The sequence below is a fragment of the Massilia sp. GCM10023247 genome (genome assembly GCF_042653325.1).
Lineage (GTDB): Bacteria > Pseudomonadota > Gammaproteobacteria > Burkholderiales > Burkholderiaceae_D > Telluria.
Genome location: NZ_JBHSIB010000007.1, coordinates 1 through 229,207, shown reverse-complemented (window position 1 = coordinate 229,207; position 229,207 = coordinate 1). Strand labels below are relative to the sequence as shown.

The 229,207-nt window shown below is 67.0% G+C and carries 191 protein-coding genes and 1 tRNA gene; 112 read left to right on the top strand and 80 right to left on the bottom strand.

The annotated features are described in order from the left end of the window. Window positions 1-35: 35 nt before the first annotated feature. Window positions 36-437, top strand: a complete 402-nt coding sequence (locus ACFPAH_RS04690; protein ID WP_379741383.1) for a hypothetical protein — start codon at window positions 36-38, stop codon at window positions 435-437. A 201-nt stretch (window positions 438-638) separates the two neighbouring features. On the opposite strand, the gene ACFPAH_RS04685 is transcribed toward ACFPAH_RS04690, so the two are convergent. Further along, on the bottom strand, window positions 639-1,454 hold the full coding sequence (locus ACFPAH_RS04685) for a DUF817 domain-containing protein (protein WP_379742958.1): 816 nt from the start codon (window positions 1,452-1,454) through the stop codon (window positions 639-641). Window positions 1,455-1,597: 143 nt separating this feature from the next. Between ACFPAH_RS04685 and ACFPAH_RS04680 the strand changes: the two genes are divergently transcribed. Continuing rightward, window positions 1,598-2,164, top strand: a complete 567-nt coding sequence (locus ACFPAH_RS04680; protein WP_379741380.1) for a DUF488 family protein — start codon at window positions 1,598-1,600, stop codon at window positions 2,162-2,164. A 226-nt stretch (window positions 2,165-2,390) separates the two neighbouring features. On the opposite strand, the gene ACFPAH_RS04675 is transcribed toward ACFPAH_RS04680, so the two are convergent. Together ACFPAH_RS04675 and argA are read right to left on the bottom strand one after the other, a co-directional pair. Further along, window positions 2,391-2,663 carry an oxidative damage protection protein gene (locus ACFPAH_RS04675; RefSeq protein ID WP_379741377.1) on the bottom strand — a complete coding sequence of 91 codons (273 nt, stop codon included), beginning with the start codon at window positions 2,661-2,663 and terminating at the stop codon, window positions 2,391-2,393. Window positions 2,664-2,698: 35 nt separating this feature from the next. Then, on the bottom strand, window positions 2,699-4,012 hold the full coding sequence (argA, locus tag ACFPAH_RS04670) for an amino-acid N-acetyltransferase (RefSeq protein ID WP_379741375.1): 1,314 nt from the start codon (window positions 4,010-4,012) through the stop codon (window positions 2,699-2,701). Between the two features lie 54 nt (window positions 4,013-4,066). Here argA and hrpA point away from each other — a divergent pair, with 54 nt between their 5' ends. Beyond that, window positions 4,067-8,242, top strand: a complete 4,176-nt coding sequence (gene hrpA / locus ACFPAH_RS04665) for an ATP-dependent RNA helicase HrpA (protein WP_379741372.1) — start codon at window positions 4,067-4,069, stop codon at window positions 8,240-8,242. Window positions 8,243-8,287: 45 nt separating this feature from the next. Here hrpA and ACFPAH_RS04660 read toward each other — a convergent pair whose 3' ends face one another. Together ACFPAH_RS04660 and ACFPAH_RS04655 are read right to left on the bottom strand one after the other, a co-directional pair. After that, window positions 8,288-8,968: a PRC-barrel domain-containing protein gene (locus ACFPAH_RS04660; RefSeq protein WP_379741369.1), complete on the bottom strand. Its 681-nt coding sequence runs from the start codon at window positions 8,966-8,968 to the stop codon at window positions 8,288-8,290. A gap of 335 nt (window positions 8,969-9,303) precedes the next feature. Next, entirely contained in the window at window positions 9,304-9,777 is a 474-nt protein-coding gene (locus ACFPAH_RS04655; RefSeq protein ID WP_379741366.1) for a hypothetical protein, read from the bottom strand. Window positions 9,778-9,913: 136 nt separating this feature from the next. Between ACFPAH_RS04655 and ACFPAH_RS04650 the strand changes: the two genes are divergently transcribed. Then, a complete protein-coding gene (locus ACFPAH_RS04650) occupies window positions 9,914-12,052 on the top strand; it encodes a gluconolaconase (RefSeq protein ID WP_379741363.1) in 2,139 nt (712 codons plus the stop codon). 157 nt (window positions 12,053-12,209) lie between these two features. On the opposite strand, the gene ACFPAH_RS04645 is transcribed toward ACFPAH_RS04650, so the two are convergent. From ACFPAH_RS04645 to ACFPAH_RS04630, 4 genes are all read right to left on the bottom strand, one after another. Beyond that, on the bottom strand, window positions 12,210-15,086 hold the full coding sequence (locus ACFPAH_RS04645) for an Hsp70 family protein (protein WP_379741360.1): 2,877 nt from the start codon (window positions 15,084-15,086) through the stop codon (window positions 12,210-12,212). Further along, the gene (locus tag ACFPAH_RS04640) at window positions 15,083-16,942 is read right to left on the bottom strand and encodes an Hsp70 family protein (protein WP_379741357.1); all 1,860 of its coding nucleotides are present in this window, start codon (window positions 16,940-16,942) and stop codon (window positions 15,083-15,085) included. The genes ACFPAH_RS04645 and ACFPAH_RS04640 overlap by 4 nt, the downstream gene beginning before the upstream one ends. Next, complete coding sequence (locus ACFPAH_RS04635) at window positions 16,939-17,514, bottom strand: DUF2760 domain-containing protein (RefSeq protein ID WP_379741355.1); 576 nt, start codon at window positions 17,512-17,514, stop codon at window positions 16,939-16,941. Before ACFPAH_RS04635 ends, ACFPAH_RS04640 begins: the two co-directional genes overlap by 4 nt. Before the next feature lie 187 nt (window positions 17,515-17,701). After that, on the bottom strand, window positions 17,702-17,962 hold the full coding sequence (locus ACFPAH_RS04630) for a hypothetical protein (RefSeq protein WP_379741352.1): 261 nt from the start codon (window positions 17,960-17,962) through the stop codon (window positions 17,702-17,704). A 183-nt stretch (window positions 17,963-18,145) separates the two neighbouring features. Between ACFPAH_RS04630 and ACFPAH_RS04625 the strand changes: the two genes are divergently transcribed. Both ACFPAH_RS04625 and ACFPAH_RS04620 read left to right on the top strand, forming a co-directional pair. Beyond that, window positions 18,146-21,127 (top strand): response regulator, encoded by a 2,982-nt coding sequence (locus ACFPAH_RS04625; RefSeq protein ID WP_379741349.1) that lies wholly within the window; start codon window positions 18,146-18,148, stop codon window positions 21,125-21,127. Between the two features lie 8 nt (window positions 21,128-21,135). Continuing rightward, window positions 21,136-22,746, top strand: coding sequence for a response regulator (locus tag ACFPAH_RS04620; RefSeq protein ID WP_379741346.1), 1,611 nt, complete (start codon window positions 21,136-21,138; stop codon window positions 22,744-22,746). Window positions 22,747-22,801: 55 nt separating this feature from the next. On the opposite strand, the gene ACFPAH_RS04615 is transcribed toward ACFPAH_RS04620, so the two are convergent. Then, entirely contained in the window at window positions 22,802-23,767 is a 966-nt protein-coding gene (locus ACFPAH_RS04615) for a TerC family protein (RefSeq protein WP_379741343.1), read from the bottom strand. Window positions 23,768-23,785: 18 nt separating this feature from the next. Continuing rightward, window positions 23,786-24,172, bottom strand: a complete 387-nt coding sequence (locus tag ACFPAH_RS04610; RefSeq protein ID WP_379741340.1) for an HPF/RaiA family ribosome-associated protein — start codon at window positions 24,170-24,172, stop codon at window positions 23,786-23,788. A gap of 109 nt (window positions 24,173-24,281) precedes the next feature. Here ACFPAH_RS04610 and nhaR point away from each other — a divergent pair, with 109 nt between their 5' ends. Next, the gene (nhaR, locus tag ACFPAH_RS04605) at window positions 24,282-25,181 is read left to right on the top strand and encodes a transcriptional activator NhaR (RefSeq protein ID WP_379741337.1); all 900 of its coding nucleotides are present in this window, start codon (window positions 24,282-24,284) and stop codon (window positions 25,179-25,181) included. Here the strand turns inward: nhaR and hepT are convergent. The 3 genes from hepT to ACFPAH_RS04590 form a co-directional block, all read right to left on the bottom strand. Then, a complete protein-coding gene (gene hepT, locus ACFPAH_RS04600) occupies window positions 25,170-25,604 on the bottom strand; it encodes a type VII toxin-antitoxin system HepT family RNase toxin (RefSeq protein WP_379741334.1) in 435 nt (144 codons plus the stop codon). The two genes, nhaR and hepT, sit on opposite strands and share 12 nt — an antisense overlap. 10 nt (window positions 25,605-25,614) lie before the next feature. After that, the gene (locus ACFPAH_RS04595; protein WP_379741331.1) at window positions 25,615-26,856 is read right to left on the bottom strand and encodes a putative Na+/H+ antiporter; all 1,242 of its coding nucleotides are present in this window, start codon (window positions 26,854-26,856) and stop codon (window positions 25,615-25,617) included. Window positions 26,857-26,996: 140 nt separating this feature from the next. Then, window positions 26,997-28,163 carry a serine hydrolase domain-containing protein gene (locus tag ACFPAH_RS04590; protein WP_379741328.1) on the bottom strand — a complete coding sequence of 389 codons (1,167 nt, stop codon included), beginning with the start codon at window positions 28,161-28,163 and terminating at the stop codon, window positions 26,997-26,999. 275 nt (window positions 28,164-28,438) lie between these two features. Between ACFPAH_RS04590 and ACFPAH_RS04585 the strand changes: the two genes are divergently transcribed. Continuing rightward, window positions 28,439-29,386, top strand: a complete 948-nt coding sequence (locus tag ACFPAH_RS04585; RefSeq protein WP_379741325.1) for a fasciclin domain-containing protein — start codon at window positions 28,439-28,441, stop codon at window positions 29,384-29,386. 17 nt (window positions 29,387-29,403) lie between these two features. Here the strand turns inward: ACFPAH_RS04585 and ACFPAH_RS04580 are convergent, their stop codons facing one another. Both ACFPAH_RS04580 and ACFPAH_RS04575 read right to left on the bottom strand, forming a co-directional pair. Then, window positions 29,404-30,039, bottom strand: a complete 636-nt coding sequence (locus ACFPAH_RS04580) for an SAM-dependent methyltransferase (RefSeq protein ID WP_379741322.1) — start codon at window positions 30,037-30,039, stop codon at window positions 29,404-29,406. Window positions 30,040-30,107: 68 nt separating this feature from the next. Continuing rightward, window positions 30,108-30,596: an META domain-containing protein gene (locus tag ACFPAH_RS04575; protein ID WP_379741319.1), complete on the bottom strand. Its 489-nt coding sequence runs from the start codon at window positions 30,594-30,596 to the stop codon at window positions 30,108-30,110. A 346-nt stretch (window positions 30,597-30,942) separates the two neighbouring features. On the opposite strand from ACFPAH_RS04575, the gene imuA reads away from it, so the two are divergent. The 7 genes from imuA (at window position 30,943) to ACFPAH_RS04540 (ending at window position 39,681) form a co-directional block, all read left to right on the top strand. Then, window positions 30,943-31,650 (top strand): translesion DNA synthesis-associated protein ImuA, encoded by a 708-nt coding sequence (gene imuA, locus ACFPAH_RS04570; RefSeq protein ID WP_379741316.1) that lies wholly within the window; start codon window positions 30,943-30,945, stop codon window positions 31,648-31,650. Further along, a complete protein-coding gene (locus ACFPAH_RS04565) occupies window positions 31,580-33,061 on the top strand; it encodes a Y-family DNA polymerase (protein WP_379741313.1) in 1,482 nt (493 codons plus the stop codon). Before imuA ends, ACFPAH_RS04565 begins: the two co-directional genes overlap by 71 nt. A 287-nt stretch (window positions 33,062-33,348) precedes the next feature. Beyond that, window positions 33,349-35,238 (top strand): 1-deoxy-D-xylulose-5-phosphate synthase, encoded by a 1,890-nt coding sequence (gene dxs, locus ACFPAH_RS04560; protein ID WP_379741310.1) that lies wholly within the window; start codon window positions 33,349-33,351, stop codon window positions 35,236-35,238. After that, on the top strand, window positions 35,228-36,163 hold the full coding sequence (gene hpnD, locus ACFPAH_RS04555) for a presqualene diphosphate synthase HpnD (RefSeq protein WP_379741307.1): 936 nt from the start codon (window positions 35,228-35,230) through the stop codon (window positions 36,161-36,163). Before dxs ends, hpnD begins: the two co-directional genes overlap by 11 nt. Before the next feature lie 51 nt (window positions 36,164-36,214). Beyond that, window positions 36,215-38,209 carry a squalene--hopene cyclase gene (gene shc / locus ACFPAH_RS04550; RefSeq protein ID WP_379741304.1) on the top strand — a complete coding sequence of 665 codons (1,995 nt, stop codon included), beginning with the start codon at window positions 36,215-36,217 and terminating at the stop codon, window positions 38,207-38,209. After that, complete coding sequence (locus tag ACFPAH_RS04545; RefSeq protein ID WP_379741301.1) at window positions 38,209-38,934, top strand: squalene--hopene cyclase; 726 nt, start codon at window positions 38,209-38,211, stop codon at window positions 38,932-38,934. Before shc ends, ACFPAH_RS04545 begins: the two co-directional genes overlap by 1 nt. Before the next feature lie 507 nt (window positions 38,935-39,441). Beyond that, window positions 39,442-39,681 carry a hypothetical protein gene (locus ACFPAH_RS04540; protein WP_379741298.1) on the top strand — a complete coding sequence of 80 codons (240 nt, stop codon included), beginning with the start codon at window positions 39,442-39,444 and terminating at the stop codon, window positions 39,679-39,681. Between the two features lie 131 nt (window positions 39,682-39,812). On the opposite strand, the gene ACFPAH_RS04535 is transcribed toward ACFPAH_RS04540, so the two are convergent. Both ACFPAH_RS04535 and ACFPAH_RS04530 read right to left on the bottom strand, forming a co-directional pair. After that, window positions 39,813-40,613 carry a VacJ family lipoprotein gene (locus tag ACFPAH_RS04535; protein ID WP_379741295.1) on the bottom strand — a complete coding sequence of 267 codons (801 nt, stop codon included), beginning with the start codon at window positions 40,611-40,613 and terminating at the stop codon, window positions 39,813-39,815. Between the two features lie 24 nt (window positions 40,614-40,637). Further along, the gene (locus tag ACFPAH_RS04530; protein WP_379741292.1) at window positions 40,638-43,310 is read right to left on the bottom strand and encodes an MMPL family transporter; all 2,673 of its coding nucleotides are present in this window, start codon (window positions 43,308-43,310) and stop codon (window positions 40,638-40,640) included. 124 nt (window positions 43,311-43,434) lie between these two features. Here ACFPAH_RS04530 and ACFPAH_RS04525 point away from each other — a divergent pair, with 124 nt between their 5' ends. Next, window positions 43,435-44,085, top strand: coding sequence for an MlaC/ttg2D family ABC transporter substrate-binding protein (locus tag ACFPAH_RS04525; protein ID WP_379741289.1), 651 nt, complete (start codon window positions 43,435-43,437; stop codon window positions 44,083-44,085). Between the two features lie 9 nt (window positions 44,086-44,094). Here the strand turns inward: ACFPAH_RS04525 and ACFPAH_RS04520 are convergent, their stop codons facing one another. Genes ACFPAH_RS04520 through ispH form a run of 6 tightly spaced genes read right to left on the bottom strand, consistent with a single transcriptional unit; the run spans window position 44,095 to window position 50,742 of the window. Beyond that, a complete protein-coding gene (locus tag ACFPAH_RS04520; RefSeq protein WP_379741286.1) occupies window positions 44,095-45,165 on the bottom strand; it encodes a lysylphosphatidylglycerol synthase domain-containing protein in 1,071 nt (356 codons plus the stop codon). Next, window positions 45,162-46,019, bottom strand: coding sequence for a hopanoid biosynthesis-associated protein HpnK (hpnK, locus tag ACFPAH_RS04515; RefSeq protein WP_379741284.1), 858 nt, complete (start codon window positions 46,017-46,019; stop codon window positions 45,162-45,164). Before hpnK ends, ACFPAH_RS04520 begins: the two co-directional genes overlap by 4 nt. Next, on the bottom strand, window positions 46,016-47,449 hold the full coding sequence (gene hpnJ / locus ACFPAH_RS04510; RefSeq protein ID WP_379741281.1) for a hopanoid biosynthesis associated radical SAM protein HpnJ: 1,434 nt from the start codon (window positions 47,447-47,449) through the stop codon (window positions 46,016-46,018). The genes hpnK and hpnJ overlap by 4 nt, the downstream gene beginning before the upstream one ends. Beyond that, on the bottom strand, window positions 47,446-48,621 hold the full coding sequence (gene hpnI / locus ACFPAH_RS04505) for a bacteriohopanetetrol glucosamine biosynthesis glycosyltransferase HpnI (RefSeq protein WP_379741278.1): 1,176 nt from the start codon (window positions 48,619-48,621) through the stop codon (window positions 47,446-47,448). The genes hpnJ and hpnI overlap by 4 nt, the downstream gene beginning before the upstream one ends. A 15-nt stretch (window positions 48,622-48,636) precedes the next feature. Continuing rightward, the gene (gene hpnH / locus ACFPAH_RS04500) at window positions 48,637-49,794 is read right to left on the bottom strand and encodes an adenosyl-hopene transferase HpnH (protein WP_379741275.1); all 1,158 of its coding nucleotides are present in this window, start codon (window positions 49,792-49,794) and stop codon (window positions 48,637-48,639) included. A 15-nt stretch (window positions 49,795-49,809) separates the two neighbouring features. Beyond that, a complete protein-coding gene (gene ispH, locus ACFPAH_RS04495) occupies window positions 49,810-50,742 on the bottom strand; it encodes a 4-hydroxy-3-methylbut-2-enyl diphosphate reductase (protein WP_379741272.1) in 933 nt (310 codons plus the stop codon). A gap of 136 nt (window positions 50,743-50,878) precedes the next feature. On the opposite strand from ispH, the gene hpnA reads away from it, so the two are divergent. Further along, entirely contained in the window at window positions 50,879-51,880 is a 1,002-nt protein-coding gene (hpnA, locus tag ACFPAH_RS04490) for a hopanoid-associated sugar epimerase (RefSeq protein WP_379741269.1), read from the top strand. Window positions 51,881-51,942: 62 nt separating this feature from the next. On the opposite strand, the gene ACFPAH_RS04485 is transcribed toward hpnA, so the two are convergent. Next, window positions 51,943-52,905 carry a ferritin-like domain-containing protein gene (locus ACFPAH_RS04485; RefSeq protein WP_379742956.1) on the bottom strand — a complete coding sequence of 321 codons (963 nt, stop codon included), beginning with the start codon at window positions 52,903-52,905 and terminating at the stop codon, window positions 51,943-51,945. A 224-nt stretch (window positions 52,906-53,129) separates the two neighbouring features. Between ACFPAH_RS04485 and ACFPAH_RS04480 the strand changes: the two genes are divergently transcribed. Further along, window positions 53,130-53,894, top strand: a complete 765-nt coding sequence (locus tag ACFPAH_RS04480; protein ID WP_379741266.1) for an alpha/beta hydrolase family protein — start codon at window positions 53,130-53,132, stop codon at window positions 53,892-53,894. A gap of 188 nt (window positions 53,895-54,082) precedes the next feature. On the opposite strand, the gene ACFPAH_RS04475 is transcribed toward ACFPAH_RS04480, so the two are convergent. Both ACFPAH_RS04475 and ACFPAH_RS04470 read right to left on the bottom strand, forming a co-directional pair. Further along, window positions 54,083-54,430: a hypothetical protein gene (locus tag ACFPAH_RS04475; RefSeq protein WP_379741264.1), complete on the bottom strand. Its 348-nt coding sequence runs from the start codon at window positions 54,428-54,430 to the stop codon at window positions 54,083-54,085. Window positions 54,431-54,464: 34 nt separating this feature from the next. Then, window positions 54,465-56,378 carry a M61 family metallopeptidase gene (locus ACFPAH_RS04470; protein ID WP_379741261.1) on the bottom strand — a complete coding sequence of 638 codons (1,914 nt, stop codon included), beginning with the start codon at window positions 56,376-56,378 and terminating at the stop codon, window positions 54,465-54,467. Window positions 56,379-56,605: 227 nt separating this feature from the next. Between ACFPAH_RS04470 and ACFPAH_RS04465 the strand changes: the two genes are divergently transcribed. From ACFPAH_RS04465 to ACFPAH_RS04445, 5 genes are all read left to right on the top strand, one after another. Then, on the top strand, window positions 56,606-57,076 hold the full coding sequence (locus ACFPAH_RS04465; protein WP_379741258.1) for an Hsp20 family protein: 471 nt from the start codon (window positions 56,606-56,608) through the stop codon (window positions 57,074-57,076). A 347-nt stretch (window positions 57,077-57,423) separates the two neighbouring features. Beyond that, window positions 57,424-58,941, top strand: coding sequence for a Do family serine endopeptidase (locus ACFPAH_RS04460; protein ID WP_379741255.1), 1,518 nt, complete (start codon window positions 57,424-57,426; stop codon window positions 58,939-58,941). A 48-nt stretch (window positions 58,942-58,989) separates the two neighbouring features. Then, window positions 58,990-59,652, top strand: coding sequence for a response regulator (locus tag ACFPAH_RS04455; protein ID WP_379741252.1), 663 nt, complete (start codon window positions 58,990-58,992; stop codon window positions 59,650-59,652). Then, window positions 59,649-60,983, top strand: coding sequence for an ATP-binding protein (locus ACFPAH_RS04450; protein WP_379741249.1), 1,335 nt, complete (start codon window positions 59,649-59,651; stop codon window positions 60,981-60,983). The genes ACFPAH_RS04455 and ACFPAH_RS04450 overlap by 4 nt, the downstream gene beginning before the upstream one ends. A 284-nt stretch (window positions 60,984-61,267) precedes the next feature. Then, a complete protein-coding gene (locus ACFPAH_RS04445) occupies window positions 61,268-62,749 on the top strand; it encodes an alanine/glycine:cation symporter family protein (RefSeq protein ID WP_379741246.1) in 1,482 nt (493 codons plus the stop codon). Between the two features lie 294 nt (window positions 62,750-63,043). Here the strand turns inward: ACFPAH_RS04445 and ACFPAH_RS04440 are convergent, their stop codons facing one another. The 3 genes from ACFPAH_RS04440 to ACFPAH_RS04430 all read right to left on the bottom strand — a co-directional run bounded on the left by ACFPAH_RS04440 (window position 63,044) and on the right by ACFPAH_RS04430 (window position 69,430). Next, entirely contained in the window at window positions 63,044-64,018 is a 975-nt protein-coding gene (locus tag ACFPAH_RS04440; RefSeq protein ID WP_379741243.1) for a Bug family tripartite tricarboxylate transporter substrate binding protein, read from the bottom strand. Window positions 64,019-64,117: 99 nt separating this feature from the next. Continuing rightward, the gene (locus tag ACFPAH_RS04435) at window positions 64,118-66,868 is read right to left on the bottom strand and encodes a PAS domain-containing protein (protein WP_379741240.1); all 2,751 of its coding nucleotides are present in this window, start codon (window positions 66,866-66,868) and stop codon (window positions 64,118-64,120) included. A gap of 168 nt (window positions 66,869-67,036) precedes the next feature. Then, on the bottom strand, window positions 67,037-69,430 hold the full coding sequence (locus tag ACFPAH_RS04430) for a TonB-dependent receptor plug domain-containing protein (RefSeq protein WP_379741237.1): 2,394 nt from the start codon (window positions 69,428-69,430) through the stop codon (window positions 67,037-67,039). A 238-nt stretch (window positions 69,431-69,668) separates the two neighbouring features. Here ACFPAH_RS04430 and ACFPAH_RS04425 point away from each other — a divergent pair, with 238 nt between their 5' ends. Further along, the gene (locus ACFPAH_RS04425) at window positions 69,669-70,883 is read left to right on the top strand and encodes a YeeE/YedE family protein (protein WP_379741234.1); all 1,215 of its coding nucleotides are present in this window, start codon (window positions 69,669-69,671) and stop codon (window positions 70,881-70,883) included. A gap of 53 nt (window positions 70,884-70,936) precedes the next feature. Here the strand turns inward: ACFPAH_RS04425 and ACFPAH_RS04420 are convergent, their stop codons facing one another. Together ACFPAH_RS04420 and ACFPAH_RS04415 are read right to left on the bottom strand one after the other, a co-directional pair. Continuing rightward, window positions 70,937-72,157, bottom strand: a complete 1,221-nt coding sequence (locus ACFPAH_RS04420; RefSeq protein ID WP_379741231.1) for a M24 family metallopeptidase — start codon at window positions 72,155-72,157, stop codon at window positions 70,937-70,939. 89 nt (window positions 72,158-72,246) lie between these two features. Then, on the bottom strand, window positions 72,247-73,671 hold the full coding sequence (locus ACFPAH_RS04415; RefSeq protein ID WP_379741228.1) for an MATE family efflux transporter: 1,425 nt from the start codon (window positions 73,669-73,671) through the stop codon (window positions 72,247-72,249). A gap of 364 nt (window positions 73,672-74,035) precedes the next feature. On the opposite strand from ACFPAH_RS04415, the gene ACFPAH_RS04410 reads away from it, so the two are divergent. Continuing rightward, window positions 74,036-75,715 (top strand): mechanosensitive ion channel family protein, encoded by a 1,680-nt coding sequence (locus tag ACFPAH_RS04410; RefSeq protein WP_379741225.1) that lies wholly within the window; start codon window positions 74,036-74,038, stop codon window positions 75,713-75,715. A gap of 19 nt (window positions 75,716-75,734) precedes the next feature. On the opposite strand, the gene ACFPAH_RS04405 is transcribed toward ACFPAH_RS04410, so the two are convergent. The 3 genes from ACFPAH_RS04405 to ACFPAH_RS04395 form a co-directional block, all read right to left on the bottom strand. Beyond that, entirely contained in the window at window positions 75,735-77,033 is a 1,299-nt protein-coding gene (locus ACFPAH_RS04405; RefSeq protein WP_379741223.1) for a metal-dependent hydrolase family protein, read from the bottom strand. 108 nt (window positions 77,034-77,141) lie between these two features. Further along, a complete protein-coding gene (locus ACFPAH_RS04400) occupies window positions 77,142-79,115 on the bottom strand; it encodes an alkaline phosphatase family protein (RefSeq protein ID WP_379742953.1) in 1,974 nt (657 codons plus the stop codon). Window positions 79,116-79,247: 132 nt separating this feature from the next. Further along, a complete protein-coding gene (locus ACFPAH_RS04395; RefSeq protein WP_379741221.1) occupies window positions 79,248-80,102 on the bottom strand; it encodes a PhzF family phenazine biosynthesis protein in 855 nt (284 codons plus the stop codon). A 19-nt stretch (window positions 80,103-80,121) separates the two neighbouring features. Between ACFPAH_RS04395 and ACFPAH_RS04390 the strand changes: the two genes are divergently transcribed. Next, window positions 80,122-83,298, top strand: coding sequence for an error-prone DNA polymerase (locus tag ACFPAH_RS04390; RefSeq protein ID WP_379741219.1), 3,177 nt, complete (start codon window positions 80,122-80,124; stop codon window positions 83,296-83,298). A gap of 14 nt (window positions 83,299-83,312) precedes the next feature. On the opposite strand, the gene ACFPAH_RS04385 is transcribed toward ACFPAH_RS04390, so the two are convergent. The 3 genes from ACFPAH_RS04385 to ACFPAH_RS04375 form a co-directional block, all read right to left on the bottom strand. Further along, a complete protein-coding gene (locus ACFPAH_RS04385; RefSeq protein ID WP_379741216.1) occupies window positions 83,313-84,359 on the bottom strand; it encodes a M48 family metallopeptidase in 1,047 nt (348 codons plus the stop codon). Window positions 84,360-84,364: 5 nt separating this feature from the next. Further along, window positions 84,365-85,516 (bottom strand): YjgN family protein, encoded by a 1,152-nt coding sequence (locus ACFPAH_RS04380; protein WP_379741213.1) that lies wholly within the window; start codon window positions 85,514-85,516, stop codon window positions 84,365-84,367. A 104-nt stretch (window positions 85,517-85,620) separates the two neighbouring features. Continuing rightward, a complete protein-coding gene (locus ACFPAH_RS04375; RefSeq protein ID WP_379741210.1) occupies window positions 85,621-85,995 on the bottom strand; it encodes a response regulator transcription factor in 375 nt (124 codons plus the stop codon). Between the two features lie 199 nt (window positions 85,996-86,194). Between ACFPAH_RS04375 and ACFPAH_RS04370 the strand changes: the two genes are divergently transcribed. Next, on the top strand, window positions 86,195-86,584 hold the full coding sequence (locus ACFPAH_RS04370; RefSeq protein ID WP_379741207.1) for a hypothetical protein: 390 nt from the start codon (window positions 86,195-86,197) through the stop codon (window positions 86,582-86,584). A gap of 40 nt (window positions 86,585-86,624) precedes the next feature. Here ACFPAH_RS04370 and ACFPAH_RS04365 read toward each other — a convergent pair whose 3' ends face one another. From ACFPAH_RS04365 to ACFPAH_RS04335, 7 genes are all read right to left on the bottom strand, one after another. Further along, window positions 86,625-88,952 (bottom strand): response regulator, encoded by a 2,328-nt coding sequence (locus tag ACFPAH_RS04365; RefSeq protein ID WP_379741204.1) that lies wholly within the window; start codon window positions 88,950-88,952, stop codon window positions 86,625-86,627. Beyond that, on the bottom strand, window positions 88,945-90,429 hold the full coding sequence (locus ACFPAH_RS04360) for a sensor histidine kinase (RefSeq protein WP_379741201.1): 1,485 nt from the start codon (window positions 90,427-90,429) through the stop codon (window positions 88,945-88,947). Before ACFPAH_RS04360 ends, ACFPAH_RS04365 begins: the two co-directional genes overlap by 8 nt. Window positions 90,430-90,458: 29 nt before the next feature. Beyond that, window positions 90,459-90,923 (bottom strand): response regulator, encoded by a 465-nt coding sequence (locus tag ACFPAH_RS04355; RefSeq protein WP_379741198.1) that lies wholly within the window; start codon window positions 90,921-90,923, stop codon window positions 90,459-90,461. 10 nt (window positions 90,924-90,933) lie between these two features. Continuing rightward, window positions 90,934-92,682 carry a sensor histidine kinase gene (locus tag ACFPAH_RS04350; RefSeq protein WP_379741195.1) on the bottom strand — a complete coding sequence of 583 codons (1,749 nt, stop codon included), beginning with the start codon at window positions 92,680-92,682 and terminating at the stop codon, window positions 90,934-90,936. Between the two features lie 154 nt (window positions 92,683-92,836). Continuing rightward, complete coding sequence (locus tag ACFPAH_RS04345) at window positions 92,837-94,072, bottom strand: YaiO family outer membrane beta-barrel protein (RefSeq protein WP_379741192.1); 1,236 nt, start codon at window positions 94,070-94,072, stop codon at window positions 92,837-92,839. A gap of 283 nt (window positions 94,073-94,355) precedes the next feature. Next, window positions 94,356-95,309, bottom strand: coding sequence for an IS1595 family transposase (locus tag ACFPAH_RS04340; RefSeq protein WP_379741189.1), 954 nt, complete (start codon window positions 95,307-95,309; stop codon window positions 94,356-94,358). A 131-nt stretch (window positions 95,310-95,440) separates the two neighbouring features. After that, complete coding sequence (locus tag ACFPAH_RS04335; protein WP_379741186.1) at window positions 95,441-97,123, bottom strand: methyl-accepting chemotaxis protein; 1,683 nt, start codon at window positions 97,121-97,123, stop codon at window positions 95,441-95,443. Window positions 97,124-97,425: 302 nt separating this feature from the next. Here ACFPAH_RS04335 and ACFPAH_RS04330 point away from each other — a divergent pair, with 302 nt between their 5' ends. Both ACFPAH_RS04330 and ACFPAH_RS04325 read left to right on the top strand, forming a co-directional pair. Continuing rightward, window positions 97,426-98,754 (top strand): amidohydrolase, encoded by a 1,329-nt coding sequence (locus tag ACFPAH_RS04330; protein WP_379741183.1) that lies wholly within the window; start codon window positions 97,426-97,428, stop codon window positions 98,752-98,754. 188 nt (window positions 98,755-98,942) lie between these two features. Then, window positions 98,943-100,535 (top strand): FAD-dependent oxidoreductase, encoded by a 1,593-nt coding sequence (locus ACFPAH_RS04325; protein WP_379741180.1) that lies wholly within the window; start codon window positions 98,943-98,945, stop codon window positions 100,533-100,535. A 53-nt stretch (window positions 100,536-100,588) separates the two neighbouring features. On the opposite strand, the gene ACFPAH_RS04320 is transcribed toward ACFPAH_RS04325, so the two are convergent. After that, complete coding sequence (locus tag ACFPAH_RS04320) at window positions 100,589-102,208, bottom strand: methyl-accepting chemotaxis protein (RefSeq protein WP_379741177.1); 1,620 nt, start codon at window positions 102,206-102,208, stop codon at window positions 100,589-100,591. A 267-nt stretch (window positions 102,209-102,475) separates the two neighbouring features. On the opposite strand from ACFPAH_RS04320, the gene ACFPAH_RS04315 reads away from it, so the two are divergent. The 8 genes from ACFPAH_RS04315 (at window position 102,476) to ACFPAH_RS04280 (ending at window position 108,633) form a co-directional block, all read left to right on the top strand. After that, window positions 102,476-104,164, top strand: coding sequence for a CTP synthase (locus tag ACFPAH_RS04315; RefSeq protein ID WP_379741174.1), 1,689 nt, complete (start codon window positions 102,476-102,478; stop codon window positions 104,162-104,164). Beyond that, window positions 104,161-105,018, top strand: coding sequence for a 3-deoxy-8-phosphooctulonate synthase (kdsA, locus tag ACFPAH_RS04310; RefSeq protein ID WP_379741171.1), 858 nt, complete (start codon window positions 104,161-104,163; stop codon window positions 105,016-105,018). The genes ACFPAH_RS04315 and kdsA overlap by 4 nt, the downstream gene beginning before the upstream one ends. A gap of 232 nt (window positions 105,019-105,250) precedes the next feature. Then, the gene (gene eno / locus ACFPAH_RS04305; protein WP_379741168.1) at window positions 105,251-106,534 is read left to right on the top strand and encodes a phosphopyruvate hydratase; all 1,284 of its coding nucleotides are present in this window, start codon (window positions 105,251-105,253) and stop codon (window positions 106,532-106,534) included. A 92-nt stretch (window positions 106,535-106,626) separates the two neighbouring features. Further along, on the top strand, window positions 106,627-106,992 hold the full coding sequence (gene ftsB, locus ACFPAH_RS04300; protein WP_379741165.1) for a cell division protein FtsB: 366 nt from the start codon (window positions 106,627-106,629) through the stop codon (window positions 106,990-106,992). Between the two features lie 5 nt (window positions 106,993-106,997). Further along, entirely contained in the window at window positions 106,998-107,294 is a 297-nt protein-coding gene (locus ACFPAH_RS04295) for a hypothetical protein (protein WP_379741162.1), read from the top strand. 123 nt (window positions 107,295-107,417) lie between these two features. Beyond that, window positions 107,418-107,822: a DUF3224 domain-containing protein gene (locus ACFPAH_RS04290; protein WP_379741159.1), complete on the top strand. Its 405-nt coding sequence runs from the start codon at window positions 107,418-107,420 to the stop codon at window positions 107,820-107,822. A gap of 15 nt (window positions 107,823-107,837) precedes the next feature. Continuing rightward, on the top strand, window positions 107,838-108,143 hold the full coding sequence (locus tag ACFPAH_RS04285; protein ID WP_379741155.1) for a hypothetical protein: 306 nt from the start codon (window positions 107,838-107,840) through the stop codon (window positions 108,141-108,143). A gap of 10 nt (window positions 108,144-108,153) precedes the next feature. Beyond that, window positions 108,154-108,633 (top strand): VOC family protein, encoded by a 480-nt coding sequence (locus ACFPAH_RS04280; protein WP_379741152.1) that lies wholly within the window; start codon window positions 108,154-108,156, stop codon window positions 108,631-108,633. A 78-nt stretch (window positions 108,634-108,711) separates the two neighbouring features. Here ACFPAH_RS04280 and ACFPAH_RS04275 read toward each other — a convergent pair whose 3' ends face one another. The 4 genes from ACFPAH_RS04275 to ACFPAH_RS04260 all read right to left on the bottom strand — a co-directional run bounded on the left by ACFPAH_RS04275 (window position 108,712) and on the right by ACFPAH_RS04260 (window position 111,962). Further along, the gene (locus ACFPAH_RS04275; protein ID WP_379742951.1) at window positions 108,712-109,422 is read right to left on the bottom strand and encodes a PEP-CTERM sorting domain-containing protein; all 711 of its coding nucleotides are present in this window, start codon (window positions 109,420-109,422) and stop codon (window positions 108,712-108,714) included. Between the two features lie 357 nt (window positions 109,423-109,779). Next, a complete protein-coding gene (locus tag ACFPAH_RS04270) occupies window positions 109,780-110,286 on the bottom strand; it encodes a Dps family protein (RefSeq protein WP_379741149.1) in 507 nt (168 codons plus the stop codon). Between the two features lie 191 nt (window positions 110,287-110,477). Continuing rightward, the gene (gene hslO / locus ACFPAH_RS04265) at window positions 110,478-111,434 is read right to left on the bottom strand and encodes an Hsp33 family molecular chaperone HslO (protein ID WP_379741146.1); all 957 of its coding nucleotides are present in this window, start codon (window positions 111,432-111,434) and stop codon (window positions 110,478-110,480) included. Between the two features lie 3 nt (window positions 111,435-111,437). After that, entirely contained in the window at window positions 111,438-111,962 is a 525-nt protein-coding gene (locus tag ACFPAH_RS04260) for a gamma carbonic anhydrase family protein (protein WP_379741143.1), read from the bottom strand. Window positions 111,963-112,136: 174 nt separating this feature from the next. Between ACFPAH_RS04260 and ACFPAH_RS04255 the strand changes: the two genes are divergently transcribed. After that, a complete protein-coding gene (locus ACFPAH_RS04255; protein ID WP_379741140.1) occupies window positions 112,137-113,015 on the top strand; it encodes an alpha/beta fold hydrolase in 879 nt (292 codons plus the stop codon). A gap of 153 nt (window positions 113,016-113,168) precedes the next feature. Here the strand turns inward: ACFPAH_RS04255 and ACFPAH_RS04250 are convergent, their stop codons facing one another. Next, window positions 113,169-113,567 carry a GFA family protein gene (locus ACFPAH_RS04250; protein ID WP_379741137.1) on the bottom strand — a complete coding sequence of 133 codons (399 nt, stop codon included), beginning with the start codon at window positions 113,565-113,567 and terminating at the stop codon, window positions 113,169-113,171. Between the two features lie 135 nt (window positions 113,568-113,702). On the opposite strand from ACFPAH_RS04250, the gene ACFPAH_RS04245 reads away from it, so the two are divergent. From ACFPAH_RS04245 to bamC, 7 genes are all read left to right on the top strand, one after another. Beyond that, window positions 113,703-114,536, top strand: coding sequence for a 3',5'-nucleoside bisphosphate phosphatase (locus ACFPAH_RS04245; RefSeq protein ID WP_379741134.1), 834 nt, complete (start codon window positions 113,703-113,705; stop codon window positions 114,534-114,536). Between the two features lie 207 nt (window positions 114,537-114,743). Next, window positions 114,744-115,637 carry a protease HtpX gene (htpX, locus tag ACFPAH_RS04240; RefSeq protein ID WP_379741131.1) on the top strand — a complete coding sequence of 298 codons (894 nt, stop codon included), beginning with the start codon at window positions 114,744-114,746 and terminating at the stop codon, window positions 115,635-115,637. Continuing rightward, window positions 115,634-116,257 (top strand): L-threonylcarbamoyladenylate synthase, encoded by a 624-nt coding sequence (locus ACFPAH_RS04235; protein WP_379741128.1) that lies wholly within the window; start codon window positions 115,634-115,636, stop codon window positions 116,255-116,257. Before htpX ends, ACFPAH_RS04235 begins: the two co-directional genes overlap by 4 nt. 68 nt (window positions 116,258-116,325) lie before the next feature. Then, a complete protein-coding gene (locus tag ACFPAH_RS04230; RefSeq protein WP_379741125.1) occupies window positions 116,326-116,979 on the top strand; it encodes a site-2 protease family protein in 654 nt (217 codons plus the stop codon). After that, the gene (locus ACFPAH_RS04225; RefSeq protein ID WP_379741122.1) at window positions 116,979-117,548 is read left to right on the top strand and encodes a class I SAM-dependent methyltransferase; all 570 of its coding nucleotides are present in this window, start codon (window positions 116,979-116,981) and stop codon (window positions 117,546-117,548) included. The genes ACFPAH_RS04230 and ACFPAH_RS04225 overlap by 1 nt, the downstream gene beginning before the upstream one ends. A gap of 61 nt (window positions 117,549-117,609) precedes the next feature. After that, complete coding sequence (dapA, locus tag ACFPAH_RS04220; protein WP_379741119.1) at window positions 117,610-118,494, top strand: 4-hydroxy-tetrahydrodipicolinate synthase; 885 nt, start codon at window positions 117,610-117,612, stop codon at window positions 118,492-118,494. A gap of 86 nt (window positions 118,495-118,580) precedes the next feature. Continuing rightward, window positions 118,581-119,714, top strand: a complete 1,134-nt coding sequence (gene bamC / locus ACFPAH_RS04215) for an outer membrane protein assembly factor BamC (protein ID WP_379741116.1) — start codon at window positions 118,581-118,583, stop codon at window positions 119,712-119,714. A gap of 264 nt (window positions 119,715-119,978) precedes the next feature. Here the strand turns inward: bamC and ACFPAH_RS04210 are convergent, their stop codons facing one another. From ACFPAH_RS04210 to ACFPAH_RS04200, 3 genes are all read right to left on the bottom strand, one after another. Beyond that, the gene (locus tag ACFPAH_RS04210; RefSeq protein ID WP_379741113.1) at window positions 119,979-120,260 is read right to left on the bottom strand and encodes a hypothetical protein; all 282 of its coding nucleotides are present in this window, start codon (window positions 120,258-120,260) and stop codon (window positions 119,979-119,981) included. 269 nt (window positions 120,261-120,529) lie between these two features. Next, the gene (locus tag ACFPAH_RS04205; RefSeq protein WP_379741110.1) at window positions 120,530-121,012 is read right to left on the bottom strand and encodes a hypothetical protein; all 483 of its coding nucleotides are present in this window, start codon (window positions 121,010-121,012) and stop codon (window positions 120,530-120,532) included. A gap of 6 nt (window positions 121,013-121,018) precedes the next feature. Beyond that, entirely contained in the window at window positions 121,019-122,140 is a 1,122-nt protein-coding gene (locus ACFPAH_RS04200) for a JmjC domain-containing protein (protein ID WP_379741107.1), read from the bottom strand. 79 nt (window positions 122,141-122,219) lie between these two features. Between ACFPAH_RS04200 and ACFPAH_RS04195 the strand changes: the two genes are divergently transcribed. Next, window positions 122,220-122,765 carry an FKBP-type peptidyl-prolyl cis-trans isomerase gene (locus ACFPAH_RS04195; protein ID WP_379741104.1) on the top strand — a complete coding sequence of 182 codons (546 nt, stop codon included), beginning with the start codon at window positions 122,220-122,222 and terminating at the stop codon, window positions 122,763-122,765. A 102-nt stretch (window positions 122,766-122,867) separates the two neighbouring features. On the opposite strand, the gene ACFPAH_RS04190 is transcribed toward ACFPAH_RS04195, so the two are convergent. The 4 genes from ACFPAH_RS04190 to ACFPAH_RS04175 all read right to left on the bottom strand — a co-directional run bounded on the left by ACFPAH_RS04190 (window position 122,868) and on the right by ACFPAH_RS04175 (window position 127,543). Next, complete coding sequence (locus ACFPAH_RS04190; RefSeq protein WP_379741101.1) at window positions 122,868-123,860, bottom strand: hypothetical protein; 993 nt, start codon at window positions 123,858-123,860, stop codon at window positions 122,868-122,870. Continuing rightward, on the bottom strand, window positions 123,860-126,538 hold the full coding sequence (gene mutS / locus ACFPAH_RS04185; protein ID WP_379741098.1) for a DNA mismatch repair protein MutS: 2,679 nt from the start codon (window positions 126,536-126,538) through the stop codon (window positions 123,860-123,862). Before mutS ends, ACFPAH_RS04190 begins: the two co-directional genes overlap by 1 nt. 162 nt (window positions 126,539-126,700) lie before the next feature. Beyond that, window positions 126,701-126,931 carry a hypothetical protein gene (locus ACFPAH_RS04180; protein ID WP_379741095.1) on the bottom strand — a complete coding sequence of 77 codons (231 nt, stop codon included), beginning with the start codon at window positions 126,929-126,931 and terminating at the stop codon, window positions 126,701-126,703. Between the two features lie 168 nt (window positions 126,932-127,099). After that, a complete protein-coding gene (locus tag ACFPAH_RS04175; RefSeq protein ID WP_379741092.1) occupies window positions 127,100-127,543 on the bottom strand; it encodes a response regulator in 444 nt (147 codons plus the stop codon). A 249-nt stretch (window positions 127,544-127,792) separates the two neighbouring features. Between ACFPAH_RS04175 and ACFPAH_RS04170 the strand changes: the two genes are divergently transcribed. Both ACFPAH_RS04170 and ACFPAH_RS04165 read left to right on the top strand, forming a co-directional pair. Further along, window positions 127,793-128,173: a hypothetical protein gene (locus tag ACFPAH_RS04170; protein ID WP_379741089.1), complete on the top strand. Its 381-nt coding sequence runs from the start codon at window positions 127,793-127,795 to the stop codon at window positions 128,171-128,173. Window positions 128,174-128,343: 170 nt separating this feature from the next. Then, entirely contained in the window at window positions 128,344-128,997 is a 654-nt protein-coding gene (locus tag ACFPAH_RS04165; RefSeq protein WP_379741086.1) for a PEP-CTERM sorting domain-containing protein, read from the top strand. A gap of 51 nt (window positions 128,998-129,048) precedes the next feature. On the opposite strand, the gene ACFPAH_RS04160 is transcribed toward ACFPAH_RS04165, so the two are convergent. The 3 genes from ACFPAH_RS04160 to cphA (ACFPAH_RS04150) form a co-directional block, all read right to left on the bottom strand. Continuing rightward, entirely contained in the window at window positions 129,049-129,675 is a 627-nt protein-coding gene (locus tag ACFPAH_RS04160; RefSeq protein WP_379741082.1) for a LysE family translocator, read from the bottom strand. 135 nt (window positions 129,676-129,810) lie between these two features. After that, on the bottom strand, window positions 129,811-132,393 hold the full coding sequence (gene cphA, locus ACFPAH_RS04155; RefSeq protein WP_379741079.1) for a cyanophycin synthetase: 2,583 nt from the start codon (window positions 132,391-132,393) through the stop codon (window positions 129,811-129,813). Window positions 132,394-132,488: 95 nt separating this feature from the next. Next, window positions 132,489-134,663, bottom strand: a complete 2,175-nt coding sequence (cphA, locus tag ACFPAH_RS04150) for a cyanophycin synthetase (RefSeq protein WP_379741076.1) — start codon at window positions 134,661-134,663, stop codon at window positions 132,489-132,491. Between the two features lie 281 nt (window positions 134,664-134,944). On the opposite strand from cphA (ACFPAH_RS04150), the gene ACFPAH_RS04145 reads away from it, so the two are divergent. The 8 genes from ACFPAH_RS04145 (at window position 134,945) to ACFPAH_RS04110 (ending at window position 142,119) form a co-directional block, all read left to right on the top strand. Then, entirely contained in the window at window positions 134,945-137,230 is a 2,286-nt protein-coding gene (locus ACFPAH_RS04145; RefSeq protein WP_379741073.1) for an ABC transporter ATP-binding protein, read from the top strand. Further along, the gene (locus ACFPAH_RS04140; RefSeq protein WP_379741070.1) at window positions 137,230-137,697 is read left to right on the top strand and encodes a DUF1854 domain-containing protein; all 468 of its coding nucleotides are present in this window, start codon (window positions 137,230-137,232) and stop codon (window positions 137,695-137,697) included. Before ACFPAH_RS04145 ends, ACFPAH_RS04140 begins: the two co-directional genes overlap by 1 nt. Window positions 137,698-137,765: 68 nt before the next feature. Then, window positions 137,766-138,209, top strand: a complete 444-nt coding sequence (locus ACFPAH_RS04135) for a GFA family protein (protein ID WP_379741067.1) — start codon at window positions 137,766-137,768, stop codon at window positions 138,207-138,209. A 103-nt stretch (window positions 138,210-138,312) separates the two neighbouring features. Continuing rightward, on the top strand, window positions 138,313-138,849 hold the full coding sequence (locus ACFPAH_RS04130; protein ID WP_379741064.1) for a pyridoxamine 5'-phosphate oxidase family protein: 537 nt from the start codon (window positions 138,313-138,315) through the stop codon (window positions 138,847-138,849). A 22-nt stretch (window positions 138,850-138,871) separates the two neighbouring features. After that, window positions 138,872-139,261, top strand: a complete 390-nt coding sequence (locus ACFPAH_RS04125; protein ID WP_379741061.1) for a VOC family protein — start codon at window positions 138,872-138,874, stop codon at window positions 139,259-139,261. A gap of 112 nt (window positions 139,262-139,373) precedes the next feature. Continuing rightward, window positions 139,374-139,709 carry a DUF805 domain-containing protein gene (locus ACFPAH_RS04120; protein ID WP_379741058.1) on the top strand — a complete coding sequence of 112 codons (336 nt, stop codon included), beginning with the start codon at window positions 139,374-139,376 and terminating at the stop codon, window positions 139,707-139,709. An 86-nt stretch (window positions 139,710-139,795) separates the two neighbouring features. Beyond that, complete coding sequence (locus ACFPAH_RS04115) at window positions 139,796-140,863, top strand: SDR family oxidoreductase (protein ID WP_379741055.1); 1,068 nt, start codon at window positions 139,796-139,798, stop codon at window positions 140,861-140,863. 14 nt (window positions 140,864-140,877) lie between these two features. After that, window positions 140,878-142,119, top strand: coding sequence for a glycosyltransferase (locus ACFPAH_RS04110; RefSeq protein ID WP_379741052.1), 1,242 nt, complete (start codon window positions 140,878-140,880; stop codon window positions 142,117-142,119). Here ACFPAH_RS04110 and ACFPAH_RS04105 read toward each other — a convergent pair. Genes ACFPAH_RS04105 through ACFPAH_RS04095 form a run of 3 tightly spaced genes read right to left on the bottom strand, consistent with a single transcriptional unit; the run spans window position 142,116 to window position 146,548 of the window. Next, complete coding sequence (locus tag ACFPAH_RS04105; protein ID WP_379741049.1) at window positions 142,116-144,545, bottom strand: ABC transporter permease; 2,430 nt, start codon at window positions 144,543-144,545, stop codon at window positions 142,116-142,118. The genes ACFPAH_RS04110 and ACFPAH_RS04105 overlap by 4 nt on opposite strands. Beyond that, window positions 144,542-145,222 carry an ABC transporter ATP-binding protein gene (locus ACFPAH_RS04100; protein ID WP_379741046.1) on the bottom strand — a complete coding sequence of 227 codons (681 nt, stop codon included), beginning with the start codon at window positions 145,220-145,222 and terminating at the stop codon, window positions 144,542-144,544. Before ACFPAH_RS04100 ends, ACFPAH_RS04105 begins: the two co-directional genes overlap by 4 nt. 27 nt (window positions 145,223-145,249) lie before the next feature. Then, a complete protein-coding gene (locus ACFPAH_RS04095; RefSeq protein ID WP_379741043.1) occupies window positions 145,250-146,548 on the bottom strand; it encodes an efflux RND transporter periplasmic adaptor subunit in 1,299 nt (432 codons plus the stop codon). A gap of 216 nt (window positions 146,549-146,764) precedes the next feature. Between ACFPAH_RS04095 and ACFPAH_RS04090 the strand changes: the two genes are divergently transcribed. The 15 genes from ACFPAH_RS04090 (at window position 146,765) to ACFPAH_RS04020 (ending at window position 169,496) form a co-directional block, all read left to right on the top strand. After that, window positions 146,765-148,105 (top strand): sigma-54-dependent transcriptional regulator, encoded by a 1,341-nt coding sequence (locus ACFPAH_RS04090; RefSeq protein ID WP_379741040.1) that lies wholly within the window; start codon window positions 146,765-146,767, stop codon window positions 148,103-148,105. Then, a complete protein-coding gene (locus tag ACFPAH_RS04085) occupies window positions 148,095-149,351 on the top strand; it encodes a sensor histidine kinase (protein WP_379741037.1) in 1,257 nt (418 codons plus the stop codon). Before ACFPAH_RS04090 ends, ACFPAH_RS04085 begins: the two co-directional genes overlap by 11 nt. Before the next feature lie 90 nt (window positions 149,352-149,441). Then, window positions 149,442-152,015, top strand: a complete 2,574-nt coding sequence (gene uvrA, locus ACFPAH_RS04080; RefSeq protein ID WP_379741034.1) for an excinuclease ABC subunit UvrA — start codon at window positions 149,442-149,444, stop codon at window positions 152,013-152,015. Between the two features lie 99 nt (window positions 152,016-152,114). Continuing rightward, on the top strand, window positions 152,115-155,597 hold the full coding sequence (locus tag ACFPAH_RS04075) for a response regulator (RefSeq protein WP_379741031.1): 3,483 nt from the start codon (window positions 152,115-152,117) through the stop codon (window positions 155,595-155,597). A 20-nt stretch (window positions 155,598-155,617) separates the two neighbouring features. After that, window positions 155,618-156,448 (top strand): CheR family methyltransferase, encoded by an 831-nt coding sequence (locus ACFPAH_RS04070; protein WP_379741029.1) that lies wholly within the window; start codon window positions 155,618-155,620, stop codon window positions 156,446-156,448. Next, complete coding sequence (locus ACFPAH_RS04065; RefSeq protein WP_379741026.1) at window positions 156,445-157,053, top strand: chemotaxis protein CheB; 609 nt, start codon at window positions 156,445-156,447, stop codon at window positions 157,051-157,053. The genes ACFPAH_RS04070 and ACFPAH_RS04065 overlap by 4 nt, the downstream gene beginning before the upstream one ends. Then, entirely contained in the window at window positions 157,050-158,267 is a 1,218-nt protein-coding gene (locus ACFPAH_RS04060; protein WP_379741023.1) for a hybrid sensor histidine kinase/response regulator, read from the top strand. Before ACFPAH_RS04065 ends, ACFPAH_RS04060 begins: the two co-directional genes overlap by 4 nt. Before the next feature lie 253 nt (window positions 158,268-158,520). Beyond that, entirely contained in the window at window positions 158,521-159,084 is a 564-nt protein-coding gene (gene ahpC / locus ACFPAH_RS04055; RefSeq protein WP_379741020.1) for an alkyl hydroperoxide reductase subunit C, read from the top strand. A 113-nt stretch (window positions 159,085-159,197) separates the two neighbouring features. Next, a complete protein-coding gene (gene ahpF, locus ACFPAH_RS04050) occupies window positions 159,198-160,787 on the top strand; it encodes an alkyl hydroperoxide reductase subunit F (RefSeq protein WP_379741017.1) in 1,590 nt (529 codons plus the stop codon). Between the two features lie 607 nt (window positions 160,788-161,394). After that, window positions 161,395-163,101 (top strand): RecQ family ATP-dependent DNA helicase, encoded by a 1,707-nt coding sequence (locus ACFPAH_RS04045; RefSeq protein ID WP_379741014.1) that lies wholly within the window; start codon window positions 161,395-161,397, stop codon window positions 163,099-163,101. A 111-nt stretch (window positions 163,102-163,212) separates the two neighbouring features. Next, window positions 163,213-164,259: a ligase-associated DNA damage response exonuclease gene (locus tag ACFPAH_RS04040; protein ID WP_379741011.1), complete on the top strand. Its 1,047-nt coding sequence runs from the start codon at window positions 163,213-163,215 to the stop codon at window positions 164,257-164,259. Then, complete coding sequence (locus tag ACFPAH_RS04035; protein ID WP_379741008.1) at window positions 164,252-165,886, top strand: ATP-dependent DNA ligase; 1,635 nt, start codon at window positions 164,252-164,254, stop codon at window positions 165,884-165,886. The genes ACFPAH_RS04040 and ACFPAH_RS04035 overlap by 8 nt, the downstream gene beginning before the upstream one ends. Next, window positions 165,883-168,351 (top strand): ligase-associated DNA damage response DEXH box helicase, encoded by a 2,469-nt coding sequence (locus tag ACFPAH_RS04030; RefSeq protein ID WP_379741005.1) that lies wholly within the window; start codon window positions 165,883-165,885, stop codon window positions 168,349-168,351. Before ACFPAH_RS04035 ends, ACFPAH_RS04030 begins: the two co-directional genes overlap by 4 nt. Next, complete coding sequence (gene pdeM / locus ACFPAH_RS04025) at window positions 168,348-169,019, top strand: ligase-associated DNA damage response endonuclease PdeM (protein ID WP_379741002.1); 672 nt, start codon at window positions 168,348-168,350, stop codon at window positions 169,017-169,019. Before ACFPAH_RS04030 ends, pdeM begins: the two co-directional genes overlap by 4 nt. Before the next feature lie 81 nt (window positions 169,020-169,100). Further along, on the top strand, window positions 169,101-169,496 hold the full coding sequence (locus tag ACFPAH_RS04020) for a hypothetical protein (RefSeq protein ID WP_379740999.1): 396 nt from the start codon (window positions 169,101-169,103) through the stop codon (window positions 169,494-169,496). A gap of 112 nt (window positions 169,497-169,608) precedes the next feature. On the opposite strand, the gene ACFPAH_RS04015 is transcribed toward ACFPAH_RS04020, so the two are convergent. The 3 genes from ACFPAH_RS04015 to ACFPAH_RS04005 form a co-directional block, all read right to left on the bottom strand. After that, on the bottom strand, window positions 169,609-170,409 hold the full coding sequence (locus ACFPAH_RS04015) for a Crp/Fnr family transcriptional regulator (protein WP_379742948.1): 801 nt from the start codon (window positions 170,407-170,409) through the stop codon (window positions 169,609-169,611). Between the two features lie 471 nt (window positions 170,410-170,880). After that, complete coding sequence (locus ACFPAH_RS04010) at window positions 170,881-171,525, bottom strand: response regulator (protein ID WP_379740996.1); 645 nt, start codon at window positions 171,523-171,525, stop codon at window positions 170,881-170,883. A 206-nt stretch (window positions 171,526-171,731) separates the two neighbouring features. Next, window positions 171,732-172,199 (bottom strand): universal stress protein, encoded by a 468-nt coding sequence (locus ACFPAH_RS04005; protein ID WP_379740993.1) that lies wholly within the window; start codon window positions 172,197-172,199, stop codon window positions 171,732-171,734. Between the two features lie 385 nt (window positions 172,200-172,584). Between ACFPAH_RS04005 and ACFPAH_RS04000 the strand changes: the two genes are divergently transcribed. The 22 genes from ACFPAH_RS04000 (at window position 172,585) to ACFPAH_RS03895 (ending at window position 196,532) form a co-directional block, all read left to right on the top strand. Continuing rightward, window positions 172,585-173,436, top strand: coding sequence for a protein phosphatase CheZ (locus ACFPAH_RS04000; protein WP_379740990.1), 852 nt, complete (start codon window positions 172,585-172,587; stop codon window positions 173,434-173,436). After that, complete coding sequence (locus tag ACFPAH_RS03995; protein ID WP_379740987.1) at window positions 173,436-175,325, top strand: chemotaxis protein CheA; 1,890 nt, start codon at window positions 173,436-173,438, stop codon at window positions 175,323-175,325. The genes ACFPAH_RS04000 and ACFPAH_RS03995 overlap by 1 nt, the downstream gene beginning before the upstream one ends. A 253-nt stretch (window positions 175,326-175,578) precedes the next feature. After that, a complete protein-coding gene (leuC, locus tag ACFPAH_RS03990; protein ID WP_379740985.1) occupies window positions 175,579-176,982 on the top strand; it encodes a 3-isopropylmalate dehydratase large subunit in 1,404 nt (467 codons plus the stop codon). 31 nt (window positions 176,983-177,013) lie between these two features. Further along, entirely contained in the window at window positions 177,014-177,136 is a 123-nt protein-coding gene (locus tag ACFPAH_RS03985; RefSeq protein ID WP_379740982.1) for a hypothetical protein, read from the top strand. 24 nt (window positions 177,137-177,160) lie between these two features. Then, window positions 177,161-177,808, top strand: coding sequence for a 3-isopropylmalate dehydratase small subunit (leuD, locus tag ACFPAH_RS03980; RefSeq protein WP_379740980.1), 648 nt, complete (start codon window positions 177,161-177,163; stop codon window positions 177,806-177,808). Window positions 177,809-177,821: 13 nt separating this feature from the next. Next, window positions 177,822-178,892, top strand: coding sequence for a 3-isopropylmalate dehydrogenase (gene leuB, locus ACFPAH_RS03975; protein WP_379740977.1), 1,071 nt, complete (start codon window positions 177,822-177,824; stop codon window positions 178,890-178,892). A gap of 26 nt (window positions 178,893-178,918) precedes the next feature. After that, entirely contained in the window at window positions 178,919-180,046 is a 1,128-nt protein-coding gene (asd, locus tag ACFPAH_RS03970; protein WP_379740974.1) for an aspartate-semialdehyde dehydrogenase, read from the top strand. A gap of 329 nt (window positions 180,047-180,375) precedes the next feature. After that, window positions 180,376-183,477, top strand: a complete 3,102-nt coding sequence (locus ACFPAH_RS03965) for a FimV/HubP family polar landmark protein (protein WP_379740971.1) — start codon at window positions 180,376-180,378, stop codon at window positions 183,475-183,477. Between the two features lie 8 nt (window positions 183,478-183,485). Then, window positions 183,486-184,286, top strand: a complete 801-nt coding sequence (gene truA / locus ACFPAH_RS03960; protein ID WP_379740968.1) for a tRNA pseudouridine(38-40) synthase TruA — start codon at window positions 183,486-183,488, stop codon at window positions 184,284-184,286. A gap of 19 nt (window positions 184,287-184,305) precedes the next feature. After that, window positions 184,306-185,046 (top strand): phosphoribosylanthranilate isomerase, encoded by a 741-nt coding sequence (locus ACFPAH_RS03955; protein ID WP_379740965.1) that lies wholly within the window; start codon window positions 184,306-184,308, stop codon window positions 185,044-185,046. Beyond that, window positions 184,994-186,274, top strand: coding sequence for a tryptophan synthase subunit beta (gene trpB / locus ACFPAH_RS03950; RefSeq protein WP_379740962.1), 1,281 nt, complete (start codon window positions 184,994-184,996; stop codon window positions 186,272-186,274). Before ACFPAH_RS03955 ends, trpB begins: the two co-directional genes overlap by 53 nt. Window positions 186,275-186,445: 171 nt before the next feature. Beyond that, a complete protein-coding gene (gene trpA, locus ACFPAH_RS03945; protein WP_379740959.1) occupies window positions 186,446-187,243 on the top strand; it encodes a tryptophan synthase subunit alpha in 798 nt (265 codons plus the stop codon). A gap of 123 nt (window positions 187,244-187,366) precedes the next feature. Further along, complete coding sequence (locus ACFPAH_RS03940; protein ID WP_379740956.1) at window positions 187,367-187,639, top strand: hypothetical protein; 273 nt, start codon at window positions 187,367-187,369, stop codon at window positions 187,637-187,639. 119 nt (window positions 187,640-187,758) lie between these two features. After that, a complete protein-coding gene (locus ACFPAH_RS03935; RefSeq protein ID WP_379740953.1) occupies window positions 187,759-188,034 on the top strand; it encodes a hypothetical protein in 276 nt (91 codons plus the stop codon). A gap of 96 nt (window positions 188,035-188,130) precedes the next feature. Then, a complete protein-coding gene (gene accD, locus ACFPAH_RS03930; RefSeq protein WP_379740950.1) occupies window positions 188,131-189,003 on the top strand; it encodes an acetyl-CoA carboxylase, carboxyltransferase subunit beta in 873 nt (290 codons plus the stop codon). Between the two features lie 85 nt (window positions 189,004-189,088). Then, window positions 189,089-190,387, top strand: coding sequence for a bifunctional tetrahydrofolate synthase/dihydrofolate synthase (gene folC / locus ACFPAH_RS03925; RefSeq protein WP_379740947.1), 1,299 nt, complete (start codon window positions 189,089-189,091; stop codon window positions 190,385-190,387). 10 nt (window positions 190,388-190,397) lie between these two features. Beyond that, window positions 190,398-191,408: an SPOR domain-containing protein gene (locus ACFPAH_RS03920; RefSeq protein WP_379740944.1), complete on the top strand. Its 1,011-nt coding sequence runs from the start codon at window positions 190,398-190,400 to the stop codon at window positions 191,406-191,408. 45 nt (window positions 191,409-191,453) lie between these two features. After that, window positions 191,454-191,942, top strand: coding sequence for a CvpA family protein (locus tag ACFPAH_RS03915; protein WP_379740941.1), 489 nt, complete (start codon window positions 191,454-191,456; stop codon window positions 191,940-191,942). A gap of 77 nt (window positions 191,943-192,019) precedes the next feature. Beyond that, the gene (gene purF / locus ACFPAH_RS03910) at window positions 192,020-193,546 is read left to right on the top strand and encodes an amidophosphoribosyltransferase (protein WP_379740938.1); all 1,527 of its coding nucleotides are present in this window, start codon (window positions 192,020-192,022) and stop codon (window positions 193,544-193,546) included. Between the two features lie 32 nt (window positions 193,547-193,578). Continuing rightward, on the top strand, window positions 193,579-194,829 hold the full coding sequence (locus ACFPAH_RS03905) for a cystathionine gamma-synthase family protein (RefSeq protein WP_379740935.1): 1,251 nt from the start codon (window positions 193,579-193,581) through the stop codon (window positions 194,827-194,829). Between the two features lie 66 nt (window positions 194,830-194,895). Continuing rightward, on the top strand, window positions 194,896-195,699 hold the full coding sequence (locus tag ACFPAH_RS03900; RefSeq protein WP_379740932.1) for a tetratricopeptide repeat protein: 804 nt from the start codon (window positions 194,896-194,898) through the stop codon (window positions 195,697-195,699). 44 nt (window positions 195,700-195,743) lie between these two features. Then, on the top strand, window positions 195,744-196,532 hold the full coding sequence (locus tag ACFPAH_RS03895; RefSeq protein ID WP_379740929.1) for a tetratricopeptide repeat protein: 789 nt from the start codon (window positions 195,744-195,746) through the stop codon (window positions 196,530-196,532). 103 nt (window positions 196,533-196,635) lie between these two features. Here the strand turns inward: ACFPAH_RS03895 and lexA are convergent, their stop codons facing one another. Further along, a complete protein-coding gene (gene lexA / locus ACFPAH_RS03890; RefSeq protein ID WP_379740926.1) occupies window positions 196,636-197,271 on the bottom strand; it encodes a transcriptional repressor LexA in 636 nt (211 codons plus the stop codon). A gap of 231 nt (window positions 197,272-197,502) precedes the next feature. Between lexA and rpsF the strand changes: the two genes are divergently transcribed. The 8 genes from rpsF to ACFPAH_RS03850 all read left to right on the top strand — a co-directional run bounded on the left by rpsF (window position 197,503) and on the right by ACFPAH_RS03850 (window position 205,229). Beyond that, window positions 197,503-197,898, top strand: coding sequence for a 30S ribosomal protein S6 (gene rpsF / locus ACFPAH_RS03885; protein WP_193684867.1), 396 nt, complete (start codon window positions 197,503-197,505; stop codon window positions 197,896-197,898). Between the two features lie 29 nt (window positions 197,899-197,927). Next, the gene (priB, locus tag ACFPAH_RS03880) at window positions 197,928-198,221 is read left to right on the top strand and encodes a primosomal replication protein N (protein ID WP_379740923.1); all 294 of its coding nucleotides are present in this window, start codon (window positions 197,928-197,930) and stop codon (window positions 198,219-198,221) included. Window positions 198,222-198,262: 41 nt separating this feature from the next. After that, on the top strand, window positions 198,263-198,553 hold the full coding sequence (gene rpsR / locus ACFPAH_RS03875) for a 30S ribosomal protein S18 (RefSeq protein ID WP_056332995.1): 291 nt from the start codon (window positions 198,263-198,265) through the stop codon (window positions 198,551-198,553). A gap of 36 nt (window positions 198,554-198,589) precedes the next feature. Then, window positions 198,590-199,042 (top strand): 50S ribosomal protein L9, encoded by a 453-nt coding sequence (rplI, locus tag ACFPAH_RS03870; RefSeq protein WP_379740920.1) that lies wholly within the window; start codon window positions 198,590-198,592, stop codon window positions 199,040-199,042. A 140-nt stretch (window positions 199,043-199,182) separates the two neighbouring features. After that, a complete protein-coding gene (locus ACFPAH_RS03865) occupies window positions 199,183-200,568 on the top strand; it encodes a replicative DNA helicase (RefSeq protein WP_379740917.1) in 1,386 nt (461 codons plus the stop codon). Between the two features lie 93 nt (window positions 200,569-200,661). After that, window positions 200,662-201,288: a DUF47 domain-containing protein gene (locus ACFPAH_RS03860; RefSeq protein WP_379740914.1), complete on the top strand. Its 627-nt coding sequence runs from the start codon at window positions 200,662-200,664 to the stop codon at window positions 201,286-201,288. Window positions 201,289-201,311: 23 nt separating this feature from the next. Further along, a complete protein-coding gene (locus ACFPAH_RS03855) occupies window positions 201,312-202,322 on the top strand; it encodes an inorganic phosphate transporter (RefSeq protein ID WP_379740911.1) in 1,011 nt (336 codons plus the stop codon). 168 nt (window positions 202,323-202,490) lie between these two features. Then, complete coding sequence (locus tag ACFPAH_RS03850; protein ID WP_379740908.1) at window positions 202,491-205,229, top strand: EAL domain-containing protein; 2,739 nt, start codon at window positions 202,491-202,493, stop codon at window positions 205,227-205,229. Window positions 205,230-205,292: 63 nt separating this feature from the next. Here the strand turns inward: ACFPAH_RS03850 and ACFPAH_RS03845 are convergent, their stop codons facing one another. From ACFPAH_RS03845 to ACFPAH_RS03835, 3 genes are all read right to left on the bottom strand, one after another. Continuing rightward, on the bottom strand, window positions 205,293-207,071 hold the full coding sequence (locus ACFPAH_RS03845) for a PhoH family protein (RefSeq protein ID WP_379740905.1): 1,779 nt from the start codon (window positions 207,069-207,071) through the stop codon (window positions 205,293-205,295). 221 nt (window positions 207,072-207,292) lie between these two features. Next, window positions 207,293-207,763: a peroxiredoxin gene (locus ACFPAH_RS03840; protein ID WP_379740902.1), complete on the bottom strand. Its 471-nt coding sequence runs from the start codon at window positions 207,761-207,763 to the stop codon at window positions 207,293-207,295. Window positions 207,764-207,971: 208 nt separating this feature from the next. Next, window positions 207,972-208,352, bottom strand: a complete 381-nt coding sequence (locus ACFPAH_RS03835; RefSeq protein ID WP_379740899.1) for an Mth938-like domain-containing protein — start codon at window positions 208,350-208,352, stop codon at window positions 207,972-207,974. A 165-nt stretch (window positions 208,353-208,517) separates the two neighbouring features. Between ACFPAH_RS03835 and ACFPAH_RS03830 the strand changes: the two genes are divergently transcribed. Next, window positions 208,518-209,744 (top strand): pyridoxal phosphate-dependent aminotransferase, encoded by a 1,227-nt coding sequence (locus ACFPAH_RS03830; protein WP_379740896.1) that lies wholly within the window; start codon window positions 208,518-208,520, stop codon window positions 209,742-209,744. Between the two features lie 18 nt (window positions 209,745-209,762). Beyond that, the gene (locus ACFPAH_RS03825) at window positions 209,763-211,091 is read left to right on the top strand and encodes a homoserine dehydrogenase (protein WP_379740893.1); all 1,329 of its coding nucleotides are present in this window, start codon (window positions 209,763-209,765) and stop codon (window positions 211,089-211,091) included. A 55-nt stretch (window positions 211,092-211,146) separates the two neighbouring features. Here ACFPAH_RS03825 and ACFPAH_RS03820 read toward each other — a convergent pair whose 3' ends face one another. Continuing rightward, the gene (locus ACFPAH_RS03820; RefSeq protein WP_379740890.1) at window positions 211,147-211,341 is read right to left on the bottom strand and encodes a hypothetical protein; all 195 of its coding nucleotides are present in this window, start codon (window positions 211,339-211,341) and stop codon (window positions 211,147-211,149) included. 271 nt (window positions 211,342-211,612) lie between these two features. Between ACFPAH_RS03820 and ACFPAH_RS03815 the strand changes: the two genes are divergently transcribed. The 3 genes from ACFPAH_RS03815 to ACFPAH_RS03805 all read left to right on the top strand — a co-directional run bounded on the left by ACFPAH_RS03815 (window position 211,613) and on the right by ACFPAH_RS03805 (window position 215,459). Further along, complete coding sequence (locus ACFPAH_RS03815; protein WP_379740887.1) at window positions 211,613-213,511, top strand: MFS transporter; 1,899 nt, start codon at window positions 211,613-211,615, stop codon at window positions 213,509-213,511. A gap of 83 nt (window positions 213,512-213,594) precedes the next feature. Beyond that, a tRNA-Pro gene (locus tag ACFPAH_RS03810) sits at window positions 213,595-213,671 on the top strand. Window positions 213,672-214,055: 384 nt separating this feature from the next. Further along, window positions 214,056-215,459 (top strand): SGNH/GDSL hydrolase family protein, encoded by a 1,404-nt coding sequence (locus ACFPAH_RS03805; protein ID WP_379740883.1) that lies wholly within the window; start codon window positions 214,056-214,058, stop codon window positions 215,457-215,459. Between the two features lie 116 nt (window positions 215,460-215,575). On the opposite strand, the gene waaF is transcribed toward ACFPAH_RS03805, so the two are convergent. The 8 genes from waaF to ACFPAH_RS03765 all read right to left on the bottom strand — a co-directional run bounded on the left by waaF (window position 215,576) and on the right by ACFPAH_RS03765 (window position 224,569). After that, complete coding sequence (waaF, locus tag ACFPAH_RS03800) at window positions 215,576-216,679, bottom strand: lipopolysaccharide heptosyltransferase II (RefSeq protein ID WP_379740880.1); 1,104 nt, start codon at window positions 216,677-216,679, stop codon at window positions 215,576-215,578. After that, window positions 216,676-217,236, bottom strand: coding sequence for a D-glycero-alpha-D-manno-heptose-1,7-bisphosphate 7-phosphatase (locus ACFPAH_RS03795; RefSeq protein ID WP_379740878.1), 561 nt, complete (start codon window positions 217,234-217,236; stop codon window positions 216,676-216,678). Before ACFPAH_RS03795 ends, waaF begins: the two co-directional genes overlap by 4 nt. Window position 217,237: 1 nt before the next feature. Then, window positions 217,238-218,086, bottom strand: coding sequence for an SDR family oxidoreductase (locus ACFPAH_RS03790; RefSeq protein WP_379740875.1), 849 nt, complete (start codon window positions 218,084-218,086; stop codon window positions 217,238-217,240). An 8-nt stretch (window positions 218,087-218,094) separates the two neighbouring features. Then, entirely contained in the window at window positions 218,095-219,432 is a 1,338-nt protein-coding gene (locus ACFPAH_RS03785; RefSeq protein WP_379740872.1) for a glycosyltransferase, read from the bottom strand. A 13-nt stretch (window positions 219,433-219,445) separates the two neighbouring features. Beyond that, a complete protein-coding gene (locus ACFPAH_RS03780; protein WP_379740869.1) occupies window positions 219,446-220,399 on the bottom strand; it encodes a glycosyltransferase family 4 protein in 954 nt (317 codons plus the stop codon). 7 nt (window positions 220,400-220,406) lie between these two features. Further along, window positions 220,407-221,429: a glycosyltransferase family 2 protein gene (locus tag ACFPAH_RS03775; RefSeq protein WP_379740866.1), complete on the bottom strand. Its 1,023-nt coding sequence runs from the start codon at window positions 221,427-221,429 to the stop codon at window positions 220,407-220,409. Between the two features lie 120 nt (window positions 221,430-221,549). Next, complete coding sequence (locus tag ACFPAH_RS03770; RefSeq protein ID WP_379740863.1) at window positions 221,550-223,325, bottom strand: ABCB family ABC transporter ATP-binding protein/permease; 1,776 nt, start codon at window positions 223,323-223,325, stop codon at window positions 221,550-221,552. A 335-nt stretch (window positions 223,326-223,660) separates the two neighbouring features. Beyond that, on the bottom strand, window positions 223,661-224,569 hold the full coding sequence (locus tag ACFPAH_RS03765) for a hypothetical protein (protein ID WP_379740861.1): 909 nt from the start codon (window positions 224,567-224,569) through the stop codon (window positions 223,661-223,663). Between the two features lie 354 nt (window positions 224,570-224,923). Here ACFPAH_RS03765 and ACFPAH_RS03760 point away from each other — a divergent pair, with 354 nt between their 5' ends. The 6 genes from ACFPAH_RS03760 to ACFPAH_RS03735 all read left to right on the top strand — a co-directional run. Then, the gene (locus ACFPAH_RS03760; RefSeq protein ID WP_379740858.1) at window positions 224,924-225,220 is read left to right on the top strand and encodes a KGG domain-containing protein; all 297 of its coding nucleotides are present in this window, start codon (window positions 224,924-224,926) and stop codon (window positions 225,218-225,220) included. A 205-nt stretch (window positions 225,221-225,425) separates the two neighbouring features. Next, window positions 225,426-225,788, top strand: a complete 363-nt coding sequence (locus tag ACFPAH_RS03755; protein WP_379740855.1) for a hypothetical protein — start codon at window positions 225,426-225,428, stop codon at window positions 225,786-225,788. A gap of 106 nt (window positions 225,789-225,894) precedes the next feature. After that, a complete protein-coding gene (locus tag ACFPAH_RS03750) occupies window positions 225,895-227,016 on the top strand; it encodes a M14 family metallopeptidase (protein WP_379740852.1) in 1,122 nt (373 codons plus the stop codon). Window positions 227,017-227,020: 4 nt separating this feature from the next. Continuing rightward, the gene (locus ACFPAH_RS03745) at window positions 227,021-227,497 is read left to right on the top strand and encodes a CYTH domain-containing protein (RefSeq protein WP_379740849.1); all 477 of its coding nucleotides are present in this window, start codon (window positions 227,021-227,023) and stop codon (window positions 227,495-227,497) included. Continuing rightward, window positions 227,494-228,660 (top strand): serine hydrolase domain-containing protein, encoded by a 1,167-nt coding sequence (locus ACFPAH_RS03740; protein WP_379740846.1) that lies wholly within the window; start codon window positions 227,494-227,496, stop codon window positions 228,658-228,660. The genes ACFPAH_RS03745 and ACFPAH_RS03740 overlap by 4 nt, the downstream gene beginning before the upstream one ends. A 128-nt stretch (window positions 228,661-228,788) precedes the next feature. Further along, the coding region (locus ACFPAH_RS03735) for a transposase-like zinc-binding domain-containing protein (protein WP_379740843.1) at window positions 228,789-229,207 on the top strand (419 nt) is incomplete at its 3' end.

Here is a 229,207-nt window from a genome sequence, read left to right as displayed (position 1 = left end):
TAATCTAATGACAACAAATTGTTAAGGAGCAAATTATGAACAAAGCCGCCATTTCCGCCCTGATGCTCGCCGTTGCCGTTCTCGCCACCGGCTGCAAGAAAGATGCAGATCCTTCGACCGGTCCTGCACAGGAAGCAGGCAAGGCCATCGACAACACCGCCGCCAATGCCGCACAGGAATCCCGTGAAGCCGCTGCCGCGGTCGGTAACGCCACCGAGCGCGCTGCCGAGAACGTCGACCAGGCTGCCGACCGCGCCGCCGCCAACATCGACCATGCAACCGACAAGGCTGCCGAGAACCTGAAGGAAGCCGGCGCCGAAGTGCGCCAGGAATCGCGTGAAGCGGCTGCCGAAGTCCGCGAAGGCGCCGACAAGGCGGCCGACAAGACCGGCGCTGCGCTGGAACGTGCCGGCGAAAAGATGCAGGACAAACGCTAAGCGGCAGGTATCTGTCCGGCGCCCGCTGTCGGGTAACGTGAAAACCCGCGCACCTGCCAGGCAGGTGCGCGGGTTTTCGCTTGTTGACCTGTGCTTATTGCAGGACGAAGCGCACGACGCGCGAGGCGAGCCCGAGGACGAGGACGACGATGAGTACCCGGATCGCGATCCGCATGGCCTTGCTGCGTGCAGGTTTCATCTTCATGCCTCGGCAATATGAATCTTTGACTTGATGTGCTTGAGGCTGGCCACGATCGTGAAGGTCATGATCACCAGCAGCGACCATGAGCTCCATTTGCTCAGGTGGACGATCGACCACGCGCCGAGCTGGTTCGGATAGCGCCAGACGCCCCAGAAGGTGCCGATGTTCTCGGCCAGCCAGATGAAGAAGCCGATCAGCACGAAGCCGAGCATGAGCGGCATCTGGCGGTCGCGGTCGAGCGGCCGGTAGATCACGACGGTGCGCGAATACAGCCCGAGCGCGCAGGCGGCCAGGTACCAGCGGTAGTCGCCGATGTAATGGTGGGTAAAGAAGTTCGCGTAGATCAGGATCGCGATCAGGGCCGCCATCCAGTAGGGCGGGTGGTGACGGATGCGCAAGTCGAACATGCGCCAGGCCTGAACGATATAGCTGCCCACCGACGCGTACATGAAGCCGGCGAACAGCGGCACTCCGAAGATCTTGGTGTAGGCAAAGTCCGGATAACTCCACGACTGGATGCTGCCCGAGACCTTGAACGCCTCGAGCGCGAAGCCGACCAGGTGGAACAGGCAGACCGCCTTCAGCTCGTCCCAGGTTTCCAGTTTCGCGTAGACCATCCAGAACTGGATCGCGAGCGCGACGAGCAGCAGCAGGTCGTAGCGGGGGACGCCGAGGATGCCGCCGCGCGGCATCAGGAGCATCGCGGCGAGAAAGCTGCCGACGAACAGGCAGGAGCGCGCGTTCTTGAAGCCGAAATACAGGAACTCGACCAGGCCGCGCCGCAGGCGGTTCATGTGCCGCGGACGGGCGTCCATCAGGAGGTTGTCGAATGCAGCAAGCATGGTGGTGGTCCGCTGGAATAGCTTGTCATCAATTCCACGATTCTACGACGGCCTCCGCTGCGCCGGAAACATTCTGTCGGCGCGACAATACAGTTTCGGTCAACGGGAGCTGAATAGTGAACAACACACTCGTCTGCACGATCGGTCACTCGAACCGCCCGATCGAGGAATTCATCGCGCTCTTGCAGCAAAACGGGGTCGAATGCCTGCTCGACGTGCGCACGGTGCCGAAATCGCGCCATAACCCCCAGTTCGGCCAGGACCAGCTGCCGGTCTCGCTGGCCGCAGCCGGCATCGCCTACCGCCAGATGCCGGGCCTGGGCGGGCTGCGCCGTCCGCAAAAGGACTCGCCCAACAGCGGCTGGCGCAATACTTCGTTCCGCGGCTACGCCGACTACATGCAGACGCCGGAATTCGCGCACAACGTCGAGGAGGTGATCGAACTGGCCGCCACCACGCGCTGCGCGCTGATGTGCGCCGAATCGGTGCCCTGGCGCTGCCACCGCTCGCTGGTGGCGGACGCGCTGCTGGTGCGTGGGATCGAAGTCGAGCACATCATCAATCCGGGCAAGCGGCGGCCGGCGAAGCTCACGCCGTTTGCGCGGGTGGACGGTACGCGGATCCTGTATCCGCCGGAAGAGGAAGGGGAGCCGGACGCGCCCGGGGGGGAAGGGTGTTGCTGAAGTTCGTAGGGTGGGCGGCTCCACCTTATCGTTAGCGTGCCGGCAACTTGCGCGCCGCCCACGCGTTCAACCAGCCGGTGATTCGTCGCGAAGTTTCAAGAGGTGGTTGAACGCGTGGGCGGCATCTGAGCCGGAGGCAGGCATGTGCCTGGGTATAGCCGCCCACCCTACAAAAGCCAAGGCGGGCATAAAGCCCGCCTCGAGGTCGCGATGACGACGTGAAAACTTACGCGGTCGGCGGCACGTAACCGACAGCCTGGTCGGCGCCCTCGCCGAAGAAATGCTTTTCCATCTGTTGCGCCAGGTATTTGCGCGCGCGGTCGTCCGCCAGGTTCAGGCGGTTTTCGTTGATCAGCATGGTCTGGTGCTTCAGCCATGCCTGCCAGGCTTCCTTCGAGACCGACAGGTACAGCTTCTTGCCCATCTCGCCGGGGACCGGCGGGAAGTCCAGGCCTTCGGCTTCCTTCTTCAATTTCATGCATTGGACCATACGGGCCATGGTGTGCTCCTGATTCGGTAAAAGATAAATGACGATTATAAGGTCTTGATGAAGACCTGTGATTTGCGCTGCCAGTTATACATATGCTGGCGGTCCTTCGGCAGTTCGTCGACGGTGGCCGGCCGGAAGCCGCGCTTCTTGAACCAGTGCGCGGTGCGCGTGGTCAGCACGAACAGTTTGGTCAGGCCGGCCGCGCGCGCGCGGTTTTCCATGTGCTTCAGGATGCGTTCGCCGTCGCCCTGGGCCTGCACGTCCGGATTCACGGTCAGGCAGGCCATTTCGCCCATTTTCTCTTCCGGGAAGGGGTACAGGGCGGCGCAGCCGAAGATCACGCCGTCGTGCTCGATGACGGAGAACTGCTCGATCTCGCGCTCGATCAGCTCGCGGCCGCGGTAGACCAGCGTGCCGTCCGCTTCCAGCGGTTCGATCAGCTTGATAATTCCGCCGACGTCCTCAATTGTGGCCTGGCGCAGGCTTTCCAGGTTTTCGTGGCTGATCATGGTGCCCACGCCATCGTGGGTGAACAGCTCGAGCAGGGCCGAACCGTCCATTTCGAAGGGCACGATGTGGGCGCGGTCGACGCCGCTGTTGCAGGCCTTGATCGCGTGGCGCAGGTAGAAGGCGGCGTCGGGCGGCAGGAAGTTCGCCTGCAGCACGGCCTCGGCCTGGTGCGAGGACAGTTCGCGGATCTCGGTGCCGGCGGCGTCCGACATCAGCGGCGTTTCCGTGATGTAGATGAGCTTGTCGGCGTGGAGGGCGATCGCGGCCGAGGCGGCCACGTCTTCCATCGTCAGGTTGAACACCTCCCCGGTGGGCGAGAAGCCGAGCGGGGACAGCAGCACCAGGTTGTCTTCGGTCTGCAGGATCGGGGCGATCTTGTCGGCGGCGATCTTGCGGGTCATGCCGGTCAATTCGAAATCGACGCCATCGATCACGCCCAGCGGGCGGGCGACGACGAAGTTGCCCGACACGATGCTGATCTGCGCGTTCGACATCGGCGTGTTCGGCAAACCCTGGCTGAACGCGGCTTCGATATCGAGGCGCAGTTCGCCCGCGGCTTCCTTGGCGCACTCCATCGCGGCCGTGTCGGTGATGCGCACGCCGTTATGGAAGCGGCCCTCGACGCTGCGCAGGCCAAGCTGTTCGGCCACCTGCGGGCGCGAGCCGTGCACGAGCACGATGCGAATGCCGAGTGCGACGAGCAGGGACAGGTCTTGCGCGAGCACCGGCAGGGCGCCGGCGGCGACCAGTTCGCCGGGAAAGGCAACGACAAACGTCTTGCCGCCAAAGGCATGAATATACGGCGCGACAGAGCGCAACCACTGGACGAATTGGGTAGGGTTTTCCATTTGCCGCATTATAATTCGCTGCGCGACTTGCGCACCAAATACCTCGTAAAAACAATGTCTGAACAGAGTAACAAGCCTTCGCCGGACACGGCGCGCGCAGGAACCCCGAACCGTCGTAGCGATACACCGCGCGAGCCTGCCCAGGGAGAGCTGCGTGCACCCATGACGCAGGCGCCCGAGGGCAAGTTGCAGACAAGGCGCGAGCGTCCGCATGCGAACGAGCGCGGACAGGAACGTCCGCCGCGCGAACAGGGCCAGCGCGGCCAGCGCGACGGAACCAGGGCGCCGCAAGCCCCGCGCGCGCCGCGCGTGCAGACGCCGCTGCCGCCGCTCACCTATCCGGAAGACCTGCCGGTATCGAGCCGGCGCGAGGAGATCGCCAAGGCGCTGATGGAGCACCAGGTCATCATCGTCTCGGGCGAAACCGGTTCCGGCAAGACCACCCAGTTGCCGAAGATCTGCCTGCAGCTCGGGCGCGGCGAAAAGGGCCTGATCGGCCACACCCAGCCGCGCCGCATCGCCGCGTCCTCGACGGCGAAACGGATCGCCTTCGAGATCGGCACGCCGCTGGGCGAGCACGTCGGCTTCAAGGTGCGCTTCAACGACACGCTGCAGCCGGGCGCCTCGATCAAGCTGATGACCGACGGTATCCTGCTGGCCGAGACCCAGACCGATCCGCTCCTGAAAGCCTACGACACGATCATCATCGACGAGGCCCACGAGCGCAGCCTGAACATCGACTTCCTGCTCGGCTACCTGAAGCAACTGCTGCCGCGCCGTCCCGACCTGAAGGTGATCATCACCTCGGCGACGATCGACGCCGAGCGCTTCGCGCGCCACTTCACGCAGGAAGGCAAGAAGCCGGTGCCAGTGATCGAGGTCTCGGGCCGCCTGTACAAGGTCGAAATCCGCTATCGTCCGGTCGATCGCGACCCGGTGGTCGCTGGTGGCGGCGTCGACAACAAACCCATGCCGAAGGCGCAGCAAGCGCGCGAAAAACGCGACCTGATGGACGCCGTGGTCGATGGCGTCGATGAACTGTGCCGCCTCGGCCAGGGCGACGTGCTGGTGTTCCTGCCCGGCGAGCGCGAGATTCGCGACTGCGCCGAGGCGCTGCGCAAGCACCATCCGCCCCATGTCGAGATCCTGCCGCTGTTCGCGCGCCTGTCGGTCGAAGAACAGGACAAGGTATTTCGCACGACGAATGCGCGCCGCATCGTCCTTGCGACCAACGTGGCCGAGACCTCGCTGACGGTGCCGGGCATCCGCTACGTGGTCGATGCGGGCCTGGCGCGCGTAAAACGCTACAGCTTCCGCAACAAGGTCGAGCAGCTGCAGGTCGAGCCGATCGCGCAGTCGGCCGCGAACCAGCGCGCAGGCCGTTGCGGCCGCGTGGCCGACGGCGTCTGCATCCGCCTGTACGAGGAAGAAGACTTCCTGCAGCGGCCCAAATTCACCGATCCGGAAATCCTGCGCTCCTCGCTGGCCGCCGTCATCCTGCGCATGAAGTCGCTGCACCTGACCGACGTCGAGACTTTCCCCTTCATCGAGCCGCCGCAGGGCCGGGCGATCGCCGACGGCTACCAGCTGCTGCAGGAAGTGGGGGCCGTGGACGAAACCAACGAGCTCACGCCGCTCGGCCGCAAGCTGGCCCGGTTGCCGCTCGACCCGCGCGTGGGCCGCATGATCCTGGCTTCGCTCGACAACGATTGCCTGTCCGAGATGCTGGTGATCGCCTCGGCGCTGTCGGTGCAGGACCCGCGCGACCGGCCGATGGAATACCAGCAGCAGGCCGACGAGAAGCACAAGAAGTTCGCCGACGAGAAGTCCGAATTCCTCAGCTTCATCAAGATCTGGAAGTGGTTCGAGGACGCGATCGAACACAAGAAATCGAACCGCCTGCTGCAGGAAAACTGCCGCGCCAACTTCCTGTCGCAGGTGCGCCTGCGCGAATGGCGCGACGTGCATTCGCAACTGCTGACCATCGTGCGCGAGCAGGGCTGGCGCTTGAACGAGGCGCCCGCCACCTACGACCAGCTGCACCTGGCGCTGCTGACCGGCCTGCTTGGAAACATCGGCTTCAAGGGCGAGGACGAGCCGGGCGCCGCCTATCTGGGCGCGCGCGGCATCAAGTTCCACATCTGGCCGGGCTCCTCGCTGACGAAAAAGCCGGGCAAGTGGATCATGGCGGCCGAACTGGTCGAGACCACGCGCCTGTATGCGCGCTGCATAGCGCAGATCCAGCCGGAATGGGTGGAAAAGGTCGGCGCCCACCTGCTGAAGAAATCCTGGGGCGAGCCGCGCTGGGAAAAGAAGCCGGCGCAAGTATCGTCGCTGGAGCGCGCGACCCTGTACGGCATCGTCGTCTACAGCGGCCGGCGCATCAACCACGCGCTGCACAACCCGTACGAAGCGCGCGAGATCTTCATCCGCGACGCCCTGGTGGCCGGCGACTACGAGACGCGCGCCCCTTTCTACGCCCACAACCACAAGCTGGTGAGGGAGATCGAAAACCTGGAACACAAGTCGCGCCGCCAGGACGTGCTGGTCGACGACCAGCTGATCGCGGCCTTCTATGACGCCGAAATCCCGAAGGACGTGGTGAATGGCGCAGGTTTTGAAAAATGGTACAAGGACGCTGCGCGCGACAACCCGAAGCTGCTGTTCCTGAACCGCGAAGAGCTGATGCGCCACGAGGCGGCGGGCGTCACGACCGAACTGTTCCCGAAGACGATGAACGTCACCGGCATCGAGATGGGGCTGTCTTACCACTTCGAGCCGGGCAGCCTGCGCGACGGCGTGACCTTGTCGGTGCCGCTGTTCGCGCTGAACCAGATCCCGCAGGAGCGCGCGGCCTGGCTGGTGCCGGGCATGCTGAAGGAAAAAGTGCACCTGCTGCTCAAATCGCTGCCGCAAAAGCTGCGCCGCCACTGCGTGCCGCTGCCGGACTACGCGGCCCGTTTCGTCGAGCGCATCCACGCGGCGAACGCCTTCGGGCGCGGCGATCTGCTCGACGTCCTGATCCTCGACGTGCGCGCCGAGACGGGTGTGAACGTGCTGCTAGGTGACTTCAAGCTGGAGACGCTGCCGGCCCACCTGTTCATGAACTTCAAGGTCATCGACGAGCATGGACGCCAGCTCGAGATGGGGCGCAACCTCGCCACCCTGCAGGCCGAGCTGGGCAGCCAGGCGCGCGAGAGCTTCCAGAAGATGGCGGAAGCGACGCCGGCGGCGCTGGGCGCGGCCCGGCAGGGCGTGGCCACGCCCGCTGCCTGGGGTGCCGGCAAGGCGGGTGCGCCTGCCACGCCGCCCGCGCCGCAAGGCAAGGGCAAGGGCGCGGCGCCGGCAGCCCAGGCAGCCCAGGCAGCCGCGCCGGCCGTCAGCCAGCATACGAATCTCACCAGCTGGACCTTCGGCGAGCTGCCCGAGCTGCTCGAAATCACCCAGGGCAAGCTGACCCTGATCGGCTTCCCGGCCCTGGTCGACAAGGGCACGCACTGCGACCTGGAAGTCTTCGACGACCCCAACGTGGCGGCGCGCACCCACCGCATCGGCCTGCGCCGCCTGTTCGCGCTGCAGCTGAAGGACCAGTTGAAGTTCGCCGAGAAGAACATCCCCGGCCTGCAGCAGATGGGCATGCAGTTCATGGCGGTCGGCTCGCAGGAAGAACTGCGCGACCAGATCATCCAGAAGGCGATCGACATCGCCTGCCTGCAGGACCCGCTGCCGCACGACGCGGCCTCCTTCAACAAGCGCAAGGACGAGGGCAAGGGGCGCATCGGCCTGTTGATCAACGAGATCGCGCGCCTGGCCGCTTCGATCCTGGCCGAGTTCCACGGCATGCCCAAGCGCCTGAACGGCCTGGCGCAGGCGGTGGCCGCCGACATGCAGGCGCAACTCGCTAGCCTGGTGCACAAGCGTTTTATTGCCGACAACGAGTACAGCCAGCTGGCGCACTTCCCGCGCTACCTGAAGGCGATGAACATCCGCCTCGAGAAGCTGCGCGGCAATCCGTCGCGCGACGCCCAGCTGATGGCCGAGTGGCAGAATGCCGCCAGCCAGTTCCAGCGCATCTCGAAGCAGCCGGGCAAGAGCAACGACCCGCGCATGACGGAGTTCCGCTGGATGCTGGAAGAGCTGCGGGTGTCGCTGTTCGCACAGGAGCTGCGCACACCGATGCCGGTGTCGGCCAAGCGCCTGCAGAAGGTGTGGGAGTCGATGATCAGGTAAGAAGCAGGGTGGACTCGGGAGTCCACCCTACGATCCTGCGATCTCTTACCCGATATTGCTGCCCCGGATCCTGCTGATGTCCCTATCGTCGCCCAGGTTGCCGGAACGCGGGTCGCTGCTGGCGCCCGATCCGTGGACCGCGGATTCCGTGTTGCCCATGCCGCCGCCTCCAGCGCCGGTCCCCGTCATGCCGCTGCCGGCGCCCGAGCCCGGCGAGGCGCTGCCCGCATGGCCGGCGCCCATGCCCGAGCCGATGCCGGTGCCGCTGCCCTCGGTCATGCCGGTACGCATCCCCACGCCCGGCGCCATGGTCGGCGCGCCGCCGCGGTGCGGATCGGTGCCGTAGAAGGTGTGGACCTCGCTGGCCCAGTTGACGTCGCTCATGTCGGGCCAGGCGTCCTTGTTGAAGCCGGGCGCGTTTTGCAGGCGCTCCTTCTCGACGTTGAGCACGAAGCGGTGGTTGGCCGTGTCGAGGTGCAGCGCCTGCCATGGCACGGCGAACAGTTTTTCGCCCATGCCGAGGAAGCCGCCGAAGGCCAGCACGGCGTACGCGACCTGGCCGGTGTTCATGTCGAGCATGATTTCCTTGATGTCGCCCAAGGTCTCCTCTGCGCCATTGACGACGCTGTCGCCGATCAGCGTGTCCGCGCCCATCAGTGCGGGGCCCGGACCGGCATGTCCGGCGCGCTTGTACATCCCATACTTGTCACGATCTGCGTAGCTCATGTCGTTTCTCCTGGTCTGTGTTTGAAAGCGCCTAACAGAATGGCGCCGCGCTTTGCGTGCCCCCGCACTCAAAGCCCCAAAAGAGTAGGGCGCAACGTCGCACTGACCATGATATGACTCAAATGTGTGTAGGCGCGCGCGCTTGTCATGGGCCCGTCACGCTGCTATGCGACGCTATGCGACATAGCGCACAGAGCGAACTCAGCCGTGTGGCTATCCTGACAAGCAATGTTTCGGAGACCAGAACAATGACCATTACCGCACGCTGCAACCATCCCGGCCCGCTGGCCAAGCGCATCCCGACCCGTTCGCTGTCGTCCTTGTTCGCGCGCCTGCTAGGCAAGCGCTGAAGACGACTGGCGTTGCTTCAGGTAAAGGCTGAGCGCGGCTTGGTCCACGCCCGTGTGCTGGAGCGGCAGGCTGATCAGGAATGATTCCGGCGTGGCGCGGCAGTGCAATGCGCGCCTCAACGGGTTCATGCGCGACATCCAGGGCTCCAGGTCCTTCACTTTGATCGCGAGATAACTCATCTTGCCGGGCTGGACCCAAGCCTTGGCGATGTGCTCCCACCCGATCATGTCGAAGCGCCTGGTCCAGATCCCGTGTTCGTCGACGCGGACCTGGAGCGAACGGTCGAATGCGCGCCTCCATGAGACGGCGGCCGCCAGCGCGAACAGGGTGAAACCGGGTGGTGCCCACCACAGCGGCTCGATCATCATGGCCAGCAGGAAAAACAGCGACGGGATCATCCAGACCAGCGCATCCGCCGCATTTCTCCATGCTGAGTTGTAGAGCGTAAAGGTCGTCATCGGCGGGCGGCAGCTTGTCAGCCCGACAGTATAAGGCTGGCCATATCGGCCGTGGGCAATATCACGATGGATCGGCCTGCCGTGCGCGCCGGACTCATCGGTTAAACTTGCCGTTTGTGCGATCCGCAGGCAATCAGTGAAACGACAATCGATCATCGCGGCGCTGGCAGGCGCAGGCGTGCTGGCCGCCAGCGTGGGCGGCTATCTTCTCTTCAAACAGCGCGATCCCTCCGCTCCGCGCCTCGCGGTCCTGGTGCCGGCCGCCGCGCCGACCCAGGCCTTCTGGAGTGCGCGCATCACGCCGATCGCCGGCAGCGGCCATGGCGGCGTTGTCGACGGCCCGCAAGCGGCCAGCCGCTTCAGCGATCCGTTCGGGGTGGCGGTCGATGCGCAGGGCAGGGTCTATGTTGCCGACGGCGGCGACAGCAACCGCATCCGCCGCATCGACAGCGCCGGCCAGGTCTCCACCTTCGCCGGCGGCAGCGAAGGCTTTCTCGACGGCGCAGGCAGTACCGCCGCTTTCCACACCCCGTCCGCGCTCGCCTTCGACCGCCTCGGCAACCTCTACGTGGCCGATACCGGCAACCACGCCATCCGCAAGATCGCGCCGGACGGCAGCGTCGTCACGCTCGCCGGCGACGGCCAGCCCGGCCACCTCGACGGCCAGGGGCGGGCCGCGCGCTTCCACGCGCCGGTCGGCATCGCGGTCGACCGGCACGGCAACGTCTATGTCGCCGACACCTACAACGACCGCATCCGCCGCATCGCGCCCGACGGCATGGTGACGACCCTGGCCGGCAGCAGCCAGCCCGGCCATGCCGACGGGCCGGCTGCGCTGGCCGCCTTTGACACGCCCAGCGCCATCGCGGTGGACAAGAAGGGCGTGCTGTACGTCGCCGATACCGGCAACAACGCGATCCGGCGCATCGACGCGGACGGCACGGTATCGACGATTGCGGCGCCCATCGAGGGCGATCCGAACCCGGTGCTGCGGCGCCCGGCCGGGCTGGCCGTGACGAACGACGGCTACCTGTACATCGCCAGCGGCGCCGGCGGACGCATCCTGCAACTGGCCCCAAGCGGCGAGCTGCGCGCGCTGCCCGACGCCGACCGGCCGCCCGAGTCGAGCTACGCCAGCGACGGCACGGTGCGCCTGCATGCGCCGCGCGGCATCGCGGTCGAACCCAGCGGCGCCGTGGTCGTGGCCGATGCGCTGGCCCTGCGCGTGCTGCGCCTGGCGCTGCCGCGCAAGGGCGAAGCGATGCCGGCATTCGGGCCACCGGCCCAGCCGGTGCGGAACGCGCCGATGCCGTGGCCGGTCGGCCCGCAGGACCAGGTGCACGAGGTCGTGGGCCTGATGGGCGAGGTGCGCGGCAGCTACAACGGCGAGAGCCGCGACCATTTCCACGCCGGGCTCGACGTGCGCGCCGACATCGGCGCCCGGGTGCTGGCGGTGACGCCCTCGAAGGTGAGCGACCCGTATGCAAACTGGGGCTATGGCACGCTCAGCGAAGGGATCGCCGTGGGCTCGCTGTCCTACATCCACATGCGGGTCGGGCGCGACAGCCGCAACCGCGCCCTCGACCCGCGCTTCCAGTTGCTGAACGACGCCCGCGGCAAGCCGATGCGGGTGCGGGTGCCGCGCGGCACCCGCTTTGCCGTCGGCGACGCGCTCGGCACCATCAACGGCATGGCGCACGTGCACATGGATTACTACCCCGGCGGCACGCTGGTCAACCCGCTGACCTTGCCCTTCGCCGGCCTGCAGGACACGATCGCGCCGCGCATCCAGGACATCGCCCTCTACGACAGCATCGGCCGCCGCGTCCCGGGCAAGCGCGGCCAGCGCCTGAAAGTCGCGCGCACGCTGGGCGAGGTGGCGATCGTGGCCGACGCCTACGACCAGATGGACGGCAACCTGGCGCGCCGCCGCCTCGGCCTCTACAAGCTGGGCTACCAGTTGCTCGACGCCGGCGGACGCCCCGTCCCCGGCTACGAGCAGCCCCTGGTCACGCAAACCTACGACCGCCTGCCGCGCGAGCGCGAAGCCGTCAAGCTGGTGTATGCGGCCAACAGCGGCATCACCGTTTACGGCAGCAAGACGACGCGCTTCGCCTACGCGGTGACGAACAGCCTGCGCGACGGCGAGGTGGCGCCCGGCAGCTGGAAGGTGGGAGAGTTGGCGCCCGGCGACTACCTGCTGCGCATCTACGCGGCCGATTACGCGGGGCAGGTGGCGGTGGAAGGAAGGGATTTGCCCATCACCGTGGAGTAGGGTGGACGGCTCCACCCGGCACGATGCACATACACGGCGATTGCGCCGCCCACGCGTTCAAGCGGCCCGTGAAACCTCGCGACAGTGCACAGGGAGTTGAACGCGTGGGCGGCATTCAGGCAGCGTGAGCGCCACCGGTGAGGCATAGCCGCCCACCCTACCGCAGCAGCTTCAAGCCCGGCGGCAGCGCCTCGCCCAGCATGCGTGTTTCGCTGGCCTGGTCGAGTTCGATGACCTCGCGCACCATGGCCGGCCAGGCGGCGGGCGCGCCGGTAGCGAGCAGGCGGCGCAGCACCTGCTCGCGCATGGCCTCGCCGATATCGCGCGAGCGGTCGCCCGTCATGCGCGCGATCTGGCTGGCGGCGAAACCGGCCGGCTCGACCTTTTTCCAGTCCAGCAGCAGCAGCTTGCCCAGCCATTCCTCGGCCGTTTCCACGGGCGCCACTTCGTGCGCGCTGCTGTGGAAGGACTGGCGCGCGCCGACGCGGCCCAGCGCCCACAGGTAGCGCGTGTAGGCGGCCGCGGTCTTCGCGTCCAGTTTGGCGGCAGGGGCGGGAATGGCCTCGATCCTCTCCATCATCCAGTTGCCGATTTCCGCTTTATAGGCCGAGGGAATGCGCTCGAGCGAGGCGCCCAGGCGCAGCATGTCGTCCTCGCTGCCGTCGACCAGGGTGAGCGGACGCCTGCCGCGCTCGGAAGCGTCGGCCTGCAGGTTGAAGGCGAAATCGTCGAGCAGGCGCAGTTGCGATTCGGTGTCGAGGCCACCGGCCACGCGGCGCCACAGTGTCCACCATTCGGCGCGCACTTGCGAATCCTTGTGGTACTGGACCCCGGTCTCGAACATCGCCCACAGTTGCTCGATGCGCCAGCCGTCGAGCGGGTCGCCGAAGCCCGGGCGCAGGCAATAGCCGGCCAGGTTCAGCCAGGCGCGTTCGTGTTCGCTCGACCTGCGCCGGCCTTTTGCTCTCTCCATCAATGCGTCGAACAGGCTCCGCAGCAGGGGCGTGGCCCAGCGCTCGCGCGCGCCCAGCAGGTGCTCCAGGCCGGCTCGCAACTGGCGCACTTCCTTCGGGTCGACGCCCTTCGAGCGGGTGCCGAAGATGCGGTCGATCTTCTCGATGGCGGCGTCGAGCTGCGGCGGCAGCGCCTCTTCCTGGGGCGTGCCGGCCTCGCGGTTTTCGGCTTCGCGCAGTTCGAAGGCGAGCTGCCAGCGTCCGCTGCCGTCCTCGGCGACGCAATGCACTTCGAGCGAGCCGACTTCGCTCAGGGTCGTCGCCAGCTGCACGGGAATGTCGCTGCGCGCCGTGGCGGCAGGACCGGCGCCCGCCGGTCCTGCCACGGCCGCGCGCAGCACGGTGGCGATCGGCGGCAGGCGGACGATGTCGCCGGGCGCCAGGTCGACCAGTGCTCCCGGCTGCGGCGGCTGGCCGGCGTCGGCGATCGTCGAGGCCAGGTGGAAGCGCACCGGCCGCCCGAGACGCAGGGCGAAGCTGCGCTCGAGCAGCCGCACTTCGATGCCGGCCGGCGTGCCGCGCGGCAGCAGGCACACCGCGCGCAGGGTGCCGGCGGCGCCTTTTTCTCCCTCGAGCAGCAGGTAATAGCTGCGCGCCGCGCCGCTTTCGATGGCCGGGGCCTGGCCCTGGCGCGCCAGCGAATAGGCGACCCCGCCGCGCGCCACGGCCACGTCCGGGTCGTCGTTGTGGAGGATGCGCAGCGGCTGCCCGCGCCAGCGCGCCAGCGTGTCGGCAATCCGGTTTGAGAGGGCCGCGCCGCGGAACACGCCGCCGTTGAGCAGCAGCGTGTCCGGTACCGGCAGGGTTTCGTCGTCTTCAGGCAAGCCGAGCGCCGCGCGCGCGGCTGGCGCGTGCTGGCGCAGGAAGTCGGCCAGATGGCGCGTGATGGCGGCATCGCTCGCATACGGCAGGCCGAATTCGACGATGCCGGCGCGTGCCCGCTTCGCCCCTTGCTGCGTTTCGTTGAGCGGGAAGAAGCCGTCCAGCACGATGGCGTCGATGTCCTCGCGCCGCAGCTCGGCCTTGCGGCTGGCGCCGATCAGGCGCGAACCGGCGCCGAGCAGGGTGACGGTCACCGCCGGCGGGGCGCCGTCTGCGAGCAGCTGTTCCTTCGCCGCGCGGCAGCGTTCGGTGAGCTGGGCCAGGCGCGCTGCGCTCAAGCGCTGGCGCGGCGCATCCTCGCCATCCTGCTGCGCCATGCGGGTCTCGGCCAGGTGCGCCAGCGCCAAGTCCATGTTGTCGCCGCCGAGGATCAGGTGGTTACCGACGCCGATGCGGGTCAGCTGTGGTTCGCCACTCAGTTCGCCCCCCTCCAGCGCGACCTTCACCAGGCTGAAATCGGTGGTGCCGCCGCCGACGTCCAGCACCAGCACCAGCCGGGTGCCGGCCAGGCGCTCGGCCAGGCCGGCGCGGTGGCGGTACAGCCAGTCGTAGAGGGCGGCCTGGGGTTCTTCGAGCAGGCGCAATCGGGGCAGGCCGGCCAGCTTCGCCGCTTCCAGCGTCAGCGCGCGCGCGCCCTCGTCGAACGAGGCCGGCACGGTCAGCACCAGTTCCTGGCGTTCGAGGGGCTGCTGGGGAAAGCGCAGGTTCCAGTTGGCGCGCAGGTGCGCCAGATAGCTGGCGCTGGCGGCCACCGGCGAGACTTTCGGCACCTCGGCTTCGGCACCCCAGGGCAGGATGGCCGCCATGCGGTCGACGCCCGGGTGCGACAGCCAGCTCTTGGCGCTGGCCACCAGCCGCCCCGGCGTCGCCGCGCCCAGCTGGCGCGCGAGACGCCCGACGGCAACCCGCTCGACGCCGCCGACGTCGTTCTGCTGCCAGGGCAGCTGCAGGTCGCCGGCCGCGAGTTCGCCATCAAACGGATGGTAGCGGTTCGAAGGCAGCAGCGGCTGCGCGGCCACTTCGCCGGGCGCGACCAGTTGGTCGATGGCGAACAGTTCGATGTTCGCCGAACCCGGCGCGGCATATGCCAGCACCGTATTCGTGGTGCCGAGATCGATGCTGACCAGCCAGGGTGTCACGATGCGTCGGCGGCGTTACGGACGTCGAATTCGACCTTCCAGCGCTGGCCGTCCTGCGCCACCGCCGCCAGCTCCAGGGTGCCCGCTTCGGTTGCCAGCGCATGCAGCCTGACCTGGACGACATCGCCCGGCATCCGGCCTTCGGGAGACAGGGTGGCCTGGATCTCGTTCATTTCCTGCAGCTCGTCCGGTCCCCAGAAATCGAGCACCTCGCCGATCTGGTCCTGGCGGCGCGTGGTCGAGCCGAAGAAGCGGAAGTGCACCGGCTCGCCGACCACCAGGCCGAATTCCTGGCCCGGCAGTTCGAGTTCGCTGCCTTCTTCCATGCCGAAGGGCGCCACGCACAGCGCCTGGATCGGCGGCTCCATGCCGGGAATCGCCGGCATCGACGACTCCACGCCGACGTAGTAGGAACGGGCCGTGCCGCCGCGGATGCGCACGCCGCCGCCGCGCCGCGCATAGCTGTAGTAGGCCGCGCCCCTGGCCACGGCCAGGTCGAGGTCGGCGCCCTCGAGCATGCGCGCAGGTTCCGCGCCTTCCATGTAGAGCCAGTCGTTGATGGTGTCCATCACGCGCTGGGCGAGGATGCCGGACTTGAAGACGCCGCCGTTGAACAGCACCGCGCTCGGATGGAGGAAGCTGTGGTCGGCCGATACGCGGCCTTCGAAACCTTCGAGCTCGGCCGTCGCACCGGCCTGGCGCGCCAGGAAGGCGGCCAGGTGGCGCGTGACGGCGGCATCGTGCGCGTAGGGCAGGCCGAGTTGGGTCAGGCCGGCGCGGGTGCGCGTCGCCGGACGCGCGGAGGCTTCCACGCGCGGGAAGAAGCCGTCGGTAATGAAGGTGGTGACTTCATCGCGCGTGAGCTCGGTGCGGATCGAACCGCCGATCAGTTTCGAGCCGCGGCTCGGCACCACGATCGGCCAGGTGGTGGCGTTGGCGTCGGCCAGCAGGTGTTCCTTGGCGCCGCGGCAGGCATAGGTCAGCGCCCGCATCTGCCAGGCGTCGAGCTGAGTGCCGTTGGCGGCGAGTTTTCTCGCTACCAGGTGCGCCAGCGCCAGGTCCATGTTGTCGCCGCCGAGCAGGATGTGGTCGCCCACGGCCACGCGGTGCGGTTCCAGCTTGCCCTCAACCTCCAGGATGGCGATCAGCGAAAAGTCGCTGGTGCCGCCGCCCACGTCCACCACCAGCACGATGTCGCCGGCTTTCACCTGCTTGCGCCAGGCGCCGCCGCTGCCCTGGATCCAGCTGTAGAGCGCCGCCTGCGGCTCTTCGAGCAGGGTGGCGGAGGCATAGCCCGCGTTCCGGGCCGCTTCGGCCGTCAGCTCGCGCGCGCCCGGGTCGAACGAGGCGGGGATGGTGACGGTCACCTGCTGCTGGTCGAAGGGTGCTTCTGGATGGGCGTGGTCCCAGGCGCGGCGCAGGTGCGCCAGGTAGCGGGTCGAGGCCTCCAGCGGCGAGATGCGCGCGACTTCGTCCGGCGCATCGAGCGGCAGGATGGGGCCGCTGCGGTCCACGCCCGGGTGCGACAGCCAGCTCTTGGCCGAAGACACCAGGCGGATCGGCGTGGTGGCGCCGCGGCTGCGCGCAATCTCGCCTGCAAGGCCAACCTCGCCGTCCGTGGCCCAAGGCAGGGCCAGTTCGCCCGGCGCCAGCTCGTCCGGGTGCGGCAGGTAGAGGAAGGACGGCAGCAGCGGCAGCGCGTCGACGGTGCCCGGCGCGGTCAGTTGCGGAACCGGGAGCACGCCGTGCGCGGTCTTTTCGCCGTCGCTCGCTTCCAGGTCGACATACGACAGCGCGCTGTGCGTGGTGCCGAGGTCGATGCCGATGGCATAACGGGAGTTCACCGGCGCGCTCATAGTTCCACCTCGGCCGGTGCGATCACGCTCGCGTCGTGTTCCTTGGCCAGCTGCGGCAGGCGCACCTCGAGGGCGCGCCAGCCGCGGTGCGACAGCGTGCCCTTGAACGGCGCCTTGCCGACCACGTTGCCGGTCAGGCGCACGCTGGCGGCATCGAAGCCTTCCTCGAGCGTGACGCGCGCACCTTCGGCTTCGCTGCGCACGGGCTGGATCGTGAAGTGTTCCTTCAATACGCGGACACAGCCTTCGTGGACGACGCGGGCGGCGGCGCCGATGTCGGCGTCGGCATAGGCTGTCAGGTTCTCGTGGGCGAAGTCGATCAGGCGCGCTTCGCGCTGCAGCAGGGTCAGCAGTTGCAGGGCGGCTTCCGGCGTCGCGACGCGCAGTTGCACGGGCGCCGCGGCCGGGGCGGGTGCCGGGGCAGGTGCTGCCGAAGGTGGAGCGGCGACGGGGCCGACCTGGTCATCGCGCACGCGCGCGGCGAATTCGGCATCGCCGACGGTCTTGAAAAAGGTGCCGAAGGCCAGCGAGAGCCGGCTCCAGAAAGAGGGCAGTTGGGTCGGTGTGCTCATTCTTGATGTTCTGTAAGGTAATGGACCGGCGCGCTGTCGGACAGCGTCGGGACGGGGTCCGGAAAAACGCGAATGATACCAGTTCAGCCCCAGGGAGGAACCGGCACAGGTGCCACATGGGGCCGCGGGATGAGGTCACAAGAGCCGGCGGGCCGCGCCCGCGTTCCGGCGCTCACTGCTCGTGCCATCAGCTGAGCAAAGCCCTGAGCACCTCGGCACTGTGTTCCATGCCGAACTGCAAGCGCTCCTGCGCATGGGCCGTGCATTCTTCCGGCGTGCCGTTGCCCTGGGTCGCAGCCTTGGCGGCCATCGCCTTGCTGGCGATGCCGAAGGCGACGATGGCCTGGTCCCAGCTCAGGCTTGATGCCAGCGCCTCCTCGACGACGCGCGCGGCCAGGGTGCCGAGCCTGTCCACCAGGCCGTTATCCGTGTTTCCCACTCTTAACATTGGCATCATCCTTTCGAAGAGGCCGGCCGATCGCCGGATCAGGTAAATGCTACCAGTTTGATAATAAGCGGAGCACGCGCATGTCCTTACTGGCTACTTTCCAGTGGTACACTGTCGCCCAGAATTTCGCTGCGTCCACGGCTTCGGCCTGACGATCTCATCCACCACCACGTAAAGGCACCTATGAGTACGACTGATTGGCCGGCATGTGGTGGCGCGACCGCCGCCATGGTACGCAAGCACGACTGGAGCGCCACTTCGCTCGGCCCGGCGGCGGCCTGGCCGCAGGCGTTGCGCAGCGTGGTCGACATGGTGTTGCGCTCGCCGGCGGCGATGGTGGTGGCCTGGGGCGAGGACCGCATACTGATTTATAACGATGCCTACGCAAGCATTGCCGGCGCCCGCCACCCGGCCATGTTCGGCCTGTCCGTGCTGGACGTCTGGCCCGAGGCACGCGATTTTAACGCCGAGGTCTACGGCGCCTGTTATGCCGGGCAGGAGCGGGTGTTCCGCGACCAGCATTTCGTGCTCGAGCGCGATGACCGGCCGAAGGACGCCTGGTTCGACCTGTATTATTCGCCGCTGGTCGACGAGGACGGGCAGGTACGCGGAGCGATCTCGACCGTGATCGAGACCACCACGCGCGTCCACGTCGAAGGTCAGCGCGCCAGCCAGCAGGAGCACCTGCACCGGGCCAACGCCGACCTCGACGCCTTGCGCGTCCGGCTCGAGCAGACCAACAGCCAGCTGGCCGGGGACATGGAGTTCCTCAACGGCCTGTTCCGCCAGGCGCCCAGCTTCATGGCGGTGGTCAGCGGACCCGATCACGTCTTCGAGCTGGCCAACGATGCCTACCTGAAGGTAGTGCAGCATCGCCAGGTGGTCGGCAAGCCGGTGCGCCTGGCGCTGCCCGAAATGGTGGAGCAGGGCTTCATCGGCATACTCGATCGGGTGCGCGCGACCGGCGAGCCTTTCCATGCCAATAATCTCGACGTCCAGATCGACGGCGGCGAGGGCGCGCCCTCGGTGCGCCGCATCCTGAATTTCGTCTACCAGCCGCTCAAGGATACGGCCGGCAACACCTATGGCATCTTCGTCGAGGGGGTCGACGTCACCGACCATGCCTTGACCGAGGAACGCCTGCGCGTGGCCCAGGACGCGGGCGAGATCGGCACCTTCGAGTGGTATCCGGCCACCGGCGAAATCGTCGTGTCCGAATCCTACCGCCGCCTCTGGGGCTTCGCGCCCGATACCCGGATCGACGCCGACCTGCTGGTGCGCCATGTCGATCCGGCTTACCGGCACCTGGTGGGACCGGCCCGGCTCGGCAGCGCATCGAATCCGATCGCGTATGCCGAATTCGTCATCACCCGCGCCGATACGGGCGAGCGGCGCTGGATCGCGCGCCGCGGCCAGCCGGTGGCCTCGACCGAGGCGGGGGTGCAGCGCTACCTCGGCGTGGCCTTCGACATCACCGAGCGCAGGCGGATCGAGGAAAGCCTGCGCCAGGCCGAGGTGGCGCTGCGCACCCTGAACGGCGCGCTCGAGCGCCAGGTGGTGCAGGAGGAAACCGAACGCTTCAAGGTCGAGGAAGCGCTGCGCCAGGCGCAGAAGATGGAAGCGGTCGGCCAGCTGGCGAGCGGCGTCGCCCACGATTTCAACAACGTCCTGCAAATCATTTCGAGCAACCTGCAACTGATGGAGCTCGACGGCGTGAACAGCCTGCTGGCGGCGCGCCTGGCCAGCGCCGTGGCCGCCGTCGAGCGCGGCTCGAAGCTGTCGTCCCAACTGCTCGCGTTCGCCCGGCGCCAACCCCTGCTGCCGGTGCCGACCCACCTCGGCGAGTTGCTGGCCGACATGGAGTCGCTGCTGGCGCGCGCGCTGGGCGACCGCATCGAGGTCGGGCTCGAGGTCGCGGCCGACCTGTGGAATGCCGAGGCCGACCGCAACCAGCTCGAGAACGCCATCCTGAACATGGCCATCAATGCGCGCGATGCGATGGCGGGCGAAGGACGCCTGCGGATCGGCCTGGCCAACGCAAGGCTCGACGGCGCGGCCGGCGGCGAACACGTCTGCCTGTCGATGACCGACACCGGTTGCGGCATGCCGCCCGAGGTCTTGTCCAAGATCTTCGATCCCTTCTATACGACCAAGGCGCCGGGCAAGGGCACGGGCCTGGGCATGAGCATGGTGTACGGCTTCGTCAAGCAGAGCGGCGGCGAAATCCGCATCGAGAGCCGCGCGGGCCAGGGCACCACGATCCGCATCTACCTGCCGCGCTCGCATGGTCCGGCGCTGCGCAGCGAAGGCGGTGCCGGCGTCAGCGTGCACGGCGCCGGAGAGACCATCCTGGTGGTCGACGACGATGCCGCCGTGCTCGCATCGACCACCGAGATCCTGGCCGGGCTGGGCTACCGCGTGCTGTGCGCCGGCGACGGCCAGCAGGGGCTCGCAGTCCTGCAAGGCGGCGCGCCGGTCGACCTGCTGTTTACCGACCTGTCGATGCCGGGCGCGGTCGATTGCGCCACCCTGGTGGGGCGGTGCCGCGCGCTGGCGCCGGCCACCCGCATCCTGCTGACTTCGGGCCACGTGCGCGACGGGGCCTTCGAGGCCGGCATCGAGCTGCTGCCCAAGCCCTATAGCCGGGCCCAGGTCGCGCAGGCCGTCCGCCAGTGCCTGGGCGGCGCCGGCGCGGCCGCGCCGCTCCCGGCCGCGGCGCCGTTCGCTGCTGTACCTGTACCTGCGCCTGCGCCGCAGGCGCCCGCGATGCCGCACGCCGAGGGAGGGCGCACCATCCTGGTGGTCGAGGACGATGCCGATACGCGCGAACTGGCCTGCGAGCTGCTCGGCGCGCTGGGCCATGCGGCCAGCGGCAGCGCCTCCGCCGAGCACGCGCTGGGGCTGTTGCAGGAACGCGAGATCGACGTCCTGTTCACCGACCTGAACCTGCCGGGCCTGTCCGGGATCGAACTGGCGTCGCGCGCGCTGGCCCTGCGGCCCGGGCTCAAGGTGATCCTGGCCTCGGGCGAGGGCCGCAGCATCGTGCTGCCCGCAGGCAGCGGGATCACGCTGCTGCCCAAGCCCTACGACCTGCTGGAGCTGCAACTGAGCATTGCCGACCTGGACACGGCGCCGCGCCCCGCCCACGCGGACTATCCCTCCTGATGCGCGCCATGCCCAGCCCGACACCCGCCATCCCGGATACGCCCGCTGCGCCCGGTGCGCCCGATGTGCGCCTGCTGCTGATCGACGACCAGCCGTTCAACGCCGACCTGGTGCAGGCCATGCTGGCCGGCGAACCCGGCATCCGGATCGACTACCTGGACGATCCGGCGCGCGCCATCGAGGTTGCCGAAACCTGCGCGCCGACGGTGATCCTGGTCGACCTGCACATGCCGCTGATCGACGGGCTGGAAGTGATCCGCGCGCTCAAGGAGCACCCGCGGCTGGGCGAGGTCCCGGTGATCATGGTCTCGTCGAACGACAACCCGCGCACCAAGGCGGAAGGCTTCGCGGCCGGGGCCATGGATTACCTGGTCAAGTGGCCGGACCGGATCGAACTGGCGGCGCGGGCGCGGGCGCACTCGCGCGCCTACCGCACCATCGTCGAGCGCGACCAGGCCCGGCGCGCGCTGGACGACAGCCAGGCGGCGCTGCTGCAGCGCACGCGCGAACTGGCCGCCACCCGGGACTCGCTGCACGAGGCGCAGAAGATGGAGGCGCTCGGCCGCCTCACGGGCGGCGTCGCGCAGGACGTCAACGACGTCCTGCAGCTGATCGGCGGACACCTGCAGTTGCTCAGGGTCGCGCACCGCGCCCACGAACCGACGGTGCGCCGGCTCGACGCCGCGGCCGAAGGCATCCGCCGCGGCGCCGGGCTGGCGACGCAGTTGCTGGCCTTTGCGCGGCGCCGGCCGCTGCAGCCGGTCACGGTGCGCGCCGACGTGCTGCTCTGCGGCGTGGAAGAATCGCTGCGCGAGGCGCTCGGCGGCCGCGCGTTGGCGCTGTCGATCGACGGCGCCGATGGCCTGGTGACGCTCGACCAGGTCGAATTCGGGAACGCCATGCTGCACCTCGCGCGCAATGCCGCCGAGGCGATGGCGGCCGACGGCAGGCTCGAGATCGAGGCCGGGCCGGGCCAGCTGCCCGGGACCGCCGGCAAGGGCGCGCCCTGCCTGCGCATCCGGCTGCGCGACAACGGCGCCGGCATGACGGAAGAAGTGCAGCGGCGCGCCTTCGAACCCTTCTTCTCGACCAAGGCGGGCAGCCGCCGCGCGGGCGCCGGACTGAGCCTGGCCTTCGGTTTCGTCAAGCAGAGCGAGGGCCATATCGAGCTGTCCAGCACGCCGGGCGCGGGGACCTGCGTGACGCTGTCCTTCCCGCTGGCGCAGGCCGCCGGCGGCACGCGCACGCCGACCGTGCTGGTCGTCGAGGACGAGGCGCCGGTGCGCGCGGCGAGCGTCGAAGTGCTGCGCAAGCTGGGGCTGTGCGTGCTCGAGGCGGCCGACGGCGAGCGCGCGCTGGCCCTGATCCGGCGCCGGCTGCCGATCGACCTGCTGTTCACCGACATCGTGATGCCGGGCGCCACGCGCGGCCCGGACCTGGCACTGGCCGCCGGCGCGCACCTGCCCCAGGCGAAGGTGCTGTTCGCGTCCGGTTTCGCGGGCGAGGTCGGACTCGAAGAGGACGTCTTCCGGCGCGTGCCGCTGCTGCGCAAGCCGTACCGGCTCGACGAGATGGCGCGGCGGGTGCAGGAACTGCTGGACGTGCGCGGGGCGGGGTAAAAAAAAAGGCAGGCCCGGATGCCGGGCCTGCCATTGCTGCTGCCTTACTGCCTTGTTACTTGCCGCTGTCCTTCTGCGTGATGAACAGGCTGGCGATACAGCTGCCCGCGATCAGCACGGCCACCACCGTCAGCGACGCCTGCACCGGCACGTGGTACCACGGCATGATCAGCATCTTGGTACCGATGAAGGTCAACACCATCGCCAGGCCATACTTGAGCAGGTGGAAGCGGTCAGCCACGTCCACGAGCAGGAAGTAGAGGGCGCGCAAGCCCAGGATCGCGAACATGTTCGACGTGAACACGATGAACGGGTCGGTCGTGATGGCGAAGATCGCCGGGATCGAATCCACCGCGAACACCAGGTCGGTCACCTCGATCAGGATCAGGACCAGGAACAGCGGCGTCACGTAACGCACCCCGTTCTGCGTGATGAAGAACTTTTCGCCATGGTCGCCTTCCGCCACCTTCAAGTGCTTGCGTGCGAAACGCAGCACCGGATTGTTGGCCACGTCGGGTTCCTTGTCGACCGCCACCAGCATGCGCATGCCGGTATAGAGCAGGAAGGCGCCGAACACGTACAGCACCCAGCTGAATTCGCTCACCACCCACGCACCCGCGCTGATCATGATGGCGCGCATCACGATGGCGCCCAGCACGCCGTAGATCAGTACCCGGCGCTGGTATTGCTGGGGTACCTGGAAGGCGGTAAAGATCAGCAGGAACACGAAGACGTTATCGACCGACAGGGCTTTCTCGATCAGGTAACCCGAGAAGAACTCGAGCGCCTTCTGGTCGGCGATTTCGGACCCGACCGTCCCGGTCAGGTACCACCACAGGCCGCCATTGAACAGCAGCGCCAGGCTGACCCAGACCAGCGACCAGATGCCGGCTTCCTTGACGCTGACCTTGTGCGCCTTGTTGCCTCCGAAGACGAACAAGTCGAGGGCCAGCATGACCAGCACGAAGCCGACGAACACGGCCCACATGGGGCCGCTAGCAATACTTTCCAAACCATTCATTCAGGGCTCCAGTCGTCGTCAAGGGGTCAGCGGGTATTGTGGCTCGCCGGCATCGTCGGTGGCGCGTGCTTCGGTCGCGGCCGCCAGGCGGGTGTGGGCGAAGCGGCGCGTGCGTCCGACCTGCCTGACCAGCGCGCGGTCGGCACGGTCGGCGGCGCGGTCGATCGCCGCATACAGGTCGGCTTCGACGTCGTCGATGATGATGTCGCGGCCGCCCGCGAGCTGGACCTGGATCTTGCAGCGCTTGTCGACGCCGCCGCGCGGGCCGTTGATGTCCGACAGCGACACGGCCAGCTTGCGCATGTGATCCCTGGCCCAGCCCAGCGCCGTGGCCAGGCGATGCTCGGTGTAGGCGTGCAGGGCGCGGGTCATGTCGAAGCCGCTTGCTTGGATTGTCATACGCATGGTAGTCCTCCCGTTGAGTTGAAGCTTCACTATAAGGCCCATATAAACATCGTGCAAATCGAATATAATTTAATCTTGAATCGACTTTTTCGATGTATAGGCGGCGACCGTGTCCTCACTCAACTATAAACACCTGCGTTATTTCTGGATGGTGGCGAAGACCGGCAGCATCGCCAAGGCGGCGGCGCAGCTGCACCTGACGCCGCAATCGATCTCCGGCCAGCTGACCGAATTCGCCGACACCCTGGGGGTGGAACTGTTCCGCCGCGCCGGGCGCAACCTCGAGCTGACCGACAGCGGGCGCCGCATCCTGAGCTACGCCGAAGACATCTTCACGACCGGCGACGAACTGCTCGAACTGGTACGCGACGAGCGTTTCGCGACGACGATCTCGTTTCGCGTCGGCTGCGCCGATTCGGTCTCCAAGCTCATCGCCTGCAAGCTGGTGGAACCGGCCCTGAAGCTGGCCGAACCGGTGCGGCTGATTTGCCGCGAAGGCCGGCTCGACAGCCTGGTGGCGGACCTGGCCGTGCACCGGCTCGACCTGGTCATGGCCGACCGGCCGATCCCCGCGCATTTCAGCGTGCGCGCCTACAGCCACCTGCTGGGGGAAAGCCCGATGACGGCATTTGCCACGGCGGCGCTGGCCGCGCAGTTGGGCGGGAAGTTCCCGGCTTGCCTGGACAACGCGCCGCTGCTGCTGCCGGGAGAAGATTTTGCGATCCACCAGCGCCTGCTGCGCTGGATGGAGCACGTCAAGGTGCATCCGCACGTGGTGGGAGAATTCGACGACAGCGCCATGATGAAGGCGTTCGGCCAGTCGGGTGCCGGCGTGTTTTTCGCGCCGACGGTGATCGCTGCGCAGGTGAGCGAGCAATACCGGGTAGTCGCGCTGGGCCAGGTCCAGTCCGTGGTCGAGCAGGTTTATGCGATCACGACCGAGCGCCGCATGAGCCATCCGGCCACGGTGGCGATCAGCACTGCCGCGCGCGATACGCTATTCGCCTGATGTCTTTTGCATTGCTGCGGCCCCGGCCAGCAGCGCCCGGCCGTAGGCCCCGAAATCGTCCAGCCCGCGCTTGAGGATGGTCACCAGGGCCGGCAGCGGCGCGGCCTGGTAATCCCATTCGGCGCGGCAGAATTCGCCGGTGCGCTTCAGGTCCTCGGCCAGCGTGGGCTCGATCCAGCCGTTCTCGGCCAGCAGGGTGATGACTTCGCGTTCGTCCTGCGGCACCCCGAGCCCGGCCGTGGCGATCACGTAGTCGCCCATCTCGACCGCCGCTTCCCAGGCGCGGATCACGTTCAGGGTGGCGGCGTCCTGGCGCGTGAGGTCGCCGACGAAGGTCGTGGGATCCTTCTCGTATTCCTCGCGGGCGCGGCGGCAGCAGCGCTCGATGATGCCCAGCTTGCCGATCAATACGGTCTCGTCCATATTCGCTCCTTCACATCAAAAACAGCAGGGCGGCGACGGTCGTCGGGCCCAGGGCGCCGCCGAGCAGGCCGAGGGCGCCGATCGATTCGTCCTCGAAGCCGCGCCGCAGCAGCGCCGCCCCGGCCGGGTTGGGCGCGTTGGCGATCACGGTCAATCCGCCGCCTGCCACCGCGCCGGCGACCAGCATGTACTTGGCCTGCTCGGACAGCCCGGCAATGAGCGAACCGAGATAGGTCAGGGCGGCATTGTCGGTGATTGCGGTCAGGCCCAGCGCGCCGAAGAACAGGGAGGTCGGGCCCAGGCTGGAGACGATCGGCTGCAGCCACCATTGCTGCATCCCGCCCAGCACGACCAGGCCGGCGAGGAAGAAGCCGACCAGCAGCCCTTCCTTCAGGATCAGCGGATCCTGGTGGCGCTGGTAGGCCTGGGTAAAGCCGAGGAAGAGCAGGAACAGGCCGAGGAACAGGACCGGGTGGTGCGCCAGCAGCACCACGGCGGCCAGGAAAGCCAGGTGGATGAGCGACACCTTCAGCGGCACCGGGCCGTTCGCGTCGTCGGCCGGGGCAGGCCGAAGGTGGGGGCGCAGCAGCAGCGTGATGGCGGTCGCGTTGATGAAGACGGCGAGCGCGGCGCGCCAGCCGAAATGGGTGAACATCCAGGCGCTGTCCCAGCCCCAGGTGCCGGCCACCATCAGCACCGGCGGCGCCGCGTACGAGGTGAGGGTGCCGCCGATCGAGACGTTCACGAACAGCACGCCGAGCGCGCCGTATTTCAGCGCTTCCGGCACGCTCTGGCGGAACACCTGGGGCGCGAGCATCAGCGCCGCCAGCGTCATCGCGGCCGGCTCGGTGATGAGCGAGCCGCACAGGGGCACGAAGGCCAGTCCGAGCCAGGCCAGCACCACTTCGGTGCGCAACGGCGCCAGCCGGGCCATGGTGCGCAGCAGCGAGCGCACGGCGTCGAGGATCGGTTTCGAGGCGGCGATCACCATGACCGTGAACACGAACAGGGGCTCGGTGTACTGGCGCGACTCGGCATAGTCGACGGCCGCGTCGCTGCCCGCGATGAAGGCCATGGACAGGATCAGGACGAAGGCCCAGAACCCGAAGACGACCTCGACTTCGCCCAGCAGGTGGAACAGGCCGGAATGGCGGGGATAACGGTGCGCGAGTATCTCGAAACCCTTGGCCGAGAAGGTGTGGACGAGCGCGCAGGCGAACAGGATGGCGCCGACCAGTTGGATCGTGGTCATGCGCAGGTTCCGAAACGAAGGGGTGGAAGCGGTGTCATTGCCAGGTGGATAATGAATGAAACGCCATTATTTCACCTTTTTCCCGGGAAGACGCGCGCAGCGCGGCGGTTTTCCGGGGCCGCGTTGCCGATCGCGGCCGCTTACCTGGCGCCGGCCTGCGCCATGGCGCCGTATTCCCAGCTCCACGGCAGGCCGGTCTCGCCCAGTACTTGCCGCACGATGCCGGGAAAAAGCGCCTCGGCCCGGACATCGTTGGCGAGCAAGACCACGCAGCGGCGCCCTTGCTCGAGGCAGACCAGCATGTTGCCGGTCGTGTCGTTGTGTCCACCCTTGAAGAATCCGGGGCCCTGGGGTCCGGAAAACGTGACCACGCCGAGTCCTGCCGCCAGGTTCGGATGCCGTTGTGCCGGCGGCAGTTCGGCTTGCAGGGTCGGAAATTGGGTCGCCGTGCTCACCGCCAGCTGGGGCCGCAGCATCTCGGCACGCGCCGCCGGGGCGATCCCCTCGCCGCGCATGAAGCCGGCCGCGAAGCGGGCCATGTCCGCGATCGTCGTGTCCATCGACCCGGCGGCGCGCACCCGGCTGCGCTGGTCGTGGGGTTCCGGTTTGCCCTCGGCATTCCAGCCATCGGCGAGATTGGCGGAAAAATCCGGACGCCAGCGCATGCTGGTGCTTTTCATGCCGAACCGGTCGAATACCCGGCGCTGCATCTCGGCGCCGAGCTGCAGCCCCAGGCCGCGTTCGAGAACGAACTGGAGCAGGATCATGCCTTCCCCGGAATAGGCATAGCGCGACCCCGGCTCGAAATGAAAGCGCAGCCTGCCGTCGGGTTCGACGAAAGCGAAGTTGGCAAAGCCCGAGGAATGCGTGAGCAGCATCCGCGGCGTGAGCTTCTTCCAGCGCTCGTCGCCGGCGAGGTGCTGCCAGGGGCCATAGCCGGCCTGGTCGGCGTAGTCGGGCAGGGGCCTGGGGAGGTAGCCGGAGATCGGCCGGTCGAGGTCCAGCTTGTTCTCCTGCACCAGCTGCATGACCGTATAGGCGAACACCATCTTGGTCAGCGACGCGCCATACATCACCGTATCGCGCGTCAGGGGCTGCCCGCCAGCGTTACGCAGGCCCCAGCTGCCGGTGTAGGCGACCTGGCCTTCCTCGATCACCGCCAGGGCCAGTCCCTGGACCCCGGTGCTTGCCATCGCTGCCCGCACCTGGCGCTCGACCGGCGCCGGCACCGTCGTGGCGGCAGCGGCCCACGCCGCGACCGGGACCAGAAGGGTGGCGGCGGCGATGAGGAGGGCGGGGCGGGTCATGGTGTCTCCCTGCGGTAATCCGTTGGCGGAGCCTTGTTCGGTATGAACAAGAGAAATGGTGCAGTGCCGGCCATCCTACTCCATTGGAAATAAATTTCCACGGAGCTTGCGTTGAACCGATATTGACCTGTTTTATTGGTGTTGACCGTGTCGTGCGCTGGGACGGTGCCCGTATATTTGCCTTCGCAAGCGCGAATGTTCAGGACAAGACCGGGTCGTGTCATTGAAAGTAGCGCAGGCTCGCGTCGAGATCACACCACCACTCGGAGACTGACATGAATTTACGACATTTTTTGAAGTTCGGGCTGGCAGCCGTTGCGCTGATGACCACGCTGGCCGGCTGCAGCAGCAGCGACGACGATCCGCCGGCCCCGACGATCGCGGAGGTCGCCAGGGACCAGGGGTTGAATGCACTGTTGACGGCGGCGGCCAAGGCCGGCATCGCCGGCACGCTCGCCGATGCCAACGCCCAGCTGACGGTCTTTGCGCCGACCGACCAGGCCTTCACCGACCTGGCGAAACGGCTCGGCTTTGCCGACGCCGCGGCCATGGTCAATGCCTTGCCGGCCAGCGCACTGCAAAGCATCCTGAGCTACCACGTGCTGGGAACGAAAAAGCTGGCGGCCGACCTCAGTGCCGCTGGTCCGGTCCAGCCGAGCACTTACGCGTTCGCCGGCGCGCCGGCCAACCTGAACTTCGATTTCGCGAGCGGCGTGAAGATCACCGATGCCGCCCTGACGACGGCGAACGTGACGACGCCGAATGTGGCGGCCAGTAACGGCGTCGTCCACGTGATCGACAAGGTGCTCGTACCGCCGGGCGTGCTGACGGTGGTGCAGATGGCCCAGGCCAATCCGCTTTTCACCTCGCTGGTGAGCGCGGTGGTCGCCGCCGACCTGCAAGGCACGCTGGGCGGCGCCGGTCCGTTCACCGTGTTTGCCCCGACGAATGCCGCCTTCGCGGCCGCGCCGGCCAACCTGAGCGTGCCCCAGCTGCGTACCGTCCTGGGCTACCACGTGCTGCCCGCCCAGGTGCTCTCGACGCAGATTCCGTTCGGCACCCCGGTTGCCACGGTGGCCGCGCAGAACCTGGTCTTTACGGCAGGTACGCCGCCGACGATCCGCGATACGACGGCAGTGCAGGCGAACATCATCGCAGTCGATGTGCGGGCGAGTAATGGCGTGATCCACGTCATCGACAAGGTGCTGATCCCGGCCCTGTAATCCGGGTGCGCCCGCGCTCAGCGCGGGTAAGTAAAGCCGGTGCGGATGTCCATCGGCGCCAGCCTGCCGCCCTCGCGCACCATCAGGCGCTGGGGCGGCTCCTCGCCCACCAGGGCGCGCGACAGGACATGCAGGCCCTCTCCCTTGCGCAGCAGCTGGTCGCAGCGTTCGTAGACGTTGCGGCAGCCGGTGGCGGCCAGCAGCGCCTGCACGATCGGCACCTTCCACATCTCGACGCCGCCGGCATTGAACTGGCAGACCAGGTAGCCCTCGGTGCCGCCATAGCCGTGCACCAGCAGGCCCGGCAAGGCGTCCTTTTCGCCGTCGACCAGCTGCACCAGGGCCTGCGGATCGGCCGCCTGCAGCGCAGCGGCGCGGCGCGCCACGGCGGCCTGCACGCGCCGCTTCATCATCGCATGGTCGACCGGCTCGTCCTCGCGCAGGGTCCAGACGCGGGCGGCGATCTGCGACTTGGCGTTGTAGGCGGCGCGCGCCAGGAACTGGCGGCTGGAAGACTGCACGATGGCCGTGGAGCCCGGCTTGTTGCGCTCTTGCGGCTTGCCGTCGACCTTCTCGATGGCGGAGACGTAGATCCACGGGTCGCCGGCAAGGATGCTTTTTTCCTTGCCCTGCTTGATGGTGATGATGAGCATGTGCGGCTTTCGTTTGCGAGGACGGGATGATACAGCAAGCCGTCCTTCGAATGCCGTGCTGCGGCTGCTCAAGGGGCGGGCGCGGCTCCCACCATCGGCGTCCAGCGGTAGATGCCGCCGTCGGCCATCAGGCTCATCGACAGGGTGCCGTCGCGCATCGAGTAGGAACGGACGGACTCGAGGTCGCGCGCAATGCGTGTGTCGAGCGCGGGCGGCGCGCACATGGCACGGGTGAGGGCGACCGTGCTGAACTGCAGCGTGCCGCCGGCCGATCCGGCTGCCGGTGTAGCCGTCCAGCGTGCGCTGCCGCGATTGCAGTCGAGCTGGAAGGCGGCACTGCCGTCCGCCGCGAAGCGGATCGAGTAAAGCCGGTCGGGTGCCGGGCGGATCGTGCCTTGTGCGTCGTCCATCGACTGGATCTCGGCCAGTTGCCATGCGGTACCGGCCAGGCTGGCCGGCTCCGCCGGGCGTGCTGGCGGAGCCGGCACCTGGCTGGTAAGCGCGCAGGCGGAGAGAATGAGCGGGGCCGATACAGCCAGGAGGCGCAGGGTGTTCATGGAAAGAGGGCTCCTTGTCTTGGTAAGGCCCAGTCAGGCAGGAAAGCCGACTGCGCGCGCTCGGCCTGTAGACCACGTACTGCGGCGGCTGGAATAAGTCTAGTACAACATTCCGGTACAGGTAAGCCAGATCGATCGAGCAGGCCGACGAGCAATTCAAAAGTTTTCAGTAGCTATATTATTAATGCATAGTAATTATTAATAGTATGAAATTGTAATGTGCGGACCCTGTTTGCCGTCGCAGCCCGCATGTGTTCAAACCATCCACATCTTGCCAAAAGCTGAACAAACGAGTACTGTATAAACATCCAGTACTTTTGCATTGCCCCGGCATTGCGCCCCATCTATGTCTTGTTCAAAAAACACTGCTGCGCCGGAAGATTTGCATCCTTCGCTGTGGCGCGCCTCACAGCTGGCGCATGCGGGCACGCGCTGTGTCGACAGCGGCCATCCGGCGCTGTCGAAGCAGTTGCCCGGGGGCGGCTGGCCCACCGGCACCCTCATCGATTTGCTGCTGCAGCAGCCCGGCATCGGCGAAATGCGCCTGCTGCGCCCGGCGCTGGCGGCGGCGGCCGCGCGCCGCATCGTGCTGTTGCAGCCGCCCCATCCGCCGCAGGCGCTGGCGCTGGCCGCGCTCGGCGTGCCGCCTTCGCAGCTGATCTGGCTGCGCGCCGAGCGCGGGGCCGATGCGCTGTGGGCCGCCGAGCAGGTGCTGCGCAGCGGCAGTTGCGGGGCGCTGCTGTTCTGGGCCAACCATGCGCGCGGCGAGAGCCTGCGCCGCCTGCATTTGGCGGCGCAATGCGGCGAAACCCTGTTCTTCATGATGCGTCCGCTCGCCAGTGCCCAGGATTCCTCGCCCGCGCCCCTGCGGCTGGCCTTGCGGCCTGCCGCCGGCGGGCTCGACATCGGTTTCGTCAAACGCCGGGGACCGCAGCGCGATGCGCCGCTGTTCCTGCCACTCACTCCTCCTTTACTCCAACGCCATGCGCCTGTGGATCGGCCTGCACCTGCCCCGGTTACCGCTCGAGGTCTTCAGCCCGAACTGGTCAACTGACGCGGGCTGCGTCGTGCTCGAGCACGAGCGCGTGCTGGCGGCATCCCCGCGCGCCTGCGCGGCCGGGGTCCAGGTCGGCATGCGCCGCGGCGGGGTGTTGATGCTCATGCCCGAGGCGCGCATCGTCGAGCGCTCGCTTGACCGCGAAGCGGAAAGCCTGCATGCGGTGGCGATGGCGCTGCTGCAGTACACGCCGCAGGTGGCCCAGGCCGAAGAGTCCACGCTGCTGCTCGACATCGGCGCCAGCCTGCGCCTGTTCGGCGGCATCCGCGCCTTGTGCCGGCGCGTGCGCGCCAGCCTGCGCGCGCTCGGCTTCTCCGGTTTCCTCAGCTGCGCGCCGACCGCGCGCGGCAGCTGGCTGCTGGCGCGGCGCCGCGCCGGGCGCGTGCTGACGATCGCCTCGCTCACGCGCCGGCTCGACCGCTTGCCAAGCACCTTGCCGCCGCCGGCGCGCGCCTATGCCGCCTGGTTCGAGGGCATCGGCTGCGCCGACCTGGGCGCGCTGCGGCGCCTGCCGCGGCCGGGTTTGCAGCGGCGCTGCGGGCGCGCGCTGCTCGACATGCTCGATGCCGCCTATGGCATGGCGCCCGAGCTGTTCGAATGGATCGAAGCGCCCACCAGCTTCCATGCCAACATCGAACTGTTCGACCGCATCGAGAACGCCGAGGAATGCCTGCTCGGCGCCGAGCGGCTGGTGCAGCAGCTGACCGGCTGGCTGTGCGCGCGCCAGCTCGCGGTCGAGCGCATCACGCTCCTGCTCCAGCACGAGCGGGGCAGGGTGGCGCGCCCGCCCACCCCGGTCGAGATCGCGCTGGGCGAGCCGACCTGGCGCGACGAGCACCTGGTGCGCCTGCTGCGCGAGCGCCTGGCGAAACTCGTGCTCGAAGCCCCGGTGATCGGCCTCGCGCTCGACGCGGCCCAGCTGCAGCCGATGGCGCCGCCGAGCGAATCGCTGTTCCCAGAGCCCGGCGGCAGCGAGGAAGACCGGGTCCGCATGCTCGAGCTGCTGGTGGCCCGCCTGGGGGCAGACAACGTGCTGCAAGCCCTGCCGCAAGCCGATTACCGGCCCGAAGTCGCCAACACCTGGGTGCCGGTGCAGCAGACGGTGCGCGAGGCCGCGCGTGCCGCCCAGATGCCGCCGGACGTACACAGCCTGCCGCGCCCGACCTGGATCCTGGCCAAGCCGATCGCCCTCTTGATGCGCAACCACCGCCCGTTCTACGGCTCGCCTTTAAAGATGGCATCGACTCCGGAGCGCATCGAGGCGGGCTGGTGGAGCGAGACCCACACGCGCGATTATTTCATCGCCGAGGGGCAGGACCATACGCTGTACTGGGTGTACCGCGAGCGCATCGTGGGGGCGGGGGAGGATGCGAATCCGAGGTGGTTCCTGCATGGCTTGTTTGGATGAACTTCACCCGGAGGGTGTGCGGCGCTACTGGAGCGCACGATCGCCCTTGAACTGCATGCTGCCCGCCCGTCCAGGCGGCGCCGGCATGACGGAAGACAGCCATCGACAGCGCGCACGAGGCAGCCGCATTGCCCCACGGGCACGCTGTCCATGGCGCGATCCGCATGCCACACGCATACCGCGATTGTTCTAGAATAGGCCGGCCAACCCAATCCGCCGCACACCGCCGTTGCGCGGCCGGGCACGCATCCAGGACTTGCCGCGCACGGTGGTATGGAGGACAGCGTATGAACCTGTTACAGGCGATCGACGATCCGGCCGCACTGCGTCGCCTGCCTCGCGCCCAGCTCGAAACGCTGGCCGGGCAGTTGCGCCAGTTCCTGCTCGAATCGGTGGCGCGTACCGGCGGCCACCTCTCATCCAACCTCGGCACCGTCGAACTGACGATCGCGCTGCACTACGTCTTCGACACGCCGCGCGACCGCATCGTCTGGGACGTCGGGCACCAGAGCTACGGCCACAAGGTGCTCACCGGCAGGCGCGAGCAGATGGGCACGCTGCGCCAGCAGGGCGGCATCTCCGGCTTTCCGCGCCGCAGCGAAAGCGCCTACGACACCTTCGGCACCGCCCATTCGTCCACGTCGATTTCGGCCGCGCTCGGCATGGCCGAGGCCGCAAGGCTGCGCGGCGAGGACCGGCATGCGGTGGCCGTCATCGGCGACGGCGCGATGAGTGCCGGAATGGCCTACGAGGCAATGAACAATGCCGGCATCGCCGGCGACCTGCGCCTGCTGGTCATCCTCAACGACAACAAGATGTCGATCTCGCCCGCGGTCGGGGCGCTGAGCCGTTACCTGGCGCGCCTGCTGCCCTGCCGCGTGGTCGCTGCGGCGAAGCAGGCCGGCCATGCCGTGTTGCCCGAACCGGTGCTCGAGATGGCGCGCCGGCTGGAAGAGCACGCGAAGGGCATGGTGCTGCCGCCGGCGACGCTGTTCGAGCATTTCGGCTTCGACTACGTCGGACCGATCGACGGCCACGACCTGGACGCCCTGGTGCCCACCCTGGAAAACCTGCGCCAGCGCACGGGCCCGCAGTTCCTCCACATCGTCACGACCAAGGGACAGGGCTACAAGCTGGCCGAGGCCGAGCCGACGCGCTACCACGGCATCGGCAAGTTCAATCACGAGCTCGGCTTGCCCGCACCTGCACCCGCATCGGCGCCGGCAGCGGGCAAGCCGAGCTACACCGAGGTCTTCGGCGACTGGCTGTGCGACATGGCCGCCGTTGACCCCCGCCTGGTCGGCATCACCCCGGCGATGCGCGAAGGCTCGGGCCTGGTCCGCTTCGAGCAGCTTTTTCCGGAGCGTTATTTTGACGTCGGCATCGCCGAGCAGCACGCCGTCACCTTCGCGGGCGGCCTCGCGGTCGAGGGCATGAAGCCGGTGGTGGCGATCTATTCGACCTTCCTCCAGCGCGCCTACGACCAGCTGATCCACGACGTGGCGCTGCAGAACCTCGACGTGACCTTCGCCATCGACAGGGCCGGCCTTGTCGGCGCCGATGGCGCCACGCATGCCGGGAATTACGACATCGCTTACCTGCGCTGTATCCCGAACATGGTCCTGATGGCCGCGTCCGACGAAAACGAATGCCGCCGCATGCTCACCACGGCCTACCGCCACCACGGGCCGGCCGCGGTGCGCTTCCCGCGCGGCACCGGGCCCGGCGCTGCGATCGACCTGTCGCTCGACGAGGTCGCGTTCGGGCGCGGGGAAACCCGGCACGAAGGCCGGGGCACGGCCATCCTCGCCTTCGGCTCGATGCTGGCGCCCAGCCTGGCCGCCGGCCGGACGCTGGGCGCCACGGTGGCGAACATGCGCTTCATCAAGCCGCTCGACCTCGACCTGGTAATGCAGCTGGCGCGCGAGCACGCCCAGCTGGTGACGGTGGAGGAGGGCAGCGTGATGGGCGGCGCCGGTGCCGCGGTGGCCGAGGCGCTGGCCGCCGCCGGCGTGGTCAAGCCCCTCATGATGCTGGGCTTGCCGGACATGTTTGTCCAGCACGGCGACCCGGCCGCGCTGCTGGCGTCCGCCGGGCTCGATGCGGACGGGATTGCCAACGCCATCCGCCGGCGTTTTCCGGACGAGCGGGGAAGGCGGGTCGCGAATGACGGCTGAACGCGAGCAGGGGGGCGCAAGAGCCGGCGCGCAGCTTGCGCCGCTCGAACCTGGCGCTGCCGGCGCTGCTGGCGCGGATGCGCTTACCCCGCCGGCAGCGGCGCGCAGCATCTCGCGTAGCTCCTTCTACATGGCGATGCGCCTGCTGCCGGCGCCGCAGCGCGCCGCGGTCGTCGGCATCTACGCCTTCTGCCGCGCCGTGGACGACATCGCCGACGGCTGCGCTCCGGCGCCCGCCAGGCGGGCCGCCCTGGAGCGCTGGCGCGCCGACATCCGCGCCTGCTGCGCGGGCGCCGCTCCTGCCCACCTGGCGGCGCTGGGCGGCCACGTCAAGGCCTATGGACTGGCCAGCGCCGACTTCGAGGCCGTGATCGACGGCATGCTGATGGACGCCGGAGCCGCCCCGCTGTGCGCGCCGCCGGCAGCCGTCCTCGACCTGTACTGCGACCGCGTCGCGAGCGCGGTCGGGCGCCTGTCGGTCAAGGTGTTCGGCATGCCCGACGGCGACGGCGTGCTGCTCGCTCACCATCTGGGGCGCGCGCTCCAGCTCACCAATATCCTGCGCGACATCGACGAGGACGCCGCCGTCGGGCGCGTCTACCTGCCGCGCGAGCCGCTGCTGGAGGCGGGCGTCCTCCCCGGCACGGCGGCGGGCGGGCGCACGGCCGGCGACATCGTCGCCCATCCGGCGCTGGCGCGGGCCTGCGTGCAGGTGGCGGCCCAGGCGCAGGGGCATTTCGAGGCGGCCCGGCGCGTCATGCGCGGCCACCCTGCCTCCCGCGTGCGCACCCCGCGCCTGATGGGAGCGGTCTACCACGCCCTGCTGGTCCGCCTGTGCGCGCGCGGCTGGGCCTGCCCGCGTGCGCCTGTGCGTGTCGGCAAGCTGGCGCGGGTCGGGATCCTGTTGCGGCATGCCGTCGTGTAGGGGTTCAGCGAGCGCAAGGAGCGAACGATGCGGTATTCGGCACTCGGAGCGATGCAAGACGGGGCGAGGGCGGCCGGCGCGCTGCGGCAGGACGCACCGTCGCTCCCACTGGCGCGCGGGATCGATGCCGCGCTCGCCGCCGTGCTGGACGAGCAGAGGCCCGACGGACATTGGGTGTACGAGCTGGAAGCGGATGCCACCATCCCCGCGGAATATGTGCTGATGGTGCATTTCCTCGGCGAGCCGCCCGACGCCGCGCTGGAAGCCAAGATCGGCCGCCACCTGCGCCGCGTGCAGGGCGCGCACGGCGGCTGGCCGCTGTTCCACGGCGGCGCCTACGACCCCAGCGCCAGCGTGAAGGCCTATTTCGCGCTGAAGATGATCGGCGATCCGGTCGACGCCCCGCACATGGCGCGGGCGCGCGCCGCCATCCTGGCCCATGGCGGAGCCGAGCAGAGCAATGTGTTCACGCGCTTCCTGCTGGCCCTGTACGGCATCGTGCCCTGGGACGCGGTGCCGGCCATGCCGGTCGAGATCGCGCTGCTGCCCGGCTGGTTTCCCTTCCACCTGACGAAGGTGTCGTACTGGACCCGCACCGTGCTCACACCCTTGCTGGTGCTGGGCGCGCTCAAGCCGCGCGCGCGCAACCCGCGCGCGGTCGGCATCGACGAGCTGTTCCTGTCGCCGCCGGGCAAGCTGCGCGTGACGGCGCGCGCGCCGCACCAGAGCCAGCTGTGGTTCGCGTTCTTCCGCACCGTCGAGCGGCAGTTGCGGCGGCTGGAGCCGCGCATCCCCGCGCGCCTGCGCCGCCGCGCCATCGAGCGCGCCAGCGACTTCGTGCGCGCGCGCCTGAACGGCGAGCACGGGCTGGGCGCCATCTTCCCGGCGATGGTCAACGCCGTCCAGATGCTGCATGCGCTCGGCCTGGAGCGCGAGGCCGGCGACTATGCGGCCGAATACGCCGGCGCGCGCCGCGCGATCGACAAGCTGCTGGTCGACCGCGGCGAGGAGGCCTATTGCCAGCCCTGCTTCTCGCCGGTGTGGGATACGGCGCTGATGAGCCACGCGCTGCTGGAGACCGGCACCCCGGAGGCGGTCCAGGCGGCCGTGCGCGGCCTCGAGTGGCTGCGTCCGCTGCAGATCCTCGACCTGCACGGCGACTGGAGCCTGAACCGCCCCGGCCTGCGCCCCGGCGGCTGGGCCTTCCAGTACGCGAATGCGCACTATCCGGACGTGGACGACACGGCGGTGGTGGCGATGGCCATGCACCGCGCCGACCGCGTGCTGGGCGAACCCAGGTTCGCCGACGCCGTCCAACGGGCGCACGAATGGGTGCTCGGCATGCAGGGCCGCGACGGCGGCTGGGGCGCCTTCGACCCCGACAATACCTGCCGCTACCTGAACAACATTCCGTTTGCCGACCACGGCGCGCTGCTCGACCCGCCGACCGCCGACGTCTCGGCGCGCTGCCTGTCGATGCTGGCCCAGCTCGACCCGGCCTCGGTCCGGCGCCGCGGCACGCCGGCGGCGCGCGCGATCGACTGGCTGCTGCGCGCCCAGGAGCCGCACGGCGCCTGGTACGGCCGCTGGGGCATCAACTACGTGTATGGCGTCTGGTCCGCCTTGTGCGCGCTCGGCGCGGCCGGCATGGGGGTGGAGCACAAGGCGGTCGCGCGCGCGGTCGACTGGCTGCACGCGGTGCAGAATGCCGACGGCGGCTGGGGCGAGGACGGCAGCAGCTACCGCCTCGACTATGCCGGCCACGAGCCTTTCCAGTCCCTGCCGTCCCAGACCGCATGGGCGCTGCTGGGCCTGATGGCGGCCGGCGCCGTCGACTCCCCGGCGGTCGCGCGCGGCATCGCCTGGCTGCTCGAGCACCAGCGCCCGGACGGGCTGTGGGACGAGGAACACCATACCGCGACCGGCTTCGAACGGGTGTTCTACCTGCGCTATCACGGCTACGCCCGCTATTTTCCCTTGTGGGCGCTGGCGCGCTACCGCAGGCTGCGCGCGGACGGCACGCGCAGCGTCGGATTCGGCATGTGATGCCGGACGCCGCCGACAACCGCGCGCCCTTGCTGGTCGTGTGCGGCCTCGCTTTCGAGACCGCCATCGCGGCCGGTCCTGGCGTGATCGCGGTACGTGGTCCGGGCCCGGTGCGGGTCGCGGACGCCATCGATGCGCTCGTCGGCCGTGGCGCCGGCCCTGCCTGGGCCGGCATCCTCAGTTTCGGTTGCGCCGGCGCACTCGACCCTGCCCTGAGGGCGGGCGACTGCATCGTCGCCTCCTGCGTGGCCGCCGGCCCGGATACGCTGGCCGCGGACCCGGCCTGGACCCAGGCCCTGGCGGCGCGCCTGCCGCGGGCGCGCTGCGGCGCGCTGGCAGGGCTGGACGCGCCGCTCGCGTCGCGCGCCGCCAAGGCGCAGCTCTGGCAGATCGGCGGTGCGCTGGCGGTCGATATGGAATCCCACGCGGCCGCGCTGGCGGCGCGGCGCCTGGGCCTGCCGTTCGCGGCCGTGCGCGTCGTGCTCGACCCGGCCTGGCGCAGCCTGCCGCCGTGCGCGCTCCAGGGGATGCGCGCGGACGGCGGCACCGACCCGGCTGCGCTGCTGCGCGCGCTGGCGCGTGCGCCTGATGAGCTGGCGCCGCTCCTCCTGCTGGCGGCAGACGCCTGGCGCGCCCGCCGCACGCTGCGCGCGGTGCGGGCGCGGCTTGGCGCCGCGCTTGCCCCGTCCTCCGGATCTCACCTTGGCGCTGACAAAACCTGCTGACTTAGAGCGCCCAACAAAACCCTCTAGTTGCTCAGCAGGCAACAGCCGAGTACACTGAGCCGTGCCGACCGTCCGCAATAGGCCAAGAGCAAACACTAGTAGAGACGCCATACAGCTAACACTTCGAATCATCGAAACATGCCATCGTTCACTGATCATACCCTTCGGGAAATTCTCACAGCTTCCGCAGTAGTGATTGTTTGGGCCATATTTTTCGCAGTTGGTGCGTACGCGGGTTACGGTGCCGTTCGAGACTCTTATTAGGGAACGGACCGATCGCAAAACGTTGACGGTAAAGTCGGCAGGACTTCTAGCCAGTAGGCAAACTATTGTGTCCGCTTCGGGTCGTTACCTGCCGTACACTTGACGGCTGCAACGGCCAAAGAGCACGTTTGGTCATCACAACGATAGAAACATAGGGCGATATAACATTCATAAAATGATCCGGGCGTTACAGCACAGCCGCTGAGGGATCTCTTCAATGATTTGATTTCGACGTTTCCGCCCATGAACGGACCGTACGCAGTAGGCGATTTGCCTGAGGATACCGCAACCTTAGCCGACTACAATATTGGCAAGAATTTCATTTACATCGCATTCTCGTGGGATAAAGCTGATGAAGCTTATGCAAAGCTGCATGATTTGTCGGCAAAACACAAGGTCGGCTTTTTCGATGTCAGTTCCGACACTGGCGCGGTATGGATGCCTGGCTCCGACGGCGAACTCAAACTTGCTCACGAAGAATAGTTATAGCTTGTTTTAAGTGTTGAGCGTCCGCTATGGGGCGGAAGCGGACCTCCATGCAAGTGCGCTATCGGGCCTTCGCTTGCGCGCGCTCTCCTCTGTTGACGGGAAGAGGAGCGCTTTTGCCGGCTCTCCTATTCCTTGCGCGCCCCCTGGCCTGATTCGGCGCCCGGCCGGGTTTCAGCCGCGTTGCCGGCGCCATAGTCGGGCAGCGCCTGCGGCTTGTCTTCGTCCAGCTTCGATTGGCGCCGCGCCAGCCAGGCGTCGCGCACGAACAGGTATTTGTCGAGCGCCGCCTGTTCCAGCAGGTCGGTCGCGTTCAGGTAGCGCGCGCGGGTGCTGACGAACTGGACCCCCCACAGCGAGTTGCGCAGGGCAGGTTCCGCGTACGTGGTCGGCGTGGCGTACTGGTCGATGCCGAAGCCGGCGGCGTCGCGGAAGGTGCTCGGCCCGAACAGCGGCAGCACCAGGTAGGGTCCGCTGGCCACGCCGTAGTGGCCCAGCGTCAAGCCGAAGTCCTGTTCATGCGCTGGAATACCGGCCTCGGTGGCGATATCGAGGACGCCGAGCAGGCCGAAGGTGCTGTTGACGGCAATGCGCATCAGGTCGGAGGCGCCGTCGGCAAAACGCAGCTGGGCGAAGTTGTTGAGCATGACCGGCACGTCGCCGAGGTTGGCAAAGAAATTCGCGACCCCGGTGCGGATCGGGCGCGGCACGACCCGGTTGTAGCCGCGCGCCACCGGCTGCGAGATGTTGCGGTCGATGACGTCGTTGAAGCGAAAGGTGGCACGGTTGAGCGGCTCGAGCGGATCGGCCGGATTGCGGTCCGGGCCAGTGGCGCAACCTGCCGTCGCAACCAGCGCGCAGGCGGCCGTGATGCCGATTGTGCTCCGGAGTGTGCTCTGGACGAGGCGTCGGGGAGAATGGGCATGCATACCGGTTCCTTCATGGTCATGGGTTCAGGGCGGGGAATGTTCCAGCCCGGCGTCGGCCTTCGGCGCGTGCCCGCGCGGGGTGCCGAGCAGGATGGGCTGGAAGAAGACGGCGCCGATCAGGGTGCAGACCAGCGCCAGCACTAGCAGCGCGCCCATGCTGGCGGTGCCCGGGTGGTGCGATAGCCACAGGCTGCCGAACGCGGTGCCGGTGGTGGCCGCGCTCAGGATGATGGCCTCGGTCAGCCCCTGTTCCAGCAAGGCCGATTGGCCGGCGCGCCAGGCCATCACGTAATAGATCTTGAAGGCGACGCCGACGCCCAGCAGCAGCGGCAGGGCGATGATGTTGGCGAAATTGAGCGGCATGTCGAGCAGGACCATCGCTTCGAGCGTGACCAGGCCCGAGACCAGCAGCGGCACCATGGTCAGCAGCACGTCGCCGAAGCGCCGGAACGCCAGCCACAGCAGCAGCGTGATCGTGGCCACGGCCAGCAGCGCGGCCTGGACGAACGCCTCGACGATCAGGTCGGCCGCGCCCATCACCGAGATCGGCCCGCCGCTGGCATCCGGCGCCACCCGCTGCACGGCCAGCGCGAAGCGGCGCAACAGGTCATCGTCGTGCGCCGCGGCCGGGCCCTCGGCGGCATGCCGGACGTCCGCGGGACGGCGCGGGCTGGCGTCGACCAGCGCGCGCCCGTCGTCGGCGATCCAGTTGCGCCGCAGCTCCTCGGGGAGGGAGGCGAGCGTCACCGGTTCGGCCCGCAGCGCCTGGCGCAAGGCCGTGAGCGAGAGCCTGAGCGGCAAGGCCAGCGCCAGCTCGGCGCGGTCGCGGGCGGCCGCGTCGTGCCGCGCCAGCGCCGCCAGCGCGCGGCTCAGGCGCTGGGCAGCTTGCGCGCCGGCGCCCGGGTGGTCGAGCGCGGCATTGCGCAGCGACAGCGCGGCCGCGCGCAGGGCGCCGACGCGCGCGGCGTCCGGCGCCGGCGGCAGCGGCGTTTGCTCGAGGACCGGCAGCAGCGCGCTGCCGGCGGCGCGGATCAGCGGCAGCTTGGCGGCCTGCTGCTGCGGCACCAGGCTGGCCGCGGTCCGGACCTGCGCGACTTCCGGCAGGCGCTCGATGCGGGCCGCCACCAGTTGGGCCTGCGCGAGCGTGGGGGCGAGCACCTGGATGTTGTCGAGGCCGATATCGGTGCTGCGCGAGAGCGCCCGCAGCGCCGTCATCGATTCGCTCTGCGGACTTTTCAGGTGCAGCGGATTGAAGTCGAATTCGAGGTGCCGCAGCAGCGGCAGGCCGGCAATCACCAGGGCCAGGGTAGCCACCAGGAGCGGCTTGCGGTGGTCCTGCAGCGCGCGGTCGAGCGGGGCCAGCCAGGGGTAGCCGGGGGCACTCGCGGCGGGCGGCGGACCGAGCACCTGGATCAGCGCCGGCAGCACGGTCAGGCAGGCAGGCAGGGCGACGAACAGGATGCCGACGCCGGCGATCTGCCCCAGTTCGGCGACGCCGCGGTAGGCGGTCGGCAAAAAGGAGAGAAAGCCGAAGGCGGTGGCGATGGCGGCCAGGGTCAGCGGCAGGGCGATCGCATGCGCAGTCTCGCGCAAGGCTTCGGCGGTGACGCCGTGGTGGCGGTGCAGCTCGCGAAAGCGCATGCCGAACTGGATGCCGAAGTCGAGCCCGATGCCGACGAACAGGATCGCGAAGGCGATCGAGATGAGGTTCAATGCCCCGACCATCATCAGCCCCAGCGCCGAGGTCAGCACCAGGCCGCCCGCCATGGTCAGGCACACCGCCAGCACCAGCTTGCCCGAGCGCAGCGCCCGCCACAGCAGCGCCAGCACCAGCAGCAGCGAGAGCACGCTGCCGAGCGCCGTCCCTTCCTGCAGCGATGCGAACTCGTCGTCCGACAAGGGAATCGGTCCGGTCAGCGCAAGGCCGGCGTGGTAGCGCCCGGCCAAGTCCAGTTCGCGCGCCGCTGCGCGGATCGCCTCGGCGGCGGCGGCGCCGGGCATCAGGTCGGCGAAGTCGAGCACCGGCCTGACTTCGACCAGGCTGGACGCGGTAGCGTCCTTGCCGGCGCCATCGTCAGCAGCCAGGTCCTGCCAGGACAGCGCCGCCGGCCGTCCGGCCAGCACGGCCTCGACCACGGCCGCGCTGCGATCGAGCAGCGGCGCCATGCCGGCCAGCTCGACCTGGCCGGTCTGCAGCGGCGTGCCGAGCGTCACGGACAGCAGGTTGGCCAGCCCGCGCAGCGACGGATCATGGGCGAGGGCATTGAGCAGCGGCTTGGCGTCGACCAGCTGCTCGGTCAGGTCCGCGAGCTCGGGCACGGACAGGTAGAGCAGCCCGTTGCGCTCGAAAAATGGATTGGCCTGACCCAGGGTGACCGAGTGGAAGCGCTGCGGCTGCCGGCGCAACTGCGCGGCCAGTTCGCGCGCCGCCTGGGCGGCCAGCTCGGGCGCGGGCGCGCGCACGACGATCAGGGTGGTGTCGCTGCGCTCGCGGAAGGCGGCCGTCACGGCAGCGTCGCGTTTTGCCCACGCCGCGCCGGGATCCATCAGGCGGCCGACGTCGGTGGTGATGGCGAAGTGGCTGGCGGCGTACAGGCCGGCGCCGAGCACCAGCAGCGCGTACGTGCCGATGACCGCCCAGGCATGGCGAACCGAGAGGTGGACAATCCTGGCGATCAGCTTGGTCAGCATACGCATGAGATGAAGGGTCCGCGCGCCTCGCCGGTTGCACCGGCGCGGATACGCCATAGTACCATCCGGGCCTGCTTCGGCGTATGCTGGCCATTAGCGTATCCAGCCCGCACGCGTGCAAGGAGAGCCCATGAAATTGCCGATCATCGTTTCGCTGGCCATGCTGGCGCCGGCCTTGCCGGCCGTATTCGCCTTGCCGGCTCCCGCCCACGCCCAGCAGGCCGAAAAACAGGCCGAAAACCAGTCGCCGGAGCAGGCGGTGCGTGCCACCATCGAGCGCGTGATGGCGGCCATCCGCAGCGACCCCGGCGGACGCGCCGGCGATCCGGAACGCATCTACCAGCTGGTTCGGCAACATTTTTTGCCGGCTACCGATTTTGGCTTGACCACCCAGTATGCGGTCGGCGAAGCCTGGGCCTCGGCCACGCCGGCCCAGCGCGAGGCGCTGGTCAGCCAATTCACGACCTTGCTGGCGCGCACCTTCGCCCTCCAGTTGACCCAGATCCACGCGCAGGATACCCGCTTCACGTACGCGCCGGCGGCGCGGCCCGCGGCGGGCGCCAGCGACGCCGTGGTCAAGACCAGCGTGCGGACCGAGGGCGATCTGATGCCGATCGACTACCGCCTGCGCAAGACTGGAGACGGCTGGAAGATCTACGACATCAACATGATGGGTGCCTGGATGATCCAGGTCTACCGGCGCCAGTTCGCGGCCCGGCTGGCCTCCGGCGGGATCGACGGGCTGATCAAGTACCTGGCCGCGCATAACGCGGCCGTGTGAGGGCGGCCGTCAGCGGCGCCCGAGCGGCTGCGCCGGCAGCGTCCGGCGTAATCGGGCGGCTTCGAACCAGTGCCAGGACAGCAGCGCGGGAAGACCGAACACGATCTCGCGCATGCGCTTGACCAGGGCCAGCGACAGCGCGACCTCGCCGCCGACGCCGGCCAGGTAGCCGAACAGCAGCACGGCCGCCTCCTGCACGCCGAGGCCGGCCGGCACCAGGAAGCTGGCGTGGCGCGCGGCCTGGGTCAGCGCCTCGATCGCGATGGCGGTCGCGAGGTCGACCGGATGGCCGAGCAGGCGCAGCGCGTACCAGGTTTCCAGGCTGCCGAGCAGGTAGGACAGCAGTTGCCAGCCGAGCGCGCGCAGCAGCCGTCCATGGTGGCCGAACAGGCGCGCCACGGCGGCGTCGAGCCTGGCGCCATCCAGGCCGGGCAGGGCCGGCGCGCCGGGGGCAGGTGCGGCGCGGGCGCCGAGCAGGCGCAGGCTCCAGCGTTCGAGACGCTGGAACAGGGCGCCATGGCGCAGCAGCCACCAGGCCAGCAGCGGCAACGGCAGCGACAGCGCCAGGCTGGCCGCGATCACCCAGACCTGGTGCATGCCGGCGGCGATCCGCGCCATCAGCACCACGCCGAGGCCGCAGAACAGGTAGAGCACGACGATCGTGAGCAGCACCTCGACGATCACGCTGGCGGCGACCGCGGCGGTATCGGGGACGCGCGTGCGGACCAGGCGCACGCCAACCACTTCGCCGCCCACGCCGGCCGCCGGCAGCAGGCGGTTGACGGCTTCGCGCACCGCCGCCACCCAGAGCAGGAACGGGAAGCCGGGCGCCGGCCCGGCAGTCCCGGCAAGCGGTGTCGGGAGCGCCGGGTCTGGCTCGGGCTTGAGCAGCGGGTCGAGCAGGATCTGCCAGGCGCGCACGTCGAGCGCCAGGGTGAGCAGGCGCAGGGGCGCCAGCAGCAGCAGCGCCCAGCCGGCATGCGCGACGGCGCCCAGCACCTCGTGCCAGCCTTGCCAGGCGACCAGCGCGCTCAGCAGGAGCAGCCCGGCAATGGCGGCGCCGACGGCCAGCCGGCTCATGCGGGCAGCAGTCGCGCGGGCAGCAGGTCCGCAAAGCCGCCGAAGCGGAACCCGCTTGCGCGCAGGCCGTCGCAGGCCTGGGCGACGCGCGGCGAGACCAGGGCGGCGAATTCGTCGGCATGGCGGTAGCCGGCCATCGAGGAGGCGATCGCCGTGCCCGACTCCAGCGCCGGATGCAGGTAGAGTTCGCCGACCCCGCTTGGGGGCAGGTGCCGCAGGGCCGCCAGCAGGGCGTCCTCGTCGAAGCGGCCCGAGAGGCGCAGGCCGACCAGGTAGTCGTTGTGCGCGATACCGGCCGCGCGCAGGCGCGCGCGCAGCAGGAACAGCCAGGGCCGCAGCCACGCCGGCAATCCGGCTTCAAGCGGCAGCCGCACCGCGCGCAGGCCGAATTCGCGGCCGATGCCGAGGATCAGCGACAGCACGGTCGGGTGCAGGTGGAAGTGCTTGTGGGCGTTGACGTGGTCGAGGGGCAGGCCGCTGGCGGCAAAGGCCTCGAACTGGGCGCGGATCTCGGCGGCCAGCTGGCGCCGCACGCGCGGCAGGAAGAAGAAGCGGACACCGTCGTCCACCATGTGTGCGCCGAAGCGGCCGCTTCCATCGACCAGGTCGGGGATGAGGCGCGGCGGCAGCACGGCCGCGCCGTCGGCCAGCACCAGGTGCAGGCCGACCCGCAGGCCGGGACAGGCGCGCGCGACCGCGACCGCATCGCCTGCGGCCGCCGCGCCGACCATCAGGCTGGCGGCCGACAGCACGCCTTCGCGATGGGCGCGCAGCACGGCGCGGTTGACGCTCCGGTGCAGGCCGAAATCGTCGGCCGTGACGATCAGGCCGGCGAGCGCAGTTGCTCCGTTCACGCCTGCTCCGCGCCGTGGGCGCGCAGGAAGCGGAAGAACTCGACCCCTTCGCGCAGGCGCCGGCGCGTCATGTCCCAGCTGTGCAGCATTTCGCGCACGATTTCCCAAATCTTGGCCGGGCGAAAGTAGAAGCTGCGGTAGAACTGCTCCAGGCTGTGGTACATCTCCTGGCTCGACAGGTGCGGGTAGTTGAGGGCGGCCAGCTGCACTCCGCTTTCGTTGACCAGGTGGATGGTCTTGTTCGGCGGTATCCACTCGTTCTCCAGCGCCTGCTCGTACAATTTGGTGCCCGGATAGGGCGCGGCCAGCGACACCTGGATCGTGTGCGGATTGATTTCCTTGGCGAATTCGATCGACTTGGCGATCGTCTCGCGCGTCTCGCCCGGCAGGCCGAGGATGAAGGTGCCGTGCACGGTGATGCCGAGCTCGCGGCAGTCGGCGGCGAAGCGGCGCGCCATGTCGGTGCGCAGGCCCTTTTTGATGTTCAGCAGGATCTGGTCGTCGCCCGACTCGTAGCCGACCAGCAGCAGGCGCAGGCCGTTCTCCTTCATGATCTTCAGGGTCGAATACGGCACGTTGGCCTTGGCGTTGCAGGACCAGGTGACGCCGAGCTCGCCGAGACCGCGCGCGATCTCCTCGGCACGTGGCCGGAAGTCGGTGAAGGTGTCGTCGTCGAACATGATTTCCTTCACCTCGGGCATGTTTTCCTTGATCCAGCGGACTTCCGCGAGCACGCTCGCGGGCGAGCGGATCCGGTAGCGGTGCCCGCCCACGGTCTGCGGCCACAGGCAGAAGGTGCAGCGCGAGCGGCAGCCGCGCCCGGTGTACAGCGACACGTAGGGGTAGTTCAGGTAGCCGATGAAGTAGTTGCGCAGGTTCAGGTCGCGCTTGTAGACCGGCGCCACGAAGGGCAGCGCGTCCATGTCCTCGATCATCGGGCGCGGCGGATTGTGGTGGATGGCGCCCGCGCCGTCGCGCCAGCTGACCCCGGCGATGCCGTCCAGCGGCTGGCCCTCGGCGATGTCGCGGCAGGTGTAGTCGAACTCCTCGCGGGCGACGAAGTCGATGGCGCTGCTGGCCTGCAGCGAGGGGCCGGGGTCGACCGCGACCTTGGCGCCGACCATGCCGACCAGGATAGCGGGCGCGCGTTCCTTGATCAGCTCCGCGAACCGGGCGTCGGCCGGGAACGAGGGCGTGCTGGTATGCATGATGACGAGCTCGTACTCTTGGGCGATGTCCAGCGTCTGCGCCACCGACAGGCCGTCGGCCGGCGCGTCGAGCAGGCGGCTGCCGGGCACCAGGGCCGCGGGCTGGGCCAGCCAGGTCGGGTACCAGAACGAGCGGATCTCGCGCCTGGCCTGGTAGCGCGAGCCGGCGCCGCCGTCGAAGCCGTCGAAGGAGGGCGCTTGCAGGAACAGGGTTTTCATCATGTCGGACTCCCGGGTGCAGAGGTGGTTCGGGTGTTGTCGGGCGCGGCCGGCACCGGGGCGGCGGCGGCTGCGCCGCGGCCATCCACGCGCAGCAGATGGCCGCGCCAGCGGGTGGTGCTGCCGGCGAAGGCGCCCAGCCACTCGGCCAGCAGCAGGCAGTCGCGCAGCGGCGCCAGCGGCAACGCAAGCGCGCGTGGCTGGGCGCGCCAGTGCAGCAGCATGCGCGCGCACAGGCCGGGCAGGGCCAGCGCCCAGTTCCAGGGCGCCGGCGCCAGCCACAGGCCGAGCGCCAGCATCGGCAGCGTGAAGGTGACGAAGCAGAAGGCGTAGCCGGGCGGATTGAGCGCGCGGATGGTCTGCATCCAGCGCCGCTCGCGGCGCCAGAGCTGGGCCAGGCTGTGCTCGGTGACGTCGGTGCTGACGACCACCTCGGAGAGGACGGTCGCCAGCCCCTGGCGCCGGGTCAGCTCGCCGAGCCAGAAATCGTCGGCCAGCCGGTCCTTGAGCGCCTCGAAGCCACCGATCGCGCGCAGCGTGTCGGCGCGCAGGGCAATGGTGGCGCCGAAGCCGAAGGCGCTGCTGCCGGCGCGGCTGGCGACGCCGACCGAGGGCGCGAACCAGCTGTCGATGAAGAGCACCCCGAGCCGGCTCCAGAAACCCCCGAGCGCAACGCCGCGATACAGGCAGGTGACGATACCGGTGCCGGGGTCGGCCAACGGCGCCGTCACGCGCTCCAGGTAGTCGGGCTCGACACCGATGTCGCTGTCGGCCAGCACCAGCCAGGGGTGGCGCGCCGCCGCCCTCATGTTGATCAGGTTGCTCACCTTCAGGTTGCTGCCGTGGACGCGCGGGTCAACCACCAGCCGCATGTCGAGCTCGGGAAAGCGGCGCGCCAGGCGTGCGACGGTTGCGGCGGCCGGATCGCCGGGGTCGCGCACGCCGAACACCAGCTGGTAGCAGGGGTGGGTCTGGCGGCACAGGGTGGCGAGGTTGCGCTCCAGGTGCGGTTCGGCGCCGCACAGGGGCTTGAGCACGCTCACCGGGACGGGGGCGGAAGCGGTGGCGCCGTGGACGGGCCGACAGGTGCGCGGCCGGCATGACAGCGCCGCCAGCGCGTACAAGGTGGCCAGCGCGCTCAAGAGCGCTCCGGCGGCGGTGAGTGCGGTCGCCATCGGCCCGTCTCCATCTCAGCCGGGATCGGCGGCGGGCGGCGCCGCGGCCCGGCCCGCGCGCCGCCCGCGGATCTCTTCGAGCTTGATGGCGACATGGCGCGCATGCACGTATTGCGCCGGACGCTGGCTGTCGAGCGCCAGGTCCGGCGCCATCGGCCCGCTGGTGCGCACGCCCGCCAGCGCGACCTTCGCCGCGGCCAGCGGGTGCGCGATGGTGTCGAGCACGGCGCTCGCCTCGTAGCCGCTGTGCACCATGCAGTCGGCGCATTTTTCGTAGCGCCCGGTGCCATAGGCATCCCAGTCGGTCTCGTCCATCAGTTCCCTGAAGCTGGCGGCATAGCCTTCGCCCAGCAGGTAGCAGGGCCGCTGCCAGCCGAACACGGTGCGCGCCGGGTTGCCCCAGGGCGTGCAATGGTAGGTCTGGTTACCCGCCAGGAAGTCCAGGAACAGGCTGGACTGGCTGAAGGCCCATTTGCGTCCGGCATCGCCGCGCGCAAATATGTCGCGGAACAGTTGCTTGGTTTTCGAGCGGGTCAGGAAATGGTCCTGCTCCGGCGCCCGCTCGTAGGCATAGCCGGGCGAGACCGTGATTCCGTCCACGCCGAGTTCCTTGACCGTATCGAAGAACGCGGCCACGCGCTCGGGCGCGGCGTCGTTGAACAGCGTGCAATTGATGTTGACCCGAAAACCGGCTGCCTTGGCGCGCCGGATCGCCGCCACCGCACGCTGGTACACGCCCGGCTGGCAGACCGAACGGTCGTGCATCTGCTCGTCGCCGTCCAGGTGGACCGACCAGACCAGGAAGGGGCTGGGGCGGTATTGCTCCAGCTTCTTTTCCATCATCAGCGCGTTGGTGCAGAGGTAGACGAAGCGGCGGCGCGCGACGATGCCCTCGACGATGGCCGGCATGTCCTTGTGCAGCAGCGGTTCGCCGCCGGCGATCGAGACGACCGGGGCGCCGCACTCGTCGACCGCGCCCAGGCATTCCTCGCGCGACAGGCGCAGGTTCAGGATCTCGTCGGGATAATCGATCTTGCCGCAACCCGAGCAGGCAAGGTTGCAGCGAAACAGGGGCTCGAGCATCAGGGCCAGCGGATAGCGCTTCTGTCCCGCCAGGTGCTTGCGCAGGATGTAGGCCCCGACCAGGGTCTTTTGCAGCATGGGGATGGCCATAGGTCCTCCGCTTGTTCAGGCGGCGTGGCCGGACAGTTCGGCCGGCAGGCGAAATTCCACGTGTTCCACCAGGCCGTCCATGGTCGAGAGCTCGACCGGGGCCAGGCGGCGCAGCGCGTCGATGAGGTGTTCGACCATGGCCTCCGGAGCGGAGGCGCCGGCCGTGATGCCGACCGTGCGGGCTCCTGCCACCCAGGCGGGATCGAGGTCGCCGCCGTCGGCCAGCAGGTAGCTCGGGATGCCGCATTCGGCGCCGATCTCACGCAGGCGGTTCGAGTTCGAGCTGTTGGCGGCGCCGACGATGAGCAGCACGTCGACTTGCCCGCACAGCTCGCGCACCGCGCGCTGGCGGTTCTGGGTGGCGTAGCAGATGTCGCGCACGTTCGGGCCGACGACGTCGCTGAAACGGCGCTCGATGGCGGCGATCACGCCGCGCGTGTCGTCCACGCTGAGGGTGGTCTGGGTGACGTAGGCGACCGGGGTGTCGGGCGCCAGGTCGAGCGCCTCGACGTCGCGCTCGTTCTGCACCAGCAGCACGCGGCCGTCGATCTGCCCGGTCGTGCCCTCGACTTCCGGATGGCCGGCGTGGCCGATCAGGATCACGACCCGGCCGCTGGCCGCGTACTGCCGGCCCTGCAGGTGGACCTTGGCGACCAGCGGGCAGGTCGCATCGAGCACGTGCAGGCCGCGGCTGCTGGCGTCGGTCTCGACGGCGCGCGCGACGCCATGCGCGCTGAAGATCGTGACCGCGCGCGGCGGCACCTGGTCGAGCGTGTCGACGAACACCGCGCCCTTGTCGCGCAGGCCCTCGACCACGGCCTTGTTGTGGACGATTTCGTGACGCACGTACACTGGCGCGCCGTGGCGTTCGAGCGAGCGCTCGACGATCTCGATGGCGCGGATCACGCCGGCGCAGAAGCCGCGCGGCTGGGCTAGGATGACTCGCATGGACGTTCTCCGTATCTGGTGGTGCCGTCGTCGGGAATCTGTTTTGATCGTATGCCCTTGATTGTGTTCAGCCAAGGGCGCGCAGGATTACAATTCCCGCACGGGCGCCATCTTCCCCGCGCCCGGGGAGGACTCCATGGCTGGGCAGGAAAGCGTGCTGATCACCGGCGCGGCCGGTTTCGTCGGTTCTGCGGTGGCGCGTGCGGCCCAGGCGCACGGCTACCGGGTGCGCGTGCTGGTGCGCGCCACCAGCCCGCGCACCAATCTCGCCGGGTTCGAGGCCGAGCTGGTCGAAGCCGACATGCGCGACCAGGCCGCCGTGGAAAAGGCCCTGGCGGGGGTGCGCTGCCTGCTGCACGTGGCCGCCGACTACCGGCTGTGGGCGCTTGACCCGGAAGAGATCGTGCGCAACAACCTGGCCGGCACGGCATCGGTCATGCGCGCGGCGCTGGCGGCGGGCGTCGAGCGCGTGGTTTATACCAGCAGCGTGGCCACCCTGCGGGTCGGTCCGGCAACGCTGGCGGCGCGCGAGGACGCGCCTTTGGCGCCGGGGGAGGCGATCGGCGCCTACAAGCGCAGCAAGATCCTTGCCGAACGCCTGGTCGAACGCATGGTCCTCGAGGACAAGCTGCCGGCCGTCATCGTCAACCCGTCCACCCCGATCGGCCCGCGCGACCTGCGGCCGACCCCGACCGGACGCATCATCGTCGAGGCGGCCAGGGGCCGGATGCCGGCCTACGTCGAGACCGGGCTGAACGTGGTCGACGTGGCCGACGTGGCCGAGGGCCACCTGCTGGCGCTGGCGCGGGGCAGGGTCGGCGAGCGCTACATCCTGGGCGGCGAAAACCTGATGCTGCGCGAACTGCTGGGCGAGATCGCCGCGCTGGCGGGACGGCGCGCGCCGCGGCTGCGGCTGCCGGTGGCGCCGCTGATCCCGCTGGCGCACGCGTTTGAAGCCATGGCGCGGCTGTCCGGACGCGAACCCTTCCTCACCGTGGACGGCCTGCACATGTCGCGCAACCGGATGTTCTTCACCTCCGCCAAGGCCGAGGCCGAGCTGGGCTACCGGCCGCGCCCGCACAGCGGCGCGCTGCGGGCGGCGCTCGACTGGTTCGAGCGCGCCGGCTATCTCGGCTAGGCGGGCAAGGGCCGACGGCGGGGATGGCGGCAGGGGCAGGTGCGCGGACACGGCATCTCCATTCAGCGCGGACGTTCGGGGTCCGGCCTGGCGCGGCGCTGGACGCCGCGTCCCAGCACGCGCAGCGCGATACGGACCAGGCGCGGTACCGTGGCCGGGCGCAGCAGCCGTTCGTCGTAGCCGGCGAAGCGGCGCTCGTTTTCCGCCAGGCACAGCGCCAGCAGTTCGGGCAGCGCGGGCGGATCAAAGGCCACCGACTGCGCGCCGTTCAGGGTGAAGTTGTTGTCCGGGGCGGGGGCGTCGCCGTCGATGGCGCGCGCCAGGCCGATGCGCTCCCACGCCAGGAAGGCCCAGACCGCCGCCACCCTGGCTTCGAAACGCAGGCGCCGCCAGGGCGACAGCCCCGCGCGATGCCAGGCGATCCAGTTGGCAAACAGCAGGATGTGACGGCACTCTTCCTGCATCACGGGCTCGAAGGTGTCGACCAGTTCGCGCGGGAACAGGCCCGAGCGGCGCGCCAGTTCGAACAGGCCGAAGGCGAAGAAGCTGTCGATGCACTCGCTGAAGCCGGTGACGAGGTAGGCCCGTTCCGCGTCGGCCGGCCAGGCATACGGTGCTTCGGGCGCGAGGCGGATGCCGTAGGCCGCCACCATCCGCGCCAGGACTTCCTTGTGGCGGTTTTCTTCCCAGGCATTGAGGGCCAGCGCGGCGCGCATCTCCGGGTCCGGCACGGTCGCCGCATAGGCCGCCATCCGCAGCCTGGCCTTGCCCTCGGTCTGCACCGCGATGTCCCAGATCGGCAGCGCGACGATGCGCGCCAGCACCGGCGGGCTCAGCCGTGGCCAGTCGAGCACGGCCGGGCGGTAGGGGTTGAAGGTGTCGCGGAACATGCGGCAGGTTTCGCGGCGGTGCAGGTCGGAGCCGGGTTCGAGGCGGCCGGCGGCCTGGCTCGTCCAGTGCCGCATGCGGGCATCGGCCGCGTCCAGCGCCGCGCCGTCCGCCCCCAGCGCGCCGGCGGCGGGCATGGGCGGACGAAAGCCGGGCACCAGCTGCCCGATATCGAACCCATCCTTGACATGCCCGTCCATGCCGGCTCCTGGCGTGGTGCGATCGGATGTCGCCGATTATGCATCTTTCATGAAGCGGCGTCGATTCCGCGCGCTTTCGGGGTAACCGGTTCCAGCGATGCCTCCTTGCGCCGATGGCCAATCCGGTGCAGAGTGACGCCATCTGAAAACAGGGGAAGGCCATGCTCACCGAACGCGTCGAATTCGAGGGACCGCACGGGAAACTCTCGGGCAAGCTTGATTTGCCCGATTGCATCCCGCGCGCCTATGGCGTCTTCGCCCACTGCTTCACGTGCAGCAAGGACGTGCTGGCGGCGAACCGCATTTCGCAGGGACTGGCCGCGCATGGCGTGGGCATGCTGCGCTTCGACTTCGCGGGCCTGGGCGCGAGCGCCGGGGAGTTCGGCGACACCAATTTTTCGTCGAACGTGGACGACCTGGTGGCCGCCGCCGGCTTCCTGCGCGAGAAGTTCGCGGCGCCGCGCCTGCTGGTGGGGCACAGCATGGGCGGCACGGCCGTGCTGGCCGCGGCGCACCGGATTCCCGAGTCAAAAGCCGTGGTGACGATCGCTTCGCCGAGCGATCCGCATTACGTGGTCGATTCGCTATTGAAGGAGCACCTGGCCACCCTCGCGCAAGAGGGCGAGGCGCGCGTCAAACTGGCCGGGCGCAACTTCAATATCCGCCAGCAGTTCGTCGAGGATGCGACCGGGCATCGGCTGGCGGACAGGATTGCGCAGCTGGGGCGTGCGCTGCTGGTGATGCATGCGCCGGGCGACGATACGGTCGAGATGGAAAATGCGCTGCGGATTTTCGAGACCGCGCGCTATCCGAAGAGCTTCGTGTCGCTCGACGGGGTCGATCACCTGGTCACCGGCAGGGAAGATGCGGGGCAGGTGGCGGCGCTGATTGCGGCGTGGAGTGGGCGATATATCGATGAACCGTAGGGTGGACGGCTCTTCCCGGATGTGTGTGGTCGTGCGGCCGTGACGCCGTCCACGCGTTCAACCGGCCCATGCAAGGTCGCGTACCTGCATGCGTGATCTGAACGCGTGGGCGGCGCATGGCCGCCGGAATGCAGATTGCCGGGTGGAGCCGTCCACCCTACATGAATAAGCTCAATGCGAACGCCGCCTTACTCGTCGAACTCTTCGGCGAGGTTCTTCCACCCGCGGCTCTTGGCGAAGGCCGCAAACTCTTCCGGCGCTTCGAGCACGATCAGCTTGCGGTCCTGCAGGCCCGGGTCGCTATGGCCGAAGTCCGGACCCTTGTAGCCGAGCGCGCGCAGGCGCTCGACGATCTGCTTCACCAGCACGCCGTCCTTGTAGAGCCCACCATCGATGGGCGCCGCGAAGTCCACGTACACGTCGATGATCCCGTAGCCCTCGTCGAAAATGCGGATTGCCTTGACGTCGTGGGAACGGCCGGTGCTGTCGCTGGCCTTGAACGGGCCGGACAGTTCAATGTCGGTATCGGTAGTCATGGCGGCAGCATACCACCGCCATGGTTTTGGGGCCTTACTTCAGCGCCTTGTAAATCGCGTCGAGCCGATCGGGCGTGCCCGGAATGCGTTCCAGGCGCGGGTAGCGCAGGCCGCCGTGGTAGTCGAGCGGGATCGTGCGCAGGTTGTTGCCCTTTCGCACCAGCAGCTCGATCGGCGCCTTACCGTCCTTCGCCGCTTTCACGGCCGCCTTCAGCACCTCGGGCTTGAAGACCTTGTTGTTGACGGCGACGATGGTCGAGTTGCCGGCCAGGCCGGCGCGGAAACCGACGCCGTCCCAGATCACGTTGCGCACATTGCCGTCGGCGCCGACCGAGAAGCCCAGCGAATAGCTGAAGTCGGCCGACTTGCTGCGTTCCTCGCCCGCTTTCACGTAGTCGGTCGGGGTGTCGGTGTAGACCAGCTTCCAGCCGGCGCGCGTCAAGCCGTCGAGCGGGGCGCCGGGGCCGTGGCCGTCCAGGCGCGCGCGCAGGAAGGGCGCCCAGTCGAATTTCTGGACCTTGTCGAGCGCCGCGACCACGTCCTCGAAGCTGTAGAAGGCCGGCTGCATGCTGCCGTTGTCGATGCCGAAGAAGGCGCGCGCGAAGTTGTCGAGCGAGCGCTTGTCGCCGGACAGTTCGCGGATCCTGGTGTCGACGTCGAGCCAGATCAGGGCGCCTTCGGAATAATAATCCTCGCTGCGCTGCCAGTTGCCCCAGGCGAGCGCCCGGCGGCCGGCGATGATCGGGTCGTTGACGGTGTCCTGCACCGCGCGCCAGGCGCGTCCGCTCGTGTTGTCGTAGCGCGCCGCAGTTGCCGCCAGCGCTTCGCGCGCGCTCTTTTGCGAGACCAGGCCGGAACGGGCGCCGAGGATGGCGCCCCAGTACTGGGTCTGGCCTTCATAGACCCACAGCAGTTCGTTTTGCAGCGGGGTGTTGAAGTTCGGGACATCCTGTCCGGCCGGGCGGCGGAACTTGCCGTTCCAGGAGTGCACGTACTCGTGCGGCAGCAGGTCGCGTCCGGCTTCGCTGCGCGCCCAGTCGGTGAAATAGCCCGGCTTGACGCCGTTCTCGCTCGACTGGTGGTGCTCGCGGCCGATGCCGCCGAATTCGTCCGACAGCGCAAGCAGGAAGTCGTAGTGGCGGTAGTGGTGCGAACCGAACAGCTTCAGGGTCTGGTCGACCATCGCGCGGTGGGCGGCAATCTGCTCGGGTTTCGCGTCCAGGCTTTCGGCGTTATCGGCGACGACGTTGAGCGAGACGCGCACCTTGGCGCCCGGGTCGAGGTCGAACTGCCTGAAGTGGCGGCCGGCGAAGAGCGGCGAGTCGATCAGGGTTTCCAGGTCGTGCGGCTTGAACCGGACTTCGTCGCCCTGGCGTTCGGCCGTCTCGAGCGCGGTGCCGTACTGCCAGCCGGCGGGGAGCGTCAGCGAAGGCTGCACCGTGATGCGGCGCGCGACATAACCGGCCGGGTACAGCGTCACCGAGGGCCATTGCAGGCCGAGGATCTCGTCGGTCATGACGATGCGGCCCTGGCTCGGGTCGAGCGGCGACAGGAACTGGTATTCCGCTTCCAGGGTCGTCACGCCTTCCGGTACCGTGACGTGGAAGGCGAACACCTCGACCGGGTCGCGCGTCCATTCGACCGGCTTGCCGTTGGCCGTGAACTTGAGTCCCGCGAGCTGGGTGAGCGGGCCGCTCGGGCCGTGGTTGGCCGGCAGCCACTGCGGGTACAGGAAGGTCATCGGGCCAGGTTTCACCGGCACGCTCATGCGCATGCGGAACACCTGCTGCGCGAGGTTGGTCGCATCGACCTTCAGCACGATGGTGCCGGGGTAGGGCTGGTCGACCGGGGCCGGCACGGCGGCCTGCAGCGGGAAGGCCAGCGCAAGGGAGAGGGCCAGGGCAGACGCCGATTTCGCGGCGAAGGAAAGCGGGGCGTGGAAGCGCATCGTATAGGTGGTTGAGTAACGGAACCGGGCGAGTGTAGCACGCGGGTAGTTGCGCAAAAGTATGAAAAGGACGGGGAGTCGCAATGCAAATAATATTTGCAAAAACTGCTAAAAATCCATATTTCGTATCCCTTGAAAACCCGATGACCTGGCATTAGATTGGCCTCAACGGATGCTCACGATGAGGTCCGTCAACTTATCGCTTAAACTTGAAAAGGATATTTATCATGCGTACTTTCGATCTGACTCCCCTGTATCGTTCCGCCATCGGTTTCGACCGCCTGGCCAGCCTGCTCGAGCAACGCGCCGAGTCGCAGCCGAGCTATCCGCCGTACAACGTCGAGCTGCTTGCCGAAGACAAATACCGCATCGTGATGGCCCTCGCCGGCTTTTCCCGCGATGAAGTGGAAATCGTCTCCGAGCGCGACACCCTGCACGTGAGCGGCCGCAAGCAGAAGGACGAGACCCAGCGCACCTACCTGCACCGTGGCATCGCCGCCCGCGACTTCGAACAGCGCTTCCAGCTGGCGAACCACGTGAAGGTCACCAGCGCGTCCTTCGACAACGGCATGCTGACCATCGACCTGGTGCGTGAAGTGCCCGAGGCACTCAAGCCGCGCAAGATCGAGATCGGCAGCGGCAATGCGAATGTCGTGGACAGCAACGTCCAGCAAATCGAGCAACGCCAGGCCGCCTGAGGAAACCTCGATAAACCTACTGCGCGTCGGAGGTTCGGTCTGCGATGCTCGCTGTACGTTAAGTACAGCTGCGCTTCTCGACCAAACCTCCTTCCGCTCGCTACGGTTTCTCGAGGTTCCGAAACGGCACGTGAGCACAAGCAAAATCAGGGTGCCCTTTCAGGGCGCCCTTTTTTACGCCTGTCGACGGACATTTTCGTCCGGGCGTCGCACGCCGGGCGCCGGGCGCCGCAAGCCGCGCTAAGCCAGTCTTAAGGAAGAGCTTAAGGGCAGTCTAAGACAGATCGGCGACACTTCTCTTCATCGATACACCGTTATCAGCCAACCTTTCAACCAGGAGCACGTCCATGCAAAACGAAGGTGCAGTCACTGCCATCACCGCAAAACGTCTCACGCTGGCGCTGTGCGCCGCGGGCGTTCTTGGCGGCACGGTCGGTGCAATTGCAGTCAACCATAACAACGCCACGGCCCAGGGCGCGCCGGCGACCGTCGCCGCCGCGCCGGCACCTTCCGCGACCGCTCCCGCGGCCGTCGCCGGCGCCCCGGCTTCCACCGTCGCCCTGCCGGACTTCACCCGCATCGCCAAGCAAAACGGCAAGGCGGTGGTCAACATCCGCGTCATGGGCAGCACCAAGACCAGCGCGGCCAATATGCCGCAGGTGGACCCGGGCCACCCGCTCTACGACTTCTTCCGCCAGTTCCAGGACCCGCGCGGTTCCCGGGGTGGCGCTCCCGTTTTCGGCGCCGGATCGGGCTTCATCGTGAGCCCGGACGGCGTCATCCTCACCAACGCGCACGTGGTGCGCGGCGCCAGCGAAGTCACGGTCAAGCTGGCCGACCGGCGCGAGTTCCGCGCCAAGGTGCTCGGTTCCGACACCGCCACCGACGTCGCGGTACTGAAGATCGACGCCAAGAACCTGCCGACCGTCCCGCTCGGGAATGCGCGCTCGCTGCAGACCGGCGAATGGGTGCTGGCCATCGGCTCGCCCTTCGGGCTGGAGTCGACCGTCACCGCCGGCGTCGTCAGCGCCACCGGCCGTTCGCTGCCGAGCGACGGCAACGTTCAGTTCATCCAGACCGACGTCGCCGTCAACCCCGGCAACTCGGGCGGTCCGCTGTTCAATACGCGCGGCGAAGTGGTCGGCATCAACTCGCAGATCTACAGCCAGACCGGCGGCTACCAGGGCCTGTCGTTCGCGATCCCGATCGAGGTCGCGGCCCGCATCAAGGACCAGATCATGACCACCGGCAAGGTGCAGCACGCGAAACTCGGCGTGTCGATCCAGGACGTGAACCAGGGCTTTGCCGATTCGTTCAACCTCGCTTCGCCGGAAGGCGCCCTGGTCGCCAACGTCGAACGCGGCAGCGCCGCCGAGCGCGCCGGGCTGAAGTCGGGCGACGTGGTGCGCAAGGTGAACGGCCAGCCGATCATCGGCGCGGGCGACCTGCCGGGCATGCTGGCGGTGTCCAAGCCGGGCGACAAGGTCGCGCTCGACGTCTGGCGCGACGGCAAGATCGTGAGCCTGAGCGCGACGCTCGCCAATGCCGACGACAAGCCGGAGCGTGGCGAGCGCGAGGAAGTCGCCGCCGGCGACAAGGGCACCAAGCTGGGCCTGGCCCTGCGTCCGCTCGAGCCGGTCGAGCGCCGCGAGAGCGGCCTGCCGTCGGGCCTCGTGGTCGAGGATGCGGCCGGCGCGGCGATCGCTGCCGGCATCCAGCCGGGCGATGTGCTGCTGTCGGTGAACGGCAAGCCCGTGACTTCCGTCGAGCAGGTGCGCGACATGGTCAACAAGTCCAGCAAGTCGGTAGCCTTGCTGATCCAGCGCGGGAGTGACAGAATCTTCATTCCGGTCCGGATTGGCTAAGGACGCCCCGCGTCTTCCACTGCGCACCGGCATATAAGGAACCTCGACATGCGCCTGTTATTGGTGGAAGACGATACGATGATCGGCGAAGTGGTGCTCGACCTCCTGCGGGCCGAGCACTACGCCGTCGACTGGGTGAAGGACGGCGAAATGGCCGACACCGCCCTGGTGCAGAACCAGAACTACGACCTGGTGCTGCTCGACCTCGGCCTGCCGAGGAGGGACGGCCTCGACGTGCTGCGCGCCATGCGCACCCGCAAGGACCGCACCCCGGTGCTGGTGGCCACCGCGCGCGACTCGGTGGCCCAGCGCATCGCCGGGCTCGACGCCGGCGCCGACGACTACGTCCTGAAACCCTACGATCTCGACGAACTGCTGGCGCGCATCCGCGCGCTGCTGCGGCGTGCCGCCGGGCGCGCCGAACCCATCTTCGAATACAAGAACATCTCGATCAACCCCGCGACCCGCGAAACCCTGGTCGACGGCGAGCCGGTCTCGCTGTCGGCGCGCGAATGGGCGGTGCTCGAAGCCCTCGTCGCGCGGCCCGGCGCCGTGCTGTCGCGTGCCCAGCTCGAGGAAAAGCTGTACAGCTGGCGCGACGAAGTCTCCAGCAACGCCGTCGAGGTGTACATCCACGGCCTGCGCAAGAAGCTCGGCAGCGACCTGATCCAGAACGTGCGCGGCGTCGGCTACATGGTGCCTAAGGCATGAAAGTGACCCATTCGCTGCGCGGGCGCCTGCTCTGGTTCCTGCTTGCGGCCATCACGCTGGCGGCGCTGGCGCAAGCCTCGATCGCCTACAACGCGGCGCTCGACGACGCCGACCAGATCTTCGACTACCACATGCAACAGATGGCGCTGTCGCTGCGTTCGAGCACCCCGCTGTCGAACACCGAGGCGCAGAACCGGCAGGAGGGCATCGAGCCCGGTCCCGGCAACGACGACCTGGTGGTGCAGATGTGGTCCCCCGATGGCGTGCAGGTCTTCCACAGCGTCTCGCGCGCGCGCCTGCCGCAGCGCGCCGTGCTCGGCTTTTCCAACGTCAAGGCCAACGGCACCACCTACCGCGTGTTCTCGATCCAGACCAGCGGCCAGACCGTGCAGGTGGCGCAGGACCTGGCCGTGCGCCGCAACATGGCGAGCAACCTGGCGCTGCGCACGCTCGGGCCGATCGCGGTCATGATGCCGATCCTGATGCTGGTGGTCTGGTGGGTGGTCAGCGGCTCGCTCGAACCGGTGGCGCGCGTGCGCTCGCAGGTGGCGTCGCGCCAGGCCGACGACCTGTCGCCGGTGTCCGAATCCGGCCTGCCGGACGAAGTGCGCCCGCTGGTGCACGAACTGAACCTGCTGTTCGGGCGCGTGCGCACCGCCTTCGACGCGCAGCAGAATTTCGTCGGTGACGCCGCCCACGAATTGCGCACGCCGCTGGCCGCGCTGCGCCTGCAGGCGCAAAGCCTGGACCGCGCCGACACCCCGGAGGCGCGCAAGGTGGCGGTCGGGCGCTTGACGGCCGGCATCGACCGCGCCACGCGCCTGGTCGAGCAGCTGCTGGTGCTGGCGCGCCAGGAAGCCTCGAGCGACGCCGCCACGGGCCCGGTGGACCTGGCCGAACTGGCGCGCCGCACCGTCGGCGACCTGGTCGGCCTGGCGGCCGCCAAGGAGGTCGATCTCGGCCTGCAGCACGCGGACCAGGCGACCATCGACGGCCAGCCCGACGCCCTGCACATCCTGCTGCGCAACCTGGTCGAGAACGGGGTGAAGTACACGCCGCAAGGCGGCACCGTCGACATCGCCGTGCGCTTGGAGAAAGACGCGGCCGTCGTCGTCGTCGAGGACAGCGGCCCCGGCATCCCGCCGGAAGAACGCGAGCGCGTCTTCGACCGCTTCTACCGCGTGCCCGGCAGCGACGCCGCCGGCAGCGGCCTTGGCCTCGCGATCATCAAGGCGATCGCCGAGCGCCACGGCGCCTCCCTGCATCTCGATACCTCCGAACGCCTCGGCGGCCTGGCCGCGACCGTGCGCTTTCCGCTGGCGAAGGCGTAGGGTGGGCAGGTTCCCTGCCCACGCGTTCAACTCCCATGTGAAACGACACGGCTTCGCATAAGCCGGTTGAACGCGTGCGCGGCGGCTACGCAGCGTGATTGCCGCCTCCCGGGTATAGCCGCTCACCCTACGTATATCTACATCCTCTGCAACAAAAATTAGTCATCAGTTACCGGTTCAGGTATCTTCTTGCTTTGCGCGCCGAGTTAATTTCATCGGTGAAAGTTCAAAATCAGAAAGGCAGACAGTCCTTGTCGCCGCCGCATTGCTTGGAGAAGATATCGATGAACGAGTTGGTAACAAGTATCAATGGCATTATCTGGAGCCCGGCGCTGATCGTCCTGTGCCTGGGCGTCGGGCTGTATTTCTCGCTGCGCTCGCGTTTCCTGCAGGTGCGCCATGCGAAGGAAATGATCCGCCTGATGTTTGAAGGAAAAAGTTCGGAGCAGGGCGTGTCCTCGTTCCAGGCCCTCTCCATGACGCTCGCCGGCCGCGTCGGTACCGGCAACATCGCCGGCGTCGCCACGGCGATCACCTTCGGCGGCCCGGGTGCCATTTTCTGGATGTGGGTGGTGGCCTTCCTCGGCGCCAGCTCGGCCTTCGTCGAGTCCACCCTCGGCCAGGTGTACAAGACGGCCATCAACAAGCAATACCGCGGCGGCCCGGCTTTCTACATCGAGAAGGGCCTGGGCATGAAGTGGTATGCGCTGACCTTCGCCTTTGCCACCGTGATCGCGACCGGCCTGCTGCTGCCGGGCGTGCAGGCCAATTCGATTGCCGAAGGCCTGCAGACGGCACTGGGCATCGACCGCAACGTCACCGCCGGGGTGCTGGCGATCGCGCTCGGCTTCATCATCTTCGGCGGCGTCAAGCGCATCGCCACCTTCGCCGAAGTCGTGGTGCCCTTCATGGCGCTCGGCTACATCATGGTCGCCTTCGTGATCATCCTGCTCAACCTCGAACAGCTCCCAAGCGTGATCTCGCTGATCTTCCGCTCGGCCTTCGGCCTGGATGCGGGCTTCGGCGCGATCCTCGGCCTGGCGATCCAGTGGGGCGTCAAGCGCGGCGTGTATTCGAACGAAGCGGGGCAGGGCACCGGCCCGCACGCCTCCTCGGCGGCGGAAGTGAGCCACCCGGCCAAGCAGGGCCTGGTGCAGGGCTTCTCGGTCTATATCGACACCCTGTTCGTGTGCTCGGCAACGGCCTTCATGCTGCTCATCACCGGCCAGTACAACGTCGAAGGCCCGGACGGCGCCGCCCTGTTCACCGGCGTCAAGGGCGTGGCCGGCGGTCCGGGCTACGTGCAGACCGCGCTGGAAAACGCGATGCCGGGCTTCGGCGCGACCTTCGTCGCCGTGGCCCTGCTGTTCTTCGCTTTCACGACCATCGTCGCCTACTACTACATCGCCGAGACCAACATCTCCTACATCGACCGCCATGCGCGCTGGCCGTGGCTGACCTTCCTGCTGAAGCTGGGCATCATCGCCGCCGCCGTGTACGGCACGGTGAAAACGGCCGACCTGGCCTGGGCGCTGGGCGACATCGGCGTGGGCCTGATGGCCTGGCTGAACCTGATCGCCATCCTGTTGCTGCACAAGGTCGCCTTCAAGTGCCTGCGCGATTACGAAGCGCAGAAAGCGGCCGGCAAGGACCCGCAGTTCGACCCGGTGGCGCTGGGCATCAAGGGCGCCGATTACTGGGAACAGCGCCTTGCCGACAGCCGCAAGGGCAGGCCGGCGGCGGACAAGGCCGAGACGGTGGTGTAAGAAAAAACGGCAGCTTCGGCTGCCGTTTTTCGTAGGGTGGACGGCTCTACCCGGGTGGTGATGATCACGCGGCGTCGATGCCGCCCACGCGTTCAACCAGCTGGCGAACAGCCGCTCCGGTATTGGTTCGGGTATTCGAACGTGCGTTGAACGCGTGGGCGGCGCACTCGCCGCGTGATCATTACCACCCGGGTGGAGCCGTCCACCCTACGCCTCCGGCACCCGTTCCGGGTGTATCCCAGCCATAAAAAAAGGACCGGCAAGCCGGTCCTTTCTCGTTCCCGCGCGATCGAATCAGTCGACGGTCGCGCCGCTCTGCTTGGCCACTTTCGACCATTTCGCCGATTCGGCCTGGACGAACTTGCTGAAGTTGGCTGGCGTGTCGCCGACGTAGTCGGAGCCGGTTTCGGCGCGGATCTTCTCGAATTCCGGCGACTTCATGAACTTGATGGTTTCGGCGTTGATCTTGTTGACCACGGCCGCCGGCGTCTTGGCCGGTGCGAACAGGCCGTACCAGGCGTAGGATTCGACGGCAGGGATGCCGGCTTCGGCGAAGGTCGGCACGTCCGGCAGCAGCGGCGAACGCTTGGCGCTGGAGATGGCGATCGGGCGCACCTTGCCGCTCTTGATGTGCGGCATGATCGCGATGGTGCTGTCGAACATCATCGGGATGTGGCCGCCCAGCAGGTCGGAAATCGCCGGTGCCGAACCCTTGTACGGGACGTGGGTCATGTTCAGCTTCTGCACGCTGTTGAACAGTTCGCCGGTCAGGTGCTGCGGGGTGCCGGCGCCCGAGGATGCGTACGAAAAATCGCCTTTCTTCGACTGGATGTAGGCGACCAGTTCCTTCAGGTTCTTGGCCGGCACCGAAGGGTGGGCCACCAGCACCAGCGGCACGCGCAGCAGGTTGCTGACCGGCGCCAGGTCCTTCAGCGGGTCGAAGGTCATGTTCTTGTAGATGCTCGGGTTGATCACGATCGGCGCGCTCGAGGTGATCAGCAGGGTGTGACCGTCCGGCTCGGCGCGGACCACCGCTGCCGTGCCGATGTTGCCGCCGCCGCCGGCGCGGTTATCGATGACGAAGGATTTGCCGAGCGTTTCGGTGAGGTGCTTGGCCCACGGACGCGCCGCGATGTCGGACGGGCCGCCCGGTGGCCATGGCACCACCACGGTCACGTTCTTGGTCGGCCAGTTCTGGGCAAGCGCGCTCATCGAAACGACCGAGGCCGCGAAAGCGATGGCAAGCGATTTTGTGGAGAAGAGCTTCATATCCGGCATCCTTTGGTTGATTGTCCATCTGACCACAAAGATTCTACACGAACAGGCGACACCTGAAATACGCGTTTTATCCTGGCGTGCAGGGCGGGCTCACGCGCTGCCGGCCTGCGCCAGGATCGCGGCCAGCTGCCGGGTGTCGGCCGGCTTGACCAGGTGGTGCGCAAAGCCGGCGGCGAGCGATTGCCGGCGGTCGCTTTCGTGGCCATAGCCGGTGACCGCGATCAGCACCGCATGCGCCGTTTCCGGCTGCGCATGCAGGCGCTGCGCCAGTTCGTTGCCGTCGATGTCGGGCAGGCCGATATCGAGGATGCAGGCGTCGGGCGGCTCGATCCGGGCGCGCGCCAGGGCCGCCTGCGAACTGTGCTCGACCATGACGCGGTGGCCCAGGTTTTCCAGCACCAGGGCCAGCATCGCCGCGGCATCGGTATTGTCGTCGACCACCAGCACGCGCAGGGGCTTCGCGCCGGGAGCGGCCGGCGCGGCGTCGGCGCGCGGGCCGGCGGGCGCTTGCGTGCCGGACTGGCGCGGCAGGCAGACGCGAAAAGCGCTGCCCTGGCCCAGGCCCGCGCTGTCGCAGGTCACGCTGCCGCCGTGCAGCTCGACCAGGCTCCTGACCAGCGCCAAACCCAGGCCCAGGCCGCCGGCGGAACGGTCCGAGCTGCGCTCGGCCTGCGCGAACAGTTCGAACACGTGCGCCGCCAGCGCGGGCGTCATGCCGATGCCGTTGTCGACCACCTCGATGATCACCTGGTCCGCGCGCACCTCGGCCGCGAGCGCGATCCGCCCGCCTTCGGGCGTGTACTTGGCCGCGTTGTTGAGGATGTTCGTGATGACCTGCACCAGCCGCTTCTTGTCTCCCATGACGATGGTCGCCTGCGGCGGCGTCTGCGCCACCAGCTGGTGGCGCCGCGCCTGCATCAGCGGCGCCACCTGCTCGATGGCGTCGAGCAGGACCTGGCCGATGTCGAGCGGGGCCTTGTCGAGTTCGACGAGGCCGCGCGTGACGCGCGAGACATCGAGCAGGTCGTTGATCAGGTGGGTCATGTGATCGACCTGGCGCCCGATGATCTCGCTGGTGTGGCGCACCCTGCCTTCGTCGAGCCGGCCCAGGCGCAGCAGGTGGGCGGCGGCGCCGATCGGCGCCAGGGGGTTGCGCAGTTCGTGCGCCAGCATGGCCAGGAATTCGTCCTTGCGGCGGTCGGCGTCGCGCAGTTTTTCTTCGGCCTCCTTGCGCTCGGCAATGTCGCGGATGAAGGCGGCGATCCGGCCTTCTGGCAGGGCATAGGCGCGCACTTCGAACCAGGCGCCGCCGCCGGACGCGGGCAGGGTGTGTTCCAGGGTTTCCGGCACCCGTCCCGCCTGCACGCGCCGGTAGAGCGCCTCGACGGGACCGCCCGCCAGCTGGGGCAGCGCCGTCCACAGCTCCTGCCCCAGCAGCTCGCCGCGCGGCTTGCCGGACAACTGGGCGCCGATCTCGTTGAGCTGCAGGATGGTCCAGTCGCTGTCGAGCAGGGCAAAGCCTTCGGCCATGCTGTCGAAGATCTGGCGGCTCTGGTCGCGCTCGGCGCGCAGCCTGGCCTGGGCGCGCGCGCTCTCCACGGCCGACCAGGTGCGGTCGACCATGTCCTCGGCCATCGCGATCTGTTCCGCCGTCCAGGTTCGCGCCTGGGCGTCGTGCACGCTCAACACCGCCCGCAAGCGGCCTTTCTTGAGCAGCGGGATCGCCAGCACCGCGCGGATGCCCGTTGCCTGGTAAGCCGCGGCATGCGGGGCGGCGGCATCGTCGGTCAGGACGTCGCCGATGACGAGGTTGCGGCCCGCGCGCAGGATGTCGGCCACGGCCACGCCGAAGTCGTCCAGGATCAGCTGGGTGCCCTGCAGCGAGGCCAGGCTGCCGTCGGTCCAGTCGCGTTTCAGGTCCAGGTACAGGCCGCTGTCGTCGGCTTCGCCATAGGCGACGCGCTGGCCGCCCAGCGCCGTGCCGAGCAGTTCGCAGGCGGCGGCCGTGACTTCCTCGGAGTCGGCCAGGGGCCGGATGCGGTCGGCCAGCGCCAGCTGGAAGGATTGGCGCCGCTCCGCCGCCATCAGCGCCATCTTGGCCAGCTTCTGCTCGTGGATGTCGGTCGAGGTGCCGAACCAGCGTTCGATTTCGCCGGACGCATTCCGGTAGGGATCGGCCAGCACCAGGAACCAGCGGTAGTCGCCCGCTTTCGAGCGGATCCGGTGTTCGACACGGAAGCCGCCGCCATGCTCGTAGGCTTCGCGCCAGGCTTCCATGGTCACGGCGCCGTCGTCGGGATGGACGAACTGGTTCGCCACGTCGGCGGGCGTGGTGGAATCGATGGCGACGCCCGTATAGTCCTCCCACACGCGGTTGAAATACACGGCCCGGCCCGATGCCTCGACGATCCAGACGATCTGCGGGATCGAGTCGGCCATCATGCGGAAATTGCGTTCGCTTTCGCGCAGCGCCTGTTCCGTTTTCAGCGTGGCCGTCACGTCGCGGAAATAGAAAGTCAGGCCGGACGCGACCGGGGTGATGCGGACCTCGTACCATTTGTCGTGGTCGGCATAGTATTCGGTCACTTCGGTGGCGGCCTTTTCCCGGATCGCCTCGATGTAGGCGGTTTCGAAGGCGGTGCCGGGCAGGCCGGGGTAGACCTCTTCCATCTTCCTGCCGAGAATCTCCTGGCGGCCCACGTCGAGGATGCGCTCGGCCTGCCGGTTGACGTAGCGGAAGCGTCCTTCCTTGTCGACCGAGAAAAAACCATCCGAAATACTTTCCAGAATGGCGACAGCCTCGTCCGCTAATTGCTGCGAGGAGCTGTTGCTGGCGTTCATTGAAACCTCTTCCGGACTTTTCGGTAATTCCTGATTATAAGATGCTCACAGGAAGCCCGCCTTCCCGGCATCCAAATGGATTTCGTCAATTCCTGCCCGCGGCGGGCGCGGCCAGGAAAAAACCCGGCGCGTGGCCGGGTTGTGTCGCCAATCGCCGGTCGTCTCGCCTCAGAACTTGTGCCAGAGGCGCGCGAACCAGGCCGCGCCATTCAGGCCGAACTGCACGCTCTCGTACTTGAAACCGTTGTCGGTTTCGTTCGGGTCCTGCGCGGTCGGCGTGACGTCGAAGATGTTGGTGCCGCCCACGGTCAGCCTGGTGCGCTCGCTGAACGACCAGCTGAACGACAGGTCGGCCGAGGTCTTCGCTTCGTAATGCGCGTTCGGCACCGGCGGGCCGGAGAAGGTGCCCAGGGTCTGCGGACCGAAGTGGATGATGCGGAAGTCGCTGCCGAACTTGCCCTGCGTGTACTCGAAGCCGAGCGTGGCCTTGCGGCGCGGGCCGCCCTGTTCGATGAACAGGCGCTCGCGCTCGGACAGCAACACGTCCTCGAAGCCGACCAGGGCGCTCGGCGCATGCACGCCGGTCACTTCGGTCTTGCTGAAGTTCAGCGCAAGGAAGGTGTTCAGGCGGCCGGCTCCCAGCGGCATGCGCTGCGCCATCGTGACGTCCAGGCCCTTGGTCTGGGTGTCGATCGAGTTCACGAAGAACTGGGCCTGGCCGACGCCGAGCGATTCCAGCGTGGCGCCGAGGGCCGGATAGTTCTCGGCGTCGAAGCGTCCCGACAGCACGATGCGGTCGTCGATGTCGATGCGGTACAGGTCGGCCGTCACCGAGGTCGCCTGCGACGGGGTCCAGGTCGCGCCAAACGTCAGGCTCTTCGACTTTTCTTCCTTCAGCGCCGGGATGCCGGCGGCATTCGCGACCGCGCCGCCGTTCGGCGCCAGCACCACGTCGAGCGGCTGGCCGTTGACGAAGTCGGTGAAGGTCGAGGAGAAGTAGACCTGCTGCAGGGAAGGGGCGCGGAAACCGGTGCTGGCCGAGCCGCGCACCAGCACGTTTCCTCCCAACTTGTACGAGGCCGCCAGCTTGCCGTCGGTGGTCGAGCCGAAGTCCGAGAAGCGCTCGTGGCGCAGCGCGCCGAGCAGCTTGAAGCGGTCGGTGATGTCCGCTTCCAGGTCGAGGTAGGCGGCCGTGCTGTGACGGCTGCGGTCGGTGGCGTCGCCCGGCTGGAAACCCGGGAAGCCCTGGCTGCCGGCGTTGCCGCCGGCGCCCACGCCGTCGGCATCGATGTACGAACCCGGTTCGCCGGCGAAGATCTTGTAGTTCTCCTTGCGATATTCGAAACCGAAGGCGGCGTTCAGGCCCTGGAACACGCCGCCGTAGTAGCGGCTGAAGTCGGCGTTGGTGGTCAGCTGGCGGAAGGCGAAGCCGCCCGCGCCGAAGGAGCTCGCGCTCACGCCGCGCCCGCCGTTTTCCAGGTCGCGGTTGGCGATCGAGGCGTTCAGGGTATTGGCGATCGTGTAGTCGAGGCGGTTGTAGCCGTAGGTCTGGGAGAAATCGCCGTTCCATTCGCCGAAGCTGGTGCGAAAGCCCAGCGTGCCGTAGCGGTCGTCGAGGTCGCCGTTAATAAAAGGGACGAAGCCCTCCGGGTACATCGCCGCCGAATTGCGCGAAGGGATGTCGTCGGAACCGAGGCCGCCGCGCGCAAAGGCGGCCGAGGAGGCGTCGCGGCGCTGCACGCCGGCCGTCAGGTACATGCGGCCGGCGCCGAGCGGGATGTCGCCGTTGACGTACACGGTCTGGTTTTCGGTCTTGCTGTCGCCGATGATGCGCGGGTTGCCTTCCTCGGCGCGGTTCGAGCGGCCGCGGTCCAGGTATTCGCCGGTGATCCCGAAGGTGCCGCCGGCCAGCGCCACGCCGCAGTAGGCGGAGGCCAGGTAGTTCTCGCCGTCGCCTTGGGTGTACTGGCCGAAGCCGGCCACCGCCTCGCAGCCCAGGTTCTTTTTCAGTTCGATGTTCATCACGCCGGCGATCGCGTCCGAGCCGTACTGGGCGGCGGCGCCGTCGCGCAGCACCTGCACGTTGCGGATCGCCAGCAGCGGGATCGCATTCATGTCGGTGCCGGTATTGCCGCGGTTGCGCGCGCCGAACAGGTTCACCAATGCCGTCGTGTGGCGGCGCTTGCCGTTCACCAGCACCAGGGTCTGGTCGGAACCGAGGCCGCGCAGGGCCGCGGAGTCGACCAGGTCGGCGCCGTCGGCACCGCTCTGGCGCGTGGAGTTGAACGAGGGCGAGATGTTGGCCAGCGTCTGCGCCAGGTCGAACTGGCTGCCCTGTTCCGCCAGGCGGGTCATCGGAATGATGTCGACCGGGACCGGGGTGTCGGTGCTCGAGGCGGCGCCGCTGCGGCGGGTGCCGACCACGTGCACGCTCTGCACGGCAGCCGCCTGCGCGGTGTCGGGCGTGGCGGTCTGGGAGAAGGCCGGTGGAGCGAAGGCAAGGGCGCCGCCGCCGTACAGGGCGAGCAGCACGGAACGGCGCAATGGGGTTTGTTTGAGCACGCAGCTTCTCCAGAGAAAAATTTCATGCTAAACAATATTTACAGGCTCAACCACTGGGTGTGTTTTTAACACAACGGTTGCACCAAATTGGGGCGGGTTGAGTGGCGGGGCGTGGGATCGTCAACGGTGGACTGGGGTGCCTGCGCGGCCCGGTCACACCCTGCGCCTCCCCGCCGTCGTGTGCACGAAACCTGAAAACGGGGGAAAATAGCGGGCTAAACTTTTCCTCTTCGCGCTTATGACTACCCTGGCATCTCCTTCTCTTCCCGGCCGCGTCGACTTCAACCCGAAACCGCTCGGCGTTGCGCTGGTCCTGATCGTGCTCGGCGCCTGGTACCTGGCGCAGAACGTCGGCGCCAAGCACGCCATGCTGTTCGTGGTCGGGGCGCTGCTCGGCCTGACGCTGTACCACGCGGCCTTCGGCTTCACCTCGGCCTGGCGCGTGTTCATCGCCGATGGGCGCGGCGCCGGCCTGCGCGCGCAGATGCTGATGCTCGCGGTCGGCGTGGCGCTGTTCTTCCCGGCGCTGGCCGACGGCACCCTGTTCGGCAATCCGGTCACGGGCCTGGTGCAGCCGGCCGGCACGTCGGTGATCGTGGGGGCCTTCATCTTCGGCATCGGCATGCAGCTGGGCGGGGGCTGCGCCTCCGGCACCCTGTATACGGTCGGCGGCGGCAGCACGCGCATGGTCGTCACGCTGATCGCCTTCATCGCCGGCTCCGTGATCGGCACCGCCTACATGCCGTTCTGGACCTCGCTGCCCCAGCTGGCGCCGATCTCGGTGGTCAAGACGCTGGGCCTGGCGCCCGCGCTGTTGCTGAACCTGGCCCTGTTCGGCCTCATCGCATACATCACGGTCGTCGTCGAAAAGCGCCGCCACGGGCGCCTGCTGGGCGCCGGCTTGCAGCCGTCGCGCTCGCCATGGCTGCGCGGCCCCTGGCCGCTGGCGGCCGGCGCCATTGCGCTGGTCCTGCTCAACTTCGCGACACTGGCGCTGTCCGGCCGGCCGTGGGGCGTGACCTCGGCCTTCGCGCTGTGGGGCGCCAAGGCGGCGCAGTTCATCGGCATCGATACCGCGAGCTGGGCCTATTGGTCGACCAAGGCCAACGCGGCCGCGCTGGCCGCGCCGGTCACGCAGGACGTGACCTCGGTGATGGACATCGGCATCGTGCTCGGCGCGATGCTGGCGGCGGCGCTGGCAGGCCGCTATGCGCCGGTGTGGCGCCTGCCGCTGCGCTCGCTGGTGGCGGCCGTGGTCGGCGGCCTGCTGCTCGGCTTTGGCGCGCGCCTGGCCTATGGCTGCAACATCGGCGCCTACTTCAGCGGCATCCTGTCGGGCAGCCTGCACGGCTGGCTGTGGCTGGTCGCCGCCTTCGCCGGCAACGTCCTCGGCACGCGCCTGCGTCCGCTGTTCGGGCTGGAAGTGGAACGGGTCAAGCAGACCGGCTGCTGATTGCCGGTCCGGCCGGGCGATGCCCCGGCCGGACCGACAAGCCGGTTGACTGATTACCGCGCGGTCCCGAACGGATCGTCCAGGCTGTGCGCCGGCTGCGTGAACCACGCGGGGCCGGACTCGCTCATGTAGAAATGGTCTTCCAGGCGGATCCCGAATTCGCCCGGAACGCAGATCATCGGCTCGTTCGAAAAACACATGCCCGCTTCCAGGGGCCGCGTTTCGCCGCCGACCAGGTAGGGCCCTTCGTGGATGTCGAGACCGATGCCATGCCCGGTCCGGTGGGGCAGGCCGGGCAGTTTGTAGCCGGGGCCGAATCCATTGGCCTCGAGCGAACGGCGGGCCGCCTTGTCGACCTCCTCGCAGGCCACGCCCAGCCGGGCCGCATCGAAGGCGGCCGCCTGCGCCGCTTTTTCCGCCTCCCAGACAAAGCGCTGGCGCCTTGACGGCGTGCCGAACACATAGGTGCGGGTGATGTCCGAGATGTAGTTGTGGACCTTGCATCCGGTATCGATCAAGACCGTGTCGCCAGGCTTCAAGGTCTGCACGTAGTTCACGCCATGCGGGTAGGACGTGGCTTCGCCGAACAGCACGATGCAAAAATACGAGCCGCTCGCCCCGACTTTTTTATGGGCCAGGTGGATGAACTCCTCGACCTCCTTCGTCGTGATCCCTTCGTGCAGCATCGAGGCGGTGGCCTGGTGCACCGCCAGCGTCATGTCCATCGCACACTGGATCAGCGCCAGTTCCGCCGCCGACTTGCGCATCCGGCAGGCGGACGTGAGCGGCGCGGCGCTCTGCAGCGCGTAGTCCGGCGTGGCGGCACGGATCGCCTCGAACAGGAACAGCGGCGCGCTCTCGTCGACATACAGCTGGCGCGGGGAAGCGTCGGTGGCACAATCCAGGCCGTCGAGGACCCGGCGCAGGACCAGCGCGGGATTCTCGTGCTCGTCCCAGCAGTGGATTGCTCCGGGCACCACCATGAATTTTTCGATGGTGCCCTTCTCGAAGGCCGGTGCGATATAGGCCAGGTCGCCGGCTGCCGGCAGGACCGCGCCCACCATGCGCTCGCTCGGGCTCCAGCGGGTTCCCGAAAAATAGGTCAGATTGCTGCCGGCGTTCAGGTAGACGGCGACGATACCGCGCGCGCGCATGAATGCCTGGGCGCGTTCGATGCGCGCCCTGTGCTCGTCGATGCCGATGGGGACGGCCCGGTCCGTCATGCGCTGCAGGGTGTCGAGCGCTGCTTGCTGGGATTTCCCGCCAATAGTCATGTTTTTCCGTTCGTCTGGTGCGTGATCGATGTGGTGTTGCAGCCTTCGGGCCGGCAGCAATTTTACGCGAGCGCTATGGACTTCGAGGCTTAGCGCAGCACCCCTTCTTCGATCACGGTTTCCTTCGTCACTTCGGCCACCTGCCGGTCGTCTTCGGTGAGGCGGGTGGTCTTCCAGCTGCCGCGCGCGAACCAGGCCACCGAAATCAGGGCTACCGCGACGTTGGTGACGGGGAAGGACCACCACAAGCCGTCCGCGCCGAGCGTGGTGTGCTTGCCCAGCACGTAGGCGACCGGGAACTGGATCATCCACTGCGACACCATCGCGACGATCATCGCATTGAGCATGTTGCCCGAGGCCCGGAAGGCCGACACGATGCACAGCTGGATGCCGATGCCGCCCCAGGCCAGGCACATGATGCGGATGAAGTGGGCGCCGCCTTCGATCACCGCCGCGTCGTCCGGAACGAAAAAGCGCACCAGCGAGGGCGCAAACAGCCAGGCCAAGGCGCCGAGCAGCGTGAGGAGGACGAAACTGGCGACGGTCCCCAGCCAGGTGACGCGTTCGGCACGCTCGACGTTGCCGGCGCCGATGTTCTGGCCGACGAGGGTGGACACCGCCATCGCCACGCCCATGACCGGGATGGTGATGACCTGCAGGATGTTCGAACCGACGCCATAAGAGGCGATGGCCAGAGTGCCGAAGCTGGCCACGAGGAAGGACATGATCATCAGGCCGAGCGCGCGGGTCGACAGTTCGACCGAGCCCGGCAGGCCGAGGAAGAAGGCGCGCTTCAGGTAGTGCGCATCGGGCTTGAACCCGCGCCAGTGCAGGGCGATGCCGTCCCGCCCGCGCAGGAAGATCCACATCCCGAGCGCGGCGGCCAGCGCCTGGGTGATCAGGGTTGCGTAGGCGGCGCCGACCACGCCGCGCGCCGGCACCGGGCCCCAGCCGAAGATGAACAGCGGCGCCAGCACGAAGTTCAGCAGCACGGTGCCGGCCACGATCATGAGCGGAATCCGGGTCTGGCCCACGCCGCGCATCAGCGCCTGGAACATGGCGTACATGAAGACGAAGAGGATGCCGACGAAGGACACGCGCAGGAAGCCGAGCGCCCCGGCATACACCTCGGGCGCCACGCCGAGCAGGCGCAGCAGCAGGGGCGCGAGCGCATAGCCGAGGGCGCCGAACAGCACCGAGGTGATCACGACCATGAGCATGGTTTGCGCGGCGACGTGGTTGACCATGTCCTGGCGCCCGGCGCCGGCATACTGGGCGCTCATCGTGGCGCCCGCCATGGCCAGGCCGGAGCCGAGGGCGATGACCAGGAAGGTGACGGGAAAGCTGACCGAAATGGCCGCCACCGCCGACGCGCCCAGCCTGCCGACCCAGAAGGCATCGGTCAGGTGGTAGGCCGTCTGCAGCAGGTTGGCGAGGATGATCGGGACCGCCAGCGTGAGCAATGCGCGCGGAATCGAGCCTTCGAGGAACAGGGTTTTGCGGTCCTGGGCCATGGGTACCGTATGAAAGATAAATGCAGGGTGAATGGGGCGAGCCGCCCGGTGGAGGCGGCGTCATGCATGCGTCCATGCTAAGGGATTGCGCCGGAACACGATGTTCGGCAGGGCACGCAAGCGTGCGGACATGCGCCCGCCCGGATGCTAGACTTTGCGGTTCGACGCCTGGCTTCGCACTGCATGCGGACTCCAGGCATGGTCGCGCTCACGCTGCGTGCGGGTGCGCGGCCGCTTCACACCCGGGCCGCGTGCGGCTGCCTCCTGCCACCTTGCCGGTGGCGCTCCGGTCATCGGCCATGGCGTCCGTCTTGCGGGGCGGAAGGGGGTATAGCTGCATTGCAGCCCCTCGGATAAAGGAAAAATGTTGGGCATCCGCTTATCTACCCTCAGGTTCATGGTCTTGTTCCTGCTTGCCCTGGCCCTGCCTGCAAGCGCCAGCCTGCTTCCCACGCCGGAGCCGGACGCCAAGCCGGCCGTCCTGCCCGATCCCCTGGGCCGCGAAAGCCCGCGCACCCTGGTGTCCGGCCTGATCTCGGCCCTCGCGGAGCACGACTACGACCGCGCCGCCCAGTATTTCGACCTGCCGCTCGACAGCAGCCGGCAGCGCGTCAACGCCGCGGCGCAGGCCCGCAATTTCGAGGCGCTGCTCGACAGTGGCGGCTCGCTCAAGCCGTATGCCGCATTGTCGAACGATGTGCTGGGCAAGGTCGACGACGAGCTGCCGCTCGACCAGGAAAATGTCGGCCAGATCACCGTCGAGGGCAAGAAAGTCCCGGTCCTGCTGACGCGCAGCGAGCAGGAGGGCCAGCAGGTATGGCGGATATCGCGCGAGACGGCCGGCCAGATCGCGCAGGCCAGCAAGGGCGCTACGGTCGCCCAGGAAAAGGAGAAGGACGGTGTTGCCGTCGCCGGCGCGCCGCTGAAGGACTGGGGCATGCTGGTCGGGCTGGGGGTGATGATCTTCGGCGGCCTGTGGATCGTGGCGGCGCTGCTGGTGGCGGTCATGCGGCGTCTGGTGGCCGATCCCGCCGCGAACGGCCTGTACCGCTTCTTCGAGGCGGCCTTGCCGCCACTGAGCCTGCTGATCGCGGTCGGCGTGTTCTTCCCCTGGGCCCAGCAGCTTCCGGTCGCCATCGTGGCGCGCCAGGCCCTGCTGCGCTACACCGGCATCGTCTCCGTGATCGCCTTCGTCTGGTTCGGCCTGCGCCTGGTCGATGCGGTGGCCGAACTGGTCATCGCGCGCATGCAGCGGCGCCAGCGGCGCCAGGTGGTCTCGGTGGTGACCCTGTTGCGGCGCACGGTCAAGGTGCTGCTGCTGGTGTTCTCCGGGATCGGCATCCTCGACACCTTCGGCATCGACGTCACCACCGGGATCGCGGCGCTCGGCATCGGCGGCATCGCGCTGGCCCTGGGCGCCCAGAAGACGGTGGAAAACCTGGTCGGGAGCGTCACCGTGATCGCCGACCGCCCCGCGCAGGTGGGCGACTTCATCCGGGTCGGCGACCTGATCGGCACCGTCGAAGACGTCGGCATCCGCTCGACCCGCATCCGCACCCTCGAGCGCACCCTGGTCACGATCCCGAACGGCGACCTGTCGGCGCGCCAGATCGAGAACTTCGCGGCGCGCGACCGCTACCTGTTCAACCCCGTGATCGCGGTGGACTACCGGACCTCCTCGGCCAAGCTCAAGGAAGCGCTGGAAATCGTGCTCGAGGTGCTGACTGCGCACAAGGACATCGCGGAAGGCGCTCGCGCCAGGCTGGGCCGGATCGCCGAGCGCTCGTTCAATATCGAGGTGTTCTCGTATATCGAGGTGCTCGATTTCGAGCTCAGCCTCGTGATCCGCGAAGCCTTGCTGCTGTCGATCTACGAGCGGCTGGAGGCGGCGGGCATCGGACTGGCCTTCCAGTCCCAGACCATCGTGTTCGCGCCCGAGCAGCTCGATGCCCTGGCGCCGGCGCCGGCGCCGGTGCAGGAGCAGGAGCAAGAGCGGGCCGAGCGCAGCGATGCGCTGGCGAAGACCGCCCGCATCCGGCCCTGAGCTTGGGCTGCGCGCCGGCTCAGGGCGCGTTGCGCTTGACCACCACGCCGCTCTGGATCACGACGGCCGGGGCCTCGAGGAGGCGCACGTCGGCGGTCGGGTCGCCCGGCACGGCCACCATGTCGGCGTAGCGGCCCGCTTCGACCACGCCCAGGTCCTTGCGCGCCAGGGCTTCGGCGGCGTTGATGGTGGCGCTCTGGATGGCCTGCAGCGGCGTCATGCCGTACTTGACCATGACCGCGAACTGCTTGCCGTTGTTGCCGTGCGGGTGGACGCCGGCGTCGGTGCCGTAGATCATCTTGACGCCGGCCGCGTGCGCGCGCTTGAAATTCTGGCGCTGCACTTCGGTCACTTCGCGGTCCTTCCTCAGGTTATCTTCGAGCACGCCGTTCTTCTTGCCCTCGGCCGCCGTGTAGTCGCCGTTATAGATGTCCATCGACAGCCAGGCGCCGTGCTTCTTCGCCAGCGCAATGCCTTCGTCGTCGATCAGGCTGGCGTGCTCGATGGTGTTGACGCCGGCCCGGATGGCGTCCTTGATGCCGGCCGCGCCATGCGCATGGGCAGCCACCTGCAGGCCCCATTGGCTGGCTTCTTCGACGGCCGCGCGCAGTTCGGCCAGGTTCATCTGTTGCTGGCCGGGTTCGGTATTGCGCGAGAAGACGCCGCCGGTGGCGCAGACCTTGATGACCTGGGCGCCGTACTTGCGCAGTTCGCGCACCGACTTGCGCACTTCGTCCGGGCCGTCGGCGTTGTACGGTCCTTTCTCCTGCATCGACGGCGGAAAATACGTGCTGTCGCAGTGGCTGCCGGTCGGCCCGAAGGACCAGGCGGCGGGAATGATGCGCGGCCCGCGCACCTTGCCGGCCGCGATCGCCTGGCTCAGGCCGACGTCGTTCCATTCGTGCGCGCCGACGTTGCGCACCGTCGTGAAACCGGCGTCCAGCGTGCGCGAGGCGTGCACCACGCTCAGCGCCGACCAGAAGCGGTCGTTGTATTCGAGGTAGCTGTAGCCGCCGTAGGTGGGGTCGGAATCGAGGTGGACGTGCATGTCGATCAGGCCGGGCACCAGGGTCATGCCGGGCAGGGCGATGCGGGTGGCGTCGCTGTTTGCGGCAGCGCCCGCGTCGCCCGCGCGCGTGACGCTGACCACCTTGCCGTCGCGTACGAGGATTTCGGGGTGCTGGATCATGCGCCCGCCGCGCACGTCGAGCAGGCGGTCGGCGGTGATGATGACGTCGGCTGCCTGGGCGGCTTGCCAGCCGAATGCGGCCAGGCAGAAGGATGCGACGCGCAATGCGCGCTGATTCGGTCGCTTCAAGAAATCACCTCGATGTTGGATAGATAACACGCAACGTTATACCGGCATACCTGGCAGCCGTCCAGATGAGCGAGGAAGCGGGAAGCGGGGCGGGGTGAGGTGTCCCGATCAGTGCTTCCGCAAGGGCTGCTCGGCAGCCGCCGCCAGGGATGCTTCTTGCCCGGGCGCCAGGAAGCGGGTCGACGGCCCGCCATCGGCGTTGTGCTGCATGATGCGCACCGGCCGGCCTTGGGCGTCGAGCCACACCTGGCCGATGCCGGCGCCGTTCCAGACGCGCTCGCCATGCTGGCGGCGGTCGGGCAGGCGCGGCGTGAGGGCCAGGTCGCGGCGCTGGGTGAACCAGTTGAGCGGCGAGCGCGGAGCATACAGCCAGCGATTGAGGCGATCGAGCCAGTCGAGCAGGCGGCGCGGGAATGCGTTCTTGATGCCGCTGCTGGTGATCTGCCAGACGTGCGGGGTATGGTCGCGGTGGCTTGCCTCGCGCACCTCCACATCATAGGCGAACGAGTAGTGCACATCGCCCGACAGGATCACGTAATTGCCCGGGGTGCGCGAATGGCGGAAGATATTGAGCATGCTGCCGGCCGTGTCGCGATGCGCCATCCAGTTCTCGGCGTCGACGGTCAGGGCCAGGCCGGCGAAGGCAGCCACCTTTTGCACCACCTCGATCAGCTTGACCCCGAACATGGGCGTCGGCGAGACGATGACGGCGGCCGTTTCGTCCAGCAGCTCGTGCTGCAGCTCGGTCAGCGATTCCCAGTCCATCAGGCCCGAGGGATGGCCGGGCCGGCGCGGGTTGCGCCAGCGCCGGGTGCGGGTATCGAGCACGATGATCGTGGGCTTGGTCCGTACGACGAAATCCCACTGGCGGAAAGCCAGCAGGCGCTTGACCAGCGCGTCCTGCAGCGGCGCGTCCAGCCGCGCACTGGCAACATCGTCAAGAGCGGCCGTGGCGGCCAGCGCCGCCAGCTCGTCCAGCGCCGTTTCGAACACATCGGGGCGGTTGCCCCAGCCTTGGCACAGCATGTAGGCGATCAGCGCATTGCCGACGATGCGGCGCGAGAACGGGTGCCCGTAGGCGGTGGTTTCCCACTTGGCCGACAGGTTCCAGTCGTCGGTGATGTCATGGTCGTCGAAGATCATCAGGGTCTGCACGTGCGCCAGCAGCCGCGCGCACCTGGGCAGGTCGCGGCAAAAGCCCGCCAGCGCCTGCGACTCGCGTTGCCAGCGCTCTGCGTATCGGGGATCGAGCGCGGGCGCCGGCGCATCCGCCACCAGTTGCCATGGCAGGGGCGACCAGACCAGCAGGTACATGGCCATCACCTCGGCCAGGGTCACCAGGTGGTTGTGGGCATTGGCCGTGGTGAAGATCGGCTTTTCCTTGCCGCCGAAGAAGCGGTCGCGCAGCGCATCGTTGGACTTGAACGCAGGCAGCAGCTCCTCGCGCCGGTAGTAACTGGCCGGGTGGCGGTACAGCGCCTCGCTGTCGGCGACCACGGCGCCCTCCAGGCATTCGCCATACAGGCCCAGGCGCCTGACCAGCGCGTGGATCGCGGCCAGCATCGGGCCTGCCACGTCGTCGGCATACACCTGGTCGCCGCACAGCATGAGCAAGGCAGGCCGCTCGTCGGCCCGTTCGATACGATCGGCCAGCAAGGCGTCGGCGCGCGCCAGGCCGTCAGGCGCGGGATGATGCGGCTTGCGGCAGGAGCCGAACAGGATATTGTCGCTGCGGCTGCGCAGCACCAGGTTCGGCCGCGTCGCGCCGGCATGCAGCAGGTGCGGCGCCCATTGCGCGATGCCGGTCTCGTTGCCGTCGCCCTGTGCGACGAGCAGGTCGTACTCGATGACCGTGTCTTGCGGCAGCGGTTCGGGCAGCGCGACATCGATCAGGTGCACGCAGGCGTGGCGGCCGATTGGTATCACGCGACAACTGCGCGCATCGAGCGGAAGGCGCCGCGGCGTGCCTGCCTCGGCTAACTTAGGCGCCAGCACCAGGGTCAGGTCGAGCGGCGCGCTGCCGACCAGCCAGAGCACCAGGCGGCCTGGCTCGAGGCGGCGCAGGACAGGACCGGCAAGCACAGGCGGCAGGCCCTCGGGGGCGGGAGTCTGGATCAATCGGTGCACGATGCTGGTTGAACGAACAAATCAGTGTAGCAGACGCGCCGCACGGCTCGGGCATGCAGACGGCTCATCCGCGCGCGCAGACCTTGATCAGCCTTGACGAACCCGCCCGCCAACCAGCACCGCATCACTTTTGATCGCCGTCCGTATCAGGCAATCGCGCCCCGTAACACGGCCTTGGCGCAACGTGAGTCCATGTCCGAGGAGGGCGGTCAGCGCCCCGGCTGCGACGCCGGTGGCGCTGTCTTCCAGCGCCGGGTCGAGGTGGTTGAAGTTGCGGCCCTCGAATCCGCTGGCGCCCGTACGGCACCACACGTAGCAGCCGCTCACGCCGTGTTCCCGGCCCCAGGCGGTGATCGAGGGGAGGTCCGGCGTCAACCGGTAAAGCGCGTCCGGGTCGGCCACTTCGAGCAGCAGCTTCGGGCTGCCGACCGAGGCGATGCGCGGCGCGCTGGCCAGGCGCAGCGTTGGCGCGGCCAACAGCCGCTGCGCCAGGGCCTCGTCGACTGCCACTTGCGGCGCCGCCTGCCGCGCCAGCCCGACAAACACTTCGTCGCCGTCCCGCGTTAGTACGAGGCGCTGGCCGTGCATTGCCGTCGTCACCGTCAAGGGCGCGCTCTTGCCATGCCGATCGAACAGGACTTGCGCTGCCGCCAGCGTCGCATGCAGGCAGAGCGGGCTGCGCATGTGCGGATAGACGAAATCGAGCATGGCGGCGCTGCCCGGCGCCTCGGCCGCATCGAGAAACACGCAAGTGAGCGCACGCTCACGCGCCAGCGCCTGCCGTTCCTCAATCCCGGCCGGCCCATCCTCGACCACCAGCGCCGGATTGCCGCCACCCGCCGCGCCGCCAAAACATGTGAATTCTTGTATCCGCATGGAAATGATTGATAAGTTGATCTCGCCGGCTCTATACTGTGTTTTTATACAGTAGTTTGTGAACACACCACATTGTAACGTGCCGATGCCGCCTTCCTCCCCGCCACCGATCGAGAGACTGCCCGACTACGCCGAGTTATTCTGCCTGTCGAATTTCTCCTTCCTGGAAGGCGCCTCGCACGCCGAGGAACTGGTGGAGCGGGCGGTGCGGCTGGGTTATGCGGGGCTGGCGCTGACCGACGAGTGTTCCCTGGCCGGCGTGGTGCGGGCCCACGCCGAGGCGAAGAAGGCGGCGCTGCCCTTCATCGTCGGCGCCCATTTTCATTTAAAACAGCCCGACGGCAGCCCGGCCTTGTCGCTGATCCTGCTGGCCCAGGACCGCAACGGCTACGGCAACCTGGCCGAATTCATCACGCTCGGCCGCACCCGCAGCGAGAAGGGCACCTATTTTCTTACGCCGGAAGATATCGCCGACCCGCAGGGGGAACTGGCGCACCTGAAGGGCATGCCCGGCTGCCTGGCGATTTTGCTGCCGCATTACCCGGGCCACGAGCCGCAGGACGTCGACCGGCTGCACAAGCAGGCGGCCTGGGTGGCGGCGCAGTTCCCGGGGCGCGCCTGGCTCGGGCTGGTGCTGCTGCACCGCGCCTTCGACGATGCGCACCGGTTCAGGGTGGAGGAAATCGGCCTGCAGCACCGGCTGCCGCTCGTCGCGCTCGGCCACGTGACGATGCACGTGCGCTCGCGCAAGCCGCTGCAGGACACCTTGACCGCGACGCGCCTGAACAAGCCGGTGGCGCAGTGCGGTTACGGGCTCGCGCAGAACGCCGAGCAGCACCTGCGCGCGCGCCTGCGCCTGGCCAACATCTATTCGAGGGCGGCGTTAAGCGAGACACTGCGTATCGCCTCCCTGTGCCGCTTCTCGCTCGACGAGCTGCGCTACGAGTATCCGAACGAAGTGGTGCCGGCGGGGCAGACGGCGGCCAGTTTCCTGCGCAGCGAAACCTATATCGGCGCGCACCGGCGCTTTCGGGCAGGGATTCCGGCCAGGGTGCAGGCGCAAGTCGAGCACGAGCTCGAACTCATCGCCGAGATGGGCTACGAGCACTACTTCCTGACCGTGTACGACATCGTGCGTTTCGCGCGCTCCAACAACATCCTGTGCCAGGGACGCGGCTCGGCGGCCAATTCGGCCGTCTGCTACTGCCTCGGCATCACCGAGGTCGACCCGGCGCGCGCGAACCTGCTGTTCGAGCGCTTCATTTCGAAAGAGCGCAACGAGCCGCCCGACATCGACGTCGACTTCGAGCACCAGCGCCGTGAAGAAGTCATCCAGTACATCTACAACAAATACGGCCGCACCCGCGCGGCATTGGCGGCGGTCGTCATCAGCTACCGCCCGAAGAGCGCGCTGCGCGACAGCGGCCGCGCGCTCGGCGTCGACCTCGCCATCATCGAAAAGGTCTGTAAAGCCCACCACTGGTTCGACAGCAAGGCCGACCTGCTGAACCGCCTGAAGGAATCCGGGCTCGATCCCGAGGCGCCGCTGTCGCGCCAGTGGGCGACCCTGGCGCAGCAGTTGCTGAACTTCCCGCGCCACCTGTCGCAGCACCCGGGCGGCTTCGTCATCGCCCAGGGCAAGCTGTCGCGCCTGGTGCCGATCGAGAACGCGACCATGGTCGACCGCAGCGTCATCCAGTGGGACAAGAACGACCTCGAGGAACTGGGCCTGATGAAGGTCGACGTGCTGGCGCTGGGCATGCTGTCGATGCTGCGGCGCGCCCTGGAGTTGGTCAGCCTGCGCCACGGCTCCCTGTTCGAGATGCAGGACATCCCGCCCGACGACCCGGCCACCTACGACATGATCTGCGCGGCCGACACGGTGGGCGTGTTCCAGATCGAATCGCGCGCCCAGATGAGCATGCTGCCGCGGATGAAGCCGCGCGTGTTCTACGATCTCGTGATCGAGGTGGCGGTGGTGCGCCCCGGCCCGATCCAGGGCGGCATGGTGCATCCGTACCTGCGCCGGCGCCAGGGCCTGGAACCGGTCGTCTACCCGAGCGAGGAAATGAAGGCCGCGCTGGGGCGCACCCTTGGCGTGCCGATCTTCCAGGAGCAGGTGATGCAGGTGGCGATCCTCGGCGCCGGTTTTTCGCCGGGCGAGGCCGACCAGCTGCGGCGCGCGATGGCGGCCTGGAAGAGAAAGGGAGGACTGGAACACTATTACGACCGCATCGTGCGCGGCATGCTGGAGCGCGGCTACCAGCTCGAATTCGCGGAAGCCATCTTCAGCCAGATCCAGGGTTTCGGCGAATATGGTTTTCCGGAGTCGCACGCGGCCAGCTTCGCCTTGCTGGCCTACGCCAGTTCCTGGCTCAAGTGCCACGAGCCGGCCGCCTTCCTGTGCGCGCTGCTCAACAGCCAGCCGATGGGCTTCTACAGCCCCTCGCAGCTGGTGCAGGACGCGCAGCGCCACGGCATTGAGGTGCGCCCGGTCGACATTGCGATCAGCGGCTGGGAATCGACGCTGGAAGAACTCGACGACCCCACGCGCCAGCCGGCGGTGCGGCTGGGCTTGTCCCTGCAGCGCGGCATGAGCCGGGAAGCGGCCGCGCGCATCGAGGACGCGCGCGCGATCCGTCCTTTCGAGAGCGTGGTCGACCTGGCCAGGAGGGCAGGGCTCGATCGCGGCGACCTGCAGGTGCTGGCCGGCGCCAACGCCTTGCGCTCGCTGGCCGGCCACCGCCGCGAAGCCCTGTGGCAGGCGGTGGGCGCCGTGCCCGACAAGGATTTGCTGCGCCCGACCTCCCTGGTGGAAGAGATGCCGGCGTTGGCCGCGCCCTCCGAAGGCGACGAGATCGTCGGCGACTACCGCGCCCAGGGCCTGACGCTGGGGCGCCACCCGGTCGCGCTCTTGCGCAAGGCTTTGCTGGCCCAGCGCTTCATGCCGGCCTCGATGCTGAACGAATTCCAGGACGGGCAGCTGGCGCGCGGCTGCGGCATCGTCACCGTGCGCCAGCGTCCCGGCACGGCGAAAGGCGTGCTGTTCATGACGCTGGAAGACGAGACCGGCAACGTCAACGTGATCGTCTGGCCGGACCTGGTCGACAAGCAGCGCAGGGAGGTGCTGGGCGCGCACCTGCTGGGCGTGTACGGCATCTGGCAGAGCCAGGGCCAGGTGCGCCACCTGGTGGCCAAGCGGCTGGTGGACATGTCGCACCTGCTGGGCAAGCTGACGACCAGCAGCCGCGACTTCTGCTGAGCTGGCCTGACCGATTAGCGCGCCGCCGCGCGCAGGCGCGTAGTGCGCTCTTCGGTCAGCGGGTGACTCCGCAGGAAGCTGGCGGCCTCGTCCCACAGCCATGGACGCGCCGCTTTCTCGTCTTCTTCTGGCGCGCCGCCGGATTCGACCTGATCGAGCAGGTCCGCCAGCGGCAGCGTCGAGATGCCGTTTTTCTGCAGCAGCGCAATGGCGTAGCTATCCGCGTCGGTTTCCATTTCGCGCGAATAGCGCATGCCGGCAAACGCGGCCGGCACGGCGGCGACACCGCTGAAGTCGCCGAACAGCGCGGCCGCCAGCGCCGCCGACAGCGAGGAGCTTGCCAGGATGCGGGTGCCGTGGCGCAGGCGCACGTGCCCGATCTCGTGCGCCAGCACGCCCGCCAGCTGCGCCTGCTGGACTTCGCCGAAGTCGCCCGCCCGGCCCGCAATCAGGCGCACCATCAGGTCCGACACGACGATGGTCCCGCCGGGCAGGGCGATGGCGTTCGCACCCAGGGAATCGGCTTTGCGCACCAGCAGCCGCACCCGGACGTCCGGCGGTGCGACCCGTGCCAGGGCTTTGTCGACCTCGGCCAGCCATTCGTCGCTCAGGCGGCTTTCCTCGAGCGTGCCGCCGGCATGCAGGGCCTTGAGCGCGCTTTCGCCCAGCGATGCGTCGACCGATGCCGGCAGCGCGGCGGCAATGCGCGTGGCCGCCGCCGGCACGCCCCATACAGCGGTGACGACGATCAGCGCGATCAGTAACACGAGCGCCACCAGCGCCGCCCAGGTATGGCGGGTCAGGCGCACGATGCGGGTAGCGCGGTAGCCGAGCGCCTCGCGCAGTGCCTGGCCGGCGCCGGCGCCCGGCACTTCGCAACGGGCGCCGTCGGCGAAATACAGCACCGTCGGCGCATGCGCGAAAGGCTCCGCGATGCGGGTCGCCTGTGCTTCGTAGGTCTTGTCGATCTCGCCGCGCAGGGTGAGCACACCCCCGGCGGCGGCCAGTTCGACGGCGTGGGCGCGCGCATGGCGGCCATCATAGTAGTGTGCGCTGATCATGGGGGTCACCAGGACAGGTCGACGCCGAGGAAATCGGCCGTGCCGTCGCCCGCCGCTCCACCGGCCGGCTTGACGGCGGCCAGCACGTGGTCGAAGCCTCCATCGGCCTCGACTTCGAGCATCAGATGCGCGAGGCGAAAACGGTAGGCACTTACCACCGCAAACGGGCGGTACAGGCCGAGGGTAAACAGGGTCAGCAGGAGGTTCTTCACTTGCAGGCGCGCGAGGGCGCGCGCCGACAGCGTCGACACGAAACGTACGGCCGGAAAGCGCGTGCCCGGCAGGCACAGGTTGAGGACGCGCACCTGCTGGTAGGGGCCGAGCAGCAGGTAGGCCATCAGCGCTGCGGCACACCCGATCGCCGTTCCCAGCAGGGCGTCGACGGCCTCGGCCGGCAACATGATTTTCAGCGGTACCGCGGCCATCCCGAGAGCGAATACGACCAGGATGAAGGTCGTCGCCAGCAGCAGGCCGCTGGCATATATCCTGAAAAACTCGTAGATCGACAGGTCGGTCGACGAATGCCGGTCGCCATAGGCCACGTGGCCATACTGGTAGCGCTTCATCCAGCCGTACATGGCAGGCCAGCCGAGATAGAGCGCGACGGGCAAGGCCGACCAGGGACTCTCGCCGATCACCGCCACCATGACGCCCGGCAGCAGGAAGATCGCGATCGGCGCCAGGTAGCTGCCGTAGGCGCGCGGCACCGAGCCGGTGAAATGGAAGCGCAGCCCCCGATACGAGGTGTTCCCGAGCCGGAAACGCAGCGCCCCGCGCATCATGTAAGGGAGCGCCAGCAACAGCACGCCGACCACGGCCAGCCCGAAGGCGAGCGAGAAACCGAAGGCGTACTGGTAAGCAGCCAGCAGCAGCACGGCCAACACGCGGCCGCGCAGGATCGCTGCCGGCGCGCCGTGGAAATCGAAGACGGCGCCGGCGAGCATGGTATTGCGGTCGAAGTATTGCAGGCGCCGCACCTTGGCCCAGGCCGAATAGATGCCGAGCGTCGCCAGGCTCAGCAGCAGATTGATGACCCAGATACGGAAGTATTCGCGTCCGCTACCGGTGAACTGGAAGGAATAGGTGCGCGGCATGGGCGGCACCAGGGCATCCTCGCCGGGGAGAGCAAGCGCAACAGGAAGGTCGGCAGGAAGCATGGAGTAAGCGAAAAACTTAACTCCAGGAAATGTCGCTGTTTGCTGGCCTGTTTGTCAACCCTTATATTGAACAGGTAGCCCAGCCGCCATAGGTGAGGCAGGGATCAGTGCAGCACGGCGCGCACGGCGGCGATCAGGTCTTGCGGCTCGAAGGGGACGGGAATGTAGCGGTCGGCGCCGCTGGCGAGGCCCTCGCGCGCGTCCTGTTCGGAAATGAATGCGGCCGAGGTGTGGATCACGTTCATGCGGCTGGTGGCCGGATCGGCCTTGATGCGGCGGCAGACTTCGCGGCCGTCGATGTCCGGGAGGCGCACGTCGAGCAGCACCAGGCTGGGGTGCAGGCGCGCGGCCATTTCCAACGCGTCGCTGCCGTTGCTTGCTTCCTCGACGAGAAAGCCCGCATTCTGCAACAGGCGCGTCTTCACATAGCGCGCCTGGTCGTAGTCGTCCACGTTCAGAATCAGGATTTTGGAAGTCATGAAAGCCTTTGAGAAGGTCGGCATGATAACAGTTGCCGGTCGAGCCTGTTGCACATTACAGGAGCGCTGAGCACAAGGGGCGGTGCGGGGACGAAATAATGTCCAGACCGTTGTAAATACGCTCATGCATGGTGGGTAGGCGCCGTGCGCCGTCCATGCAGGCCTATACTCGAATCTCACCGTTCCCTGGGAGATTGCCATGAAAGCGATTCATCCTGTCCGCGCGGCATTGGCTGCCACCGTCCTGGCCGCGCTCGCGTTTGCCCCCGCCGGCGTATGGGCCCAGTCCGGCATGAAAAAGGCCGACGGCGTGCTGGTCGACTCCGGCGGCATGACGGTCTATACCTTCGACAAGGACACCGCCGGTTCGGGCAAGAGCATGTGCAAGGGCGAGTGCGCCACCAACTGGCCGCCGGTGCCCGTCACGACCGAGCGCGTCGCCGCGCCTTACTCGACCATCACGCGGGACGACGGCACCAGGCAACTGGCCTACAAGGGCAAGCCGCTGTACCGGTTCGTCAAGGACAGCAAGCCCGGCGAGCGCAAGGGCGACAAGGTGAAGGACGCCTGGCACGTCGTGACCGACTGAGCCGGGGCCGGCCGGACATCACTGGCCGGCCTGCATTCGGCTAGCGTCCCGCGCGATACGCCGCCGTCAGGCGCAAGCCGAGCGTGCGCATGATCTCGTGCGGATTGACGGGCTTGACCAGGTGGACATCGAAACCGGCCTCGCTGGTCGCCATGCGGTCCTGTTGCTGGCCCCAGCCGGTCACGGCGATCAGGATCGCTTCCTTGCCCCATGCCTGGGCGCGTACCCAGCGCGCGACCTCCAGCCCGTTCGCGTGGGGCATGCCGATGTCGAGGATCAGTGCGTGCGGCTGCCACTCCTCGGCGCGCGCCATCGCTTCGCGTCCGTCGTGCGCCACCACGACCGAATAGCCTTCGATCCGTAGCACCTCGGCGAGCAGGTCGACCGCGTCGGCATTGTCGTCCGCGACCAGCAACCGGATTTCCGCGCTGCTCGCAGCCTGGGCGCTCGCCTGCGCCGGCTCTTCGACGCCCTCGGCCAGCGGCAGGGCGACGCGCAGCGTGGTCCCGTGGCCGGTGCCGTCGCTGAAGGCGCGCACCGTGCCGCCGTGCAGGCCGACCAGTTTGCGCACCAGCGCAAGACCGATTCCCAGCCCGGCCGAGCCGCCGCTGACCTTCGATTCCGCCTGGGAGAACATCTCGAATACCCGCTCGAGCTGGGCGGGATCGATGCCGACGCCGTTGTCGCTCACCGTCACCACGACTTGCCCGGCTTCGAGCGCCGCGCCGACCGTGACGGTCCCGCCGGCCGGGGTGAACTTGGCCGCATTGTTGAGCAGGTTGCTCATCACCTGGGTCAGCCTGACTTCGTCGCCCAGCACCAGCGCCGGAACCGGCGCCAGCTCGAAGGCCACCTTGTGGTCGAGCGATTCGAACTGCGCGCGCGCGCTCTCCCAGGCCAGTTCGATCACGCGCCGCATGTCGACCGGCTTGAGCGCCAGGTCGATCCGGTTGAGCGTAATGCGGCTCAGGTCGAGCAGGTCGTCGAGCAGCCTGCCCATGTGGCCGGTCTGGCGCGCGATGACCTCGCGCGCCTTGTCGATCGCCGCCGGCGAGCCGACGTGGCGCAGCATCTCGACGGAATAGCCGATGGCCGCCATGGGGTTGCGCAGCTCGTGCGCGAGGATGGACAGGAACTCGCTTTTCTGCCGGTTCAGCTCCTCGAGCTCGCGCTGGATTTGCTTGAGCGCGCTCACGTCCATGAGCGCCGCCACCGCCCCGCGCACCTCGCCCTGGCGGTCGAGCAGCGGCGCGGCGTTGACCAGCAGGGTCAGCGCGCGGCCGTCGCGGAAGCGCACTTCGAGTTCCTCGTCCCGCACCGGCGCGCCCAGGCGTGCCGCGACCCGCATCGGCCAGTCGGCGGACAGCATCGGCTCGCCGGAGCGGAAATAGCGGTAGGGCTCGTGCTCCCCGGTGCCGCACGTGCCGATATCGGCGCCCGCTTCGGCGCCGAGCAGCGCGGCCAGGTAGGGCGTGGTGGTGACGTGGCGCGCCTGCGCATCGCGGCTGATGGCGATACCGACCGGCAGCACGTCGAGGATGGTCTGCAGTTCTTCCTGCTGCTTGCGCTGCGTTTCCTTGGCGGCGACGTCGGCCGAGACGTCGCGCGCCGTGCCGATGACGAGCCTGGCCGCGCCGGGATCGTTGCGGATCACCTTGGCGCTGACGGCCAGCGAGCGCACCCGGCCATCCGGCGCGTCGGCGCGGAACTCGATGGCGAACGCGCCGTCCGTCGCGAGCGCGTCGTCCAGGGCGGCCCGCAGCGCGGCCCGGTCGCCCGCCTGCACCTGGTCCAGCATCGCATCGAGACTGTCGTGGGTGAACGCGCGCGCTTGCCCGAACATCGGGCCGATGTCGTCCGAATACGCTAACTGCCGGCTTTCGGGGTCGTATTGCCAGGTGCCCATCCCGGCCGACTGCAGGGCGATTTCGAGGCGCGCCTTGGCCATGGATTCGCGCGCCAGGGATTCCTGCAGCCGGGCGCGGTTGGTGGCCCGCTCGAAACAGCCGAGCACCGCGTAGGGCACGCGCGGATAATGCTTGGGCGTCTTCGTGATGTAGTCGTCCAGTCCCTCCTTCATGGCGTCGACGGCGACTTCCTCGTTGCCGCTGCCGGTGAACATGATTACCGGCACCTGCGGATAGCGCAGCTTGATCGCCCGCAGCACCTCGGTGCCGAGGGTCCAGCGCAGCCGGTAATCGGTGACCGCGACATCGAACCGGCCTTCGTCGAGCGCCGCCTGCAGGCCCGCCGCGTCGCTGACGTGGCGCACGGCGACGGCCTCGATGCGCAGTTTCAGTTCGCGCTCGACCAGGGCGCGGTCGTCGGGATTGTCGTCGACGAGGATGATGTTGATGGGGTCACGCATTCGGCAGGTCGATCCAGAAGCTTGATCCGACGCCGGCCACCGACTTCACCCCGACCGTGCCGTGCATGCGCTCGATGCCTTTTCTGACGATCGCCAGCCCGATCCCGGTGCCCGGGTAGGCTTCCTCGCCGTGCAGGCGCTCGAACACGTCGAAGACGCGCTCCTGCGCCTCCTCGGCCATGCCGATGCCGTTGTCCTGGACTTCGATGCGGACCTGGTTGCCGTGCGGGCGCGCCACGATGAGGACGGCCGCGTGGGTCTCGGGACGCACGAACTTGACCGCATTGCCGATCAGGTTGGCCAGGGCCTGCACCAGGATCGGCCGGAAGGCGCACACCTGCAGTTCTTCCGGCACGTCGACCTGGATGTCGGCGGCGCGATAGGCCGGGTCGTGCTGCAGGGTCGCCTGCGCGTCCTGCACCGCGCAGGCCAGCGGCAGCTTGTCGAGCGCGATCTCGGCGCGCGACAGGCGCGCGAACTCGAGCAGGTCCGACACCATCAGGTCGATGCGCCCGGCGATCGCGTTGATGCGGGCGACGTAATTGTCGATCTTGCTCGGGTCCCCGGCCTGCAGGTCCTGCTGCAGCGCGGCCGCGTAGCCCTGGATCGTGCGCAGCGGTTCGCGCAAGTCGTGCGATACCGAAAAGCCGAAGGTCTCGAGCGCCTCGTTGGCCTCTTCCAGCTGCCGGGTCCGTTCCACGATGCGCTGCTCGAGTTCGGCGTTGAGGCGGTGGATCTCGGCGCCGGCGCGGCGCAGCGAGGTGGCGTCCTCGACGATGCCGTCGACCGCGTCGCGGCCGTTGACGGTCACCCGCACCAGCTTGACGATGAAGTAGCGGCCGCTGTCGTCGGTGGCGGCGATGTCGGCCTGCAGCTCCGCGGCGTCGCTGGCCTGCTGCAGGTCCGGCAACTTGCGCACGACCTGGTCGAGCAAGGGGTGGCGCAGGACCGAGGGCGCGGTCGGGTCGCCGCCGAGCATGGTCCAGAACGCGCGGTTGCCTTCTTCGATCTCCCCTTCGAGCGACATGCGGAACACGCCGAGCTGGATATGCTCGAGCAGGGCCGCCAGGCGCGTTTCGGAGCGGGTCGCCCGGGCGCGGATTTCGGAGCGGTCCAGGCAGGTGCGCACCGCCACCGGCAGGCGCGCATAGTGGCGCGGGCTCTTGATGACGTAATCGTCGAGCCCGAGCTTCATCGCTTCGACGGCGATTTCCTGGGTGCCCGTGGCCGTGAACATGATGACCGGCATCTGGGGATCATAGGCTTTGATCTGCTTGAGGATGTCCAGGCCCGTGATCCAGCGCATCTGGAAATCGGTGATGACGACATCCACCCGCAGGCCGTCCTGCATTTCGCGCTCGAAAGCGGCGCGGTCGCCGACTTCCCGGATGGCGCATTCGGGGAGGTGGCGTTCCAGTTCGCGCCGCGCCAGCGCGCGGTCGTCCGGGTTGTCGTCAAGCAGCAGTATGGTCAGCATGAATCGTGTTCGTCTTGTTGCGTCAGGCTTCACGGCCGCGCCGCCGTGTGGGTTCCTGTTAAGTTATGTTGCAGCCAATACGGGCCAAGTACCCCCAGCAGCTCCACCAGGCCATTGAAGGCCACCGGCTTTTGCAGATAGGAGTTAGCGCCCAGCGCATAGGCCTGATGGATGTCTTCGTGTTCGCTCGACGAGGTCAGCACCACCACCGGCGTGGTCGCCAGTTCGCCCTGCGCGCGGATCCAGCGCAAGACTTCCAGGCCCGAGCGTTTCGGCAGTTTCAGGTCGAGCAGGATCAGCGACAGGTGCGCAGGGCGCCCGCCGGCGCCGAGGTAGCCGACCGCTTCGTCGCCGTCGCTCGCCACCTGGAGCGCGACCGGCAGCTCCGCTTTTTTCAGCGCGCGCCGCGCCAGCAGCACGTCGTCGGGGTTGTCTTCGACCAGCAGGATGACCGGCAGGCCGGTCTGTTCGCCGGCCTCCATCAGCTTGTCCATTGTTTTTCCTTCAGCCAATTATTGCTGCGGGCAGGGTCACCTCGAACACTGTCCCGCCTTGCTGCCTGCCGAGAATGCGCACTGCGCCGCCCATGCGCTCGAGTCCTTTGCGCACGATCGCCAGGCCGATTCCGGTGCCGGGGTATGTTTCGTGGCCGTGCAGCCGTTCGAACACGCCGAACACATGCTCGTGGTGTTCGGGCGCGATACCGATGCCATTATCCTCTATCAACAGGTTTACCGTGGTTCCGTCCGTCGAAGCGTGGATCGCGACCTCGGGGACGACCCCTGGCGCGACGAACTTGAGGGCGTTCGACACCAGGTTGTCGAGCACCTGGACCAGGACGCCCTGGTTGGCCCGCACCGCCGGCAGGCCGGGCGCGATCGCGATGCGCGCGCCGCTTTCCCGGACCTGGGTTTCCAGGTCGCGCAGCACGGTCCGCAGGACGGTGTCGGTATCGACCGCGTCGAGCTGCAGCTCGGCGCGCGCCAGGCGGCTATAGGCCAGCAGGTCGGTAATGAGGCGGTCCATGCGCGTCACGGCCGCCACGATGCGCGCGGCGAACAGCTTGCCGTCCTCGGACAGGCGCGGCGCCTCGTCTTCGAGCAGGGCGGTGGCGAAACCCTCGACATTGCGCAGCGGCGCGCGCAGGTCGTGCGCGACGGTATGGGCAAACGCGCGCAGTTCGGCATTGGCTTCGGCAATCCGGGCAGTCCGTTCTTCGATGCGCTGTTCGAGCGATTCGTTGGCGGCGATCAGCTCGCGCTGCGCGGCCTTGATCTGGGTGACTTCGAGCAGGGCCAGCACGATGCCCCTGACTTCGTTCTCGTCGATCACCGGATAGAAACTGCCCAGCCAGTCGCGCCGTTCGGCGCCGGCCGCGGCATGGAATTCGATGCCGCCCAGCTGGTGCCGCGCGCGCAGCACCTGGGCCAGGTGACGGCCGACCTGCTCGCCCAGCGGCGCAGGCAGGACCTCGGCCGGCGAGGCGCCGATGCAGTCCGCCTTGGGCCGGCCCGCCGCGTCGACCAGCGCGTCGTTCAGTTCGGCCAGGCGCAGGTCGGCGCCGACATAGCCCAGGCCAACCGGCACGGCGCGGTAGATGGTCTCGATCTGGGCCCGCTCGGCCAGCAGGCGGGCGGCGCCGCGCGAGGAGATCACCCACAGCAGGACGATCAGGAAGACCGACAGCGCCGCCGCGATGCCGACCGCCGTCAGCAGCTCCTGGCGCGCCGTTTGCGAGCGCTCCTGGCGCTGCGCGAGCAGGCGCTGTTCCTCGGCGCGGACCAGGTTGGCCTGCGCCTGGATGGCCTGCTTGAGCAGGTGCCCGGATTCGAGCGTGGCGACGCTCGGGGCGATGCCGCGCCGCCGTTGCGCCATGACTTCCTCGAGCATGGACAGGCGCTCGGCGATGCGCGCTTCGAGCGGCGCGAGCGACTGTTGCTGGCGCGGGTTATCGGCGGTCAGCCCGCGCAAGGTCCTGATCTCGGCCGGGATGGCGTCGCGCGCCCGGAGGTAGCTGCCGGCGAACAGTTCGTTCCCGGTCAGCAGGAAGCCGCGCTGGGCCGCCTCGGCATCGCTGACGTGCGTCAGCGTCGTTTGCAGCTGTTCCAGTACCTCGCGGGTATGGACCACCCATTCCCAGGATGCGTCCTGGTCCTTGATGCTGCGGTGGAGGATCAGCAAGGCCGCGCTCAGGACGACCAGGCTGACGAGCGTGGCGATCGTGACGGGTAGCTGGACTTTGCGTGTTTTCATCGGCTAGGGTGGCTGCCGCCCGGAACACCAGCGCGCCGGCCGCGGGTTCAGGATACCCGAGATAGCAGCCTCGGCGCGCCACGGTTGGGTGGAGCGGGCGGCGAACCGCTCCCGACTCCACGCGTACCGGACCCCGCCAACACCGTCCTCCCGATCACCACCTCCGATACAGGCCCACCGAAACGCCGCGTTCGCGCGCGTCCTTGGCCCCGCGCGCCACGCTGGCGCCGGCCCTGGTGCCCCAGTCGCGCGACCAGTAGCGGACCCAGGTCAGGCTGCCGCCGCCGGACCGGGCGCGCGCGCCGGAGAGCGACAGCGGGTCGTCGCTGCGGCCGCTGTTGACGCTTGCCTCGACATAGCTGTCGGCGTCTCCCGCGTAGTAGTAACGGGCCAGCAGGCGCTGGCCCTTGCTGTGCGAGCCTTCCAGGGCGATGTGCTGGTGGCGCAGTTGCAGGTACCAGTTGCCCGTGTATTTACCGAGCGCCACGCCATGGATGTTCACGCGCGAATCGAAGCCGAGCACGTCTTCGCTGAGCGAGGCTTCCCAGCCGCCGCCCAGCGACTGGTAGAGCTCGACGCGGCCAGCGTTGGCCGGGAACAGGCGGGCCGCTGGCGCACGCTGGTAGCGCAGGTTGGCGTAGGCGCCGCTCCAGAGGCCGACATAGGCGTCGAGCGCCCAGGCATGTGCGGTCTGGCCGAAGCGCTGGGCGCGCAGGGTCTCGAAGCCGATCGAGCCCTGCTGCAGGTAGCGGCGTACGCTGGCGGTCTGGTCGTTCCAGCGAGCGCCGCTACCGGCATCAAGCCAGCCGCCGGACAGGCCGGCGGCCCAGGTGTAGCCGTCGGCCGGCGCTGCTTCCGGGTTGGCGGCGCGCGCCGGCAGCGGCTGCAAGTCCAGTTCGGCGGCGTCGATCCCGGCGCCATCGGCGCCCGCGGCGCGGGCCTGGGCCAGGTCGGCGCGCGCCTGCGCGTTGCGTCCGAGCGCCCGGTTGGCGCGGGCGCGGGCGATCCAGCCTGCCGGGTCGCCCGGCCGCAGCGCGAGCAGGCGGTCGTAGGCCTGGAGCGCCGCTTCCGGCCGGCCGTTCCACTGATGCAGGTTGCCGAGCGCGAGCCAGACGTCGGCATAACCGGGCGCGGTCTGTGCAGCCGCTTCCAGGTCGGCCCGGGCCTCGGCCCAGCGTTCCAGGCGCGTGTAGGCGATCCCGCGGCCCAGCAGCACGTCGGCATTGCCGGGCGCCTGCGCCAGCAGGGTGCCGTAGGCCGCCACCGCCAGGCCCGGCTGGCCACCGTTGGCGAGCGCGCGCGCCTTGTCGTACTGTTCCTCGAAGGAGGCGGGGCGGGCGGGTTGCACCTGGGCGGGGGGAGGCGAGGGGAGTTGGTAGTCGACAGGCATGGAAAGGAAGCAGAAACGCGCATTACCGTCTGGTAATGCAGAGGCGCAACTTTGCCCTAGCGAAAAGGGGGCGTCAAGACGCGCATGTGCCGGGTGTCGCGTGCAGGCTTCAAGTGTGGTCACGCCGGCATGATATTGGTGTGCGGAGGTCCAGACCGCGTGGGCACTCGTGCCCGCGCGGTATCAGCCGATGATGATCGGCGCAGTAAGGCAATCCAAAAAAAAAGGCGCTGTTCGCGTTAAGTGTGGAAATGCCGCGCGTCGCACACTGGGCGTCGCGTGCTCAGCCTCCCACCCCAAGCGCCGCGCGCAGCAAGGCTTCGGGCGTGGCAATCCGCTGGCCGTCGAGCGCCCAGCGCCAGCCCAGGTAGTTGTCCAGGTAGCGGCTGGCAACGCCCCGAAACGGCAGCAGCCAGCCGCGCAGCCGGCTGTGGTAGGCATTCACGTTTTGCACGTGGATCGCGCCGCGCATTCTGATCCCCGCCTGCAGGTTGACCGCCTCATGCGAGATGCCGACTTGGCGGGCAAACGCCCCGTAGGCGGCGTGGGCGTCGGTGACGAGCAGCACGTCGCGCTCCAGCCGCGGCAGCAGGTGTTGCTGCAATTGCGCGCGCGTCACCGGTCCCTTGCCGGGCACCCAATCGAGCGTCTGGCCGGTGCGGTCGCGGGCAACCAGAATGCACACCTGTTCGCTCGAGATGCCGCGTTTTGTCGCTTTCCCGCCGCGCTTGCGTGGCGCACGCGCCAGCGTGCGCGATCCCTTGTGCGATTCGAGCAGATACATCTCGTCGGCTTCGGCAATGCCGGACAGGCGTGCTGCCCGGTCGTGCTTGCTCGTACTCAGGAAGCGGTGGCGCCAGCGAAAACTGGTGGCACCGGCCACGCCGAGATCAACGGCGCTGCGGCGCACGCTGCGCGAATCGAGCATGGTTTGTAAGTAATCGAGCCAGCGCTCCTTGTGGCGCAGGCGTGCGAGCGCCGTGCCGCTCAGGGCATTGCAGGTGCGTCCGCATTCCTTGCAGCGATAGCGCTGCAGGCCATTGGCCCGTCCGTGGCTGTACAGCTGCTGGGACCCGCACGCCGGGCAAGCCAGCCTGGCCGCGCTGGCCTGTTCGACCAGGTCGGCCACCTTGTCCAGCTTGGCTGCTGGCAGCAGCAAGCCGAGCAATTGTTCGCGCTGGCGCCGCGTCAACGAGGCAATACGGGTGAGCAATTTCTTGAACGGACGTGCTTGCATGGCGCCTCCGGCATGGTTGGGTCCAGGTTGGACCTCAGCCGTATCCGAAGATTCCACACTTAACGCGAACAGCGCCAAAAAAAAACCGCCCGGCGATGCGGGCGGCTCTGGTACGGCGGCGATTCAGGCGATCAGAAGGTTTCCCACTCATCCGCCTCGAGGCGAGGCGCCTTGCGCACCGGCGCTGCCGGTTTGGCGGCGCGCGGTGCCGGGGCCGGGGCGGGGCGGGCCAGCGCGCGCTGCGGTGCAGGCGCTGCCAGCGCCGGACCGGCCAGCTTGAACACGCCGACCACCTGGGCCAGTTTCGCGGCCTGGTCCTGCATCGACGCGGCGGCGGCCGCCGATTCCTCGACCAGCGCGGCGTTTTGCTGGGTGACCTGGTCCATCTGGCCGATGGCCTGGTTCACCTGTTCGATGCCGCCGGTCTGTTCGGCGCTGGCATGGGTGATCTCGGCCATGATGTCGGTGACGCGGCGGATCGATTCGACCACCTGCTCCATGGTGGCGCCGGCCTGGTCGACCAGCTTGGCGCCGGCGTCGACCTTGTCGACCGAGTCGCCGATCAGGCCCTTGATTTCCTTGGCCGCCGCCGCCGAGCGCTGGGCCAGGGTACGCACTTCCGAGGCCACGACCGCGAAGCCGCGGCCCTGTTCGCCGGCGCGTGCCGCTTCCACGGCCGCGTTCAGGGCCAGGATGTTGGTCTGGAAGGCGATGCCGTCGATGACGCCGATGATGTCGACGATCTTGCGCGACGATTCGTTGATCGAGCCCATGGTCGTGATGACCTGGCCGACGACGGCGCCGCCTTGCTCGGCCACTTCGGATGCCGTAATGGATAACTGGTTCGCCTGGCGCGCGTTGTCCGCGTTCTGGCGCACGGTCGTGGTCAGCTCTTCCATCGAGGCGGCGGTTTCTTCCAGCGCGCTGGCCTGCTGCTCGGTGCGGCTCGAGAGATCGAGGTTGCCGGCCGAGATTTCGGCCGAGCCGGTGGCGATGGTGTCGGTGCCGTTGCGCACCTGGCTCACGATGGCGACCAGGCTGTCGTTCATGTGGCGCAGGGCGCGCAGCAGGGCGCCGGTTTCGTCCTTCGCGCTGGCGTCGATGGTGCGGGTCAGGTCGCCGCCGGCCACGGTTTCCGCCAGTTCCAGAGCAGAGCGGATCGGACGGGTGATGCCGGTGGTGAGCAGCCACGACAGGATCGCGCCGAGCAGGACCGCGGCGGCCGTCAGCGCGGCGATGATGGTGGTGCTGCGCACGGCCGTGGCGTCGATGGCCTTGGCGGTGTCGTCGATGCTGCTGCGCTGCATGACCACGAGTTCCTGCAGCAGTTGCTGGTACAGGTTGGAAGCCGGGGTGAAGCCCTGGTCGAGCAGGCGCGCCGCTTCTTCCTCATTGCCCTCGGCCTTGGCCTTGACGGCGCCGTCGCGCGAGGCGCTGTAGACCTTGCGCTGGTCGAGGATCTTCGCGAACAGGGCTTTTTCCTCGTCGCCCGAGATCAGCGGCTCGATCTGCTTCAACAGCTCGGCGGCCTTCTTGACCGAAGCGGCTGCGTCTTCCTTGAAATACGGGCCCAGCGCCGGGTCGGTGCTCTTGACGATGGCGGCGGTGCGGCGGATCGAGGCGTAGTTCAGGCTGTACCAGTCGGTGATCAGGCGCTCTTTCGTCAGCGGCGCGGCCATCATGGTGCGGGTCGATTCGGCTACTTGATTGAGGCGCCAGATACCGGCGCAAGCGATCAGCACGGTCATGGCCAGGATCAGGGCGAAGCCGAGACCGAGGCGCTTGCCGATCTTGATGTTGGAGATAAAACCCATTACAGCATTTCCTTCGTGTGTGGTTGGGAGGCAGGCGCCCTCAAGGGCAAAAGCAGGGAGGGGCAGGGCGTCGCGCGTCCGTTATTGGAGGGTTGGCAGGACGGGATTTTAAGTCGGCAACAACTGTTACTGCTAGTAAAAAATTGGTTTGAGGAAATTTTTACGACACTTTTCAATAGCAGGCTTTCTACGTTGATTGTTAAATATTGCTTTACGGCAATGGCTTTGTTAGGCTTGCGGCCCTCGCGAATCTGCACTAGATTCTGTATCACCCGCGCAACGCTGCGCTTTTGGAAAAGCCCATGAAACCATCTCTCCGTCTCTTGCAATCCCTCCTGCTGGCCGGTGTCGTCACGACCGCCGCCGCCCACGCCGCAGGCCTGCCGCCTGAATTCTCGGCCCAGCTCGACAAGGATTACCCGACCATCGAAGCCCTGTACCAGGACCTGCACCGGAATCCGGAACTGGCCTTCAACGAACACCAGACCGCCAAGAAACTGGCGGAGCGCGTGAAAGCGCTCGGCTTCGAGGTGACCACCGGCGTGGGCGGCACCGGCATCGTCGCGATCCTGAAGAACGGCCCCGGCCCGATCGCCATGCTGCGCACCGAACTCGACGCGCTGCCGGTGCTGGAAAAGACCGGCCTGCCGTTCGCCAGCACCGCCACCGCCAAGAACGCCGCCGGCGAAACCGTGCCGGTGATGCATGCCTGCGGCCACGACGTCCACATGTCGGCCTGGTACGCCACGGCCAAGCTGATGGCGGAAAACCGCAAGGCCTGGAGCGGCACCCTGATGCTGGTCGGCCAGCCGGCGGAAGAGCCGCTGAAGGGCTCGGCCGCAATGATCAAGGACGGCCTGCTCAAGCGCTTCCCGAAGCCTGACTACGCGATCTCGATGCACGACGAAGGCACGCTGCCGGCAGGCCAGGTCGGCTATCGCGCCGGTCACTTCCGCGCCTCGGCCGATACGGTCACCATCACCATCCACGGCCAAGGCGGCCACGGCGCCACCCCGCAGGAAACCCGCGATCCGGTCGTCATGTCGGCGCGCGTCGTGATGGCGCTGCAAACCCTGGTGTCGCGCGAGAATAATCCGGCCGATCCGGTCGTGATCACCGTCGGCAGCATCCAGGGCGGCACCCAGGCCAACATCGTCCCGGACCAGGTCAAGCTGCTGCTGACCGTGCGTACCTACAAGCCGGAAGTGCGCAAGCGCGTCCTGGCCAGCATCGTGCGTGAAGTCAAGGGCGTGACGATGGGCGCCGGCGCACCGAAGGAGCCGGTGGTCGACATCGTGCCGGGCGCCGACTCGGTCTACAACGATCCGGAATTCATGGCGCGTGCGGTACCAGCGGTGCAGGCTGCACTCGGCGCGGAGAACGTGGTCGAGATGCCTGCCAAGATGACCTCGGAAGACTTCGCCAACTTCGGCCAGGCCGGCATCAAGTCGATCCTGCTGCACGTGGGCGCGGTCGAGCCGAAGAAGCTGGCGGCGGCGCGCGCGGCCGGCAAGTACCCGCCGGGCACCCACTCGCCGCAGTGGGCACCGGAGTTCAAGCCGACCGTGCGCTCGTTCATCGTGGCCGAAACGGCGATCCTGCTGGATCTGTTGAAGCCAGGCGCGAAGTAAGCCGCAAGGCCCTTCGCGGGCAGAACCGCACCAGAAAACCGCCCCGCTCACGCCAGGCGGTTTTTTTATCGGCACGACGCGCCGGCGCCTGCATCGATGGCGCCCGCGCCGCGGGATTCGGCATATAGTCGGCTGGCGTCCGGTATCGGCACAGGGTTTCCTTTTATCTGTTACAGAAGGGGGGAAGTATGTTGCTCAATACAAACGGTAGTTCGACCTCGGCCTGGATGGCCACCGCGTCCGTTCCAGCCTATCCGCCGCTGCAGGGCGATGTGCGCGCCGAGGTGTGCGTCATCGGCGCCGGCATCGCCGGCCTCACCTGCGCCTACCTGCTGGCGCGCGAGGGCAGGGAGGTGCTGCTGATCGACGCGCTCGGGGTCGGGGCCGGCGAAACCGGCCGCACCACGGCCCATTTCTTTCCGCCGGACGAGTGGTATGCCGGACTGGAACAGTCGTTCGGCGCCAACACGGCCCGGCTGGTCGCGGACAGCTATGCCGCCGCCACCGGCCTGGTCGAATCGATCGTTGCCCGTGAACACATCGATTGCGCGTTCGAGCGCCTCGACGGCTACCTGTATGCGCTGCCCGGCAACGGCTTCAAGGACTTCGAGAAGGAACGCGACGCGGCCTTGCGCGCCGGGGTCCAGGCCGAGCTGCTGCCGCGCGTGCCCGGCCTGAGCTTCGATACCGGATTCTGCGTGCGCTATCCGGGCCAGGCCCAGTTCCATCCGCTGAAGTACCTGGCCGGTCTGGCCGAGGCCTTCGTGCGCATGGGCGGCAAGATCCACGGCGGCACGGCCGCCCATGAGATCGAGGACTGGCGCAGCGTGCAGCTGGTCAAGGCCGAGGGCGCCACCATCCGCGTCGAATCGGTCGTGGTGGCGACCAACACGCCTTTCAACCACCGCGTCGTGATGCACACCAAGCAGGCCGGCTACCGTACCTATGTCATCGCCCTGAAGGTGCCGCAGGGGACGGTTCCGCGCATCCTGCTGTGGGACACGGGCGACCCCTACTATTATGTGCGCCTTGCCAGCCCTGAACCGGGCGCCGGATACGAGCTGCTGGTCGTGGGCGGAGCCGACCACAAGGTGGGGCAGGACAGCCACCCCGAACACCGCTACGACGAGATCGAGCGCTGGGTGCGCGAGCACTTTCCGATGGCCCAGGACGTCGCCTTCCGCTGGTCGGGCGAGGTGATGGAACCGAACGACCGCATGGCCTATCTCGGGCGCGATCCCGTGGGCGGCAAGCACCGCTACCTGATCACGGGGGACTCCGGCAACGGCATGACGCACTGCACGGCGGGCGCGATGCTGGTGGCGGACCTGATCGCCGGGCGCGCCAATCCCTGGCAGGCGATCTATGACCCGGCGCGCAAGGGCTTGCACGGGATCGGCGATTTCGTCGCGGAGCAGGCCAACATCGCGGCCCAGTACGGCGACTGGCTGAGCGCCGGCGAGGTCGACTCGGCCGCCGCGATCGCGCGCGGCGAAGGCGCCATCGTGCGCGACGGGATGCACAAGCTGGCGGTCTACCGCGACGACACCGGCGACCTGCACGCCTTGTCGGCCACCTGCACTCACCTGGGATGCGTGGTGCACTGGAACTCGGCGGAGCGTTCCTGGGATTGCCCCTGTCACGGCTCGCGCTTCGACCTCGAGGGGCGCGTATTGCATGGGCCGGCAGCGAAGGCGCTGGAAAGGGTGGAGCTGTATCCGGCGGCGGCGCCGGGGCGGACACCGGCAGGGGAGCAGCGTACGCCGCCGCCGCGGGCCTGAGGCGGGGCCGTTCGCGAGGAGAGAAAACGGTGGAGTCGGGACTCCACCCTGGCTCAGGCTGCGGCCAGCCTTGGCTGGCGCAGCGCCGGGTTCGCGGTGGCCGCACGGACCGGGGCGGCCACGGCGCCGTCGAGCTTGAACACGCCGACGGCCTGCGCCAGTTTCGCGGCCTGGTCCTGCATCGACGCGGCGGCGGCGGCCGATTCCTCGACCAGCGCCGCGTTCTGCTGGGTCGCTTCGTCCATGTGGGCGATGGCCTGGTTCACCTGCTCGATGCCGCTCGTCTGTTCGGCGCTGGCATGGGTGATCTCGGCCATGATGTCGGTGACGCGGCGGATCGATTCGACCACCTGCTCCATGGTGGCGCCGGCCTGGTCGACCAGCTTGGCCCCAAGGTCGACCTTGTCGACCGAGTCGCCGATCAGGCCCTTGATTTCCTTGGCCGCCGCCGCCGAGCGCTGGGCCAGGGTGCGCACTTCCGAGGCCACGACCGCGAAGCCGCGGCCCTGTTCGCCGGCGCGAGCCGCTTCCACGGCCGCGTTCAGGGCCAGGATGTTGGTCTGGAAGGCGATGCCGTCGATGACGCCGATGATGTCGACGATCTTGCGCGACGATTCGTTGATCGAGTCCATGGTCGTGATGACCTGGCCGACGACGGCGCCGCCTTCGAGGGCCACGTTCGAGGCGGTGATCGCGAGCTGGTTGGCCTGGCGCGCGTTGTCGGCGTTCTGGCGCACGGTGCCGGTGAGCTGTTCCATCGAGGCGGCGGTCTCCTCGAGCGAGCCGGCCTGCTGTTCGGTACGGCTCGACAGGTCCAGGTTGCCCGCCGCGATTTCGTTGGAGGCGCCGGCAATGGCGTCGGTGCCGCCGCGCACTTCGGTCACGATCCGCACCAGGCTGTCGTTCATGTGGCGCAGGGCGCGCAGCAGGGCGCCGGTTTCGTCGCGGGTACTGGCGTCGATGCGGCGCGTGAGGTCGCCGCTGGCCACCGTTTCGGCCAGTCGCACCGCTTCGCGGATCGGACGCACGATGCCGCGCGTGAGCAGCCAGGAGGACAGCGCGCCGAGCACCACCGAGAACAGGGCGAGCATCGCGATCAGGGTTTCGCTGCTGCTGGCCTGGGCGCCGATTGCGCGCGCGGTGGCGGCGATGCTGGCGTGCTGCATGGCCACCAGTTGCTGCACCGATTCCTGGTAGGCCTTGGCGGTCGGCGTGAAGCGTTCGTCGAGGATGCGGTTGGCCAGCTCGACGTTGCCGTCCGCCTTGGCCTTGATGGCTTCGTCGCGCGCGCTGGAATACGCCTTGCGCTGTTCGCCGATGCGCTCGAACAGGGCTTTTTCTTCGCCCGGCGTGATCAGGGGCTCGATCTGCTTCATCAGCTCGCTCGAGCGTTTGCCGGTCTGGGCGGCGTCTTCCTTGAAGTAGGGGCCGAGTTCGGCGTCGCTGCTCTTGACGATCGCGGCCGTGCGGCGCACCGCCGCGAAAATCTGCATGTACCACTCGGTGATCATGCGCTCCTTGGCCAGCGGTTCGGCCAGCACCTGGGCCGTGCTGGCGGCGCCGCTGTTGACGCGGGCGATGCCGACCGCCGCGATCAGCACGGCCGTCGCCAGGGTCAGCGCGAAACCGATAGCGAGACGCTTGCCGATGTTGAGGTGATTGAAGAAGCCCATCGCGTTTCTGCCTGTGCAAAATAAAGAAGGGACGACTGTAGCCTTGATGAAAGGCAATTGCAATTGCATCCAGGCAGCATTTTGCCGCTGCTTGTCAGTACAGCCAGAACGTGTTGTCTTTACGAAACAATTTCGGCCTGTCGAAAGCGGCCGCAGGGCGTGGAAACGGCCGCGCCGGCCCGGCACCGGCCCTGTCGTCACAATGTTTGCTCCCGTTTAAGGTATAATTTCTATTTCCCGCGTGTGCCGTTCGGCACCTTCAGCACAATGACCAAATTTGTATTCGTCACTGGCGGCGTCGTCTCTTCCCTGGGCAAGGGGATCGCGGCCGCTTCCCTCGCCGCGATCCTCGAATCGCGCGGTCTCAAAGTCACGATGCTCAAGCTCGATCCCTACATCAACGTGGATCCGGGCACGATGAGTCCGATGCAGCACGGCGAAGTCTTCGTCACCGACGACGGTGCCGAGACCGACCTCGACCTCGGTCACTACGAGCGCTTCATCAGCACCCGCATGAAAAAGGTGAACAATTTCACCACCGGCCAGATCTACGAATCGGTGATCCGCAAGGAACGCCGCGGCGAGTACCTCGGCAAGACCGTGCAGGTGATTCCGCACATCACCAATGAAATCCAGGATTACATCCGCCGCGGCGCCGAAGGCGTCGACGTGGCGCTGGTCGAAATCGGCGGCACCGTCGGCGACATCGAGTCGCTGCCCTTCCTCGAAGCCGCCCGCCAGCTGTCGCTGCGCGCGGGCCGCAAGTCGACCGCCTTCGTGCACCTGACCCTGGTGCCGTATATCGCGTCGGCCGGCGAACTGAAGACCAAACCGACCCAGCACAGCGTGCAAAAGCTGCGCGAGATCGGCATTTCGCCCAACGCCTTGCTGTGCCGCGCCGACCGCCGCATCCCCGACGACGAGCGCTCGAAGATTTCGCTGTTCGCCAACGTCGAAGAGCAGGCCGTGATCTCGGTCTGGGACGTCGACACCATCTACAAGGTGCCGCAGGTGCTGCACGACCAGGGCCTGGACGACATCATCCTCGAAGCGCTCGACATCCAAGCGCCGCCGGCCGACCTGTCGATGTGGAGCCGCCTGATCTACGCGCTGGAAAACCCGAAGCGCGAAGTGACGATCGGCATGGTCGGCAAGTATGTCGACCTGACCGAATCGTACAAGTCGCTGACCGAGGCGCTGCGCCACGCCGGCATCCATACCGAGAGCCGCGTCAACATCGAATACCTCGACTCGGAAGAGATCGAAAGCAAGGGCTGCGCTCACCTGGCCAAGTACGACGCGATCCTGGTGCCGGGCGGCTTCGGCAAGCGCGGCGTGGAAGGCAAGATCATGGCCGCCCGTTATGCGCGCGAAAACCAGATCCCTTACCTCGGCATCTGCCTGGGCATGCAGGTGGCGCTGATCGAATACGCGCGCCACATGGCCGGCCTGCCGAACGCGAACTCGACCGAGTTCGACCTGGAAACCGACCAGCCGGTGGTCGCCCTCATCAACGAGTGGCAGAACCACGACGGCAAGGTCGAAAAGCGCGACGAGAATTCGGACCTGGGCGGCACCATGCGCCTGGGCGCGCAGACCTGCGCGGTCAAGCCGGGCACGCTGGCCGCCGAGATCTACGGCAGCGTCGTGACCGAGCGCCACCGCCACCGCTACGAAGCGAACAATTACTACCTGCCGAAGGTGGAAGCGGCCGGCATGATCGTCGCGGCCCGTACGCCGAACGAAGACCTGTGCGAAATCATGGAGCTGCCGCGCAGCGGCGAGCACGCGCACCCGTGGTACATGGGCGTGCAGTTCCACCCTGAATTCAAGTCGACCCCGCGCAGCGGCCATCCGCTGTTCACCTCGTTTATCCAGGCCGCGCTGGCGCACCAGTCGGCCAACAAGCAAACCGCGGCGAATTCGCCGGCTGCTTTGCAAGGAGATGTAGCATGAAACTTTGCGGCTTTGAAGTAGGCCAGGACCAGCCGATTTTCCTGATCGCCGGCACCTGCGTGATCGAGTCGCGCCAGATGGCGCTCGACACCGCCGGTACCCTCAAGGAGATTACCTCGGCCCTGGGCATCCCCTTCATCTATAAATCGTCCTTCGACAAGGCCAACCGCTCGTCGGGCACCTCGTTCCGCGGCCCCGGCCGCGAAAAGGGCCTGGAGATCCTGGCCGACGTGAAAAAGACGCTCGGCGTGCCGGTGCTGACCGACGTCCACACCGAGGAAGAGATTCCGGAAGTGGCGAGCGTCGTCGACGTGCTGCAGACCCCGGCCTTCCTGTGCCGCCAGACCGATTTCATCAACGCCTGCGCCCGTTCGGGCCTGCCGGTGAACATCAAGAAGGGCCAGTTCCTGGCCCCGGGCGACATGAAGAACGTGATCGACAAGGCCCGTCACGCGGCGCGCGCCGCCGGCCTGAACGAAGACAATTTCATGGCCTGCGAACGTGGCGTCTCGTTCGGCTACAACAACCTGGTCTCGGACATGCGTTCGCTCGCCATCATGCGCGAATCGAACTGCCCGGTGGTGTTCGACGCCACCCACTCGGTGCAGCTGCCGGGCGGGCAGGGCACGTCCTCGGGCGGCCAGCGCGAACACATCCCGGTGCTCTCGCGCGCCGCGGTGGCGGCCGGCATCGCCGGCCTGTTCATGGAAACCCACCCCGATCCTGCGAATGCGCTGTCGGACGGCCCGAACGCCGTGCCTTTGGCGCGCATGAAGGAATTGCTGACGACCCTGGTCGAACTCGACCGCGTGGTCAAGCGTGCGGGCTTCCTGGAAACCAGTTTCAAGGCATAATTGCTTGATTGGATTATTTAGCATGCAAGTCGAGGCGCCCAATTGGCGCCTCGACTTTTCATGGGCTCAAGAAACCGTCGCGAGCGGAAGGAGTGCTGGCCGAGGAACGGAGCTGTACGGAAGTACAGTGAGTTACCGCCTTGGCGCCGGAGGCCGGCAATCCGACGCGCAGTAGGTTTATTGAGTCCATGCCAAGAAAGAAGCGATTTTTCACCCTACTGGAGATGTAAACATGAGTGCTATCGTTGATATTATCGGCCGTGAAATCATTGATTCGCGCGGCAACCCGACCGTCGAATGCGACGTGTTGCTGGAATCGGGCGTGATGGGCCGCGCGGCTGTGCCGTCGGGCGCATCGACCGGTTCGCGCGAAGCGATCGAGCTGCGCGACGGCGACGCCAAGCGTTACTTCGGCAAGGGCGTGCTGCAGGCCTGCGAGAACATCAACACCGAGATCAGCGAAGCAATCATGGGCCTGGACGCCAACGAACAGGCCTTCCTCGACCGCACCCTGATCGACCTGGACGGCACCGAGAACAAGAGCCGCCTGGGCGCCAACGCCATGCTGGCCGTCTCGATGGCAGTCGCCAAGGCCGCCGCCGAAGAAGCCGGCCTGCCGCTGTACCGCTACTTCGGCGGTTCGGGCGCGATGCAGATGCCGGTGCCGATGATGAACGTCATCAACGGCGGCGCGCACGCCGACAACAACCTGGACATCCAGGAATTCATGATCATCCCGGTTGGCGCGCCAAGCTTCAAGGAAGCGATCCGCTACGGTGCCGAGGTGTTCCACACCCTCAAGAAGATCCTGCACTCGAAGGGCCTGTCGACCGCGGTCGGCGACGAAGGCGGCTTCGCCCCGTCGGTCTCGAGCCACGAGGAAGCGATCAAGCTGATCATGCAGGCGATCGAGCAGGCAGGCTATGAGGCCGGCACCCAGATCGCCATCGGCCTGGACTGCGCCGCCAGCGAGTTCTACAAGGACGGCAAGTACCACCTGGAAGGCGAAGGCCTGGCGCTGTCCGCGACCGACTTCACCAACATGCTCTCGACCTGGTGCGACAAGTACCCGATCATCTCGATCGAGGACGCGATGCACGAAGGCGACTGGGAAGGCTGGGCCACGCTGACCGCCGCCCTGGGCAAGCGCGTGCAGCTGGTCGGCGACGACCTGTTCGTCACCAACACCAAGATCCTGAAAGAGGGCATCCAGAAGGGCATCGCCAACTCGATCCTGATCAAGATCAACCAGATCGGCACCCTGACCGAGACCTTCGCCGCCATCGAAATGGCCAAGCGCGCCGGCTATACCGCCGTGATCTCGCACCGTTCGGGCGAGACCGAGGACTCGACCATCGCCGACATCGCCGTCGGCCTGAACGCCCTGCAGATCAAGACCGGCTCGATGTCGCGTTCGGACCGCATGGCCAAGTACAACCAGCTGCTGCGCATCGAGGAAGACCTCGGCGATGTCGCCAGCTACCCTGGCCGTGACGCGTTCTATAATCTGAAATAAGCCGAACATAAACCGACCGGTTTTGACTTCGTGTCTTCAGTAATGCCGCAGGCCGGTCGATATGGACTGGCCTGCGTTCTTTTTTCTCTCCCATGCGCCTGATTACGCTTGCCCTTGCTGCCTTGCTGTTGCTGATCCAGTACCCGTTATGGCTGGGGAAGAGCAGCATGCTGGCCGTTTCCGACCTGCGCGGACAGCTCGAGCTGGCCCAGCTCAAGACCGACCAGCTCAAGGCGCGCAACGCCAAGCTCGAGTCCGAAGTGCGCGACCTGCGCGACGGCACCGGCGCCGTCGAGGAACGCGCGCGCCTGGAGCTGGGCATGATCAAGCAGAACGAGATCTTCGTCCAGGTACTGCGCAAGGACGAGCAGCCGGTCGAATCGATGACCGTGCCGCCGCCACCGCCGCCCAAGCTCGACAAGGACGGCAAGCCCCTCCCGCCCGACCCCACCCACTGATCGCCATGCATCCCGACGACGGCGCCGACGCCGCACCCCAACCCGGCTCCGCCTCCGGCCTGGCCACGCTCGAGGCGCTGGCCGCCTATCTCGCCGCCGCCTTCGACAGCGGCGACGCCGCCCTGCTGGCCGAGGCCCTGGCCGTCGCCGCGCTGGCCGAAGGCACGACCCACCTGGCCGCCGCTGCCGGCCTGCCGCAGGCCGAACTGCGCCACGCGTTTGCCACCGGAGAAATGAGCATGGGCATGACGCTGGCCGTCATGAAGGTCATCGACCTGCATATGCCGGGCAGCGCGCACTGAGCGCTTGCCGCCTGCCTGAACCCGACCGTCCGCGCCTGCGCCTGCGTCAACGCGATAATCGGTGATCTGCCGCCCCGTTTCGCCTAGAATGTCCGTTATCTTTTCACCAAAAGGAAGCGCACCATGAGCGAGCAACATGCCGCCGGACCATTCGACGTTACCCTCACTCCGCAGGGCGAGCCCACTATCCTGACCGGCGCTACCACCGGCCGCATGGCCATCGACAAGCTCTACCACGGCGACCTGAACGGCCGCGGGTCGGGCGAGATGCTGTCGGCCTTGACGGTTACCGAAGGCTCGGCCGGCTACGTGGCGATCGAACGGGTGACCGGCACCCTGCACGGGCGCAGCGGCGGCTTCGTCCTGCAGCACTCGGGCACGATGGCGCGCGGCGCGCAGCAGTTGTCGATCAGCGTCGTGCCCGATTCCGGCACGGGCGAGCTGGCCGGCATCAACGGCACCATGCGCATCCGCATCGAAGAGCGCAACCATTTCTACGAGTTCGACTACTTCCTGCCCGAACTCTGAACCTGGGGAACGGACATGCCCGGCATCTTCCTGCTGATCGCGCTGCTCCTGTTCCTGGTCGCCGCCGTGCTCCGTTTCTCGGGCGAGCGCAAGCTGCTCAATTTCGTGGAATACGGTCCCGCGCAGCCGGTTGCGCGCATCAACCGCCATGCAGCGGTGCGCCTGCTGCTGCCCGTTTGCGTCAACCTCGGGTGTGCCTGGATCGCTTCGGTGCGGCCGCAACTGGCCGTGCCGCTCCTGTTCCTGACACCGCTTTCTCTCCTCGCCGCCGTGGTCTGGATCGCGGCCGGCGTCAACCGCCTGGCAGTTCGTTCACCTTAAGGGGAATCTCATGGTCAGCAAGAATACGGTGTGTCTCTGGTTCGACGGCACGGCCGAAGACGCCGCGCAGTTTTACGCCCAAACCTTTCCCGACAGCGCAGTACAAGCCGTGCACCGCGCGCCCGGCGATTACCCGGCCGGCAAGCAGGGCGACGTCCTGACGGTCGAGTTCACCGTCATGGGCATTCCCTGCCTCGGGCTGAACGGCGGGCCGGCCTTCAAGCATAGCGAGGCCTTTTCCTTCCAGGTAGCGACCGACGACCAGGAAGAGACCGACCGCCTGTGGAATGCGATCGTCGGCAACGGCGGCCAGGAAAGCGCCTGCGGCTGGTGCCGCGACAAGTGGGGCCTGTCCTGGCAGATCACGCCGCGCGTGCTCAGCCGGGCGATTGCCGATCCGGATCCGGCCAGGGCCAAGCGTGCCTTCACGGCGATGATGCAGATGAAGAAAATCGACATTGCCGCCATCGAAGCGGCGCTGCGCGCTTGACTGCCAACAAGCCATCGCTGCCGGAGTGAAGAGGACCGGCTGCGGGCAGCCGCTGCCCGCAGCCGGCAAGTCGCCAGACTATTTCACTGCACGCTTGCGCCGGGCGGCCGCCAGGCCGGCCCATCCCAATGCCGCCAGGGCGAGCGTGGCCGGTTCCGGCACCTCGGCCGGATTGTCCGGGTCGGTCGGGTCGTCAGGGTCGCTCGGATCGTCCGGGGTGCCCGGCGTGACGCTGCCGAGGGTGATGTCGTCGAAGGCGATATTGTCCGCGGAACCGCCGAAGTTGACCGAACGCGCGATGCCCGCGAAGCGCACCCCGATACTGCTGAAGCGGCAGTAGGTGCCGGTCGGGTCGCCGCCGCAGCCGTCGATATTGTCGTGCAGCTCGAGCGAGGCGAGCAGATTGCCCCTGCCGTCCAAGCCATCGTAGACATTGACGAAGCCGTTCTCGCTGCTGCTGTAGAAGAACGAGAAGCCCTCGCTGAACCCGGCGGCGACATTCATCGTCGCCGCGCCGCCGCTCAGGAAGAACAGCACCGTGCTGGCCGAGGGTTCGTTGGCGATATTGCCGGTCCCGCCGGCATCGGAGTCGATGATGGCCAGGCTTGCCGCCGAAAAATTGATGCCGTAATTGGTGCCGCGTCTGCCGCCCGAATCGGTGCCGCCGTTGTAGAAGTCGTTGACCGACGCCTGGTTACCGACCCCTTCGAAATCGAGCACGATCGGGGCGGCCCTCGCGGTGGCGGCAAAGGACAGGGCGATAGCGACTGCACAGGCTATTTTTTTCATGTGTGACACGGTTCTCTCCCAAGAGTTGAATGCCAGGCTTGGCTTCAGCTCTGCAGCAAAGAATGTGCCACGCTGTAAATACAGGGCATGCGCCATGCATGACTTATCCCGAGCGCATAAGTTGTAAGGTATGTCGACAAATGGTTACCTTGAGCGCCGCATTTCTGGTAGTAACGTTGTCTTGCCTTGGGTTATGCGGGCCGGGAATGTGGCCGGATGCGGGCCGGGGAGGGTGGCGTTGAAGCGAAGTAGCCGGCTTCGAGGGTGAAGCCGGCGATGTCGTCCTTGTGGGTGCCGGGCAGGCCGCGCCATCCCGGAGCGGCGGCGCAGGCGTGCCGGGCAGCGTCAACGAGGATGTTATTCCGACGACGCGTCGCCCTGCATCGAGCCGGCGCCCTGTTCGAGGAAGGAGCGCAGCATCCAGGCGTTCTTCTCGTGCACTTCCATGCGGGTGGTCAGCATGTCGGCGGTCGGGAAGTCGTCGAGCTCGTCGGCAACCTTGACGCCCGCGCGCAGGGTGCGGACCAGGATTTCGTTGCCGTCGACCAGTTGGCGGATCATGTCCTTGGACGACAGCACTTCCGGCTCTTCGCTGATGTTCGACAGCTCGGCATAGCGCTTCGAGGTGGCGGGCGCGAAGTGGCCCAGTGCCCGGATGCGCTCGGCGATGTCGTCCAGCGCGTTCCACTGCTCGGTGTACTGCTCCTCGAACATCACGTGCAGGGTCGAGAACATCGGACCGGTGACGTTCCAGTGGAAATTGTGCGTCTTCAGGTAGAGCATGTAGGCGTCCGCGAGTACGGTCGAGAGCGATTCGACGATCTTGGCGCGGTCTTCGGTACTGATTCCGGTATCCATGTGCATTGCAATTCTCCCGTGGCGATTGATCATCATGAGTGGCAGTGTTTTGTAGAAACTACAACACTGCCAACGATGCAACAGCTTAGCACCGACCGGAGAGGCCTGTAGCACGCCGACCCGTTTCAAATCCGGGACAAAAAAAGGGCGCGCCACCGTAATGGTGCGCGCCCTGCGCCGCTGCCAGGCGGCAGTCTTTAATTGATGCTGCCGCTCGCAGGAATCATGGTTTCAACCGGGACATCGCTGGCAAACAGTTGTGCGCAGTCGACCTTGTCGAAAGCATAGTGCTTGCCGCAGAAGTCGCAATTGATGCCCAGCTCGCCGAGGTCGGCCAGGGCCGCTTCGACTTCCGGCTGGCCCAGCATCTTGAGCATGTTGCCGACTTTTTCGCGGGTGCAGCTGCAGTGGAATTGCGGGTGCTGCGGGTCGAACACGCGGATCGTCTCTTCCCAGAACAGGCGGTTGAGCAGGGTCTGGATGTCGGTACTCAGCAGTTCTTCGCGTTTCAGCGTGCTGCCGAGCACGACCGCGCGGTTCCAGGTCTCCAGGTCTTCCTCGACGCTGGCTTGCTGGGTCTGGTCATCCTTGCCGCTGTGGCGCGGCAGTTTTTGCAGCAGCAGGCCGCGCGAGACCTGGTCGTCGGCCGCCAGCCACAGCTTGGTGTCCATCTGTTCCGAGCGCAGCATGTAGTTTTCGATGACGGTCGCCATGTCGGCGCCGTCGAGCGGCACGATGCCCTGGTAGGGCTGCTGGCCCGGCATCTTTTCCAGCGGGTCGAGCGTGATCACGAAGCGGCCGCGGCGGTTCACGTTGAGCAGGTCGCCCAGGCTGGCGTCGTCCGCGATCTCGGCGTCCGGCGCCAGTTTGGCGGTGGCGCGGATGCGCAGCTCGGCATCGCACTCGACCACCAGCAGGCGCACCGGGCCGTCGCCGTGGATCTGCATCACGATCGAGCCGTTGAATTTCAGGTTTGCCGACAGCAGGGCACTGGCCGCCACCATCTCCCCCAGCATGGACCGTACGGCTTTCGGGTAGCCGTGACGGGCCTGGATCTCGCGCCAGGTATCGGAAATCTCGACCAGCTCGCCGCGTACGGCGGCGTTGTCGAAGATGAATTTCTGCAGGGTGTCCTTGGTGTCCGTTGTCGTCATTGTCTATCCGATTTTCTTGAGCTGCGCCTTGAACAGCTTGCCGCGTTCTACATAATTGGCGGCATTGCCGCGCAGGCGCAGCAGGTCTTCTTCCGTGAGGGTGCGCACCACTTTCGCGGGCGTCCCGATGATCAGCGAGTTGTCAGGGAACTCTTTGCCTTCAGTAACCAGGGCGCCGGCCCCAACCAGGCAACCCTTGCCGATTTTTGCGCCGTTCAGGATCACGGCCTGGATGCCGATGAGCGAACCGTCGCCTATCGTGCAACCGTGCAGCATGGCCTGGTGGCCGACGGAGACGTCCTTGCCGAGCGTGAGCGGGTAGCCCATGTCGGTGTGCATCACCGTGCCTTCCTGGATATTGCTGTTTTCGCCGATCGTGATGCGTTCGTTATCGCCGCGAATCGTGACGCCGAACCAGACCGACGCATTCGCCTCGAGGGTCACTTTACCGATCAGGTTGGCCGAATCGGCGACAAAAGCCGACGCATCGATGTCGGGCGCATGCTCGCCCAGCTGGTAGATCGCCATGGATATGCTCGCGCAAGGGTGGAAATGCCGCTATTTTACGCCCTCCGGCGCGCTCCTGACCGAGATACCTGGTCGCCAAGGGACCGAAGTGGGGATGGCCGGCAGGAATTCAACCACCGGCATATAATTCCCCATCCGTTGCGAACGGTCGTACTTTTCCTTATTCGAGCCCTTATGAAACCGTCCCGATCCGAATTCCTGAACGTGCGTGGCCTGCGCACCCATGTACGCCACTGGGGGCGCGAGGGCGCGCCCATCATTTTCATGACCCATGGCTGGATGGACATGTCCGCTTCCTTCCAGTTCATCGTCGATGCCATGGCCGGCGACTGGCACGTGATCGCGCACGACTGGCGCGGCTTCGGCCTGTCGGAGCGGGCGGGCACGGACACCTACTGGTTCTACGACTACCTGGCCGACCTCGACCGCCTGCTCGACCAGTATTCGCCGGACGAGCCGGTCCGGCTGCTGGGCCACAGCATGGGCGGCAACATCGCCAGCCTGTATGCGGGCGTGCGGCCCGAGCGGGTGAGCAAGCTGATCAACCTGGAAGGCATCGGCCTGCTGGGCGCCAAGCCCGAGCAGGCGCCGAAACGCATCGCCAAATGGCTAGCCGAACTGCGCACGCCCCCGAGCATGCGCGGCTACGCCAGCCTGGAAGAGGTGGCCGGGCGCCTGCAGAAGACCAATCCGCGCCTGCTTGATGAACGGGCGGCCTTCCTGGCCGAACACTGGTCGGCGCGCAACGAGGCCGGCGAATACGAAATCCTGGGCGACCCGGTGCACAAGATGCCCGGGCCGCTGCTGTACCACCTCGACGAAATGATCGCTTCATGGCGGCGCGTCACCGCGCCGATGCTGTGGATCGAGGGCGGCGACACCGAAATGTGGAAGTGGATGGGGCCGCAGGACGAGATGCGGGCCGAGGTGGACCGCCGCCTGTCGCATTTCGCCCAGGTGGAGCCGCACATCGTGCCGGGCGCGGGGCATATGGTGCACCATGACCAGCCCGAGGTGCTGGCGCGCCTGATCGAGGGGTTTCTGGGACGTTGATCGGAACGCGTGCGCGGCGTAGGGTGGACGGCTCCACCTTGACGGCAGGGCCGCCTGCTGCCTCGGTGCCGCCCACGCGTTCAACCGGCCCATGCACCATGCAAACAAGATTTGCACGGGAAGCCCAGGATGCAAATTTTGTTTGCACAGGCCTTACAGGTGCCGGATCTCCTCCGGCGGCGCCACCCAGTTGTCGTTGCGGCCGTCGAAGTAGCGGATCGGGGCGGCGACGAGCGCGTCGACCGGCAGGTCGTCCAGGCTGGCCACCGTGACCGCATAGAACGGCCCGCTCGCTGGCGCGGTGCCGGTGGACCAGACGTTGATGCCGCAGTGGCGGCAGAAACAGTGACCGTCGCGTTTCAGGTGGAAGCGGTATTCGGTGAGCGCATCGGCGCCTGCGACCAGGCGAAAGCGCGCGGGCGGCACGCTGGCGGCCCAGAACCGCATCTTCGTGCAGATCGAGCAATTGCATTTGATCGTGCCCTGGGCCAGATCGATGTCGGCCTCGTAACGCACCGCGCCGCAATGGCAGCTGCCGTGGTAAGTCTTCATGTTTCCTTTCCCGAATGAAAGTGCAACTTTAGCATTGTCCGTCCGGCAGCGGTAACGCCGCCCGGTAACAGCTGCGCCGCGCTGGCCAATGCGGCGTACAATGCTCGCTCGTCCAGGAACTACGCCCTCGTACCCATGCTGAAAGTCGATCTTCACTGCCATTCGAACGTCTCCGACGGCGTGCTCGCGCCCGCCGCCGTGGCTGCCTATGCGCGCAAGGGCGGGGTCGATGCCTGGGCCCTGACCGACCACGACGAAGTCGGCGGCATCAAGGCTGCGCGCGCCGCCGCCGCGGAGCAGGGCATGCGTTTCGTGTCCGGGGTCGAGATCTCGGTGACCTGGGCCAACGAGACCGTGCACCTGGTCGGGCTGCAGATCGACGAGGACAATCCGGCCTTGCTGGCGGGCCTGGCCGCCACCCGCAGCGGACGCGACGCGCGCGGGCGCGAAATCGCGGCCCAGCTCGAGCAGGCCGGCATTCCCGGCGCCTATGAGGGCGCGCTCAAGTACGTCGGCAACCCGGACCTGCTCTCGCGCACCCACTTTGCGCGCTACCTGGTCGAATGCGGCAAGTGCGCCACCACCGCCGAAGTGTTCCGCAAGTTCCTGACGGAAGGCAAGCCGGGCTATGTGCCGCACCGCTGGGCCACGCTGCCGGAGGCGATGGCCTGGATCCGCAGCGCCGGCGGGATTCCCGTGATCGCCCATCCCGGGCGCTACAGGTTCACCCAGACGGGGGAGGACGCGCTGCTCGACGCCTTCCGCCAGCTCGGCGGCCAGGCGATCGAGGTCGTCACGGGAAGCCACACGCCCGACCAGTACGCCACCTATGCCGAAGTCGCCCGGCGCTACGGTTTCCTCGCCTCGCGCGGCACCGATTTCCATGCGCCGGGGGAGGCCAGGGTCGAGTTCGATGCCTTGCCGCCGCTGCCGGCGAGCGTCAAGCCGGTCTGGCACGACTGGTGGTGAAGGTAGGGTGGAGTCCCCGACTCCACGCGTAAACCGTGCGCCGCGTTGACGGATGCTGTACGCGTGGAGTCAGGACTCCACCCTACGTTCAACCGGCCTCGCGCGCCGTTTGTTTAAGCCAGCCATAAGCCCGTCGCCCTTGAATTTTCCGGGTAGCAGCCTTATCTTGGCAGCCTGTTAATTCATTTCTGCCCCGGAGCCACTTCCATGAAGCGCATTGTTTTGTTCCTCGCCACCAACCTCGCGGTTGTGCTGGTGCTGACCCTGGTCCTGAACCTGCTCGGTGTCGGACGTGCGGTGAGCGCCGAAGGGATCAATGTCGGCGCGCTGGCCGTGTTTTCGCTGGTGGTCGGCTTTACCGGCTCGTTCATCTCGCTCCTGATGAGCAAACCGATGGCCAAATGGTCGACCGGCGCGCGCGTCATCGAGCAGCCGCAGAATTCCACCGAGCTCTGGCTCGTCAACACGGTGCGGCGCCTGGCCGACCGTGCCGGCATCGGCATGCCGGAAGTGGCCGTGTACGACGGCGAACCGAATGCGTTTGCGACCGGCGCCTTTAAAAATTCCGCGCTGGTCGCGGTGTCCACCGGCCTGTTGCAGGGCATGAACCAGGACGAGGTCGAGGCCGTGCTCGGGCACGAGGTGGCGCACATCGCCAACGGCGACATGGTCACGCTGACCCTGATCCAGGGCGTGGTCAACACCTTCGTCGTGTTCCTGGCGCGCGTGGTCGGCTTCTTCGTCGACAAGGTGCTGCTGCGCGGTAACGACGACCGCGGCCCCGGCATCGGCTACATGGTCACCGTCTTCATCTGCGAAATCCTGTTCGGCCTGGTCGCCTCGATCATCGTCGCCTGGTTCTCGCGCAAGCGCGAATTCCGCGCCGACGCAGGCTCGGCCCAGCTGCTCGGCAGCACGGTCCCGATGCAGAACGCGCTGGCCCGCCTCGGCGGCCTGCAGCCGGGCGCGCTGCCCTCGTCGATGAGTGCTTCGGGCATCTCCGGCAGCGGCGGCGGCTGGGGCGCCCTGTTCTCGACCCACCCGCCGATGGAAGAGCGCATTGCGGCCCTGCAGGCTCTGCGCCAAACGGGTGCCCGATGAGCCAGTTCTTTCACATCCATCCGGACAATCCGCAGCCGCGCCTCATCAAGCAGGCAGCGCAGATCCTCCGCTCCGGCGGGGTGGTCGCGCTGCCGACCGACTCGGCCTATGCGCTCGTGTGCCAGCTCGACGATAAAGGCGCCGTCGAAAAGCTGCGTCGCGTGCGCGGCATCGACGACAAGCACCACCTGACGCTGCTGTGCCGCGACCTGTCCGAGATCGCCCAGTACGCGCGGGTCGACAACAGCCAGTACCGGCTGCTCAAGGCGACGCTGCCGGGGCCGTACACCGTCATTCTGGAAGCGACGCGCGAAGTGCCGCGCCGCCTGTCCCACCCCTCGCGCAAGACGATCGGCCTGCGGGTGCCGGAGAACCTGATCACGCTGGCGCTGCTCGAGGAACTCGGCGAGCCCCTGATCGGCACCACGCTGCAGTTGCCGGGGGACGAGCACATGCTGTCGGACCCGGACGAAGTGCGCGATCGCCTCGAGAAGCAGATCGAGCTGGTGGTCGACGGCGGCGCCGGCACGCTCGAGCCGACCACCATCGTCGATCTCACCGGCAGCGATCCCATCCTGGTGCGCCAGGGCCGCGGCGACGCCGCCGTTTTTGGCCTGTAATCGGGCCCCCAGGCAAACCCTCCCACCCGCCGGGCCGCGGCGCCCGGCTCTGCTAGAATCCTTCCCTTATGGATGAAATCATTCGCAACATCGCAGTCTATGCGCTGCCCGTCCTTTTTGCGATTACCCTGCACGAAGCCGCCCACGCCTATGCCGCCCGCCATTTCGGCGACAATACGGCCTATGCGCAAGGGCGCATGACGCTCAATCCGCTGGTGCACGTCGATGTGTTCGGCACCATCATCATCCCGATCGCGCTCTACATGATGAGCGGCTTCGTGTTCGGCTATGCCAAGCCGGTGCCGGTCCAGTTCGGCAACCTGCGCAACCCGAAGCGCGACATGGCCTGGGTGGCGCTGGCCGGGCCCCTGGCGAACCTGGTGATGGCCCTGCTGTGGGTACTCTTTGCCGTGCTGCTCAACGTGTTCGACGTCAGCGAGGAATTCCCGCACGCGGTCGCCAAGGCCGGCCTGGTGACGAACCTGCTGATCTTCGCCTTCAACCTGTTCCCGCTGCCGCCGCTCGACGGCGGGCGCGTGTTGACGAGCATGCTGCCGAACCGGCTCGCCTTCCAGTTCGCCAAGATCGAGCCGTACGGCTTCTTCATCCTGCTGGCGCTGCTCTACTTCAACGTGCTCGCCTTCTGGGTGCAGCCGGTGATGTGGCTGGGCGCCCAACTGGTGACGCTGGTGGCGACGCCGTTTACCTTCTTCCTGAACTGATGCACGCACCGACCATCGCTACCTCGCCCTGGGTGCGCCGCTTCGCGCCGCTGGTCCCGGCAGGGGAGGTGCTCGACCTGGCCTGCGGCGGCGGCCGCCACGCGCGCCTGTTCGCCGGGTTCAAGCATCCGGTGCTCGCGGTCGACCGCGACCCAAGCGCGCTGACCGCGGCCGCCGGCCCCGGCATCGCCACGCTCCAGCTTGATCTCGAAACCGAGGGCGCGGCCTGGCCCTTCGAAGCGGGGCGTTTTGCCGGCATCGTCGTCACCAACTACCTGCATCGGCCGCTGCTGGCCGACCTGTGCGCCAGCCTGGCGCCGGGTGGCGTCCTGCTCTACGAAACCTTTGCGCTTGGCAACGAAGCCTTCGGCAAGCCCTCGAATCCGGCCTTCCTGCTGCGCCCCGGCGAACTGCTGGAGATGGCGGCGCGTGCCGGCCTCGCCGTGCTGGCCTACGAGGACGGGGTCGTCAGCGATCCGAAGCCGGCGCGGGTGCAGCGCCTGTGCGCGGGCGGGCGCGCCTTCGCGCAAACCGAGGCCAAGCTCGACCATTTATCTGGTCGGGAATGAACCATAGCGGCGGACGATCCGCTACAATCGGATTTTTATTTTTCGGCACGTTCCACTGATTATGATTAAGGGCAGCATTGTAGCAATCGTCACACCGATGTTTGAGGATGGCAGTCTCGACCGGGACAGCCTGCGCAAGCTGATCGACTGGCACGTAGCGGAAGGCACCGACGGCATCGTCATCGTCGGCACCACCGGCGAGTCGGCGACGGTGAGCCCGGAAGAACATGGCGAGCTGATCAAGCTGGCGGTGGACCACGCGGCTGGCCGCATTCCGGTGATCGCCGGCAGCGGCGGCAACTCGACCGTCGAAGCCATCGAACTGACCCGCCACGCCAAAGCGGTGGGCGCGGACGCCTCGCTGCAGGTCGTTCCGTACTACAACCGTCCGACCCAGGAAGGCATGTACCGCCACTTCAAGGCGATCGCCGAAGCGGTCGACATGCCGATCATCCTGTACAACGTGCCGGGCCGGACCGTGGCCGACATGAGCAACGAGACCATCGCGCGCCTGGCGCCGATCGAAAATATCGTCGGCGTGAAGGATGCGACGGGCAACATCGGCCGCGGCATCGAACTCCTGCGCATGGTGGATAAATCGTTTGCCGTGTACTCGGGCGACGATCCGACCGCGATGGCGCTGATGTTCTGCGGCGGCGCCGGCAATATTTCGGTTACCGCCAACGTCGCCCCGCGCGCCATGCACGAATTGTGCGTGGCCGCCATGGCGGGCGATATCGCGCGCGCCGTCGAGATCAACAACCGCGTGCTGCAACTGCACGCCAAGCTGTTCGTCGAGCCGAACCCGGTGCCGGTCAAGTGGGCATTGGCGGAGATGGGCATGATGCCGGCCGGCCTGCGCCTGCCGCTGGCGCCGCTGTCGAACGCGTTCCACGACACCGTTCGCGCCGCCCTGCGCGAAGCCGGCCTCGTTCCGCAATCCTGAGTCCCGCAAGGGTGTTGGTTTTCCAGATCTGAAATCGCAACGATATGACTAAAAGCAACAAAACGACCTTAGTTTCCAAGCCCGCCATGCGCGTCCTCGCCCTGGGCGCGCTGGCGCTGTCCATCGCCGGCTGCACCACCGTTTTCGAAGCCGACAAGGTCGACTACAAGGGCTCCAAGAAAGCCCCGCCGCTCGATGTGCCGCCGGACCTGACCCAGATCCAGAAGGACAACCGTTACGCTGCGCCGGAAGGCCGCGGCGTGGCCACCGCATCGGGCATGCAGCAAGCGGGTTCGGCTGCTGCGGCGCCGGCAGCGGCAGGCGGCGAGACGGCCGCTTCGACGGCCGCCATCGGCCCGGTCTCGACCGACGCCGTGCGCGTCGAGCGGGCCGGCGACCAGCGCTGGATCGTCGTCAAGCAGAGCCCGGAACAACTGTGGCCGCAAGTGCGCCAGTTCTGGCAGGACGCCGGCTTCACGCTGGCCAACGAGTCGGTCACGACCGGCATCATGGAAACCGAATGGGCCGAGAACCGTTCGAAGATCCCGCAAGACTTCCTGCGCAAGACCCTGGGCCGCGTGTTCGACCGCGCCTACTCGACCGGCGAGCGCGACAAGTACCGCACCCGCCTCGAGCGCCTGCCGGACGGCTCGACCGAGATCTACATCAGCCACCGCGGCGCCGAAGAGGTGCTCACCGGCGCCCAGAAGGAAACCACGGTCTGGACCGTGCGCCCGAACGACCCGATGCTCGAAGCCCAGTTCCTGGGCCGCCTGGTGGCGCGCCTGACCGGCGTGACCGAGCCGGCCGAAGTCAAGGCCGCCGAGACCGCCGTCGCGAACGCCGAGCCGGCGCCGCAGCAGACCAAGCTGGTCGGTGATCACGTCGAGGTCGGGGAAGGTTTCGATCGCGCCTGGCGCCGTGTCGGCCTGGCGCTCGACCGCGTCGGCTTCACCGTCGAAGACCGCGACCGCGTGCAGGGCACCTATTTCGTGCGCTACGTCGATCCCGACGGTTCGAACAAGGAAGGTTTCGTCAAGCGCCTGTTCAGCTTCGGCGACTCCGACAAGGCCAAGGAAGCCCAGCGCTACCGCGTGATCGTCAAGGGCGCCGACAGCGGCAACAGCAGCACCGTGACGGTCCAGGACAACGCCGGCCAGCCGGACACCTCGCCGACGGCAAAGAAGATCCTGTCGCTGCTGAACGACGAGCTCAAGTAATCGTCCTCAGCGTCCAGAAAGCCGGCCCGCGTGGCCGGCTTTTTTACGCCTGTGTCTTTGACGTCATTGTAGGGTGGAGCGGGCGGCGAACCGCTTCCGGCTCCACGCGTGAAGCATGCGCCGCGTTGACGCATCCTTTCGCGTGGAGTTGTCATTGAGGCCCCCGGCCTCAATGACTCCACCCTACGTAATGCCGTAACGTTGGGGGCACAGGCGAAAAAAAACCGGCCCGCAGGCCGGTTCTTCGAATCAGGCAAAACCTGATTACTTCTTGGCAGCGTCAGCAGCGACGTCAGCAGCGGTCGAAGCGGCCGAAGCAGCGTCAGCAGCAGCAGCCGAAGCGGTTGCAGCAGCAGCAGCAGCGTCAGCAGCTGGGGTAGCAGCAGCGTCAGCAGCTGGAGCGACGACGGTGGTGTCGGTGGTGGTGGTGGTTGCTGGTGCTTCAGCAGCAGCTGGGGTGGTCGTGGTGGTGACTTCAGCTTCTTTCTTCGAGCAAGCAGCCAGAGCAACAGCCATCAGGGAGACGATCAGCAGGGATTTTTTCATGGTTTTTCCTTAATTAAGTTAGTACTAATTATTGCGATGAATAATTACCGGTAATTATCGCTCGTTGGAATTCTCGTGTGCTTTCATACTGGTAACAGTGCCTGATAGACAACGGAACCTTCCTAACCCGATATTATAGCCAAATTTACCTATTCGCAATAGAAAACACATGCCAAAATGGAAGTATTTGGTGACTTGTTAAGCTTCATTTTGTTACAAGATGCTACGAAGGCAGCAAAACCCGCCATTGTGTTATCACCTGTGCAAAACTAGAGCCCGGTGACTGTTGCCTGCAGGGTAGATTCCGACTCTTCCCATAGGGCATTGAAGCGGTAGGCGGGCAGTTCGACTGCGCCCGCGTGGTCGAAGGCGGCTTCGCCGCGCATGTGGTCGCGGTGGAAACGGCGTACCACATGCAGACCGTCGGCCAGGGCGAAGGCATCCGGCAGGTGGCGCAGCGAACGCGGCGTCCGGCGGCACTCGACCAGCGCGGCGTAGTCGCGCAGCAGCGCCAAAAAACGCGGGCAGTGGCGCTCGATATGCCGGGTGTCGTGCAGGGCCAGGCGCAGCGTGCCGCCCGCGCGCAGGAATGCGCGCAGCCTGGCCTCGACATCCACGGCGCCCAGCGGCAGATGGGCAAAGTCGGGATCGAACAGGTCGACCCGGCTTTGCGCCTTCGACAGCAGCGTGCGCCAGTGCGCTTCGAGCTCGCGCCGCGTGTCGAAGCGGAAGCTGGCCGGCGCGTCCGTCATGTCCGCTCAGCCCAGTTCGATCCAGCCGTCCGCATACCAGGTGTAGAGCGCCTCGAGCACGTCGTCCGAGGCCGCCGCCAGGGTCTCGCCGCTCAGGCGCCGCTCGTTGGCCAGCACGTCGAGCACGACCTTGTCGGCACGGCTGACGGCAAACGACTCACCATTGATGAACACATGCTTGCCGCGGTACAGCATCAGGGTCTTCGGCGACAGCTTCAGGCCGCGCTTGGCCGCCGTTTCCATGAAGCGGCCCACCGTCAGCGGCTTGGCCGGCGGGGTGAAGAACACGTTGTGCTTCGGCTCGGACATGTACTCGCCGAAGAAGATCGTCACGTCCTCCTCGTCGAAGCGCACCTTGTTGAGTTCTTCGGTGATGTTCGCCAGCATCTCGCGCGGGATCTCGGCCGGGTTCTTTGCCGGCTGCAGATCGGGATCGGCGTAGCGGCCGGGCAGGTCGATCGAATCGGCCATGAATTGCAGGAAGGCTTCGCCCAGTTCCTGGTAGGAGGGCGAACGGAAGCCGATCGAGTAGGTCATGCATTCGCCCTCGGCCACGCCGTCGTGGGCATACTGGGGCGGCAGGTAGAGCATGTCGCCCGGTTCCAGCACAAACTCTTCTTCCGCCGTGAAATTGGCCAGGATTTTCAGGGGCAGGCCCTCGACCAGCGTCAGGTCTTGCTGGGAGCTGATCCGCCAGCGCCGCTTGCCCTGCGCCTGCAGCAGGAACACGTCGTAGGAATCGAAGTGGGGGCCGACGCCGCCGCCATCGGTGGCGTAGCTGACCATCAGGTCGTCCAGGCGCGCATCCGGCAGGAAACGGAACTGGCGCAGCAGCGCGTCGGCACGCTCGTCGAACAGGTTCACGCCCTGCACCAGCAGGGTCCACTCGCGCTGGGTACGCGGCGGCAGTTCGGTCAGCGGGCCGTGCTGCATGTCCCACTGGCCGTCGACCTGGGACACGAGTCGCGACTCGACGTGGTTCTTGCTTGCGGCCTCAGCCAGTTTGTCGAGCTTGAGGAGCGGCTTGAAGCCGGGGATGGCACCCTTGATGAGGAGCGGTTTTTTATGCCAGTAATCGCGCAGGAACTGGGCGGGAGTAATATTCCCCAGGAGCTGTAATTTTTTCATGCTTCATTATAACGGGCCGCACTGCGGGCGGCAGCGAGGCTGGGGTTATAATCCGCACCTTACAACGAAAGGAAATGCGATGAAGATTGCTCAGAATACGGTCGTGACGGTGAACTACAAGCTGTCGGATGCGCAGAACAACCTGATCGAAGAAGGCGTGCAGCCGATGGTCTACCTGCACGGCGGTTACGAGAATACCCTGCCAAAGATCGAAGAAGCCCTCGACGGCAAGGAAACGGGCTATTCGACCACCCTGCAGGTCGAGCCGGAAGACGCGTTCGGCGACTACGACGCCGAGCTGGTCAAGGTCGAAGAGCGCAAGCGCCTGCCGGAGCCGCTGGAAGTGGGCATGCAGTTCGAAGGCATGGCCGACGGCGCGCCGGACGACGAGCCGATGATCTTTACCGTCACCGAAATCGCCGACGACAAGGTCGTCCTCGACGGTAACCACCCGCTGGCCGGCATGGCGCTGCGTTTCGAGCTGTCGGTGGTCGACGTGCGCGAAGCCACCGCCGAAGAAATCGCCCACGGCCACGTGCACGGCGCCCACGGTCACCACCACGGTGAAGACGAAGGCGACGACAGCGAGCCAGGCGACCATTTCCGCAGCCAGCCGCTGCATTAATGGATTGAATCAACGGGGACGCAAGTCCCCGTTGTGCTTCGGGGGGCAGGGGCATGCCGGCGTCCGCATGGGCGTGGCGTGCCCCCTCCCGCGGGCACGGCGTCAGTTGGCCGCGTCTTCGACCTTGAACAGGGTCTTTGCGCCCGGGCTCACTTCGACCTCGACCGCTTCGCCGCCCACCGACAGGTGCCCGACGTTGCCGCGCCACTCGATGGACGGTTCGGTCTTCTTTGGCAAGTCCGCGCTGTCGATCAGCAGTACCTTGCCCTTGAAGCGCTGGGCGAGGGACTGCACCTGCTTGCGCGTCGCCGCGAAGCCGTCCTGGGTGGCCGGTGCGCGCCGCAGCAGGCCGCGCAAACCGGTGGGTTCTTCCAGCGGCTTGAGGTCGCCTTCCGAGAACAACACGATCGCGTCGAGATTGTCGCGCCGCGCCAGCGTGAAGAGGCGGTTGAGCCAGAAACGATTGGCCACCAGGCGGTCTTCGTATTCGCTGTTGCGCCCGGCCGCGGCCAAATAATGGTTGTTATTGGCCGGCAGGTTGACGGTGGCATACAGCACCTTGTCCACGGTCCAATGGGCGTTTTCGGCATAGCTGCGAAATCGCGGGCTCATCGACAGGCGCGTGAGCGGCAGCTTTTTCCTGCCCAGCGAATCCGGTTCACCATGGAATAGTTCGCGCAGTCTGTGCAGGCGCTCGACGGCGTTGGTGCGCCCGGCCGAATTGCGGCATTCGGTCCAGTCGCTGCCGGCCGGCAGCACGATCATCGGCCGCTTCGCCTTTTCCACCAGCACCTGCCGCTCCTGGTAGAGCTTGTCGCCGCAGGGCTCTTTCGCGGCCTTGATGCCGGTGACGACCACAAAGGCCAGCGAATTCTCGGAGGTTTCCGACAAGGCTTCCTTGAAGCGCCCGTCGCCGGGCTTCGCGAAGCTGTGGCCGATCACGCCGAAACGGTGGTGGCCGGCTTCGTGGGTGGCCGTGCGTGCGGAGTCGCGCTTGTCGTCTCGCTTCGCGTCCTGGCTTGCGCCTGCCGCCGGCAGGCACAACGCCGCGAGCAGCGCGGTCGCCAGCAGGACGGCGCGGCGCGGGTGCTGCATCAGGCCGGTCCGCCCGCGGCGGTGAGGCGCTTGAGTTCGTACAACTGCTGGAGCGCTTCGCGCGGCGTGAGCGCGTCCGGATCGATCCCGGCCAGGGCGTCGAGCAGCGCTGATGGCGCGGCCGCTGCCGGTGCGGCGGGCGCCGGTTCGGCCTCCGCCTCCGCGCAAGGCAGCGCGAACAGGTCGAGCTGGGGCGTCGCGCCCACCGCCTGCGATTCGAGCCGCGCCAGGTGCTTGCGCGCAGCCTTGATCACCGCCGGAGGCACCCCGGCCAGCTGCGCCACCTGCAAGCCGTAGCTCTGGGAGGCCGGCCCGTCCTGCACCGCGTGCAGGAACACGATGGTGTCCTTGTGCTCGACCGCCGACAGGTGCACGTTGGCCGCGCTCGGGTGGTTTTCCGGCAGCTGGGTCAGCTCGAAATAATGGGTCGCGAAGAGGGTGAAACTGCGGCTGTGGTCGATCAGGTGGCGCGCGATCGCCCAGGCCAGCGCCAGCCCGTCGAAGGTGGAGGTGCCGCGCCCGACTTCGTCCATCAGCACCAGCGAGTGCTCGGTGGCGCCGTTCAGGATCGCGGCCGATTCCGTCATCTCGACCATGAAGGTCGAGCGCCCGCCGGCCAGGTCGTCGTTGGCGCCGATACGGGTGAAGATGCGGTCGATCGGGCCGATGGTGGCGCTGGCGGCCGGCACGTAGCTGCCCACATAGGCCAGCAGCACGATCAGCGCGGTCTGGCGCATGAAGGTCGATTTACCGCCCATGTTCGGGCCGGTGATGAGCAGCAGGCGCCGTTCGTTGGAGAGCTTGCAGTCGTTGGCGATGAAGCGCTCGATCTGCTTTTCGACCACCGGGTGGCGGCCCTCGACGATGTCCAGGCAGGGCGCGTCGACCAGCTGCGGCGCGCACCAGTTGTTCTGCAGCGCGTGGCTGGCCAGCGCCACCAGGGTGTCGATCTGGGCGATGCCGGCGGCGATGCGCTGCAGGTCGCCGATGTGCGGCGCCAGGCAGACCAGCAACTCCTCGTACAGCGCCTTTTCGCGCACCAGGGCCTTGTCCTGGGCCGACAGCGCCTTGTCTTCGAAGGCCTTGAGTTCCGGCGTGATGTAGCGCTCGGCATTCTTGAGGGTCTGGCGGCGGCGGTAGTCGTCCGGCACCTTGTCGGTCTGGCCGTGGGTGACTTCGATATAGAAGCCGTGCACCTTGTTGTACTCGACGCGCAGGTTGGCGATCCCGGTGCGGGCGCGCTCGCGCGTCTCGAGGTCGACCAGGAACTGGCCGGCGTTTTCCGACAGCGCGCGCAGTTCGTCGAGTTCGGCATCGAAGCCGCGCGCGAAGACGCCGCCGTCGCGCACCATGGCGCTCGGTTCCTCGGCGACCGCGCGCACCAGCAGGTCGAGGCAGGGCACCGGTGTGTCGATCGCATCGTGCAGCTCGCGCAGCAGGCAGGAGTCGCCCGGGATGAAGCAGCGCGCCACCTGCTGGCGCAGCGCCGGCAGTTGCTTGAGGCCGTCGCGCAGGCAGGCCAGGTCGCGCGGGCGCGCCGACGACAAGGCGATGCGCGTGGTGATGCGCTCGATGTCGGGTACCTGGCCCAGCGTGCCCGACAGGCCGGCGGTGGCGTCGGCCTGGGCCAGGGCCTCGATCGCCTCGTGGCGGGACCGTGCAACGCGCTGGTCGCGCTTCGCATGGTGCAGCCAGTGGCGCAGCAGGCGCGAACCCATCGCCGTGCGGCAGCCGTCGAGCAGGGAGAACAGGGTCGGCGCTTCCTGGCCGCGGATGGTTTCGGTCAGCTCCAGGTTGCGCCGGGTGGCCGCGTCGAGGCCGATGAATTCGTTCTCGCTCTCGACGGCCAGGCTGTTCACGTGCTGCAGGCCGCGTCCTTGGGTGGACTGCGCGTAGCGCAAGAGCGCGCCGGCCGCGCCGAAGGCAGCGCCCAGGCCATCGGCGCCGAAGCCGGTGAGGGTGGCCACGCCCAGCTGGTCGAGCAGGGCGCGGTGGCCCTTGATCACGTCGAAATGCCAGTCGGGCACGCGCTGGGTGTGGGCGATCGGGGTCTCGTCGAGCAGGTCGCCGTCGTCGGCGCGCAGGATTTCGGCCGGCGCGATGCGCTCGAGCTCCTGCGCCAGGCGCAGCGCGCTCGCGTCCGCATCGCCCGAGAATTCCATCAGGCGCAGCGCGCCGCTCGCCAGCGACAGCCAGGCCAGGCCGGTCGTGACGGTCTTGCGGTTGGTGAGCGTGCACACGGCCAGCAAGGAGCGCTCGGCCTTTTCCGGCAGCAGGTCGGAGTCGGTCAGGGTGCCCGGCGTGACCACGCGCACCACCTTGCGTTCGACCGGGCCCTTGCTGGCGGCCGGGTCGCCGATCTGCTCGCAGATGGCGCAGGACTCGCCCAGCTTGACCAGCTTGGCGAGGTAGCCGTCCAGCGAGTGGAAGGGCACGCCGCACATCCTGATCGGGTTGCCGTTCGAGGCGCCGCGCGCGGTCAGCGTGATGCCGAGGATGCGCGCGGCCTTCTCGGCGTCGTCATGGAACAGCTCGTAGAAGTCGCCCATGCGGTAGAACACCAGCATGGTCGGGTAGTCGGCCTTGATGCGCAGGTATTGCTGCATCATGGGAGTGTGCTTCTCTGACGGGCTGGCCTTGGCCGCGGCGGCGTTGATTTCGTTGGGGACGGTGGTCATTTCTGTCGTGTTCGGTAAGGCAGGGCTTTGCCGCGCCAAGGACGACATTTTAACCCCATCGGCTGAGGTGGGGATGAGGAAGCGATGCGCGGGTCTCCGGTACCTGGCCGGTGCACCCGCGTGGGCGCGCGGGCTGGTCCGCCGGCCTGCCGGCGGTGCCGCTCAGCGCGGCGCCAGCCATTCGACGCCGAGGCCGGGGTCGTCCTCGTCGGGTGCGGTATCGCGCACGCCCTTGCCGGACAGGATGCGCAGGATGATCTTTTCGGGGACGGCGACTTCTTCGAGATAGTCGCGCGCCAGTTCGGCGCCGTGGGCCTTTTTCAAGCCGAGGCCGACGTCGATCAGGTGTTCGCGGTGGAGGTCGTTGCGGCGTTCCAGTTGAATGTGGGTCATGGACGATCTCCTGGTGGAAGGTTCAAGGTACACGACGGGATGCGGCGCGTGCGCTCATGGCTGGCGCCGGCGGCCGCATCGGTCGGCGTGCGCGTGTTGTCCATTGTATAGATGAGGCGTACAGGGGCGCACACGCTTCCCGTGCGTCCGCCTTCGTCCAGCCGGCAGCTAGCTGCGCAGCAGCTTCATGACCGTGTCGAGCCGGTAGGGCTTGGGCGCAAACAGGTAACTGGTCTGGCGGTCGGCCAGCAAGGCCGGTAGCGTATAGCCGGAAGTGAGCACGATCTTGACGTGCGGGTACATCTCGCGGACGGCGTCGGCCAGTTGCAGCCCGGTCATCCCGGGCATCATGACATCGGAAAAGAGGGCGTCGATGTCCTGGTCTTGCGCGAGGATGGCCAGGGCGGCCAGCGCCGAGTTGGCGACGACCACCTCCAGTCCTTCGCTGCTGAGCAACATTTCGGCCAGGTTGGCCAGGTCTTCTTCATCGTCGACGACGAGCACCTTGCGTAACAGGCGGCCTGCGATTCCGGTTTCTTCCTGGCCCGGCCCGAGCCGATGCGAGGCATCCGGACGAACAGTCTCGGAAGAGAGCCAGCGGATAGTCGACATGCCTTGCACAACAAATCCTCCAAGCAATAGATAAGCGCCGGGCGCAGGGAGCCCGAACGGGAAAGACGGAAGTATGGATCAAAGCCGGTTTGTCGGGCAAACGATTGCCGCGCTTAAACAAGTTCGCGCCGACGGACTTGTGCCAGCCCGGGTGGCCCTGTGCTTCAAGAAACTTCCTGCGGGAACGGCAGAAAAATAAACCATGGCGGTACCCTTGATTTCTCCAGATACCGGCATTACCCCAGTGGTATGGCAACTCAGCGCAAATCGATCCTGGTCATCCATCCGTCGGCGAAGGACCCCGCGGGAATCCGCCGTTTGCTGGCGGACATGGGCCATACCGCCGTCACCGTGTCGCAGGAAAAGGCCGCGCTCAAGCTGCTCGGCACGGTACGGTTCGACGTCATCTTCACCGGTTTGTCCGGCAGCGAGGAGGGGGCCGCACGCCGGTTCATCGGCGCCCTGCGCAGCGTCGCGCCCGGCAGCGCGGTGGTGGGCATCAATCCCGGCGGGGTGGGCGCCGCCAACGAGGCATGGCATGCCGAGTGCGATGCCCTGATCGCCGAGCCCCTGTCGCCGAGGCGGGTGCAATGGGTGCTCGACTTCGAGTTGCGTTATTTTGGCAGCTGAGCGGCAACTGAGCGGCAACTGAGCGGCAACCGGGTGCCGTGCATGTCGGCAGTTCTTACACCTACCCCATTCCACATGCATACGTGGATGTAAGTGCATGAATTTGCGGCGCTTCCGGGCGATGGTGTAAAAATTGCTTGATCCCATGTTACTAACAACATGGAGAGCATATGAGCCAAGCTGCCAGCCGTCTTGCCGCCGCAATCGTCACTTTCCTGATGTCCGCCGGTGCCTGTGCTGCCGTGGTCGCCAGCAACACCGACTACGGCAACATCGATGGCCGCGAGGCCACGCGCGCGCTGAAGGTGACGACGCGCGGCACCGTTCTCGACCTGAACATCATGGTCGAATTCTCCAAATGCGACGATCCGCCGATCGGCCCGGACGGCGATGCTTGCCTGGGCATCGGATCGCCCTTCGAAAACGAATTCGCCCTGCGGCTGATTGCACCGAACGGCGCAGGCGTCGACCTGGTGCAGGCTTTTACGACCTACCAGCAGGGCACCCGGGGCACCAGCGCCGGCCGCGTCAGCGTGAGCTTCGACGACGAGGCGGCAAGCGCCGCCGGCCCGCGCGTACGCGAAGGCAGCTTCCGCCCGGCCCAGGCCTTGTCGGCCTTCGACGGCATGGACATGTACGGCAGCTGGACGCTGTACCTGCGCGACTTCTTCACAGGCGACCCGTTCGAATTTTTCTCGGCCCGCCTGGAGATGGCGTACGAGCCGGCGCCGGTGCCGGAGCCGGCCACGCTGGCGGTGCTGGGCCTGGGATTGATCGGGATCGGGGCGGCGCGCCGCGGCGGCTTGCGGGTGCGGCGCGGCTGACCGGAGCGTGAGCCGCGTGGACGGAGTCCACCCTACGCCACGCGGCAGGCGTCAACGGGAGGCGATCAGCTTCACGCCCAGCGCGATGAACACCCCGCCGGCCGCCCGGTCGAGCCATTTGCCTGCGCCCGGCTTGCGTTCCAGCCAGCCGCCCACGGCGCCCGCGAAATACCCGAGCAGCCCGAACAGGATCGCCGCCTGCAGCGTGAAGGTCAGGCCGAGCGCCAGCATCTGCCCCGCGACCTGGCCGTTCGCGGGGACCACGAACTGGGGCAGCAGCGACAGGAAGAACAGCACCACTTTCGGATTGATGGCGTTGGCCAGCAAGCCCTTCATGAACAGGCTGCGCAGCGATTGCGGCGGCGCCGCGGCGCCTGCCGCCGATTGCCCGCCCTGGCTGCGCAGCGCGCCGATGCCGAGCCAGACCAGGTACAGGCCGCCGCCCACGCGCAGTGCCGTGAACGCGGCAGGGGAGGCCGCAATCGCCGCGCTCACGCCGATCACGGCCAGCAGGGTGTGGCTCAGGCAGCCCAGCGCGCAGCCCAGGCCGAACACCATGCCCTGCCTGCGGCCTTTCGACATGCCCAGGCCGAGCACCATCAGGTTGTCGGGGCCGGGAGAAGCGGTGAGCAGGATGGCTGCGAGCAGGAAGCCGAGGAATTGTTCGGGTGCGAGCATGGGGATAGTCGGAGGTTGAACGAACGGAACCCGTAGGGTGGACGGCTCTGCCGTCCACGCGTTCAAATCCGGCAAGATCAACCGGACCGGTAGTTCATGCTCACGTTGAACGCGTGGACGGGGAACCCGTCCACCCTACGCTTCGGCGACGCGCCTGGCAATATGCGCCAGCGCCTCGTCGACCTGGTCGATCAGGATCAGGCACAAATCGCCTTCGGACAGGCGCGCCAGCGCGCGGTCGATCGCGACGAACTCGCCGTTGATCTCCTCGACGTAACTGGTGCGGGTCGCGCCGTCCAGTCCCTGGCGCAGCAAGGCGACCACTTCGCCGTCCGGCCGGCCGCGCTGGCACTGGTCCTGGTACAGCAGCACCTCGTCGAAGGCCGCGCCCAGGATTTCGGTCTGCTGGGTGATGTCCTGGTCGCGCCGGTCGCCGGCTCCGCTGATGACGACCGAGCGGCGCCGGGCCGGCATGTTCTCGACCGCCGACACCAGCGCCGCGATCGCGTCCGGGTTGTGGCCGTAGTCGGCGATCAGGGTCGCTCCACGATAGTCGAACACGTTGAAGCGTCCGGGCGCATTGTCGCTTTCGCCGACAAAGGTTTTCAGGCCCAGGCGGATCTTGTCCCAGTCGATGCCGACCGCCCATGCCGCCGCCACCGAGGCCATCACGTTCTCGACCTGGAAACCGATCGCGCCGCCACGGGTGATCGGCACTTCCTGCAGGGTAATGCGGGTTTCGTTCCTGCCCTGCGCGCAGACCAGGAAGCCGTTTTCGACGAACACGACGCGGCGGCCCTGGGCGCGGTGCATGGCGATCAGCGGATGGCCGCCGTCCTGGGCAAAGAAGGTCACGTCGCCGCGGGTGTGCTCGGCCATGTCGGCCACCACCGGGTCGGCCGCGTTGAGCACGGCCATGCCGCCTTCGATCACGTTCTGCACGATCACGCGTTTCAGGACCGCCAGGTCCTCGAGGGTGGTGATGTAGTTCAGGCCGAGGTGGTCGCCGGCGCCGATGTTGGTCACCACCGCCACCTGGCAGCGGTCGAACGCCAGGCCTTCGCGCAGCAGGCCGCCGCGCGCGGTTTCGAACACGGCGGCGTCGACGTCCGGATGCAGCAGCACGTTGCGCGCGCTGCGCGGACCGCTGCAGTCGCCGCTGTCGATGCGGCGCCCTTCGATATACACGCCGTCGGTATTGGTCATGCCGGTGCGCAGGCCGGAGGCGCCGAGCAGGTGCGCGATCAGGCGCACGGTGGTGGTCTTGCCGTTCGTGCCGGTGACGGCCACTACCGGAATGCGGCCGTCGTCGCCGTCCTTGAACAACATGTCGACGATGGCCTGGCCGACGTCGCGTCCCTTGCCGAAAGACGGGGATAAGTGCATCCGCAGGCCCGGCGCGGCGTTGACTTCGACCACGCCGCCGCCTTGCTCTTCGATCGGTTTCAGCACGCTGTCGCAGACCATGTCGACGCCGCAGATGTCGAGGCCGATCATGTGGGCGGCGGCGATCGCGCGCGCCGCCACTTCCGGATGCACGTCGTCGGTCACGTCGGTGGCGGTGCCGCCGGTGGACAGGTTGGCATTGTTGCGCAAGACGATGCGGCGGCCCTTTTCCGGGACCGAGTCGGCCTGCAGGCCCTGCTTGGACAGGCTGCGCAGCGCGATGTCGTCGAAACGGATCTTGGTCAGCGAAGTCGAGTGGCCGTTGCCGCGGCGCGGGTCGCGGTTGACCTGCTCGACCAGCTCGCGCACCGTGTGCACGCCGTCGCCGACCACGTTCGGCGGGTCGCGCCGCGCGGCGGCGACCAGCTTGTCGCCGATCACCAGCAGGCGGTAGTCGTCGCCCGGCAGGTAGCGCTCGATCAGGATGTCGCCGCGGAACTCGCTGGCCGAGTTGAACGCGGCCGCGACCTGCTCGCGCGTCGTGATGTTGACCGTCACGCCCTTGCCCTGGTTGCCGTCCTTCGGCTTGATCACGACCGGCAGGCCGATCTCCTGGGCGGCGAGCCAGGCGTCGTCTGGGTCGGTCACGGTGCGCCCGTGCGGCACCGGCACGCCGGCGGCATCGAGCAGGCGCTTGGTCAACTCCTTGTCCTGGGCGATGGTTTCGGCAATCGCGCCGGTGGCGTCGATCTCGGCGGCCTGGATGCGGCGCTGCTTGCTGCCCCAGCCGAACATGACCATGCTGCCTTCGGTCAGGCGGCGAAACGGGATGTTGCGTTCGATCGCGGCCTGCACGATCGAGCCGGTCGAGGGGCCGAGGCGCACGTCCTCGTCGAGCTCGCGCAGCTGGTCGAGCGCGTTCTGCAGGTCGAAGGGCGCGTCGCTACGCGCGGCCTCGATCAGCTGCCTGGCCAGGTCGAGCGCGAGGCGGCCGACGTCTTCCTCGCTGTATTCGACGACCACCTGGTAGATCCCTGGTTCGACCGTGGCGGTGGTGCGCGAAAAGGTCACCGGGCAGCCGGCTTCGGCCTGCAGGGCGAGCGCCACGATTTCGAGCACTTCGGCCAGCGGCACCGGATCGAGCGCGTCCTGCTCGTGCCCGAGCGGTTGCAATTGGCCGAGCTGGGGAAAGCGCGCGCGCAGGCGCGTCTCGAAACCGGGCAGGGCGGCGATCGATTCTTCGTCGACGGTGCAGGCGACGATCGCCTCGACCGAGGTGTGGTGGCTCCAGAGGTTAGGGCCACGCAAGGCCCGTACGCGAGATACTTCCATAAACCTGTATTCCTTTATAGGGTGCCGCGCCAGCCCTTGCATGGGCGGCGGCACCGTCATTTTCGGCTCCGGTCGTCCGGGGCGCGCTTTTTTAATCAGTAAATCGTTTTCCTGGGGGTGGCGTCGAAGGCGCGCAGGCCGCCGCAGATCAGGTCTTGCGGCAGGCCGAGCGCCCAGGCGGCGGCCGTGGCGGCGAGCACGCTGGCCGGATGCTTGACGGTGGCCGGCTTGATCTTCGCCAGGTCCAGCAGCGGGGTTTCGTCGCTGCCCTCGGCCAGCACGATGTGGTTGTTGCGCGCAAAGACGACGCGCTCGCCGCTGTCGCGGTGCCGCACCAGCACCGGATTGGACTCGTCCATCGCATAGAAGATCACGCGCCCGTCCGACAGCTCGGCCAATTTGACCACTTCCGGATCGGCCGCGTTCAGCACGGCCGCGCCATCGGAGAGGATCACGTCGACCTGGCTGCGCACGACATTGGCCAGCGCTTCGGCATCGCGCACATAGAATTCGTCGACGTCGGCCAGCTGGCCCATGTCGGTGACGACGCCGACCGCGCAGCGGTCGTAGGGCAGGCCGCCGGCGAGGATGCTGCGCGCATTCGATTCGAACACGGCCGCTTCCATGTTGCGGTTGATGAGCAGGCGCTCGCCCGCGGCAAAGCCGGTGCAGTCGCCGGCAATCACCTGGCGTCCGTCGAGATACAGGCCCTCGCCGTTGGCCACGCCCGCATGCTTGCCGGCGGCATTGAGCAGGCAGCCGAGCAGGCGCGCGATCAGGCTGGTGCCGAGGGTGCCGGTCACGCCGACCAGCGGAATGCGGCCGTTGTCGGCATCGCTGAACAGGTGGTCGACGATGGCAGCGCCGACATTGCGCGGCGTACCCGAGGCCGGCTTGATGTGGGCCAGCAGGCCCGGGCTCGAATTGACTTCGATGATCGCACCGCGCTGCTCGGCGAGCGGCCGCGAGATGTCTTCGCACACCAGGTCGATGCCGGCGATATCCAGGCCGACCACGCGCGCGGCCAGGCACGCGGCATGCGCCACGTCCGGGTGGATCAGGTCGGTCACGTCGTCCGACACGTTGCCGTTGGGTTGAATCAGCACTTTCTGTCCAGGCTGCGGCCTCGACTCCGGGCTCAGGCCCTGGCGTTTCAGGTCGAGCAGGATCTCGCTGTCGTGCGGGTCGACGCGGCCGAGCGGGTGCCCTTCGGTGTCGCCGCGGCGCGGGTCGATGTTGATCTGGGTGTCGCACAGCTGCACGACAGTCGAGACGCCGTCGCCGACGACCCACAGCGCCTCGCCGCGCGCCGCCGCCACCACCTGCTTGCCGACGACCAGCAGGCGGTGCTCGTTGCCGGGAATGAAGCGCTCGACCAGCACGGCGCTGCTGTCGCCGGCCTCCGCGGCGATCGCGTAGGCGGCGCGCACGTCGGCTTCGCTCATCAGGTTCAGCGTCACACCGCGGCCGTGGTTGCCGTCGACGGGTTTCAGCACGACCGGCAGGCCGATGTCCTGGGCCTCTTCCCAGGCCGCGTCGGCGCTGCGCACCAGCGCGCCTTCCGGTACCGGCACGCCGCAGGAGGCCAGCAGGCTTTTCGCCAGGTCCTTGTCGCTGGCGATGCCCTCGGCGATGGCGCTGGTGCGGTCGCTCTCGGCGGTCCAGATGCGGCGCTGGGCGGCGCCATGGCCGAGCTGCACGAGGTTGCCTTCGGTGAGGCGGATCGAGGGGATGCGGCGATCGGTGGCGGCGTCGACGATGTTCGCGGTCGAGGGGCCCAGGCAGTAACGGTCGACCAGGCCGGTCAGGTGCGCCACGGTGCCCGCCATGTCGAAGGCCTCGTCGTTGATCGCGGCCATCAGCAGGCGGTGCCCGGCCTCCAGGGCGGCGCGGCCGACGATGGGATCGCGCGTGCGGAACGCCATCTTGTAGATGCCGTGCTCGCCAGTCGAGCGGGTCTTGCCGAAGCCGGTCTTCATGCCGGCCATGTTCTGCAGCTCGAGCACGATGTGCTCGAGGATGTGGCCGGCCCAGGTGCCGCATTCGAGCCGTTCCAGGAAGCCGCCCCGTTCGCCGACGCCGCAGCGGTGTTCGATCAGGCCGGGCAGCCAGTTGGTCAGGCGTGCGTTAAAACCGGGCAGTTTGTTCGAGGGGAAGTCTTCCAGCTCGCCGAGGTCGAGCCAGGTTTCGATCACCGGGCGGTAGGTCCAGATGTTCGGACCCCGCAGGTGAGTTACACGGAGAAACTGGATGTCTTTCTTCTTTGTCATGTAATGATTTCTTGCCATCGGTACCCGCTGGTTCACCATGATGGCGTTGCCTATGTTTGCCTGCCTGTGCGCTACCGCACCCAACCCGGTATGCAGCGCACATGTTGTATACTTGCCGGCCCGAAGCTTACAGTGCCTGCTCCATTCGTGCCGGACGGCACCCGGGCACTCCTCGCTCCAGCCTTTGCAGCGGATTTATTTCCCTGCGCTATGTAAACCGCTGAGCCGGTCACCGCGTTACCCCCTCTATCCAGAACATGCCTGTAACGGGCAGCAACTCAATGACAACTCAACAACTTGCTTCTCCGACGTCGCTTGCACTCGCCTCTGGCTTCCTGCCTGAAGGCTGGCACGATGACATTCGGAAACAGCTTGCACCAGGGGAAAACGCGCTGACCGGCGTGGAGGTTGACCTCGACGCAAAATTACGTTTCACGAAAGGCGTGCTGGTCGTCACCGATCGCCGCCTGCTGTCGCGTGCGCCGGGCGAAACGGCCTGGCGCGCCTGGCCCTTCGTGCCGGGCCTGGTGCTGCGCCACCACGACCATGGCGGCGTTGGCCATCTTGAACTGGTGGACGAACGCGGCCTGCTGGCGAGCTGGCGCTTTACCCTCGGCCAGAACCTGCATGCGATCCGCGTCGCCGACGCCTTCGCCGACCACGTCAAGAGCGTCGAGACCGGGCAGCCGGTGCTCGCGCCCGAGCAGCACACCTGCCCGAGCTGCAAGGCGCCGCTCGAACCCGACCAGGAAGAGTGCCCGATCTGCACCAAGGTGCTGCACACGCCGCCTTCGACCTGGACCCTGTTCCGCCTGTGGCGCTTCGCCATGCCCTACCGCGGCCAGCTGCTGCTGGGTTTCCTGCTGATGCTGGGTAGCACGGCGGCCCACATGATTCCGCCCTACCTGACGATGCCGCTGATGGACAATGTCCTGATCCCGTACCAGAACGGCCAGCGCATCGACAACGATCTCGTCTACCTGTACATGGGCGGCCTGCTCGGCGCCGCCGTCCTGGCCTGGGCGCTGGGCTGGGCCAAGACCTATGTGCTGGCGCTGGTGTCCGAGCGCATGGGCGCCGACCTGCGCTCGACCACCTACGAGCACCTGCTGAAATTGTCGCTGGAATTCTTCGGCGGCAAGCGCACGGGCGACCTGATGTCGAGGATCGGCAGCGGCTCGGACCGGATCTGCGTCTTCCTGTCGCTGCACCTGCTCGACTTCCTGTCGGACGTGCTGATGATCATCATGACCGGCGTAATCCTGTTCACGATCAATCCCTGGCTGGCCTTCGTCACGCTGGTACCGCTGCCCTTCATCGCCTGGATGATCCACGTCGTGCGCGACCGCCTGCGCACCGGTTTCGAGAAGATCGACCGCGTCTGGGGCGAGGTCACCAACGTGCTGGCCGATACCATCCCCGGCATCCGCGTGGTCAAGGCGTTTGCCCAGGAAAAGCGCGAAGCGGTGCGCTTTCGCGAAGCGAACAAGCACAACCTGGCCGTCAACGACAAGCTGAACAAGGTCTGGTCGCTGTTCTCGCCGACCGTCAGTTTCCTCACCGAACTCGGCTTGCTGGTGATCTGGTGCTTCGGCATCTGGCAGGTCTCGCGCGGCGACATCACGGTCGGCACGCTGTCGGCCTTCATCGCCTACAGCGGCCGCTTCTATGTGCGCCTCGATTCGATGAGCCGCATCGTCTCGGTCACGCAGAAATCCGCGTCGGCCGCCAAGCGCATCTTCGACATCCTCGACCACGTCTCGAGCGTGCCGGACCCGGTCAAGCCGGTGAAGGTGCCGAAAGTGCAGGGGAACATCGAACTGCGCGAAGTCGGTTTCCGCTATGGCAACCGGGCGGTCAACCGCGGCATTTCGCTCAACATCAAGGCCGGCGAGATGGTCGGCCTGGTCGGCCACAGCGGTTCCGGCAAGAGCACGCTGGTCAACCTGATCTGCCGCTTCTACGACGTGGCCGAAGGCGCGATCCTGCTCGACGGCGTCGACATCCGCTCGTTCGCGGTGGCCGATTACCGCCGCAACATCGGCCTGGTGCTGCAGGAACCCTTCCTGTTCTTCGGCACGATCGCCGAGAACATCGCCTACGGCAAGCCGGATGCGACGCGCGAAGACATCATCGCCGCGGCGCGCGCCGCGCACGCGCACGAATTCATCCTGCGCCTGCCCCAGGGCTACGACTCGATGGTCGGCGAGCGCGGCCAGGGCCTGTCGGGCGGCGAGCGCCAGCGCATCTCGATCGCGCGCGCGCTGCTGATCGATCCGCCGATCCTAATCATGGACGAGGCAACCTCGTCGGTCGACTCGGAAACCGAGAAGGAAATCCAGAAGGCGCTCGACAACCTGGTGCAGGGCCGCACCACGATCGCGATCGCGCACCGCCTGTCCACGCTGCACCGCGCGGATCGCCTGGTCGTGCTGGATCGCGGCGTGGTGGTGGAAGAGGGCAGCCATGACGAGCTGATGGCGCGCGAAGGCGCCTACCACCGGCTCTACGAAGCGCAGGCGCGCAACGTGGACCAGGACATGGACGATACGGACAAGGACGACTGATGAGCACCCCATTCCAACTGCGCCGCGACAGCTTCGGCAAACTCGTGTTCACGGGCGAGGACGGCATCGACGTCCAGGGCGTGATGCCGGTGCGCGCCTTCCCGATCCAGGCGCCGACCCGCGGCATCTCGCTGGTGCCCGACGGCGGCAAGGAGGTCGCCTGGATCGACGACCTCGAGACCGCGCCCGAGCAGATCCGGGCATTGATCAGCGAAGAACTCGAAGGGCGCGAATTCATCCCCGAGATCCTCACTATCCGCGGCGTCACCAGCTTCGCCACGCCCTGCACCTGGACCGTCAAGACGGACCGTGGCGACACCTCGTTCGTGCTCAAGGTCGACGAAGACATCCGCCGCATCGGCGAGGCCTCGCTGCTGATCGCGGACAGCCACGGCATCCACTTCCTGGTGCGGGACATGTTCAAGATCGATAAGCACAGCAGGAAGATCCTGGACAGGTTCCTGTAAGCCGTCGCGGTTGCACAGCCCCGCGCCCTGGCCTATGCTGGCGCTACGAGCAAGCGCTGGAGGCGATCATGATCCTGCAAGGTGGCTGTTACTGCGGCGCGGTGCGCTATGTCGTCGACGGCGAGGTCTTCCATAGCACCCTCTGTCACTGCCGCGACTGCCGGCGCATGTCCGGCGCGCCGGCCGTGGCCTGGTTCAGCGTGCGCATGGGGAGGCTGCGTTTTACCCATGGCAATCCTGCCACCTACCACTCGAGCCCGCACGTGCTGCGCGGCTTTTGCGCGCGTTGCGGCACCACCTTGACCTTCCAGGACGACCGCTCGCCCGACGAGCTCGACATCACCACTGCCAGCCTCGACGATCCGGACAGCGTGGCGCCGCAAGACCATACCTTCGTCCAGGAGCGGCTCGCGTGGCTACGCACGGCGGACGGCTTGCCCGAGTATCCGCGCACGCGCAGCGAGGCCGGCGCCGTCCCGCCAGCGAACGTCGACTACGATGCCTCCGTGTAAATTCCGTGTGCATCGGTGCGTGCGAGTGTGAGTACGCTCACATACGGCATGGCTGCGCCTGCGTAGAGTGGAGCCTTCGGCCGTTGCGCCACAAGGAGAAATCATGGATTCGATCAACCAGAACCAGTCCGAAGAAAACCGGCGCGACCTGCATGGCGCCGCAGCACTGGAACGTATCCGGAAAACGGCCGAAGAAGCCAAGACGTGCTTCTTCTGCACCAATGGGGCCATGGGCCCGAATCGCGGTGTGCGGCCGATGAGCCTGCTGCAAGCGGACGATGCCGGCAATCTATGGTTCATGAGCGCCAGCGACAGCCACAAGAACGCCGAGCTGGCGGCCGACCCGCAAGTCAAACTGTTTTTCCAGGAAAGTACTCACGCCGGTTTCATGGAGCTCGATGCGATCGCGACCATCTCGCGGGACCCGGTCAAGATCAAGGAGTTGTGGGACTTCGTGCTCAAGACCTGGTTCACCGAAGGCGAGGACGACCCGCGCATCACCGTGCTCCAGGTCGTCCCCAAAGGCGGCTACTACTGGGACAACAAGCACGGCCAGGCCATTGCCGGCGCCAAGATGGTCGTTGGCGCGGCCATCGGCAAGACGCTGGACGATTCCATCGAAGGCAAGCTGACTGTTTGACGAGACAGCTGGGGAGCGTGCCATGATCGAACTCGACCACGTGATCGTGCCGTCCCGCGACCGGGTCGCGGCGGCGCGCCTGCTCGCCGGCTTGCTCGGAGTGCCGTGGGAGGAAACGGCGCTGGGCGTGTTTTCTCCCGTGTACGTCAATGCCGGGCTCACGCTGGAATTCGCCCAAACTGCTGAGGACTTCCCCATCGAACATTTCTGCTTCCGGGTGAGCGAAGCGGAGTTCGATGCCATCCTGGGCCGCCTGCGGGCGGGCGGCATCGGCTGGCGCGCCACCGTCAGCGGTCCCAACGACGGGCGGATCGGCACCGCCTACGGCGGACGCGGCATTTACTGGGACGAGCCGGAGGGCCACCGCTGGGAAATCCTGACGGCCAGTTATGCACGCCGGATGGGCCAATAAGCTGTTGTAGCGCAATTCATTTCTTGGTGAGATACTGTTGGTGCAATGCCAACATTAACTGTTACGCGAGGCTCGCGCGCTGCAGTCCACATCAACCTGACATGAGCGCGCAATGACTTTTACGGAATCGATTTCTACCTGCTTCAGCAAGTACGCCACCTTCGACGGCACGGCCAGCCGCTCCGAGTACTGGTGGTTTGTCCTGTTCCTGCTCGTCGCCGGGGCGATTGCGGGCGTGATCAGCGAAACGCTGGGTATCGTGTTCAACCTGGCCACCCTCATCCCGTCCATCGCCGCCGCCTGCCGCCGCCTGCACGACACCGACCGCAGCGGCTGGTGGCAACTGCTGGTGTTCGTTCCGTTCATCGGCTGGATCGTGCTGATCGTCTTCCTGGCCCAGGAGTCGCGCCCGAACCGCTACAGCGAAGCGTTGCCGGCCGTCGCCTGAGCGGACGGCCCGGCGCGGCGGCCAGCCGTGCTCACCCCCTTGCCTGCAGCCAGTAGAATGGGCTCGCACAGTCAAGGGGGAATGCAATGCAACGAACGGCTCTGGTAGTGGGCGTCACCGGCATCGGCGGCAACCACGTCGCACGCGAATTACTGACAAGGGGCTGGCAGGTGGCCGGCCTGTCGCGCCGCGCGCCGGCCGACCTGCCGGGCGTGCGCCACATTGCCGCCGACCTGCTCGACCCGGCGAGCTTGTCCAGCGCGCTGGCGGGCGTGGCCCCGACCCACGTTTTCATTACCACCTGGATGCGCCAGGACACGGAGCAGGCCAATATCCGCGTCAACGCAGCCCTGGTGCGCAACCTGTTGAGCGCCTTGTCGCCGAAAAAGAGCGTGCGCCACGTCGCCCTCGTCACCGGCCTGAAGCACTACCTCGGCCCCTTCGAGGCCTATGCCAGTTCGGGCACCTTGCCCGACACGCCGCTGCGCGAAAGCCAGCCGCGCCTGCCGCTGGAAAATTTCTATTACGCGCAGGAAGACGAAGTCTATGCCGCCGCCGCGCGCGACCGCTTCACCTGGAGCGTGCACCGCCCGCATACCGTGATCGGCCTGGCCGTCGGCAATGCGATGAACCTCGGCACCACGCTGGCCGTCTACGCCAGCCTCTGCAAGGAGACCGGGCGCCCGTTCCAGTTCCCAGGCTCCGAGGCGCAGTGGAAGGGCCTGTCCGACGTGACCGACGCCCGCATGCTGGCCAAGCAGCTGGTCTGGGCGGCCGACACCGATGCCGCGAAAAACGAAGCCTTCAATATCGTCAACGGCGACCTGTTCCGCTGGAGCTGGCTGTGGCCGCGGCTGGCCGCATGGTTCGGCGTGCAGGCGGCCGGCTACAGCGGGCAGATGCAGCCATTGGAAGCCGCGATGGCGAACGACGCGCCGCTCTGGCGCGAGATGGCGATCCGCCACGGCCTGGCCGAGCTTGACCTCGACCGTCTCGCCTCGGCCTGGCACACCGACCTCGACCTCGGCCGGCCGCTGGAAGTCATGACCGACATGGCCAACAGCCGGCGCCTCGGCTTTGCGGCCTGGCAGGCCACCGACGATTCCTTCTTCGACCTGTTCGCGCGCCTGCGCGCAGCGTGCCTGATTCCGTGACGGGGAGCGGCGCCGTGCACGTTGTGCTCGTCACGATCGGCTCGGCGGGCGACCTGTTCCCGTTCATGCACATGGCGCTGGCGCTCAGGGAAGCCGGGCACCGCATCAGCTTTCTCGGACCGGTCCAGCACGAACCCTTCGTCCGCGCTGCCGGGCTGCCTTTCCACGGCCTGCCGGCCGACCCGGCCGTGCTGGATCACCCCGACCTGTGGCATCCGACCCGCGGTTTCGGCGTCGTGTGGGAGGCGACCCGCCCGGCCATGGCCGAGGTGCCGGCCTTCATGCGCGCGCTGCCGGCAGGCGAACGCTGCGTCATGCTGGTCCATCCGCTGGCCTTGCCGGAGGCCGACCTGTGCCGCGCCGCGAACCCCGGCCTGCGCATCGCCGCGGCCTTCCTGGCGCCCTCGAACCTGCCGACCGTGCACGATCCGCTGCTGCTCGGGCCGTGGCGCGTGCCGCGCTGGGTGCCGCACGGGGCGCGCAAGCGGCTGTGGCGCAGCCTCGCCGCGCGCTTCGTCGACCCGGTTGCGCTGCCCAGCGTGAACGCCGCGCGCGCACAGGCCGGGCTGGCGCCGGTCGAGGCGCTGATCGATACCCTGTTTTCGATTGCCGACCTGTCGATCGCGCTGTTTCCCGACTGGTTCGCGCCCACCCAGCCGGACTGGCCGCAGCCGCTGGTGCGTTGCGGCTTTCCCCTCTACGACCCCGACCCGCAAGCGGCGCTGTCGCCCGAGCTGCTGCATTTCCTGGGGCAGGGCGGCAGGCCGCTGGTGTTCACCCCGGGCACCGGCAACCGCCAGGCGCGGGCGTATTTCGAGCACGCGGCCGCGGCCGCCCGCCAGCTCGGCGAGCGCGCCATCTTCCTCACCCCGCACCGCGACCAGCTGCCGCCTGAATTGCCCTGCCACGTGCTGTGGCAGGCGTATGTGCCGCTACGCGCCTTGCTGCCGCAGGTGGCGGTGCTGGTGCACCACGGCGGCATCGGCACGACCGCCGAGGCGCTCCATGCCGGCACCGCGCAGCTGGTGGTGCCGCTCGCGCACGACCAGTTCGACAACGGGGCGCGGCTGGTGGCGCTCGGGGTCGGGCGCAGCCTGCCGGCCACGCACCTGACGGAGCGCAGGCTGGTCAAGCAACTGGGCGCACTGCTCGACGATGCCGGCCTGCCAGGGCGCTGCCGCGCGGTGGCGGCCCGGTTCGGCGGCGATTCGGAGGTTGGAGAAGTCGTTGCCGCCATCGAGGCCCTCGTCGTTTAGCCGCCCCGCAGCGCCTGCACCGGGCTCATGCGTATCGCCGCCAGCGTATGGCGCGCCGTCGCCGCCAGTGCCGCCAACAGCGCCAGGCCAAGCGCCGCGACCAGCGGCCACGGCCCGAGCGGCGCATGCTCGGCGAAGCCGGCCAGGTACAGGTGGATCGCGATCGCCGCCGCCGGCAGGCCGAGCGCGGCCGCGGCCGCGACGCTCAAGCCGAACTCGCGCCCGAGGCGGCGCGCGATGGCGCCGTTGCTGGCGCCGTACAGCTTGCGGATCACGATCTCGCGCCGGCTGCGCTGGACCGTATAGGCCGAGAGCACGTAGATGCCGAAAGCGGCCAGCGCCAGCGCCACCAGGCTGGCCGCGCCCAGGATCTTCAGCATGCGCAGGTCCTGGCGGTAGCTTTCGCCGGCGATGCTCGCCGCGCTCTGCATCACCATGATCCCGTTCGGGAAGTACTGGCGCCAGACCGGCTCGATGGCGCGCGCCAGCGCCTGCTGGCCGAGCGTCGTGCGTACCGTGACGACGCTGTCCACGTCCGTCAGCAGGTAGACGATCGGCCCCGGACGCTCGCGCATCGAGTGGTGGCGCAGGTCGGGCGCCACGCCCACCACGACCAGGTCGCCTCCATCCTGGCCCGCGCCTGCCGCGAACGGCATCTTGCCCAGCACTTCCTGCGCCGCGCGGTAACCCAGCGCCTCGACCGCCGCCATGTTCAACACCATGACGCTCGACTTCGGCCCGTCGCGCCGGGCGCTGAACAGGCGCCCGGCACGCGGGCGGATGCCGTACAGGTCGAAGAACTCCGGCGAGACGCGCTTGATCTCGACCCGCAGCTGCTTGCCGTCGCGTGTTTCGTAGCCGCCCGTGATCTTGTTGGCGTCGCGTCCGATCGCCTCGGCCGACACCGCCGAGCCCTCGATGCCGGGCACGCGCGCCACGGCCGGCACGAAGCCCTGCACCTGCTCGTCGGTGGCCAGCGGCATGTGCAGCAGCGTCAGCCCGGCCGGGTCGAAGCCCGGATCGGCATGGGTCGCGTACCAGGTCTGCCAGCCGACGGCGATGGTGATGCCGGCCAGCGTCATCGCCGTGGCGAACTGCAGCACCGTGAGCGTGCGCCTGACCCACAGGTTGGCCGTCGTTTCGCTGCTGCTGTCGCGTCCCGCCAGCACCGTGGACGGGCGTACCCGCAGCGCGGTCCAGGCCGGGTACAGCCCGGCCGCCAGGCCCGCGCCCGCGCCCAGCAGCAGCGCCAGCGCCAGCCGGCCGGGCGCGAAGAAGCCCTCCAGCTTGCGGTTGACCAGGTCGGCGAACAGCGGCAGCAGCAGCCAGGCGAGCAGGATCCCGGCGGAGGTTGCGAGCAGGGCGACCAGCACCGACTCGGCCAGGAACTGGCCGGCCACGCGCGGCGCGGAGGCGCCCAGCACCTTGCGCATGCCGATCTCGCGTTGGCGGCGCAGGGTGCGCACGGTGGCCAGGTTGATCCAGTTGGTCATGGCCAGCGCCAGGATCAGCAGCGCGACCCCGGCCAGCGCCAGCGTGCTGTCGCGCTGGCCGTAATTGCGCTTGTCGCGGCCGCCGGCCAGGTCCGGGTCGAAGTAGGCGTCGCGCAGCGACACCAGCCTTTCCTCGACGCCTGGCCCGCCGAGCGCGCGGCCCATGGGGCCGGCCTGGAAGCGCCGGTTCACGGGCAGGTCCATGACCGCATCCTGCAGCAGGGTTTCCAGCCGGGCGAGGTCGGCGCCTGGGCGCAGCTTGAGGAAGATGTGGCCGCGCGCCTGCTCGTCAGGCCGCAGCGAGCGCTCTTCGGGCGCCCGTGCACGGCTGAGCGGGCCGGTCAGGACCTCCCACTGGTGGGTGCTGTTGGCCGGCACGTCCGGAATCACGGCAAGTACTTGCAGCACTTCGTCGTGGACGCGCACCGTCTTGCCCAGCACGTCGGCGCTGCCGAACAGGCGCAGCGCTGTCTCGCGGGTCAGGGCCAGGGCGTCGGGCCGGGTCAGGGCCGCCTGCAGGTCGCCCGCCAGCGGGGCGATGCCGAAAATCGGACCGAGCGCCGGATCGGCCGCGTACAGCTTCACCTCGTGCAGCTGGGCGCCGACACGCAGCGGTTTCAGGATCTGCTGGGAGGTGGCGGCCTGTTCGACCATGCCGCTGGCGAGCGCCGTGTCGCGCAGCGGCAGCGCGGCGCGCGTGTTCCAGTCCGGACGCGGAAAGAAATTGATGCGCTGCTTGACGACGACCACCCGGCCGGCGTCCGGCACATGGCTGTTGTAGTTCAGGCAGTAGGCGACGAAACCGAGCAGCAGGAAGCAGGCGGCGCAGGCCACCGCCAGGCCGAGCACGGTGACGGCGGAATAGCCCGGCTCCTGCAGCAACTGGCGCCAGCCGATGCGAAAGTCGCGGGCACGGACAAGCGGGATCCTCATGCTGCCCTCAGCGCGTCGACGACGATGCGGCCATCGAGCAGGTTCAGGGTGCGCGAGGCCTGGGCCGCATGGCTGGGCGAGTGCGTGACCATGACTACCGTGGTGCCTTCGGCGTTAATCGTGCGCAGCATGCGCATTACCTCGTCGCCATGGGCCGTGTCCAGGTTGCCGGTCGGTTCGTCGGCCAGCAGCAGGGCGGGGCCGGCCACCAGCGCGCGCGCGATCGCGACCCGCTGCTGCTGGCCGCCCGAGAGCTGCGAGGGCTTGTGGCGCGCGCGGTGCGCCACGCCCAGCTTGTCGAGCATGGCCTCGACCCGCTCGCGCCGTTCGCGGTTCTTCAAGCCCGTGTATTCGAGCGCCAGCTCGACGTTCTCGTACACGTTCAGCTCGTCGATCAGGTTGAAGCTCTGGAAAATGAAGCCGATGCGGCCGCGCCGCAAGGCGTTCAGCCGCGCTTCGCTCCAGCCGGCCACGTTCTCGCCGTCGAACCAGTAGTCGCCGGCGGTCGGCACGTCGAGCAGTCCGAGCAGGCCGAGCAGGGTCGACTTGCCGCAGCCCGAGGGGCCGGTGATGGCGACGTATTCGCCGGCCTCGATTTCCAGGTCGATGCGGTCGAGGGCCGTGGTGTGGACTTCGCCCGCCACATGGGTTTTGCTGACGCCTGAAAGCTTGAGCATGCTGTTCCTTTGATGATCGGTGAGAGGTTACTGCGAAATGCTGAGCGCGGTCGACTTTCCGAAGGCCGCATAACTGGAGACGATGACCCGTTCGCCGGGGCGCAGGCCGTCCAGCACCTCGACCTGGGCATTGCTGCGGCGGCCGATGCGGATGGCGCGGCGCTGCGCCTGGCGGCCATCGGGCGCCAGCACGAACACCCAGGCGCCGCCGCTGTCGTCGAGGAAGGGGCCGGCCGGCAGCAGCAGCGCGCGCCCGGGTTGGCCGAGGGTGAGCTGGGCGTCCAGGCTCTGGCCCGGGCGCAGGCCGGGCGGCTGGTCGCCGCTGAACTGCAGCTCGGCGAGGAAGCGGCCCTCCTTGATCTGCGGGTAGACGCTGGCGATGCGCACGGGGTAGCTGCGGCCGTCGTGATCGACGCTGCCGCTGCTGCTGCGGTTGTGACCCGCCGCCACCCGGTTCAAGTAAAACTCGTCGATGCGGGCGGCGAGCTTGAAGCGTGCCGGATCGTCGATGCGGCCGACGTTGCGGCCGGTGGCGATCGACTCGCCGACCTGCATGCGGAAATCGGTCAGGCGACCGGCCGCCGGCGCGCGCACTACCAGCGCGTCGACCGTGCCCTGCACCAGCTGCAGGCCGGTGTCGAGCCCGGCTATGGCCTTGTCGAGCTGGGCCAGGGCGCGCCCGCGCACCGCGTCTTCGGCCGCCGCGCTGCGCTGTTCCAGCGCGAGGGCACGCTGCTCTTTCTCGAGCGCATCAACCGATTCTTCGAGCGCGGCGCCGGAGAGGAAGCCGCGCGCAGCCAGTTGCTCGTTGCGCGCATGGCGTTTGTGCGCCTGCCCGAGCCGGTAGTCCAGTTCGTCGAGGCGGCGCTGGCGCTCGCCGCGGTTGCTCTCCTGGGCCAGGCGCAGGTTAGACAGGTTGTAGATCTGCTGCGCCTGTTCCGCCTGGCGCGCCAGCAATTCGAGGTTGCGCTGCGGGTTCGAGATGCGAAACAGGAGCTGGCCCTTGCGTACGAGCTCGCCGTCGCGCACGAACACTTCCTCGATGCGCCCGGATTCCACCGAGTCGAGGATGACCGAATCGAGCGGCTCCGCGCTGGCGCGCACCACCAGTTCGTCGCGGAAGATGCCCGGCTGGGCCGCGGCGAGCTGGAGCTCGGCGCGTTCGACCCGCAGCCCGCGCGGGATCCGGGTCCAGGCCGCGGCGGCGGCCCCGATGGCGAGCATGGCGATGACGCAGGCCAGTGCGATCGCCTTGCCGCGCTTGCGTGGCACGATGGTGTCCATGGCGGCGCCGGTGACGGCGCTGTGGTTCGGTGCTGGAGACATGAAAGCCCTGATCGAAGATGACGGCAGCCTTCATTGCAAGCGCCATGCCATGGCCGTTTCGGGGCCTTTCCAGCCGTTTTTCTGCCTGACCTGTCCGGTACCGGACAGGGGAGGGTGTTCGTTTCCGGACAGGTGGGCGCCAGGGCCGAACTTGGCATGTCACCTGCTCATCTTCGCTGCTAGAATGCCCCGGACTCCTCCCTGCGTACTGCCTTCATGGACCCAACGACCGCCCGTATCCTGATCCTCGACGACGATGCCGACGTGGCCTTCGCCGCGCGCATGCTGCTGCGGCGCCGCCATGGCGAGGTCGCGGTCCTGCACGATCCCGCGGCCCTCCCGGGCTTCCTGGCGCAGGGCGTGCCGGACGTGGTGCTGCTCGACCTGAATTTCACGCCGGGCCGGACCGATGGCGCCGAAGGCCTGGCGGTGCTCGACCTGCTGCGCGGCCAGGCGCGTTCGCCCGCCGTCATCGCCCTCACCGCGTATGCCGACGTGCCGCTCGCCGTCGAAGCGCTCAAGCGCGGCGCCGGCGATTTTCTGACCAAGCCCTGGGACAATGCGCGCCTGGTGGCCGCCGTCGACGGCGCCCTGGCACGGCGTGCCGGCGCTTCGGCCGGCGCTGCCGATGCAAGCCTGATGGGCGAGTCGGCCGCGATGGCGGCGGTGCGCGCCATGGTGGCGGGCGTCGGCCCGACGGAGGCCAACGTGCTGGTGCTGGGCGAGAACGGCGTCGGCAAGGAACTCGTGGCGCGCGCGATCCACGCCGCCTCGAAGCGCGCCGGCGCCGCTTTCCTCGCGGTGGACATGGGCGCCGTGCCGGAAGCGACCTTCGAGAGCGAATTGTTCGGCCACCGCAAAGGGGCGTTCACCGATGCGAAGGCCGACCGCGACGGACGCTTCCAGGCCGCGCGCGGCGGCACGCTGTTTCTCGACGAAGTCGGCAACATGCCCTTGCCGGCGCAGGCCAAGCTGCTCGCCGCGCTGGAACGGCGCGAAGTGACGCCGCTCGGCGCCGACCGGCCGCAGGCGGTCGACGTGCGCATCGTCAGCGCCACCAACCTCGAGGAGGCGCGCCTGTTCGACCCGGCCGTGTTCCGTTCCGACCTGCTGTTTCGCCTCAATACCATCGTGATCCGGGTGCCGCCGCTGCGCGAGCGGCGCGACGACGTGCCCGGCCTGCTGCACCACTACCTGGGGCATTACGAGGCGCTGTACGGCCGGCCCGCGCGCGACCTGGCGCCGGCCGCGCTGGCCGCCCTGGTGGCCTGGGACTGGCCGGGCAATGTGCGCGCCCTGCGCCATGCCTGCGAGCGCGCCGTGATCCTCGCTGCCGGAGCCGACTACGAGACCGGCGATTTCGGGCTGGCCGCGCCGCCTGCCGCACTGCCGGCGCGGCTTGACGCGGCGCCGGAAGACCAGACCCTGGGCGAAGTCGAGCGCGCGGCGGTCGCCGCCGCCCTGGCCCAGGCCAAGGGCAATATCAGCGAAGCGGCGCGCAGGCTGGGCCTGAGCCGGGCCGCGCTGTATCGCAAACTCGAGAAGCATGGCCTCTAGGCGGGCATGGCAGGCCGGGGCCGGCGCCAGCGTCCTGGTCCTGATGGCCCTGGCGGCGGGCGCGGGTGCGTCGGCCGGGTCGCCGCGGCTGCTGGTGCTGTGCGCGCTGGCGGCGGCCGGCCCGGCATGGCTGCTGTGGCGCGCGCTGGCCCGGCTCGGGCAGGAAGCCGCTCCCGCCGCGCCGGAGCGTGCACCGATGCCGGCCCAGCCAGACAATGCACTGCTGCTCGAAGCGCGCCTCGAGCACGCGCCGGTGGCGCTGTTCCTGATCGAGGCGCCTGGCGCCGAGTCCGCGGTGTTGCCCCTGAACGCCAACGCACGCCAGTTGCTTGCGCCCGGCCGGGTCGTCGACGCGGCGGGGCTGTTCGCCAGCCTGGCGGCGCAGCCGGCCAGCGGGCGCGCCTTGCTCGCCTTCGATACCGAACGCGGCAGCGAGCGCTTCATGGTCGCGATCTCCTCGCTGACGGTGCAGGGCAGGGCGCAGCGCATCGCGGCCCTGCTGCCGGTCGAGAGCGAGCTGGAATCGGAAACCCTGAACGCCTGGCGCCAGCTGGTCCAGGTGCTCACCCACGAGATCATGAATTCGCTGACGCCGGTCGCCTCCCTGTCGACTACGGCGCAAGGCCTGCTGCAGGAACTGCAGCCGCAACTCGGAGCGCAACCCGAAGCGCACCCCGAAGCGCACCCCGAAGGCGAGGCTGCCGCCGACCTGTCCGTCGCCCTCGATGCGATCGCGCGCCGCGCCGCCAGCCTGGCCGATTTCGTCGGCAGCTACCGCAGCCTGTCGGCGCTGCCGCAGCCGCGCCCCGAGCAGGTCGATGTCGCCGACTTGCTGGGCCGCGTGTCGGCCCTGATCGCGCCGGCCTGGCGCGCGCGCGGCGGCGAGCTGCGCATCCTGGTCGAGCCGGCGTCGCTGGCGCTGGTTGCCGATCCCGGGCAGATCGAGCAGGCCCTGATCAACCTGCTGAAGAACGCCGCCGAGGCGACGGCGGGCCTGGCCGCGCCGCAGGCCACCGTGCACGCGCGGCTGGCGCGCGGCGCGCGCCTGCAGATCGAGGTCGGCGACAACGGTCCCGGCGTGCCGGAGGCGCTGCTGCCGCACATCTTCACCCCCTTTTTCACGACGAAAAAGGGCGGGCGGGGCATCGGCCTGGCCCTGGTGCGCCAGCTGGTGCACGGCAATGGCGGCACCGTGCGCCACGTGCGCCCGGTGTCGGGCGGCGCCCGCTTCGTGCTCGGGTTCTGAGAAGCTCCAAGCCTCGGTGTGTCAGCGCACCGTACGGTTCGCCCCGGTACGCTCTAATGGCGGTATCGACAGCAGCAGCGGGACAGGGCGATGCGCAGGAAAACAGGAGCGGGTGAAGCAGTGAATGACAAGGTGCAGGCGGCCGGCGGACCGGGCCGGCCCGGCTACGTGCGGGTGCGCGGCGCGCGCGAGCACAACCTGAAAGACGTCAGCCTCGACATCCCGCGCGATGCATTGGTCGTGTTTACGGGGGTGTCCGGGTCGGGCAAGTCCTCGCTCGCCTTCGGCACCCTGTACGCGGAAGCCCAGCGCCGCTATCTCGAATCGGTCTCGCCCTACGCGCGCCGCCTGTTCCACCAGATGCCGGTGCCGGAAGTCGACGAGATCGACGGCCTGCCGCCGGCGGTCGCCCTCCAGCAGCAGCGCGGCTCGCCCACCACGCGCTCCTCGGTGGGCAGTGTCAGCACGCTGTCGAACTCCCTGCGCATGCTGTATTCGCGTGCCGGCGAGTATCCCGAAGGGCAGGAACTGCTGTATGCGGAATCGTTTTCGCCGAATACCCCGGAGGGCGCCTGCCCCGAGTGCTCGGGCCTGGGACGGGTCTACGAAGTCACCGAACAGTCGCTGGTGCCGGACGACAGCCTCACCATCCGCGAGCGCGCGGTGGCGGCCTGGCCGCCGGCCTGGCACGGCCAGAACCTGCGCGACATCCTGGTGACGATGGGCTACGACGTCGACACGCCCTGGCGCGACTTGCCGAAGAAGGACCGCGACTGGATTCTGTATACCGAGGAGACGCCGACCGTCCCGGTCTACGCCGGCCTCACGCCCGCCGAGACGCGCGCGGCATTGAGGCGCAAGGACACGCCGAGCTACCAGGGCACGTTCACCGGCGCGCGCCGCTATGTGCTGCAGACCTTCGCGAACACCGAGAGCGCCTCGATGAAAAAGCGCGTGGCGCGCTACATGGTCAGCACCGAATGCCCGCTGTGCCGCGGCAAGCGCCTGCGCCAGGAAGCCTTGTCCGTGACCTTTGCCGGCGTCGACATCGCCGACATCTCGCGCATGCCGCTGGCGCGCCTGCACGCGCTGCTCCAGCCCTATGCCAGCGGCGAAGCGCCGCAGGATGCGCGCCAGGCCAGGCTGCACCCGGAGCAGCTGATCGTCACCCAGCGCATCGCCGAAGACCTGGTCGCGCGCCTGGAGGTGCTGCTGGCCCTGGGCCTGGGCTACCTTGCGCTCGAGCGCAGCACGCCGACGCTCTCGCCCGGCGAATTGCAGCGCCTGCGCCTGGCGACCCAGGTGCGCTCGAACCTGTTCGGCGTCGTCTACGTGCTCGACGAACCTTCGGCCGGCCTGCACCCGGCCGACACCGAGGCGCTGCTGACCGCCCTCGGCCAATTGAAAGCCTCGGGTAATTCGCTGTTCGTGGTCGAGCATGCGCTGGACGTGATCCGCTGCGCCGACTGGATCGTCGACGTCGGCCCGGCCGCGGGAGAGCGCGGCGGCGAGGTGCTCTACAGCGGGCCGCCGGAGGGCCTGAAACAGGTGGCGGCGTCGCAGACGCGCCGCTACCTGTTCGACGACCTGCGCCGCGCCCCGCGCGCACGGCGCGAACCGGCGGGCTGGCTGCGCCTGGAGGGCGTCCACCGCAACAACCTGGACGACCTGTCGGTCGCGTTCCCGCTCGGCGTGCTCACGGCCGTCACCGGCGTGTCGGGTTCGGGCAAGTCGAGCCTGGTGAGCCAGGTGCTGGTCGACCTCGTGGCTGGCGAACTGGGGCAGGGCGCGGCCGCGCCGGAGCTTGAAGAGGCCGACGACCTCGAACAGGAGGCCGCGATCCCGACCGAGGGCCGCATCGCGGCGGGCATGGAGAGCCTGAAGCGCATGGTGCGGGTCGACCAGAAGCCGATCGGGCGCACGCCGCGCTCGAACCTGGCCACCTACACCGGCCTGTTCGACCAGGTCCGCAAGCTGTTCGCGGCAACCAAGATGGCGAAGGCGCGCCGCTACGACGCCGGCCGCTTCTCGTTCAACGTCGCCAAGGGCCGCTGCGAGACCTGTTCCGGGGAGGGCTCGGTGATGGTCGAACTGCTGTTCCTGCCTAGCGTGTATGCGCCATGCCCGGCCTGCGCCGGTGCGCGCTACAACCCGCAGACCCTGGAAGTGACCTACAAGGACCGTAACATCGCCGAAGTGCTGGGCATGACGGTCGATGCCGCCTACGAATTCTTTGCCGGCGAAGCGCTGGTCGAGCGCTCCCTGGCCGTGCTGCGCGAAGTCGGGCTGGGCTACCTGCGCCTCGGCCAGCCGGCCACCGAGCTGTCCGGCGGCGAAGCCCAGCGCATCAAGCTGGCCACCGAGTTGCAGCGCACCGGGCGCGGCAACACGCTATATGTACTGGACGAGCCGACCACCGGCCTGCACCCGTCTGACGTCGACCGCCTGATCCTGCAGCTCGAGCGCCTGGTCGATGCCGGCAACACGGTAGTCGTGGTCGAGCACACGATGCGCGTGGTGGCCGCCTGCGACTGGGTGATCGACATCGGCCCCGGCGCCGGCGACGAGGGCGGCACCGTGGTGGCGGCCGGAACGCCGGAAAAAGTGGCCGCCATACCGAAGAGCAGGACCGCGCCTTATTTGCGTCCCTGCCTCGGCATGTGAAGGCGGGCGGGCAGCGCCGTCCGCGCGCACGGTTGATCGCACAAAAGCCGCGTCATTGCGTTACACTTAGGATATTTTTCCTTGAAATAATCGCAATACATGACCGGCACATCGCTCGACAACAACCAGTTCCGACGCATTCTCTCGCGCAACATCGCCCTGCCGCTCAGCCTCAGCGTGCTGAGCGCAATCGTGTTTGTCGCCATCGTCGCCTATCTCGTCAGCGTATTGAATACGGTCGAGCACTCGCAGGAAGTGATCGGCAACGCCAACGAGGTCAGCAAACTGGTCTCGGACATGGAAGCCGGCATGCGCGGCTACGTGATCTCGGGCGACGAAAGTTTCCTTGGCCCGTACACGGTGGCGAAACCGAAGATCGACGTCGAGATGGACGCCTTGCTGCGCCTGGTCAAGGACAATCCGGCCCAGGCCGACCACCTGAACCGGGTGCGCGGCGCGCATAACGAGTGGGTGCGCTTCACTGAAGAGGTGATCGACCGCCGCCGTGCCGGCCAGGAGGTAGGGGACACCATCCGTAGCGGGCGCGGCAAGAGCCTGACCGACGACATGCGCAGCCAGTTCGCGAACTTCGTCGCCAGCGAGCGGGTGTTGCTGCAAAAGCGCGGCGACCAGGCCCGTTCGGTCATTACCTGGTCGGTCGGCTCCTACCTGCTGCTGACGCTGATCGTCGGCGGGCTGCTGGCCGCCGCCGGCCGGCGCGAACTGGTGCGCCTGTCGAACGCGTACACCGATGTGCTCAAGCACGAGAACGAACACAATGCCGAGTTGCGCCACCTGAGCTGGCTGCGTACTGGCCAGACCGAGCTGGCGGCCAAGAGCATCGGCCTCAATTCCCTCGAAACCCTGGCGCAGACCGTGCTCGACCACGTGGTGCGCTACCTCGGCGGGGCGGTCGCGGCCATGTATTTCCGCGGCGACGACGGCGTGTTGCGGCGGATCGGCGCCTTCGGATTCTCGAACGACAATGAAGAACACGCGAAGGTGATCCAGCCGGGCGCCTCGCTGGCCAGCCAGGCCGCCAACGAAAACCGCCTGCTGCGCGTCAAGGAACTGCCCGAGAATTACATCAAGGTGGGCTCGAGCCTGGGCGACACGCCGCCGCGCGAAATCGTGATCGCGCCCTTCGCCAATTTCGGCAAGGTTAAGGGCGTCATGGAAATTGGCTTCTTGCAACCCGTGCGCGAGCGCGACATCGAATTCCTGAAGCTGGTGGGGGACGCCATCGGCGCCTCGGTCGGCGCCGTCGTCTACCGCCAGCGCCTGCAGGACGCGCTGTCGGAAAGCCAGGCGCTGAACGAAGAGCTGCAGGTCCAGCAGGAAGAACTGCGCACCGCCAACGAGGAACTCGAGGAGCAGTCGCGCGCGCTCGAGGAATCGCAAACCAGCCTCGAGAACCAGCAGGCCGAACTGGAGCAGACCAATGACCAGCTGGCCGAGCAGGCGCTCAACCTCGACATGAAGAACGCGGCCCTGACCGAAGCCCAGGAACAGTTGCGTACGCGCGCGCTGGACCTGGAGCGCGCCAGCCGCTACAAGTCGGAATTCCTGGCGAATATGTCGCACGAACTGCGCACGCCGCTGAACAGCTCGCTCATCCTGGCCAAGCTGCTGGCCGACAACGTGCCGGGCAACCTCAACGAAGAGCAGGTGCGTTTCGCCCAAACCATTTATTCGGCCGGCAACGACCTGCTGCACCTGATCAACGACATCCTCGACATTTCCAAGGTCGAGGCCGGTAAGCTCGAATTGATGCCGGAAGACCTGCCGATCCGCCGCACGGTCGAGGGCCTGGGCCGGACTTTCGAGCCGCTGGCCAAGCAGAAGGCCTTGCGCTTCGCCGTCACGGTCGAGCCGGACGTGCCGCCAAGCCTGCATACGGACCGCCAGCGCCTGGAACAGGTGCTCAAGAATTTGCTGTCGAACGCGGTCAAGTTTACCGAGCAGGGCGAGGTGCGCCTGAACGTCAGCGCGACCAGCGAGGGCTGGATCCAGTTCAGCGTCACCGACACCGGCATCGGCATCGCCGACGACCAGCAGGAACGCATTTTCGAAGCCTTCCACCAGGCCGACGGCACCGTCAACCGCCGCTTCGGCGGTACCGGGCTCGGCCTGTCGATCTCGCGCGACCTGACCAATTTGCTGGGCGGCTCGCTGGTTGTATCGAGCAAGCCGGGCGAGGGCAGTACCTTTACCCTGAGCATGCCGAAGAACGGCAGCGTGACCGCCTCGCCGCCGGCCCCGCGCGCGGCCGCGCCGGCGCCGCGCCTGCCGCGGCCGGTATTCGCGCCGGAGCCGGAACCGCAAGTGCAGGAAGCGCCTGCGGAGCTGCCGGCCGGCCCGGCCTTCCCGGACGATCGCGACAAGGATGGGGCGGGCGTGCGCACGGTCCTCGTCATCGAGGACGAACCGGACTTCGCGCGCATCCTGTACGACCTGGCGCACGACCTCGACTACCGCTGCCTGGTGGGCCTGACCGCCGGCGAAGGCCTGCGCCTGGCCGCCAGCGAAAGCCCGGATGCGATCCTGCTCGACATCCGCCTCCCGGACAGCTCGGGCCTGTCGGTGCTGCAGCAACTGAAGGACAACCCGGCCACCCGCCACATCCCGGTGCACGTGGTCTCGAGCATGGAAAACGGCGGCGAGGCGCTGCACCTGGGCGCCATCGGCTATGCCCTGAAGCCGACCTCGCGCGAGCAGCTCGAGGCCGTGTTCCGCAAGCTGCAGGAAAAGAGCGCGCAGCAGATCAAGCGCGTGCTGCTGGTCGAGGACGACGAGCGCCAGCGCGAGAGCGTGGTGCAGCTGATCGCCGACGACGACGTCAGGATCGATGCCGTCGGTTCCGGCGAGGAGGCCCTGAACCTCTTGCGCACCGAGATTTTCGACTGCATGATCATCGACCTGAAGCTGCCCGACATGCAAGGCAAGGAATTGCTTGAGAACATGTCGCATGAAGAACTGGTCTCGTTCCCGCCCGTCATCGTCTACACGGGCCGCAACCTGACCCGCGACGAGGAAGCGGAGCTCATGAAATATTCGCGCTCGATCATCATCAAGGGCGCCCGCTCGCCCGAGCGCCTGCTCGACGAGGTGACGCTGTTCTTGCACAAGGTCGAGTCGCAACTGTCGACCGAGCGCCAGCACATGCTGAAAACCGTGCGCGGCCGTGACCGCGTGTTCGAAGGGCGTACCATCCTGCTGGTGGACGACGACGTGCGCAACGTGTTCGCATTGACCTCGGCGCTGGAGCAGCGCGGCGCCAACGTCGAAGTCGGCAGGAACGGTTTCGAGGCGATCGCGAAACTCGACGAGGTGCCGGGCATCGACCTGGTGCTGATGGACATCATGATGCCGGGCATGGATGGACTGGAAGCGACGCGCCGCATCCGCGCGGACGGGCGCTTCAACCGCCTGCCGATCATCGCCATCACCGCCAAGGCGATGAAGGATGACCAGGAGCAATGCCTTGCCGCCGGCGCCAACGACTACCTCGCCAAGCCGATCGACCTGGGCCGCCTGTACTCGCTGCTGCGGGTCTGGATGCCGACGATGGAGCGCGTGTAAGCGCGTCAATGGGTGAACCGATGAAGCACGTTCCGGAAAACATCGACATCGAATTGCGGATGCTGGTCGAGGCGGTCTACCTCAAGTACAACTACGATTTCCGCGACTACACTGGCGCTTCGCAAAAGCGCCGGGTGCTGGCCGCCATGCACGCGATGGAATGCGAGACCGTATCCGACCTGCAAGCGAAGGTATTGCACAAGCCGGAAGCCTTTGCCCAGCTGCTGCAATTTCTCACCATTCCCGTCACCGAAATGTTCCGCGATCCCGAGTTCTTCGCGGCCTTGCGCAGCCAGGTCATGCCGCACCTGTCGACCTACCCCTCGCTCAAGCTGTGGGTGGCCGGCTGCAGCACGGGCGAGGAAGTGTATTCGCTGGCGATCCTGCTGCACGAGGAAGGCCTGCTCGAACGCAGCATCATCTACGCCACCGACATCAATCCGGAGTCGCTGGAAAGCGCGCGGCGCGGGGTGTTTCCGCTCGACCGGATGCGCCTGTACACGGAGAACTACCAGAAAGCCGGCGGCAAGCGCGCCTTTTCCGATTACTACACGGCAGCCTATGGCGGGGCGCTGTTCGAGCGTTTCCTGGTCGAAAACGTGACCTTCGCCGACCACAGCCTGGCGACCGACGCGGTGTTTTCGGAAACCCATTTCATCAGCTGCCGCAACGTGATGATTTATTTTAATCGGCGCCTGCAGAACCGGGTGCTGGGCCTGTTCCACGAGTCGCTCTGCCACCGCGGCTTCCTGGCGCTGGGCAGCAAGGAGAGCATCGACTTCTCGAATCACGCCACGCGCTTCGAACCGATCGCCAAGCGCGAGCGCATTTTCCGCAAGGCCGCCGAATGAAGGCGCTGCCCGCAGCCGTGGTCGAGGCCCTGGCCAGCCGCCGCATCGAGGCGGTCGTGATCGGCGCCTCGGCCGGCGGCGTCGATGCCCTGGTCGAGCTGCTGCCGGCCTTGCCGGCGGCCTTCGGCCCGGCCACCGTCTGCATCCTGCACGTGCCGAGCGACCGCGAAAGCCGCCTGGCCGAACTGTTCGCGGCGCGCCTGGCCTTGCCGGTGCGCGAAGCGATGGACAAGCAACCGGTCGAGCCCGGCACAGTGTATTTCGCCGGCGCCGGCTACCACCTGTCGATCGAGCACGATCGCGTATTTTCCCTCAGCTGCGAGCCGCCGGTGCATTACGCGCGTCCGGCCATCGACGTGCTGATGGAGTCCGCCGCCGACGCCTATGGTCCGGCGTTGGCGGGCGTTTTACTCACTGGCGCCAACATCGATGGCGCCGCGGGCATGCAAAAAATCAGGCAGCGCGGAGGCCTGACGGTAGTCCAGGACCCGCGCGAAGCCCAGGCCGCCACGATGCCGCTCGAAGCGATCCGCCGCTGCGACGCGCACCTGGTCTTGCCGCTGGCCGCGATCCGCGAGCTGCTGCCCCTGCTGGAGACAACATGAGCGACCATAACCTGAGCAAACTACTGATCGTCGACGACCTGCCCGACAACCTGCGCGCGCTCGACGCCCTGATCCGCGACGAACAGCGCCTCGTGTTCCACGCGCATTCCGGGGACGAGGCGCTGGCCCTGCTGCTCGAACACGAGTTCGCGCTGGCCATCCTCGATGTGCAGATGCCGGGCATGGACGGTTTCGAATTAGCCGAACTCATGCGCGGCACCGAGCGCACCCGCAACATCCCGATCGTGTTCGTCTCCGCCGCCGGGCGCGAGCTGAACTATGCCTTCAAGGGCTACGAGACGGGTGCGGTCGACTTCCTCTACAAGCCGCTCGATCCGGATGCGGTGCGCGGCAAGGTCAACGTGTTCGTGGCGCTCGACCAGCAGCGGCGCGAGACGCGGCGCCAGATGGAGGCGCTGGAAAGGAGCCGGCGCGAACAGGAAGTCCTGCTCCAGGAACTGAACGCGACCCAGGCCGAACTCCAGCGCTCGCTGCGCATGCGCGACGAGTTCATGTCGCTCGTGGCGCACGAGCTGCGCACGCCGCTCAATACCCTGTTCCTGGAAACGCAAATGCGCACCCTGCACCTGAAACGGGGCAACCATGCCGCGTTCGCAGGGGAACAGATGGGCGCCATGATCAAGCGCGACGAGCGCCAGATCAAGGCCATGATCCGCCTGATCGACGACATGCTCGACGTCACCCGCATGCGCAACGGCACCCTGTCGGTGCGCCCGGCCCAAGTCGAACTGATGGGCATGCTGGAGCGGGTGGTGAGCGACCTGTCGCTGCAGGCCGCGGCCAGCGGCTGCGCCATCACGCTGGTGCCGCACCCGCCGGTCACGGGGTGCTGGGACGAGTTCCGCATCGAGCAGGTCGTCGTCAACCTGCTCACCAACGCACTGCGCTACGGCGGCGGCTGCGACGTCGAGGTCAGCGTCGTGGTGGAGGGTAAGTGTGCCCGGATCGACGTCGCCGACAAGGGCAAGGGGATTGCGCCGGACGACATCGAGCGCATCTTCCAGCCCTTCGAGCGCGGTGCGCGCAACGGCGAGCCGAAGGGCCTGGGACTGGGCCTGTACATTTCGCGCCAGCTGGCCACCGCCCACGGCGGCGACCTGTCCGTCACCAGCGTACCGGGGCAGGGCTCGACCTTCAGCCTCATGCTGCCCTGCGACGTCATCGTCCCGGCGCGCGCAGCGACGCCCGCCTGATCCGGTAGCGGATCGGGCCGGACGGCGAAGCCGCCGGTCCGCCCGCAAACGGGCGGGCGGTTGCAAAGCGCGCGTCTTTCGTCCACACTGACAGGTCTCTTGCGAGACCGACATCCTTGCCAAACAGGATATGTCACGTCTAGGCGATAGTAGAAATTAATCGTTCTGATGAGATCAATTAATTTTACAAGCGACCGCAAGCGCTTTAAACTTGCATTCATCAACTTTCGATCCACACACAACAGGAGCTTCCATGTCCCTTATCAATACCGAGATCAAGCCATTCAAAGCCACCGCCTACCACGCCGGCAAGTTCATCGACCTGACCGAAGAGCAGTTCAAAGGCACCTGGTCCATCCTGATGTTCTACCCGGCCGACTTCACCTTCGTCTGCCCGACCGAACTGGAAGACCTGGCCACGTTCCAGCCTGAATTCGAAAAGATGGGCGTCAAGGTCTATGGCGTCTCGACCGACAGCCACTTCGCCCACAAGGCATGGCACGACACCTCGGACGCGATCAAGAAGGTCAACTACCCGCTGATCGGCGACCCAACCGGCCTGCTGGCACGCAACTTCCAGGTCATGATCGAAGAAGAAGGCATGGCCCTGCGCGGTACCTTCGTCATCAATCCTGAAGGCCAGATCAAGGTCATGGAAGTGCACGACAACGGCATCGGCCGCGACGCTTCGGAACTGATGCGCAAAGTCAAGGCTGCCCAGTACGTCGCTTCGCACCCGGGCGAAGTCTGCCCGGCGAAGTGGACCGAAGGCGCCGAAACCCTGACCCCATCCCTGGACCTGGTCGGCAAGATCTAAGCAGTAGTCAGTAGCAAGTAACGAGCAGTAAAAGCGCAGTAACAGCTGTACCGGGACACCGGCCCGCGCAAGGCCGGCCGGTGTCCCACCCACCGAATACAAGGAAAAACATCATGCTGGAAGCAACCCTCAAGAAGCAATTACAAGCCTATTTGGAAAAAGTGGTGCAGCCGATTGAGATCGTTGCATCGCTCGATGACTCGCCCAAGGCGCGAGAAATGCAGGACCTGCTCAAGGAGATCGCCTCCCTGAGCGCCAAGATTACCTACCGCGAAGACGGCAATGGCGTACGCAAGCCGTCCTTCGCCATCAACCGCGTCGGCACCGACATCGGCATCGAATTTGCCGCGATTCCGCTCGGCCACGAGTTCACCTCGCTGGTGCTGGCCCTGCTGCAAGTCGGCGGCCACCCGATCAAGTTCGACGAGGCGGTGATCGAACAGATCAAGAACCTCGACGGCGACTTCGTGTTCGAGGCCTTCATTTCGCTGTCCTGCCATAACTGCCCGGAAGTGGTGCAGGCGCTGAACTCGATGTCCATCATCAATCCGCGCATCAAGGTCACCTCCATCGATGGCGGCCTGTTCAAGGATGAAGTCGAGTCGCGCCAGATCCTGGCCGTGCCGATGCTGTTCCTGAACGGCGAGCACTTCGGCCAGGGCCGCATGAGCGCCGAGGAGATCCTCGCCAAGCTCGACACCGGCGCCGGCAAGCGCAAGGCCGCCGAACTCTCCAAGAAGGACGCCTTCGACGTGCTGATCGTCGGCGGCGGTCCTGCCGGCGCGGCCGCGGCCATCTACGCCGCCCGTAAAGGCATCCGTACCGGCGTCCTTGCCGACCGTTTCGGCGGCCAGGTGCTCGACACGCTGGCGATCGAGAACTTTGTCTCGGTCAAGGAGACCGAAGGACCGAAGTTCGCCGTGTCGCTGGAAGAGCACGTCAAGCAGTACGAAGTCGACATCATGAACCTGCAGCGCGCCGCCAAGCTGGAAAAGAACGGCAAGCTGTTCGAAGTGACGACCGAAGACGGCGCCGTGCTGAAATCGACGTCGGTGATCATCTCGACCGGCGCCCGCTGGCGCGAAATCAACGTGCCGGGCGAGAAGGAATACAAGAACCACGGTGTGGCCTACTGCCCGCACTGCGACGGTCCGCTGTTCAAGGGCAAGCGCGTGTCGGTCATCGGCGGCGGTAACTCGGGTGTGGAAGCGGCGATCGACCTGGCCGGCATCGTCGAACATGTGACGCTGGTCGAATTCGGCGCCGAACTGCGCGCCGACGCGGTCCTGCAGCGCAAGCTCTACAGCCTGAAGAACGTCGACGTGATCAAGAGCGCCCAGACCACGGAAATCCATGGCGACGGCAAGAAAGTGACCGGCCTGTCCTACCGCGACCGCAATAGCGGCGAGATCAGGACGATCGAGCTGGCCGGCGTGTTCGTGCAGATCGGCCTGGTGCCGAACGCCGAATGGCTCAAGGGCACGCTGGAGCTGTCGCCTTACGGCGAGATCGAAGTCGACGCGCGCGGCGAAACCTCGATCCCGGGCGTGTTCGCCGCCGGCGACGTGACGACCGTGCCGTTCAAGCAGATCGTCATCGCGGTGGGCGAGGGCGCGAAGGCGTCGCTGGCAGCCTTCGATTACATGATGCGCCTGCCGACCGACGAGACCGATGCGGTCGACATGGAAGCCAAGGCCGCGTAAGAATGCTGGCCCCGTGCGGCGGGGCAGCCTTGTACGACGAAACGCCATGCCGACGCAGGTCGGGATGGCGTTTTTTTGTACCGCGCGGATCGTGCGCGGCGATCAAGGCCACGATACCGGATCATAGAAAAAGCGCCGTGCCACTCGTGTGGTACGGCGCTTTCGTAATCGTGCGCGGCCATGCGCCGCGGCTTTGCTAAAATAGCGTCATCGGTACCGCTTCATGCGGCATACCTGCGCTATCTCCGTGCTATCGCCGTGCTCTACGCCGCGATCAATGAAACATCAGCACCGCTGCGCCTTGCAGCGCGTTCGTTTCATATACCAGCCAGGCAGCAGCGGTGGCCAAGGCAATCTGGAGTGCGGTCAGGGCGGTAGGGATCGAGCGCATGATGGATTCTCCGGTCTTCGTATGTGTTTTCGTTTGGTATGGTTCCATCTTAGGCCTGAACCCGGTTCTACAACATCGGCGGGAACTCCGCCGTTCTGTAGGAAAACACCTTGCCCCCCTGTCTCAACGGTAGGAAGACCCATTTAGTGACGCTCCTACGTGGGCTGAAGCCCGCGTCCTATAGCCGTGCTCGCGCGCGCTCATTACAGTTGGCGCATGACCCGACACGACCCCCAACTCCTCCATAACGGCCTCCTCGCGGTGCGCCGCAATACCATCCGCAAGCTGCTGCGCTCCGTATTCGGCATCGAACGGCTGCGCGACGGGCAGCAACGCGTGATCGACAGCGTCCTCGATGGCAAGGACACGCTGGCGATCATGCCTACCGGCGGCGGCAAGTCGCTGTGTTACCAGATTCCGGCCCGCCTCCTGAAGGGGACGACGGTCGTCGTCTCGCCCCTCATCTCCCTGATGAAGGACCAGCTGGAAAAGCTCGAGGAGCTGGGTATCCGGGCCTGCCAGGTCAACAGCAGCCTGAACGCCGAGGAAGAGCATGCAGCCCTGGACGCCATCGCGGCGGGCGAGTGCGAGATCGTCTTCTGCACGCCCGAGCGCCTGGCGTCGCCGGATTTCCTCGCCGTGCTCAAGCAGGCCGACATCGTGCTGGTGGCCGTCGACGAGGCCCATTGCATTTCGCAGTGGGGCCACGACTTCCGGCCGGCCTATATCGAAATGGCGGCGGCGATCGCCGCGCTCGGCCAGCCGCCCGTGCTGGCGCTGACCGCCACCGCGACCGACGAAGTGATCGAGGACATCGGGCGCCAGCTGAACCGGCCGCGCCTGAAGGTGATCAATACCGGCATCTACCGCCCGAACCTGCACTACAGCGTGGTGCAGGTGACCAATCCCGAGCAGAAGTATGCCGAGGCGCGGCGCCTGGTGGCCGAGACCGCGGGGGTGGGCATCGTGTATGCCGCCACCGTCAAGGCGGCCGAGGAAATGCACCGCATCCTCGAGGAAGCCGGGGAATCGGTCACGCTCTACCACGGCAAGCTGGCAGCCGCCGAGCGGCGCGCCAACCAGGACCTGTTCATGAACGACGAGCGCCGCATCATGGTCGCCACCAATGCCTTCGGCATGGGCATCGACAAGAGCGACACGCGCTTCGTGATCCACCTGCAGATTCCGGCCAACCTCGAATCGTATTACCAGGAGTCGGGCCGCGCCGGACGCGACGGCAAGGACGCCAGCTGCACGCTGCTGTTCCTGCAGGACGACAAGCGCCTCCAGCAATTCTTCCTCGCCAAGCATTATCCGGACGCGCCCGAAATCCGCACGGTCTACGAGGCCGTATGCGAGCTGGCCGAGCACGGCGCCGTGACGACCGCCGGCATCGAGGACAGGCTCCCCGACCTGAACGAAGCCAAGATCAAGGTCTGCCTCAAGCTGCTCAAGGACGGCAAGCTGGTACGCCAGAACCGCAAGCTCGAATTCCTCGCCGGCAGTGCCGAGGCAAAAGCGGCCACCTTCGAGCACCTGGCCGAAGTCTATGTGCAGAAGCAGGAGCACGACCGCGAGTCGCTCGAGAAGATGGTCGGCTATGCGGTGAGCGGCTATTGCCGCTGGAAGCTGATGCTCGACTATTTCGGCGACGAGGTCGAGGGCTTCGAGAAGTGCTGCAAGTGCGACAACTGCAAGAATCCGCCGGCGCTGGCCCTGGACGAAATCGAGATCCGCGACGACGAATTCGACCACACGCCGGAGCCGGAGCCTGCCGGACCGCAGTTCGAGGTCGGCATGCAGGTGAAGGTGCCGAAGTACGGGGCAGGTGTGGTGACCAGCGTGGCCGGCGGCCAGGTCGGCATCGACTTCCCGGACGGCGAGCACCGCAGCTTTATGGCAGACTTTGTAGAACCTAGTTGAGAGCGCCTGAAAAAGCCCTCAGGGCAAGGCGCGTCGTCGAAGACAGTACGCCAGTACGGCGAGACGACGCAACGCCGCCATGAGGGGCTTGTCAGGTGCGAAAAGGACCGCATGGCTGATATGGTGGTAGTGCGCAAGGAGGGGCTGTATTGCGTCCCTGGCGGGTTTTATATCGACCCCTGGCGTCCGGTGGAGCGCGCGGTGATCACGCACGCCCATGGCGACCATGCGCGCTACGGCCATGGCCGCTACCTCACCGCCGCCAGCGGCGTCCACGTGCTGCGCTCGCGCCTCGGCGAGATCAACGTCGAGGGCCTCGAATACGGCGCGACGACCGTCCATAACGGCGTCACCATTTCCCTGCACCCGGCCGGGCATGTGCTGGGATCAAGCCAGGTACGCATGGAATACCGGGGCGAAGTCTGGGTCGCCTCGGGCGACTACAAGATCGAGCCGGATAAAACCTGCGCGCCCTTCGAGCCGGTGCGCTGCCACACCTTCATTACCGAATCCACCTTCGGCCTGCCGATCTACCGCTGGGAACCGGAGCAAAGCATCTTCGACGACATGAACCGCTGGTGGCGCAAGAATGCGGAAGAGGGGCGCTGCAGCGTCGTCTTCGGTTATTCCTTCGGCAAGGCGCAGCGCATCCTGTCCGGCCTCGACCCGGCTATCGGGCCGATCGTCTGCCATGGCGCGGTCGAGCCCCTGAACCGGGTCTACCGCGAGGGCGGCATCCTGCTGCCGCCGACCCTGATGGTGAGCGACCTGGATAAAGCCGCCCTGAAGCAGGCGATCGTGGTGGCGCCGCCGTCCGCCTCCGGCTCGCCCTGGATGAAACGCTTCGGCGACTACAGCGACGCCTTTGCCAGCGGCTGGATGCAGTTGCGCGGCGCCCGGCGCCGGCGCGGCGTCGACCGCGGTTTCGTGCTGTCCGACCACGCCGACTGGCCGGGCTTGATGAACGCGATTGCCGCCACCGGCGCCGAGCGCATCATCGTCACCCACGGTTCGATTCCGGTGATGGTGCGCTGGCTCTGCCAGCAGGGCCTGGACGCCGCCGGCTTCGATACCGAATACGGCGACGATGACGATGACGTCGGCATTGCGCCGCAACCCGCCGAAGCCGTGGAGGCGAAGGAGGCGAACGATGCGTGAGTTTGCCCGCCTCTTTGCCGAGCTCGACGAAACCACCGCCACCAACCGCAAGCTGGAAGCCCTGCAAGCGTATTTTTCCACGGCCGCGCCCGAGAACGCCGCCTGGGCCGTGTACTTCCTCGCCGGCGGCAAGCCGCGCCAGGCGGTGCCGACCAAGCTGCTGCGCCAGGTCGCGATCGAATACGCGGTGCTCGACGACTGGCTGTTCGACGAGTCCTACCACGCCGTCGGCGACATGGCCGAGACCATCGCCCACATCCTGCCGCCTCCCGAAAAGCGCAGCGACGTCGGCCTGGCCGAATGGATGACGGAACGCATCGGCCCGCTGCGCGGCGCCGACCCCTTGGTGATCCGCGACGCCCTGTTCAGCTACTGGAACGAACTCGATACGCGCGAGCGCTTCCTGTTTTGCAAGCTGATCGGCGGCGGGTTCCGGGTCGGCGTCTCGCGCCTGCTGGTGACGCGTGCCTTGGCGAATATCGCCGCCGTCGACAGCAAGCTGATCGCCCAGCGCCTGATGGGCTGGACCGACGGCAGCGTGCGCCCGACCGCGACCAAGTTCCTGCAACTGATCGCCGCCCAGTCCGATGAAGAGCACAAGCTGCGCGGCGGCCAACCGTATCCCTTCTTCCTCGCGCATCAACTGCAGGGCGACCCGGCGGCGCTCGGGGCGCTGATTGAGTGGCAGGTCGAGTGGAAGTACGACGGCATCCGCGCCCAGCTGGTGCGGCGCGGCGGCCAGAACTACCTGTGGTCGCGCGGTGAAGACCTGATCAGCGAGCGCTTCCCGGAACTGTGCAGCGTGCGCCTGCCCGAGGGCACGGTGGTCGACGGCGAGGTGCTGGTCTGGGACCACGCGATGGACGCGCCCGCGCCCTTCGCCGAACTGCAGCGCCGCATCGGGCGCAAGACCTTGTCCAACAAGCTGCTGGCCGAACTGCCGGCGGTGCTGGTCTGCTACGACCTGCTCGAACTGGACGGCGTCGACCTGCGCGCGCTGCCCCAGCATGAACGGCGCGCGCTGCTCGAAACCCAGGTCGCCGCCTGCGACCAGCCGCAGCTGAAGATCTCGCCGCTCGTCCTTGCCGATTCCTGGGAGGCGCTGGCCGGGCTGCGCGCCGAGTCGCGCGCGCGCGGCGTCGAAGGCATGATGGTCAAGGCGAAAAGCGCCCAGTACGGCGTCGGCCGCACCAAGGACGTCGGCACCTGGTGGAAGTGGAAGATCGATCCGTATTCGATCGATGCGGTGCTGATCTACGCCCAGGCCGGTCACGGGCGGCGTGCTTCGCTCTACACCGACTACACCTTCGCGGTGTGGGACGAGGAGGAGGGCGAGCGCCGCCTGGTGCCCTTCGCGAAAGCGTATTCCGGGCTGACCGACGCCGAGATCGCCCAGGTCGACAATGCGATCCGCAAGACCACGATCGAAAAATTCGGACCGGTGCGTTCGGTCAAGCCGACGATGGTGTTCGAGATCGGCTTCGAAGGCATCGCGCTGTCCTCGCGCCACAAGGCCGGCATCGCGGTGCGCTTCCCGCGCATCCTGCGCCGGCGCGACGACAAGAGCGTCGACGATGCCGACACCCTCGACACCCTGAAAGGCCTGTTGGCCGCGGCCGCTGCATGAGCGGACCGTCGCCGCGGATCGTCAGCGACTGGTTCGCCGCGCGCGGCTGGAAGGTGTTCCCGTTCCAGCGCGCCGTGTGGAAGGCCGCGCTGGCCGGGGAGTCCGGGCTGCTCCATGCGAACACCGGCGCCGGCAAGACCTTCGCGGTCTGGTTCGCCGCCCTGCAGCGGGGGGCGCTGGCCAAAGGAAGAGCAGGCGGCCTGCGCGTGCTGTGGATCACGCCGATGCGGGCGCTGGCGGCCGACACCCAGCGCGCGCTGGAAGAATCAAGCGCCGAACTGGCGCCCGGCTGGACCATCGGCGCCCGCACCGGCGACACCGGCTCGGCCGAGCGGGCGCGCCAGTCGCGCAGCTGGCCCACGGCGCTCGTCACCACGCCCGAGAGCCTGTCGCTGCTGCTGTCCCATGCGGCCGCGCAGGAACAGTTCAAGCACCTCGACATGATCGTCGTCGACGAGTGGCACGAGCTGATGGGCAGCAAGCGCGGCGTGCAGGTGCAGCTGGCCCTGGCCCGGCTGCGTACCTGGCGTCCCGGGCTCGTGGTCTGGGGCGTGTCGGCCACCATGGGCGACCTCGACCTGGCGCGCAAGGTGCTGCTGGGCGGCGTGGAGGGAGACAGGCCCGGCACGCTGGTCGAAGGCCACACCAAAAAACAGATCGTCGTCGATTCCCTGATCCCGAAGGACGTGTCGCGCTTTCCCTGGGGCGGACACCTGGGCCTGCAAATGCTCAAACCCGTGATCGACGAGATCGAGCATTACGACGCGACCCTGGTGTTCACCAATACCCGCTCGCAGTCGGAGATCTGGTACCAGAACATCCTCGAGGCGCGGCCCGACTGGGCCGGGGTGATCGCCCTGCACCACGGCTCGCTGGCGCGCGAGGTGCGCGACTGGGTCGAGATGGGGCTGAAAAGGGGCGAGCTGAAGGCCGTGATCTGCACCGCCAGCCTCGACCTGGGCGTCGACTTCCTGCCGGTCGAGCGCGTGCTGCAGGTGGGCAGCGCCAAAGGCGTCGCGCGCCTGCTGCAGCGGGCCGGGCGCAGCGGCCATGCGCCGGGCCGGGTCTCGCGCGTGACCCTGGTGCCGACCAACAGCCTGGAAATCCTGGAGGCGGCCGGCGCCAAGGTGGCCGTGGCCGAGCGCAAGATCGAAGGCCGCTATGTGCCGAACAAACCCTTCGACGTGCTGGTGCAGCACCTGGTGACGGTCGCCTTGGGCGGCGGCTTTCGCTCGGAGCAACTGTTCGAGGAAGTGAAAAGCGCCTGGTCCTACCGCGCGCTGACGCAGGAAGAGTGGCAGTGGGCGCTCGATTTCGTGGCGCGCGGGGGCCAGAGCCTGACCGTGTACCCGGAATACCGGCGCGTGCTGCCGGACGAGGAGGGCGTGTACCGGGTGCCGGATACCGCCATCGGCCGCCGCCACCGGATGGGCATCGGCACCATCGTCTCGGACGCCACGATCCAGATCAAGTACATGAGCGGCGGGCGCATCGGCAGCATGGAGGAGTCCTTCATCTCGCGCCTGAAGCAGGGCGACCATTTCCTGTTCGGCGGGCGCATCCTCGAGTTCATCCGCGTGCACGAGATGACGGCGTTCGTGAAACGCGCCACCGGCAGCCGCGGGGCGATCGCGCGCTGGCAGGGCGCGAAGATGCCGATGTCCTCGGAACTGGCCCACGCCGCGCTCGAGCAGCTGCGCCAGGCCGCCGAGGGCCGGTTCGAGGGGCCGGAAATGCAGGCGATCCGCCCGCTGCTGGAGATCCAGCAGAAGTGGTCGGCGCTGCCGACCATCGACACCCTGGTGCTCGAATCGATGAAAAGCCGCGAAGGCTATCACCTGTTCGTCTATCCGTTCGCGGGCCGCTCGGTGCACATGGGCCTGGCGTCGCTGTTCGCCTACCGCATCGGACGCCGCCAGCCGATCACCTTCTCGATCGCGATCAACGATTACGGTTTCGAGCTGATGGCACCCGAGCCGGTGGACTGGGCAGCCGAGTTCAAGGGCGCAACGGGACGCGATGTGCCGCTGTTCGATACCGAGCGACTGCTGGAGGACGTGCTCGAGAGCCTGAACGCGACCCAGCTGTCGCAGCAGCGTTTCCGGGAAGTGGCGCGCATCGCCGGGCTGGTGTTCCAGGGCTATCCGGGCCAGCCGAAATCGAACCGCCAGGTGCAGGCCTCGTCGTCGCTGTTCTTCGAGGTCTTCCGCAAGCACGACGCCGGCAACCTGCTGCTCACGCAGGCCCAGCGCGAAGTGCTGGAACAGGAACTCGAGCTGACCCGCCTGCGCGACACCCTGCACGAACTGCACGCGCGTAAAATCGCCTATCGCGTGGTCAAGCGCGCCACGCCTTTCGGCTTTGCGCTGATGGTCGAGCGCTTCCGCGAAAAGGTCAGCACCGAGAAACTCAACGACCGCGTCGCGCGCATGGTGCGCGAGCTGGAGAAGGCAGCGGAAGTATGACGGCAGCAAGTGTCAGTGTGGCAGGGGAGTCGCTGTTGTTGTTGCCGGAAAAAGCCGTGTTCTGGCCGGCGCAACAGATGCTGATCATTGCCGACATCCACTTCGGAAAAGCGGCTTCCTTCCGCGCGCTCGGGGTACCGGTGCCGCGCGGCACCACCACCGAGAACCTGGCCGGCCTGGACGCCCTGATCGAGCGCCACGGCGCGCGCCACGTCGTGTTCCTGGGGGACTTCCTGCATGCGCGCGCCGCGCACGCCTCCAGCACCCAGCAGGCGATGCTGGCCTGGCGCCGCGCGCGCCCGGACCTGCGCCTGAGCCTGGTACGCGGCAACCACGACAGGCATGCGGGCGATCCGCCGGCGGCGCTCGGCATCGAACTGGTCGACGAGCCGCATGCAGTCGGGCCGTTCGCCTTCTGCCACCATCCGGACCTGGAACTGGACCTGGAACTGAGCGCCGGTGCAGGCTATGCGCTGGCCGGGCACGTGCACCCGGCCTGGGTGCTGGCGACCCGCTTCGATTCGCTGCGCCTGCCGTGCTTCGTGGTCGGCCCGCAGCGGATGATCCTGCCTTCCTTCGGCTCCTTCACGGGCGGCCACGTCGTGCGGCGCGAAGCGGGAGACCTGATCTTCGTCACCTCGGGCGAGGCCGTCCATAGCGTTCGCTAGCGAACTGATGCCGCCGCGGCAAGGGCGTACCTTGCAAATACGCCTGAACAATTGTTCAGTGCATGAAGAAGGAGATCGATCATGAACCTGCGCCCCACGCTGTGCGCGACACTTGCCGCGCTGCTGCCGCTGTGCACCCTGGCGCTGGCCCCTGTCCCTGTCCCCGTCCATGCCCAGGCAGCCGCAGGCGCGAGCCAGCCGCCCCCCACGGCCACCAGCGCGCCGCGCACGGCGCGCTATTGCACCAATTGTGCGACGGTGGAAACCGTGCGGGCGGTGGGCGCCGGTGGCGAGGCCAAGGCCCCGGCGCCGTCGGCCGCCGGCGGACCCGAGGCACGCCGCGCCCAGCGCTATGAAGTGATCGTGCGCTACGCCAGCAATGGCAAGGCACAGACGCTGCAGTACGACAACGACCCGGGCTTCCGCGCCGGGGATGCGGTGCGGGTGAACAATGGGGTGTTGTCCCGGGATCAGTGAGGCGGGATGTATTGCCGGTCCCGGAAACGGCGACGGCTCCGGAGCGGGCGGCAAGTGCGCCACCCGTCGGAGCCGTTTTTCCTTGCCGGAACCAGTCCGGCCCTGGCGCAGGTCAGGCCGTCGTTGCCAGCACCTGGTCGTCGCCGGCCGCATCCGTTTCGGCCTTCTGCTTGGCGCCGGCGCCCTTGGTGCGCGAGCGCGAGGGCGGCAGGCGGCGCAGGGTCTTGAGCGCTTCGGCGTCCTTGATGCCGATGGTGCGCTGGTCGACGGTGATCAGCCCGATTTCGTTGAAGGCCGACAGGGTGCGGCTCACGGTTTCCAGCGTCAGGCCGAGGTAGCTGCCGATCTCGTGGCGCGTCATGCGCAGGTTGAACAGCTTGCTCGAGTAGCCCATCGCGGCGAAGCGGTCGGCCAGCGACACCAGGAAGCGTGCCACGCGCGCCTCGGCCGACAGGGCACCCAGCATGCCGATCATGGCCTGTTCGCGCACCAGCTCGCGGCTCATCACCCCGTACATCAGGTTTTCGAGTTCCAGGTGCACGCGGCCGAGGGCGGTCAACTTCTTGAACGGCAGCAGGATCAGGTCGCAATCGGACAGGGCCACCGCTTCCGATGCGTAATGGCGGGTGTGGATGCCATCGACGCCAAGCATGTCGCCCTTCATCGGGAAGCTCAGCACCTGCTCGTTGCCGAACTCGTCGATGAGCACGGTTTTCAGGAAGCCGGAGTTGACGATGTACAGGGTGTCGAAGGCCTGGCCGATGGTGTGGACGCGCTGGCCGGTCTTGAACTGGACGTGCTGGAACAGCAATTCTTCGGAATTGACCGAGACGGCAGCCGGGATGTGCAGCAGGTCGCAGACTTCCTTGAGGTTGGACCACAAGCGGCCCTGGCGTTGGCGGCCTGCTTCCATCGGGGTGGAATGCATGGTCGAGCTGGCGTTGCGTTGATCTGGCGTTTGCTGGGACTGCATGCTTTTCTCCAGTGAAGGAATCTTGTCTGGCAGCTTCAGTGTAGAAGCGCTACCGGGGACTTCAATAGGATTCATCAAGCGGCAGGCTTGGCTTACGGAGAAAAATTAGATCGCAAGCAAGTCGATACGCTGGAATTCAGTATGCCAACACGAGTTCGGCATTGGTATCAGCAATGGCTGAATGTGCAGGTAGGAGAGCTGCCAGCAGTGTAGGAATAATCTTACTGAGGCCGCTTGCTACCGTATGAGACGGGGAGGGAAACTGTTACTCGGAGGACACGCCAGCGCGCCGGGCGGCGCGTGGCGAGTATGGCACAAACGATGCAGTTGCGATGTCCAACACCTTATGGCCTTGGCCCCATGGGTCTTCGGCTCGGCGCATGCGAGCCGGCCCGTGGCCCGCACTGCACATCAGGCTTTCAGCGGCGACAGCAGGCGGTGCGCGACCGCGTACTGGACCATTTCCGACAGCGAGGTCATGCCCATCTTTTGCATGATGCGGGTCTTGTGGGTGCTGACCGTCTTGACCGACAGGTGCAGGTTGTTGGCGATCTCGGTGATCGACTTGCCGCCGACGAGTAGCGAAAACACCTCGAACTCGCGATCCGACAACTGTTTGTGCAGCAACTGTTCATTCGGCGCCATGATGTTCAGCGCCAGTTGTTCCGCTACTTCGGTGCTGATGTAGGGGCGGCCCGAGGCGACCTTGCGGATCGCGCCCACCAGCTGGGTACCCGCGCTTTCCTTGGTGAGATAGCCCTGGGCGCCGGCACGGATGGCGCGCACGGCATACTGCTCCTCCTCGTGCATGGTCAGGATCAGGATCGCCAGCTTGGGCGCCTCGCTGCGCACCTGGCGGATCAGGTCGACCCCGCTGCGTCCCGGCATGGACAGGTCGAGCAGCAGCAGGTCGAACCCGCCCTGGCGCACCAGGGACAGCACCTCGAAGCCGTTGGTGGCTTCGCCGACGATTTCGACGTCGAGTGCGCCGTCCAGGATGCGCTTGAGGCCCTCGCGCATGATGGTGTGGTCATCGGCAATGACGATTCTGATCATGGATGCGTTCCCCCTGCGCCGCGGCCCGCCGCGGCGTCTGTCTATATATATGCACGCCGCATGCGGCGTGCCGGCACCGGAAGAAGAGCGCCTACCAAAACCTCCATGGCGGCGTTGCAGCGTCTCGCCGTACAGGCGTACTGCCTTCGCCGCCGCGTCGGATGGCCGCACCCCTTGCCCTGAAGGTTTTGTCAGGCACTCTAAGCCTAGGACTCGACCGGCTCGTTGATCAGGCGGTGCACGAGCACCGGCCTGGTCGTATGCGACAACACTTTATTGGTCACGCTACCCAGCAGGATCTGGCCCCAGCCGCTGCGCCCGTGCGAACCCATGAAGATCAGGTCGCAGCCCTGTTGCTCGGCGACATCAACGATCTTGAGCGCGGTCGCGTCGGAAAACGCCGTCATGCAGCTGTGGGCGAGCCCGGCCTTTTCGCAGGAACGCATGATGCGGCCCATGTGGTCCTCGCCGGTCCGCTTCATTTGTTCGACATACTCCTCCTCGCTCGGATACGAAGGCGGAATGATTTCGACATAGACCGGGTACTGGTATTCGGGCGCAACGAACAGGGCCAGCACTTCGGCGCCCATTTGCTGTGCGAACTTGACTCCGGCGCAGGCCGTGTGCTGGGACACGGTCGAGCCGTCGGTGGTAATCAGAATTTTCCGGTACATGATGCCTCCTCCGAAACGCCACACTATTGTGGCCCTGGTAAGCGGGCTGTTGCTTGTGATAGCGCAAGCTGTTGACTTTGGTCAAACATGAGCTTGCCTGCGCCAAGCGCGCCGAAAAACCATGCACAATCGACGCGACAGTAAAACAACACCTGGCTTGCGAAAAACCTCAGGAACCGCACAGTTTTATTGTCGCGGAATTAAGTTTCGTTGTCCATTTTAACCTGCCGCGTTTTCCGACATTTACCTACGGCAACTACGCTGCTACACTCGCTGAATGATTATCGGGCTTCCATCGACTCGCAAAACGCGCGTGGAAACCCATGACAACGGACAGCAGCACGCGCCATTGCGCGATATTTTTCATTATGGAGAAGCAGGGATTATGACCGACGCCGCCGACGATTTCGACGCCTTATTCGAGGAAGTGGCAGCCCAGCGCGCCAATGGCTCGGCCCCTGCGGCGGCCCCGGCCGCACCTGCCGCACCCGCCACCCCTGCCGCCGCCGACGAGGACGACCTGGAAGCCCTGTTCGACCAGGTCGCGTCCAGCCAGGTGGCACCCGCCGTGCCTGCCGCCGCGCCGGCCGACGCTGCCGTTGCCGTTGCCGCGGGCGAGGGTGCGGAAACCGACAAGAACATGTACGAGCGCCTGGGCGGCATCGTGCGCCTGCTGCACGACTCGCTGCGCGAACTGGGCTACGACCGCGCGCTGACCGAGGCCTCGTCGCAGATCAACGACGCCCAGGACCGCCTGGAATACGTGGCGACGCTGACCGAACAGGCGGCCAACAAGGTGCTCAACACGCTCGACGAAGCCATGCCGGACCAGGACAAGCTGTCGAAGCAGGCCCAGGACATGTCGGGCCGCTGGGATGCGCTGTTCTCGGGCAAGCTCAGCCTGGACGAATTCAAGGTCCTGGCCGGCGACTCGCGCCAGTTCGCCCAGGCCGTATCGGACGCCACCGAAACCGAAAAGGCACGCCTGCTCGAAATCATGATGGCGCAGGACTTCCAGGACATTACCGGCCAGCTGATCAAGAAAGTGGTCGCGATCACCAAGACGGTCGAAAACGAGCTGGCCCAGTTGCTGCGTGACAACGCACCACCGGAGACGCGCGCCAAGCTGGCCGAAAAAGAGGCCGCGCCGGCGCCGCTGATGACCGGCCCGTCCATGCCGTCCGCGGCGCTGGACCAGGACAATGTCGACGACCTCCTTGCCGATCTGGGATTCTAATGGACGATATGCTCAAGGACTTCGTCGTCGAGGCGATGGATCTGGCAGTCAATGTTGAAGAACACCTCCTGCGCCTCGAACGCGATCCGGACAACAAGGAGACCCTGAACGCCGTCTTCCGTTCGTTCCACACGATCAAGGGCGGCGCCGGCTTCATGGGCCTGCCCGCGCTGGTGGCGGCCTGCCACCTGACCGAAAACCTGTTCGACGCGCTGCGCACCGGGGCCGCACCCGTCACCCCGCTGTCGATCGAGGCGGCGCTGCAGGCCTCCGGTTTCGTGGCCGACCAGCTCGGCGACCTGAACAACGGGACCGCGCCGGAACAACTGGCGCCGATGCCGCACGACCTCGAGCGTATCCTGATGGACGCGATCGAAGGCAAGGTCGAGGCGGCGCCTGCCGCCCCGGCTGCTGCCCCGTCTGCCGCAGTTGTCTCGGCCGCGCCGCCCGCCGCCGAGGAAGCGCCGCTGGCCGCAGCGGCCGCCTTGCCGGGCAACGACGGTCTCGACTGGACAGCCATGTATAACGCCGTGGTGCCGGCCAGCGCCGCCATTGCCGGCAGCGCAGCCCCGGTCGCGGCAGTTGCTGCGCCGGCCCCTGCCGCGCAGGCCGACGCCGCCGCGCCGGCCGCCAAGTCCGGCTGGGACGGCGTCGAGCGCCGCACCGAGAGCAAGGTCGCCGACGCCCGCGCAGCCGCGGCGCCGGCCAAGGACGAAAGCATCCGCATCGACGCGGTGAAACTCGACGCGCTGCTGGAAGTGGCCGGCGAATCGGTGCAGGCCGCCAACCAGGCCGCCGTGCTGCTCGAGCGCCTGGCCCAGTTCAAGTTCGAAGGGCAGGCCGCGACCCTGATGGCGACGCTCACCGAAACGCTCGAGCGCGCCTCGCGCTACTCGGCCGAACTGCAGCGCGCCACGCTGGCCACCCGCATGCAGCCGGTAGGCCGCCTGTTCCAGAAATTCCCGCGCCTGGTGCGCGAGCTGGCGAAAGACCTCGGCAAGGAAGTCGAACTGACCATCGAAGGCGCCGAGACCGAGGTCGACCGCGTCGTCGTCGACAGCCTGTACGACCCTCTTGTGCACATGCTGCGCAACGCGCTCGACCACGGCGTCGAGTCGCCGCAAGAGCGTGTCGCCGCCGGCAAGCCGGCCAAGGCCTTCATCCTCCTGAAAGCCTGGCAGGAAGCCAATAGCGTCATGATCGTGCTGCAGGACGACGGCAAGGGCATGGACCCGGTCAAGCTGCGCCGCAAGGCCATCGACAAGGGGTTGATCGGCGAGACTGGCGCCCAGACCGACGAAGACGCGTATCAACTGGTCTTCCTGCCGGGCTTCTCGACCAAGGAAGTGGCGTCGTCGGTGTCCGGCCGCGGCGTCGGCATGGACGTCGTGAAAACGGCGGTGGAAAAGAACCGCGGCGCGATCCGCATCGATTCCTCGCTCGGCCACGGCACCAAGTTCGCGATCCGCCTGCCGATCGAACTGTCGATCGTGCCGACCATGCTGGTGTCGACCTCGGGCGCCTCGCTGGCGCTGCCGATGGCGGTCGTCGAGCGCGTGGTCGAGCTGCCGGAGACCTTCTCGCAGGTCGGCGGCGCCCCGGTGCTGAAGGACCAGGGCCGTCCGCTGCCGGTGCGCTCGCTGGCCGGGGCCCTCGGCTACGAGGAAGCGCCGGAACGCGTCGGCATCGTCATCAACGCCCCGCAGCCCTACATCCTGGCGGTGGAGGCCGTGGACGGTACGGCCGACCTGGTGATCAAGCCGATGACGGCGCTGACCGTCGAGGGCGTGACCGGCACGGCGCGCTCGGCCGAAGGCGAGCTGGTGCTGGTGGTCGGCCTGTCGTTCCTGATGGATGGCTGCCGCAGCACGGTGCGCATGGCCGCGTAAATCGCGTTCGGCCGCACCGATTCGGTGAAAAAGGGCGTACTCCGCCCGTGCAATAAAAGCCTGCGCTTTCCGAGCGCGGGCTTTTTTTATGTGCATTTCTCCTAAGCGGTGCAAATTTTGTTTGCATGGGCTGGCATTTATTGGCATAAATGTGCAAAATGGACCTGCTCCTGCCGCAGTGCACAATTATGGCATAATCAAAAGCGCCCTCTTCAAGCGGTCGTTCCGCGGGGATACACCAACGGGATTCAGTATGTTAAAGACGCTGTACGACAAACTCTGGGAATCGCACGTCGTGCGTGCCGATTCCGACGGCACCACGGTGCTCTACATCGATCGTCACCTGGTCCATGAAGTGACCAGCCCGCAGGCCTTCGAGGGCCTGCGCGAGGCCGGCCGCGGCCTATGGCGCAACTCCGCCAACCTGGCCGTGGCCGACCATAACGTGCCGACCACCGACCGCCGCGAAGGCATCGCCGACCCCACCTCGCGCCTGCAGGTCGAAACGCTCGACGCCAACGCGAAAAGCTTCGGCCTGACCTATTTCAACATGAACGACCGCCGCCAGGGCATCGTCCACGTGATCGGGCCGGAGCAGGGCGCGACCCTGCCGGGCATGACGGTCGTCTGCGGCGACTCGCACACCTCGACCCACGGCGCCTTCGGCTGCCTGGCGCACGGCATCGGCACATCGGAAGTCGAGCACGTGCTGGCGACCCAGACCCTGCTGGCGAAAAAATCGAAATCGATGCTGGTGCAGGTCGACGGCGCGCTGCCGGCCGGCGTCACCGCCAAGGACATCGTGCTGGCCGTGATCGGCAAGATCGGCACTGCCGGCGGCACCGGTTACGCCATCGAATTCGGCGGCTCGACCATCCGCGCGCTGTCGATGGAAGGCCGCATGACGGTTTGTAACATGGCGATCGAGGCGGGCGCACGCGCCGGCATGATCGCGGTCGACCAGACCACCATCGACTACGTCAAGGGCCGCCCCTATTCGCCCAAGGGCGAGCAGTGGGAGCAGGCGGTCGCCTACTGGCGCACCCTGCACAGCGACCCGGGCGCGAAGTTCGACATGGTCGTCACCCTGGACGCGGCGCAGATCCGCCCGCAGGTGACCTGGGGCACCTCGCCCGAAATGGTGACCTCGATCGACGGCCGCGTGCCCGATCCCGAGCTCGAACGCGACGCCGTGCGCCGCGACGCCATCGAGAAGGCGCTGGTCTACATGGCCTTGACGCCGAACACCCCGATCGAGGACATCCCCATCGACAAGGTGTTCATCGGCTCGTGCACGAACTCGCGCATCGAAGACCTGCGTGCCGCGGCCGAGGTCGTGCGCGGGCGCCAGCGCGCCGCCAACGTCAAGCTGGCGCTGGTCGTGCCGGGTTCGGGCCTGGTCAAGGAGCAGGCCGAGCGCGAAGGGCTCGACCAGGTCTTCAAGGCCGCCGGTTTCGAGTGGCGCGAGCCGGGCTGCTCGATGTGCCTGGCGATGAACGCCGACCGCCTCGAGCCGGGCGAGCGCTGCGCCTCGACCTCGAACCGCAATTTCGAAGGACGCCAGGGGCAGGGCGGACGCACCCACCTGGTCTCGCCCGCGATGGCGGCGGCGGCCGGGATTGCCGGGCACTTCGTCGACGTGCGCGCACTGTCCTGAACAACTTACTATCCGTACTACGAGACCCATCATGAAAAAAGTATTCGCACTGTCCCTCGTTGCCATCGTCCTCGCCGGCTGCAACACGATTTCCGGCATCGGCCGCGACGTCCAGAAGGTCGGCCAGGTCGTGACCGGCGCCGGCGGCCGCTAAGCGGACCGGAAACGAGGCGAAGGCATGGACAAATTCACCATACACGAAGGGTTGGTCGCGCCGCTCGACCGCGCGAACGTCGATACCGACGCCATCATCCCGAAGCAGTTCCTCAAGTCGATCCGGCGCACCGGCTTCGGCCCCAACCTGTTCGACGAATGGCGCTACCTGGACCACGGCGAGCCGGGCCAGGATTGCAGCACCCGCCCGGTCAACCCGGACTTCGTGCTGAACCAGCCGCGCTATGCCGGCGCGTCGATCCTGCTGACGCGCAAGAACTTCGGCTGCGGCTCCTCGCGCGAGCACGCGCCCTGGGCGCTGCAGCAGTATGGCTTCCGCGCCATCGTCGCGCCGAGCTTCGCCGACATCTTCTTCAACAACTGCTACAAGAGCGGCCTGCTGCCGATCGTGCTGACGGAAGCGCAGGTCGAGCAGCTGTTTGATGAAGTCAAAGCGACTGTCGGGTTCAAGCTGGTGGTCGACCTGGAAAACCAGGTGCTGCGCACGCCGGATGGCCGCATCGCCTTCGAATTCGCGATCGACGACTTCCGCAAGTACTGCCTGCTCAACGGCCTGGACGACATCGGCCTGACCCTGCGTCACGCCGGCGAGATCCGCGCCTTCGAGGAAAACCACCTTGCCCGCCAGCCCTGGCTGGCCAACGTCATCTAAAGAAGAAGAGCACATGAAGATTGCCATCCTGCCGGGCGACGGCATCGGTCCCGAAATCATGGCGCAGGCCGTGCGCGTGCTGGAAGCGCTCGGCGAGCGCTTCGAGATGGAACGCGCGGAAGTCGGCGGCGCCGGCTATGCCGCCCACGGCCACCCGCTGCCGCCATCGACCCTGAAACTGGCCAAGGAAGCCGATGCCGTGCTGTTCGGCGCCGTCGGCGACTACCAGTACGACAACCTGGAGCGCGCGCTGCGCCCGGAGCAGGCGATCCTGGGGCTGCGCAAGGAACTCGGCCTGTTCGCCAACCTGCGCCCGGCGATCCTGTACCCGGAACTGGCCGGCGCCTCGAGCCTGAAGCCGGAAATCGTCTCGGGCCTGGACATCCTGATCATCCGCGAACTGACGGGCGACATCTATTTCGGCAAGCCGCGCGGTGTGCGCGAGTGCCCGGACGGCCCGTTCGCCGGCCAGCGCGAGGGCTTCGACACGATGCGCTATGCCGAGGGCGAAATCCGCCGCATCGCCCACGTCGCCTTCCAGGCGGCGCAAAAGCGCGACCGCCGCGTGACCAGCGTCGACAAGGCCAACGTGCTGGAAACCTTCCAGTTCTGGCGCGACATCGTCACCGAAGTCCACAAGGATTATCCGGACGTCGAACTCGAGCACATGTATGTCGACAACGCGGCGATGCAGCTGGTGCGCGCGCCGAAGAAATTCGATGTCATCGTCACCGGCAACATGTTCGGCGACATCCTGTCGGATGCGGCCGCGATGCTGACCGGCTCGATCGGCATGCTGCCCTCGGCTTCGCTCGACGCCAACAACAAGGGGCTGTATGAACCCTCGCACGGTTCGGCGCCCGACATCGCGGGGCAGGGCGTCGCGAACCCGCTGGCAACGATCTTATCAAGCGCGATGATGCTGCGCTACTCGCTCGGCAAGGACGAGCAGGCCGACCGCGTCGAAGCGGCGGTCAAGAGCGTCCTCCAGCAAGGATTGCGCACACCGGATATATTCGAAGACGGCACGCAGCGCGTGAGTACGGAACAAATGGGCGACGCAGTGGTGCGGGCGCTCGGGTAATTCATACAAATCAACGGGGAATAAAAATGAAGTTAGTTGGCCTGGTAGGTTGGCGAGGCATGGTGGGCTCGGTCCTGATGCAGCGCATGCAGGACGAGGGCGATTTCGAGCACATCGAGCCGGTGTTCTTCACCACCTCGAACGCCGGCGGCGCCGCGCCGAAAATGGCGAAGAACGAAACCACCCTGAAGAGCGCGCACGACATCGCCGAGCTGTCGAAATGCGAGATCATCATCTCCTGCCAGGGCGGCGACTACACGACCGAGGTGTTCCCGCAGCTGAGGGCAAGCGGCTGGAACGGCTACTGGATCGACGCCGCCTCGACCCTGCGGATGAACGACGACGCCGTCATCGTGCTCGACCCCGTCAACCGCGACGTCATCAAGAACGCCTTGACGCGCGGCGTGAAGAACTACGTCGGCGGCAACTGCACGGTCTCGTGCATGCTGATGGGCCTGGGTGGCCTGTTCGAGCAAGGCCTGGTCGAGTGGATGACCTCCATGACCTACCAGGCCGCATCGGGCGGCGGCGCCCAGCACATGCGCGAACTGCTGACCCAGTTCGGCACCATCAACGGCGCCGTCAAACCGCTGCTGGACGATCCGGCATCGGCCATCCTCGAGATCGACCGCACGGTGCTGGCAACCCAGCACGGTCTCTCCGGCGAGGAAACCAAACAGTTCGGCGTGCCGCTGGCCGGCAACCTGATCCCGTGGATCGACAAGGACCTGGGCAACGGCCAGTCGAAGGAAGAATGGAAGGCCGGCGCCGAGACCAACAAGATCCTCGGCCGCGGCGAAGGCTTCGGTACCAGCCCGATCCCGATCGACGGCCTGTGCGTGCGCATCGGCGCGATGCGCTGCCACTCGCAGGCGCTGACCATCAAGATGACCAAGGACGTCCCGCTCGACGAGATCACCGACATCATCGCCTCGCACAACCAGTGGGTGAAAGTCGTGCCGAATACCCGTGAAGCATCGATGGTTGAGCTGTCGCCGGCAGCCGTGACGGGCAGCTTGACCATTCCGGTCGGCCGACTGCGCAAGATGTCGATGGGCCAGGACTACCTGTCCGCCTTCACCGTCGGCGACCAGCTGCTGTGGGGCGCCGCCGAGCCGCTGCGCCGCATGCTGCGCATCCTGCTCGACAAGTAACAAGTATCAAGTAATGACCAGCACAGGGCCGCGAACGCGCGGCCCTGTGCCTCATCTCTTGGCGTTCCGACCACACCTGTTAACACCCCCATAATTCCTCTTTTTCAATGACGATATCGAATCGTCATCGATCGCGCATCAAGCCCACAGTTTGACCTGCCTACGCCCCGTGGAGCTTGCATGCTCCAGTGCATGATGTTATGTTGAGACCTCCGGGAAACCGTCATTTCCCCCAGCTAACCTTCTCATTTCCAACTATGCCACTGAACCGCCGCCCACAGATCATGTCGTCCGCGTTGAAAACGCTTACCGCCGCGGTCGCAAGTGCAGTGCTGTTGACATCGGCGGCGACGGCGGCGGGATTGGGGAAACTGACGGTGCTGTCCGCCCTCGGACAGCCGCTGCGTGCCGAGATCGAGCTGACCTCGGTGTCGGCCGACGAGGCGCCCGGACTGGTCGCGAAGCTGGCGAGCCCGGACGCCTACCGCGCCGCCAACATCGAACTCAACCCGGCCCTGCTGTCGCTGCGTTTCGCGGTCGAGCAGCGCGGCGCGCGCCAGTTCGTGCGCATCACTTCGCCGCAGCCGCTGAACGAGCCCTTCGTCGACCTGCTGCTCGAACTGTCCTGGAATAACGGGCGCCTGGTGCGCGAATACACCTTCCTGCTCGACCCGGCCGAACTGCGCGCGACCCAGTCGGCGCAGGTGGCGCCGGCGCCGGTTGCCCAAGCGGCCCAAGCGGCCCAAACCGCCCCGGCAACGCGCGGCGCGGCACCGGCATCGCGGCCGGGAGCCGAAGAGCCAGGCCGCGCCCAGCGCGGCGCGCGTGCCGCGGAAAGCGCCGGCGACGCCGCGCCGGCCAGCCGGGCGCCTGTCGCCGGCAGCAAATACCGCGTGCGCAGCGGCGACACGCTCAGCCGCATCGCCGGCCGCATCAAGCCGGTCGACGTGTCGCTCGACATGATGCTCGTCGCCCTGTACCGCGCCAACCCGGACGCCTTCATCGGCAACAACATGAACCGCCTGAAGTCGGGCCAGATCCTGTCGGTGCCGAGCGCCGATGCGCTGCGCGGCCTCGACGCCGGCGAGGCGCACGGCACGGTCGTGGCGCACGCCGCGGACTTCAATGCCTACCGCGCCAAGCTGGCAGGCCAGGTGGCGACCAGCACCCCGGCGCGCGAGGCCCAGGCAGGGCAGAGCGCAACCGGCCGCATCACCGCGAAGGTGCAGGAACGCCCGACCGCGGCCAACGAGTCGGCCGACCAGCTGCGCCTGTCGAAAGCACTGCCGGGGCAGGCCGCCGGTGCGGGCGGCAGCGGCGCCGCCGCCGAGGACCTGGTCGCCAGGGAAAAGGAACTGGCCGATGCCCAGCAGCGCGTCAGGGAACTCGAGAAGAATGTCAACGACCTGGAAAGCCTGATCACGGTCAAGAGCCAGGCCGGCGCCGCCGCGACCCAGCGCGCCGCGGAAACGCCGGCGGTGGCCGCATCCACGGCACCGAGCCAGGCGCCGGCCGCGGCCGCGCCGCAGCCGGCGCCGAAGATCAAGACCGCGCCGAAAGCCGCGCCGGCCGAGCCGGAAACGAGCTTTGCCGATACGCTGATGGACAACATCACCTACCTCGGCGCCGGCGCAGCCGTGCTGCTGCTGGCCGCGCTCGGCCTGTCGCAGCGCCGCCGCAAGAAGGTGGTGCCGCAGGCGGTGCCTGCCACCACCACCATCCTCGGCAGCGCCGCCCAGCCGGCGCAGTCGCTGTTCGCCGAGACCGGCGGCCAGAACGTCGATACCCACGACAGCGTGTTCAATTCCAGTTTCGCGCCGTCCGCCAGCCAGCTCGATACGAACGAAGTCGATCCGCTGGCCGAGGCCGAACTCTACCTGGCCTACAACTTCGACACCCAGGCCGAGGACATCCTGAAGGAAGCCCTGCGCAACGACCCGCAGCGCCATCCGGTGCGCCTCAAGCTGCTCGAGATCTACGCCGCCCGCAAGGACGTGCGCGCCTTCGAGACCCAGGCAACCGAACTGTACAGCCTTACCGGCGGCAAGGGCGACGAGTGGGCGCAGGCCGCCGTACTCGGCCACACGCTCGACCCGGCCAATCCGATGTATGCCCAGGCCGCCGGCAACGGCATCGCCGGCGGCGCGGCCGTAGTGGCCGGTGCGGCCGGCGCGGCAGGCGCCGCGGCGCTGGCCGCCGAGTCGGGCCCGCAGACGATGCTGTCGCAACAGCTCGAGCAGGCTTTCCGCAGCCGCGACGACACGCCCGAGCTCATCGAGCCGGCGGCGACCGTGGATGCCGTCACCGGCGCCCCGGCGGACAGCGGCTTCGACCTCGACAGCCTGGGCCTGGACAAGGACGCCACCGCGCTGCCGCAACTGCATGCCGGTAAAGAAGAGAAGGCGGACGACAACCTGCTCGACTTCGACCTCGGCGGCCTGAGTTTCGAGCCGGTGTCGGCCACCGAACCGGCCCTCGCCGCACGTGCAGCGCAGGCCGCCGTGCCGGGCGACGTACCGGACCTGCAGTTCGACATGGAGCCCTTCGCGCCGCTCGACCCGGCCTCCGGCACACCGGCCCTCGACCTGTCCGATGCGGCGCCGGCGACCAGCGCCAGCCTGGACGACCTCGCCTTCGACATGCATTTCGGTACTCCGGACAGCACCCCGGCCGCCACCCCGGCCGTGGAAGACGACGGCTTCGTGCTCGACCTGTCGAAGAACGGCCCCGACACCGATATCGACATGGCCCGGCTGGCCCGCGAATTCGAGCTGCCGCCGCTGCCGGACGCGCCCGCCGCCGTGCCTGCCGCCGCGTCTTCCACCGAGCCTGCCGGCGACCTGAAGGACCCGCTGTTCGACCTCGACGCGATGGACTTCGGCCTGGCCGACAAGACCGAGGCCGCCCCGGCCGCGGAGCGCCAGGAACCGGTGTTCGATTTCGGCTCGACCGACCTCGAACTGGCCCCGGCGCCGCAGGAGCCGGCAGCCTCCCGGGCCGACGCAAGCGACGACAAGGACGCGCTGTTCGACCTCGACATGATGGACTTCGGCCAGCCGGCCGCCTCCGCCGCCCCGGCCGGCGCGCAGGGCGATCCGTTCGGCCTCGGCGACCCCGTGCCGACGCCGGCCCCGGGCAGCCCGGCGCCGCCTTTCGACATGTCCGGCCTCGACCTCGACCTGACGGCGCAGCCAGGCGGTGAGTTCGCGGGCGAGTTCGCGGGCGAGTTCGCGGATGCGCCGGAGCAGGGCAGCGCCAGCGCGGAGCTGACGCCCGCGCAGATGGAGATGGAGACCAAACTGGACCTGGCCATCGCCTACCAGGAGATCGGCGACAAGGAAGGCGCGCGCGAGCTGCTCGACGAAGTCATCAAGGGTGGGAACGTCGAACAGTCCAGCCGTGCCAGCGCCATGCGCGCGCAACTGGCGTGACCGGTCGCGTGACAAGGGTCGCACTCGGGCTCCAGTACGTCGGCACCGGCTGGAGCGGTTACCAGAAACAGCCTTCGCGCGACACCGTCCAGGACGCGCTTGAAATCGCGCTCGAGAAATTTGCCTGCGCGCCGGTCCACACCACCTGCGCCGGCCGCACCGACGCGGGCGTGCATGCGGTCGAGCAGGTGGTCCATTTCGACACCGAGCTGGTTCGTCCCGCCCAAAGCTGGGTGCGCGGCACGAACGCCTTCCTGCCCGATTCGATCACCGTGCGCTGGGCAAGCGAGGTGGCCCCAAGTCTGGACGGCCAGGATTTCCACGCCCGCTTCTCGGCCCGCTCGCGCACCTATCACTACGTCCTCTACAACAACCCGAATCCGTCGGCGCTGCTGGCCGGGCGCGCCGGCTGGGTGTTCCGCCCGCTCGACGTCGAGCGCATGCGCGCCGCCGCCCGCCACCTGATCGGCACCCACGACTTTTCCTCGTTCCGCGCATCCGGCTGCCAGGCCAACACGCCGGTCAAGGACATGCAGGAAATCGGCATCGAGCGGCGCGGCGACATCATCGTCTTCACCGTGCGCGCCAGCGCGTTCCTGCACCACATGGTGCGCAACCTGGTCGGGGCCCTGATCTATGTCGGCACCGGGCGCAACGAGCCGGAGTGGATGGCCGAGGTGCTGGCGGCGCGCGACCGCGACGCCGCCGCGCCCACTTTCATGCCGGACGGCCTGTACCTCGCCAAAATCGATTACGATCCGAAGTGGGGACTGCCGCAGGAGGCGGTCTCGCCTTTGCCCTGGCTGTAAGGGTTTACCCAAGGATCGTATGCAGCACCGTACCCGCATCAAAATCTGCGGCATCACGCGCGAGGAAGACTTGCGCGCCGCTTGTTCCCTCGGGGCCGATGCGCTCGGCTTCGTGTTCTACCCGAAGAGTCCGCGCAGCCTGGCGCCGGCGCAGTTCGCCGCCCTCGGCGCCCTGGTCCCGCCCTACGTCAGCTCGGTGGCCCTGTTCGTCAATGCCAGCCTGGAGGAGGTGGCGGCGGTGGTCGACGCCGCCCCGGTCGCGCTGCTGCAGTTCCATGGCGACGAAACGGCCGAGCAGTGCGCCGCGATCGCGGCCCAGGTCAAACGTCCGTTCGTGCGCGCCTGCCGGGTCAGGCCGGACACGACCCCTGGCGAACTGCTAGAATACGAACTCGCATACCGCGCCGCCAGCCCCTGGTTTTCAAGCCTCCTGCTCGACACCCACGTGGACGCCTACGGCGGCGCCGGAAAGGTCTTCGATTGGTCGGTTATTCCAAAAGAGCTCGCGCCTCGGGTCGTTTTAAGTGGTGGCTTGAGCGTGCAAAACGTCATTGAGGCGATCGCACGCGTACGCCCCTGGGCGGTCGACATCAGCAGCGGTGTCGAGCAGTCCAAGGGGATCAAGGACGCCCGCAAGATCGCCGACTTCATCGCGGCGGTGCGGGCAGGCGATGATGCCGCCGTTACCACCACCATGAGCGAACACCATGAAAACCATTCCGGAAGCAGCCCTGGAAGTCACCCAGGAAGCACAAGCTGAGCGCGGCCCTGCCGCATTGTTCCAGACCACCGATTATCAGTTTCCCGACGCCCGCGGCCACTTCGGTCCCTACGGCGGCTCCTTCGTTGCCGAGACGCTGACCCACGCGCTGGCCGAACTGAACGAAGCCTACGCGCGCTATTCGATCGACCCCGAATTCCTCGAGGAATTCCGCTACGAGCTGGCCCATTTCGTCGGCCGCCCATCGCCCGTGTATCACGCCAAGCGCTGGTCGGAACTGGCCGGCGGCGCGCAGGTCTTCTTCAAGCGCGAAGACCTGAACCATACCGGCGCGCACAAGATCAACAACGTCATCGGCCAGGCCCTGCTGGCGCGGCGCATGGGCAAGAAGCGCATCATCGCCGAAACCGGCGCCGGCCAGCACGGCGTGGCCACCGCCACCATCTGCGCCCGCTTCGGCCTCGAATGCGTGGTCTACATGGGCAGCGAGGACGTCAAGCGCCAGGCCCAGAACGTCTACCGCATGAAGCTGCTGGGCGCCACCGTGGTGCCGGTCGAGTCGGGCAGCAAGACCCTCAAGGACGCGCTCAACGAGGCGATGCGCGACTGGGTCACCAACATCGAAAACACCTTCTACATCATCGGCACCGTGGCCGGGCCGCATCCGTATCCGATGATGGTGCGCGACTTCCAGTCGGTGATCGGCGAGGAATGCCGCGTGCAGATGCCGCAGATGACGGGCCGCCAGCCCGACTACGTGGTCGCCTGCATCGGCGGCGGTTCGAACGCGATGGGCATCTTTTATCCCTACATCGACGAGCAGGGCGTCAAGCTGGTCGGCGTCGAGGCGGCAGGCGAGGGGCTCGATTCGGGCAAGCATTCGGCCTCGCTGACCGCCGGTTTCCCCGGTGTCCTGCACGGCAACCGGACTTACCTGCTGCAGGACGCGAACGGCCAGATCATCGAGACCCATTCGGTGTCGGCTGGACTGGACTATCCGGGCGTCGGCCCCGAGCACGCCTGGCTGAAGGATTCGGCGCGCGCCGAATACGTGTCGATCACCGACGACGAGGCCTTGCAGGCCTTCCATGATTGCTGCCGCATCGAAGGCATCATCCCGGCGCTGGAGTCCTCGCACGCGATCGCCTACGGCGTGAAACTGGCGGCCACGCTGCCGAAGGATCAACTCATCCTGGTCAACCTGTCGGGCCGTGGCGACAAGGACATGCATACGGTGGCGCAGAGGATGGGGCTCGATTTCAGCTGAGTTCCGTTGAGTCCCGTCGACGCATGCGTGCGTTGAACGCGTGGACGGGAAACCCGTCCACCCTACGCCCTGCTCGAACGCCGTAGGGTGGACGGCTTCGCCGTCCACGCGTTCAACCAACGCATGCACACCGCAGCCGCCCACCGATCACATAAGAATAGAGAGCACGACATGTCCCGAATCGAACAAACCTTCGCCGCCCTGCGCGCGCATAACAAGACCGGCCTCGTCACCTTCATCACCGCCGGCGATCCCAGTCCCGAGCACACCGTCCCGCTGATGCACGCGTTGGTCGCGGGTGGCGCCGACGTGCTGGAACTGGGCGTCCCGTTTTCCGACCCGATGGCCGAAGGCCCGGTCATCCAGCGCGCCTGCGAGCGCGCCCTGACATTCGGGGTCGGCCTGACCGACGTGTTCAACTACGTCCGCGAGTTCCGCCAGACCAATGCCGACACCCCGGTGGTCCTGATGGGCTATGCCAATCCGATCGAGCGCATCGGCCCCGACAACTTCATCCGCCTGGCCAAGGACGCGGGCGCGGACGGCGCGATCGTCGTCGACTATCCGCCCGAAGAGTGCGAGGCCTTCGCCGACGCCATGCGCGAGCAGGGCCTCGACATGATCTTCCTGCTGGCGCCGACCTCGACCACCGAGCGCATCAAGCAAGTGGCGCGCTACGGCAGCGGCTTCAGTTATTACGTGTCGCTCAAGGGCGTGACCGGCGCCGGCAGCATCGACACCGAGGATGTGGCGCGCCGCGTGGCCGCCATCCGCGAACACGTCAGCCTGCCGATCGGCGTCGGTTTCGGCATCCGCGACGCCACCACGGCGAAGGCGGTCGCTTCGGTGGCAGACGCCGTCGTGATCGGCAGCCGGATCATCCAGGAAATCGAGAACGCGGGGCCGCAAGCGGCCGTGCCGGCGGTGCAGTCGTTCGTGGCGGGCATCCGCGCCGCGCTCGACAGCTGACGGCCGCCCCTTTTTTGAACCCTGCCTGAGTTCCATCAAGCGGGGTAGGACGCCATATGCATGCGAGGGCGGCGGGGCATGGGGTAAGGTCATGTTTCCTTACCTCAACTTCGGAGCCCTTGCATGAAGAAACAGATCAGCTGCGTTTCCCTGTCGCAAAACGCGAAGATGGTGGCCGCACTCTACCTGGCCGTGTCACTCCCCATCGTGGCGCTGTTCGCCATCTTTTTCGCCGTGTCGGGCCAGGCCATGATGGCCGGTGCCGTGCTCGTCGTCTTCCCGGTGGTGTATGCCGGGACGGCTTTCCTCGGCACGCTGGTGGGGGCCTGGTTCTATAACCTGGTCGCCGCCCGCGTTGGCGGCTTCGAATTCACCACCAAGGAAATTCCGGGCTAGGACGGAGGCGCTTTATCGAAGAGCCGGCAGCGTACGCGCGCTGCCGGCTTTTTTACTTGGCGACTTGCTATTTGGTAAGGTACAGTAAGTCCACCAAAATCTTGCATGGAAGATACATCATGAAGAAGCAAATCGTTCGCGTCTCGGTCTTGCATAACGCGAAACTCATGGCCGCCATTTACTTCGTCGTTTCGCTCCCTTTGGTGCTGATGATGGCTGTTCCCATGATGATGGCGGAAGGTACGGGCGCTTCGCTGCTGGCGATGCTCCTGATGCCGGTGCTCTACACGGCGTTCGGTTTCGTGTTCACCCTGTTCGGCGCATGGGTGTATAACGGGGTGGCAGCGCGCGTCGGCGGTTTCGAGTTCACCACTGGCGAAGCCGGCAAGGACTGATTGCCAGGATTTGATTGCCAGACAGGCAAGCGGTGACAAGCCGGGCGCCAGCGGCTACACTACGCCCCATTCAAGAATTGCCGCAAAGGAGAGAACATGAGTTGGTTGGAAAAACTGCTGCCCCCACGAATCCAGCGCTCCGATGCCGCCAATCGCAAGACCATGCCCGAGGGCCTGTGGGTCAAGTGCCCGTCGTGCGAAGCGGTGCTGTACCGCGCCGACCTCGAGTCGAACCTGCATGTCTGCCCGAAGTGCGACCACCACATGCGCATCCGCGCCCGTGACCGCCTCGACGCGCTGCTCGACGAAGGCGGCCGCTACGAAATCGGCCAGGAAGCGCTGCCGGTCGATACCCTGAAATTCAAGGACAGCAAGAAGTATCCGGACCGACTCAAGGCGGCAATGGAAGCCACCGGCGAAACCGACGCGCTGATCGTCCAGGGCGGCTCGATCATGAGCCTGCCGGTCGTGGTGGCCTGCTTCGAATTCGAATTCATGGGCGGCTCGATGGGGTCCGTTGTCGGCGAACGTTTTGCCCGTGGCGCCCAGATCGCCCTGGAGCAGAAGGTGCCGTTCATCTGCATCACCGCCACCGGCGGCGCCCGCATGCAGGAAGGCCTGCTGTCGCTGTTGCAGATGGCCAAGACCACGGCCATGCTGACCAAGCTGTCGGAAAAGAAACTGCCGTTCATCAGTGTCCTGACCGACCCGACCATGGGCGGCGTGTCGGCTTCGTTCGCCTTCATGGGCGACGTCGTCATCGCCGAGCCGAAGGCGCTGATCGGCTTTGCCGGCCCGCGCGTGATCGAGAACACCGTACGCGAAAAGCTGCCGGAAGGCTTCCAGCGCGCCGAATTCCTGGTGCAGAAGGGCGCCGTCGACATGATCGTCGACCGTCGCCAGATGCGCGAAGAAATCGCCCGCCTGCTGGCCCTGCTCCAAAACCAGCCCGTCGAAGTCATCGCGTAAGTCGCGACTGGAACCGCAAAAATCAACGGCCGGCACCTGCAGAGCAGGGCGCCGGCTTTTTCTTTCTTACGCTTTGTAGCCCATCATGTCCAATCTCCCCACTACCTTGCCCGACTGGCTGGCGCTGATCGAGTCGCGCCATGCCGAAACCCATATCGACATGGGCCTGGACCGCGTGCGCGCAGTCAAGGACCGCATGGGCCTGCAATTCGCGTGCCCCGTGATCATGGTCGCCGGCACCAACGGCAAGGGTTCGACCTGCGCGATGCTCGAGTCGGTGCTGTTGCATGCCGGCTACCGGGTCGGCCTCTACATCAAGCCGCACTTCCTCGACTTTAACGAGCGCGCCCGCATCAACGGCGAAATGGCGTCCGACGCCATGCTGGTCGAGGCCTTCGACTTCGTGGAAAGCCGGCGCGGCGACGTGTCGCTGACCTATTTCGAGTTCACCACGCTGGCGATCATGCACCTGATTTCGAAAGCCGGGGTCGATGTCGCGATCCTCGAGGTCGGCCTCGGCGGGCGCCTGGACGCGGTCAACGTGGTCGACGCCGACGTGGCGATCGTCACCAGCATCGACATCGACCACAGCGATTACCTGGGCGAGACGCGCGAAGAGATCGGTTTCGAGAAGGCCGGTATCTTCCGGCCGGGCAGGGCGGCGATCTGCAGCGATCCTTTGCCGCCGCAGTCGCTGGTCAGGCACGCCGCCGACATCGGCGCCGACCTGTGGCTGATCGGACGCGACTTCAACTTCCAGGGCGACCAGCAGCAGTGGAGCTATGGCGGGCGCACCCAGCGCCGCAATTCCCTGGCCTATCCGGCCCTGCGCGGCGCGAACCAGTTATTGAATGCGTCGGCCGCGCTGGCTGCGCTCGAAGCCTTGCGCATGCAATTGCCGGCCGGCGCCCAGGAAGTGCGCACCGGCCTCGCCCTGGTCGAGCTGCCGGGCCGCTTCCAGGTGCTGCCGGGCCGGCCGACGACGGTGCTCGACGTCGCCCACAACCCGCACGCGTCCGCCACGCTGGCGCAAAACCTCGGCAACATGGGCTTCCACCGCTACACCTATGCCGTCTTCGGCATCATGGAAGACAAGGACATCGAGGGCGTGATCGCGCCGATGGCCGGCATCATCGACCACTGGTGCGTGGCGGACCTGCCGTCGCCGCGCTCGGCGAAGAGCGCCGAACTGGCCGAAAAGCTGGCCGCACTGCGTCCGGCCGGGGCGAAAGAGGGGGACTTTTCGGTCACCGCCTTCGCTGACCCGGCTGCGGCATTTGCAAATGCGGTGAGCCGTGCTGAGGAGAATGATAGAATTGTGGTCTTTGGTTCGTTCTATACCGTCGCCGGCGTGATGGCGGCCCGAAAAAACTCACTTCACTGACATAAGACGCATGGGCTTGTTCTCGATCTTTAGTAAAAACAAGCAAGACAGCACCGCCCAGGAGAGTGGCCGTTTTTCCCGTGACGATGACGGCTTCGGGCAGCAGGCACGGTCCAAGCGCGCGTCCTACGCCAACGAGGCGGGTGCCGGCGGCTCGCGCCGCAGCCGCAGCGGCGGCGACCCGATGCTGCCCGAGAAGAAGCGCGCGCGCCGCCGCCTGGTCGGCGCGGTCGCGCTGGCCCTGGCCGCCGCCGTCGGCCTGCCGATGCTGCTCGACTCCGAGCCGCGCCCGCTGGCCGGCGACATCGACATCCAGATCCCGTCGAAAGAGAAAGCCCCGGCGCTGCCGATGCCTGCCGCTCCCGTGGTGGCCGCGGCCGACAGCGTCGACCAGGACGAGGAGATCATCGCGCCGCCGCCGCTCGCTGCGTCGGCGCCCGCCGCTGCCGTCGCGCCACCGGCGAAGACCGCCGGCACCGCTGACCCTGCCGGCATGATGACCGACGAGGAGCCGCCGCGCCCGCAACCGGAAGTCAAGCGGAGCGCGCCGGAGCCGAAGCCCGTCGAGCGCAAGCCTGAACCGAAACACGAGCCCAAGCCCGAGCCCAAGCCCGAGCGCAGGGCCGCCGACAAAGCGCCCGAAAAGCCGGTCGAGAAGCCGGCGCCAAAGAAAGCCGAAGAAAAGCCGGCCGCGCCGCGCTCGACGGACGCCGAGGCGGCCCGTGCCTTGGCGCTGCTCGAAGGCAAGAGCGCCGCCAAGCCGGCCGAGAAGGCCGAAGCGGCCGAGAAGAAACCGGAAGCCGCCCAGCGCTATGTGGTGCAGGTGGCCGCGCTGGCGACCGAGGAAAAGGTCGCGGAGCTGCAGGCGCGCCTGCGCGGAGCGGGCGTGAGCTCGACCACGCGCAAGTCCGGCGCCTTGATCAAGGTGCAGGTGGGCCCCTTCGGCAGCCGCGAGGAAGCCGAGAAGATGCGCGCCAAGCTCGGCGGGCTGGGCATCGGCGGTTTCCTGGTGCCGGTATGATGCTCGCGGTCGAGGTGCGCGGTTGAGGCACGCGGTTGGGGCACCATGACGATTTTCGATTATCTGGTATTGTTCGTGCTGGTATCGTCGGTCGTGATCAGCACCCTGCGTGGCCTGGTCAAGGAAATCCTGTCGCTGCTGGGCTGGATCGTGGCCTTCGTCGTCGCCAATGCCTACGGCGCGCGCCTGGCGGTGTTGTTGCCGGACATGATTCCCGGCGAAACGGTACGGCTGATCGTCGCGTTCATCGCCTTGTTCCTCGGCGTGCGTATCCTGATGGGCCTGCTCTCGCTGGCGCTCGGCGCACTCATCGAGGCGTCCGGCCTGTCGCTGGCGGACCGCGGCCTGGGCGGCCTGTTCGGCCTGGCGCGCGGGATTGTGATCGTCCTTGCTGCCGTCATATTGTGTTCCATGACCGCTATTCCCCAACAAGCATTCTGGAAAGACGCGCTGCTGTCCCCGCTGGCCGAGGCCGGAGCGCGCACCGTCAAACCCTTCCTTCCTGTGGCCTTCGCCCAGCATGTAAAGTTTTGACGTTCTTGTTTTGACATTCGGTTTTGAAGTCTCGGTTTCTACGTTTTGTAACGGCATTCTGTTCTTAGGAGCGCACCATGTGTGGCATCGTCGGCGTCGTCTCGCAAACTCCCGTCAACCAGCTGTTGTATGACGCATTGCTGCTGTTGCAGCACCGCGGCCAGGACGCGGCGGGGATTGCAACCAATCACAGCAGCATGTTTTCCATGTACAAGGCCAACGGCCTCGTGCGCGACGTGTTCCGCACTCGCAACATGCGTTCGCTCCAGGGCAATACCGGCATTGGCCACTGCCGCTACCCGACCGCCGGCTCGTCGAGCGAGGAAGAGGCCCAGCCGTTCTATGTCAACGCGCCGTTCGGCATCACCCTGGCCCACAACGGTAACCTGACCAACCAGGCGGAATTGAAGGAGGCGCTGTTCCGTAACGACCGCCGCCACATCAATACCAATTCCGATTCGGAAGTGCTGCTCAACGTGCTCGCGCACGAAATCCAGGAAGCGGCGAACGGCTACTCGCTCGACGCCGAGGCTGTCTTCAAGGCGGTCGGTGTCGTGCACCGCCGCGTGCGCGGCGCCTACGCCGTGGTCGCGCAGATCGCCGGCCACGGCATGCTCGCCTTCCGCGACCCCTACGGCATCCGTCCGCTGTGCCTGGGCATGAACGAAGGCGAGAACGGCGTCGAATACATGGTCGCCAGCGAATCGGTGGCGCTCGAGGGCATCGGTTTCCGCTTCGTGCGCGACATCGCGCCGGGCGAAGCCGTGTTCATCGGCGAGGATGGCCGGATCCACGAGCGCCAGTGCGCCGAGAATCCGACGCTCAACCCCTGCGCCTTCGAGTATGTCTACCTGGCGCGCCCGGATTCCGTGATCGACGGCGCCTCCGTGTACGCCACGCGCCTCAAAATGGGCGAATACCTGGCCGACAAGATCCGCAAGGAGATCCCGGTCGAGGACATCGACGTGGTCATGCCGATTCCCGATTCCTCGCGCCCGGCCGCGATCCAGCTGGCCCTGAAACTCGGCGTCGAGTACCGCGAAGGCTTCATCAAGAACCGCTACATCGGCCGCACCTTCATCATGCCGGGGCAGGGCATGCGCAAGAAGTCGGTGCGCCAGAAGCTCAACGCGATCGGTTCCGAGTTCAAGGGCAAGAACGTGCTGCTGGTCGACGACTCGATCGTGCGCGGCACCACCAGCCGCGAAATCGTCCAGATGGCGCGCGAAGCGGGCGCCCGCAAAGTGTTCTTTGCTTCGGCCGCGCCGCCGGTGCTGTTCCCGAACGTGTACGGCATCGACATGCCGACCCGCGACGAGCTGATCGCGTACGGCCGCACGGTCGAGGAAGTGTGCGCCGAGATCACGGCCGACCGCCTGGTCTACCAGGACATCGAGGCGCTCAAGCGCTCGATCTCGGACGTCAACCCGGCGCTGACCAATTTCGAGGCCTCGTGCTTCGACGGCGTGTACGTGACGGGCGACGTGACGCCTGCCTACCTCGACAACCTGGAAACGGCGCGCCATAACGGCGGCAAGCCGGCGCCGGCGGAAGACGCCGTGCGTACCCAGCTGAACCTGAATCCTCCGGTCGCGGCCGAGTAACATTTTCGAGTACCATTTTTCTGGACGGCATCATGAGCGAACAGAAGCAGTACGGCTTTACCACGACGATCCTGCACAACGACCGCCGCAAGGCGATCGAGCAGGGCTCGCTGCACAAGCCGATCCACACCTCGGTCGCCTTTGGCTACGGCGACGCGCGCCAGCTCGCCTCCGTGTTCCAGGGTAAGGAACCGGGCTTCCGCTATGGCCGCCAGGGCAATCCGACCGTGGCGGCGCTGGAAGACAAGATCACGAAGATGGAAGACGGCGTTGCCAGCCTGTGCTTCGGCACCGGCATGGCGGCCATCGGCGCGCTGTTCCAGGCGCTGCTGCGCGCGGGCGACCATATGGTCTCCTCGAGCTTCCTGTTCGGCAATACCAACAGCCTGTGGCAGACGGTCGCCGGGCAGGGTGTCGGCGTCGATTTCGTCGACGCCACCGACGTCGCGAACGTGGAAGCGGCCTTGCGTCCGGAGACCCGCCTGGTGTTCGTCGAGACCGTCGCCAATCCGCGCACGCAAGTGGCGGACCTGGCCCGCATCGGCGCGCTGTGCCGCGAACGCGGCATCCTGTACGTGGTCGACAACACGATGACGACCCCGTACCTGTTCCGCCCGAAGGCGGTCGGCGCCGGCCTGGTGGTCAATTCGCTGACCAAATCGATCGGCGGGCACGGCATCGCGCTGGGCGGCGCCCTGACCGATACCGGGCTGTTCGACTGGAGCGCCTATCCGAACATCGCCGCCAACTTCCGCAAGCAGCCGGCCCAAGCCCAGGGCATGGCGCAACTGCGCGCGAAAGCGCTGCGCGACTTCGGCGCCGCCCTCGGCCCGGAAGCGGCGCACCACATTGCGGTGGGCGCGGAAACGCTGGCCCTGCGCATGGAGCGCACCTGCGCCACTGCGCTGGCGCTGGCGCAGATGCTCGAGCTTGATGAGCGGGTCGCCGCCGTCCACTATCCCGGGCTGGCATCGCACCCGCAGCACGGCATCGTGTCGGAACTGTTCCGCGCCGGCGGTTCGCTCCTGAGCTTCGAACTGAAAGACGGGATCGACTGCTTCGATTACCTGAACCGCCTCAAGCTCGCCATCCCGGCCAGCAACCTGGGCGATACCCGCACCCTGGTCATCCCGGTCGCGCACACGATCTTCTTCGAGATGGGGGCCGAGCGCCGTGCCAGCATGGGCATCGCCGAGTCGCTGATCCGGGTATCGGTCGGTATCGAAGACACGGACGATTTGCTGGAAGACTTCGCCAGGGCGCTCTCCACCCAATTCGGGTAACCAATAATCTGTTGCCAAGCATAACCTCCTAGTCTAGTATTGTTAGCACTTCAATACGGAGGAAATATGAAACGGCTGCTTTGCGCGATGGTTTTTGGTTTATCCGGACTGGCAGTGGCAGGTGACTTGGAGGATGCTGATAAATTCCTCGCAGCAAAAGCTTACGACAAGGCACTCCCGCTCTATGCCAAACTTGCCCAAGCAGGCAATGTAGAAGCGCAGTTCCGGCTGGGCGAGATGTACTGGTACGGTGACGGTACTGCCGTAGACATGAAGTCGGCCACGGCCTGGATGCAGAAGGCGGCGGCCCGCGGGCATGGCGGCGCCGTCGAGTCGCTCGCGATTCTCAAGCAGCGCGAAGTGCGCGCCGCCGACATCGCCTACTGGACGAGCGGTTACAAGGGCGACGACCTGACGGCGGGCCGTTTCAATTGCACAGCGCCCCAGATCCCGGCCATGTCGAAGACGAACCAGGAGATCAAGAAAACCTCGGACGCGTATCTGGCGTGGCAGCAATGCTATAACGGTTTTGTCGCCAACATCAACGACGCCATGCCGCCGGGTAAGCGCATCCCGGCCGATGTCGCCAAACTGCTGACCCCGCGCGAAGCCGAGCAGGCGGTCGCCCACCTGACTGGCGTCTACGGAAAGACGATTGCACAGGCCGAGCAGGAGGCGCAGCAGATCACGGCCCAGCACGGGCGCTGGCACAGTGAGACGGAACGTGTGGTCCTTGCAGAGAACACGGCGCGCAGGCAGGAATATGACATGCGGACGCGGCGCATGCAGGAAAACGAAATCGAACGCCAGACCAAGTATCCGTCGATGACTCCGCAACCGGTGAGCCCGCCGCCGGCAACCGGACGCTAAATCGAAGACAGGAAAGTTGAGGTGGAGGGAGCATTCGCGGTACCATGTTCCTTTCCCTCACCTCGACCTCCATGAAGCGCCTCCTCTTCGCAACCAGCCTGCTGTTCTGTTCCGCGGCTTACGCCGATCCTTTGCTCGACGCGAACGCGTTGTTTGCGAAGAAATCCTATCCTGAAGCGCTACAGGCCTATACGAAGCTTGCCAACGCGGGCAATGTCGAGGCGCAGCAGCGCCTGGGCCAGATGTATTGGTATGGTGAGGCAGGAGCGGTCGACGAGGCCAAGGCCGAGGCCTGGTTCCGCAAGGCGGCAGCGAAGGGCAATGCGGTCGCGAGTGCATCGCTCGATATCATGGGGCAGCGCAAGGCCCGTCAGGCGGACATCGCCCACTGGGTCGAGGGTTACGAGGGGGAGGACTTGAAGGAGGGGCAATTCAACTGCCCGGCCCCGCGCATTCCCGCGATGTCGAAACAAACCGTCGACATCGAGCGCGTATCGGCCAGTATCGCAACCTGGCAGGCATGTTACAACGGCTATGTGACCAACCTGAACGCGTCCATGCCCTTGGTGCAGCGGATCCCGGCCGATATCGTCAAGCTGCTGAACGCCGCCGAAACAGAGCGTGCCAACAAGCGGCTCGCGGTCATCGGCGAGAACCTGTCGGAAGAAGCGCGTGTCACTTCAAAACTGGTGCTGGCCGACGTCGCTGCGTGGCGTAGTGCGACCGAAGCATATGTCGCCGAGCATAACGCCATCGTCGGCGTCAAGCCATCGCAGGAGAGGGCGAGAGACATCGAGGCGCGCAAGAATAATTACGCGCCGGTGGGGAGGTAACGCAGGCCACGCGGCCGAGCTGGCAAAACGCCCGCGAACGCCGCCTTTGTCCTTGCCGGTCCAAGCCAGCGTCATGCCGGCGCAGTGCCAGCTTAGTGCCAGCTTAGTGCCAGCTGCGCATCAATCCGACCGCCAGGCCCTCGAGCGCGAACTCGTCGCCCGGTTCCACGCGAATGACCTTGAAGTCCGGATTTTCCGGCAGCAGTTCGATCAGTTCGCCGGTCTTGCGATAGCGCTTGACGGTGACGTCTTCGCCAATGCGGGCGACGACGATCTGGCCGTTCTTGGCGCTGTCGATCTTCTTCACGGCGAGGAAGTCGCCGTCCATGATGCCGGCGTCGCGCATCGACCAGCCGCGCACCTTCAGCAGGAAGTCGGGGCGGGCGCCGAACATGGCCGGATCGACGTTGTAGGTCGCTTCGACATGTTCCTGGGCCAGGATCGGCGAACCGGCAGCGACCCGGCCGACCAGGGGCAGCGACATCAGCAGGGCCGCGGGCACGTGCGGCACCGGTGCCGGCAGCGAAGCGCCGATCAGGCGGATGCCGCGCGAGGTGCCGGAGACGATTTCGATGGCGCCTTTGCGGGCCAGCGCCTGCAGGTGTTCCTCGGCGGCATTGGCCGACTTGAAGCCCAATTCCTTGGCGATCTCGGCGCGCGTGGGCGGGAAGCCGGTGTTGTCGATCGCTTCCTTGATCAGGTCAAGGATCTGTTGTTGCCTTGCAGTGAGCTTGAGCATGGATCTGCCACGGGTTAATGATTCAGACTGTATTTTTGTACAGTATTTCGGCAAAAGCAAGGGAAATCGCCGAAATTGTACGATTTCCCTGCGGGAAGCTGTGGCGGCGGGGCGACGCCCCTAGGCGATTGTGCTGGCGGTCGGATCACGTTATAATTGCCGGCTTTCCCTTCCCACACTCGTCTTGACGCCGAGGTGGGCATTTGTTTAAACGTCCTTAAGGAGTGTTGCATGCGTCATTATGAAATCGTTTTTATCGTCCACCCGGACCAAAGCGAGCAAGTCCCGGCGATGATCGAGCGTTACAAGGCCAGCGTCACCGCGCGCGGCGGTAACATCCATCGCGTGGAAGACTGGGGCCGTCGCCAGATGGCTTACCAGATCCAGAAGCTGCCGAAGGCACACTACATCTGCATGAACATCGAGTGCGACAACGAGACCCTGGTCGAGCTGGAAACCGCATTCAAGTTCAATGATGCCGTGCTGCGTCACCTGACCGTGAAGATGAAGAAGGCTGAAACCGCTCCGTCGCCAATGATGAAGTCGGTCCAGCGTGAAGACGCAGCCAAGAGCCACCGCGCAGAAGCCCCGGCTGCTGCTGCAGCCCCGGCCCCAGCTGCTGCCTAAATTCTTCTGCCAGGAATCGTGAACAGGAAGTGAACCAGTTACAAGTCGTCGCAACGATTGCTGAACGCGACGTACTGCGCTACACCCCCGCCGGCGTGCCGGTCGTCTCGGCAATCTTGCTGCACAGTTCGCAGCAGGTCGAGGCAGGAATAGCGAGACTGGTCGAGTTCGAAATTGCCGCGTTCGCCGCGGGAGAAATTTCGGGCCGCTTCGCCAGTGCCGAACTCGGCGCGGCGCACCAGTTCACGGGATTCTTGGCCAGGAAGAACCGCAACAGCAAAGCCCTGGTGTTTCACATCATTGATTTCAGTGCCGCCGCTTAAAGAAGAGTTAGCGGCCCACCTTTTAGATACAGGAGCCTCAAATGGCATTCGGTAAAAAGTTCGACAAAAACAAAGCCAAAGAAAAACTGAAGCGCAAACAGCAGAACCCGCTGTTCAAGCGCAAGAAGTTCTGCCGCTTCACCGCTGCAAACGTGGAACAGGTTGACTACAAAGACGTCGACACCCTGAAGGACTTCGTCCAGGAAAACGGCAAGATCATGCCGGCACGCCTGACCGGTACCAAGGCGCACTACCAGCGCCAGGTCGACACCGCGATCAAGCGCGCACGCTACCTCGCGCTGCTGCCGTACACCGACCTGCACAACGCCTAATCAGCGCCGTACAGTCCGAATTTTCTGGAGAAAAATATGCAAGTTATCCTTTTGGAAAAAGTTGTTAACGTCGGCAACCTGGGCGACGTGGTCAAGGTCAAGGACGGTTACGCACGTAACTTCCTGATCCCGCAAAAGATGGCCCGCCGCGCCACCCAGGCCGCTGTGGCCGAGTTCGAAGTCAAGCGCGCCGAGCTGGAAAAGGCAGCCGCCGAAAAGCTGGCCGCTTCGCAAGCCCAAGGCGACAAGCTGGGCGGCATGACCATCACCATCGCCCAGAAGGCCGGCGTTGACGGTCGCCTGTTCGGTTCGGTCACCAACTTCGACATCGCCGAAGCCCTGACCAAGCAAGGTTTCGCAGTCGAAAAGGCGCAAGTTCGCCTGCCGACCGGCCCGCTGAAGACCACCGGCGAGCATCCAGTCGCTGTCGCTCTGCACACCGACGTCGTGGCTGAAATCACCATCGCCGTCGTTGGCGAAGCTGCTTGATAAGCAACTTAGTACGCACAAAAACACGCTCGTCAAGAGCTGTTGTTTAAACGAAAAAGCCGGGTTCGCCCGGCTTTTTTTATTGGCAGAAACTCCCCAATTATTTCAGCCGCGTGAGCGGAAAGGTTATAATGCCCGCCATGAATAACCCCGCAGATCCGCAAATCGAATCGCTGCGCATTCCCCCGCATTCCATCGAAGCAGAGCAGTCCGTCATCGGCGGCCTCCTGCGCGACAATGCGGCGTGGGACCGTATTGCCGACTTCATGCACGCGGACGATTTCTACCGCTACGACCACCGCATCATCTTCGAACAGATGGTGCGCCTGATTAACAGCGGCAAGCCGGCCGACGTGATCACCGTCTACGAAGCCATGGTGTCCCTCGGCAAGGCCGAGGACGTGGGCGGGCTCCAGTACCTGAACGCGATGGCGCAGAACACGCCGTCCGCCGCCAACATCCGCCGCTACGCCGAAATCGTGCGCGACCGCGGCATCCTGCGCAAGCTGATTACCGTTGCCGACGAGATCTCGGGCAACGCGTTCAATCCGCAGGGCAAGGAAGTCAAGCAGATGCTGGACGAGGCCGAATCCAAGATCTTCGCGATTGCCGAGTCCGGCGCGCGTGGCGCCCAGGGCTGGAATCCGATCCAGCCGCTGCTCACCCAGGTGGTCGAGCGCATCGACGAGCTGTACTCGCGCGAGAACCAGGGCGAAATCACGGGCGTGCCGACCGGTTTCATCGACCTCGACCGCATGACCTCCGGCCTGCAGCCGGGCGACCTGGTGATCGTCGCCGGCCGTCCGTCGATGGGCAAGACCGCGTTCTCGGTCAACATCGGCGAGAACGTCGCGATCGAAGCGGGCCTGCCGGTGGCCGTGTTCTCGATGGAGATGGGCGGCGCCCAGCTGGCCATGCGTATGCTCGGCTCGGTCGGCCAGCTCGACCAGCACCGCCTGCGTACCGGCCGCCTGAACGACGAGGACTGGCCGCGCCTGACGCACGCCATCCAGAAGATGAACGACGCCCAGCTCTATATCGACGAGACGCCGGCACTGAACCCGATCGAGATGCGCGCACGCGCGCGCCGCCTGGCCCGCCAATGTGGCAAGCTCGGCCTTATCATCGTCGACTACCTGCAGCTGATGCAGGGTAGCCAGCCGGGCGACAACCGCGCCGCCGAGATCTCCGAGATCTCGCGTTCGCTGAAAGGCCTTGCAAAGGAATTGCATTGCCCGGTGATCGCGCTGTCGCAGCTGAACCGCTCGCTGGAACAACGCCCGAACAAGCGTCCCGTCATGTCCGACCTGCGCGAATCGGGCGCAATCGAGCAGGATGCGGACGTGATCATCTTCCTGTATCGCGACGAGGTCTACAACCCCGACTCGCCCGATAAAGGTACCGCCGAAATCATCATCGGCAAGCAACGTAATGGTCCGATCGGCGCGATCCGCCTGACCTGGATCGGCCAGTACACCAAGTTTGGCAACTACAGCGGTAACCTCGCCGTCTACCAGGGCGACTAAGCCGATATTGTGCAACTGGGGTCCGGCACGCACGGCGAGCCGGACCTGCAGGGCACCTTTGCATTCCAAGAGTTTTACAACGGAGAACCTTTAATGTTTGGACGCCTGATGCCCACCGAGGGCAAGTTTTTTGACCTGTTTAACCAGCACGCTGCGCTGTGCGTGAAGGGCGCGCAGGAGATGGTCGGCCTGATGACCAACTTCGACGACCTCGAAACCCGCACGCATGCCGTGGAGACCATCGAGAAGCAGGCGGACAAGGTTACCTACGCTTGTGTCGAAATGCTCCACAAGACCTTCATCACCCCGATCGACCGCGACGACATCCACAAGCTCATCACGCGCATGGATGACATCCTCGACATGATGGAAGACGCGGCCCAGACCATCTCCCTGTACGACCTGCACGCCGTCACCCCGGAAGCGAAGCGCCTGGCCGAGCTGTGCCTGGCCTGCTGCGAGCGCGTCCAGGCCGCCGTCGGCCTGCTGCACGACATGGGCAACGCCCAGAAGATCGTCGCCATCTGCGAAGAGATCGACCGCCTCGAGTCGGACGCCGACCACGTGATGCGCGCCGCCATGAGCAAACTGTTCCGCGATGAGCCGGACGTGCGCAACCTGATCAAGATGAAGGCGATCTACGAGATCCTCGAGACCGTCACCGACCGCTGCGAAGACGTGGCCAACATCATCGAAGGCATCATCGTCGAGAACGCGTAAGCGCACCCAGAACAAGAATAATCATGGAACATATAACGATCAGCATTTACGTGCTGGGTGGACTGGTGCTGCTCGCACTGGTGTTCGACTTCATGAACGGCTTCCACGACTCGGCGAACTCGATCGCCACCGTGGTATCGACCGGCGTGCTGAAACCGCAGAGCGCGGTGGCGATGGCGGCCTTCTTCAACTTCATCGCGATCTTCGTGGTCAACATGAAGGTGGCGCAAACCATCGGCAAGGGCACCATCGACCCCCATGTGGTCGACCATTACGTCATCTTCGGCGCCCTCGTCGGCGCCATCTCCTGGAACATCATCACCTGGTATTACGGCATTCCATCCTCGTCCTCGCACGCCCTGATCGGCGGCCTGGTGGGCGCGGCCGTGGCCAAGGCCGGTACCGGTTCGCTCGTTTCGGGCGGCCTCATCAAGACCGTGGCCTTCATCGTCGTGGCGCCGCTGCTGGGCTTCGTATTGGGGTCGATCATCATGCTCATTGTGTCGTGGCTATTTGTGAAGTCCACGCCGCGCAAGGTCGATACCTGGTTCCGCCGGCTGCAGCTTGCTTCGGCCGCCGCGTATTCGCTCGGCCACGGCGGCAACGATGCCCAAAAGACGATGGGCATCATCTGGATGCTGCTGATCGCGGCCGGTTATGTCAGCGCCTCCGATGCGTATCCGCCGGCCTGGGTCATCATCTCCTGCTACGCTGCAATCGCCTTCGGCACCTTGTTCGGTGGCTGGCGCATCGTCAAGACCATGGGCCAGAAGATCACCAAGCTCAAACCGGTCGGCGGCTTCTGTGCCGAAACGGGCGGCGCGATGACGCTGTTGATGTCGAGCTTCTTCGGCATCCCGGTCTCGACCACCCACACCATCACCGGCGCGATCGTCGGCGTCGGCGCTTCGCAGAAGGCCTCGGCCGTGCGCTGGGGCGTGGCCGGCAATATCGTGTGGGCCTGGGTCTTCACCATCCCGGCCTCGGCCTTCATGGCGGCGGTTGCCTGGTGGATCGGCACCAAGATCATGTAATTGCACCAGCTGCATGTGCTTCACGGAAAACCCGGCAATCGCCGGGTTTTTTTTATGCCTTATTTCGGCAACCGGGACGGCGCGTGCCCCGAGTTGGGGCGTGCCGCCGGCCGGTTTCTGCTACGCTTGGATCCTGTTTGCGGCGATCACGAGCTTGCAGGAGCAGGGATGCACCAGCGTACCGACAAGGCAATGTCAGGCGGAACCTCGACTGCTCCCGGGGCGATCGCCAGGCTGCGTCCTTTCCTGGATTTCCTGCGCCAGCGGCTGTCGCTGTTGTTGCTGTGGCCGGCGATCGCGGTGCTGGCCGGAATCGCCTTGTGGGCGATCGTGCTGGGCGGCCTCGAGGGCGACCTGCACCACCGGCAGGCCGAGTTGCGGCAGCACGTCGACGCCTATACGCGCAGCTACGCGATCCGCACCAACCGGTCGATCGGCGACACCGACCGCCTGCTGCTGTTGATGCGTCACGATTGGGACGTATCGGGCGCCCGTACCACGCTGGCAGGCACGGTCGAGGCAGGCATTTTTTCCAAGCTCTATATTGCCGGCGCGGCCATCGTCGATCGCAGCGGACATATCGTGACCAGCTCGCACCCGGCCGCGCTCGGGCGCTACCTGGGAGACGAGGATTATTTCGCCGAGCAGCAGCGCGCGCACGCCGACCGGCTGTACGTGAGCCGGCCCCATGAAGGCGAGGTGTCGAGGCGCGAGGTGATCGGTTTTTCGCGCCCGCTGCTCGGTCCGGGCGGGCGTTTCGAGGGCATCGTGGTGCTCTCGGTATTCCCGACTTTCTTTGCCCAGCATTACACCGAGCCGATCCTGGGCGAATATGGCTTTGCGGCCTTGACCGGGCCCGGCGGCGCGGTGCTGGCCAGCCGCCACGGAAACACCGTTCATTCGGCCAGTTCGCCTTTCCTGCTGGCGCCGATTCCCGCCGCCGGGCCGCAGGGCGTGGTGCGGCTCGACGGTGCGCGCTGGTTTGCCGACGGCCGCACCCGGGTGACCGGCTGGCAGCCGCTCCCCGCCCAGGGACTGACCGCCATCGTCGGCGTCGACGAGTACTCGGCCATGGCGGGCTACCGCCACGAGCGCGAGGCGGTGCTCGACGATGCCTGGCGCAACACTGCCTGGCTGACGCTGGCGGCGCTGCTGGCCACCAGCTTTTATGTGCACGCAAAGTGGAAGCAGCACCAGATCGAAACCATCCGCGCCACCTACCGCCTGGCGACCGAGGATGCGGGCGAAGGTTTTTTCATCAACCGTCCGCTGCGCGACCGCCACGGCGTGGTGCAGGATTTCGAGATCGTCGACTGCAACCAGTATGGGGCCGACATGTTCGGCAAGCATCCCGACCAGCTGATCGGGCATCGTCTCTCGGAGTTCTACCGGGGCCAGCTGTTCGACGCTGCGCGCGCGCGCCTGTGCGAGGCGCTCGAGACCGGCTTGCACGATAGCGAGGTCGAGGTCGGCGGGTCACCCGAGAGTTTGCTCAAGGCCCAGTGGATTCGTTACAAGGCCGTGCGCGCCGGCGGCGACCTGGCCGTCACGGTGCGCGACATCAGCGAGACCAAGGCCCATCTGCACGAGCTCGAGCGCCGGAGCAATTCTGACGAACTGACCGGCTTGCCGAACCGCTACTGGATCCAGCATCACCTGCCGCAGGCGATCGAGGCGGCGCGCGCCGGCGCGCATGGACTGGCGGTGCTGTTCATCGACCTCGACGGCTTCAAGACCGTCAACGACGCACTCGGACACGCGGCCGGGGACGAATTGCTGCGCACCGTCAGCAAGCGGCTGCGGATCGCGGTCCGTCCGCGCGACCATGTGGTGCGCCTCGGCGGCGACGAATTCGTCGTGGTGCTGGAACACGTCAAGGGTCCCGAGGACGTCGAACACGTCGCCGGCCGCGTGCTCGGCGCCTTCCGCGACGGCTTCCATCTGCAGCAATCGACCCACGTGCTGGGCGCGTCGATCGGGATCAGCCTGTTCCCCGAGCATGGCGAGGATGCGCAGACGCTGCTCAAGAATGCGGACATTGCGATGTACTCGGTCAAGACCGAAGGGAAGGGCAGCTTCCGCTTCTTCCAGTCGCGCTTCTTCGAAGCGATCCGCACCCGGCTCGAGACCGAAATGGAACTGCGGCGCGCGCTCGACCAGCGCCAGTTCGTCGTGTACTACCAGCCGCGCGTGGACCTGGCCGCCGGCAAGACGTCCAGCATGGAGGCCCTGGTGCGCTGGGCACGCCCGGGCAAGGGACTGACCGGCCCCGACCGCTTCATTGCGCTGGCCGAAGAGACCGGCCTGATCGTGCAGCTGGGCGAACAGGTGATCGACAGCGTCTGCCGCCAGCTGGTCGAATGGGCGCGCGACGGCAAGCCGCTGGTGCCCGTATCGATCAACGTCTCGCCCTGCCAGTTCAGCCAGTCCGACATCCTGGCCGTGTTCCGCGACGTGATCGCGCGCTACGACATCGATCCGACGCTGCTCGAAATCGAGGTGACGGAGTCGTCGATGATGCAGGAGGGGATCGGCACCTCGGCCGTATTCCGCCAGTTGCGCGCGCTCGGCATCAAATTGTGCATCGACGACTTCGGCACCGGCTACTCCTCGCTGTCCCAGCTGCAGAAGCTCCATTTCGACGTGCTCAAGATCGACCGCGCCTTCGTGCTGCGGATCGAGCATCCCGATGGCGACACCCTGATCGCCTCGATGATCGCCATGGCGCACGCGCTCGGCATGCGCGTCGTCGCCGAGGGCGTCGAGAACCGCAAGCAGATGCTGCTGCTCAGGACGCTCGGCTGCGACGAAGGGCAGGGCTATTACTTCTCGCGCCCGGTGCCGCCGGGCCAGTCCCAGCCGCAGGGCAGCCGCGCCTTCCAGCCGGCGATCGTGCCCAAGTCATGACGTAGACATAAAAAAACCTGCGGGCCTTGCGGCGCGCAGGTTGTTGATGAGGAAGCGAGCCGCTTACAGCACGTCGCTCGCGTGGTCGGCCAGGCGCGAACGCTCGCCGCGCGCCAGCGTCACGTGGCCGCTGTGCGCCCAGCCCTTGAAGCGGTCGACCACATAGGTCAGGCCGCTCGACCCTTCGGTCAGGTAGGGTGTGTCGATCTGCGCGATGTTACCCAGGCACAGGATCTTGGTGCCGGGACCGGCACGCGTGACCAGGGTCTTCATCTGCTTGGGCGTCAGGTTCTGCGCCTCGTCGATGATGAGGAACTTGTTGACAAAGGTACGGCCGCGCATGAAGTTGAGCGACTTGATCTTGATGCGCGAGCGGATCAGGTCTTGCGTTGCCGCGCGGCCCCAGTCGCCGGCGTCCGTGTCGGACTTGTTCAGCACTTCCAGGTTGTCGTCGAAGGCGCCCATCCACGGCGACATCTTCTCTTCCTCGGTGCCCGGCAGGAAGCCGATGTCTTCGCCCACCGGCACCGTCACGCGGGTGACGATGATCTCGTTGTACAGCTTGGTCTCGAGCACTTGCGCCAGGCCCGCGGCCAGGGCCAGCAAGGTCTTGCCGGTGCCGGCCTGGCCGAGCAGGGTGACGAAATCGCATTCCGGGTTCATCAGCAGGTTCAGCGCGAAATTCTGCTCGCGGTTGCGCGCGGTGATGCCCCAGACGCTGTTCTTGTTGTGGCTATAGTCGCGCAGCACCTGCAGGACCGCGGTCTTGCCGTTCAGTTCCTTCACTTGCGCATAGAACGGGCTTTCGCCGGCGCCGCTCGGCTCGAAATAGACGAACTGGTTCAGCAGCAGGGTCGGGATCACCGGGCCGTTGACGCGGTAGAAGGTGGCCGAGTTGCCGTTCTTGTTTTCCTGCCAGGATTCCACATTCTTGCTGTGGGTTTCCCAGAAGTCGTTCGGCAACTGGACGATGCCGGAGTACAGCAGGTCGGTATCTTCCAGCACGTGGTCGTTGAAATAATCCTCGGCAGGCAGGCCCAGCGCGCGGGCCTTGATGCGCATGTTGATGTCTTTCGACACCAGCACGATCGCACGGTCCGGCTGTTCCGCTGCCAGGGCCTTGACCACGCCGAGGATCTGGTTGTCGGCCTTGCCGACCGGCAGGCCTTCGGGCAACAGGGGACCGTTTTGCAGCCGGGTCTGGAAGAACAGGCGGCCTTTCGCATCCTTGTTGCCCAGCTTGGCCAGCTCGATGCCGGCCTCGATCGCGTCGTCGTCGATGTTGGCGATCAGGGCGTCGAGCGTGCGCGACACCTGGCGCGCGTTGCGCGCCACTTCCGACATGCCCTTCTTGTGGTCGTCGAGTTCCTCGAGCGTCATCATCGGCAGGTAGACGTCGTGTTCCTCGAAGCGGAACAGGCTGGTCGGGTCGTGCATCAGCACGTTGGTATCGAGCACGAACACCTTCGTGCTGCCGGACTTGTCGGCCTTGCGGCTGGCGGAGGACTTGACGTTGACCTCGACCGGCTTGTGCTTGACCGGATGCGGTTGCTCCTGGTCGGTTTCCTTGAGCTTGGCGACAGTGCCGGTCTCACGCGCCGGCCAGGTCGACGAGTCGGCCTGGGGGGAGGGCACGGCGGCCAGCGGCGCTGCCTTTCCCTTGCGGGCGCGGGTGGATTTGGCAGCGGGAACGGCTTTACCGCTGATGAGGTCTTCGACTGGATCGGCCTCGACCGGCGCTGCGGCAACCGCGCGCACGGGAGACTTGCCCGCTTGGGCTTTCGGGTATTCGTTCACCGGCAACAGCGTGGCCGGCTTGGTAGGCATTTTTGGTAGTGGCATCAGGTTCTCAATCTAAAAAAGTGGAGGACGCCTGCGGAGATGCAGCGGCGGCGCACAGCGCGCCGGCAGGCAGAGTTAGATGCAACTGGAAACGTACTTGGAGGTGCGGGCCAGGGCCACTCGGGTCCTGGCAGGCAGCCAGATTGGAATGATGCTTGTTTAAAACGTGTTGACTCAAAATGAAGGGTTCGTCCAGCAAGTTGATCGAGCGGAGCTGCCCCTCAAGGCTGGCTCTTCACAAATTCCAGCACTTCATCGACGTGATCGTTGACCTTCACGCCACGCCATTCTTTCACCAATCTGCCGTGAGCGTCAACGACAAACGTACTGCGCTCGACCCCCCGGACTTGCTTGCCGTACATGTTCTTGTTCTTCATGACGCCGAACTGGTTGCACACCAGTTCGTCCGGGTCGGAGATCAGTTCGAAGGGCAGGCCGAGCTTGGATTTGAAGCCTTCGTGCGAGCGCAGCGAATCGCGGCTGATGCCATACACTTCAGCGCCGGCGGCCAGGAATTCGTCGTGGCGGTCGCGGAAGGCCATGCTTTCCGTGGTGCAGCCGGGCGTATTGTCCTTCGGGTAGAAATACAGCACCGTGTACTTTGCCGGGCGCCCGCCAAGCTGGAAGGTCTGGTCGCCGGTCATGGCGGCGGAAAAGTTTTCGAGGGTTGCTGTGCTGGGGCTGTCGGCCACGGGGTTCTCCTGAACAGGTATTGATGCAAGATCTGGGGCAGGATTGGTCGCTCGCCATCCTGTACCCTCACATCATAATCGGCCATCGACACCGCTGCCAGTCTAGCATGTCAACTCATCAATAGCTGTTTCGATATGTGGACGAATCGTGATAGTTCAAGACGGCAACAACGAGCGGCAGCAGGGCTCGCCAGGCGGCTCAGGCCCCTCAGGTTCCCGTATCGATGATCAGCGCCAGCGTCACCTTGCGGCCTTCGCCCATCAGCACATTGTAGGTGCGGCAGGCGGCCTTGCTGTCCATCGACTCGACGCCGACGTGGCGCGCGGACAAGCTGGCGACCAGGCGCGGGTGGACGAAGCGCTGGCGCTCGCCCGTGCCGAGGATGACGACGTCCGGCGCATCCGCAGCAATTTGCTCGAAATGACGGGCTTCGAGATCCTCGAAACGGCTCACTTCCCATGGGCGCGGCTCGGTCTCCGGCATCACGATCAGGCTGTATTCGAAGCGCTGGGCATTGATTTCCACGCCGCTGGCATCGTAGCCGGTGACGGTCTGGTATTGTTGGTTGTTGTCGGAATGGAGCTTCATCTGGAAGGTGGATCGCTGTGGGCGGAACGGGTACACATTGTAAGCTTTTCGGCAGCTTTGCTGTAGCCACGCTGCCCGCGCCCGGTAAGGTTGCTTAAATTGTGCGCTTTCGGCAGAATGGGTATTTTTCGCACTGCAACAATGCAGGCCCGCCAAGGAAAAATTTTGCGACCGATCCTGAAATCGAACAAGCTCGACGACGTCTGCTACGAAATCCGCGGCCCCGCCCTGGCGCAAGCGCGCCAGATGGAAGACGACGGCCACAAGATCATCAAGCTCAACATCGGCAACCTCGCCGTGTTCGGTTTCGATCCGCCGGACGAGATCATGCAGGACATGATCCGCAACATGCCCAGCGCAGCCGGCTATACGGACTCGAAGGGCCTGTTTGCGCCGCGCAAGGCGGTCATGCACTACACCCAGCAAAAGAAGATCACCGGTGTCGGCATCGACGACATCTACCTCGGCAATGGCGCTTCCGAGCTGATCGTGATGGCGATGCAGGGCCTGCTCAACAATGGCGACGAAGTACTGGTGCCGGCCCCGGATTATCCGCTGTGGACGGCGGCCGTCAGCCTGGCCGGCGGTGCTCCGGTGCACTACATTTGCGACGAGCAGGCCGACTGGATGCCGGACATTGCCGACATGCGGCGCAAGATCACGCCCAACACGCGCGCCATCGTCGTCATCAACCCGAACAACCCGACCGGCGCGCTGTATCCGCGCGCGGTGCTGCTCGAGATCGTCGAGCTGGCGCGCCAGCATGGCCTGATCATCTACGCCGACGAAATCTACGACAAGGTGCTCTACGACGGGCACCAGCACGATTCGATCGCCTCGCTGGCGGACGACGTGCTGTTCGTGACCCTGAACGGCCTGTCGAAAAACTACCGTTCCTGCGGCTACCGCGCCGGCTGGATGGTGGTCTCGGGCGAAAAGCGCCATGCGAAAGACTATATCGAGGGCCTGAACATGCTGGCCTCGATGCGCCTGTGCGCGAATGCGCCGGGCCAGTTCGCGATCCAGACCGCGCTCGGCGGCTACCAGAGCATCGACGACCTGGTCGGCCCCGGCGGGCGCCTGCTCAAGCAGCGCGACCTCGCGCACAAATTGCTCACCGACATTCCGGGGGTGTCCTGCGTCAAGCCAAAAGCGGCGCTGTACATGTTCCCGCGCCTGGACCCGGCGATGTATCCGATCGCCGACGACCAGCAATTCATTTGCGAACTGCTGGGCGAGGAAAAGGTCTTGCTGGTACAGGGCACCGGTTTCAACTGGACCGCGCCCGACCATTTCCGCCTTGTATTCCTGCCCAACTCCGACGACCTGACGGTTGCCTGTGCGCGCATCGCACGCTTCCTCGACGGCTATCGACGGCGCCACGCGCGTTAACCCTATTCTGAAACGAACATGAAATCCATCAAAGTTGGCCTCCTCGGCATCGGCACCGTCGGAGCCGGCACCTTCAACGTCCTCCAGCGCAACCAGGAAGACATCCGCCGCCGCGCCGGCCGCGGCATCGAAATCACGATGGTCGCCGCCCGCAATACCGAGCGCGCCGCGCGCATCATTGGCGCCGACGGCGGCGCCTGCCAGGTCGTCGACGATCCCTTCCTGGTGGTGGACAGCCCCGACGTGCAGATCGTCGTCGAGCTGATCGGCGGCTACGAATTGCCGCGCGAACTGGTGCTGCGGGCGATCGCCAACGGCAAGCACGTGGTCACCGCCAACAAGGCGCTGCTGGCGCTGCACGGCAACGAAATCTTTGCCGCCGCCCAGGAAAAGGGCGTGATGGTGGCCTTCGAGGCGGCCGTCGCCGGCGGCGTGCCGATCATCAAGGCGCTGCGCGAAGGCCTGACCGCCAACCGCATCGAATCCGTCGCCGGCATCATCAACGGCACGACCAATTTCATCCTGTCGGAGATGCGCGACAAGGGGCTCGACTTCGAGGTCGTGCTCAAGCAGGCCCAGGAACTCGGCTATGCCGAGCTCGACCCGACCTTCGACATCGAAGGCGTCGATGCGGCCCATAAGCTGACCATCATGTCGGCGATCGCCTTCGGCATCCCGGTGCAGTTCGACCGCGCCCACGTCGAGGGCATCAGCGCGCTGCAGGCGGTCGACATCCGCTATGCCGAGGAGCTCGGCTACCGCATCAAGCTGCTCGGCATCACGCGCCGCACCCGGGTCGACGGCGCCGAGGGCATCGAACTGCGCGTCCACCCGACCCTGATCCCGACCCAGCGCCTGATCGCCAACGTCGAAGGCGCCATGAACGCCGTGCTGGTCGAGGCCGACGCGGTCGGCTCTACCCTCTATTACGGCAAGGGCGCAGGTGCAGAACCGACCGCGTCAAGCGTCATCGCCGACCTGGTCGACGTGACGCGCCTGGCCACCGTCGACCCGTATTGCCGCGTGCCGCACCTGGCCTTCCAGCCGAACGAGATGACCGACGTGGCGATCCTGCCGATGTCGGAGATCACGACCAGCTACTACCTGCGCGTCCACGTGAACGACCAGCTCGGCGTGATGGCCGACCTGACCCGCGTGCTGGCCGACGCCGGCATCTCGATCGACGCCGTGCTGCAGAAGGGCACGCGGGGCGGCGCCCGCACCGACATCATCATGATCACGCACCAGACGCAGGAAAAGAAGGTCGACGCGGCCATCGCGCGCATCGAAGCCCTCGGCTCGGTGGTGGGCAAGGTGATCCGGATCAGGCTCGAGACCTTGAGTTAATGCGTGCGCTACTGCGGCGTGCGCTGCTGCGGCGTGCGCTGCTGCGCCCCGGCCGCTAGGACCGTTTGCCCGGACAGGGTGGGCGGCTGAGCTCGACGAGGAACTCGGTGGCGAATTCGTCGACGAGCGGCGCCGGCAGGGCGTCGTCGTCGAGCGAAGCGGTGGTCAGGGCGAGCAACTCCTGCTCGAGCTCTTCAAACAGCGCGTCTTGCGCGCCGTGCTGGGTGGATTGGAGGTTGGGCGAATTCATCCGAGCATTCTACTCACGCTGCAGTGCACAACAAGACGCGCCCGCCAACTCTTTGTGTAGCGTCAAGCGTCTTTCCTGCGGCCATGCTAGCTGCTGCCCCAAACAAAGATACACTTGTCAATGGTTAGACGGAAGGTATCGTCAGCCGCCCCTCGCGGTAGCAGTTCATGCACCGTCGACGGCATGGTGATGAGCCAGGGTAATAAACGGTTGTTTCTACCTTGACGCCATTGTAGATTATGCATCCCCACACAATCGGGCCTTCTTCCGCATGAGCCAGCCGAGTCAATTTTCCCTGTTGTCGCAGCGCCGGTTTGCGCCGTTCTTCTGGACCCAGTTCCTGGGCGCCTTCAACGACAACCTGTTCAAGACGGCGCTGCTGGTCGCCTTGACCTACGACGCGCTGTCCTGGACCACGCTCGAGCCCGGCTTCCTCAACAACCTGATTCCCGGTCTGTTCATCCTGCCATATGTCGTGTTCTCGGCAACGGCCGGCCAGATCGCCGACAAGGTCGAGAAGGGCAAGCTGGCGCGCTTCGTCAAAATGCTGGAAGTGGCGATCATGCTGATCGCCGGCATCGGCTGGATGACCCATACGCTATGGCTCCTGATCGCGGCCGTGGTCGGCATGGGCCTGCACTCGACGCTGTTCGGTCCGGTGAAGTATGCCTACCTGCCGCAGCACCTGAAACCGGAAGAACTGGTGGGCGGCAACGGCGTCGTCGAGATGGGCACCTTTGTCGGCATCCTGCTGGGCGAAGTGGCGGGCGCCTTGCTGGTTGCCCACAAACCCTTCGGCATCGAACTGGTCGCCGGCGCCAGCCTGCTGATGGCGCTGATCGGCCTGGCGGCGAGCTGGCGCATCCCGGCCTCGCCGGCGCCGGCGCCGGAACTGCGCATCAACCACAATTTCCTGGCGGAGTCGGTACGCAACCTGCGCTTCTCCGCACAGAACCGCACCGTGTTCCTGTCGATGCTGGGCAACTCCTGGTTCTGGTTCTATGGCGCGCTGGTGCTGTCGCAGTTTCCCGTGTACGCCAAGGATTACCTGCATGGCGACCACAGCGTCTTCGTGCTGCTGCTGACGGTGTTTTCGCTGGGGATCGGCATCGGTTCCCTGTTGTGCGAAAAACTGTCGGGCCGCAAGGTCGAGATCGGCCTGGTGCCCTTCGGCTCGATCGGCCTGTCGGTCTTCGGCATCGACCTGTATTTCGCCAGCGAAGCTTATTTGAGTACCGCCACGAACACGGCGGCGGTCGACGCCTTCGCGCTGCTGGCGCTGCCCGGCAGCCTGCGCATCCTGGCCGACCTGGTGTTGATCGGGGTGTTCGGCGGCTTCTTCATCGTGCCGCTGTTCGCGCTGATCCAGACGCGCTGCGACCCGAAGCACGTCTCGCGCACGATCGCGGGCATGAACATCCTGAATGCCTTCTTCATGGTGGCGGCGGCCGGCGTGGCGATCCTGCTGCTGGGGCAGGGCTTCTCGATCCCCCAGATGTTCCTGGTGACGGCCCTGCTGAACGCGGCGGTGGCGGTCTACATCTTCTCGCTGGTGCCGGAATTCCTGATGCGCTTCCTGGCCTGGCTCCTGATCCATACGATCCACCGGGTGCACACGGTGGACGTCGAGCGCATTCCCGACGCGGGACCGGCGGTGCTGGTCTGCAACCACGTCAGCTATGTGGACGCGATCGTGATCGGCGCCGCCAGCCCGCGCCCGATCCGCTTCGTGATGGACCACCGCATCTTCAGGACACCCTTCCTCGGCTGGATCTTCCGTACCGCGAAAGCGATCCCGATCGCGCCGGCCAAGGAAGACCCGTTCATGATGGAGCGCGCCTTCGTCGACATCGCCGAGGCGCTGCACAACGGCGACCTGGTCTGCATCTTCCCGGAAGGAAAGCTGACCTCGACGGGCGAGATGAACGCGTTCCGCGGCGGCATCGCCAGGATCGTCGAGCGCAGCCGGGTGCCGGTGATCCCGATGGCCTTGCGCGGCTTGTGGGGCAGCGTCTTCACGCGCGACCCGGGCAACCTGTTCGAGCGCTCCTTCGCGCGCGGCTGGCGCTCGAAGCTGGCGCTCGCGGTCGGGGTGCCGGTGCCGCCGCAACAGGCTACGCCCGAGTACCTGCACGAGCAGGTGCGCACCTTGCGCGGCGATTGGAAGTAAGGCACTGGCATAGGGTGCAGGGCCGCGGCGTGTGACAAAAACCCAAGAAAAAATTTCTGTCTCAGGTATAATTGCAGGCTAGTCGGGGCGTAGCGCAGCCTGGTAGCGTACTTGCATGGGGTGCAAGGGGTCGGAGGTTCGAATCCTCTCGCCCCGACCAATAGAATCAAGGAAAAAGGCCAATCTTCGGATTGGCCTTTTTCTTTTTCGCTCGCTGCCGCCTGATTGGCCCGGATGCCGTTCGATGCGCGTTCTGGAGCCTTGCCTGTGCTCGTCCGCCCGGCCGGGCCGCTGCCCGGGCGGATCGGGGCGTGCCAGCGGCACCACTGCGGCCCGTTTCGCTTCATCAATAATTTGCCATTTTATTGTTCGAGCCAAATAAAGTTCCCAATTCTCATCAATTGTCTGCATATCCTTCGATCGGGAGCAAGGATCGATGCTGCTGCCGGCTTGTTTGCCATGGTCCGGCTCGCTTAGATTGGTGCGTGCCGTCGATGGCCGCGTCCGCGGCGCTGGCGGCCTACCCATTTCGAGGAGCACGAAGATGAAGACGATGTGGTTGTCCTTGTCGGAGCTGGTTCGTCCAGCATCCGCAGCGCGCGCCGTACCGCGGCGCTCGCGCCGCGCCTGGCTGGCTGCCGGGGCGCTGGCCCTGTCGAGTCTGTCCCTGCCGTTCGGTGCCGTCCAGGCCCAGCCGGGCAGCTGGGATCCCAGCCAGCAATGGGTCGGTACCTGGGGGACCGCGCCGGCGGGCCCGCCGCTGGCGGCGGACCTGCAGACCTTTAACGACCAGACCTTGCGCCTGATCGTCCACACCAGCATCGGCGGCACCCAGGTGCGCATCCGCGTGTCGAACGAACTCGGCACGACGCCGCTGCGGATCGGCGCCGCCCGTGTCGCGCGGCGCGGGGCGGGGGCGGAGATTGCCGCCGGCACCGACCGGGTGCTGACCTTCAGCGGCCAAACCTCGATCACGATCCCGGCCGGCGCGCCGGTGCTGTCCGATCCGGTCAACCTCGACGTGCCGGCCCTGTCCGACCTGGCGGTCAGCCTCTACCTGCCGGGACAGGTGCAGGCCACCACCATCCACGGCTCGGCCTTCCAGACCAACTACGTGTCGCTGCCCGGCGACTTCACGGGCGCGGCCACGCTGCCGACCCAGCGCACCATCACCTCCTGGCCCTTCCTGACCGAAGTCGACGTCAGCAGCCCCGGCGGTGGCGCCATCGTGGCACTCGGCGATTCCATCACCGACGGCGCCGTGACGACCATCGACGCCAACCGCCGCTGGCCCGACCTGCTGGCGCTGCGCCTGCAGACGACGCGCGACCAGGCCGGCAACACCGGCTTGCGCGCACTCAACAGCCGGCTCGGCGTCGTCAATCGCGGCATCGGCGGCAACCGCCTGCTGCGCGACCCCGGCACGCAACCCTTGTTCGGCCGCGCCGCGCTGGCGCGTTTCGACCGCGACGTGCTGGCTACCGCAGGCGTGCGCTACCTGATCGTCCTGATCGGCATCAACGACATCGGGCATCCGGGCAGCGGCTCGGCTCCCGCGAGCGAAGCGGTGACGGCGCAAGACCTGATCGCCGGCTACCGCCAGCTGATCGCGCGCGCCCACGCAAAGGGCATCCCGGTCTACGGGGCGACGCTCACGCCTTTCGAGGGAACGGTCTTCCCCGGCTATTACACGCCGCAGAAAGAAACCGTGCGCGAGGCCGTGAACAACTGGATCCGCAGCAGCGACGAATTCGATGCCGTCATCGATTTCGACCGCGCCGTGCGCGATCCGGCGCACCCGACGCGCATGCTGCCCGCCTATGACAGCGGCGACCACCTGCATCCGAACGACCTCGGCATGCAGGCGATGGCGAATGCCATTCCGCTCGAGCTGTTCCGCGGCGCCGGCACGGCATCGCTGAAGGCGGTCAAGGAGCGGGTCAAGTAAAGGCCCCGGCCTGGCCGCATGCGACTGCGGCCAGGCCTGAAGAAGTCAAGCCCGGCCTGGCCGCGTCCAGGCCGGCGCTTCCGTGATCGGCCGTATTCCCTGGTCGGTCGCATTCCCTAGCCGGCCGGCATTTCCTCCCTGATTCGATAGCGCTCGGTCTGCTTTAGCAGGCTGCACACGGCGTCGGCCACCTGGCTGGGCGCGAGTTTTTCCATGCAGTCGTGGTGTCCTTCCGGGCACACGCTGCGATGGCAGTAGCGGCAGCCGACGTCGTGGTTCAGGACGCGGCTCGGCACCCGCCACGGCGTGTGCTGCGGATTGGTCAGGGCATACAGGTCGACCACCGGCGTGCCGACGGCGGCGGCAAGGTGCGCCGGCCCCGTATTGTTGCTGACCACGAGCGAGGACTGGGCCAGCAGCGCGCCCAGTTCGCCGAGCGTCAGCTGCCCTGCCAGCGAATGGACGCGCGCATCTTCGGGTAGGGCGATGCCGTCGATCAGCGCCATTTCGTGGGCGCCGCCGGTCAGCACCAGCGGGCAGGCGACCCGTTCGTGGAGCGTGCGGATCAGGGTGGTCCAGTGGCGCTGTGGATAGCGCCGCGCCGGTGCGCTGGCGCCGGGGTGCAGCACCAGCCAGCGTCCGGCCGGATCGATCCCGAGGCGGCGCAGCCGGGCCCGCACCGCGGCCATGTCGGCGGCCAGCGGCAGGAAGGACAGGCGCTCGTCCTGCACCTGCGCGCCGAGGTGGCGCACGAGGTCGAGCTGGCGCTGCACTTCGTGCCGGACGAAGGCACCGGGCTCGGGATCGGCGATCCAGTCGGTCAGCAGCTGGTAGGGCTTTTCCCGGCAGTAGGCGGCGCGCAGCGGAATCCCGGCCAACTGGCATAGCAGCGCGGCGGGCAGGGCGCTCTGGCTATAACAGGTAAAGATGACGGCGCCGTCGAAGCGCTGCCTGGCGAGCGCGCCGATCTGCTCGATGTGCCGCTCCGGCGGGGCCGCGCTGCTGCTTTTCATCCATGGCGCTTCGTAGGCCAGCACGCTGTCGACGTCGGGCAGGTGGGGAGCGAGCGCCGCGCCCGCCGGCGAGGTAAGCAGGGTCAGGCGGCGCTCCGGATGCTGGGCGCGCAGGGCGCGCATGGCCGGCGTGCACATCAGCACGTCGCCGAGCGAATCGAGGCGCACGCACAGCAGGTGGGCGGCATGGTTCCAGTCGTTGTTCATTGTTCGTGGTGGCTGGCGATCAGGACGGCCGCGGCGTACAGGTCGGGCGCCATGCGGGTAGGGACGCGGCGCGGTCCGAGCCGCCATTCGGTTTCGTTGCCGTTGTCGAGCAGGACCGTACGGCACCCGGCGCGGTTGCCGGCCTCGACGTCGTGCAGGATGTCGCCGATCATCCAGGAACCGCGCAGGTCGATGCCGTGCAGGGCGGCCGCTTTCAGGAGCAGGCCGGGCATCGGTTTGCGGCAATGGCAGTCGATCGCGTAGGGCGCGACGGTGCCGCGCGGATGATGGGGACAATAATAAAAGCCGTCGAGCGTGAGGTTTTCGCGAAACAGCAGGTCCGCCAGGCGGTCGGCCACCCCGCGCAGGGCGTCTTCCGCAAAGCGTCCCTCGGCCACGCCGGACTGGTTGCTGACGACGAAGAAGCGGTAGTCGAGCCGGGCCAGCAGGCGCAGGGCGGGGCCGGCGCCGCTTGCCAGGCGCATGCGGCGCGGCTCCACGTTGTACGGCAGGTCCTCGATGAGCGTGCCGTCCTTGTCGAGAAAGATCGCTTTCATGTCAGGGCCAGGAGGTTTCGCGCATCGGCAGCACGGTCAGTTCGGCAATCACCGTTTCCTGCGGCATCAGGAGCACCGAGCGGATGGCCTCGGCCACGTTGACGGGGTCTTGCAGGCCGGCCGGGTCGAGATCGGGAAAACGTTCGAGCAGGAAGGGCGTGCGCATGCCGCCGGCCACCACTGCGGTGACGCGGATGTTGTGGGCGCGCAGTTCGGCGTGCAGCGCATGCGACAGGCCGAGCAAACCCCACTTGCTGGCGTGGTAGGCCGCCGCATTCGGCCAGGCACGCTTGGCCGCCGTCGAGGCGACGTTGACGATGTGGCCGCCCCCCAGCTCGCGCATCAGGGCGCAGGCATGCTTGGCCAGCAGGAAGGGGCCGTTCAGGTTGGTATCGATGACGCGCAGCCAGTCGGCCACGGACAGTGCCTCGACCGGCAGCGTGACGTCGGTGCCCGCGTTATTGATCAGGACGTCGAGGCGGCCCATGACTTCGGCTGCCTCGGCGACCGCGCGCCGCACCGCATCCGGGTCGGCCACGTCGAAGGCGATCGTGTGCACGCGGCCGCCGAGAGCATGCAAGGGCGCGGCCGCCGCGTCCAGGCGCGCCTGGCGGATGTCGGTGGCAACGATGTCGGCGCCGCAGCCTGCCAGGACCCTTGCCAGCGCCGCGCCCAGGCCGCTGGCGGCGCCGGTGATGAAGACGGTCTTGCCGCGCAGCGAAGGGGCCGCCGTGGAGTGCGCTTGCGCGCGTGCCTGCGCGTGCTGCTGCGCCCCTAGTCCATCGTCCTGGCCGGTGTGTTGCCGTCCTTGCTGGAGCTGCGCGTCCTGTGGTTGTTGCGTCGAATCCATGTGTGCTCCTAAAGGGTGGGAAGGCTTGAAGGGGCGGTGGCGCGGTGCTCGTCGAGGACGGCTGCGTACACGGCAGCGGCCTGGCTGGCGACCGCGCGCCAGGTGTAATGGCGGTAGGCGCGGCGCAGGCCTTCCTCGCCCATCCGGCGCGCCAGGGCCGGGTCGGCATGCAGCTGCGCCAGCCGCTCGGCCAGCGCGCGCGGGTCGCGCGACGGAATCAGGAAGCCGGTCACGCCATCGACCACCGTGCTCTTGATGCCGCCGACTTCGGAGCCGACCACGGGGCGGGCGCAGGCCATCGCCTCGACCGGCGTGATGCCGAAGGGCTCGTACCAGGGCGTGGTGACGAATACATCGGCGGCGCTGTAGTAATGGCGCAGGGCCGCGCGCGCTTGCTGGCCGACGAAGCGCACCCGCGTCGCGATGCCGAGCCGGCGCGCCAGTTCCTGCAGGCGCGCCACTTCCGGGTCGCCGGCGCCGTCCGCGCCATCGCCGGTTCGGCCGTCCGGCCGGACATGGTCGCCGCCGACCACCAGCAGCAGGGCGTCGATGCCGTGGCGGTCGCGCAGCATGGCCAGGCCGTGGATCACGGTGTCGACACCCTTGCGCGGAACCATGCGCCCGAGCTGGAGGATCGTGAAACCGGTCCCAGCCAGCCCGAGCCGGGCGCGCGCCTGCGCCTGCGGCACCGGCCACAGTTCTTCGGGGTCGAAGCCACAGGGAGCGATCGTGATGCGCGAGGCCGGGGCGCCATACAGCTGCTCCATGTCGAGCCGGTCCTGTGCGCACTCGGCGATGATGCGGTCGGCCCGGCGCATCAGCATGGTTTCGATGCGCGCCCGCTCGGGCGGGAAGGCGTCGGCGGCGCCCTGGGCCAGGCGGCGCACATGACCGAGGGCGTGGAAGGTGATCACGAAGGGAATGCCGAGCGTGTCCTTCAGGTGCTCGGCCACCATGCCGGACATGAAGAAATTCGCGTGGACGAGGTCGTAGGGGACCGCCTGGCGCCGCGCGAACCGGGCGACGAAGCGGGCGAAGTCGGGAATGAAGGGGAGCATCTGCTCTTTCGGCACATGGCGCGCCGGTCCCGCCGGGACGTGAATGACGCGGACATTGTCGAACAGGTGCACGGGGTGGCGCTGGGCCGGCGCGTCGCGCCGCGTAAAAATGTCCACCAGATGACCGGCCAGCGCCAGCTCGCGCGCGAGGTTGGCCACGTACACGTTCTGGCCGCCGCAGTCGACGCTGCCGGGCGCGGCCAGCGGCGAGGCGTGGTCGCTGATGAGAGCGATGCGCCGCGGCGCGGCGCCGGCCGGCGTGCCCGCAGGGTGTTCATTGAGTTTCATGCATCCCTCCGGGCTAGCCTGCGTGACCGGTGACGTAGCGCAGCGCGGCATCCCAGTCGGCGCTGAAGCGGTCGATCGAAAAGCGCTCCTGGGCCCGGCGCCGTGCCGCCTGCCCCAGGTCGCGCGCCAGCGACGGGCTGCGCAGCAGCTCGCGCATGCAGCCGTGCAGGCGGTCGACCCTGGTGTCGATGAAGCCGTTGGCGCCATCGTCGATCACGGTCGCCATTTCCGCCGTCGCCAGCGCGACCACGGGCACGCCGGCCATCATGGCTTCGATGACTGCCAGGCCCAGGCTCGAATAGCGGATCGGACTGAACAGGAAACGGTAGCGCGCGGCAAAAGCGGGCAGCTCGGCGTGCCGCACTTCGCCGATGCCGCCCAGTTCTTCGGCGGCCATGCCGACCAGGTCGAGCGGCAATTGCGCGCGTGCCTCCAGGAACAGGTCGGGGCCCATGCGCCGCCCGCGCCGCGCCAGGTGGTTGCTGATCACCAGTCCGCGCTCGAGCGTGCCGAGGTAGCGCACCCCGTGCGGAATCAGGACGCCGTGCTCGATGACGCGCGTCGGCGTGCGCCTGTTGTCCCACATCAGGTCGTTGAAGGGCGTAACGTGCACCAGCAGCACGTTCGGGTCGTCGACCAGGTGCGGCGTGTCGGTCGGATGCCCGCGCGGCGGATCGTGTTCGAGGTAGATGCGCGGCAACGCGCGCTGCGCGGCCGTCAGCCAGGCGTACTGGTCCTGTTCCCATTGGTGGTCGTCCTGGAACAGGATGCAGTCGAATTGCTGTTCGCGTGCGGCCTCGACGGGAAGGTCGTGCACGTTGTCGCCCCATGGGATATGGCCGCAGCGCCCGCCATAGCCGGGCGGGCGCCCGGGTTTCGAGAGCACGAAGAATTCGTGCGGAGCCTGCGACAGGTAGTACAGGTAGCTGCCGTGGGTATGCCAGGTCAGGACGTTGAGTCGGCGCATGGGAGCCTCAGGTCAAACGGACGCGGTAGCGGATGGCCCCGACCAGGCGCCAGAAGACGGCCAGCGGAGGGATCAGGGCCGAGGTGACGATCATGTCGAGCACGTGCAGGACGGTGTGGCGACTGCGGCTGCGGGCGCTGCCGCGCAGGCGCCGGACACACAGCCGCGCCGTCAGCGCCAGCCAGGCCAGGCCGGCAAGGAGGGCGGCGGTGCCGGCGCCGGCCAGCAGGGCAGCGAGCGCGACCGGCAGGGCCAGGGTTGCCAGGTAGTAGTCGAGCGGGGGCGTGGCGCCGATTTTTTCGCGGTACAGCTGCGGATGCTTCTTGTAGAGCAGGGCGTCGGACACGGCCCGCCGGGTCTGCGCGAGGCTGGCGCCCCAGGGCGCCGGCGGTACCGGCTGCACCACGACGGCCTCGGGCGCGCCCACGATGCGCGCTCCCATGCCCAGCAGGCGAAAGTGCAGGTCGGCGTCGCCATGGCTGGACTGTTCGAAACGCTCGTCGAAGCCCGCGAGCGCTTCGAGCAGGTGCTTGCGGCAGAAGCAGTTGGTGCTGCACAGCCCGGGCGACGTGGCCGGACCGGCAGGGGCGGCAGTTGCGGGCGCAATGCCGGGCGCATGCGGGTCGACGCGGCCGCACAGCACGTCGACCTCGTTGCCGAAGCCGGCAAGGCCCTGCGCCAGCCAGCCGGGCGCGGGGACGCCGTCGTCGTCGAGGAAGGCGACGATCGGCGCCTGCGCCGCGCGCCAGCCGAGGTTGCGCGCCGCCGCCGGGCCGTGCCGGCCGGCGTTGGGCAGGTAGACCAGCCGCGGGCCGCGCTCGAGCGTGCGGGCGCGCCAGCCTGCCACCAGGCGCAGGGTGTTGTGGTTGGGCTCGTCATCGACGACGATGACTTCGACGCTGGCGGCGGACAGGGTCTGCCGCGCCAGTGCATCGAGGCAGCGGTCGAGCAGGTCCATGCGGCCGCAGGTCGGCACCACGACGGAGATGGCGATCGTGGTACTGCCTGCTGCTGACGTCTCTTTCGGCATGCCTCCTCCGTGGTGAATACCTGACTCAAGTCGATACCGCGTGCAACCGGGGTGCAGCCGGAGCGCCGTCGGGCAAGCGCCGCCGGGCAAGCGCAACCAGGTAAACCCAAGCAAGCCCGGCTAGGTCACCCTGTCCTTGTCCATCCGCTGCTGGAGCAGCCACAATCGCGCGTAGATGCCGTGCTGGCGCAGCAGTTGCGCATGCGTGCCGCGTTCGGCGATGCGGCCGCGGTCCATGACCACGATCGCATCGGCGTTCACGATCGTCGACAAGCGGTGCGCGATGATGAGAGTGGTTCGATTGCGCGACAAACGGTCGAGTTCCAGGCTGATCGCGTGTTCTGAATCTGCGTCAAGGGCCGACGTCGCTTCATCGAAGATGAGGATCGGCGGATCCTTCAGGATGGCGCGCGCAATCGCAATGCGCTGCTTTTCGCCGCCGGAAATGTTGACGCCGCGTTCCCCTACCGGGGTGTCGTATTCCTGGGGCAGGGAGACGATCAGGTCGTGCAGGTGGGCGGCGCGGCAGGCGGCGACAACCTCCTCGCGCGTGCTGCCGATGCGCCCGTAGGCGATGTTGTTGCCGATGGTGTCGTTGAAGAGCGCGGTGTCCTGCGGCACGACGCCGATCGCCGCGCGCAGGCTGCTGGCGGTGACGGCGCGGATGTCCTGGCCGTCCACCAGGATGCGTCCGCTTGCAGGCTCGTAATAGCGCAGCAACAGCCGCGCCAGCGTCGACTTGCCGGAGCCGCTGCGCCCGACCACGGCCAGCGTGGTCCCGGGTTCGATGCGCAGGCACAGGTCGACCAGCACGGGCCGGGCCGGCTCGTAGTGGAAGCTGACGTGGTCGAACACGATTTCGCCGGGGCCGGCGCGCAGCGGCGGGGCGGCCGGCACATCCTCGATCTCGGGGCGTTCGCGGAGCAGGGCGAACAGGCGCTCGGTATTGACCCAGGCGTCGCGCGCCTCGCGGTAGACGAAGCCGAGCGCATTGAGCGGCAGGCAGACCTGCAGTGCATAGGCGTTGATCAGGACCAGGTCGCCCACGCTCATGCGCCGGGCCATGACCGCCTGGCCGGCCAGCAGCATGATCGCCCCGACGCCGAGCGCGATGATGGCGCTCTGGCCCACGTGGAGCTTGAACAGCGCGCGCGCGTTGCCGGTACCGGCCGCGCGCCAGTCGCCCATGATGGAGGCGAAACGGCGCGCCTCGAAGGCTTCGTTGGTGAAGTACTTGACGGTGTCGTAGTTGATCAGGCTGTCGGCCAGTTGTCCCTTGGCGTGCGAATCGAGCTTGTTGACGCGGCGCTGGTAGACCACGCGGCGCGCCGTGAAGACCAGGGTGAAGCCGGCGTAGACGAGGAAAGTGAGCAGGATGATGGCGGCGAAGCTTGCCTGGTACCGGCTGAGCATGATCGCCAGCACGAGGCCGATTTCGACCAGCGTCGGCACGATCGTGAACAGGCCTACGCCAAGCAGGAAGGCGATGCCGCTGGTGCCGCGGTCGATGTCGGGCAGCAGGCTGCCCAGCTTGCGCCGCGCGTGGAAGCGCGGGCCCAGGGCGTGCAGGTGGGCGAAGGTTTTCTGTGCATAGGCCGACACCGCCGTCAGGGTCACGCGCACGAACAGCAGGTCGCGCAGTTCGTTGAACAGGGTCGAGGAAAAACGCAGCAGCGCGTAGCCGGCCAGCAGGTAGACCGGCAGGCGGGCCGGCATGGCGCCGGGCGCGAACACGTCGATGATACGCTTGAGCAGCAGGGGCACGGCCACCGTGGCCAGCTTGGCCACCAGCAGCAGGACGACGGCAAGCACGATGCGCCAGCGGTAGCGCCCGAGCACCGCCCACAACTCGGTGCTGATGCGCGTGGCCGCGACGGTGTCGGTTGCCCCTGTCATTCCCGGTTCTCCTGGCTGTACGGGTTTGACCAGCCGGAGGGCGTTTGCATCACGCGCGAAAACTGTGATGGCTCAAATACTGCTCAGTTATTTCAGGGAACCGGGAGAGACACGCCGCGCGCCACCCTGCGGCCTGCCGCGGCCCCTGTGCGCGCCTGATGATGCTTGAAGGTTGAAGGATTTATCCTACAGGGGAGGGCCAGTCCCGACAGGGGGCAAAGCGGCTTGGACCAGGCAATGACAGCGCCCGGCTGTGTTCGCGGCGGGCGCGCCGAGACCCCGGCTGCAGGGTCGCACAGCCGGGGTCTCGCAAATGGGTGAAGGCGCGCGCTTGTTTATTTACGCGAAAAACCGGTGTCGTCATCCATCTTGCGGTCGCCGGCCAGCTTGTTGGCGCCGGCCGGGCTGGCCGGATAGCCGCCGGCAGCGTCGTTCGACTGGTGCACGCCGGGCCGGTTCTGCTGCCCGCCCGCGCCCGGCAGGTCGGCCGGGTTTTCGCTGGCTGGCCCGCTGTTGCCCGGGCTGCGCGGCAGGCCGCCGGCCAGGTCGTTCGATTGGTGCACGCCGCCGGGGTCCTGGCTGCCGATCTCGCGCCCCTCGGCGCCGGTCTGCGAGCCGCCGCGGTCGGTGCTCTGCCGGGCGCCGCTGTCGGTGCCGCCCTGCGCCGAGCCGGCGCCATGCTGGCCACTGCCGTGCTGCCCGGACTGCGGCGCCTGCCGGGGCGGGTCGGACTGCATCGAGAGGCCGGCGCCGTGGTGGTGGCCGAGCGAGCCGCCCTGTAATTCCGGCTGGCGCGGATCCTGCGGATTCATGCGCTGCGCCGCCTGGGTATTGCCGGCGTGCGCACCCTCGTGCCGAAGCAGGTCGGTGCCGCTGTCGGCGGGGCGATGGCCGACCGGCAGTTCAAGCAGGCCATAGGCGCCCGAACGCTGCTCCATCTGGCGCTGGTGGCTGTCGGTGATGCCCTGGGTCGGTCCGCTGCCGCCGCTCTGCTGCGACTGCATCGAGCCGCCCGGCACGTCCCACACCTCGCCCTCGTCGGTCCAGGGGCCGGGACCCATGCCGCTTTGCTGGGTGCCCATCTGGTCGATGCCCTGGTGGCCCTGCTGCTGCGACGCCCCCTGCGGATAGGTATGGTCGAGCGGGGTGTCGGGCGCGGTCTTGCCCTTGGCGTTCTTGTTCCACTTTTCGTTGCCACCGTTATTGGTCTGATTGTTCATTTCGCTGCGTTGATTCGCGTCCATGTTCTTTCCTTTCCAAAACGTGATGTCGCGGATGGCGCTGCCGTCCGAGCGCTGCTGGCGCCACATGATCCTGCCATGATGCGCGCGTCCTTGTCGTTTCAGTATAGGAAGACGCAGCGGTAGTGTGTAGGACGATAACTGATGGGATTCATGTCCAAAAGAATCCTATTGCAGAGGTGCATTTTCTGTCGCCTGTAGTCCTACAAGGTCATCTGAAAATGTCCTATACCCTCATCTAATGCGCATGCCTAAGATGAATTCAACCGGTCGCTCATCGGCGCAGTAAAGGATGGGCGGGGGTACAGCCTGCCGCACGACGCGGCGGTTTCATAAGTGAACAGGGAGAACACCATCATGGCTTCGAGCAATCAAGGTAACAAGCAAGGCGGTAATCAGTCGAACAGCCAGAGTGCCGGCGGCGGCACCCGTAACCGTGGTTTCGCATCGATGGATCCGCAGCGCCAGCGCGAAATCGCCAGCCAGGGCGGCAAGGCCGCTCACCAGAAAGGGACTGCACACGAATTCACCTCCGAGGAAGCACGCCGCGCTGGTTCTATGAGCCACGGCAACCGTCAATCGGCCAATGCCGGCTCGGGCAGCAGCTCGCGCAGCTCGTCGAAGGGCGGCAGCCGCGGCGGCTCGAAAGAGTAAGCCGGACGTGCAGCTTGCCGGCCGCGGCCTGCGGTCGGCAAGAGCGCGGAGCGATGAGAACGAACGGGGAGCGCAGCTCCCCGTTTTCTTTCCAAAGGCACACAAATAGGCTAGGGGATGGGGTAGAATCGCTGCGCCTTTTTAACTATCCCTGAGGAACATCGTCGTGAAAGAAGCGGTCATTCGTCAAGTCAAGAGCATGTCCATGTCGTGCGATCGCGTCGGCAATTCCCTGCTCGCGAAATTCTCTACCCAGGGCGCGAGCGACATCGGCCTGCACATTCCTGCTTCCATCGTTTTCTGGCTGCTCAAGCACCTGCCGGTTAACCAGGACCCGCGCCTGCAGCCGCCGCCGGCGCCGCCCGAGATCACCCAGCAGGACTGGGACAACCCGAACGTCCCGCGCGCGCTGTCGCTGAACTGCCGCGAACTGCCGGGCAAGCTGCGCATGGCGTTCAACCTCGACCGCGAGCCGAACCTGGTCCTCGTGCTCGACCGCAGCAACGTCGAACTGATGCGCCAGATCCTGGTACTGTACAGCCGCGAACTGATCGACCTCGACGCCTGAGCACGGGACGTGCGCTGCCCATGGGCCCGGCGCGTGTGCCCTATCATGCGTCGCTCCCTGCCCACCCTATGCTCTACTTTGTGAACCGGCCAACAGAGGACCCGCCATGCCTATCAAAATCAGCCAGCATTTCGATTCCGGCGCCATCGAGGTGGTGCAAGCGTCGAACCCGAAAGCGATCGACCTGAACCTGCGCCGCGACAATAACGCGGACATCCACCAGTGGTTCCACTTCCGCCTGCAGGGCGCGCGCGGGCAGGCCTGCACGATCCGCTTCCTGAATGCCGGCCAGGCAACCTATCCGAAGGGCTTCGAGGATTACCAGGTCGCGGCGAGCTACGACACCGAGAACTGGTTCCGCGTGCCGACCAGCTTCGACGGCCAGGTGATGACGGTCAATCACACGCCTGAACTCGACAGCATCTATTACGCCTATTTCGAGCCCTATACCTGGGAACGCCACCTGCGCCTGCTCGGCGAAGTGGCGGAGAACCCGGTCGCGCGCGTGCACGATATCGGCACCACCGTCGACGGGCGCGACATGAACCTGGTCGTGATCGGCAACCCGGCAGCCGAGAAAAAGATCTGGGTCATCGCACGCCAGCACCCGGGCGAGACCATGGCCGAATGGTTTGTCGAAGGCATGATGGACGCGCTGCTCGACGAAGCCAACCCGGTCGCCACCAAACTCTTGCAGCGCGCCGTGTTCTACATCGTGCCGAACATGAACCCGGACGGCTCGGTGCGCGGCAACCTGCGCACCAACGCGGCCGGCGCCAACCTGAACCGCGAGTGGATGACGCCTTCGCTCGAGCGCAGCCCGGAAGTGCTGTGCGTGAAAAACAAGATCCACGAAACGGGCGTCGACATGTTCTTCGACATCCACGGCGACGAGGCGCTGCCGTACAACTTCGTGGCGGGCAACGAGATGCTGGCCGATTTCACGCCCGAGCGCGAAGCACGCCAGAAGGCCTTCGTCGCGCAATACATGGCGGCCAGCCCGGACTTCCAGAACGTCTACGGCTATGCGGCCAGCAAGTACAACGAAGAACTGCTGACGCTGGCGTCGAAGTACATCGGCCACACCTTCAAATGCCTGTCGCTGACGCTGGAAATGCCGTTCAAGGACAACGCCAACCTGCCCAACAGCCATACCGGCTGGAACGGCGCGCGCAGCGCGGCCCTGGGCGCGGCGATCCTGCAGCCGATCCTGCAATCGCTGGATTGACCGGGTGGCTGTCGAAATCGAGCGCAAGTTCCTGGTCGTCGGCAGCGCCTGGCGCACGCTCGGCCAGGCAAGCCTGCTGCGCCAGGGCTACCTCAGCGACGATCCCGAGCGCACGGTGCGCGTGCGCATCGAAGGGGAGGTGGCGCGGCTGACGATCAAGGGCAAGAACCGTGGCGCCACGCGCGGCGAATGGGAGTACCCGATTCCCGTGCCTGAGGCTGCGGAACTGCTCGACGGCCTGTGCCTGCAGCCGCTGGTGGAAAAAATCCGCCACCGGATCGCCGCCGGCGCCCACACCTGGGAAGTCGACGAGTTCCTCGGCGCCAACGCCGGGCTGGTCGTGGCCGAGATCGAACTTGCCTCGGAAGAGGAGGCCTTCGACAAGCCCGACTGGATCGGCCAGGAAGTCACCCACGACCACCGTTATTTCAATTCGAACCTGATTCGCCACCCGTATTCCGCCTGGAAGGATCCTGCATGACCCAACTCACCCGGCGCGCAGCGCTTGCCTTGACGCTGGTCCTCGGTAGCGCGGCACTGTTCCCGGCCGCCGCCGCGGCTGCCCCGCATTCCGCCGCTGCCCCGTATTTCCCGCCGAGCGGGGAGTGGGCGCGCAAGCAGCCCGCCGCGCTGGGCATGGATGCGGCAGCCCTGGCCGCCGCCGTCCAGTACGCGCAGAGCCACGAGACCGAACGCGCGCTCGACTTTTCCGACCAGGAAGCGACCTTCGGCACGCGCCTCGGCTCGATGCCGACGCGCCGCGCCCGCACCAATGGCGTGGTGATCTACAAAGGCTATGTCGTGGCCGAGTTCGGCGACACGCGTTTTGTCGATCCGACCTATTCGGTGGCCAAGAGCATGCTGGCCACGGTTGCCGGCGTGGCCGTGCGCGACGGGCGTATTGGAAAGCTCGACGAACCCGTGGGCCAGCGGGTGCAGGACGGTGGCTATGCGTCGCCGCGCAATGCCCAGGTGACCTGGAAGCAGCACCTGCAGCAGGAAACCGAGTGGGAAGGCAGCATGTGGGGCAAGAACGCCGACTTCATCGGCAAGGAGGCCTTCGGCGCCGGCGAACGCAAGCCGCGCGAGTTGACAGCCCCGGGCAGCCACTACGAATACAACGACGTGCGCATCAACCGCTTTGCGCTGTCGCTGCTGCGCGTGTTCGACAAGCCGGTGCCGGAAGTGTTCCAGGAGCAGGTGATGGACGTCATCGGCGCCTCCAGCAGCTGGAAATGGGTGCCTTACACCAATAGTTATGTCGAACTGAACGGCAAGCAGGTGCCGTCCGTCAGCGGCGGCACGCGCTGGGGCGGCGGCATGTGGATCGATTCCTGGGACATGGCGCGCTTCGGCTACCTGTGGCTGCGCGGCGGCGCCTGGAACGGCAAGCAGGTACTGCCGTCCGGCTACGTGAAGGAAGCGCTCACGCCGAGCGCGCACGGCCCGGATTACGGCTACCTGTGGTGGCTCAACACCAAAGGCAAGAACCTGCCGGGCCTGCCCGCGAATGCCTTCGCGGCACTCGGCGCCGGCAGCAACACGATCGTCGTCTCGCCCGACCACGACCTGGTGATCGTCTGGCGCTGGCACAGCGGTAATTCGGCCGAATTTGCCAAGCGGGTGATTGCGGCGATCCGCTGATGGCGCGGCAGGTGTGAGTCCATCGTGGCGTCCTCGGAGGCGCCATTTTTTAGGCGCTGTTCGCGCTAAGTGTGGAATCTTCGCATACGGCTGAGGTCCAACCTGGACCCAACCATGCCGGAGGCGCCATGCAAGCACGTCCCTTCAAGCAATTGCTCACCCGTATTGCCTCGTTGACGCGGCGCCAGCGCGAACAATTGCTCGGCTTGCTGCTGCCCGCAGCGAAACTCGACAAGGTGGCCGACCTGGTCGAGCAGGCCAGCGCGGCCAGGCTGGCTTGCCCGGCGTGCGGGTCCCAGCAGCTGTACCGCCACGGACGGGCCAATGGCCTGCAGCGCTATCGCTGCAAGGAATGTGGGCGCACCTGCAATGCCCTGAGCGGCACGGCGCTGGCGCGCCTGCGCCACAAGGAGCGCTGGCTCGATTACCTGAACACCATGCTCGACTCGCGCAGCGTGCGCCGCAGCGCCGTTGACCTCGGCGTGGCCGGCGCCACCAGTTTTCGCTGGCGCCACCGCTTCCTGAGTACGAGCAAGCACGACCGGGC

Coding starts and splice junctions, on each gene's coding strand:
- ACFPAH_RS04690 (WP_379741383.1), top strand. CDS start 36: ATGAACAAAGCCGCCATTTCCGCCCTGATGCTCGCCGTTGCCGTTCTC.
- ACFPAH_RS04685 (WP_379742958.1), bottom strand. CDS start 1,454: ATGGACGCCCGTCCGCGGCACATGAACCGCCTGCGGCGCGGCCTGGTC.
- ACFPAH_RS04675 (WP_379741377.1), bottom strand. CDS start 2,663: ATGGCCCGTATGGTCCAATGCATGAAATTGAAGAAGGAAGCCGAAGGC.
- argA (WP_379741375.1), bottom strand. CDS start 4,012: ATGGAAAACCCTACCCAATTCGTCCAGTGGTTGCGCTCTGTCGCGCCG.
- hrpA (WP_379741372.1), top strand. CDS start 4,067: ATGTCTGAACAGAGTAACAAGCCTTCGCCGGACACGGCGCGCGCAGGA.
- ACFPAH_RS04660 (WP_379741369.1), bottom strand. CDS start 8,968: ATGAGCTACGCAGATCGTGACAAGTATGGGATGTACAAGCGCGCCGGA.
- ACFPAH_RS04655 (WP_379741366.1), bottom strand. CDS start 9,777: ATGACGACCTTTACGCTCTACAACTCAGCATGGAGAAATGCGGCGGAT.
- ACFPAH_RS04640 (WP_379741357.1), bottom strand. CDS start 16,942: ATGAGCGCGCCGGTGAACTCCCGTTATGCCATCGGCATCGACCTCGGC.
- ACFPAH_RS04635 (WP_379741355.1), bottom strand. CDS start 17,514: ATGAGCACACCGACCCAACTGCCCTCTTTCTGGAGCCGGCTCTCGCTG.
- ACFPAH_RS04630 (WP_379741352.1), bottom strand. CDS start 17,962: ATGTTAAGAGTGGGAAACACGGATAACGGCCTGGTGGACAGGCTCGGC.
- ACFPAH_RS04625 (WP_379741349.1), top strand. CDS start 18,146: ATGAGTACGACTGATTGGCCGGCATGTGGTGGCGCGACCGCCGCCATG.
- ACFPAH_RS04620 (WP_379741346.1), top strand. CDS start 21,136: ATGCCCAGCCCGACACCCGCCATCCCGGATACGCCCGCTGCGCCCGGT.
- ACFPAH_RS04615 (WP_379741343.1), bottom strand. CDS start 23,767: ATGAATGGTTTGGAAAGTATTGCTAGCGGCCCCATGTGGGCCGTGTTC.
- ACFPAH_RS04610 (WP_379741340.1), bottom strand. CDS start 24,172: ATGCGTATGACAATCCAAGCAAGCGGCTTCGACATGACCCGCGCCCTG.
- hepT (WP_379741334.1), bottom strand. CDS start 25,604: ATGGACGAGACCGTATTGATCGGCAAGCTGGGCATCATCGAGCGCTGC.
- ACFPAH_RS04595 (WP_379741331.1), bottom strand. CDS start 26,856: ATGACCACGATCCAACTGGTCGGCGCCATCCTGTTCGCCTGCGCGCTC.
- ACFPAH_RS04590 (WP_379741328.1), bottom strand. CDS start 28,163: ATGACCCGCCCCGCCCTCCTCATCGCCGCCGCCACCCTTCTGGTCCCG.
- ACFPAH_RS04585 (WP_379741325.1), top strand. CDS start 28,439: ATGAATTTACGACATTTTTTGAAGTTCGGGCTGGCAGCCGTTGCGCTG.
- ACFPAH_RS04580 (WP_379741322.1), bottom strand. CDS start 30,039: ATGCTCATCATCACCATCAAGCAGGGCAAGGAAAAAAGCATCCTTGCC.
- ACFPAH_RS04575 (WP_379741319.1), bottom strand. CDS start 30,596: ATGAACACCCTGCGCCTCCTGGCTGTATCGGCCCCGCTCATTCTCTCC.
- imuA (WP_379741316.1), top strand. CDS start 30,943: ATGTCTTGTTCAAAAAACACTGCTGCGCCGGAAGATTTGCATCCTTCG.
- ACFPAH_RS04565 (WP_379741313.1), top strand. CDS start 31,580: ATGCGCCTGTGGATCGGCCTGCACCTGCCCCGGTTACCGCTCGAGGTC.
- dxs (WP_379741310.1), top strand. CDS start 33,349: ATGAACCTGTTACAGGCGATCGACGATCCGGCCGCACTGCGTCGCCTG.
- hpnD (WP_379741307.1), top strand. CDS start 35,228: ATGACGGCTGAACGCGAGCAGGGGGGCGCAAGAGCCGGCGCGCAGCTT.
- shc (WP_379741304.1), top strand. CDS start 36,215: ATGCAAGACGGGGCGAGGGCGGCCGGCGCGCTGCGGCAGGACGCACCG.
- ACFPAH_RS04545 (WP_379741301.1), top strand. CDS start 38,209: ATGCCGGACGCCGCCGACAACCGCGCGCCCTTGCTGGTCGTGTGCGGC.
- ACFPAH_RS04540 (WP_379741298.1), top strand. CDS start 39,442: ATGAACGGACCGTACGCAGTAGGCGATTTGCCTGAGGATACCGCAACC.
- ACFPAH_RS04535 (WP_379741295.1), bottom strand. CDS start 40,613: ATGCATGCCCATTCTCCCCGACGCCTCGTCCAGAGCACACTCCGGAGC.
- ACFPAH_RS04530 (WP_379741292.1), bottom strand. CDS start 43,310: ATGCGTATGCTGACCAAGCTGATCGCCAGGATTGTCCACCTCTCGGTT.
- ACFPAH_RS04525 (WP_379741289.1), top strand. CDS start 43,435: ATGAAATTGCCGATCATCGTTTCGCTGGCCATGCTGGCGCCGGCCTTG.
- ACFPAH_RS04520 (WP_379741286.1), bottom strand. CDS start 45,165: ATGAGCCGGCTGGCCGTCGGCGCCGCCATTGCCGGGCTGCTCCTGCTG.
- hpnJ (WP_379741281.1), bottom strand. CDS start 47,449: ATGATGAAAACCCTGTTCCTGCAAGCGCCCTCCTTCGACGGCTTCGAC.
- hpnI (WP_379741278.1), bottom strand. CDS start 48,621: ATGGCGACCGCACTCACCGCCGCCGGAGCGCTCTTGAGCGCGCTGGCC.
- hpnH (WP_379741275.1), bottom strand. CDS start 49,794: ATGGCCATCCCCATGCTGCAAAAGACCCTGGTCGGGGCCTACATCCTG.
- ispH (WP_379741272.1), bottom strand. CDS start 50,742: ATGCGAGTCATCCTAGCCCAGCCGCGCGGCTTCTGCGCCGGCGTGATC.
- hpnA (WP_379741269.1), top strand. CDS start 50,879: ATGGCTGGGCAGGAAAGCGTGCTGATCACCGGCGCGGCCGGTTTCGTC.
- ACFPAH_RS04485 (WP_379742956.1), bottom strand. CDS start 52,905: ATGCCCGCCGCCGGCGCGCTGGGGGCGGACGGCGCGGCGCTGGACGCG.
- ACFPAH_RS04480 (WP_379741266.1), top strand. CDS start 53,130: ATGCTCACCGAACGCGTCGAATTCGAGGGACCGCACGGGAAACTCTCG.
- ACFPAH_RS04475 (WP_379741264.1), bottom strand. CDS start 54,430: ATGACTACCGATACCGACATTGAACTGTCCGGCCCGTTCAAGGCCAGC.
- ACFPAH_RS04470 (WP_379741261.1), bottom strand. CDS start 56,378: ATGCGCTTCCACGCCCCGCTTTCCTTCGCCGCGAAATCGGCGTCTGCC.
- ACFPAH_RS04465 (WP_379741258.1), top strand. CDS start 56,606: ATGCGTACTTTCGATCTGACTCCCCTGTATCGTTCCGCCATCGGTTTC.
- ACFPAH_RS04460 (WP_379741255.1), top strand. CDS start 57,424: ATGCAAAACGAAGGTGCAGTCACTGCCATCACCGCAAAACGTCTCACG.
- ACFPAH_RS04455 (WP_379741252.1), top strand. CDS start 58,990: ATGCGCCTGTTATTGGTGGAAGACGATACGATGATCGGCGAAGTGGTG.
- ACFPAH_RS04450 (WP_379741249.1), top strand. CDS start 59,649: ATGAAAGTGACCCATTCGCTGCGCGGGCGCCTGCTCTGGTTCCTGCTT.
- ACFPAH_RS04445 (WP_379741246.1), top strand. CDS start 61,268: ATGAACGAGTTGGTAACAAGTATCAATGGCATTATCTGGAGCCCGGCG.
- ACFPAH_RS04440 (WP_379741243.1), bottom strand. CDS start 64,018: ATGAAGCTCTTCTCCACAAAATCGCTTGCCATCGCTTTCGCGGCCTCG.
- ACFPAH_RS04435 (WP_379741240.1), bottom strand. CDS start 66,868: ATGAACGCCAGCAACAGCTCCTCGCAGCAATTAGCGGACGAGGCTGTC.
- ACFPAH_RS04425 (WP_379741234.1), top strand. CDS start 69,669: ATGACTACCCTGGCATCTCCTTCTCTTCCCGGCCGCGTCGACTTCAAC.
- ACFPAH_RS04420 (WP_379741231.1), bottom strand. CDS start 72,157: ATGACTATTGGCGGGAAATCCCAGCAAGCAGCGCTCGACACCCTGCAG.
- ACFPAH_RS04415 (WP_379741228.1), bottom strand. CDS start 73,671: ATGGCCCAGGACCGCAAAACCCTGTTCCTCGAAGGCTCGATTCCGCGC.
- ACFPAH_RS04410 (WP_379741225.1), top strand. CDS start 74,036: ATGTTGGGCATCCGCTTATCTACCCTCAGGTTCATGGTCTTGTTCCTG.
- ACFPAH_RS04390 (WP_379741219.1), top strand. CDS start 80,122: ATGCCGCCTTCCTCCCCGCCACCGATCGAGAGACTGCCCGACTACGCC.
- ACFPAH_RS04385 (WP_379741216.1), bottom strand. CDS start 84,359: ATGATCAGCGCACACTACTATGATGGCCGCCATGCGCGCGCCCACGCC.
- ACFPAH_RS04380 (WP_379741213.1), bottom strand. CDS start 85,516: ATGCTTCCTGCCGACCTTCCTGTTGCGCTTGCTCTCCCCGGCGAGGAT.
- ACFPAH_RS04375 (WP_379741210.1), bottom strand. CDS start 85,995: ATGACTTCCAAAATCCTGATTCTGAACGTGGACGACTACGACCAGGCG.
- ACFPAH_RS04370 (WP_379741207.1), top strand. CDS start 86,195: ATGAAAGCGATTCATCCTGTCCGCGCGGCATTGGCTGCCACCGTCCTG.
- ACFPAH_RS04365 (WP_379741204.1), bottom strand. CDS start 88,952: ATGCGTGACCCCATCAACATCATCCTCGTCGACGACAATCCCGACGAC.
- ACFPAH_RS04360 (WP_379741201.1), bottom strand. CDS start 90,429: ATGCTGACCATACTGCTGCTTGACGACAACCCGGACGACCGCGCGCTG.
- ACFPAH_RS04355 (WP_379741198.1), bottom strand. CDS start 90,923: ATGGACAAGCTGATGGAGGCCGGCGAACAGACCGGCCTGCCGGTCATC.
- ACFPAH_RS04350 (WP_379741195.1), bottom strand. CDS start 92,682: ATGAAAACACGCAAAGTCCAGCTACCCGTCACGATCGCCACGCTCGTC.
- ACFPAH_RS04345 (WP_379741192.1), bottom strand. CDS start 94,072: ATGCCTGTCGACTACCAACTCCCCTCGCCTCCCCCCGCCCAGGTGCAA.
- ACFPAH_RS04340 (WP_379741189.1), bottom strand. CDS start 95,309: ATGCAAGCACGTCCGTTCAAGAAATTGCTCACCCGTATTGCCTCGTTG.
- ACFPAH_RS04335 (WP_379741186.1), bottom strand. CDS start 97,123: ATGGGTTTTATCTCCAACATCAAGATCGGCAAGCGCCTCGGTCTCGGC.
- ACFPAH_RS04330 (WP_379741183.1), top strand. CDS start 97,426: ATGAAACCATCTCTCCGTCTCTTGCAATCCCTCCTGCTGGCCGGTGTC.
- ACFPAH_RS04325 (WP_379741180.1), top strand. CDS start 98,943: ATGTTGCTCAATACAAACGGTAGTTCGACCTCGGCCTGGATGGCCACC.
- ACFPAH_RS04320 (WP_379741177.1), bottom strand. CDS start 102,208: ATGGGCTTCTTCAATCACCTCAACATCGGCAAGCGTCTCGCTATCGGT.
- ACFPAH_RS04315 (WP_379741174.1), top strand. CDS start 102,476: ATGACCAAATTTGTATTCGTCACTGGCGGCGTCGTCTCTTCCCTGGGC.
- kdsA (WP_379741171.1), top strand. CDS start 104,161: ATGAAACTTTGCGGCTTTGAAGTAGGCCAGGACCAGCCGATTTTCCTG.
- eno (WP_379741168.1), top strand. CDS start 105,251: ATGAGTGCTATCGTTGATATTATCGGCCGTGAAATCATTGATTCGCGC.
- ftsB (WP_379741165.1), top strand. CDS start 106,627: ATGCGCCTGATTACGCTTGCCCTTGCTGCCTTGCTGTTGCTGATCCAG.
- ACFPAH_RS04295 (WP_379741162.1), top strand. CDS start 106,998: ATGCATCCCGACGACGGCGCCGACGCCGCACCCCAACCCGGCTCCGCC.
- ACFPAH_RS04290 (WP_379741159.1), top strand. CDS start 107,418: ATGAGCGAGCAACATGCCGCCGGACCATTCGACGTTACCCTCACTCCG.
- ACFPAH_RS04285 (WP_379741155.1), top strand. CDS start 107,838: ATGCCCGGCATCTTCCTGCTGATCGCGCTGCTCCTGTTCCTGGTCGCC.
- ACFPAH_RS04280 (WP_379741152.1), top strand. CDS start 108,154: ATGGTCAGCAAGAATACGGTGTGTCTCTGGTTCGACGGCACGGCCGAA.
- ACFPAH_RS04275 (WP_379742951.1), bottom strand. CDS start 109,422: ATGAAAAAAATAGCCTGTGCAGTCGCTATCGCCCTGTCCTTTGCCGCC.
- ACFPAH_RS04270 (WP_379741149.1), bottom strand. CDS start 110,286: ATGCACATGGATACCGGAATCAGTACCGAAGACCGCGCCAAGATCGTC.
- hslO (WP_379741146.1), bottom strand. CDS start 111,434: ATGACGACAACGGACACCAAGGACACCCTGCAGAAATTCATCTTCGAC.
- ACFPAH_RS04260 (WP_379741143.1), bottom strand. CDS start 111,962: ATGGCGATCTACCAGCTGGGCGAGCATGCGCCCGACATCGATGCGTCG.
- ACFPAH_RS04255 (WP_379741140.1), top strand. CDS start 112,137: ATGAAACCGTCCCGATCCGAATTCCTGAACGTGCGTGGCCTGCGCACC.
- ACFPAH_RS04250 (WP_379741137.1), bottom strand. CDS start 113,567: ATGAAGACTTACCACGGCAGCTGCCATTGCGGCGCGGTGCGTTACGAG.
- ACFPAH_RS04245 (WP_379741134.1), top strand. CDS start 113,703: ATGCTGAAAGTCGATCTTCACTGCCATTCGAACGTCTCCGACGGCGTG.
- htpX (WP_379741131.1), top strand. CDS start 114,744: ATGAAGCGCATTGTTTTGTTCCTCGCCACCAACCTCGCGGTTGTGCTG.
- ACFPAH_RS04235 (WP_379741128.1), top strand. CDS start 115,634: ATGAGCCAGTTCTTTCACATCCATCCGGACAATCCGCAGCCGCGCCTC.
- ACFPAH_RS04230 (WP_379741125.1), top strand. CDS start 116,326: ATGGATGAAATCATTCGCAACATCGCAGTCTATGCGCTGCCCGTCCTT.
- ACFPAH_RS04225 (WP_379741122.1), top strand. CDS start 116,979: ATGCACGCACCGACCATCGCTACCTCGCCCTGGGTGCGCCGCTTCGCG.
- dapA (WP_379741119.1), top strand. CDS start 117,610: ATGATTAAGGGCAGCATTGTAGCAATCGTCACACCGATGTTTGAGGAT.
- bamC (WP_379741116.1), top strand. CDS start 118,581: ATGCGCGTCCTCGCCCTGGGCGCGCTGGCGCTGTCCATCGCCGGCTGC.
- ACFPAH_RS04210 (WP_379741113.1), bottom strand. CDS start 120,260: ATGAAAAAATCCCTGCTGATCGTCTCCCTGATGGCTGTTGCTCTGGCT.
- ACFPAH_RS04205 (WP_379741110.1), bottom strand. CDS start 121,012: ATGACGGACGCGCCGGCCAGCTTCCGCTTCGACACGCGGCGCGAGCTC.
- ACFPAH_RS04200 (WP_379741107.1), bottom strand. CDS start 122,140: ATGAAAAAATTACAGCTCCTGGGGAATATTACTCCCGCCCAGTTCCTG.
- ACFPAH_RS04195 (WP_379741104.1), top strand. CDS start 122,220: ATGAAGATTGCTCAGAATACGGTCGTGACGGTGAACTACAAGCTGTCG.
- ACFPAH_RS04190 (WP_379741101.1), bottom strand. CDS start 123,860: ATGCAGCACCCGCGCCGCGCCGTCCTGCTGGCGACCGCGCTGCTCGCG.
- mutS (WP_379741098.1), bottom strand. CDS start 126,538: ATGACCACCGTCCCCAACGAAATCAACGCCGCCGCGGCCAAGGCCAGC.
- ACFPAH_RS04180 (WP_379741095.1), bottom strand. CDS start 126,931: ATGACCCACATTCAACTGGAACGCCGCAACGACCTCCACCGCGAACAC.
- ACFPAH_RS04175 (WP_379741092.1), bottom strand. CDS start 127,543: ATGTCGACTATCCGCTGGCTCTCTTCCGAGACTGTTCGTCCGGATGCC.
- ACFPAH_RS04170 (WP_379741089.1), top strand. CDS start 127,793: ATGGCAACTCAGCGCAAATCGATCCTGGTCATCCATCCGTCGGCGAAG.
- ACFPAH_RS04165 (WP_379741086.1), top strand. CDS start 128,344: ATGAGCCAAGCTGCCAGCCGTCTTGCCGCCGCAATCGTCACTTTCCTG.
- ACFPAH_RS04160 (WP_379741082.1), bottom strand. CDS start 129,675: ATGCTCGCACCCGAACAATTCCTCGGCTTCCTGCTCGCAGCCATCCTG.
- cphA (WP_379741079.1), bottom strand. CDS start 132,393: ATGGAAGTATCTCGCGTACGGGCCTTGCGTGGCCCTAACCTCTGGAGC.
- cphA (WP_379741076.1), bottom strand. CDS start 134,663: ATGACAAAGAAGAAAGACATCCAGTTTCTCCGTGTAACTCACCTGCGG.
- ACFPAH_RS04145 (WP_379741073.1), top strand. CDS start 134,945: ATGACAACTCAACAACTTGCTTCTCCGACGTCGCTTGCACTCGCCTCT.
- ACFPAH_RS04140 (WP_379741070.1), top strand. CDS start 137,230: ATGAGCACCCCATTCCAACTGCGCCGCGACAGCTTCGGCAAACTCGTG.
- ACFPAH_RS04135 (WP_379741067.1), top strand. CDS start 137,766: ATGATCCTGCAAGGTGGCTGTTACTGCGGCGCGGTGCGCTATGTCGTC.
- ACFPAH_RS04130 (WP_379741064.1), top strand. CDS start 138,313: ATGGATTCGATCAACCAGAACCAGTCCGAAGAAAACCGGCGCGACCTG.
- ACFPAH_RS04125 (WP_379741061.1), top strand. CDS start 138,872: ATGATCGAACTCGACCACGTGATCGTGCCGTCCCGCGACCGGGTCGCG.
- ACFPAH_RS04120 (WP_379741058.1), top strand. CDS start 139,374: ATGACTTTTACGGAATCGATTTCTACCTGCTTCAGCAAGTACGCCACC.
- ACFPAH_RS04115 (WP_379741055.1), top strand. CDS start 139,796: ATGCAACGAACGGCTCTGGTAGTGGGCGTCACCGGCATCGGCGGCAAC.
- ACFPAH_RS04105 (WP_379741049.1), bottom strand. CDS start 144,545: ATGAGGATCCCGCTTGTCCGTGCCCGCGACTTTCGCATCGGCTGGCGC.
- ACFPAH_RS04100 (WP_379741046.1), bottom strand. CDS start 145,222: ATGCTCAAGCTTTCAGGCGTCAGCAAAACCCATGTGGCGGGCGAAGTC.
- ACFPAH_RS04095 (WP_379741043.1), bottom strand. CDS start 146,548: ATGTCTCCAGCACCGAACCACAGCGCCGTCACCGGCGCCGCCATGGAC.
- ACFPAH_RS04090 (WP_379741040.1), top strand. CDS start 146,765: ATGGACCCAACGACCGCCCGTATCCTGATCCTCGACGACGATGCCGAC.
- ACFPAH_RS04085 (WP_379741037.1), top strand. CDS start 148,095: ATGGCCTCTAGGCGGGCATGGCAGGCCGGGGCCGGCGCCAGCGTCCTG.
- uvrA (WP_379741034.1), top strand. CDS start 149,442: ATGCGCAGGAAAACAGGAGCGGGTGAAGCAGTGAATGACAAGGTGCAG.
- ACFPAH_RS04075 (WP_379741031.1), top strand. CDS start 152,115: ATGACCGGCACATCGCTCGACAACAACCAGTTCCGACGCATTCTCTCG.
- ACFPAH_RS04070 (WP_379741029.1), top strand. CDS start 155,618: ATGAAGCACGTTCCGGAAAACATCGACATCGAATTGCGGATGCTGGTC.
- ACFPAH_RS04065 (WP_379741026.1), top strand. CDS start 156,445: ATGAAGGCGCTGCCCGCAGCCGTGGTCGAGGCCCTGGCCAGCCGCCGC.
- ACFPAH_RS04060 (WP_379741023.1), top strand. CDS start 157,050: ATGAGCGACCATAACCTGAGCAAACTACTGATCGTCGACGACCTGCCC.
- ahpC (WP_379741020.1), top strand. CDS start 158,521: ATGTCCCTTATCAATACCGAGATCAAGCCATTCAAAGCCACCGCCTAC.
- ahpF (WP_379741017.1), top strand. CDS start 159,198: ATGCTGGAAGCAACCCTCAAGAAGCAATTACAAGCCTATTTGGAAAAA.
- ACFPAH_RS04045 (WP_379741014.1), top strand. CDS start 161,395: ATGACCCGACACGACCCCCAACTCCTCCATAACGGCCTCCTCGCGGTG.
- ACFPAH_RS04040 (WP_379741011.1), top strand. CDS start 163,213: ATGGCTGATATGGTGGTAGTGCGCAAGGAGGGGCTGTATTGCGTCCCT.
- ACFPAH_RS04035 (WP_379741008.1), top strand. CDS start 164,252: ATGCGTGAGTTTGCCCGCCTCTTTGCCGAGCTCGACGAAACCACCGCC.
- ACFPAH_RS04030 (WP_379741005.1), top strand. CDS start 165,883: ATGAGCGGACCGTCGCCGCGGATCGTCAGCGACTGGTTCGCCGCGCGC.
- pdeM (WP_379741002.1), top strand. CDS start 168,348: ATGACGGCAGCAAGTGTCAGTGTGGCAGGGGAGTCGCTGTTGTTGTTG.
- ACFPAH_RS04020 (WP_379740999.1), top strand. CDS start 169,101: ATGAACCTGCGCCCCACGCTGTGCGCGACACTTGCCGCGCTGCTGCCG.
- ACFPAH_RS04015 (WP_379742948.1), bottom strand. CDS start 170,409: ATGGAAGCAGGCCGCCAACGCCAGGGCCGCTTGTGGTCCAACCTCAAG.
- ACFPAH_RS04010 (WP_379740996.1), bottom strand. CDS start 171,525: ATGATCAGAATCGTCATTGCCGATGACCACACCATCATGCGCGAGGGC.
- ACFPAH_RS04005 (WP_379740993.1), bottom strand. CDS start 172,199: ATGTACCGGAAAATTCTGATTACCACCGACGGCTCGACCGTGTCCCAG.
- ACFPAH_RS04000 (WP_379740990.1), top strand. CDS start 172,585: ATGACCGACGCCGCCGACGATTTCGACGCCTTATTCGAGGAAGTGGCA.
- ACFPAH_RS03995 (WP_379740987.1), top strand. CDS start 173,436: ATGGACGATATGCTCAAGGACTTCGTCGTCGAGGCGATGGATCTGGCA.
- leuC (WP_379740985.1), top strand. CDS start 175,579: ATGTTAAAGACGCTGTACGACAAACTCTGGGAATCGCACGTCGTGCGT.
- ACFPAH_RS03985 (WP_379740982.1), top strand. CDS start 177,014: ATGAAAAAAGTATTCGCACTGTCCCTCGTTGCCATCGTCCTCGCCGGC.
- leuD (WP_379740980.1), top strand. CDS start 177,161: ATGGACAAATTCACCATACACGAAGGGTTGGTCGCGCCGCTCGACCGC.
- leuB (WP_379740977.1), top strand. CDS start 177,822: ATGAAGATTGCCATCCTGCCGGGCGACGGCATCGGTCCCGAAATCATG.
- asd (WP_379740974.1), top strand. CDS start 178,919: ATGAAGTTAGTTGGCCTGGTAGGTTGGCGAGGCATGGTGGGCTCGGTC.
- ACFPAH_RS03955 (WP_379740965.1), top strand. CDS start 184,306: ATGCAGCACCGTACCCGCATCAAAATCTGCGGCATCACGCGCGAGGAA.
- trpB (WP_379740962.1), top strand. CDS start 184,994: ATGAAAACCATTCCGGAAGCAGCCCTGGAAGTCACCCAGGAAGCACAA.
- trpA (WP_379740959.1), top strand. CDS start 186,446: ATGTCCCGAATCGAACAAACCTTCGCCGCCCTGCGCGCGCATAACAAG.
- ACFPAH_RS03940 (WP_379740956.1), top strand. CDS start 187,367: ATGAAGAAACAGATCAGCTGCGTTTCCCTGTCGCAAAACGCGAAGATG.
- ACFPAH_RS03935 (WP_379740953.1), top strand. CDS start 187,759: ATGAAGAAGCAAATCGTTCGCGTCTCGGTCTTGCATAACGCGAAACTC.
- accD (WP_379740950.1), top strand. CDS start 188,131: ATGAGTTGGTTGGAAAAACTGCTGCCCCCACGAATCCAGCGCTCCGAT.
- folC (WP_379740947.1), top strand. CDS start 189,089: ATGTCCAATCTCCCCACTACCTTGCCCGACTGGCTGGCGCTGATCGAG.
- ACFPAH_RS03920 (WP_379740944.1), top strand. CDS start 190,398: ATGGGCTTGTTCTCGATCTTTAGTAAAAACAAGCAAGACAGCACCGCC.
- ACFPAH_RS03915 (WP_379740941.1), top strand. CDS start 191,454: ATGACGATTTTCGATTATCTGGTATTGTTCGTGCTGGTATCGTCGGTC.
- purF (WP_379740938.1), top strand. CDS start 192,020: ATGTGTGGCATCGTCGGCGTCGTCTCGCAAACTCCCGTCAACCAGCTG.
- ACFPAH_RS03905 (WP_379740935.1), top strand. CDS start 193,579: ATGAGCGAACAGAAGCAGTACGGCTTTACCACGACGATCCTGCACAAC.
- ACFPAH_RS03900 (WP_379740932.1), top strand. CDS start 194,896: ATGAAACGGCTGCTTTGCGCGATGGTTTTTGGTTTATCCGGACTGGCA.
- ACFPAH_RS03895 (WP_379740929.1), top strand. CDS start 195,744: ATGTTCCTTTCCCTCACCTCGACCTCCATGAAGCGCCTCCTCTTCGCA.
- lexA (WP_379740926.1), bottom strand. CDS start 197,271: ATGCTCAAGCTCACTGCAAGGCAACAACAGATCCTTGACCTGATCAAG.
- rpsF (WP_193684867.1), top strand. CDS start 197,503: ATGCGTCATTATGAAATCGTTTTTATCGTCCACCCGGACCAAAGCGAG.
- rpsR (WP_056332995.1), top strand. CDS start 198,263: ATGGCATTCGGTAAAAAGTTCGACAAAAACAAAGCCAAAGAAAAACTG.
- rplI (WP_379740920.1), top strand. CDS start 198,590: ATGCAAGTTATCCTTTTGGAAAAAGTTGTTAACGTCGGCAACCTGGGC.
- ACFPAH_RS03865 (WP_379740917.1), top strand. CDS start 199,183: ATGAATAACCCCGCAGATCCGCAAATCGAATCGCTGCGCATTCCCCCG.
- ACFPAH_RS03860 (WP_379740914.1), top strand. CDS start 200,662: ATGTTTGGACGCCTGATGCCCACCGAGGGCAAGTTTTTTGACCTGTTT.
- ACFPAH_RS03855 (WP_379740911.1), top strand. CDS start 201,312: ATGGAACATATAACGATCAGCATTTACGTGCTGGGTGGACTGGTGCTG.
- ACFPAH_RS03850 (WP_379740908.1), top strand. CDS start 202,491: ATGCACCAGCGTACCGACAAGGCAATGTCAGGCGGAACCTCGACTGCT.
- ACFPAH_RS03845 (WP_379740905.1), bottom strand. CDS start 207,071: ATGCCACTACCAAAAATGCCTACCAAGCCGGCCACGCTGTTGCCGGTG.
- ACFPAH_RS03835 (WP_379740899.1), bottom strand. CDS start 208,352: ATGAAGCTCCATTCCGACAACAACCAACAATACCAGACCGTCACCGGC.
- ACFPAH_RS03825 (WP_379740893.1), top strand. CDS start 209,763: ATGAAATCCATCAAAGTTGGCCTCCTCGGCATCGGCACCGTCGGAGCC.
- ACFPAH_RS03820 (WP_379740890.1), bottom strand. CDS start 211,341: ATGAATTCGCCCAACCTCCAATCCACCCAGCACGGCGCGCAAGACGCG.
- ACFPAH_RS03815 (WP_379740887.1), top strand. CDS start 211,613: ATGAGCCAGCCGAGTCAATTTTCCCTGTTGTCGCAGCGCCGGTTTGCG.
- ACFPAH_RS03805 (WP_379740883.1), top strand. CDS start 214,056: ATGAAGACGATGTGGTTGTCCTTGTCGGAGCTGGTTCGTCCAGCATCC.
- waaF (WP_379740880.1), bottom strand. CDS start 216,679: ATGAACAACGACTGGAACCATGCCGCCCACCTGCTGTGCGTGCGCCTC.
- ACFPAH_RS03795 (WP_379740878.1), bottom strand. CDS start 217,236: ATGAAAGCGATCTTTCTCGACAAGGACGGCACGCTCATCGAGGACCTG.
- ACFPAH_RS03790 (WP_379740875.1), bottom strand. CDS start 218,086: ATGGATTCGACGCAACAACCACAGGACGCGCAGCTCCAGCAAGGACGG.
- ACFPAH_RS03785 (WP_379740872.1), bottom strand. CDS start 219,432: ATGAAACTCAATGAACACCCTGCGGGCACGCCGGCCGGCGCCGCGCCG.
- ACFPAH_RS03780 (WP_379740869.1), bottom strand. CDS start 220,399: ATGCGCCGACTCAACGTCCTGACCTGGCATACCCACGGCAGCTACCTG.
- ACFPAH_RS03775 (WP_379740866.1), bottom strand. CDS start 221,429: ATGCCGAAAGAGACGTCAGCAGCAGGCAGTACCACGATCGCCATCTCC.
- ACFPAH_RS03770 (WP_379740863.1), bottom strand. CDS start 223,325: ATGACAGGGGCAACCGACACCGTCGCGGCCACGCGCATCAGCACCGAG.
- ACFPAH_RS03765 (WP_379740861.1), bottom strand. CDS start 224,569: ATGGACGCGAATCAACGCAGCGAAATGAACAATCAGACCAATAACGGT.
- ACFPAH_RS03760 (WP_379740858.1), top strand. CDS start 224,924: ATGGCTTCGAGCAATCAAGGTAACAAGCAAGGCGGTAATCAGTCGAAC.
- ACFPAH_RS03755 (WP_379740855.1), top strand. CDS start 225,426: ATGTCGTGCGATCGCGTCGGCAATTCCCTGCTCGCGAAATTCTCTACC.
- ACFPAH_RS03750 (WP_379740852.1), top strand. CDS start 225,895: ATGCCTATCAAAATCAGCCAGCATTTCGATTCCGGCGCCATCGAGGTG.
- ACFPAH_RS03740 (WP_379740846.1), top strand. CDS start 227,494: ATGACCCAACTCACCCGGCGCGCAGCGCTTGCCTTGACGCTGGTCCTC.